General features: G+C 61.4%; 184 protein-coding genes and 1 tRNA gene (2 of these 185 running past the window's edge). 77 read left to right on the plus strand and 108 right to left on the minus strand.

The window, feature by feature from the left end; all coding sequences use genetic code 11:
• Positions 1-21: the final stretch of a tyrosine-type recombinase/integrase gene (locus ACR9Y2_RS02935; RefSeq protein WP_435039539.1), read on the plus strand. It extends 345 nt beyond the left edge of the window; only the last 21 of its 366 coding nucleotides appear in the window; its start codon lies off the left edge, out of view; its stop codon occupies positions 19-21.
• 19 nt (positions 22-40) lie between these two features.
• Positions 41-1174 carry a TIR domain-containing protein gene (locus tag ACR9Y2_RS02940; protein WP_435039540.1) on the plus strand — a complete coding sequence of 378 codons (1134 nt, stop codon included), beginning with the start codon at positions 41-43 and terminating at the stop codon, positions 1172-1174.
• 324 nt (positions 1175-1498) lie between these two features.
• On the opposite strand, the gene ACR9Y2_RS02945 is transcribed toward ACR9Y2_RS02940, so the two are convergent.
• The 3 genes from ACR9Y2_RS02945 to ACR9Y2_RS02955 all read right to left on the minus strand — a co-directional run bounded on the left by ACR9Y2_RS02945 (position 1499) and on the right by ACR9Y2_RS02955 (position 9712).
• Positions 1499-3910 carry an SIR2 family protein gene (locus ACR9Y2_RS02945; protein WP_435039542.1) on the minus strand — a complete coding sequence of 804 codons (2412 nt, stop codon included), beginning with the start codon at positions 3908-3910 and terminating at the stop codon, positions 1499-1501.
• A 108-nt stretch (positions 3911-4018) separates the two neighbouring features.
• Positions 4019-6031: a hypothetical protein gene (locus ACR9Y2_RS02950; RefSeq protein ID WP_435039543.1), complete on the minus strand. Its 2013-nt coding sequence runs from the start codon at positions 6029-6031 to the stop codon at positions 4019-4021.
• A 63-nt stretch (positions 6032-6094) separates the two neighbouring features.
• The gene (locus tag ACR9Y2_RS02955; protein ID WP_435039545.1) at positions 6095-9712 is read right to left on the minus strand and encodes an HsdM family class I SAM-dependent methyltransferase; all 3618 of its coding nucleotides are present in this window, start codon (positions 9710-9712) and stop codon (positions 6095-6097) included.
• Between the two features lie 115 nt (positions 9713-9827).
• Between ACR9Y2_RS02955 and ACR9Y2_RS02960 the strand changes: the two genes are divergently transcribed.
• Complete coding sequence (locus ACR9Y2_RS02960; protein ID WP_435039546.1) at positions 9828-10535, plus strand: hypothetical protein; 708 nt, start codon at positions 9828-9830, stop codon at positions 10533-10535.
• On the opposite strand, the gene ACR9Y2_RS02965 is transcribed toward ACR9Y2_RS02960, so the two are convergent.
• Positions 10532-11425: a DNA-primase RepB domain-containing protein gene (locus ACR9Y2_RS02965; RefSeq protein ID WP_435039547.1), complete on the minus strand. Its 894-nt coding sequence runs from the start codon at positions 11423-11425 to the stop codon at positions 10532-10534. The two genes, ACR9Y2_RS02960 and ACR9Y2_RS02965, sit on opposite strands and share 4 nt — an antisense overlap.
• A 771-nt stretch (positions 11426-12196) precedes the next feature.
• Here ACR9Y2_RS02965 and ACR9Y2_RS02970 point away from each other — a divergent pair.
• A complete protein-coding gene (locus ACR9Y2_RS02970) occupies positions 12197-13162 on the plus strand; it encodes a replication initiation protein (protein WP_435039549.1) in 966 nt (321 codons plus the stop codon).
• A 28-nt stretch (positions 13163-13190) separates the two neighbouring features.
• Here ACR9Y2_RS02970 and ACR9Y2_RS02975 read toward each other — a convergent pair whose 3' ends face one another.
• Positions 13191-13517, minus strand: coding sequence for a ribbon-helix-helix domain-containing protein (locus tag ACR9Y2_RS02975; RefSeq protein ID WP_435039551.1), 327 nt, complete (start codon positions 13515-13517; stop codon positions 13191-13193).
• Positions 13489-14136, minus strand: a complete 648-nt coding sequence (locus ACR9Y2_RS02980; RefSeq protein WP_435039552.1) for an AAA family ATPase — start codon at positions 14134-14136, stop codon at positions 13489-13491. The genes ACR9Y2_RS02975 and ACR9Y2_RS02980 overlap by 29 nt, the downstream gene beginning before the upstream one ends.
• Before the next feature lie 471 nt (positions 14137-14607).
• On the opposite strand from ACR9Y2_RS02980, the gene ACR9Y2_RS02985 reads away from it, so the two are divergent.
• The gene (locus ACR9Y2_RS02985) at positions 14608-14955 is read left to right on the plus strand and encodes a hypothetical protein (RefSeq protein WP_435039553.1); all 348 of its coding nucleotides are present in this window, start codon (positions 14608-14610) and stop codon (positions 14953-14955) included.
• Between the two features lie 507 nt (positions 14956-15462).
• Here ACR9Y2_RS02985 and ACR9Y2_RS02990 read toward each other — a convergent pair.
• The gene (locus ACR9Y2_RS02990; RefSeq protein ID WP_435039555.1) at positions 15463-16227 is read right to left on the minus strand and encodes a helix-turn-helix transcriptional regulator; all 765 of its coding nucleotides are present in this window, start codon (positions 16225-16227) and stop codon (positions 15463-15465) included.
• A gap of 314 nt (positions 16228-16541) precedes the next feature.
• On the opposite strand from ACR9Y2_RS02990, the gene ACR9Y2_RS02995 reads away from it, so the two are divergent.
• The 4 genes from ACR9Y2_RS02995 (at position 16542) to ACR9Y2_RS03010 (ending at position 26800) form a co-directional block, all read left to right on the plus strand.
• The gene (locus ACR9Y2_RS02995; RefSeq protein WP_435039556.1) at positions 16542-17261 is read left to right on the plus strand and encodes a hypothetical protein; all 720 of its coding nucleotides are present in this window, start codon (positions 16542-16544) and stop codon (positions 17259-17261) included.
• A gap of 16 nt (positions 17262-17277) precedes the next feature.
• Positions 17278-24075 carry a putative Ig domain-containing protein gene (locus tag ACR9Y2_RS03000; protein WP_435039558.1) on the plus strand — a complete coding sequence of 2266 codons (6798 nt, stop codon included), beginning with the start codon at positions 17278-17280 and terminating at the stop codon, positions 24073-24075.
• 623 nt (positions 24076-24698) lie between these two features.
• A complete protein-coding gene (locus tag ACR9Y2_RS03005; protein ID WP_435039559.1) occupies positions 24699-26015 on the plus strand; it encodes a helix-turn-helix domain-containing protein in 1317 nt (438 codons plus the stop codon).
• A gap of 293 nt (positions 26016-26308) precedes the next feature.
• Complete coding sequence (locus ACR9Y2_RS03010; protein WP_435039561.1) at positions 26309-26800, plus strand: hypothetical protein; 492 nt, start codon at positions 26309-26311, stop codon at positions 26798-26800.
• Positions 26801-26965: 165 nt separating this feature from the next.
• Here the strand turns inward: ACR9Y2_RS03010 and ACR9Y2_RS03015 are convergent, their stop codons facing one another.
• Positions 26966-27337, minus strand: coding sequence for a hypothetical protein (locus ACR9Y2_RS03015; RefSeq protein WP_435039562.1), 372 nt, complete (start codon positions 27335-27337; stop codon positions 26966-26968).
• A 657-nt stretch (positions 27338-27994) separates the two neighbouring features.
• Here ACR9Y2_RS03015 and ACR9Y2_RS03020 point away from each other — a divergent pair.
• The gene (locus ACR9Y2_RS03020; protein ID WP_435039564.1) at positions 27995-28441 is read left to right on the plus strand and encodes a hypothetical protein; all 447 of its coding nucleotides are present in this window, start codon (positions 27995-27997) and stop codon (positions 28439-28441) included.
• 552 nt (positions 28442-28993) lie between these two features.
• Positions 28994-29935, plus strand: a complete 942-nt coding sequence (locus ACR9Y2_RS03025) for a sugar phosphate nucleotidyltransferase (protein ID WP_435039565.1) — start codon at positions 28994-28996, stop codon at positions 29933-29935.
• Between the two features lie 20 nt (positions 29936-29955).
• Here the strand turns inward: ACR9Y2_RS03025 and ACR9Y2_RS03030 are convergent, their stop codons facing one another.
• Complete coding sequence (locus ACR9Y2_RS03030) at positions 29956-30663, minus strand: GntR family transcriptional regulator (protein ID WP_435039566.1); 708 nt, start codon at positions 30661-30663, stop codon at positions 29956-29958.
• A gap of 151 nt (positions 30664-30814) precedes the next feature.
• Here ACR9Y2_RS03030 and ACR9Y2_RS03035 point away from each other — a divergent pair, with 151 nt between their 5' ends.
• Genes ACR9Y2_RS03035 through ACR9Y2_RS03050 form a run of 4 tightly spaced genes read left to right on the plus strand, consistent with a single transcriptional unit; the run spans position 30815 to position 36939 of the window.
• A complete protein-coding gene (locus tag ACR9Y2_RS03035) occupies positions 30815-33844 on the plus strand; it encodes a TonB-dependent receptor (protein WP_435039567.1) in 3030 nt (1009 codons plus the stop codon).
• Positions 33834-35039 (plus strand): sialidase family protein, encoded by a 1206-nt coding sequence (locus tag ACR9Y2_RS03040; protein WP_435039568.1) that lies wholly within the window; start codon positions 33834-33836, stop codon positions 35037-35039. Before ACR9Y2_RS03035 ends, ACR9Y2_RS03040 begins: the two co-directional genes overlap by 11 nt.
• A gap of 23 nt (positions 35040-35062) precedes the next feature.
• Positions 35063-35941 (plus strand): dihydrodipicolinate synthase family protein, encoded by an 879-nt coding sequence (locus ACR9Y2_RS03045; RefSeq protein ID WP_435039569.1) that lies wholly within the window; start codon positions 35063-35065, stop codon positions 35939-35941.
• Positions 35938-36939 carry a hypothetical protein gene (locus ACR9Y2_RS03050; protein WP_435039570.1) on the plus strand — a complete coding sequence of 334 codons (1002 nt, stop codon included), beginning with the start codon at positions 35938-35940 and terminating at the stop codon, positions 36937-36939. The genes ACR9Y2_RS03045 and ACR9Y2_RS03050 overlap by 4 nt, the downstream gene beginning before the upstream one ends.
• On the opposite strand, the gene ACR9Y2_RS03055 is transcribed toward ACR9Y2_RS03050, so the two are convergent.
• The 7 genes from ACR9Y2_RS03055 to ACR9Y2_RS03085 all read right to left on the minus strand — a co-directional run bounded on the left by ACR9Y2_RS03055 (position 36936) and on the right by ACR9Y2_RS03085 (position 43054).
• Positions 36936-37127, minus strand: coding sequence for a hypothetical protein (locus ACR9Y2_RS03055; protein ID WP_435039571.1), 192 nt, complete (start codon positions 37125-37127; stop codon positions 36936-36938). The genes ACR9Y2_RS03050 and ACR9Y2_RS03055 overlap by 4 nt on opposite strands.
• Positions 37128-37131: 4 nt before the next feature.
• Complete coding sequence (locus ACR9Y2_RS03060) at positions 37132-37359, minus strand: hypothetical protein (protein ID WP_194448120.1); 228 nt, start codon at positions 37357-37359, stop codon at positions 37132-37134.
• Between the two features lie 72 nt (positions 37360-37431).
• The gene (locus tag ACR9Y2_RS03065; RefSeq protein ID WP_435039572.1) at positions 37432-37569 is read right to left on the minus strand and encodes a hypothetical protein; all 138 of its coding nucleotides are present in this window, start codon (positions 37567-37569) and stop codon (positions 37432-37434) included.
• Between the two features lie 227 nt (positions 37570-37796).
• Positions 37797-38930 (minus strand): GNAT family N-acetyltransferase, encoded by a 1134-nt coding sequence (locus tag ACR9Y2_RS03070; RefSeq protein WP_435039573.1) that lies wholly within the window; start codon positions 38928-38930, stop codon positions 37797-37799.
• Positions 38927-40192: a cytochrome P450 gene (locus ACR9Y2_RS03075; RefSeq protein WP_435039574.1), complete on the minus strand. Its 1266-nt coding sequence runs from the start codon at positions 40190-40192 to the stop codon at positions 38927-38929. Before ACR9Y2_RS03075 ends, ACR9Y2_RS03070 begins: the two co-directional genes overlap by 4 nt.
• Before the next feature lie 2 nt (positions 40193-40194).
• The gene (locus ACR9Y2_RS03080) at positions 40195-41883 is read right to left on the minus strand and encodes a non-ribosomal peptide synthetase (protein WP_435039575.1); all 1689 of its coding nucleotides are present in this window, start codon (positions 41881-41883) and stop codon (positions 40195-40197) included.
• 10 nt (positions 41884-41893) lie between these two features.
• On the minus strand, positions 41894-43054 hold the full coding sequence (locus ACR9Y2_RS03085; RefSeq protein WP_435039576.1) for a glycosyltransferase: 1161 nt from the start codon (positions 43052-43054) through the stop codon (positions 41894-41896).
• Positions 43055-43165: 111 nt separating this feature from the next.
• Between ACR9Y2_RS03085 and ACR9Y2_RS03090 the strand changes: the two genes are divergently transcribed.
• Positions 43166-43816 (plus strand): 4'-phosphopantetheinyl transferase family protein, encoded by a 651-nt coding sequence (locus tag ACR9Y2_RS03090; protein WP_435039577.1) that lies wholly within the window; start codon positions 43166-43168, stop codon positions 43814-43816.
• Between the two features lie 266 nt (positions 43817-44082).
• Here ACR9Y2_RS03090 and ACR9Y2_RS03095 read toward each other — a convergent pair whose 3' ends face one another.
• The 18 genes from ACR9Y2_RS03095 to ACR9Y2_RS03180 all read right to left on the minus strand — a co-directional run bounded on the left by ACR9Y2_RS03095 (position 44083) and on the right by ACR9Y2_RS03180 (position 65251).
• On the minus strand, positions 44083-45327 hold the full coding sequence (locus ACR9Y2_RS03095) for an alpha/beta hydrolase (protein ID WP_435039578.1): 1245 nt from the start codon (positions 45325-45327) through the stop codon (positions 44083-44085).
• Between the two features lie 73 nt (positions 45328-45400).
• Entirely contained in the window at positions 45401-46999 is a 1599-nt protein-coding gene (locus tag ACR9Y2_RS03100; RefSeq protein ID WP_435039579.1) for a family 43 glycosylhydrolase, read from the minus strand.
• Positions 47000-47348: 349 nt separating this feature from the next.
• Entirely contained in the window at positions 47349-50111 is a 2763-nt protein-coding gene (locus ACR9Y2_RS03105; RefSeq protein WP_435039580.1) for an Hpt domain-containing protein, read from the minus strand.
• A gap of 41 nt (positions 50112-50152) precedes the next feature.
• The gene (locus tag ACR9Y2_RS03110) at positions 50153-50515 is read right to left on the minus strand and encodes a response regulator (RefSeq protein WP_435039581.1); all 363 of its coding nucleotides are present in this window, start codon (positions 50513-50515) and stop codon (positions 50153-50155) included.
• On the minus strand, positions 50512-50811 hold the full coding sequence (locus ACR9Y2_RS03115; RefSeq protein WP_435039582.1) for an STAS domain-containing protein: 300 nt from the start codon (positions 50809-50811) through the stop codon (positions 50512-50514). Before ACR9Y2_RS03115 ends, ACR9Y2_RS03110 begins: the two co-directional genes overlap by 4 nt.
• A gap of 52 nt (positions 50812-50863) precedes the next feature.
• Entirely contained in the window at positions 50864-51241 is a 378-nt protein-coding gene (locus ACR9Y2_RS03120) for a response regulator (RefSeq protein WP_435039583.1), read from the minus strand.
• A 4-nt stretch (positions 51242-51245) separates the two neighbouring features.
• Complete coding sequence (locus ACR9Y2_RS03125; protein ID WP_435039584.1) at positions 51246-52079, minus strand: CheR family methyltransferase; 834 nt, start codon at positions 52077-52079, stop codon at positions 51246-51248.
• On the minus strand, positions 52060-53139 hold the full coding sequence (locus tag ACR9Y2_RS03130; protein ID WP_435039585.1) for a HEAT repeat domain-containing protein: 1080 nt from the start codon (positions 53137-53139) through the stop codon (positions 52060-52062). Before ACR9Y2_RS03130 ends, ACR9Y2_RS03125 begins: the two co-directional genes overlap by 20 nt.
• A complete protein-coding gene (locus ACR9Y2_RS03135) occupies positions 53136-54200 on the minus strand; it encodes a protein-glutamate methylesterase/protein-glutamine glutaminase (protein WP_435039586.1) in 1065 nt (354 codons plus the stop codon). The genes ACR9Y2_RS03130 and ACR9Y2_RS03135 overlap by 4 nt, the downstream gene beginning before the upstream one ends.
• Before the next feature lie 46 nt (positions 54201-54246).
• Positions 54247-56130, minus strand: a complete 1884-nt coding sequence (locus tag ACR9Y2_RS03140; RefSeq protein ID WP_435039587.1) for a chemotaxis protein CheW — start codon at positions 56128-56130, stop codon at positions 54247-54249.
• 33 nt (positions 56131-56163) lie between these two features.
• On the minus strand, positions 56164-58176 hold the full coding sequence (locus ACR9Y2_RS03145; protein ID WP_435039588.1) for a methyl-accepting chemotaxis protein: 2013 nt from the start codon (positions 58174-58176) through the stop codon (positions 56164-56166).
• Positions 58177-60504: 2328 nt separating this feature from the next.
• Positions 60505-61152 carry a hypothetical protein gene (locus ACR9Y2_RS03150; RefSeq protein ID WP_435039589.1) on the minus strand — a complete coding sequence of 216 codons (648 nt, stop codon included), beginning with the start codon at positions 61150-61152 and terminating at the stop codon, positions 60505-60507.
• Between the two features lie 15 nt (positions 61153-61167).
• The gene (locus ACR9Y2_RS03155; RefSeq protein ID WP_435039590.1) at positions 61168-61899 is read right to left on the minus strand and encodes a DUF2971 domain-containing protein; all 732 of its coding nucleotides are present in this window, start codon (positions 61897-61899) and stop codon (positions 61168-61170) included.
• A gap of 118 nt (positions 61900-62017) precedes the next feature.
• Entirely contained in the window at positions 62018-62764 is a 747-nt protein-coding gene (locus ACR9Y2_RS03160) for a uracil-DNA glycosylase family protein (RefSeq protein ID WP_435039591.1), read from the minus strand.
• A 12-nt stretch (positions 62765-62776) separates the two neighbouring features.
• Positions 62777-63691 carry a restriction endonuclease gene (locus ACR9Y2_RS03165; RefSeq protein WP_435039592.1) on the minus strand — a complete coding sequence of 305 codons (915 nt, stop codon included), beginning with the start codon at positions 63689-63691 and terminating at the stop codon, positions 62777-62779.
• A 33-nt stretch (positions 63692-63724) separates the two neighbouring features.
• Positions 63725-64177, minus strand: a complete 453-nt coding sequence (locus tag ACR9Y2_RS03170) for a DUF4365 domain-containing protein (RefSeq protein WP_435039593.1) — start codon at positions 64175-64177, stop codon at positions 63725-63727.
• A gap of 29 nt (positions 64178-64206) precedes the next feature.
• On the minus strand, positions 64207-64428 hold the full coding sequence (locus tag ACR9Y2_RS03175) for a hypothetical protein (RefSeq protein WP_435039594.1): 222 nt from the start codon (positions 64426-64428) through the stop codon (positions 64207-64209).
• Positions 64429-64615: 187 nt separating this feature from the next.
• Positions 64616-65251: a uracil-DNA glycosylase family protein gene (locus tag ACR9Y2_RS03180; RefSeq protein WP_435039595.1), complete on the minus strand. Its 636-nt coding sequence runs from the start codon at positions 65249-65251 to the stop codon at positions 64616-64618.
• An 895-nt stretch (positions 65252-66146) separates the two neighbouring features.
• Between ACR9Y2_RS03180 and ACR9Y2_RS03185 the strand changes: the two genes are divergently transcribed.
• The 3 genes from ACR9Y2_RS03185 (at position 66147) to ACR9Y2_RS03195 (ending at position 67856) form a co-directional block, all read left to right on the plus strand.
• Entirely contained in the window at positions 66147-66491 is a 345-nt protein-coding gene (locus tag ACR9Y2_RS03185) for a hypothetical protein (RefSeq protein WP_435039596.1), read from the plus strand.
• Between the two features lie 149 nt (positions 66492-66640).
• The gene (locus tag ACR9Y2_RS03190) at positions 66641-67021 is read left to right on the plus strand and encodes a helix-turn-helix transcriptional regulator (protein ID WP_435039597.1); all 381 of its coding nucleotides are present in this window, start codon (positions 66641-66643) and stop codon (positions 67019-67021) included.
• A gap of 187 nt (positions 67022-67208) precedes the next feature.
• Entirely contained in the window at positions 67209-67856 is a 648-nt protein-coding gene (locus tag ACR9Y2_RS03195; RefSeq protein ID WP_435044908.1) for a hypothetical protein, read from the plus strand.
• Here the strand turns inward: ACR9Y2_RS03195 and ACR9Y2_RS03200 are convergent.
• Positions 67754-68080 (minus strand): YkvA family protein, encoded by a 327-nt coding sequence (locus ACR9Y2_RS03200; protein ID WP_435039598.1) that lies wholly within the window; start codon positions 68078-68080, stop codon positions 67754-67756. The genes ACR9Y2_RS03195 and ACR9Y2_RS03200 overlap by 103 nt on opposite strands.
• A gap of 188 nt (positions 68081-68268) precedes the next feature.
• On the opposite strand from ACR9Y2_RS03200, the gene ACR9Y2_RS03205 reads away from it, so the two are divergent.
• From ACR9Y2_RS03205 to ACR9Y2_RS03220, 4 genes are all read left to right on the plus strand, one after another.
• Positions 68269-68907 (plus strand): cation transporter, encoded by a 639-nt coding sequence (locus tag ACR9Y2_RS03205; RefSeq protein ID WP_435039599.1) that lies wholly within the window; start codon positions 68269-68271, stop codon positions 68905-68907.
• Between the two features lie 49 nt (positions 68908-68956).
• A complete protein-coding gene (locus ACR9Y2_RS03210) occupies positions 68957-69337 on the plus strand; it encodes a helix-turn-helix transcriptional regulator (protein ID WP_435039601.1) in 381 nt (126 codons plus the stop codon).
• Positions 69338-69462: 125 nt separating this feature from the next.
• Positions 69463-70569 (plus strand): hypothetical protein, encoded by a 1107-nt coding sequence (locus tag ACR9Y2_RS03215; protein WP_435039602.1) that lies wholly within the window; start codon positions 69463-69465, stop codon positions 70567-70569.
• A gap of 47 nt (positions 70570-70616) precedes the next feature.
• Positions 70617-71558: an HNH endonuclease gene (locus ACR9Y2_RS03220; protein WP_435039604.1), complete on the plus strand. Its 942-nt coding sequence runs from the start codon at positions 70617-70619 to the stop codon at positions 71556-71558.
• A 24-nt stretch (positions 71559-71582) separates the two neighbouring features.
• Here the strand turns inward: ACR9Y2_RS03220 and ACR9Y2_RS03225 are convergent, their stop codons facing one another.
• From ACR9Y2_RS03225 to ACR9Y2_RS03255, 7 genes are all read right to left on the minus strand, one after another.
• On the minus strand, positions 71583-72257 hold the full coding sequence (locus ACR9Y2_RS03225; protein ID WP_435039605.1) for a GIY-YIG nuclease family protein: 675 nt from the start codon (positions 72255-72257) through the stop codon (positions 71583-71585).
• Positions 72187-72807, minus strand: a complete 621-nt coding sequence (locus ACR9Y2_RS03230; protein WP_435039607.1) for a class I SAM-dependent methyltransferase — start codon at positions 72805-72807, stop codon at positions 72187-72189. The genes ACR9Y2_RS03225 and ACR9Y2_RS03230 overlap by 71 nt, the downstream gene beginning before the upstream one ends.
• The gene (locus ACR9Y2_RS03235; protein WP_435039608.1) at positions 72791-73804 is read right to left on the minus strand and encodes an HNH endonuclease; all 1014 of its coding nucleotides are present in this window, start codon (positions 73802-73804) and stop codon (positions 72791-72793) included. The genes ACR9Y2_RS03230 and ACR9Y2_RS03235 overlap by 17 nt, the downstream gene beginning before the upstream one ends.
• Positions 73805-73845: 41 nt before the next feature.
• The gene (locus tag ACR9Y2_RS03240; protein ID WP_435039609.1) at positions 73846-74736 is read right to left on the minus strand and encodes a hypothetical protein; all 891 of its coding nucleotides are present in this window, start codon (positions 74734-74736) and stop codon (positions 73846-73848) included.
• 73 nt (positions 74737-74809) lie between these two features.
• Positions 74810-75688 carry a TIR domain-containing protein gene (locus tag ACR9Y2_RS03245; RefSeq protein ID WP_435039611.1) on the minus strand — a complete coding sequence of 293 codons (879 nt, stop codon included), beginning with the start codon at positions 75686-75688 and terminating at the stop codon, positions 74810-74812.
• Positions 75689-75692: 4 nt separating this feature from the next.
• A complete protein-coding gene (locus ACR9Y2_RS03250) occupies positions 75693-77006 on the minus strand; it encodes a type I restriction enzyme endonuclease domain-containing protein (RefSeq protein ID WP_435039612.1) in 1314 nt (437 codons plus the stop codon).
• A gap of 378 nt (positions 77007-77384) precedes the next feature.
• Positions 77385-78782 carry an AlbA family DNA-binding domain-containing protein gene (locus tag ACR9Y2_RS03255; RefSeq protein WP_435039613.1) on the minus strand — a complete coding sequence of 466 codons (1398 nt, stop codon included), beginning with the start codon at positions 78780-78782 and terminating at the stop codon, positions 77385-77387.
• 130 nt (positions 78783-78912) lie between these two features.
• Between ACR9Y2_RS03255 and ACR9Y2_RS03260 the strand changes: the two genes are divergently transcribed.
• Positions 78913-79227 (plus strand): hypothetical protein, encoded by a 315-nt coding sequence (locus ACR9Y2_RS03260; protein WP_435039615.1) that lies wholly within the window; start codon positions 78913-78915, stop codon positions 79225-79227.
• A gap of 367 nt (positions 79228-79594) precedes the next feature.
• On the plus strand, positions 79595-80191 hold the full coding sequence (locus ACR9Y2_RS03265) for a hypothetical protein (RefSeq protein WP_435039616.1): 597 nt from the start codon (positions 79595-79597) through the stop codon (positions 80189-80191).
• Between the two features lie 366 nt (positions 80192-80557).
• Here ACR9Y2_RS03265 and ACR9Y2_RS03270 read toward each other — a convergent pair whose 3' ends face one another.
• Together ACR9Y2_RS03270 and ACR9Y2_RS03275 are read right to left on the minus strand one after the other, a co-directional pair.
• Positions 80558-81490: a hypothetical protein gene (locus tag ACR9Y2_RS03270; protein ID WP_435039617.1), complete on the minus strand. Its 933-nt coding sequence runs from the start codon at positions 81488-81490 to the stop codon at positions 80558-80560.
• A gap of 10 nt (positions 81491-81500) precedes the next feature.
• Positions 81501-82622, minus strand: a complete 1122-nt coding sequence (locus ACR9Y2_RS03275; protein WP_435039618.1) for a pentapeptide repeat-containing protein — start codon at positions 82620-82622, stop codon at positions 81501-81503.
• A gap of 134 nt (positions 82623-82756) precedes the next feature.
• Between ACR9Y2_RS03275 and ACR9Y2_RS03280 the strand changes: the two genes are divergently transcribed.
• Positions 82757-83419 carry a recombinase family protein gene (locus ACR9Y2_RS03280; RefSeq protein ID WP_435039619.1) on the plus strand — a complete coding sequence of 221 codons (663 nt, stop codon included), beginning with the start codon at positions 82757-82759 and terminating at the stop codon, positions 83417-83419.
• A gap of 1279 nt (positions 83420-84698) precedes the next feature.
• On the opposite strand, the gene ACR9Y2_RS03285 is transcribed toward ACR9Y2_RS03280, so the two are convergent.
• The 3 genes from ACR9Y2_RS03285 to ACR9Y2_RS03295 all read right to left on the minus strand — a co-directional run bounded on the left by ACR9Y2_RS03285 (position 84699) and on the right by ACR9Y2_RS03295 (position 87998).
• The gene (locus ACR9Y2_RS03285; RefSeq protein WP_435039620.1) at positions 84699-85646 is read right to left on the minus strand and encodes a DUF4238 domain-containing protein; all 948 of its coding nucleotides are present in this window, start codon (positions 85644-85646) and stop codon (positions 84699-84701) included.
• A 168-nt stretch (positions 85647-85814) separates the two neighbouring features.
• A complete protein-coding gene (locus ACR9Y2_RS03290; protein WP_435039621.1) occupies positions 85815-86624 on the minus strand; it encodes an HNH endonuclease in 810 nt (269 codons plus the stop codon).
• Positions 86625-87467: 843 nt separating this feature from the next.
• Positions 87468-87998 carry a hypothetical protein gene (locus ACR9Y2_RS03295; RefSeq protein WP_435039622.1) on the minus strand — a complete coding sequence of 177 codons (531 nt, stop codon included), beginning with the start codon at positions 87996-87998 and terminating at the stop codon, positions 87468-87470.
• Between the two features lie 400 nt (positions 87999-88398).
• Between ACR9Y2_RS03295 and ACR9Y2_RS03300 the strand changes: the two genes are divergently transcribed.
• Positions 88399-89064, plus strand: a complete 666-nt coding sequence (locus ACR9Y2_RS03300) for a hypothetical protein (RefSeq protein ID WP_435039623.1) — start codon at positions 88399-88401, stop codon at positions 89062-89064.
• Between the two features lie 107 nt (positions 89065-89171).
• Here the strand turns inward: ACR9Y2_RS03300 and ACR9Y2_RS03305 are convergent, their stop codons facing one another.
• Complete coding sequence (locus ACR9Y2_RS03305; RefSeq protein ID WP_435039624.1) at positions 89172-90293, minus strand: bifunctional DNA primase/polymerase; 1122 nt, start codon at positions 90291-90293, stop codon at positions 89172-89174.
• A 528-nt stretch (positions 90294-90821) separates the two neighbouring features.
• Between ACR9Y2_RS03305 and ACR9Y2_RS03310 the strand changes: the two genes are divergently transcribed.
• The 8 genes from ACR9Y2_RS03310 to ACR9Y2_RS03345 all read left to right on the plus strand — a co-directional run bounded on the left by ACR9Y2_RS03310 (position 90822) and on the right by ACR9Y2_RS03345 (position 96231).
• Positions 90822-91079, plus strand: coding sequence for a hypothetical protein (locus tag ACR9Y2_RS03310; RefSeq protein ID WP_435039625.1), 258 nt, complete (start codon positions 90822-90824; stop codon positions 91077-91079).
• Complete coding sequence (locus ACR9Y2_RS03315; RefSeq protein WP_435039626.1) at positions 91076-91333, plus strand: hypothetical protein; 258 nt, start codon at positions 91076-91078, stop codon at positions 91331-91333. Before ACR9Y2_RS03310 ends, ACR9Y2_RS03315 begins: the two co-directional genes overlap by 4 nt.
• Before the next feature lie 54 nt (positions 91334-91387).
• Complete coding sequence (locus ACR9Y2_RS03320; protein ID WP_435039627.1) at positions 91388-91963, plus strand: hypothetical protein; 576 nt, start codon at positions 91388-91390, stop codon at positions 91961-91963.
• A 233-nt stretch (positions 91964-92196) separates the two neighbouring features.
• The gene (locus tag ACR9Y2_RS03325; protein ID WP_435039628.1) at positions 92197-92478 is read left to right on the plus strand and encodes a hypothetical protein; all 282 of its coding nucleotides are present in this window, start codon (positions 92197-92199) and stop codon (positions 92476-92478) included.
• Positions 92479-92487: 9 nt separating this feature from the next.
• Positions 92488-93303 (plus strand): hypothetical protein, encoded by an 816-nt coding sequence (locus ACR9Y2_RS03330; protein WP_435039629.1) that lies wholly within the window; start codon positions 92488-92490, stop codon positions 93301-93303.
• 157 nt (positions 93304-93460) lie between these two features.
• Positions 93461-93721, plus strand: coding sequence for a hypothetical protein (locus tag ACR9Y2_RS03335; protein ID WP_435039630.1), 261 nt, complete (start codon positions 93461-93463; stop codon positions 93719-93721).
• Positions 93722-94259: 538 nt separating this feature from the next.
• Positions 94260-94889 (plus strand): hypothetical protein, encoded by a 630-nt coding sequence (locus tag ACR9Y2_RS03340; protein ID WP_435039631.1) that lies wholly within the window; start codon positions 94260-94262, stop codon positions 94887-94889.
• Positions 94890-95112: 223 nt separating this feature from the next.
• A complete protein-coding gene (locus ACR9Y2_RS03345; RefSeq protein ID WP_435039632.1) occupies positions 95113-96231 on the plus strand; it encodes a tyrosine-type recombinase/integrase in 1119 nt (372 codons plus the stop codon).
• Here ACR9Y2_RS03345 and ACR9Y2_RS03350 read toward each other — a convergent pair.
• Both ACR9Y2_RS03350 and ACR9Y2_RS03355 read right to left on the minus strand, forming a co-directional pair.
• Positions 96205-97077, minus strand: a complete 873-nt coding sequence (locus tag ACR9Y2_RS03350) for a tyrosine-type recombinase/integrase (protein ID WP_435039633.1) — start codon at positions 97075-97077, stop codon at positions 96205-96207. The two genes, ACR9Y2_RS03345 and ACR9Y2_RS03350, sit on opposite strands and share 27 nt — an antisense overlap.
• A gap of 69 nt (positions 97078-97146) precedes the next feature.
• Positions 97147-97222: transfer RNA gene (locus tag ACR9Y2_RS03355), tRNA-Thr, on the minus strand.
• A 236-nt stretch (positions 97223-97458) separates the two neighbouring features.
• Between ACR9Y2_RS03355 and ACR9Y2_RS03360 the strand changes: the two genes are divergently transcribed.
• Together ACR9Y2_RS03360 and ACR9Y2_RS03365 are read left to right on the plus strand one after the other, a co-directional pair.
• Positions 97459-98220 carry an SEC-C metal-binding domain-containing protein gene (locus ACR9Y2_RS03360; RefSeq protein ID WP_435039634.1) on the plus strand — a complete coding sequence of 254 codons (762 nt, stop codon included), beginning with the start codon at positions 97459-97461 and terminating at the stop codon, positions 98218-98220.
• A gap of 7 nt (positions 98221-98227) precedes the next feature.
• A complete protein-coding gene (locus ACR9Y2_RS03365; protein WP_435039635.1) occupies positions 98228-99808 on the plus strand; it encodes a rhamnogalacturonidase in 1581 nt (526 codons plus the stop codon).
• Between the two features lie 27 nt (positions 99809-99835).
• On the opposite strand, the gene ACR9Y2_RS03370 is transcribed toward ACR9Y2_RS03365, so the two are convergent.
• A complete protein-coding gene (locus tag ACR9Y2_RS03370) occupies positions 99836-100276 on the minus strand; it encodes a RidA family protein (protein ID WP_435039637.1) in 441 nt (146 codons plus the stop codon).
• Positions 100277-100490: 214 nt separating this feature from the next.
• Between ACR9Y2_RS03370 and ACR9Y2_RS03375 the strand changes: the two genes are divergently transcribed.
• The gene (locus ACR9Y2_RS03375) at positions 100491-102521 is read left to right on the plus strand and encodes a hypothetical protein (protein WP_435039638.1); all 2031 of its coding nucleotides are present in this window, start codon (positions 100491-100493) and stop codon (positions 102519-102521) included.
• A 61-nt stretch (positions 102522-102582) separates the two neighbouring features.
• Here the strand turns inward: ACR9Y2_RS03375 and ACR9Y2_RS03380 are convergent, their stop codons facing one another.
• The 10 genes from ACR9Y2_RS03380 to ACR9Y2_RS03425 all read right to left on the minus strand — a co-directional run bounded on the left by ACR9Y2_RS03380 (position 102583) and on the right by ACR9Y2_RS03425 (position 112670).
• The gene (locus ACR9Y2_RS03380; RefSeq protein WP_435039639.1) at positions 102583-103326 is read right to left on the minus strand and encodes a PEP-CTERM sorting domain-containing protein; all 744 of its coding nucleotides are present in this window, start codon (positions 103324-103326) and stop codon (positions 102583-102585) included.
• A gap of 102 nt (positions 103327-103428) precedes the next feature.
• Entirely contained in the window at positions 103429-104973 is a 1545-nt protein-coding gene (locus tag ACR9Y2_RS03385; RefSeq protein ID WP_435039640.1) for a hypothetical protein, read from the minus strand.
• A 92-nt stretch (positions 104974-105065) separates the two neighbouring features.
• Positions 105066-105809, minus strand: coding sequence for a PEP-CTERM sorting domain-containing protein (locus tag ACR9Y2_RS03390; RefSeq protein WP_435039641.1), 744 nt, complete (start codon positions 105807-105809; stop codon positions 105066-105068).
• A 145-nt stretch (positions 105810-105954) separates the two neighbouring features.
• Positions 105955-106710: an alpha/beta hydrolase family protein gene (locus ACR9Y2_RS03395; RefSeq protein WP_435039643.1), complete on the minus strand. Its 756-nt coding sequence runs from the start codon at positions 106708-106710 to the stop codon at positions 105955-105957.
• Between the two features lie 33 nt (positions 106711-106743).
• Positions 106744-107226, minus strand: coding sequence for a 2-C-methyl-D-erythritol 2,4-cyclodiphosphate synthase (ispF, locus tag ACR9Y2_RS03400; protein ID WP_435039644.1), 483 nt, complete (start codon positions 107224-107226; stop codon positions 106744-106746).
• A complete protein-coding gene (ispD, locus tag ACR9Y2_RS03405; RefSeq protein WP_435039645.1) occupies positions 107226-107948 on the minus strand; it encodes a 2-C-methyl-D-erythritol 4-phosphate cytidylyltransferase in 723 nt (240 codons plus the stop codon). The genes ispF and ispD overlap by 1 nt, the downstream gene beginning before the upstream one ends.
• 55 nt (positions 107949-108003) lie before the next feature.
• Positions 108004-109092: a PIN/TRAM domain-containing protein gene (locus ACR9Y2_RS03410; protein WP_194447039.1), complete on the minus strand. Its 1089-nt coding sequence runs from the start codon at positions 109090-109092 to the stop codon at positions 108004-108006.
• A 208-nt stretch (positions 109093-109300) separates the two neighbouring features.
• The gene (locus ACR9Y2_RS03415; RefSeq protein WP_435039646.1) at positions 109301-109738 is read right to left on the minus strand and encodes an RNA recognition motif domain-containing protein; all 438 of its coding nucleotides are present in this window, start codon (positions 109736-109738) and stop codon (positions 109301-109303) included.
• 160 nt (positions 109739-109898) lie between these two features.
• On the minus strand, positions 109899-111491 hold the full coding sequence (gene serA, locus ACR9Y2_RS03420; protein ID WP_435039648.1) for a phosphoglycerate dehydrogenase: 1593 nt from the start codon (positions 111489-111491) through the stop codon (positions 109899-109901).
• 3 nt (positions 111492-111494) lie between these two features.
• Complete coding sequence (locus ACR9Y2_RS03425; protein WP_435039649.1) at positions 111495-112670, minus strand: pyridoxal-phosphate-dependent aminotransferase family protein; 1176 nt, start codon at positions 112668-112670, stop codon at positions 111495-111497.
• 44 nt (positions 112671-112714) lie between these two features.
• Here ACR9Y2_RS03425 and ACR9Y2_RS03430 point away from each other — a divergent pair, with 44 nt between their 5' ends.
• Complete coding sequence (locus ACR9Y2_RS03430) at positions 112715-113161, plus strand: GatB/YqeY domain-containing protein (RefSeq protein WP_435039651.1); 447 nt, start codon at positions 112715-112717, stop codon at positions 113159-113161.
• Between the two features lie 123 nt (positions 113162-113284).
• Here ACR9Y2_RS03430 and ACR9Y2_RS03435 read toward each other — a convergent pair whose 3' ends face one another.
• Positions 113285-113536 (minus strand): 4Fe-4S dicluster domain-containing protein, encoded by a 252-nt coding sequence (locus tag ACR9Y2_RS03435; RefSeq protein ID WP_194447043.1) that lies wholly within the window; start codon positions 113534-113536, stop codon positions 113285-113287.
• Between the two features lie 184 nt (positions 113537-113720).
• On the opposite strand from ACR9Y2_RS03435, the gene ACR9Y2_RS03440 reads away from it, so the two are divergent.
• From ACR9Y2_RS03440 to ACR9Y2_RS03450, 3 genes are read left to right on the plus strand one after another with little or no spacing between them, the layout of a single operon-like run.
• Entirely contained in the window at positions 113721-115751 is a 2031-nt protein-coding gene (locus ACR9Y2_RS03440) for an OPT family oligopeptide transporter (RefSeq protein ID WP_435039652.1), read from the plus strand.
• 11 nt (positions 115752-115762) lie between these two features.
• Entirely contained in the window at positions 115763-116551 is a 789-nt protein-coding gene (locus ACR9Y2_RS03445) for an MBL fold metallo-hydrolase (protein ID WP_435039653.1), read from the plus strand.
• A 29-nt stretch (positions 116552-116580) separates the two neighbouring features.
• A complete protein-coding gene (locus tag ACR9Y2_RS03450; RefSeq protein ID WP_435039654.1) occupies positions 116581-118950 on the plus strand; it encodes a hypothetical protein in 2370 nt (789 codons plus the stop codon).
• A 137-nt stretch (positions 118951-119087) separates the two neighbouring features.
• Here ACR9Y2_RS03450 and ACR9Y2_RS03455 read toward each other — a convergent pair whose 3' ends face one another.
• Entirely contained in the window at positions 119088-120254 is a 1167-nt protein-coding gene (locus ACR9Y2_RS03455; protein ID WP_435039655.1) for a glycoside hydrolase family 88 protein, read from the minus strand.
• Positions 120251-121531, minus strand: a complete 1281-nt coding sequence (locus ACR9Y2_RS03460; protein WP_435039656.1) for a hypothetical protein — start codon at positions 121529-121531, stop codon at positions 120251-120253. The genes ACR9Y2_RS03455 and ACR9Y2_RS03460 overlap by 4 nt, the downstream gene beginning before the upstream one ends.
• Positions 121532-121573: 42 nt before the next feature.
• Here ACR9Y2_RS03460 and ACR9Y2_RS03465 point away from each other — a divergent pair, with 42 nt between their 5' ends.
• From ACR9Y2_RS03465 to ACR9Y2_RS03490, 6 genes are all read left to right on the plus strand, one after another.
• Complete coding sequence (locus tag ACR9Y2_RS03465) at positions 121574-121813, plus strand: CDGSH iron-sulfur domain-containing protein (RefSeq protein ID WP_435039657.1); 240 nt, start codon at positions 121574-121576, stop codon at positions 121811-121813.
• A 20-nt stretch (positions 121814-121833) separates the two neighbouring features.
• Positions 121834-122703, plus strand: a complete 870-nt coding sequence (locus ACR9Y2_RS03470; protein ID WP_435039658.1) for a hypothetical protein — start codon at positions 121834-121836, stop codon at positions 122701-122703.
• 90 nt (positions 122704-122793) lie between these two features.
• On the plus strand, positions 122794-123459 hold the full coding sequence (locus tag ACR9Y2_RS03475; RefSeq protein WP_435039659.1) for a lysophospholipid acyltransferase family protein: 666 nt from the start codon (positions 122794-122796) through the stop codon (positions 123457-123459).
• Positions 123460-123510: 51 nt separating this feature from the next.
• On the plus strand, positions 123511-126204 hold the full coding sequence (locus tag ACR9Y2_RS03480) for a DEAD/DEAH box helicase (protein ID WP_435039660.1): 2694 nt from the start codon (positions 123511-123513) through the stop codon (positions 126202-126204).
• Between the two features lie 3 nt (positions 126205-126207).
• Positions 126208-127074: an SWIM zinc finger family protein gene (locus ACR9Y2_RS03485; RefSeq protein WP_435039661.1), complete on the plus strand. Its 867-nt coding sequence runs from the start codon at positions 126208-126210 to the stop codon at positions 127072-127074.
• A 180-nt stretch (positions 127075-127254) separates the two neighbouring features.
• Complete coding sequence (locus ACR9Y2_RS03490) at positions 127255-127575, plus strand: hypothetical protein (RefSeq protein WP_435039662.1); 321 nt, start codon at positions 127255-127257, stop codon at positions 127573-127575.
• A gap of 57 nt (positions 127576-127632) precedes the next feature.
• Here the strand turns inward: ACR9Y2_RS03490 and ACR9Y2_RS03495 are convergent, their stop codons facing one another.
• From ACR9Y2_RS03495 to ACR9Y2_RS03505, 3 genes are all read right to left on the minus strand, one after another.
• Positions 127633-129009, minus strand: a complete 1377-nt coding sequence (locus tag ACR9Y2_RS03495; protein WP_435039663.1) for a DUF1501 domain-containing protein — start codon at positions 129007-129009, stop codon at positions 127633-127635.
• A gap of 16 nt (positions 129010-129025) precedes the next feature.
• Positions 129026-130954 (minus strand): DUF1549 domain-containing protein, encoded by a 1929-nt coding sequence (locus ACR9Y2_RS03500; RefSeq protein WP_435039664.1) that lies wholly within the window; start codon positions 130952-130954, stop codon positions 129026-129028.
• 236 nt (positions 130955-131190) lie between these two features.
• Positions 131191-133146 carry a DUF1549 domain-containing protein gene (locus ACR9Y2_RS03505; RefSeq protein ID WP_435039665.1) on the minus strand — a complete coding sequence of 652 codons (1956 nt, stop codon included), beginning with the start codon at positions 133144-133146 and terminating at the stop codon, positions 131191-131193.
• A 123-nt stretch (positions 133147-133269) separates the two neighbouring features.
• Here ACR9Y2_RS03505 and ACR9Y2_RS03510 point away from each other — a divergent pair, with 123 nt between their 5' ends.
• Positions 133270-134007: a hypothetical protein gene (locus ACR9Y2_RS03510; RefSeq protein ID WP_435039666.1), complete on the plus strand. Its 738-nt coding sequence runs from the start codon at positions 133270-133272 to the stop codon at positions 134005-134007.
• A gap of 2 nt (positions 134008-134009) precedes the next feature.
• The gene (locus ACR9Y2_RS03515) at positions 134010-134693 is read left to right on the plus strand and encodes a hypothetical protein (RefSeq protein WP_435039667.1); all 684 of its coding nucleotides are present in this window, start codon (positions 134010-134012) and stop codon (positions 134691-134693) included.
• On the opposite strand, the gene proS is transcribed toward ACR9Y2_RS03515, so the two are convergent.
• Positions 134690-136132 carry a proline--tRNA ligase gene (proS, locus tag ACR9Y2_RS03520; protein WP_435039668.1) on the minus strand — a complete coding sequence of 481 codons (1443 nt, stop codon included), beginning with the start codon at positions 136130-136132 and terminating at the stop codon, positions 134690-134692. The two genes, ACR9Y2_RS03515 and proS, sit on opposite strands and share 4 nt — an antisense overlap.
• Before the next feature lie 106 nt (positions 136133-136238).
• Between proS and ACR9Y2_RS03525 the strand changes: the two genes are divergently transcribed.
• The 3 genes from ACR9Y2_RS03525 (at position 136239) to ACR9Y2_RS03535 (ending at position 143623) form a co-directional block, all read left to right on the plus strand.
• Positions 136239-138233, plus strand: a complete 1995-nt coding sequence (locus ACR9Y2_RS03525) for a winged helix-turn-helix domain-containing protein (protein ID WP_435039669.1) — start codon at positions 136239-136241, stop codon at positions 138231-138233.
• A 127-nt stretch (positions 138234-138360) separates the two neighbouring features.
• Positions 138361-141570: a TonB-dependent receptor domain-containing protein gene (locus tag ACR9Y2_RS03530; protein ID WP_435039670.1), complete on the plus strand. Its 3210-nt coding sequence runs from the start codon at positions 138361-138363 to the stop codon at positions 141568-141570.
• 31 nt (positions 141571-141601) lie between these two features.
• A complete protein-coding gene (locus tag ACR9Y2_RS03535; RefSeq protein WP_435039671.1) occupies positions 141602-143623 on the plus strand; it encodes an FAD-dependent oxidoreductase in 2022 nt (673 codons plus the stop codon).
• Between the two features lie 2 nt (positions 143624-143625).
• Here the strand turns inward: ACR9Y2_RS03535 and ACR9Y2_RS03540 are convergent, their stop codons facing one another.
• Together ACR9Y2_RS03540 and rlmB are read right to left on the minus strand one after the other, a co-directional pair.
• Positions 143626-144750: a class I SAM-dependent methyltransferase gene (locus tag ACR9Y2_RS03540; protein ID WP_435039672.1), complete on the minus strand. Its 1125-nt coding sequence runs from the start codon at positions 144748-144750 to the stop codon at positions 143626-143628.
• 6 nt (positions 144751-144756) lie between these two features.
• Positions 144757-145476, minus strand: a complete 720-nt coding sequence (rlmB, locus tag ACR9Y2_RS03545) for a 23S rRNA (guanosine(2251)-2'-O)-methyltransferase RlmB (RefSeq protein ID WP_435039673.1) — start codon at positions 145474-145476, stop codon at positions 144757-144759.
• Positions 145477-145588: 112 nt separating this feature from the next.
• On the opposite strand from rlmB, the gene ACR9Y2_RS03550 reads away from it, so the two are divergent.
• From ACR9Y2_RS03550 to ACR9Y2_RS03565, 4 genes are all read left to right on the plus strand, one after another.
• Positions 145589-146020, plus strand: a complete 432-nt coding sequence (locus ACR9Y2_RS03550) for a MerR family transcriptional regulator (protein ID WP_435039674.1) — start codon at positions 145589-145591, stop codon at positions 146018-146020.
• Positions 146021-146146: 126 nt separating this feature from the next.
• Entirely contained in the window at positions 146147-146383 is a 237-nt protein-coding gene (locus ACR9Y2_RS03555) for a flagellar FlbD family protein (RefSeq protein WP_435039675.1), read from the plus strand.
• Positions 146380-147258, plus strand: coding sequence for a flagellar motor protein (locus ACR9Y2_RS03560; protein WP_435039676.1), 879 nt, complete (start codon positions 146380-146382; stop codon positions 147256-147258). The genes ACR9Y2_RS03555 and ACR9Y2_RS03560 overlap by 4 nt, the downstream gene beginning before the upstream one ends.
• Before the next feature lie 9 nt (positions 147259-147267).
• The gene (locus ACR9Y2_RS03565; protein ID WP_435039677.1) at positions 147268-148044 is read left to right on the plus strand and encodes a flagellar motor protein MotB; all 777 of its coding nucleotides are present in this window, start codon (positions 147268-147270) and stop codon (positions 148042-148044) included.
• Between the two features lie 7 nt (positions 148045-148051).
• Here the strand turns inward: ACR9Y2_RS03565 and rnc are convergent, their stop codons facing one another.
• Genes rnc through ACR9Y2_RS03580 form a run of 3 tightly spaced genes read right to left on the minus strand, consistent with a single transcriptional unit; the run spans position 148052 to position 151153 of the window.
• Entirely contained in the window at positions 148052-148792 is a 741-nt protein-coding gene (gene rnc / locus ACR9Y2_RS03570; RefSeq protein WP_435039678.1) for a ribonuclease III, read from the minus strand.
• Between the two features lie 10 nt (positions 148793-148802).
• A complete protein-coding gene (locus ACR9Y2_RS03575) occupies positions 148803-149579 on the minus strand; it encodes a tetratricopeptide repeat protein (RefSeq protein WP_435039679.1) in 777 nt (258 codons plus the stop codon).
• Between the two features lie 11 nt (positions 149580-149590).
• Positions 149591-151153 carry a tetratricopeptide repeat protein gene (locus ACR9Y2_RS03580; protein WP_435039680.1) on the minus strand — a complete coding sequence of 521 codons (1563 nt, stop codon included), beginning with the start codon at positions 151151-151153 and terminating at the stop codon, positions 149591-149593.
• Between the two features lie 256 nt (positions 151154-151409).
• Between ACR9Y2_RS03580 and ACR9Y2_RS03585 the strand changes: the two genes are divergently transcribed.
• The gene (locus ACR9Y2_RS03585; RefSeq protein ID WP_435039681.1) at positions 151410-152807 is read left to right on the plus strand and encodes an outer membrane protein; all 1398 of its coding nucleotides are present in this window, start codon (positions 151410-151412) and stop codon (positions 152805-152807) included.
• Positions 152808-152834: 27 nt separating this feature from the next.
• On the opposite strand, the gene ACR9Y2_RS03590 is transcribed toward ACR9Y2_RS03585, so the two are convergent.
• Positions 152835-153017, minus strand: a complete 183-nt coding sequence (locus tag ACR9Y2_RS03590; protein WP_435039682.1) for a hypothetical protein — start codon at positions 153015-153017, stop codon at positions 152835-152837.
• Between the two features lie 338 nt (positions 153018-153355).
• Here ACR9Y2_RS03590 and ACR9Y2_RS03595 point away from each other — a divergent pair, with 338 nt between their 5' ends.
• Positions 153356-153694: a tetratricopeptide repeat protein gene (locus ACR9Y2_RS03595; protein WP_435039683.1), complete on the plus strand. Its 339-nt coding sequence runs from the start codon at positions 153356-153358 to the stop codon at positions 153692-153694.
• Between the two features lie 101 nt (positions 153695-153795).
• Here the strand turns inward: ACR9Y2_RS03595 and ACR9Y2_RS03600 are convergent, their stop codons facing one another.
• Positions 153796-155121: a glycosyltransferase gene (locus ACR9Y2_RS03600; RefSeq protein WP_435039684.1), complete on the minus strand. Its 1326-nt coding sequence runs from the start codon at positions 155119-155121 to the stop codon at positions 153796-153798.
• A 327-nt stretch (positions 155122-155448) separates the two neighbouring features.
• Between ACR9Y2_RS03600 and ACR9Y2_RS03605 the strand changes: the two genes are divergently transcribed.
• Positions 155449-159753, plus strand: coding sequence for a M12 family metallopeptidase (locus ACR9Y2_RS03605; RefSeq protein WP_435039685.1), 4305 nt, complete (start codon positions 155449-155451; stop codon positions 159751-159753).
• A 94-nt stretch (positions 159754-159847) separates the two neighbouring features.
• Here the strand turns inward: ACR9Y2_RS03605 and ACR9Y2_RS03610 are convergent, their stop codons facing one another.
• The 6 genes from ACR9Y2_RS03610 to ACR9Y2_RS03635 all read right to left on the minus strand — a co-directional run bounded on the left by ACR9Y2_RS03610 (position 159848) and on the right by ACR9Y2_RS03635 (position 171174).
• Entirely contained in the window at positions 159848-163993 is a 4146-nt protein-coding gene (locus tag ACR9Y2_RS03610) for an RCC1 repeat-containing protein (protein ID WP_435039686.1), read from the minus strand.
• A 251-nt stretch (positions 163994-164244) separates the two neighbouring features.
• Entirely contained in the window at positions 164245-166149 is a 1905-nt protein-coding gene (locus ACR9Y2_RS03615; RefSeq protein WP_435039687.1) for an ATP-binding cassette domain-containing protein, read from the minus strand.
• A gap of 56 nt (positions 166150-166205) precedes the next feature.
• On the minus strand, positions 166206-166970 hold the full coding sequence (locus ACR9Y2_RS03620; protein ID WP_435039688.1) for an ABC transporter permease: 765 nt from the start codon (positions 166968-166970) through the stop codon (positions 166206-166208).
• 77 nt (positions 166971-167047) lie between these two features.
• Positions 167048-167989: an NAD-dependent epimerase/dehydratase family protein gene (locus tag ACR9Y2_RS03625; protein ID WP_435039689.1), complete on the minus strand. Its 942-nt coding sequence runs from the start codon at positions 167987-167989 to the stop codon at positions 167048-167050.
• Positions 167990-168010: 21 nt separating this feature from the next.
• Entirely contained in the window at positions 168011-169117 is a 1107-nt protein-coding gene (locus ACR9Y2_RS03630) for a glycosyltransferase (protein ID WP_435039690.1), read from the minus strand.
• A complete protein-coding gene (locus tag ACR9Y2_RS03635; protein ID WP_435039691.1) occupies positions 169114-171174 on the minus strand; it encodes a glycosyltransferase in 2061 nt (686 codons plus the stop codon). The genes ACR9Y2_RS03630 and ACR9Y2_RS03635 overlap by 4 nt, the downstream gene beginning before the upstream one ends.
• Before the next feature lie 148 nt (positions 171175-171322).
• On the opposite strand from ACR9Y2_RS03635, the gene ACR9Y2_RS03640 reads away from it, so the two are divergent.
• From ACR9Y2_RS03640 to ACR9Y2_RS03655, 4 genes are read left to right on the plus strand one after another with little or no spacing between them, the layout of a single operon-like run.
• On the plus strand, positions 171323-172267 hold the full coding sequence (locus ACR9Y2_RS03640) for an NAD-dependent epimerase/dehydratase family protein (protein WP_435039693.1): 945 nt from the start codon (positions 171323-171325) through the stop codon (positions 172265-172267).
• Between the two features lie 19 nt (positions 172268-172286).
• Positions 172287-173060: an NAD-dependent epimerase/dehydratase family protein gene (locus ACR9Y2_RS03645; protein ID WP_435039694.1), complete on the plus strand. Its 774-nt coding sequence runs from the start codon at positions 172287-172289 to the stop codon at positions 173058-173060.
• A gap of 4 nt (positions 173061-173064) precedes the next feature.
• The gene (locus ACR9Y2_RS03650; protein ID WP_435039696.1) at positions 173065-173769 is read left to right on the plus strand and encodes a sugar phosphate nucleotidyltransferase; all 705 of its coding nucleotides are present in this window, start codon (positions 173065-173067) and stop codon (positions 173767-173769) included.
• Entirely contained in the window at positions 173766-174812 is a 1047-nt protein-coding gene (locus ACR9Y2_RS03655) for a GHMP family kinase ATP-binding protein (protein WP_435039697.1), read from the plus strand. Before ACR9Y2_RS03650 ends, ACR9Y2_RS03655 begins: the two co-directional genes overlap by 4 nt.
• 12 nt (positions 174813-174824) lie before the next feature.
• Here ACR9Y2_RS03655 and ACR9Y2_RS03660 read toward each other — a convergent pair whose 3' ends face one another.
• From ACR9Y2_RS03660 to ACR9Y2_RS03695, 8 genes are all read right to left on the minus strand, one after another.
• Positions 174825-175922, minus strand: coding sequence for an efflux RND transporter periplasmic adaptor subunit (locus ACR9Y2_RS03660; RefSeq protein ID WP_435039698.1), 1098 nt, complete (start codon positions 175920-175922; stop codon positions 174825-174827).
• Entirely contained in the window at positions 175909-179055 is a 3147-nt protein-coding gene (locus ACR9Y2_RS03665) for an efflux RND transporter permease subunit (protein ID WP_435039700.1), read from the minus strand. Before ACR9Y2_RS03665 ends, ACR9Y2_RS03660 begins: the two co-directional genes overlap by 14 nt.
• A 22-nt stretch (positions 179056-179077) precedes the next feature.
• Positions 179078-180475 carry a TolC family protein gene (locus tag ACR9Y2_RS03670; RefSeq protein ID WP_435039701.1) on the minus strand — a complete coding sequence of 466 codons (1398 nt, stop codon included), beginning with the start codon at positions 180473-180475 and terminating at the stop codon, positions 179078-179080.
• Positions 180476-180488: 13 nt separating this feature from the next.
• Positions 180489-180827, minus strand: coding sequence for a PadR family transcriptional regulator (locus ACR9Y2_RS03675; RefSeq protein ID WP_435039702.1), 339 nt, complete (start codon positions 180825-180827; stop codon positions 180489-180491).
• Between the two features lie 131 nt (positions 180828-180958).
• A complete protein-coding gene (locus tag ACR9Y2_RS03680) occupies positions 180959-182047 on the minus strand; it encodes a hypothetical protein (protein WP_435039703.1) in 1089 nt (362 codons plus the stop codon).
• 22 nt (positions 182048-182069) lie between these two features.
• Positions 182070-182522, minus strand: a complete 453-nt coding sequence (locus tag ACR9Y2_RS03685; RefSeq protein ID WP_435039704.1) for a cytochrome P460 family protein — start codon at positions 182520-182522, stop codon at positions 182070-182072.
• Between the two features lie 163 nt (positions 182523-182685).
• Positions 182686-183543: a helix-turn-helix transcriptional regulator gene (locus ACR9Y2_RS03690; protein ID WP_435039705.1), complete on the minus strand. Its 858-nt coding sequence runs from the start codon at positions 183541-183543 to the stop codon at positions 182686-182688.
• Positions 183544-183585: 42 nt separating this feature from the next.
• Positions 183586-184740, minus strand: coding sequence for a DUF1624 domain-containing protein (locus ACR9Y2_RS03695; protein WP_435039706.1), 1155 nt, complete (start codon positions 184738-184740; stop codon positions 183586-183588).
• A gap of 236 nt (positions 184741-184976) precedes the next feature.
• Between ACR9Y2_RS03695 and ACR9Y2_RS03700 the strand changes: the two genes are divergently transcribed.
• Positions 184977-185810 carry a shikimate dehydrogenase gene (locus tag ACR9Y2_RS03700; RefSeq protein ID WP_435039707.1) on the plus strand — a complete coding sequence of 278 codons (834 nt, stop codon included), beginning with the start codon at positions 184977-184979 and terminating at the stop codon, positions 185808-185810.
• Here ACR9Y2_RS03700 and ACR9Y2_RS03705 read toward each other — a convergent pair.
• Complete coding sequence (locus ACR9Y2_RS03705; protein WP_435039708.1) at positions 185807-188797, minus strand: glycosyl hydrolase family 28-related protein; 2991 nt, start codon at positions 188795-188797, stop codon at positions 185807-185809. The genes ACR9Y2_RS03700 and ACR9Y2_RS03705 overlap by 4 nt on opposite strands.
• Positions 188798-189189: 392 nt before the next feature.
• On the opposite strand from ACR9Y2_RS03705, the gene nusG reads away from it, so the two are divergent.
• Positions 189190-189744, plus strand: a complete 555-nt coding sequence (gene nusG, locus ACR9Y2_RS03710; protein WP_435039709.1) for a transcription termination/antitermination protein NusG — start codon at positions 189190-189192, stop codon at positions 189742-189744.
• Here nusG and ACR9Y2_RS03715 read toward each other — a convergent pair.
• From ACR9Y2_RS03715 to ACR9Y2_RS03760, 10 genes are all read right to left on the minus strand, one after another.
• On the minus strand, positions 189705-191237 hold the full coding sequence (locus ACR9Y2_RS03715) for an MraY family glycosyltransferase (protein WP_435039710.1): 1533 nt from the start codon (positions 191235-191237) through the stop codon (positions 189705-189707). The genes nusG and ACR9Y2_RS03715 overlap by 40 nt on opposite strands.
• A 106-nt stretch (positions 191238-191343) precedes the next feature.
• The gene (locus ACR9Y2_RS03720; protein WP_435039711.1) at positions 191344-192417 is read right to left on the minus strand and encodes an acyltransferase family protein; all 1074 of its coding nucleotides are present in this window, start codon (positions 192415-192417) and stop codon (positions 191344-191346) included.
• A 47-nt stretch (positions 192418-192464) separates the two neighbouring features.
• Positions 192465-193661 (minus strand): glycosyltransferase family 4 protein, encoded by a 1197-nt coding sequence (locus ACR9Y2_RS03725; RefSeq protein ID WP_435039712.1) that lies wholly within the window; start codon positions 193659-193661, stop codon positions 192465-192467.
• Entirely contained in the window at positions 193651-194736 is a 1086-nt protein-coding gene (locus tag ACR9Y2_RS03730; RefSeq protein ID WP_435039713.1) for a glycosyltransferase family 4 protein, read from the minus strand. The genes ACR9Y2_RS03725 and ACR9Y2_RS03730 overlap by 11 nt, the downstream gene beginning before the upstream one ends.
• Positions 194737-194925: 189 nt before the next feature.
• Positions 194926-195984 (minus strand): glycosyltransferase family 4 protein, encoded by a 1059-nt coding sequence (locus tag ACR9Y2_RS03735; RefSeq protein ID WP_435039714.1) that lies wholly within the window; start codon positions 195982-195984, stop codon positions 194926-194928.
• The gene (wzy, locus tag ACR9Y2_RS03740; RefSeq protein WP_435039715.1) at positions 195974-197356 is read right to left on the minus strand and encodes an O-antigen polysaccharide polymerase Wzy; all 1383 of its coding nucleotides are present in this window, start codon (positions 197354-197356) and stop codon (positions 195974-195976) included. The genes ACR9Y2_RS03735 and wzy overlap by 11 nt, the downstream gene beginning before the upstream one ends.
• The gene (locus ACR9Y2_RS03745) at positions 197353-198903 is read right to left on the minus strand and encodes a lipopolysaccharide biosynthesis protein (RefSeq protein ID WP_435039716.1); all 1551 of its coding nucleotides are present in this window, start codon (positions 198901-198903) and stop codon (positions 197353-197355) included. Before ACR9Y2_RS03745 ends, wzy begins: the two co-directional genes overlap by 4 nt.
• Positions 198887-200107, minus strand: a complete 1221-nt coding sequence (locus ACR9Y2_RS03750; RefSeq protein WP_435039717.1) for a GumC family protein — start codon at positions 200105-200107, stop codon at positions 198887-198889. The genes ACR9Y2_RS03745 and ACR9Y2_RS03750 overlap by 17 nt, the downstream gene beginning before the upstream one ends.
• 4 nt (positions 200108-200111) lie before the next feature.
• On the minus strand, positions 200112-202502 hold the full coding sequence (locus ACR9Y2_RS03755) for an SLBB domain-containing protein (RefSeq protein ID WP_435039718.1): 2391 nt from the start codon (positions 202500-202502) through the stop codon (positions 200112-200114).
• A 31-nt stretch (positions 202503-202533) separates the two neighbouring features.
• The gene (locus ACR9Y2_RS03760) at positions 202534-204984 is read right to left on the minus strand and encodes a capsule assembly Wzi family protein (RefSeq protein ID WP_435039719.1); all 2451 of its coding nucleotides are present in this window, start codon (positions 204982-204984) and stop codon (positions 202534-202536) included.
• A gap of 1079 nt (positions 204985-206063) precedes the next feature.
• Here ACR9Y2_RS03760 and ACR9Y2_RS03765 point away from each other — a divergent pair.
• The 8 genes from ACR9Y2_RS03765 to ACR9Y2_RS03800 all read left to right on the plus strand — a co-directional run bounded on the left by ACR9Y2_RS03765 (position 206064) and on the right by ACR9Y2_RS03800 (position 219472).
• The gene (locus tag ACR9Y2_RS03765) at positions 206064-207080 is read left to right on the plus strand and encodes a sugar phosphate isomerase/epimerase family protein (RefSeq protein ID WP_435039720.1); all 1017 of its coding nucleotides are present in this window, start codon (positions 206064-206066) and stop codon (positions 207078-207080) included.
• Between the two features lie 45 nt (positions 207081-207125).
• Positions 207126-208715 carry a Gfo/Idh/MocA family oxidoreductase gene (locus ACR9Y2_RS03770; protein ID WP_435039721.1) on the plus strand — a complete coding sequence of 530 codons (1590 nt, stop codon included), beginning with the start codon at positions 207126-207128 and terminating at the stop codon, positions 208713-208715.
• A 230-nt stretch (positions 208716-208945) separates the two neighbouring features.
• Complete coding sequence (locus ACR9Y2_RS03775; protein ID WP_435039722.1) at positions 208946-210400, plus strand: hypothetical protein; 1455 nt, start codon at positions 208946-208948, stop codon at positions 210398-210400.
• A 155-nt stretch (positions 210401-210555) separates the two neighbouring features.
• Positions 210556-212814, plus strand: a complete 2259-nt coding sequence (locus ACR9Y2_RS03780) for a hypothetical protein (RefSeq protein WP_435039723.1) — start codon at positions 210556-210558, stop codon at positions 212812-212814.
• A 155-nt stretch (positions 212815-212969) separates the two neighbouring features.
• Positions 212970-215159, plus strand: coding sequence for a hypothetical protein (locus tag ACR9Y2_RS03785; RefSeq protein ID WP_435039724.1), 2190 nt, complete (start codon positions 212970-212972; stop codon positions 215157-215159).
• Complete coding sequence (locus ACR9Y2_RS03790; protein ID WP_435039725.1) at positions 215156-217138, plus strand: O-antigen ligase family protein; 1983 nt, start codon at positions 215156-215158, stop codon at positions 217136-217138. Before ACR9Y2_RS03785 ends, ACR9Y2_RS03790 begins: the two co-directional genes overlap by 4 nt.
• A gap of 138 nt (positions 217139-217276) precedes the next feature.
• Positions 217277-217927, plus strand: a complete 651-nt coding sequence (locus ACR9Y2_RS03795) for a response regulator (protein ID WP_435039726.1) — start codon at positions 217277-217279, stop codon at positions 217925-217927.
• Positions 217928-218017: 90 nt separating this feature from the next.
• Complete coding sequence (locus ACR9Y2_RS03800) at positions 218018-219472, plus strand: NAD(P)/FAD-dependent oxidoreductase (protein ID WP_435039727.1); 1455 nt, start codon at positions 218018-218020, stop codon at positions 219470-219472.
• 95 nt (positions 219473-219567) lie between these two features.
• Here the strand turns inward: ACR9Y2_RS03800 and ACR9Y2_RS03805 are convergent, their stop codons facing one another.
• On the minus strand, positions 219568-220110 hold the full coding sequence (locus ACR9Y2_RS03805) for a PaaI family thioesterase (protein ID WP_435039728.1): 543 nt from the start codon (positions 220108-220110) through the stop codon (positions 219568-219570).
• A gap of 28 nt (positions 220111-220138) precedes the next feature.
• A complete protein-coding gene (locus ACR9Y2_RS03810; RefSeq protein WP_435039729.1) occupies positions 220139-220477 on the minus strand; it encodes a NifB/NifX family molybdenum-iron cluster-binding protein in 339 nt (112 codons plus the stop codon).
• Between the two features lie 106 nt (positions 220478-220583).
• Here ACR9Y2_RS03810 and ACR9Y2_RS03815 point away from each other — a divergent pair, with 106 nt between their 5' ends.
• Entirely contained in the window at positions 220584-220988 is a 405-nt protein-coding gene (locus ACR9Y2_RS03815) for a PadR family transcriptional regulator (RefSeq protein WP_435039730.1), read from the plus strand.
• Positions 220989-221083: 95 nt separating this feature from the next.
• Here the strand turns inward: ACR9Y2_RS03815 and ACR9Y2_RS03820 are convergent, their stop codons facing one another.
• The gene (locus tag ACR9Y2_RS03820; RefSeq protein ID WP_435039731.1) at positions 221084-222607 is read right to left on the minus strand and encodes a DUF1501 domain-containing protein; all 1524 of its coding nucleotides are present in this window, start codon (positions 222605-222607) and stop codon (positions 221084-221086) included.
• Between the two features lie 19 nt (positions 222608-222626).
• Positions 222627-225782: a PSD1 and planctomycete cytochrome C domain-containing protein gene (locus ACR9Y2_RS03825; protein ID WP_435039732.1), complete on the minus strand. Its 3156-nt coding sequence runs from the start codon at positions 225780-225782 to the stop codon at positions 222627-222629.
• A gap of 263 nt (positions 225783-226045) precedes the next feature.
• Here ACR9Y2_RS03825 and ACR9Y2_RS03830 point away from each other — a divergent pair, with 263 nt between their 5' ends.
• Positions 226046-227017, plus strand: coding sequence for a Vgb family protein (locus tag ACR9Y2_RS03830; RefSeq protein ID WP_435039733.1), 972 nt, complete (start codon positions 226046-226048; stop codon positions 227015-227017).
• Between the two features lie 45 nt (positions 227018-227062).
• Positions 227063-227482 (plus strand): hypothetical protein, encoded by a 420-nt coding sequence (locus ACR9Y2_RS03835; RefSeq protein WP_435039734.1) that lies wholly within the window; start codon positions 227063-227065, stop codon positions 227480-227482.
• On the opposite strand, the gene ACR9Y2_RS03840 is transcribed toward ACR9Y2_RS03835, so the two are convergent.
• The 4 genes in view from ACR9Y2_RS03840 to nadA are tightly spaced (at most 16 nt apart) and all read right to left on the minus strand, a layout consistent with a single transcriptional unit that may run on beyond the window.
• Positions 227454-227735: a Smr/MutS family protein gene (locus ACR9Y2_RS03840; RefSeq protein ID WP_435039735.1), complete on the minus strand. Its 282-nt coding sequence runs from the start codon at positions 227733-227735 to the stop codon at positions 227454-227456. The two genes, ACR9Y2_RS03835 and ACR9Y2_RS03840, sit on opposite strands and share 29 nt — an antisense overlap.
• On the minus strand, positions 227719-229332 hold the full coding sequence (locus ACR9Y2_RS03845; protein WP_435039736.1) for an ArnT family glycosyltransferase: 1614 nt from the start codon (positions 229330-229332) through the stop codon (positions 227719-227721). Before ACR9Y2_RS03845 ends, ACR9Y2_RS03840 begins: the two co-directional genes overlap by 17 nt.
• A gap of 2 nt (positions 229333-229334) precedes the next feature.
• Complete coding sequence (gene moaA, locus ACR9Y2_RS03850; RefSeq protein WP_435039737.1) at positions 229335-230339, minus strand: GTP 3',8-cyclase MoaA; 1005 nt, start codon at positions 230337-230339, stop codon at positions 229335-229337.
• A 16-nt stretch (positions 230340-230355) separates the two neighbouring features.
• Positions 230356-230686: the 3' portion of a quinolinate synthase NadA gene (gene nadA, locus ACR9Y2_RS03855; RefSeq protein ID WP_435039738.1), read on the minus strand. The gene runs 599 nt beyond the window's last position; 331 of the gene's 930 nt are visible here — the last part of the coding sequence; its start codon lies off the right edge, out of view; the stop codon is at positions 230356-230358.

The following is a 230686-nucleotide window of genomic DNA, read 5'->3' on the forward strand; positions in this document are numbered from 1 at the left end:
ATTGAGCGCGTAGGGATTTAACGTCAAACTAGGAAGATCAATGAGCGAACTGGTGTCTGAACTTCAGGCGATATACGAGGAGCTGCAATCGATTGCGCAAAGCCTCGAAAAGAAGGAATTTCTGAAACCGCTGGACGCACTCGAAAAGAGCGCGACCGACGTAGGGAAAGCGTGGGGTCATTCCTGGCTTGGTTATCAATCCCGTGTGTACTACGAGAGCCTGGAGGCCCCGCCGCCCGGCGCGCACTTCAGCAGCGAGTGGGGCTTCAAGGAGCTACACACGATGGGAACACGCGGAAATTGGGAAGAGTTCGCCGAGGATGCCATTGAGACAGAAATCAGGAGGCGGGCGGGCCATCCCGATATGTCGAACGCGCAGAAGGCATCCGACACGGCCCGAGATAACTTTCGGCACAAGCGGGACGATATCATTTCGATCCTGCGAGCGGCCAAAGGCAAACACGACGACACTTTTCTCGAAAAACTGCTTGACGAGGCCGAACGAGAGAAGGCATTCACCAAAGCCGACTTCATCGAGTACATGCGTCCGTCTGGGCAAATAATGTCCCGAGACATGATCGCACTCAGCCAGGGGCTCTGGACGCCGCCGCACCTGTCCATTTTGGCCGACGTTATGAGTCTCAAAGCGCCGAAGCGCGCGTGTGAATCCTTGGCGGCTATCGCCCGTCGTGCCTTCTCGCACCTGGAGCGAACCGAAAAAAGACAGGCGAAAGCGGATCGGGTCGGCACAAACGTCTTCATCGGGCATGGCCGCTCGAAGGAATGGAAGGACCTAAAGGACTTCATCAATGACCGTATGCGGCTGCCGTGGGATGAGTTTAACCGTGTGGCGGTTGCGGGGATTCCTAATACAGTAAGGCTTTCGACGATGCTCGACGCCGCTGCAATTGCGTTCCTGGTCCTCACGGCCGAAGACGAGCGAGCCGACAGTAAAATGCAGGCGCGCATGAACGTGATTCACGAAGCCGGACTGTTTCAAGGACGGCTCGGTTTCAGCAAAGCAATCGTCATGCTGGAGGAAGGGTGTGAGGAATTCTCGAACATTGAGGGATTGGGGCAGATCCGGTTTCCGAAAAACAACATCAAGGCCGCATTTCACGATGTGCAGCTCGTCCTTGAACGTGAAGGGTTGGTTGAAGCGCCGCAAGAATAGTTCTGCTATGAACCGCGCTGGCACCTAGGATGACGCCAGCGCGCAATGGGCGCGACCCTAACAAAGCTCCATACAGAAATCGAGTGTTTACTGTATGCCCACTTCCTCCAACTGGAAACGCGGATGTGAGCCGATCTCGGCGGTACGGTTTCAGAGAGGTTTTGTGTATGGGGACAGCTCCTCGGGCTCTCGATGCAGATGTAAGCGAACGAAGGACGGAGGTATCGCCCTCCCTCGAGAATACGATAACCCTCATCAATAGGCACTGCTGCTATACCCTTAGCGTACAATGTGACGCAAATTCAGTACTGACCCCTAGTTACGCTAAACAGCAGCAGCCAGCTCAAGAACGTGCAGCATGGCCTTCCGACAATCCGTGACATAACGCTGGTCCTGCCGTTCCTTTGGAAGCGCCTCAATCCTGCCCAGGATGTGCTTCGCGGCGCGCGCAATTTCCTGCTGATGCGTGGGGGACAAAACGGCAACGAAAGTGTCGAAGAACTCAGCAAGGTGTGTCGCCACACGGAAGGGATAGTGACGCCGCTCAGTCACAACCTGCTCAAAAATCAGTTTGCGTGCGTCTCTGAAGTTTTTCATACACGTGCTTTCCTCCTTGGTGCTGATAGATCGCATCAGGAGAAAACGCGCATAGTGGTTGTCAATCTGAAACGAGTTGAAATCCCGCGCTTCAGCAAGGGCGTAGGCAGTTCCAAAGTATTTCTCGGCTCGATCGAATTCTTCAAAGAGGGTGCACGCGATCGCGTACTGAAGCCAAAACAACGGGTTGTTTCGTGTGTTGTGCAGATCCTTGATGGACTCGTAATAGCGGATGCACGCCTTTCTGCGGTCTTTCTCCGGGAAAACATACTGAAGGCCGTTGAACTTAGTCAGATCCTTCAGAAGCTCGAAATGGAGTCTGGAATTTCTGGCGTTCGCGTCGGCGGCTTTGGCCATCTTCGTGAGCACGGCTACCAGACCGTTAGGATCGGCAAAGTTCGTCAGGATATATTGCCCCGCCACCGAAGAGCGCAGCCGAATCCTTCCACTGGAAGCATCTAGCACTTCCCGCACGGAGGCATCGTCCTTGAACTCTTTCTCAAGGACCCCCGGCCCGCAAAGATCGAGCAACAGGTCCACCGACGGACTGTATTCCAAAACGTTCAGAATCAGAACGGCGGTGACCACCTCGTAAAAGCGCTTCTTCTTTGACAGTGCTTCGATAATGGGCGAAAAGCGCTCATGGACCTGGGGTGCATTGAAGCGATCGATGAGTATCGCGTGCCACGCACCGTGACAACGTTCCTCCAGATGGCGAAGTTTGAAGGTCTTTGACTTCGCGGCGAGATCGCCCCAGAGACCATAACGATCAAAGAGACCTGCTATCCTCTCGCACTGCTGAGGCTGGAGGCGATCTACCGGAATTTCTGCGATGGTTCCCGGCTTCAGCAACTCGCCGAGTCTATCCACCAGCAGATCATGCGTGGATGACCTGGCAGAGAGCGCTAACACGCAGTTTTTAGGAGCGTGCGTACCGATAAACGCCACGGTATCCAGCCAGTCTGCATATTGCTCGATCGTCAACAGAGTCTTGCGCGTCGATCGGAAAATAGCTTCCAATTCCTCCAGCAATGAATCGGCGTTGTGCACTATGCTGTATACGTCGTACCCGGCGTCGTAAGCCTTCGTTTTGAGTACTTCTAAGACGGCAGTCTTGCCGTTGCCGAGATCTGAGTAGATGGCGACAGCCCGATGACCGCTATCGAAGCATGACAGCGCAGTGACGGCGGCGGGCGAATCCACAAAGTAGTCGATCTCCCCGTGCAGAGATTGCCAGGCGTAATCAGGTCGGATGTCACCATGCAGGAACAAATCGAAAATCAGCCGATCTTCGAAAGTAGGCGGATTGTTCGGCGGCTCGTACGGGCGCACACAGTAATTTATGGGAGTCTGATCGGTGTCCTCGGAATGTGATTTGGCCGCAATCGCGAGTGCGGAAACCAGACCGGCAAGATCCAACCCCGTGATTGTGCCGAACCGGGAAATCTTCTGGACGGCCACAGGATCGGTCTGGGGACCAATTACGAAGAATGACTTGTCTTTAAGCTCGGGCCGGTCGTACAGCAGGCGGCGGATGTCAATGTCCGCAGTCGAATAACCGATGAAGAAAATGGCTCGCGCTGCGTCCATGTCCTGACGAAGTGTTACGGCCCACGGAGATTCGGCAACGATGTTCGTTAAGTAGCTGGTATCAGTAAGTTTTATCTCACTATCGAGAGAGGGCACCTTCAGCCGGTCGATAAAGCCGTTGAGATGGACGCAAAGCGTTCCGGTCTTCGGAAGGGCATGAATTCTATCAACCAGCGTGGCAGGCGCGAGTTTTTGGCCATTCTGCGCTGCAGCAGTTTCGGCCACGTTGTCATAGTTCGTGGTGTAAATGCGTTTCCAGGGGTAGTGAAGAATATCAATCTGCCCCTGGCTGACTTGCTTGACGGTGAACTCTTGCTGCAGTTCCTCGACCATTCGGCTTTTGCCATGCTTTTCGGTAAACCACTCGGCAGCATCTTCAAGTGATGTAGTCTCCGGTAGATCGGCCAATTTCGCCAAGTGGGCCGCGAAGGCGGTTCCTGCCTTAAACGGGGTTCCCCGGAGATTGACGGCTCCGCGCGAGAATCCGGCACCCGTAAACAACAGGGCGCGGCCAGCGAGTACGAATTCAAGCGCTTCTTCAATATTCAAAGGTCATCTCCAAGGTCGCTCCGGCTGGTATAGCGTGTAACGACCATTAATTGCAACCGGTCCTAATACACGCCGGTTCTGTAACCAGCAATCGGAGCCATGCAGCAGTTACGTTGATTGAGTCGGCAGGTGCAGCTTGTCGAATAAAATCCGGTTTCGTTTTTTGGCGTCGCGGAGCAGCTTCGCGTAGGAAATAATCTCCACGTAGGCCGAGAGCCTCTGGTTATAGCCGAAGTAGCCAAGGTTATCAGGGGTTGGCAGCAATCCCTTGTTTTCGGCGATGATCTCCACTTCCTTGGTGGTGTCGCAGATGACGTAAGCATAGGCAGGTATTTTATCCGACTGAACCTTTATCTCTCTACCGTTCTTGTCCTTGTGGTGACCACTCTTAATCTCGCGAATGAGCCTGTACACCTGATCTACCGGGTCTTCTTTCCGGTAATCGGACCTATCGGGCTTCTTGAATTCGATGATGACTAGCGAGTTCAACGCGGCGTCGTCCTCGGCGAAAGAGAGCGCGCGGTCGAAGATTAGAATATCCGGCCGAGATTCGGAGCCGTTTGCCAGGATATCGACGGTGTCCAAGCGCATATCGGAAGCGAGAAACCAATGGTAGGAGAGCCTCTCGTCGATGATCCACAGATTTTGCTGTTCGTAGGGTACGTCGTCGGAGGTGGTCCGCATCGGATAGATGATTTTGTGAATAATCTCTTCCAGCGGATATTTTCCTGTTTCTGGATTCGATTGCAGGCTCTTCTCCAGAAAGTCGAGAATCACCTTACGATGGGCCACATATTGCGCCAGAGAGGACTTGCCGAGTTCGTTGGCGCGTTCGATGAAATCTCCCAGCTTCTTCTCGTACTCTTCGGGCTTAAGCGCCTGCTTTGCGGAGTCCTCGAACAGCGCATGGCCTTCCTCTTTAAGCTGCCGCTGCTTTTCAAACATCTGCTCGTGCAGGGCCGACTCCAATGCCCGCCCTGACGTACCTGGCGGAATACGGTCGATGAATTCGTCCATGTAGCGCGCCAGAGGGCGGTATTGAGGGGCGTCCTGAGCAATGTAGTTATTGATGGTAGAGCGTTTCTCGGTGTTGATCTCTTCCAGGAACGGCTGCAAATCGGCAGAGACGCCGACGACGGCGGCCTCCCGAATCTTATCCAAGGTAAGATCGTCGAAAAGCGTCTCGGCGTCGCGGTCGCCATTTACAGGAAACAGGAAGCCCGTGCGCTCGTTATTGACGTGCTGATCAAGATAATCTCCCTCGACGAACCCTAAGTAGACAAACTTCTCGCCGCCCGACTCAGCCAGGCGCTTCTTTTGGAGGTTCGGAAGGAACTTCTCCAGCTTTTCTGCGGTTACTTCGCGAAAGTTGGCGGCATACAAAAGCCGGTGCTGCATCTCGTGAGGGTTATATAGTCGCAGTCCGGTCAGCTTGAAGGGCCGCTCACCGACTTTGAAATCGTGCCGCGTGGCCTTGGAGGCGAACGTTTCCTTAAAGTACGCATTGAGGTCAATGCGCTCCCTGTCGTCTCGTATGCTGATGCTGGGGCATTTCGGGTCGATAAAGAACGGCAGGCAGTGCTCGATGAGCTGGTGTCCGATCAGCGCGAGCCCTTGCGGGCAACTCTCTTTGTAAGGCGACTTCATTCCGACCAGGCGGACGGTCGTCTTGGGGGCTTTCTCTTTCGATGTGGTCGGCGGCCCTGGTTCCTCACCGCTCACGGTGAATCTAAAAGCCTGCTTGCGAAGTTCCTCGCCCTCCAAATAGTGGCTTTCAATCTCGGCGTATTGGAATGCTTTAAGCCAGATGAAACGGCCCACCCCCTTTCCGCCCCTGCTCACCTTGTAGAGCGTGTATTCGGTGAAAAAAGAATCGAGATTAGCCTCGCCAAAACCGGCGCCGTTATCGACGATGGTGAATCCTTTGACCTCGCCAGCGACATCCAAACCGTCAAGGACGGTCTCACGCTCCACGATCACTTCGATACTCGGCGACGACGCGTTTCCGGGTGCGTCTTCGATGGCCTGCAGGGAATTCACTACCGCCTCGAACATTGGCAGGAGCGCCTTCGAGCGTGGCAGATGCGTACTCTTGATCTTGCCTGTGAGATCTACCTTCATAGAAGCCTTACTTCCGCGCTGCCACGTGCGTCCACAGCCACAGGACGGGGTAGAAAAGAACTATTAGACATACCGGTCTCCCTGACTATGGTCGGCGTATGGCTGGATACGCAGGCCCCTGTGCTCAAAGCTGGGACGAAGCTGCTTCAAGAATCCGTCATTCACCATCGCCGATGTTATGTAGTCGAGATCCTCCTTCGACATGCCAAATAGGTCAGCCACCACGGTGTCCAGTTCTAGCAACCCGTCCTGGAAAACGCGGGCTGGGTCCGTGCTGCGCATTAGATCGATGGCCGCGACTACGGCGTCGATATTGGAAGGAACCTGCAAAGAACCCAGCGTCTCAACATCGAAAGTTACATCATTTCCCTCATCCACCAAGCGGTCCAGCATATACGCCAGATACCGGCGCAGGGCGGGATTGGGAACCTTGATCCTGAAGAACAGGTTATCGCTGACGATCTCCTCCCCTTCCTCATGCACCGCAGAGACTACGGCCTCTGACGCAGCGCCGCTGAGGTCCGCACCGGCCACAAGCGGACTGTTGTCTGCAAAGAGATCAAAGAGGGTTTTCTTCGGGCTGTCCGCTATCGACTGTTCAACATGCCGGTGAGCATTGGATAAGTCTTTGTCCTTGGCAATGACACTTTCCCCCGCAACCGTTAACCGGGCAATATCTGCGGCGGTTCGCCTGGACGGAATGGGAATAAGCAGCAGATTGCGCTTCACCCACGTAGTAAACAAGTCTTCAATGATGCTGGTGCGCAACACCTTCACCGCAAACCATTGCGGGATGCGGGACAGGAGGTAGAGATTGAGCGGGAAGTCCTCCGTGAGCTGGATCAGTTGTGCTGTGTTCTGGAAAACTCGATCCGCTGGCGCAGGACACGCGGCAGGAAGCTGGGAAACATTTCGTACCGCATAGAGCCTGGAATGGTCAAACAGGTGCCGGTACGCATACAAGCGCAGGGAATCCACTATCGAGCGATCCGGGTCCCAGTGGCCCATCGGTTCGCCTAGTACACCAGACGGGAATATGTTCTGGCCCTTGTATATCGGTAGTCCAGACGAGACAATGGCGCGGGAACCGCCCAACTTGATGCCGTAGGCGAGCATAACGTAGGGCTCCCACTCCAAGGGGCTGCTGCCAGCCGGGATGCGTTCAACCGCATTGGCTTGCGCGCTACCCGCCTCACGATTTCCCCTGCGTTTGTACACGACTTTGACGATGCTGCCCAGTCGCGGCGCGTGGGCCATACGTTCTAAAATGCAGGCATCCGCCGCTGACACTTTAGTCAGGAGAGCGGCCGTATCTTCGGCCACTACATCAGCCATCCACGCTGAATTGTCTGCATTGCTCGGCAAGTATGCCGATTCGGACATCAGGTTGCGCGTGACCGTAGCTCTGTCTGCCTTGCCGAAGTCGATTGTGTCAGTGTCAGCGTCGTAGCAGTCCATGGACAATGTCGTCGTGGCGACTACGTCGGTCTCCGATCCAGGTGAATTCTCAAGTACGAAAATAATGGTTGGCCGCTTTATGCCCCTGAACGTTTTTTTCCGAAGCGCTTCCATGTCCACGATTTCAATTAGCTTGAATTCATTGAGGACGCGGCGTAGCGGGCCAGCGTAGGCGGCTTCCAAGACTCCCATCGGTACGATGAATGAAACACGCCCCCCCTCCTTCACCCACCCGCGAACCGCGCGGTACAGAAAAGGGATATAGAGATCAACCTGGCCCTGCGCGACTTCTTCGTAAGTGCGCAGCGTGCCTTCATCCATTGAAAACCGGTGAGGACGGACATAGGGCGGATTGCCGATAACTATGTCGTAATTGGCCTGCACGACCTGTCTGAAGCGCCTGGGTACACTCGCAACACGCTTTCGCCGCAAATCGCTTGTGGCGGTAGAAAAATCCAGCCCGGCTTGAGCGGCACTGATGGCAAGGCCACGAACAAGCGGCACGCCCAAGGTGTCCAGCGAAGAATGACCACCCTGCACCTGGATAGCTGGCACCAGCGACGCGGCCAATGACCGAATTTCGGCGGGTGACTTACCGGTGAACAAGTCAATGTTGTGCCAGAGTAGCTGAATCTGCGCGAGCGACACAGAAAATGGGCTGATGTCCAAACCGTGCAGGCGTCGTAGCGTCCGGGTTACGGTCTGTTCCGTGAGCATGCCAGCGGTACGCAGCCGTTTCACGTCTTGATTGAGTGCTTCCACCAAGAACGTTCCGGTGCCGCAGGCGGGATCGAGGACGGTCTTGGTGGAATCGTACTCGCAACGCTCTAACATGTACCGCGCGATCTCCGGCCGTGTGAACACTTCACCTAACGCTCGGCGTTTACCGGGGTCTAGGTAGTGGTCGTAGACACCGGAAAGGATGTCACCGTGAATGGCTCTGAAATCCCAGCGCGACAACAGATACATGGCGTGAAGCAACGCGGAGCTAAGGTTCTCATCGGAGCTATCCAAGGCCCAGTCCAGGACATTCTGATCGAAAAGATTTCGGTACAGAGCGGCGGATTGTTTGTAGGTCTCTTTCAGCAGCGCCTGCAGGGGTTTGGAGTAGTAATCCGCGTAGCGCGCGAACACTTCAACGCCGCCATTGCTGATATAGCGCTTGAGGAATCCGTGGTCCTCAGAGAACCTCACCATGAGCATGCGCGAAACGATCAGCGACGCGGTTTCGTAGATAAAGGATTCGACGACTTTGCCGCTATCCGTCAGCTTGCTGCCAGTGCGGCGGGACTTCAAAAGCGAAATATCGCCTTCGATGCCCATCCTGGTGGCGTAGTCCCCGAGAAGGTGCTTTTCGATGCGGAGTGCGTAAATAAAAGGCTCTATGTCAGCGGTCAACCGGTCATGCGCTTCCGGGTATTCCGTGATATCCGCAGTGGGAATGGTACGCGCGATGCGCTCGTCCACGATGTTGGTGAACTCGATGGGAAACCCCACTGAATTCCAGTCATAGACGGCTGGTCCCCAGCGGGCTTCCATCTCCTGCAGCAGGCCGTTCGCTGCCGTGAGATCAGGTACGACCTTGGTATCCACCAACTGGGTGACGGCCGCACTGAGAATGGAGGCAATTTCGCGGATCGTCTCAGTGAAGTGGTGCTTTCCTAACTCCTCGATCGACTGGAACGCATACTTGGTCTTGCCGTCCCTGAAATCCTTCAGTTGCTCTTCCAGAGCCACGTTTCCCGGCCGCACTTCTGCAAAGCACGTGCTGAAACGCTCGGGGTCCGTCAACTCGTCCCATCGGTAGACGGCGGCCTCCGTCTTGGACATCACGTCCCACTTGTGGACTTCTGTTTGATCGAGGATGAAAAACCAGCGCGTACCGGCTTTTATGTACTTCTTTTTCTCAGCATAGATTTCTGCCGAGTTGTCGGACACATCGTGCCCACGCTTAACTTCAAAAACGGCGTAAGCGTGGTCGGGAGTTTTAATCGTCCGACCGTTTTTGGTGCTGAAGACAGTTAGGTCCGGGATATCGCGACCACCGGCCAGAGCAGAGTCCACGACCACTTGATCCGATTTCAGTCCAATGCCAAAAGCAGAGTTGACCAACAGGTCACGGATAAAGGGATAGAGGTTCCGCTCTCCCGAAGAGTCGCTTCGGAACTGGGCAATTTTTTTGACCAGTGCGGTAGTGCTTCGACCTGTGCGTGGGTCCGGCATTCGTATGTAAGTTTATGATTCCATTGCTATTGGCGCAACCGTAGCAACAAAGTTCTGCTTGTGCCATCATTTCGACACCAGATCCTCTAGGGTATTACAACGCGACGCCAAACGCATGATTGCTGCCCCGAAATCGATCTACAATCGGATCGGTATGGGACTTGAGGTCTGGGTGTATGCGGGCCTGACGAAGGCGGACAACGTCGAAGTGGATCGTGACGGTTATCCCAAAGACTGGAGCCGTTACTGGCGAGCCGTCGTGGTCAACGGAACGGAATTCTCCTATCCGGGACGGGCGGCCGGGCTGGAGCAGGACGCCATCTACGAATACACCAACCAGTGGGACTTCGTGGCGGGCACGGCCAAGACATACAATGCTTGGCGCGATGCGCTTGCGCGGCTTGCGGGCTATGAAAGCGCGCAGGCGGTGGTAAAGTCCCCTCCCCCTCCGGGCTCGCCGTTCGTCGAGATGATTGATTTCTTCGATCATGGTGGCGTGCTCGGGCCGGTCGTGTGCGGTAAGCTGGCGCGGGATTTCGCGGCGTTCCAGGCGAAGGCCAGAGCCGTGGGCGGCGGATTCTACGCACTGTACTATGTCTGGCACGGCGCGTTTGAAGCGACGGCCGGAAACGGTGCGCTGCGTTTTGCAGGCGCGCCCGACCCGGATCAGGTCTGCCGCGTCTGCGGATGCACCGACGACGATATCAGGGGATACAAGGGACCGCTTGAAGCGGTGCCCCATTGGGCGGCGGAAGACCTGTGCAGCACCTGCGAGAAAGCAATGTACGCGGCGAAGTTTGACGCCCTGCCCTCTCCCGGCTAGGCCCGGGTGCGCTGCCGGTTTCGCTCCAGCCAGGCGGAGGCATTCGTGACCGTCACATGAACGTAGCCGGTGTCCCCTAGCCTTTCGCGCTCTCTTGCCTTCTCGCTCACCTCCAGCAGCTTCGCTTCGGTATCCTCGGCGCTCCATCCGCGTTGCAGGGCGAGATAGGAAAACCAGAAGTCCGCTTTGCTCCGGTCCGGGCCGTTCCCGTCCGGTGCGGTCGGCGCTCCGGAAAGTGACCTTTCGTAGCTGGGCCATTGGCGCGTTTTGTCCGAGGTGCGGTCCGCCTGCTGCGTGAATTTCAACGGCACTGCCTTGACCGGCTCCGGTGAGGCAAGGAGTCCAAGGGATTCAAGCTGGTCCGGCGTCATCACGCGGCCCGGATGCGTTTCGACGATGGTGACGGTAGGGAATTCAGGGGCGTATTTCGGCTTGAAGTTCTCCGTCCCGGCAACGCGCGTCGCGTGCGATGCCGACTTGTCGTTGCCGCCCACGGCCTTGCGGACGCGGCGCATGAGTTCTTTGAATTGCTCCTTGCCCTCGGGCACGCCGGACACGGCGATCCATCCCTGGTAGCTGCCGGGGCTCGTGGCATGGATGATAAACACGGCGGGGCGGATGCGTTCGAGCTGCTCTTCCTTCAGGTCGTCGAGTTGCACAAAGGCTACACCTTGTGACATCGGACGGATTATAAGGTTCTCTCCGGACGGAACCGTATCGTCATCGGGAATCGGGAACGGCCTGCGTGTGGCGGCGGTGCGTACCATGGCCGGAAGTTTTTCGCGCAGTTCCTGGGCGGAGTAGGTCTTGCCCCATTTGAGGCCCTGTAGCAGGTCGGTTTTGGTGACGACAAACGACTGAGCCCCCACGCTGGTGAAGGTGTCGAGCATCCGTAATGCCTCTGCGGTATCGGCCAGGGTCCCCTCCCCTACTTCAATCGCCGATGAATTTCATCGACGCGAAAGTTTCGTCGCGGCACATCGACGATAGCCGCGTGCGATTAGACATGCAACCGTCGCATGGCGTTCTACTACCTATAGAAGCCATTCCAGCCCCCCCCGCCGTGATTCATGGGGATTGTTGAGAAAGGGGCAAAGCCCCTTTTCAGGAAGCGAAAGCCCTCGTTATGGGCTTGAGCTTCCAAGTAGGAGACATTTGAACTGTCCACAGCGGAAAAATTCAATTTCTCTTAACTTCAATTTCAGGCCATGAAAAAAGTGGGCGAGTCAGCATGTTAGAGGGGCGAAATGCTACCAAACGGGCGGAATTCTCCTACCAAACGGGCACGGTCTTACTACCAAACGGGCGGCTTTCTCCTACGAAACGGGCGTTCTTGGGGCGTCTGGACCGGCGCTGTCTGAGGTTCACTACCAAACGGGCGGGGATGTTGAGGCCGCTCGCAAGTCGTGCATGGCGGCGTGGCAGCACAGGGATATTCCAGCAGGTCTCCTACCAAGTGGGCGGTGAGACTCGATTGGGCCGGTTGGTTCGGTTCCCTACCAAACGGGCGGCTTTATAACGCCGTCAGCTTTACCAAGTCATAATGTGCTCTTCTGCATTTTGCGGTAGCAGGTCTCCTACCAAACGGGCGGGTAGGTTTTCCGTCTCCTATCCCTACTTGACTTCATGTAGGGGTAGTGTATTCGTGCGGGATGGCTATTGTGAGTCGCACGGCAGAGCAGAAAACCAATCACCTGGGCTTTCCCAAGCCGGGCGAACTTATCGAGATGACAGGCACGCACGCGCTCGAAGCAAGTGATCGGGCCATTCTCAATCTTCTTTACCAGCACGCACATGACAGCGGCAAGCTTCTTGAGCAGAACGCCGAATGGGAAATCCCACTCGCCACCGTGAGGCAGGCATTCTCCAGACATGAAAGCTCGGACCGGCTGCGAGACAGCCTAACCAGGCTGATGTCTGTGAAGGTCAATGTAGCCTATGTTGCCGAGACCGGCGACGGCATAGAGGGGCCAGAGCAGCGCGTTGTAATAACCGGCTTGTTCGATTTCTTCGACGTTTCGGCAAAGGAGCTGGCGAAGCGCGCAACACTGCGATACGGGCTACCCCGGAAACTCGCCCCGATACTGGAGAGTTCGGGCCGTTGGGGACGCATCAAAGCCGAGATAGTCTGCTCGATGACCAGTAAGTACGCAATCGCTCTATATGAGCTTATTCAGCTCCGCGCGAACATGGAGAAGGCGGTCGAGACCTTCCCTATCGACCGATTTCGTGAGTTGCTCGGGGTTCCTCCAGGCACGTACGTGCGTGGAGACAATTTTCAGCGCAAGGTGCTCGATCCCGCCGTACTTGAGGTAAACGGGCTATCGGATATGAGCCTCCAAATCGAACTGGAGCGACTGCACTCGCGAGCGCCCATACACGCCGTCACTCTCGGATGGTGGCGCAAGTCTGGAGACGAATTCCGGGCTGCCATGCAAGAGCGCGGTCGGAGCAAGGTGGGACGGATGGCGCGGTTGCGGGGACAGGTCGAAATAGCCCACGCTCTCGCGACGGAACTGCCCTCCTCACCCCTACAGACAAAAATAGAGGCGACCGTGGAAGCAATGCGCCAGGCGGGAGCACCCGAAGCCGACATTGAAGCGTTCAAAAAAGAACAAGCCGCATAACGAGAACCCGTTTACGCGTGTACGCGTATCAGGCTATATCCTTGACGGCGGGAAGCCCACGATCTGCGAAAACACGGTCGAGGCCCTCCATCAGGTAATCGTGCATCTTCCGGTTTTCCTCGAACGCGAGTTTACGAAGCTGCTCATGCACAGCCAGCGGTAGATATGCCGTGTGCTGCTTGACCGAATGACGTTTGGAGCCCCCTGCCCTTTCCTGCGGCTGTATAGCTGCGAGCATCGGCTTTTCGGCATCTACCGCCTCCCGCTTTGTCGCGCTCTTTGTGGGCGGTTTGGGAGCCGGGACTTCTTCGGCGGCGAATACCGCTTCAAGCGACGTGCGCTTCTTTGCGCTCATTGACCTTCTCCAGTTTCTTGCTGATCCATTTCCACAACTCGCGAATCTCCTGCGCCGCTTTGCCGTCTGGCTCGAATTCTGTAACGCCAAGGCCCCTGCCCTGGGCATCTTGGTACGAATTACGGATGACGATGAGATGCGGGCAGACCATCCCGAGCATGGAGAGTCCCTTCTCTGCTTCCGCGTTGCGAAAGCTACGCGGCGGGGTTTGAGTGAGCACGAACGCCGCGTCTTTCTTAAGACGGTTTATTGTCGCGATGGTCGGCGGCGTCGCCTTCATGTCGCCCGGCGTCGGACGGCACGGAATGATGCACAAATCGGCCTCGCGTATGGCAGCGGCTGTAGCGGGTTCGTCCCGACCCGGCGTGTCGATGAGGACGAGGTCGAATCCCGCCTTTTCCGCTTTGCGGATGGCGTCCGTCAGTTCGGAAGACTTGATGGTCGCGAGTGTCGGCGTCTCGGACTCGCGATCCTTGAACCACGCGGTTGCCGTGCCCTGTGGGTCCATGTCCAGAATGAGGACGCGTTTCCCTTTCTCCTGGGCTGCCACCGCGCAACAGAAGGTCAGCGTGGATTTTCCGGAGCCGCCCTTTTGAGTCACAAACGAGATTACGCGCATCAGCGGATGCCCCCATAAGGGTTTCAGATGATCAGGCTATAAACGTATACGCGTATACTGGCAAGCCAGCATGAACGGCGCGCGCCATGATCCCCGTAACGTGGTGTAATCGTGCAACGGTTTACGCGTATAAGCGCTCAACGCATAACGCGTATCATTGTGTCGCTGTGTACGCGTGTCATCGTCTGCTCTGGTACGCGTTCACCTGTCTACGCGTATCCGGCTATGCTGTCTCTCAATCCTGGAACGCGGCATTCGAAACACCCGAATTGCTCCAATTGAAAGCTGCTTGCGGAAGCTTGGCGACAAAAGACTGGGTGGGGGCAATACGCTATCGCTGCTTTACTGCACGCGTATACGCGTATCCTTGCACACGCGTTTATGATTGCAGGTTGCTAAAGGTAGGAGACGACGTTACGGGGCACAAACACAGTGCTTCAACCTGGTGCTACAGTGCGATCTGAGGAAACGATGAACATCGCCGGTATCGCCCGCGACTTCTGCACGCTGTGCCTGGGCTGGGAAGAGGGGAGGGCGCTCAACTTCACCGACCTTGCTGCAGTGCTGGAGGCTGCCGGTGAGTGGTGCCAGGAGGTGGAAGTCGTCATGGCGCTCCAGTTCGTCCCGATCACCGGCTCATGGTATGTGCAGCTCTCCTGGGGCAATGAATGCATCCTCTACGGATGCAGCAATCTCGCCGAAATCCCGGAGTTGGTCATGTGTGCCTGCCTGGAGGCGCGGCGGCGGCGCACGGCCGCATCCGCCTCTCGTTTCAAATCATGGCGGCGGGATTTCTCAGTGGGCTGTACGAGGAATTGAGTGTGGAATACGCTCATCGGAGCGCGGGAAAGAGGGCAGGGGGTTCCACTCCGTTTCCACTCCATTAAGCGATGGTTTGAACATGGAATGTGGGAAGTTGCTGATTTCGTTGATGCTGAGTTGACCGCCGTGAACGGCTTGGTGTTGTATTTTCAATCGAAACGAAGATTCCCAAGCTGAACGTCGCCGGTTCGATCCCGGTCTCCCGCTCCAACAACCCATTCAAAATGAGCGCCCTATACGCAACCATGCGTTAAGCGCAATCAGCTCGCAACTACCCGGAGCCGGCAGCAATGCCTGTACTTCTCCGATTCTCCGGCCACCAGCAGCAAGGCGAACTCGCGGATCGCCAACCCGTGCCTGGAAGGCGCCTATCGGTGAACGGAAGCAGGAAACAGAAGTGCTTCCAGCCTGGCTGACAAAACTCCATGAAGGTCCACGGGCACCCGGGGTGGCGCGTTCGTGTCGTGCTGCAAGTAACGGGAGAGCGCCGGCAGTCGGAACCCGTCAGGGTCCCGGCATGACGGCCGTCGCGCCTGTTACCCGTGACGAGGGCCAGGGGCGGAGCTCCTCCATGTTTTGCCGGATGTAAGCCAGCAGGGCGCGTCGCTGATCCTTGCCCTCGCCGAATGAGTGGCGCGCGTGAATCGAGCGCCACCGTTTGCGGATGGCCTCGAGTGAGATACCCAGGTGCTTCGCCGATTCCCCGTCCGAGTAATCGAGCAGGGCCAGTTCGAGCAAGCGCTGTTGGGCCAGGCTGAAGCCTAATCTCGGCGGCGGAAAATTCATCAGGAACGCCAATTGCGCTCCAGGGCGGACCATCACGTCCTCACGCGTGAAACGAAATAAACTCGAAGTCTTGCCGTCGTCCAGTGTCTGATCGCGAACATGCACCATACCCATGGATTCCGCGTACAGGCTCGCCTCGGGCAGCAGGTTCTCCTGCCAGAACTCAGCGATCCGATACCCGGCACAGTGCGTCATAAACGCTGAGAACGAGACTCGATGCAATTCGGCTACGCGCGGATTGGTGAAGTCGAGATCGTCCGGCGCACCGCTGATGTGAAGCAATGCGAGATCGCCCGAGGCGTTCGCTGCCCTGAGTTGCTTGGGCGCGAGAAATACTGGGCGGCGTTGCCATTCTGAACGCAGCAGCGCGTCACGAAACCGGCGGGGATTGCCGGCGAGCACCGTGGCGACCGACGATGGCGAGGCAAAACCGACGCAGCCGAAAAATGCGGGGCGGCCGAGATCCCGGTCTTCCACCACCATTCCGATCAGGCGCTCACGTGCATGGAGGTCCGGCAGAAGTTCCGGCATGGCGCGCCAGAGGTCGTCTTCGAAAAGCGACCGGTCTTGCCTGAGAAGCTCTAGCAGGCCTGGAAAGTCCGATGGTCGGACGAATCGACATCGAAACGGCAAGATCGGTCCTCACTTACCCCTCAAGGGTAACTATTTGCGAAAAACCCGGAGCCCACATATTATAGCCCCAAAGTGCGCTAGGGCCTTCCGCCAGATAGCTAATCGTCGATGACGATGATGAGCCGTTTCGCGCCTGTTTCTCGGGCTTCCAGAGGGGACCAAACATGAGGATTTCTGCGGTTGCGGCCTGCTTTGCCGCTTTGTTAGGCTCGGCGAGCCAGCTTTCCGCCGCCACTGTCTACCTGGTGAGCCTGGAGGGATTCCTCCACTACCAGGGAAGTTCGACACCACAAGCGTCGTTCACCACTTCGTCGCCTGAATTCACAAGCTTCCTCGACTCATCCAGCCTGGGCAGCTTCCAATTCACCTGGACGAACGCCACCGCATCCACGATCCACAACCTGACATTCACGCTGTTCATCGATCCGGACCTCGACCGCGACGACAACACATTCTTCAACGAGTACGGCGAGTTTGTCTCATCTCTCCTTCCGGCGCTCAGTCCTCCGGGCGCACTCGGGTTCTCGCAGTGGGAAATCGATGAGCCGGAGTACGTGTTCGGCGACATCTACACGCACGCGAACGCTGGCGCCCTGGACAGTCTGAACGCAATTCCGTCGTCCTCTCCAGACGACGTGTCTCATGCACTCCTCTTCGAAATCGCACAGTTGGATCCGGGCCACACGCTCACCGTAACGGGCATGCTCAGCCTGACCGACGCGGCGGGCTTGGGCCACTTCGATCCCGATTCCCACGCGGCCCTGTACGCCAACGGATATGCGCTCACCAATGGGCCGCCGTCAGGTGTGCCCGAGCCATCGTCGGCGATCTATCTGACCCTCGGCGCGACGCTCCTCGTTGTGTTGCGGCGCTACAAATCCTGACGTGACGAGAGTGGCCATGAAAATCAAACTCCTTCTATCCTTACTCGTAACCGCGGGCCTGCTCGCACAGACGGGCGCCGATCTGGTGGTGACGGGAATCAGCGCTTCGGTGAACACGGATCCCCAAACCCTGGCGAGCAACGGATCGCTCAGCGTGACGGTCCGTAACAACGGCACCATCCCGACGCCAACTGGGTTTCAGTTGGCTGTTTTCGAAGACCGCAATGGTAACGCGCGTTATGACGCGGCGACCGACAACCTGTTGGGGACATCGAACGTCGCACTGCCTCTTGGCGCCGGGGCGAGTACAAATTCAGTGGTGCCGATTCAGGGCACTGTCCTGTTCCGCGGCAGCATTCTGTATGTGTGGGCCGATTCGAACAACGTCGTACTCGAGATCGACGAAACCAACAACGTGCGGCACACCGGCCAGGCCAGCGTGTTCACCTCACCGGCCGATACGGCCCTCAATCCGGTGCTGAAGTGGGCAGCCGGTACGTTCACCGACCTTCCGACATCCCAGGCCTCACTCAGCACACCCACCGTGGGCGACGTCAACGGCGACGGCATTCCGGACGTGGTGTTCTCGACGTATGTGACTGCCATTCGCGCGAACCTGCGCGTGGTCTCCGGAAACACCGGTGCGGTGATCCTTACGGTGACCGATCCCAACCTGGAACTGGCGCCATCGGCCCACACCTCACTGGCGGATATCGATGCCGACGGCCGGCCGGAGTTCATCACGATCGACCGGCTGGGACGCGTCATGGTCCTCGAGCACGACGGCACCCTGAAGTGGCGCTCCACCCAATTCGTCCCGGGCGCCTCGACCGGGCCGCTCATCGTCGACCTGGATCGCGATGGCACGCCCGAAATCGTTGTGGGAAACCAGGTGTTCTCGGCCACCGGCACACGCCTATGGGCCGGCACCGGAGGCGGAGGACGCGGCTACGCTGGCCTGACAGCCGGGGCAGTGGCGGACCTGGACCTGGACGGAGTTCCCGAGGTGATCGCGGGACCGACGGCATATCGCGAGAACGGTACCGTCTTCTGGAACAAGCTCAATACGCCGGTCGGCCTAAAGGACGGTCCGGTGGCGATCGGCAACTTCGACGCCGACCCATATCCCGAGATCGTCATTCGTCCCTACAACTCCACCTACGTGTACATGCTGGAGCACGATGGAACGATTAAGTGGGGCGTGAATCACGCCATCCACCAGACCTGGGGCGGGCAACCCACCGTGGGCGACGTCGATAACGACGGAGTTCCTGAGATCGGCATCGTTGATCGCATCAATTACATCCTCTACCGTGCCGACGGCTCCATCCTCTGGAGCATTCCCATCTCCGAGCACTCGTCGGGAACCACCACTTCCGTGTTCTTCGATCTCAACAACGACGGCCGGGCCGAGATCATTTACGCCGACCAGCAACAGCTGTACATCCTGCGCGGCAGCGACGGCACGATTCTCAACCAGTTCCTGCACTACTCAACGACAGCCGCTGAAGGACCCACCGTGGCCGATATTGACCTCGATGGTCACGCCGAGATCCTGGTGGCGGCCGACGTCCCGTTCTTTCCGGAAGGCCGCGGCGTACGGGCTTACCGCGGTGCCGGCAGTAACTGGGCCAACACGCGCCCGATATGGAATCAGGATAACTTCACGGTAACCAACGCCAACGACGACCTGACGGTTCCGGCAACTGTAATCTCGAACTGGCTGGTGCCGGGGCTGAACCACTTCCGCACCAACGATCTCCTGCCGAACTCGCTCACTCAGCCCGGTTCCGCTGCCGATATCACGGTGTCATTTCTCCGGCGCCTGGACGACGCTTTTCCAGCGTCCACCCGGCTGATCGCCAGAATCGGCAATGGCGGATCGTCTCTCGCTCCAGTGCATCGAGTGGAGTTTCGGAACGGCCCCGCTGGCCCGCTGCTGGGCGCAGTGAACACCTCGCGCGTTCTCAGGCCGGGCGAGTACGAAGACCTGGCCATCGTCTGGGCGGCTCCGCCCGCCGGACAAATCAACCTGGTGGTCACCGCCGACACCAACCTCGAGGTCACCGAAGGCGACGAGACCAACAATCAGCACGCTAGCCAGTTGGTGATCGGCCAGGGCCCCTTTGTCACGGTGGACGATCTGATCGCTCGCGGAAAGGATGCCAGCGTGGATCTCAAATGGACGCCGGTCCCCAGTGCCGTCAGCTACAACATCTACCGCCGCACGTCGGCAACCGCCGCCGCGCTCATTCGCGCGGCCCACATTACGGCAGCCGGCGCTTTTTCGGATGCGGGGCTGACGAACAATACGCTATATCTTTACGAAGTCCGCTGGCTCAACCAGCAAGGCCAGGAATCGCGCCAGGGAACCGAATCGTCCGCCACTCCGATTCCGCGCACGCAGCGCGGCGATACGCCCCCCTCCCTGCTTTCGTCTCCGCCAACGCGCGGCCGTACGCTGTCGGCTTACCATTACTCGTCGTCCGCCGCGGACCCGGACGCGGGCGAAGTGCTCACGTGGTCGCTGACGGGCGCGCCTGCCGGCATGACCTTTAGTACAACCAATGGACGCATGGACTGGACGCCCGGCGCGAGCCAGGGCGGCGCGTACCGGTTGACGCTCACGGCCACCGATACCCGGAATCGCAAGGCGAGCCAGGCGTTCACGCTGTTCATCGAGACGCAGGTGGCTAACTCTGCGCCGCAGTTTCTGTCGACGCCGTTGACCAGTGGCGCCTTAGGGCGTCCGTACGCTTACACAGCGCGTGCCTCTGATGCCGACGCGGGCGAGGTGCTGACCTTCCTGCTCGATAACGGTCCGTCCGGCATGACGATCAACAGCGCGACCGGACTGTTGCAGTGGACTCCGGCCGCTGTGGGCACCTTTCCGGTGTCCCTGAGAGTGCGGGATCTGCCCGGCGCGAATGTCGTGCAGACGTTCAGTATCGTGGTGCGGAATCTGAATCGCGGTCCGCAGATCACTTCGGCGCCGCGCACCACCGGCAATGCCAATGCGACCTTCAGCTATGTCGCGGCCGCCACCGATCCCGATGCCGGAGACACGCTCACGTGGGCGCTGGTCACGGCGCCCACGGGGGCGGTCATCCATCCAGGCACAGGCGTTCTCCTGTGGACTCCCAGCGATGGGCAGGTGGGTGCGCACCCGCTGACAATCGAGGTTCGCGACAGAATCGGTGCCATCGCACAGCAGTCCTGGACGCTGACGATCTCGCCGGGAGTGAATCTCAACTCAGCGCCGGTCTTTACGTCGGAAGCGCTGTTGACCGGCCGCGCCGGCATCCCTTACCTCTACGACGCGCAGGCCTCCGATCCCGAGGGCGGAATTGTCAGCTTCGGCCTGACGCTCGCCCCCGCGGGGGCTATTATCGATCCCGGCTCGGGCCTGATCTCCTGGACGCCGCAGGTGTCGCAGGTGGGCGCCCAGAACTTCACCGTTCGAGCCAGCGATCCGCAGGGCACGGCCTCCACACAAAGCTTCACTGTGACCGTCACCGATGTGCCGCCCGCGATCTTCACGCTGATCTCGCCTTCGCCAGGAGCGGATCTGAGCCGTCCAGTGAACATCGTCGCCGACATCACCGATCCAAACAGCGGCGGCCCCGCGCTCACCTGGACCGTGAAGCTGCGCGGCCCGGGTATCGCCGATCGAACCTTGGCCTCCGGTACGGGGCAGGTCACCAACGGTACGATCGCCGTTCTCGATCCGACTGTCATCGCCAATGACACCTACACGATCATGGTCGACGTGCTGAAGGGCGCCGAAGGCATTCATCGCGAATTCCCCTACTCGGTCTCCGGCGATCTCAAACTGGGCCGGTTCACCAGCACCGTGAACGACCTGACCATTCCCTTTGTCGGTGTGCCGCTGAGCATCACACGCCATTACGATAGCCTCGATACCCGCAGCGGCGATTTCGGGGCCGGCTGGAGGCTCGGGCTGTTCGGCAGCGTGGTGGATGCGCCCACCGAAGCACCCCTGCAGGGCATGCGCACGGGTGCCAAAGTCTACGTAACCACGCCTGAGGGCAGGCGGGTCGGATTCCGGTTTGACCCCTTCGCTCCTGCGTTTCTGTTTCCGAATGTCGTGACACCACGCTTTACGCCTGACGCCGGCGTGCAGGACAAACTCGAGGTCGCCGAGACCAGCGTTCTGCTGTTCGACAACGTAGCCCACTCCACTTTCAATACTGTCTGGAACCCGCGCCGCTACATCCTGACTACGAAGGAAGGCGTTCGCTATGAACTGGACGAGATCGACGGAGTGCTGTTGATTCGCGATCGCAACGCCAACACGATCACGTTCACTCCCACGGCGATCCTGAGTTCAACGGGCGTGCAGGTGGCGCTGACCCGCGACGGGCAGGGCAGGATCACCAGCATCCGCGAACCTTCAGGAGCCGAGATGCGCTATACCTACGACGCGTTCGGGAACCTGTCAACAACCATTGACCAGCTGGGCAATACGTTCCGATACTTCTACGAGAATGCGTCGTTCCCCAACTTCGTCACCAAAGTGGAAGATCCCCTCGGCCGGCCGAATGTCAGGAACATCGTCGATGGAACCGGCCGGCTCGCCGCATCATGTCCCGCCGACGGCGACATCAGCACCCTCGCCGGCTGCACGCGGCTGACGCACAATCCCGATGCGCTGGCGCAGACTCTCTTCAATGGCCGGGGCTTCCGGCGCGACTATACCTATGACGATCGAGGCAACCTCGTCACCGAACGCAAGTACCTGGATGCCTTTGCTTTCCGGGACACCATCCGGACCTACGATGCGGTTGGCAATCTGCTCAGCGAGCGCGACCCCGCCGGAAATCTGACATCGTTCACGTATGATGCCGCGGGCAATATACTCTCCCGCACCGATTCCGCGGGTCGCCGCACCAGTTATACCTACAACACCCCATGCAACCTGGTGGCGACGATTACCGATACCGCTGGTGGAGTTGAATCCTACACGTACGATTCTCTTTGTCAGCTTCGCTTCGTCCGCGATCGCGCCGGCCAAACCACCGAGTATCGGTACGACAGCGCGGGCAACCAGACCCACCTCATCGATCCGCAGGGTGCCGCCACCGTTCGCACGTTCACGGGCCAGGGCTTCCCCGCCACCCTTCGCGATCCGCGCGGTGGTGTCGCAACGCTCACCTGGTCCACCACGGGCGATCTGCTGAGCAGAACCGACCGGAACGGCAGGCGCATTGACTACCAATACAATGCCGCCCACGCCCTCACCCGGGAAACCTGGTCGAACGGACGTGTGATCCAGTTCAACTCCGATTCCTTTGGTCTGCCGCTATCGGCCTCCGATGCCTCCGCCTCCATCAGCTTCCAGTACAACGCGGTGGGGCGACGCACGCGCGAGGAGGCGGCGTATCCCGGCAAAGCGGTGTTCGCCCTCAACTACACATACGATGCCAACGGCAATCGCACTGCGGCGGTGGACTCGCTCGGCGGCACCACGCAACGCACCTTCAATGGACTGGATCAACTCGACGTCCTGACTCAATCCGGTGCAGGTGTCGGGAACAAACGGGTTCAGTTCGACTTCGACTTGGCCGGCTTGCCGGTTACCGTTCATCGGTATGCTGATCTGGCTGGCTCCGTTGCCGTTGCCAGGACCGTCATCGAGTACGATTGCGGCGGCTGCGGCAGCCGGACGACCGCGCTCCGTCATACCAATCCGGCAGGGACCGTCGGGTTGAATCTGCTCACGTTCGGCCGCAACACGCTCGGCGACATCACACAGATGACCGACGTCCAGGGCTTGCACCTGTTCGAATACGACGCGGCGCGACGCCTAACACGAGCCACACATCCTAACCCGGCGATCCAGCCGTCGGAGCTCTACACCTACGACGCCGCGGGCAACCGGCTCACGAGCCATACGCTGGGAACCCATCAGTATTCCTACCAGGGTGGGCCCGGCGGCAACCTGCTGACAAACGATGGCCAGTTCGATTACACCTACGACGCGGAAGGCAACCTCTCGCGCCGCCGGAATCGCACCGATAACTCGACCATCGACTACGGTTACGATTTCCGCAACCGGGTAACGGAGATCGTCGCTCGCAACGGCTCCGGGGTCGAAACCGGGCGGAATACCTTCTCGTACGATCCGTTGAACCGCCGCATTTCGTCTGTCGACTCGGCCGGCGAGACACTGTTCTACTACGACCTGCTTCATCCCGTCATCGCGATCGCACCCAGTAATAGCGTCACCAGGCGGCTATACGAGCGCAGGCTTGACTCGATTCTGGCGGAAGACGTAGCCGGGCAGACGCGCTGGTTGCTGACAGACCAGGTGGGCACCGTCCGCACGGTTCTCGACAATGCCGGAGCGCCAGTCAGCCAGTTGCTGCTGAGCACGTTCGGCTCTCCCTTGCAGAACACCAACCCGGCGGTAGCTAGTCAGCTCTCGTTCACCGGACGGGAGACGATTCCCGTCAGCGGCGATCTGTTCTTCCGCGCGCGGCTCTATAGTCCCGCCGTCGGGCGGTTTGTACAGGCAGATCCGGTGGCCCCGTTTAGTTACGACTACGCCTTGAACTCGCCGCTTGTCAGCATCGATCCTCTCGGCCTCAACACTGCGCCTGAGTACACAACGCTAAGCAGTCGGCTCGGAGTCAGATTCGCCCCTTATGCCAAGGCAACCTGTACCGCATTGACGGGCGTGCTGCTGGTGGCGGCGATCTACGTTGGCAATCCGGCGGCCGCGAGCGAGCTCATCGACGCCGCGGAGGCCATTTCTCTGGTGAGCCGAAAGAAGATGATCGACTGCCCGTGAGTTGTCGGGGAATGAATGGAGCGTGGGTCGAGAATCGAACTCGCAACCAACAGCTTTGAACATGAACTTGAGGTCGAAGCCCCCCTAGGGCCTCAGTGATGGCTTGTGCGAGCCACCATGCTGGTCCGGTGCGAGTTCGGGCAAGTGTTCCTTCTGGACTTCGCACGTGTCGATCAGGGCGTTGATATCCCGGCTGGCACTTATCGTCTCGGCATCGGGTTCTCGTCGTGGTGACCGCTTGCTCTCCCACTCGCTGTGCCTCTAGATGTGCTCGCGAGTGCTGCCTGGTATTCCTGGACCGGTTCCGGGCTTCGTGGGTGCGGGATGTCGCGCGCTGGTCCTGCTTGTACCCGGGGGAAGGCATCTTTGGCGCACCGTCCAGCGTGTGCGGTGATCCACTCTGCTGGTGGCAGGTTGATAAGGCCAGGCCTCACCGCCGCATGGGAAGAAGGCGAACCGGGACAGTCGCCGGTTCGATCCCGGTCTCCCGCTCATTTCAGATGACGTCATCTGGTTCCATGAGGAGACATCGTCCGCGTGGCACCAGCGGCATGACACCCCCGCGCATCCGTGCGCGCCGAGTGCTGCCTTTACACTCTGTTCTCTAACTCGTTGTGATAGTGTTGCAGCGAAAGGATTTCTTCGTGGAGGAGCAGTCCGTTACCCAACAGGCTGGCTTGTTGAGCTCCTGGAAGGAGATCGCGGCGTACCTCGGCGTGAGTGTGCGAACTGCCCAGAAGTGGGAGGCCGAGCGGGGACTCCCCGTGCGAAGATTGCCCGGTGGTCGCGGCCGCGTGATCGTGTCCATCGACGAACTCTCCGCATGGCTCCAAGCACCCCCAGTCTCAGAGCGTCTTCCACTTGCCACGCCGGCCTTCGTGCGAGGTATTGTGTGGCGATGGGTTGGCGTGCCAGCCGCGGTGCTCCTCGTGATGCTCGTGGTCGGTGCTGCTTCCTTCGTCTCCCGCCATCGTGTACCCACAGAGTGGCGCGTAACAGGTGACACGCTCATCGTGGTGGATGATCGTGGCCGGGAGTTATGGACGAAGCCGTTCGGTTTTGCGTTGACGGACTATCGGGCATTCTCAGACCGCGACCAGAACATGGGGTGGATCGGTGACGTCGATGGTGACGGCGAACCGGAGGTCGTGTTCTTGGCATACCCGAAGTCGCAGGGAACGCCGATGGTCTACTGCTACTCGCGCACCGGCGAGGAGCGCTGGCGGTTTATCCCAGGACAGCGTGCTGCCGGTTTCGCGCAGGAGTACCGTCCCCCGTACAACCCGGTAAACCTCGTAGTGTTCCACATCGGGGGTGCCCTCCGGCTTGCCGTCGCGAGTGTGCACCACACTTGGTTCCCTTCACAAATCGCACTCCTGTCCGGAGACGGCAAGTTGTTGCGCGAGTATTGGCACGCGGGACACCTGCCATTCCTGGGCGTGTCGGAAACGGCGGGGAACAGACACCCCCTCCTCTATGCCGGGGGGATCGCCAACGCGTATCATCGCGCGGCGCTCGTCGTGTTGGACCCGGCATCGTTCGGTGGCGTCTCCCACGAGGAGAATGCGAAGTACCAGCTCCCTGGCGACCCCGCGCGTGAGGTCGCACGAGTTCTCTTCCCGCGCACATGCATCAACCGCGCAAAAGAAACCTACAACGCCGTGATGTCGCTGCGAGCCACGCCAACCGAGCTCAACGTGGGGGTCACGGAAGAAATTGACCATCCGGCGGTAATCGTCCACACGTTCACCCTCGACGGACGGTATCGGGGAGCCGGGCTCTCCTCCCAATTCGTCGCACGCCACACAGAACTCGAAAACACCAAACTCCTCAACCACCACCTCGACGCGGAACAAGAGACAGCGAACTCGGCAAAGCTCGAGTGGCTGACTGGAGCACCATCGCTCCCAGCCACGAGATCGATCGCAGTCAACCGCTAACTGCTCAATCAATTGAACTGACTGCTGGGATGGGCCACCAGCCCACAGCAGGTCAAGCCCAGGGAGCGGAGACCGCAAAGGATGGAATCGAGCCCCGTCCTCCCTGCACTCCCATCCACCGGGCCCACCCGCCAAGCCACCTCCCTCAGAACCACCCCATTTCCCCACATGAAGCTTCTTTGATGACACCAGATCAACAAAAATCTTCTCCCCTGCAATCAACAGATTGCAGACCTCCATCTCCTAAATCCTTGGTCCACCCCTCCAAAGAATGGTTATAGAGGACATTTCATATGATTACTTCCGAACCAATCGATTGCGCCTTCCCCGACATCGACCTCCTCAGCCACCACGCCCAGGTCGCCGAGGATGGCATCCTCACCGGCGCCAAAGCCGCCAGCGTCACCACCTTCGTCGAACGCAAGGATTACTACAAAAAGATTCGTGCCGCCGTCCACCAACAGTTCAAACCAGCCACCACCTATCAGCACATCCTGGCCGACCGTATGGCCGAATGCATCTGGCGCGCCGAACGCTACGCCTCCTTCGAAGCCAACGCCCTCACGCTCCAAATCCAGCGCCAGTGGGACAACACCAACGAACTGGTCCCCAAAGCCAGCCCCGGAGTCCACGCCTGGCAGGCCTTCCACACCATGGACCCCGCTCAACGCAAATCCCTCCTCGAAGCCCTCAAACTCGAGGAACGCTACTGGCGCCGCCACCGCGCGCTCTCCGCCGAACTCCGACTCATCCAACGCACCTACCCCATTCAACAGGTGCAGTGAACCTCAAGGACTAAACCCATGCCCCCCACTCAAATCTCCGAAAAGCGCCTCGCTGCCAACCGAGCCAACGCCCAAAAATCCACCGGTCCGCGCACCGCCGCCGGCAAAGCCAAAGTCTCCGCCAATGCCCGCCGCACCGGAGTCTACAGTGAAGACCACCGCATGTCACCGCGCCTCGAAGCCCATTTCCGAGCCATCGCTGAAGCCCGCACCCATGACCTGACAGAACCAACCCTGCGTGCCCTTACTTACGAGTGGCACATGCTCCAGGGCCACCTGGTCATCCACGAGAGCCGCGAACGCGCCCTCTTCAACGCCGGTCTCGAATACGGCCGCGGCAACGAAGACATCGCCCGCGACTGGGTCCTCCGCCAGCACGGCTATATCCAGGCCCTCAACCGTTACTCCGGTTGGATCCAGATGCGCCTCGGCCGCGTCGAAAGCATCATCCTCTCTATCCCAAACGGCCTGGACCACCTCACCCAACTCCTGTCCCCCAGTCAGCCGGCCGGCCCCGCCGAGACCGAGACCACCCAACCCACCACGAATTCTGAGGGAACAAACCCACCAGCCCCAGTCCCGGAGTGTCAGCGACGGGCTACCACCGCGTCTAGAACGGAGTCCCCCAAGTCTCACCAGGCCGCCGAAGCAAACAGAGCCCCTGCGAACCCCGACCGTCAGGGAGGGGTCCCCACCGCGCAGCGAACCGCGACTGGCAAGAAGCGGGCCAAGGCTACCACCGCGTCTTCAACGCATTCCCCCAAGCCCCTCCGGTCCCCCAAAACCAGAAAAGCCCCGCTCAGAGCCGCGACTAAAAGGAGCGGGGGAGCCACGCCAAACCTCCAACCAACCACCGAAAAAGGCCGCGCCCCAATTCGCACTTCCTCAGTCCAGCACGCCCACGCTTCCCGGCCCTGGCTGCACTTCAGCGCCGGCCCGGCGCAGCCCCCGGAAGAACCCACCGCGGAAAATGAGGGAACAAAGCCATTCGCAGCCGCCAGCCGAATTCGGGATTCAGCGTCCTCGGCACCCGCCTCTTCCCCAAACCGCCCACTCCCCAAACCCGGTCACGGCTTAATGCAGGTTTCATCTATGCCGTATCTCCATCAAACGAAGACCCTCCCAATCCCCACGACTCCACCCGGCTCCAATTTGCTGGCAACCCGTCCCCTACAATCTGCCCCGAGGCACGATATGTCAGAAATAACGAAATCCGGGCAGGCCCGCACAAACGGCCACCGCTCGAACGGCCCTGCTACGGCCGAAACCCATGCCCGCTCCGACAAGGACTCAACCAGGGATAGACACAACGCCACGCTCGACCCTGAACCCGCTCACTCCCCCGGCTTCACGAAGGAAGACGAAGCCTCTTTCCGGGAACGCCTGCACTGCCTGAATCTGGACCTCCGCCCCACAAGCCGCCTCGAACAGGCGCTCGTCCACGAACTCTGCGCCATCGAATGGTCGATCAACTCCAGGCTCTCCGCCAACACCGGCTGCCTCGACGCCACAACCAGCACCATGGATAAGCTACTCAACACCTCCAACATCTTCTTCCACAGAGCACACGAACTCGCACGGCTGCAGCGCGCCCGGTGTGAGACGCTGAGCACTCTTTTCGCTCTCCAACACAGGCGGTAGGCGGTCGCCAGGCCGCAGGCGGCACTCAGTCCCTCGAAAACTGCCTGGGGTCGTGGCCCGCGGACACCTGGACACGCTCTTTGAAAACTAAACCGTTGTAGATGTGGAAGCGGCCCCTCCCTCACCCGGAGGGGCCGGTCGCTCCCACAAGCTCCCCCGCGAAGAAGCAACCCTGCATGGATCAATTTCGCGAGACGCTGTGCGCGGCACGCCGGATGCACAGCCTTTTCATCAGGTCGAGCACCCTGGGGATGTGCCGCCGCTGCGCTTCCTCCAACGCATCCGGCGAGTAAATAACCACCGGCTCAGCCGGGCGCCTCCCATTGTTAGCGAGCCGATACCAGCCGCTTCGCGGCGATGGGCGCACTCCGCCGCGACGGCGCCCTTCACGCTAATTCATGAGGCGTCGAAACGGAATTCTCCAAGGTCACGAGATAGCGTTTCGAGTACCGCGCTCTCATGCCCGGCAAGTGCCCTCCAGCCACACCCTTCCGGGCAGGCAGGGCGGCTCTGGCTCATTGGCTGCCCGCTTGCATGATGCATTACGTGGAAATGACAAACCTGTCTGCACCCAACCACGGAGCTTGGGGCATTATCCTCGCCGGGGGTGACGGTACTCGCCTGCGGCCTCTGACAGTCAACATCGAAGGGGATCAACGCCCGAAGCAATTCTGCCGGGTTCTCGGCACCCAGAGCCTCTTCGCCGAGACACGGCGCCGCATGGCCCCGCTGTTTGACCGGACTAGAATCGTAGCGGTCGTCACAAAGAAGCACGAGGCCTACTATCAGAATCAACTCGCCACCATGCCTGACACCGCCCTCCTGGTGCAGCCTCTCAACCGCGGAACCGGCGTTGCCATTGCCTCCGCAATCCTGATGCTTCGCGAGTTGGACGATGATGCCGTCGCCGCCTTCTTCCCCTCCGATCACTACTACGGCAACGAACCAGCATTTCTGAGAGCCGTTCACACCGGCCTGCAGGTTGCCAGGGAGAACCCGGACATGCTGGTGCTGCTCGGCGCTACGCCGGCCCATTCAGAAACGGGGTACGGATGGATAGAAACTGAGCCGTTGGCCGCACCCCCTTCCAATTCCGTCCCTGCCCGCGTTCGCCACTTCTGGGAGAAGCCGGATCTGCCATCGGTCCAGAAACTTCTTCGGCTGGGCTGTCTTTGGAACACCTCCGTGACCATCGGACGCGTCAGCGCATTCATCAAAGTGCTGTGCGCGGCGGTGCCCAAGACCGTCCTGAGCTTGTCCCTGGGCACCATGGACGGAGACTTGAGCGCGTCGTACCGGGCTGTTCTCCCCGTCCATTTCTCGCGCGATGTTCTGGCTTCTCAACCGGAGCATCTGCTGGTGATTCGGGACGCGGCCTCGCGCTGGACTGACCTCGGGAGCCCAAGCCGTGTGCTGGAAACGATCGCGTGTGAAGGGCTTGCCCCGCATTGGCTGGAGCGGGTGGGTAGCCTCTATCTGCCGCTGGCAGGCTAACCGGGTTTACCCCCTGGCCTTCACCCGTCCAGCCGCGTAGTCGAAAGGAACCCGAACAATTCGGCCGACGCCCTCGGACTTTCATCCTGCAGGAAGGGCTCATACGAAGCCGTGGCGCCACGCTGGAAGGCCTCACTGATGCGCGCCGCGTCCTTGCTCCGCAGCGCCTCGATCAAAGGTGTGTGGCTCGCCACCACCGCATGCAGCTTGTGCAGACCGTGGCTGCGCATGATGCTGATGAACGCGAACAGCGGCACCGTGACGAGCTCCAGCAGGCCGCACAGTGTCTCGTTCCCCGAACACTGCCAGATGTAGCGGTGGAACTCCAGGTCCGCTTGCGCCGCCTCGTAGTAACGGTCCGACTCGACACTGTCACCCAGAACGTTCAGCCTGCGCTCCAGTTCCTCGAAATCGGCGGCAGTCATTCGCTCCGCCGCGGCTCGCGCCGCCATCACCTCCAGCAGGGCCCGCAAGCCCAGCCGTTCCCGCACGTCCTTCGGGGATAACCGGGTCACCGAAGTGCCCAGGTTGCGGCGCCTGGTCACCAGCCCCGCATGCTCAAGCCGCTGCAGCGCTTCCCGCACCGTAGCCTGGCTTACCTGGAGCTCCCGCGCCAACGTGAGCTCCCGCAAGGGAGCGCCCGGGGCGAGCTTGCCCTCAAAGATCGATTCCCGCAACTGACGAGCCACTTCAGAGACTCGCGAAGAGGCCTTCACTGTACCGGTCACGGGGATGAGGCTACCACACCGCAGCCACCCGATTCAATGATCGATGCAAGTTTCGGTTGACTTATCGATGTTGTTATCGATAATTAGACAAGTGGCCTTGCTGCGGCAGCCAACCGCGTTCGGAGCGTCGCCCGCCACGAAGGAGATAACCATGCAGTTCGCATTGCGAGGACGAGGCGCCAGCGCTGCTCTTGCGCTGATCCTGGGCCTGATGGCAGCCAGCCTGGCCCAGGCACAGATTGGCGGCGGATCCATCATTGGGACGGTCCGCGACCCCAGCGCCGCGCCCGTGCCCGGAGTCCGCGTTGTCGCCCACAATCAGGACACGAACGAAGAGCGCTCAGTCACCACCAATGCCGAGGGCTACTACGAGTTCCCCCTGCTCGCCGCCGGACCTTACCGCATCCGCGCCGAGGCGCAAGGCTTCAACGTGGTGCAGGGTGCCGTGTTCACGCTCTCCACCGGAACCCGCCCCCGCATTGACCTCGCCCTCACCGTGGGCGCCGTCAGCGAGAAGATCGACGTCAGCGCCACCGCCCCTCAAATCAACACCACCACCACTGACCTGGGCGTCGTCATGACCCGTACGCGGGCCGACGAGCTACCGTTGAATGGCCGCAACTTCCAGGAACTGGTGAGCCTGCAGGCCGGTGTGGTCTCTTCTCCCTCCAGCGGAGCGGGCGGCCGTGGCGGCATCTCGTTCCACGGTTCCACCGCCCTGGGCACCAACATGATGCTCGACGGTGTCGATATGTCCTTCGGCGAAGTGAATGGCGCCGCCAGCTTCCAGTCCGCCGGCGGCGGCGGTACCCTCATCAACACCGTCAGCGTCGAGGCCATCCAGGAGTTCAAATCCACCGCCAGCGCCTCGTCTGCGGAGTATGGCCGCGCCGGCGGAGGTGTCCTGAACATCACCACCCGCTCCGGCTCCAACGACTGGCACGGCACGCTGTTCGAGTTCTTCCGCAACGACAAGCTGAACGCCAACGACTTCTTCTCCAACAAGAACAAACTGGGCAAGTCGCCCCTGCGCTGGAATCAGTTCGGAGGCAATCTGGCCGGCCCCATCAAGCGTGACAAGGTCTTCTTCTTCTTCAACTACGAAGGAGCAAAGGTGCGTCGCCAATCACAAGTCACCGGCAACGTGCCCACGGAGGCGCTGCTGGTGCAGTTGACGCCGGAGCTCCGCAATACCCTCACCACCATCCTCCCGGCCCCCACCAACGCCACGTCGAATCCGCTCATCGGACAGCACGTCCGCAACGACCGTTCCACCAACGACGAACAGACCTTCCTCACCCGCGTCGACGTCCTTCTGGGCCAGCAGCGGCTGGTCGTCCGGCATAGCTACAACAATCAGGACTACGCCACCCCCAGCCTCTCGCCCACCATGCCCACCACTTACCCCATGCGCTATCAGAACGCCGTGGTGGAGCACACCACGAACCTCGGCGCCACCATGCTGAATGAGCTCCGCCTGGGCTTCAACCGCGTCGACCTGTTCCGCAATCCGGCGAACTTCGACAAGATCCCCGCCTACATCAGCGTGCAGGGCATCAACGCCTCGATGTCCAACTTCATCCACTTCCTGCCCACCACTTACTCCGTCGCGGACAACTTCACCATCCTGCGCGGCCGCCATTCCATCAAGATGGGCGTGGATCTGCGCGAAGTGCGCAGCGTTCGCTACCAGGGCGGTCCGCCGTCCTACAGCTACACCACGACCGCGGACATCATTGCCCAGCGGCCCGTCTCGGTCGGCCTCTCCTTCACCACCAGCAAGGGTCTGCGGACTCTCAATACCGGCTTCTACATTCAGGACGACTGGCGCCTCTCGCCCAAGCTTCAGGTGAACCTCGGCGTGCGCTACGAATACTCGCCTCCACTGCGCGGCGGCTTCAATGTCAACAGTTCCGATCCCTACGGCGCCTATAACGCCGCCCAGGCGCCCATGTTCGCTTCGGACCGCAACGACTTCGGGCCGCGCATGGGCCTGGTCTGGACCCCCGACGCCTCGCAGCGCACCGTCGTCCGCCTGGGCGGCGCGGTCAGCTACATCATGCCGCAGGCCATCCACTACTACGACATGGCGTTCATCAGCCCCAAGCTCTCCGGCGTGTCCAGCTTCGCCGCCGCCGACGTCCCGGCGTCTTACCTCATCTATCCCAACGCCATCGCCTTCCAGACGCTCATCCAGAACAACCCGGATCTGCTGCCGCCCAGCATGAAGCTCTCGCGCAGCGTCGCCGACTACAACCGCCGCGACACCTATGTCGGCATGTGGAACCTGGCCGTACAGCGGCAGGTCTCCAAGACCCTGGCCCTGCAGGTTGCCTATGTGGGCCAGCGCACCATCAAGCTGATCTCCGTCCGGCCGCTGAATCTCGTAAACCCCGCCACTGGCGCCCGGCCAGTCACCAGCCTGGGCCAGGTGAACTTCGAGGAGAATGCAGCCAACATCACCTACAACTCCCTGGAACTCTCAGCGAACCAGAAGCTCTGGCATGGACTGAACTACGACGCCTACTTCACGCTTGCCGACGGCCGCGGCTACTATGCTCCGGACGACACCATCACCTTCACCGGCGGCGGACTCCAGGATCCCTTGAACATTGCCGGCTCCACCGGACCTCTCCAGGGGCTCTCCAAGCGCGTCTTCCGCAACATCTTCAGCTACACGATTCCCGGCGGCACCCACCTCCAGAACCGTGTCCTGCGCGGCGCGCTCAGCGGCTGGACGCTGCGCTCCATCATCGGCTGGCGCTCCGGCCTGCCCTTGAACCTGACCTCGGGCAACGATTTCGTCGGCAGCGGCCGCAGCGCCGGACAGCGGCCCGACGTCGTGGCAGGGGTGGATCCCTACATCGGCAGCCACGAAACGCAGGTGTGGCTGAATGCCGCCGCCTTCAGCACCACCGGCCCCAAGGCGGAAAAGCGCTATGGCAATCTCGGCTACTACGCCCTGCGCGGTCCCTCGGCCTTCACCATGGATTCCGGCCTCCACAAAACCTTCAATCTGACGGAAGCGCAACGCCTCACCGTCCGCCTCGAATCCTTCAACACCCTCAATCACACTACACTGGGGAATCCGAATACGACGCTCAACAGCGCCACCTTCGGCCTCATCACCGGAGCGGGCTCCCAGCGCCTCTACCAGGTTGCCTTGAAATATGTCTTCTAAAACCACATCCAGGCGCTCCGTTCTCGCCGCCCTCGGCGCAGCCGGCCTCGCCCGGCTCGCTACCGCCGCCCCACCGGAGCCTGCCTACACCGATCTCTTCGAAGCGGGCCAGGGCGGCTACGCGCTCTACCGCATTCCGGGCATCGTCGTCACCCGCAAAGGCACGGTCCTGGCCTATGCCGAGGCCCGCCGTTACAAGGGCAGCGACTGGGACGACAACGACCTCGTCCTGCGCCGCTCCACCGACGGCGGACGGACGTTCAGCCCGCCTCAGATGCTGCCGCGCGTACCGGGTCCCACCGAACGCAATCCCGTGGCGATCGAACGCAAACAGGGCCAGCCGGAGTGGCGCACTTACAACAACCCCGCGGCCATCGCCACGCGCGACGGCAAGGTCCACCTGCTCTTCTGCGTCGAGTACATGCGCGTGTTCTATACGCGCAGCGATGACGATGGACAGACCTTCTCCACGCCCGTCGAGATCACCGCCGCGCTGGAGCCCCTGCGTAAGCAATACGCCTGGCGCGCCGTCGCTACCGGACCGGGCCACGGCCTGGAACTGAAGCGCGGCCGCCTCATCGTGCCCGTGTGGATCGCGCTGGGCACCGCCGGCAACGGCCATGGCCCCTCTGTCAACACCACCATCTATAGCGACGACCACGGCCGCACCTGGCAGGCCGGAGAACTCGCCGTAGCCAGAAGCGAGGAGTTCCCCAGTGCCAACGAGACCGTGCTGGTGGAGCGGGCCGACGGCAGTGTCATGATGAATGTCCGCACCGCTGCCCCGCGCAACCGCCGCACCATCGCCACCAGCCAGGATGGCATCTCGAAGTGGTCTCAGCCCCGCTTCGACGAGACCCTCACCGACCCCATCTGCGCCGCCGGCCTCCTGCGCCTGCCCCGCGGCAAGCAGCGCCCGCTCTTTGTCTTCTCCAATCCCGACAGCGTCACCAGGGCCGACGGCAAGCCCCTGCCGGGGAAAGACCGCCGCAACCTCACCCTGCGGTTGAGCAAAGACGAAGGCGCCACCTGGAGCAGCGCGCGCGTGCTGGAGCCCGGCCCGTCCGCCTACTCCGATCTCGCCGCCCTCCCGGACGGTACTATTCTGTGCCTCTATGAGGTGACCACCTCCGCCGGCGCGCGGCTGCTCCGGTTGGCCCGCCTCCGCGCGGAATGGATCGAGGCCGCGAACTAGCCACCAGACGAAATGACATCCCAATGAACCTCCCTCTAAAGGGCATACTCCCTGCCCTGGTCACACCCCTTCACGACGACCTGACCCTCGATACGCCCGCACTGGAAAAGCTGCTGGCTCATGTCTATGAAGCCGGCTGCCACGGCGTCTACGTCTGCGGCAGCACCGGCGAAGGACAGTTGCTGGACGCTGCTACGCGCCGCCGCATCGTGGAGATCGCGGCGCGCCATACGCCGCCCGGCCGGCAGATGATTGTGCACGTCGGAGCCTGGTCGCCGCGCGAATCACAGGAACTGGCACGGCATGCGGAACAGCACGGCGCCGCCGCCATCAGTTGCCTGCGCCCCCAGAACACCTCGTTCCCCGAGACGCTGGAGCACTATCGAGCCCTGGCCGCGGTCACCGCTCTTCCCTTCCTCGCCTACTACTTCCCGGCCCAGGCGGGCGGCACCATGAGCCTCTCGGAACTGGAGCAGCTCTGCGCCCTGCCCGGCATCGTGGGCCTCAAGTTCACCGACTATGACCTGTTCACCCTTTCGCTGCTAGTGCGCCAGGGCAAGACCGTCTTCCACGGCCGCGACGAGATGCTGGTGGCCGGCTTCCTGATGGGCGCGTGCGGCGGCATCGGCTCCATCTACAACATCGTGCCGGAATGGTTCGTACAACTCTACGATCTTGCCTGCGAGGGACGCTGGGCCGAGGCGCGCGAGTTGCAGGACCGCATCAACGACCTCATCCGGATCCTGGTCTCCTTCCCCTTCATGCCAGCCCTGAAACGGACGCTGGACTGGCAGGGCCTGCCTTGCGGAGCGGCGTTGGCGCCGCGCATCCCGCTGACAGCGCACGAAGACGCCCGGCTCATCGCAGCCCTGGAAGCGCTGCCCGGCTTGCCGAAGGTATGATCGCCGTGGCCCTGCTCTGGACTTTGACAGCCGCGGGCTGGCACGACCTCCCCAGCCTGCCGCAGGCCCTCGGCGGGCAGACGGCCGGCGTGAGCCACGGCGCCATGATGGTGGTGGGCGGCAGCCGGTTCGACCGCCCGCCCTACGATGGCGGAACCAAGGAATGGATGGATTCGCTCCACGTCCTCGCGCCCGGCGCCGCCGCGTGGCGCAGCTTTTCCCTGGGCGCTCCACGCGCCTATGCCTGTGCCGTCAGCTATCGGGAAGCCGTTTATGTGGTGGGCGGGGCGAATGCGGAAGGGCCGCTCACCAGTGTGCTGCGCATCGAATGGCTGGACGGACGGCCGAAGCTGGACACCGCTCCGGCGCTGCCCCGCCCGCTCACCCAGCACGCCTGCGCGTTGAACGGAGCCCGGCTGTATGTCTTCGGCGGCCAGACCTCGGCCTCCGCAATGGCTTCCTCTGGCTTGCTCATGCTCGATCTGGCCGATCTGAAAAGTGGGTGGAAGGAACTGGAACCGCTGCCCGCCGCGGGCCGGATCCTGCCGGCCTGTGCGGCTCTCGGCGCGTCGCTCTATGTCTTTGGCGGAGCCGAACTCAGCACCGGGGCCGGAGGACAGGCCGTACGCCGCTACTTGAAGGAAGGTTGGCGCTATGATCCCGGCCGAGGCTGGAAGGCGGTAGCAGCGTTGCCCGCGCCCGTAGTGGCCGCGCCATCGGCCGCTCTCTCATCCACCGCCCTGGCAGTCTTTGGGGGCGACGATGGCTTGCTGGATGGCCGGGCAGCGGAGTTCCGCGAACGCCACCCCGGTTTCCGCCGGACCACCTTGCTCTACGACGCAGCCAGCAACGCGTGGAAGGAAGGCCCCGTCCTACCCGTCAGCCTCGTCACGACGGCCGCCGTGCACTGGCAGAACCAGCTCGTGATCCCGGGCGGCGAAGACCGCCCCGGTCACCGCTCCGCCCGCGTCTTATCCATCGAAGAACTCAAACCTTAAGCGGGCCGGCCGATGGGCAACTGCCACCGGAACAGGAAATAGTGACGGCCGCAGAAGTCGCAGCGGCAGGGCTGCATCAGCCACAGAAACGCCTGCTCCAACACATTGCGGACCCCGACGCTCCGGTATTCAATCGATCCACAGTGCGGGCAGTGCGTCGAGAACAGGCTCTTGACTGCCCGCAACATCTTGTTAGCTATCACCCTTCGACCTGGTGTCGGATGCCTGGCTCCCCTGGCTGCGTGACGACGGGCCCGAATAGTTGGCGCCTGGCCCGCTCTTCCAGCCGCCGGCCGGCGCACTCGCCTCTTTGGCCGCTTTGATCTGTTCCGGCGTTCGTACGTCGGGTTCAGACAGCTTCACCTTCTGCTTCGCCCGCGCCACCTGGCGCTTATGGCGCTTCACCAATTGTTTTGTCATTCTCGTCCTTTCCGGCTGCCGCGCCGTGCCTGCGGCGAAAGTAGGAAAGGCCGCACAACGACTCTGTGCGTGTCAGATTGGGGACTCGATCCCTTCCGCTTTCACCACTCCCTCGTACATCGCCGTGGAGACGTTGAAGCCGAAGTTCGGATCGCGACTAGCTGTGATCTTCGCTGCGACAACGGCGCTCTCGGTTCCGGAATTCAGCACAATCTGCCGATCAGGCTCCTCGCAAGCGCGACGCCCAATGGTAACACTGAACCACTGGCCCCCTCTATTCGCCAGGCGTGCCGCCACAAACAGCAGCGCCGTCACGGGCGATGCACCAACCAGGGAAAGCTCAGGGCCCAGCACCTCGCGCTGCGGCCCGAGAATCCAATTCCAGCCTCTGCCCCTCCGCCGGAGCCTTGGCAGGGAACCGTGTAACAGTCCGGCTGCTACAGCGAGCTATCACCATCGAAGCTCGAAGGAGCCCAGGCCTCTGGATCGTGCAGGGCCGCCATCAGCGCGGGGTCGGTCGAATGAAAGAAGTAGCACCAGGCCGGTAAGGCCCGGCGATAGGGCAGGATCGTTTCCCAGGCCCGGAACTCCGGCAGTCCGCACCCGACCAACTCCAGGGCATGCACGCCCTCCTGGCGGCACACATCCACCGCGGCACGGATCAACGCCGAGTCCAGCGCCGGATCGAGTGACTGAAAATCCGCAACGCGCATCCGCCGCAGCCCGGATTCCTGGTGGTCGCTGCGCACCAGCACGGCATAGGCCCGCATGCGGCCGTCGCCGCCCGACACCGACAGCACGTGCAGTCCGCCGGATTCCGCCTTGCTGCCGAAGTGCCACGCCAGCACGGCCTGCGTACGGACACCCAGCATCCTGCCGACCTTCAGTTGCTGTAACTCGACCCAGAAGTCATCAAACTCCGGACCAAAGGTTGTGGCCCTGGTCACTGTGACACCCGGGGGCTTCGCGGGCAGTGCGCCACCCTTGCCCAGGCGGTCCTTGATCCACAGCGCAGCAGCCACCAGGGGGCTGAGGAACCGCGGAGCTTTCTTCAGCTTCAATGCGGCCCGCGCGAATCCGTAGTAGCCGGCAATGCGGAAGGCCGCCTGCGTCCAGTCGCCTACCGGCACCCGCGTCTGTTCACAGATCGTGTGCGAGGCCTCCGCCATCCCGTTGACCGTGGTGCTGAGCAGCACATCCGCGTTCTGATGAATGTACTCGTCCAGGAGCAGGGGCGCAAAGACGCGATAAGCCGGATCGACGGCCCAACCCCGGCCAGTGGCAGCCAGGATGTGGCGCCCGCGGAACGTATAAGGCAGCGGTACATTGCTGAGCGTCCCGACAATCCGCCCTGTCTCCTCTTCTTCCAGTACCCAGCCGATGGGGCAGGCCCCGCCCATCGTCGGATACAGCGGATTCTCCGTCCAGAACCGTGACCACTCTTCGCGGCTGCGCGGCTTAAGGCCATTGGCCCGCTCCAGCGCGACAATCGCCTCGTAGTCGTCCAGGCGCGCTTCTCGCAGCAGCGGCATCGAGGTCATCGACGGCGCTGCCGCCGGGGAGGACATCATGCCGTCAGACCACCTTCCCGGCCCGCATTCATCGGCAAGGCACGCAGCCCGCGCAGGCCCAGGTTGTCGCGCCATTCCACCGGATCGTCGTTCTCGCGCCGCAGATTCGGGAAGCGCGACGTCAACAGACCATAGGCGATCTGCGCCTCCATCCGGGCCAAGGCGGCGCCGAAGCAGAAATGCGCACCCCACCCAAAGGCGACGTGCCGGTTGGGGCTCCGCGTAAAGTCGAGCTCATCCGGATTCGGGAACCGCTCCGGGTCGCGATTGGCCGCGCCCATCACCGCGATCACCGCCTGCCGCTCCTTGATGAGCTTGCCGCCCATCTCGATATCGGCCGGAGCGAGCCGCGCCGTGTGCTGGCTGGGGCTCTCGAACCGCAGCAGCTCTTCCACCGCGCCTGGAATCAGGGCAGGATCCTGGCACAACCGCTCATATTGGTCGCGATGCCTCATCAGGGTGAGAATGCCGGACCCAATCAGGTTGGTCGTCGTTTCCAGTCCGCCCACCATGGTCAGGATGCAGTTGGCGACAATCTCTTCTTCGGTGAAGCGGTCGCCATCGGCTTCCGCATCCATGAAAGAGCGCACCAGGCCCTCGGTCGGGTATTCCTTTTGCACCGCGATGGCGTTGCGGAAGTAGCGGATCATGCCGCGCAGCGCTTCCAGCACGGCCTCTGACCGGTCGGGGTTGTGCTGGAAATTGCCCAGCATCTCTGAGAACGTGAACGACCAGTCCTTCAACTGCTTGTAATCCGAGGTGGGGACGCCCAGCATCTCGGCTGTGACAATGGCCGGTAGCGGAGCCGCGAAGTCGCTGATCAGATCGAAGGAACCCTTCGCCTCCATCTCGACAATCAGGCGCTCGGCAATCGACTCGATGTGGTCGCGCAGCACCTTGATGCGGGCCGGAGTGAAGGCGTACGAAGCCAACTGCCGGATGCGGGTGTGCGCCGCCGCATCCATGAACAGCATCTGCTTCACCATCACTTCCGCGATCTCGCTCAATTCCGGAGCGCCCATCGCCTCCAGCAGTTCGGGCGTCGGCGTGCGGTCCGCGAGAAACTTGTGCAGCACATGCACGACGTCGTCGTAACGGGTGACAACCCAGGCGTGCAGGAAGGGGTCCCAATGCACGGGATCCTCGCTCCGCAGCCGCGCATACAGCGGATACGGATTGTCCAGGACCTCCGGGTCCAGCAAATTGTAGAGGCTCAAACCCGCGTCATCGACAGCGGGACGGACGTCCGCGATGGTTCCCATGTTTACTTCCCTGCCTTCATTCCGGCGATCTGCATTGAGAGCTTGTTGACTGTGGGCGCCTGGAACATCTGCCGCAGCGCCATCTTCACGCCAAACGCTGAGTTCACCTGCACCAGCAGTTGCGCCGCCAGCAGGGAGTGCCCGCCCAGGAAGAAGAAATTGGCATCCGGATCCACCGCGGGCTGCTTCAACAGCAGGGCCACCATGGCGCCCAGCCGCACGGGGATGTCTGTTGACTGCGGCGCCGCAGCCGTCGCGGCAGGCCTGGGCAGCGCCTTGTAGTCGCACTTGCCGTTGGCGGTCATGGGCAGCGCTTCCATCTGAATGAACGCCGAGGGAATCATGTACTCCGGCAGCACCGGCACCAGGAACGCCGTCAGCTCCGCGCTGGTGACAGCGGAGCGAGCGACGAAGTAGGCGGCGATGGAGGCATCGTCCACAGCCACGGCTACGCTGTTCAGGATGGCTGGATGCCTGGCCAGCGTCGTGGCGATCTCGTCCAGTTCCACGCGGTAGCCGCGGATCTTCACCTGGTTGTCGAGCCGCCCCAGGAACTCATACTCGCCGCTGGGCAACTGCCGCGCGCGGTCACCCGTGCGGTACATACGTTCGCCGTCGATCGTCACGAACTTGCTCGCCGTCATCTCCGGCCGGTTCCGGTAACCGCGCGCCACCAGCGGCCCGGCGATACACAACTCGCCGTCGAGGATGTGGATCCGCGCGCCGTTGGCCGCCATCCCAATCGACGGAGCCCCTTCGCCCGTGGGGTCCACTAACCCCGAAGTCGTCACCACAGTGGCTTCCGTCGGGCCGTAATTATTGAAGAAGAGAAACGGCAGGTTCGCGGGAGGGCGCTGCTGCAGCCGCTCCGCGCCCGTGAGCAGAATGCGCAGCCTCGACTCCGCCGGCCAGTCCATCGCGATCAATTGCTGCGCGATGACGGTGGGGGCGAAGGCCACGGTGATTCCGTTCTCCACCAGCCAGCCTTGGAACGCGGGAGCGAAGGTACGGATATCCTCCGACGGTGCGAGATACAGGCAGGCGCCCGCGCTGAGATGGCACCAGATCTCCCATATCGAGGCGTCGAAGCCGAGCCCGGCCATCTGGCTCGCCCGGTCTTCGGGCGTAATCGCAAAGGCCTGCGTGTGCCAGTCGATCAGGCTGTTCAGGTTGCGGTGGGTGATCTCGACACCCTTCGGCTCGCCCGTGGAGCCGGACGTATAGATGAGGTAAGCCAGGTCGCCGGTCGTGACATCGCAGGCCGGCGGCTCGGCTGCAGTCCCTTGCGTCGACTCTTTGTCGAGATAGAGAACCTCACACGAGGGTTCGAGACCGGCGGCGGCGCAGCGGTGCGCGATCAGCAGGGCCGTGCCTGAGTCTTTCAGAATGCTGGCGGAGCGGGCAGCGGGCGTACCGGGATCCAGCGGCAAATAGGCGCCGCCGGCCTTCATCACCGCGAGGGCCGCGACGACATAGTCCACAGACCGGTTCAGCAGCAGCGCCACCGGCACTTCGGGCCCAACGCCCATCGCGCGCAGCCGGTGTGCCAGGTGGTTCGCTTTCCCATCAAGCTCTCCGAAGGTCAGGACAGTGGAGCTCGAGACAATCGCCGCGGCGTTCGGTTGGCGCTCGGCCTGCGCAGCGATCCGACCCGCCGCTGTTTGGATGGACGATGACGTGTTGAGTGGCATGGGTCCCTTTCTAGTGTTGTGTCAGCAATTCGCTGTAAAGCGCTTCCCAACGGTCTGCGACGACCTGCAGGTCGTACTTGGAAATCGTGTGGCGGCGGGCGGCCGCGCCCCAGGCGGCTCGTTCGTCCGCGCTGAGTGAAGCAACCTGCCGCATGGCGGCGGTCAGGGCGTGCTGGTCTCCGGGCGGCGTCAGCAGGCCGGTCTCGCCCGGCTGGATCGCTTCGCGATTGCCGCCCACATCGGTGGCGACGATCGGGAGCCCCGTGGCGGAGGCCTGCAGGATCACCATTGGCAGTCCTTCCGTATCGGACGACAGCACGAACGCATCGGCGGCATTCATCACGGCCGGAATGTCTTCACGGATGCCCAACAGGCGCACCTGTGCTTCCAGCCCTAGTTCCTGGATCTGGCGCCTGATCGAAGGCTCCAGCGAACCGGCGCCGCACAGCACCAGCGTGGCGTCCGGCTGGGCCAGTCCGACAAAGGCGCGCAGCATCAGCGGGTAGTTCTTGGGCTTCTCGAAGCGGCCCACGGCCAGCCAGGTGAACCCGGTCAGCCCCAACTCCTGTCGAAGCCGCAGGCGGGCCTCCGAATCGGGCCGGTAGAGGGACGTGTCCAGGCCGTTCGGCAGCGCCATCAGCTTGGCCGCGGGAGCCGAATGCGACTCGAGATACGATTGGGCCGCCGCCTCGCAGATGGCGGTCGTCCGCTCGGCCAGCGGATCAGTCAACCGGTGCCCCAGCTCTCGAAACTTCGTGAAGCGCTGGTTCACGCCGTACATCTTGAAGCCGTGCAGCGTGCTGATCAGCGCCGGCACACGCGAAAACAGGCGCGCCACCCGGCCCAGCAGGTTGGCGTGCGTCATATGGGTATGCAGGATGTCGGGCTGGAACTCACGCACCAGGCGCACCAGCCGCGGCAGGGCACGCGGATCCGGCACGCCGGCGGTCATCCCCAGGTCGCCCACCGGGATGCCCCGCTGGCCGATCTCGCCCGGCATGCGCTCCGCCGGAATCATCGACACCAGGCGGGTTCGCCAACCGCGGCGATCCAACTCGAGGGCGAGTTGCATGACCTGTTCTTCCGCGCCGCCGCCGATGCCCATCGTGGTGGTGAGCAGCAGTACTTTCCCTTTGCTTGAATTCCGGCCAGACCCCAGAGTGCCCCGCATGTACTCGCTTAGTGTGGCCTGCGCGGCCAGGGTGCGGAAGGTACTCAGTACTCAATCGCGATGGTACGAAGATCATGGACCCTCCTCCGGTCCCTGTGCCATCGTGGAGGGGTGCTGCGGCTGCTAAAGCCTGAGGAGGTGCGGGATCCGGACGTACTGGAGCGCTTCCGCGCGTCGCTTTCCGACGACGAACAGGCGCGCATTGCGAAGTTCATTTTCGAGAAGGACAGGCACGTCCGGCTGGTTGCGCGCGGTTCGCTGAGGCAGGCGCTTTCAGAACACTCCGGCGGTGTCCCGCCCTCTGAGTTTCGCTTCCGTTACAACGAGTTCGGCAAACCCTTCATCGAGCAGCCCGCGTCTCTGGCCGGAGTTGCTTTCAACCTCTCCCACTGTGACGGCCTCATCGCCATCCTGATTGCGGAGGGCTCCGAAGCCGGCATCGACGTCGAGCTCATCCGCCCCATGACAGACCTGTTCCGGGTGGCGCAACGCTTCTTCGCGCCCCCTGAGGTGGAGGATCTCCACCAGACCCCTGAGCCGGCCCGGTTGGAGCGCTTCTTCCAGTATTGGACGTTGAAAGAGTCCTATCTCAAGGCGCGCGGAATAGGACTATCTTTAGGACTAAATCAGTTCTGGTTTGAGCTGGACGAGGGCATCCGAATCCGGTTCTCTGACGGCTTCGACGACGCTCCCGAGCGGTGGCGATTTCACCAACAGCGCGTCGATCCTCTGCATTGGCTGGCTACGGCCGTGGCTTCGTAACCCAAGCGATCGAACTGGTCCGGACCAAGCTGGAGCAGCGAGGCCAAACTTCGTGTTTCAGCTCACGCCCGTTCGTAATGTGCGCCTGCCCATTCACAAACTCCACTTCCGATCCGCGGAATCTGGTGGTCTGTGCCTGTCGCAATCCTCGAACGGAAGGAGTGCCTGGAGCTTGCACCTCATTCCAAAGGGTGAGGCCCGCGGCCGAAACAACCGCGGGCCTCCATGCTTCCTCTATTCCAGGCTTCCCCTATTCCAGGCTTCCCCTATTCCAGGAAGAGCAGCGGCGCAAACTGATACAGGCTGCGACGCCAGGACAACCACTCGTGAGCGGTCTCGGGGGACTCATAAAACACGCTCTTCACCCCCGCCTGTTGCAGCGCCTCAACGTTCGCTTTGCCGGATGCGCCTCTCTCGCGGCTGCCGTAGCTGACAAACACGAGCTTGACGCTCTTCTTGAAACCGTCGATGTCGGTTATGTCCGAAGTCGCGATGCTGCCTCCGCTAAAGATGCCGATGTGCGAGAACTTGTCCAGGTTCGCCAGGGTGATCTGCTTCGTCTGCATCCCGCCCATCGAGAGGCCGGCCATCGCCCTGTGCGGCTGATCGGCTTGCGTGCGGAAATTGGCATCAATGAAGGGAACCAACTCGTCGAGGAGCACGCGCTCGAACGCGCTGAAATTGAAGCGGGGCATGCCCCCGGCACCTGCCGGACGGGCTGGTGCGCCGGACTGAGCGGCTGGAGCCGGTGTGCGGGGCGGGCCCATCTGGGCGCCGGGGACATAGCTGCTGGCCATCACGATGATGAACGGCTTGGTCTTGCCCGCGGCGATCAGGTTATCCATAATCAGCCCGGTCTTCCCCTGGCTGCCCCAGCCCGTTTCGTCTTCGCCTCCGCCATGCTGCAGGTACAGCACTGGATACCGTTTTGCCGGATTCTTCTCATAGTCCGGCGGAGTGTAAACGAAGCAGCGGAGCACGGCGTCTGAGCGTTTGGAATAGAAGGGAGTTTCCCGCAACTGGCCATGCGGGACGTTCTTCAGGGCATAGAAGTCCTGGTCGCTGGCAGGTACTTCGACTCCACTGCCCCAGCGGCTCGCGCCGTAGAAGTAGAGGCTGTTGGGATCCGGAACCTGAGCGCCATCGACCACGATCTGGTAGTAGTGGAAGCCTTCGTCCTGAGGGATGGAAGCGCCGACCCAGGCTCCGTCCTCGCCCTTGGTCAATGGGTACTTGACGGCTCCAATGTCGAGCGCGACGGAATGGGCATCGGGCGCGACGACGCGGGCGCGAATGCGCCGTTGGGAGTTGACGGCGGGGAATTCCTTACCCTTCTGGTTCAGGGAGGAGGGCTTGAAATCTTCCACGGGCGGCGCTTTGGCCGCTTCGATAGCCGCTTTGGCCTGCGCCTCCCGCTCCGCCGCCGTCGGCATCCCCGGCGGCGCTTGCGCGGTTACCAGGAAGCCCAACAACAATGGCGCGAGCGCGAAGATGGGCAATAGTCGTTTCATTTATAGCTCCTTGCTTCAGTTCAATATCGAGTCACAACTTGCCATTCAGTTCGAGAACGTCCTTCTATTCCCGCTAGCGCCTGGCGTTCTCCACCGCTCTGCCGAAGACGGTGAATTCCAGGACGCCCAATGGCGTTACGCCCACGTGGGGCCAGTCCGTGATGGTCAGCCGGACGTAGCGGCAAACCGTGGGCGGGAGTTCGTCGAATTCCGTGTATCGGGTCACGCTATTGTTGGTCTTGTCGAGGATGGTGTCGAATGTCTTGCCGTCCTTGGACGTCTCAATTCTGTAGCGAAACGCGGGGCTGCCCGTCACCGGCGAGGGCGCGGCGGCACGTGGCCCGAAACCGCCTCGCGCGCCGGTGCTGAACTCGATTCGACTGGAGTCGACGGAGAAATACTGCGGGTCTTCAAACTCGGTGATGGAGCCGAGATCCACGGTGATGGAAGGTTGTTTATCCTCTTCGGCCGGCTCCCACCAGGCGCCATTGGTGCCATCCACAGCGTAGGCTGCGTCGTGGCCCGGGCGCTGGCTGGAAGCACTGCCCCGCTGGTTCATGGCGCGCATTTTGTTGACCGTGAGCGGGAGGGAACCCGCGTCGCCGTCGCGCACGGGATTGGCCACCACTCCGGGCGCCCATTGTGGCGTTTCGGTGACCGCCCGCACGTACATGTTGCCCTGTGCGTCGAAGCCCACCGGATCCATGCCCAGGCGGCGGCCGCCAGGTGGATTCGACATCACGAGCGTGTAGAAGACCCACCAGTTGCCGTCCGGCCCCTTCACCACGCAGCCATGGCCGGGCCCGGTGACGATGCCAGTGGTCTGACGCAGCAGCGGATTGCGCGGGGAGTACGTGAACGGCCCCAGCGGGCTCTTGGACGTGTAGACGCCGCTGGCGTAGCTCATCCACTGCGTCCCGGAAGCGCTGTATTCCAGATAGTAGATGCCGTTGCGTTTGAAAACCCAGGGGCCTTCGATCCAGGCCGTGTAGAGGTACTCATTGTTCTCGCCCCACCGTTCCCACACGTGCTCGGACTGGAAGCCAAACAGGTGTTTGGGTGCGGAGGCAAAACGGGTGAGGTCCTTCGGGTCGAGCGGGGCGACGTAGATGCCGTCGGTGGACCTGCCGGGGAAGTAGAGGTACGGCTTGTTGTCGTCGTCAATGAAGATGTCCACGTCGAACGCGCCCTTCCAGGACTTGCCGTTCGAGACGCCGGTCCACGGTTCGCCTTTCTCGTTCTTCCAGGGCCCCAGCACTTCGTAAGGGCCTAGAATGGCAGGGGCCTTGTAGAGCGGCGCGTCGTTGCCGGACATGTAGAAGGCGCCGTTGTACTCAACCACGTGGGGGGCGACCGGTAAACGGCCGCCGCGCACCTCAACGGCCTGGTATTTCCAATCCAGGAAGTTCTTCGACACCCAGGCGCCGCCACCGGTGCCGAACAGGTAGTAAAGGTCTCCTGACTTCACCACGGTGACGTCGCCCAGATTGACCCCCTGCGGTGAACCGTCCCTGGATGATGTCTCAATGGGTAAGGGATTGATGTAACGGGTGGCCTTGCCGATGACGGGGCCCGGTTTGCGGGCGGGCGGCTGACCCAACATCGAGGCGGCGCAAAGAACGATGGATGCGCCAGTGGCGGCTACCGAACGGAGGACCGAATAAAAAGGCATTTGGCGAGACTCCCAGCCAGAATGCCAACGCCGGAGGAACTTAGTGCACACGCCAGGGCAAACTGCATGCGCTTGCATTCTAGCCAGCAGCGAGTCTATCGCGGCGCGGCACCAGAGTCAAACACTCTAGACGATGAAGCTCCTGGCGCGAGCGACTTGCACCTGGATATGCTATTTGGCGGATCCTGTGAAAGCGCTATCAGTGGCGGTTCGGCAGTCCAGCGGCGGGTGATGCCCCTGGCAGGCATGGTAACGACTGCTTGAAGCGTTTTGGAACTTCCGTCGCGTCGGGCTTGGTTTGATGCCAGACCTCATCCAGACCATCCATCCAGCGTGATTCTCCGGTCAGCTAGATGCATGCCGTGACATCCAGGCTGTGGCACTCCAGAGGATTCAGGACCAGCACCACCCGTCCGTCTCCCATGATGGCGGCTCCCTGAAACTCCTTGCATTGCTCCAGTGCTCCGGTTAGGGGTTTGACGAGTACTTCGACTTCAGTCATAAACTTGTCAACAACCAGTCCGTACCGGACTGTACCTGCTTCCACGATCGCAATGGAAAGTTCCGGTTGCTGCGCGGCGGCCTGGCCCAACATCTCCGCCAGGTTGAAGATGGAGTAGATCCGGCCCCTGACCGGTGCCAGGGTGAGCCCGCGGTACTGGTGCGCCGCTTCCAACGGCAGTTTGACCATGTCGTGGATGCTGCTCAAAGGCAGGATATACTGCTCCCCCGCTGCCTCCAACAGAATCCCCTTGGAAACCATGAGACTGGTAGGCAGTTTGATCAGAAAGGTGGTACCCCGGCCAGGCTGGGAATGGATTTCGATGGCGCCGTGCAAGGCGCGCACGTTGCTGCGGACGACGTCCATCCCGACTCCGCGGCCTGAGACGTCCGTCACTTTCGCGGCGGTCGTCAACCCCGGTAGGAACACCAATTGGAAAGCAGCCTCGTCGCTCATTCCGGCGGCCGCCTCCGGAGCCAGTAGACCCTTGTCGACAGCCTTCCTCTTGAGCGCTTCAGCGTCGAGCCCACGCCCATCGTCGGCGATCTCAATCACCACGCCGCCCGCTTCGTGCCGGGCTCGAAGTGTCAGTTGTCCGGACAAGCCTTTTCCGCTGGAGCGACGTTCCTCCGGTGTCTCCAGTCCGTGATCAACGGCATTGCGAATCACGTGAACCAGGGGATCCCCGATCTGCTCAAGGATCGTCTTGTCCAGTTCGATGCCCTCGCCTTCGATTACGAGCTGAACTTCCTTTCCGAGGGAGCGCGCGAGGTCACGTACCAGGCGCGGGAATCTCTGGAAAACAGACTTAACCGGTAGCATCCGGATCGACATGACACTGCTTTGGAGTTCGTCGGCGATGCGAGAGATGCTTGATCCGGCGTCCTTGAGATCTTTCACCAATCCCGCGCCGGCCTTACCATCAGTCAGCTTCTGCACCAGCGGGGGGAAAGCCCCGCGGGCGACCAGCAATTCGCCAACGATCCTCATCAGACCATCCAGTTTGATCTGATCGATCCGAATCGTCGATGGCGACGCGGAAGCGGCCTTTCGATCTTCCGTAGTCTCCCGGGGGACTGGCGCCGCCGCGGCAGGCTGCGAAGTGTCGCTGACACCTCCGCCTGCCGAGATGTGGTCCAGGGCGGAACGGGTGACCCGAAACGCGCTTTCGAGAGCTGAACGATCTTCCCCGCCCAACGTTGAGCCGGCGCTCATCGCGGCATCCAGGATTCGAAGCTGCTGCGCCAACGGTTCTTCCAATTCCGCGCATTGACGGTACTGGGCAGCAGCTGATAGGGTTTTGAGACCACGCAGATAAGCTTCGAGCACAGGCCGTGTGGCCTCGCCGCCGCTGTCGATGCGTTGGAAGCAACTGGCGATCATCTCGACGCATTGTGACGTCGTGTTTACAAAGGCCGCTTCCCGGGCGTCGACGGGTTGGACGACCGGCCTGTCTGCCACCTGAACGCCCAAACGCGCTAGCAGTTCGAGCGAGACCGGTCCACCCGCGCCGGTGTGCTTCAGCCTGCCCAACAGGTTGCGGACGGCATCACACGTCTCCAGCACGGTCTGGATGGTCTGTTCCGTCAGCGGCCCGGCCGTCGCTCCCCGGAAAGGATCGAGATGGGATTCCAGTCCGTGAGCGACGCGCAGCAGTAGCTGCAAGGGATGCACAGCCGACAAGGCCTCGCCCTTGACATCGCCTAGGAGCAGGCCCGCGTTGCCCTTGATGCTGTGGATTCCCCGAAAGAGGGAATCCAGTTCGTCCCTCGCCGCCGGATCGGCCTCCAGGGCGAGCGCATCGCTTTCCATCGCTTCCAGGTGGTCCTCGCACTCCAGCACGAACAGTTCAAACGCCTCCGCGGGCACGGAACCAAGCAGGGATACAGCCGATTCCTGATCGTCGAGCAGCCGGATGCGGACCTCGCAATCGTCCTCGGCAAATACGAACACGTCCCTGATCGCAGCTTGATCGCGGTCGGTCACAAGCAGGATTTCCCACCACAGGTAGCAGTGCTCGGGTTCGAGCGAAGGCAGCAGGGGGACCTGATCGGAATGGGCCGTGATGTGTGCCTGTCCGAGCTCCCGCAAGTCGTCCAGCAGAGTGACCGGGTCGGCTCCGGAATAGAACATCTCCCGCTTGGGCTTGAAAGTGATTTCGAATGCCGCGCGGGCAATAGTCTCCGGCGTTTGATCCTCACCTTGCGTCGCATTGCAATTCGACGACGCCGGCAGAAGTTTCGCGAACGCGGCCATCGCATCCCGCTCTCCTGGGATGGCCGCGCCTTCCGACTTCTCCTCAATGATCAGACGGATGACATCGCATGCCTTCAGCCCGCAATCGATCAATTCGGGTGTGACAGTAAGTCGCCCTTCCCGCGCCAGATCGAAGGCCTCCTCCATGCCGTGAGCGAATCTGGCGAGGCGGGTGAAACCTGCGGTTGCCCCCGATCCCTTGATGGTGTGAATGGCACGGAACACCCGGTGTACGAGCGTCGAACTACCGGTCTCCTCCTCCAGCGCCAGAAGGGCGGAGTCGAGCTCGATCAGCAAATCGAGAGCCTCGGCCCGAAATGCGCCTCGCATCTGCTCCATAACGTCTATTGACATCGTTAACTACCGAATTCGGTTTCCTTTTCCGCGCCGAGCTCCTAGCGCATGACCTTCTTCACTACCGCCAGCAGCTGATCTGGTTGGAATGGTTTGACTATCCAGGCCGTCGCGCCGGCCGCCTTGCCTTGCTGTTTCTTGTCCGTGTGCGACTCGGTAGTCAACAGGACTACCGGAACGAACTTGTAGGGCGTCAAAGCTCGAAGCTGCCGGGTGAATTCGAGGCCGTCCATCCTTGGCATGTTGATGTCGGTCAGGACCATGTCCACCACCTGGCCACCTAGTTTGGACAGCCCATCCACTCCATCCACGGCCTCGACGACGTTATAGCCGTTGCTCCGTAGCACGAAGCTCACCATCTGACGGAGGCTGGCGGAATCGTCTACTGTCAGGATGGTTTTCATTGAGATTCCCTCGTGGTAAACAACTCCCGCCGCATACCACAGCGATCCACCGCGTTAACGAAGGCGTCCGACGGGTTGGAGAACGAAAAGGAAGGGGCGGTCTTCCGTAGCGAACAAAGCAATTGAAGAATGCAGGTATCGATGTCCTCCAGGCCGCTGGCATCCACTTCGACGGAGGAACCGTCGTCCGGGGACTCGCCGAGTTTGGTGACAAGGTCTTGGGCGTGCCGTATAGTGACCGCGCCTTCGAGCTTGAGAAGTTGCCGGCCTAGCCGGTGAGAGATGGAAAAGGGCATCGCGTTCCGCGCTTTCTTTAGCTGTGTTAGTATCTTTCGCGCCGTTCGCGCGTCATGCGGGGGGCAGTATCATGCGAATGTTCTCGACCATCACTTTCGGGTCGCAGGGTTTGACGATATAGAGATTCGCCCCTGCCTCAAATCCCTTCATTTTGTCTTTGCCTTCGCTTTCGGTGGACACGATGATGATTGGAAGCGATCGGTATTTTTCGTCGGCGCGCACACGCCGGATAAACTCGTAGCCATCCATGTTGGTCATGTTGACGTCGGTAATCACGAGATCGCAGGGGTTCATGTACAGCTGCTCCAGCCCGTCACTACCATCCACCGCCGTAATCACGCGGAACTGAGCTTGTTCAAGGACGTAGGAGTGATAGTTCCTAACGAATTCTGAGTCATCCACGATGAGGATCGTTTGCTTGGTGTCCACGTCGCTATTCCTTCACATAGACCAGGTGGCTTTCGAACCGCTTCAGAGTGAACGCTGTCGTCACTCGACCCACCGATTCGGAGTGTCCCAGGAAGATAAATCCTCCCGGCTTCAAGGCATTGTAAAAGTGATCTACTACCGCCTTGCGAGAGAGATCATCGAAGTAAATCAGGACGTTGCGGCAGAAGATGAAGTCAAAGCCGCGCATGGTCCGCATCGCCATTCGGTCACTGAGATTGAGGTGCATGGTCCGCACCAAACCGGCGGTTCTTCGCCGCACCACGTACTCTCCACCGTCCTCGGTAAGGTACTTCTCGCGGTATTGTTCCGGCACCTCGTTCACAGAGCGGGCTCCGTAGCGCGCCGCATCGACCTTCCGGAGCATGTTCTGATCGATGTCGGAGGCGACAATTTCGCAATCCCAGGACTGCGCTTGGGGAAACACTTCCTGGAGGATCATCGCCAGCGTGTACGGCTCTTCGCCGGAGGAGCAACCCGCGGACCAGATTCGCAGCGACCTCTCGCCGCGCGCCTGCTTGGCCGATAGCACCTCGGGCAGGCAGTGGTTGGCAAACGCCTGCAACTGGTCATACTCCCGGAACATGTAGGTCTCGTTGGTAGTAACCAGATTCGCCAGGGCCTGCATTTCCAGGCCGTCCGGATCGGCGTAGCTAACCATGAACAGGTAGTCTTTGGGATCGACGAGGCCTAACGCTGCCATCCGCTTGGCTACCCGCGTCTTCAGGAAGTAGAACTTCTTATCATCGAAGTGAAGTCCCAGCTTCTGATAGATCTGTTGGCTTAGCTTCTGAAATTGTTCAACTGAGATCTCTGGCATGGCACTCCTCGCCGCAGCTCAGCGCCTGCCGGACTTCGTCGTCGGTTTCCTCAAGCGCACGCGCAGCGAGAACGACTTCCATTCCGCTCTGGTTCGTTATGCGAAGGGACTCAACTGCCCCAAGTCGAACAAGACGCTCCGGGTTCTTCAGGCAGAGTAGGAGGTAGGCAGACACCTCGTCGCGGTCTGCCCAGTAGCCCATTGCTTTAATTGCCTGGTAGCGGCAGAGCGGTGGATCACCATTCTCAACTATCGCGCGCAGCACCGGCAACAGGTTCTCACCCGTTTCCGGAGATTGGCAGCGCGAGCACATGGCGAGGATTGCTCCGAGAATCGCGGGGCGCAGATTGCGGCCGCGCGTCTTTAGCAGATTCACTAGCTCATCGAACTCGGTTTGCGACCCGTGCGCCGCCATCGCCTTCAGGTACGACGGCACAAAGAAATCCGGCAGCGTCGTCAGATCCGGGAACCGGCGCCGGATTGCCCCCAATGATTCTGGGTGGCCGATGCTGACCAGCGCCTCCACGCACGCAACAAGCAGCATGGGATGCGAGCCCTCGCGGAGCAGGTCCTCGATCCGGCTGCGAAATTCCTCCGCCCGAATCCTTCCCAGGTTTTCCACGGCAGTGATCACGACGTTCGGATCCTCATCGGAAAGCCCCACGGCGGAGATCGCACCGGCACCTTGAGCCTGTGTTCCGCTCAAGGTATCGAGAACGAGTTTCCGGATATCCTTGTCGCCATCGCGCATGGCCAGGTTCAGGAATGGGATCGCCCTTTGGCCTTTGTGGCGCAGCACATCCACGGCTTGATTCCGAGTTTGGGGATCCTCGCTTCCGAATAACCTAAGACAACCTTCTATGGCTGCGTCCCCATCGATTCGAATCAGGGCCTGAAAAATGGAGTTCCGTACCGTGCGCGAGGGCTCCTTGCGGAGATGGTCCAAGAGCACCGGCACGCCGTCCGGGGTATTCACATACCCGATATCCTCAACCGCATCAATGCGCGCCGCTTCGTCGGAACAACCCAGTTTTGCTATGTACTCTTCGATGCTGCTCATTCCGTTGTTCTCCGAACGGCCTTAAGGATTTCTCGCGCCACTTCATAGCTGGGAGCAACCACGCATGCTCCACCTCGTTCGACGGCCTCCCGAGGCATTCCGTACACCACGGCCGTCTGCTCGCTCTCGGCGATGGTATGGCCTCCGGCCTGCCGGATCGCTACCATCTGATCCGCGCCGTCGTCACCGATGCCGGTCATCAGGACGCCGATAGTGTCAGCGCCGTAAATGCTTAGGATCGACGCCATCATGACGCCTACCGACGGCGTGAACAGTGTCGCGGGAGTGGTTGGTGTGCGGATGACCAGCTCGCCGGTCATTTTGCGATGCAGACACAGGTGCATTCCGCCCGGCGCTACATAACAGATGCTCGGTTCCACAGGCATCCCCGAACGCCCTTCTACCACCTTGAGAGCGCAGTGGTCGTCCAATCGCTTCGCAAACGATGCGATGAAGGAAGGGGGCATATGTTGAACCAGAAAAAGGCTGGCGGGAACGTCGACCGGAATCTGCGGGAGCACCTCCTGCAGAGTAGCCGGCCCGCCAGTGGAGATTCCGATTGCAACAGCCATTTTTCGTGTGCTGCCCGTAGGTGCGTCGCGAAGCGGCGGCCGGTACGGCAGCCGAGGTTCACGGCTGCGCTGGTGACGGTCAACGATGCCCCGCGACGCCGCAGCCTTGAGCTTCGAAATCAATTCGTCCGCGACGAGACCCATGTTGGCGGACACCGTGCCGTCCGGCTTGGCGACAAAATCGAATGCTCCCAACTCCAAGCACTCGAATGTCGTGGCAGTGCCGCGTTGAGTGAGCGATGAAACCATGACGACAGGACAGATTTGCTCCTGCAGGATCATCTGGAGAGCCGTAACCCCATCCAGCTTCGGCATATTGATGTCCATCGAGACGACATCGGGCCGCAGCTGCCGGGCCTTGGAGACCGCATCCTCGCCGTCCCGGGCGACGCCCACCAACTCAAAGTCAGCCGCCGCCCCGATGATCCGTTTAAGGGTCTGCCGCATTAGGGCAGAATCGTCCGCCACGAGCACTCGGATTTTCTTCATTTGTTTTGTTGCTACTGGGCCGGACAAGCCGGCCCTTTCTTTCGAATTAGTTGGCAGTTTCCGAGAGTTGCGCCTGCTCCTGCCGGGAGAGAATTCTCTCGACATCAAGCAGCACAATCATGCGCTTACCCGCATCAACCTTGCCGATTCCGGAGATGAACTGTTGATCAATTCCTGAACCGATGCCTTCGGGCGGCGGTGCGATGTCCTTTTTGGCGAGATTCAGGACCTCCCGCACCGAGTCCACCACCAACCCCGTCTTCACACCGCCGAGATCGACGATGATGATTCGGGTGCGGTCGTCAGCCGGTTTGACCTCCAGGTCGAAGCGTTTCCGCGTATCCAGAACAGGGATTACTTCTCCCCGCAGGTTCGTGATGCCCTCGATGAACTCGGCTGCCTTGGGCACCTTAGTGATCCTGGAAAGGCGATCGATCTCCTGGATCTGCGAAATCGGGATGCCATATTCCTCCGGGCCGAGCATAAACGTCACTAACTGAATCTCACTTAGATCCTGGGAACCTGCGCCGGATTTGCAGATCTCTCCGGCCTTCTTCCCTTCAGTTGCTTGGAGGGAAGAACCCTGGACGTCCCGTAGCTTCTGATCTTTCATGAGATTGCCGACGTCCAACATCATGATCAAACGGGAGCCGTCATCCAGCTTGGCAACCCCGGACAACTCCATCCCACCACTCGACGTAATGCGAGGCGGCGGTTCCATCAGGCTCTTCGGCACATTGAGTACCTCATGAACGTGATCCACCACCAACCCCAGGACAAGGCCTTCGGCATCCACGACAATGATGCGCTGGTCTTCCTGGATGTTCTGGGCAACCTGCTGTTCAAACTGGCGCAGCACGGCGACAGTCTCCCGGCCGCCCGAGAGCACCTCGTTGGCGCATACCTCCGCGGCATCCCGGTCTCCGCACTCTTCGTGTCTGGAGCGAAGCTGAAGCTGCTTGATCACCTTTTCATTCAGTCCGCGCGCCTTCGCCAGCGACTCCATCAGGATCTCGCTGGAACTGTTGGTTTCCGATTGCCACTTCCGGAGGTGCTCCGTGACGGAAGCATCTACCTTCGATTGCGGCCCGTCGGCGAAGATCTTCGCTAGCTGGCCAATCCAGCACTCGTATTCCTCCCGCAATGGCCGGCAGCCATCTGCAAACTCATCCGCCAGCGAAGGCTGATGAAGCAGCCGGCGCAGATCGATGACCGGGAGAATCTGACCCCGAACGGTCAGCACTCCCAGCACGTAGTCGGGCACGTCGGGAACCTGATTCGGCGTCTGCACCCGCAGGATCTCCCGGACATGCTCCATATGGAAGGCGAATTCCTCCTTCGCGAGTCGGAAGGTGACCATCTTCTGGACCTCGGCATCGGCGCCCGTCAAGGGGCCCGTCGATCCCGCGCTTGCAAGCTTCTCGCCCGGAGCCACGCTATTCCCCGCAGCCGCCTTTCGCGGCATGCCGATTTCACAGACATGAGCAGCGTTTAGGGCCATCACGATGCGCTGTCCCTTGTCCAGTTTCACTACCCCCTCAAGATAGTCCGAGGTGGTCCCTCGGATCGCGGCAGGCGGCGGCTCAATTTCGCTGCGCAAAACGCTTGTGACCTGTTTGACTCGATCCACGCGTAAACCGGTCTTGACTCCATCGATATCGACAACCAGAACCCTGGTGCGATCGGTCTCCTGCGCCCGCTCCATTCCAAAGCGGGTGCGCATGTCGATGACCGGCAGGACGACGCCGCGCAGATTGGCGATGCCATCCACATAGGGCGGTGTACGAGGCACTTTCGCCAGCTTGGGAAGGCGAATGATCTCCTGTACCGACATGATGTCAAAGCCAAACTCTTCGTCATTTAACAGAAAGGTGACCAGTTGGCTTTCGTCCTTCAGGCCGGCGGATGCGAGTAGAGTGTCTTTTTGCATTACGGATCTCCTTGGGCAAACATTCTCTATTCGTTACCCGTTTTGCAGTTCATCGGCCTGGGACGCTATATCCTCGATTGCCTGAGCAATCTCTTGAGCGGCCTTCAGACCTTGCTCTGAGGCACCGGCCGCTTCGGTCGACGCCCGCCCCGTTTCCTCAGCGGCAGCCGCGATTTGCTGGCTTGCTTTGCCTGCCTGTTCCAGTCCGGCGGCAGCCTCCCCGGATGCTTTGGCGATTTCGCGGATGTCCGTCACGACGACGTTGGATTCCCTTGCGATCCGATCCAGATTCGCCGTGGAGACCTTGGCGCGTTCCACCTCGGCCCGGCCTCTGCTTCCGGCCAGTTCGATATCTCCGGCGACCTTGGTGATTTGAGTCTGTACGTTCTTGACCAGGTCTTTGATGCGGTCGGCGTTCTCGCTGCTTTCGTTCGCAAGGGACCGGATGTCTCCCGCCACCACCGAAAAGCCCCGGCCATATTCTCCGGCGCGCGCCGCTTCGACGTTCCCGTTCACGGCGAGCATCTTGGTCTGGACGGTCACCATAACAATCGCGTCGACAATTTTGTCGATCCGACGGGTCCGTTCCTCCAGTTCCAGAATGTTCTTGGCGGAGTCGACGGCGGCCACGGCGCTCTTTCCAACGTTGACAATCAGCGCATCCACGTTGACCTTGTTGCTGGCGAGGAGTTTTTGCGTGGCCAGAGCCTTTTCCACGCTCAATTCGGCACGGTCGCCCATGCCTTTGGCGGCGTGGCGCATTTGGGCACCTAAGGCGTTGGAGGCCTCCGCGGCCTTTGCCTGCGCTCCCGCGGCTTTGTTGATCTGCTCGATAGCGATGGCGATCTGCTGCGATGAGGCTTTTAGTTCTTCCGCGTTGGTGGAGAGTTCTTCGGCAGTGGCGGCTAGTTCCTCTGCCGACTTCTGAGCATTAGTCGAAGTCTTCAGCAATTCCGCCATCTCGGCTAGCGAGCGCGCGGCGTCGCTCATCTCGGAGTACGCCTTGGACTGCTCCTGAGTCGACTTCTGCGCTTCCTGGCAGGCCGAGGTCGCCTCTTCGGCAGCGGCGGCGATCTCTTCGGCGCCCTTCAGATACGTCTTGGCGCCGGACAGTGCTTCCGTCGCGTTTTTCTGAATCTCGACGCAGTTTGCCTGAATTTCTTCGAAGTCGGTGGCGATTGTCAGCAGGTCCTGGGTGATCACCTTGGCCTTGTCCACTTCTTCACGGCCCTTCTTGCCGGCCGCTTCGGTGTCTGCGGCAACGACCTTGACCTGATTCTGAATCTCGTTAACGACTTCCTGAATACCGCGAGCGCTCTTTTCGCTGATCTCCGCGAGATTGCGGACTTCATCGGCCACCACGGCGAATCCCTTGCCGTGTTCTCCGGCGCGTGCCGCTTCGATAGCGGCGTTTAGTGCAAGAAGATTGGTCTGGTCGGCAATCCGGGTCACGGCATGGACGATTTTGCCGATCTCTTCAGACTGCCGCTCCAGTTCACCGATCATTTTGGCGGAATCGAGATTGGCCTCAGCGGATTCTCCAACTCCTTTTATGAGAGCCTCGAGGTCTGCCGTGGTCGACCTGGCGAGCGACTGCAGTTCGTTTACCCTCCGCAGAGACACTTCGGCGCGGTCGTTCGCACCATCCGACGCCTTCTCAATCTGGTTGATCGCGGCGCGTGACTCCTCTGCGGCGGCTGACGCCTGATCGGCGCCCGCGGCGATGGTGTGCATCGTCTTTTCCAGTTCTTCCACCGCTCCCGTCGCCTCGGTGATAGCGCTCGCTACCTGATCTGTGGCAGCGGACAACTTCTCCGCCACGGCTTGTGCGCGGGCAACAGTGCGGGCGCGCGCCTTTTCCTCAGCCAGCTTCTTGGCGCTGAAGCGGCTCTGGGAGAGGTCATCAGCCTGCTCGTTAGGTTCCATGAACTTCTTCACCGCTGGCGGCGCTGTCGAACCCTTCTGGGGCCCGAGTCGATTCAGGGCCAAGCGGCTCTGCGAGCCGGTAGTGCCGTTGGTGGGGGTGTCCGAGTACTGCTTAATCATTTGAAATCTCCTGGAGGCGGTCCGGTTGGTCGGGTTAGCACTTAGCTGGTAGCGCAATCGACACTCGCAGGAACTTGTGCATATCCCAACGGCGGTACTACCGATAGGCTCTTTCTGTATTCCAAGGCCTGCTTCACGGCGGAAGCACGGCGAGTGGCCGGGTCGCTCCGACAAGATCCTCATCGGTGCAGGCACCTACCGTCTTACCCTAAGTGCACCAGTGGCAAGAATCAGTGGGGTCAGTGACGCCGATGGCGGTCCAAGGCCTTGGGAACCTCGTCGGTTGCGTTTGCGGGCAAAGATGCTCGATGTGAAGAGCCTGTCGTTCCTGATGCCCTGGAATCGAGTGGTGGCGTGACCTGGGGGCTGCTCGCCCGAAGTGGTGATTCAGCCGCGATATCGGGAGTTGCTGAGTGGCGTTGCCTGGCTTTTGGATGCTGGCGGCCAGCCGAAACACCACGATGGCCTGGAATCAGTGCGTTGCCATAGGTGAGTGGTGGGATGCGCAAGTCACTCCGAACCCTGCCACTTGGCTGCGTTCATTAAGGAGTTCACGCGCTCACCAGACAGATCAGGTCGGAGCCATGCCTCAATCAGCGACTCATGCTTCGTTTGAGGCCGGTTTGCCCTCGTTACGTTGCTCGCACGTCGTTGATTCTAAATGAGGCTGGAGCCACCCGCCAGGATCGAACTGGCGACCTGCTGATTACGAAGAACCTGTCATTCTCCGCAACCTACTCCTCTTTTTTTTCAATCACTTAGACTGAAGATCGACCAGAGCCTATGGTGTAGTCAGCGGCTCTGATTCCTCCAGTATGAAGCACGAAAACGGCAGACGCAACGCCCCCTCCCGTCGCCAAAGAACCGCCAACCATCCCCAGCCAACCTTAACGCACTGCCCAATGATCAAGAGCCTGAATCAGCCCTGGAGTCCCATGCCAGGATTCCGGTGCCGGGACCCGTTTGCCGAATTCGCCGGGGAATTACGACTTCGGCGCATCCCCCTCCCCGGCAATAGGCGGGTGGGGTGTATAACACTCCGCAGATGGGACCCGTTTCCAAAAAACACTGTCTGAATCACCCCACCCCACCCCCGCCAGAACACCGGTCACGAGCGCACAATGCCCTTCAGTTCGTTCGGTAGCCGTCGAGTGGTCTCTTCCCATGCTCACGTCGATCCGGGGCGTGCAGCACCGATCGGGTCGCCCTGCGCTTAGTTAAGCCGTCTTCGCCGGGTCAGCCGGATCACCGCCGACCCCGCTCCGCCAACATCCCCGGCATCGACCAACTTCGCAGTAGTCGCACGCATCGCTGCCACATACTCGTCCACGGCATCGAGCCGAACTTGACAGTCGTGGCAGATCATCAAATGCTCTTCGAGCGGTCCGGCCTCTGACTCTGAAAGGGTTCGCATGGAGTAGCTTTCGAGAGTCTCATCGGGGATGTGGTCCACGAGAACCACATTAGCCTAGCCATCGTCTCCGTGCCTGCGACAGAGCAGGGCGCTGCCATAAACGTCAGTCCGGTAGACAGAGCCTCTCTTGTCGTTAGCTGGTTGACGTCCACTGCCTGATGCGGCGAAACGCATATCATGTCTAGATGGCAAGTTCTGCACCTACCGCAGTAGCACACAACCACACGGCTCAAACTCCCCCCCGCCGGGCGCAATCGCATTTGCGGTAGTCGCAACAATCTTTTTTTCTGTGATCCTTTTCTACGCCCTTCCCTTGTTCGATCTGTGGGGGCCGGGTGTGAGATTGAACCTTGCCGGGCGGGTGCTTGTGGCTGCTCTCTATTCTCTGGTCCATCCGGTGATAGGGAGACTGCTCATTTGGATCATTCACGGCCTCTTCTGCTTGATCGACTTCCTCTTTAGGGTCGAGAACCCTACACACAAAATCGGGGGGTGGACTCGAACTAGCTCATTGCAGGTTGCAGCGTGTTGGCCGATCACCGCCCCTCTCATGCTTCCGTTCGGCATCATTGCGGTTGTCTTCGGCGCAGTGTTCCGAGTCCTGTTTTGACCCCCAATGCTGTCATCTCGCTTCGGTCGCTGGGAATGTGAAAGAAGTACAGAAGTGGCTTGTTTTGGGGTTCTGGAAAGGTGGTCAACGATGTGCCTTGAGAATGGTTCGTCCAGCCCCTCGGGCTTCACAAACTTCCTCTCCTGAACGGCAAGTTCGATCAGGGCTTTGGCGAGTGCGAACTTGTACGAGGCGACATTCTAGCCGAAGAGAATGATGACTCTCCAGCAGTTTTCGAGGGTCCGTTGCCGTTCAGGAAACACTACCATTCAGTCAAGCCTAAGCCTTAGCTAGTAGATGCCTCTCATGCGATGTAACCCGAATGTGTCAAGAACTGCACGAGAACCTGCAACCCTGAATGAACCAGGACCTGATCCGTCTCAGAATGCGGCGACTTGTCGCCGTGGAAGAGATTACAGCGCACTTGATAGATAGCCCAAATGGTGTGCGGCCAGTCAAGCGGAATGGCCTCCTCGGCATCAAGGTGCCGCCGATAGCACCGAGGCGCATAGCTACCAGCAGCATGCTGGAAGTAGTGGGAGATCAAATTCGAGCGGTCCAATCCCAAAAACATCGGAATCCGACGACGCCTTAGATCCTTCACGTTGAACACAGGCCACGTGCTCCAAAACCGTGCGGCACTCTCCGTGATCGCATCCGTCATTGTAACAGCCTGCCCGAACTGCTCAGTCAACTCAGTGCTGTTCGATAGCGCTTCGATAATCTGCCTGTCCTGGTCAAGCTCCGTGCAGCACGATGCCCATCCGTTGAAAGCGATCCAGGCATAGATGAAAGGCTCAAAGCTCTCGGCGGGATCGCAATCCAGTTTCTCCTGAGCCAACCTGAACCAATGAGAGATGATCCTCCTCCCCTCGTAGTGCAGTCGATCGAAGCGATGTCGGTTGAACCGATCTCGCAATCCGGCATTTAGGTTGAGTTCAGGGCAAGGCATTCGATATACCGAATCCTACTTCACCACAGGAGCGTACAGGTCGGACTGGACCACTGGTGCAATTAGGCCGTACTTCTCCGCCACATTCTGCACCACAGCAACAACCCACCTCGGAGCGGTCGGTGAGACGTACACCATCTCGACGAGCGTGTTCAGTTCGATTGGGACCGACTTGCCAGGAAGGTCGGCAATCAACTCACGCTCTTCGAGACGCACAGTCAGCCTATACTCCTGCTCGTGCTCGAAACTCTTCCGCTTGCAGTGAAGCTCTTGTGCTAGGATGATTGAACCCTGAGCATCAATCGTCTCTACTTTTTCCTTCTGAAAGTCTATATACTTTACAGCGTTGCCATACAAACCCCAACCAGCCGAGTCGAACTCTGGGGCGATGGAGGGTCCAAGGCGGCTGACATGAGACGTGATCGCAATGCCGCCCTCTTTCGAGTACAAATCCCACATTGCGGCTGATTCATAGTCGCTCATGTACCAACAGTTCGCACACGCCCTCTTGCGCCAAGGGTCATATTGAAACTGCGCAAATTCAGGACGTTCCTTGTCGTTGGCCAGTCGGGTGATGATCTCCGGCAAGAATCCCTCATACGGATCATGGAAGTGGTCCAAACGAGTGAACCAGAGGCAACTGCGCTGAAGAAGATCCATGAACTTTTGGAGGCTCATGTAACGCCATAGGCGCTTATCAATATTTTGAGGTTTGTAAATGCTGATGTGCGGATTTGTCATTCTCATCGCTTTGTATTCAGCGGCTACATGGCGTGTTCTTGAAGGCCTGGGATGGTGTGCTGTAGCTAGCACGGGCGAAATGAAGGGTTCCCCGGTCGTGCTGGAGTATTGTCGTGCTTGCTGATCACTGATAAGCCATCACGCCTTGTGGCAAGGCTGGATCAGCGGACGGCCACTTCCATTTCATTGGCGGTGGGTGCCTGCCGCCTTCAAGTGCCAGCAGTCCAGTGACGGCCCAATCCACCGCAGACTTCATCAACGACTCCGGCGCAGTGCGGCTTGATGGAAACGGCAAATGAAACACAGCCGCTCGAATGCCTCGCACGAACTTCGCAAAGAATCGAGGCAAGCCGACACCGAACGTGATGATGTACTCCGGATTAGCAATGGCGAGGGTGCGGTTGAGGTAGAGTCGGGCGCATAGACTGTTCATGGTCTGAAGACGTTGACCATCTACACTGGCGCAGAGATACATCTCTGTAACCGCTGCCACCGTACTGAAGGGGGCATCGAAGACTCGTTGCACGATGCCATCGTGCAAGTCGTAGTGCGGTTCGTGATCGGGCGAGGTCTTCGGAGATCCGATGTACGGCTGACCGTTGTGATCGACGTTGTTCGAGAGTTTGCAGAAGTTTTGGAAGCTGTTCATGGCGAAGTTGTGGATTGCCTGGTTTGAGGTTCGCCGGGGATTGTACCCGACGAATAGCAACTTCACCTTGTCGCTGCCGCCGATCAATGGTGGGAACTTGAAAAAATAGCCGGGACGAACTTCACTGAACTCGGAAACGAAGGCCCGTCGCTTGACAGCACACTCCCGACAAGGATACACACCCTGCAACAGCTTCAATTGAATGGGATCCGAGATGTTCATCGGAAGCTGCCTCTAGAGATTCTCAAAGTAGTCCTGATCCAGCCGCTTCAACGTGTAAGCCTTCGTGAATGACACGCCAACATCGTACTCGATCATGAGGGACGCAAGCTGCTTCCCATCAACCAGAATGATCTTCTGCGGCAGGGCTTCAACGAATTCCAGAGCATCCTGCGTGAACGATGATGTGGTGATGAAGACACCACGATTGGCGTGCCGCTTCGTAAGGCTTCCTGAGAACTTCATAATCTCAGGACTTCCAAGCACGCCCTGCCAGCGTTTCGCCTGGACATAAATGGCATCCAGCCCGAGTTTGTCCTGCTTGATGATTCCGTCAATGCCCCCATCACCAGACTTGCCGACCACCTTCCCGGCGTCCTCCACAGATCCGCCGTAACCCATCGCTACCAGTAGATCCACTACTATCCGCTCGAAGGCTGCTGCTGTCCCGCTCTGTATCGTCTCCATCAATTCGTGTGCAAGGGCTTCACGCAGCACCTTGTAGCTACGCTCAAGTGATTCTTCTGGTGTGGCCTTCGTCTCGTCCTTTGGAGTGGATTGGAGTGTCGTCCTGGCCGCTACCGAACCCTTACCCTCGAACTCTGTGAACTCGGGGAACTGGCGCAGAGTTTTCACGCTAATCCCGGACAGTTGCGTCTTCAGTACGGACAGTCCCCTGTCGGTGATCTTGTACACACCACGAGTTGCTGCCTGGATCAACACAGCCGACTTCAAGTACTGAACAGCCCATGCCATTCGATTGGCAAACAAGGTCTGTGCTCCGCTGTCCTGGCGTGCGGCCAATTCCTCATCTGTGAGCTTCAGGTCATGTGCAATGCTGCTTCTAAGATCGGCAAGAGGATGCAACTCTAGGTCTCCGAGGAGTTGGAGAACCGGAAACATGAGCGATTGGTAGTCGGGGATGGGCATTGGTACTTCAATCCCTGCTCTAGCCTTGGGCGCCTACTCGAGAGCCTTCACGACAGTATCGAAGGCGCATTGCTCCGACAGCAACGCCAGCTTCTTTTTCGATAGCGTCAAACCCCATTCTGGAGGACTCTTCTTTCCTTCGCCGTAGTCCCGGCTCTCCAGCAGCGGGTTGGGATCGGCTCCAACACAGGATGGAAGCAGATACAGCGTTGGCGGCATACCTTTCACAAAATGAACCAACACAAGCAGTAGGGACGGGTGGATCTTGAACTTCGACTTCTGAATGTAGAGGTAATAAGGCGTCCTCTTCCCGGCGGTGAGGCGGAAGGATTTCACTTGAACGTCGAAGTGGTTGCCTTGCCGGGTGCGGATGACGAAATCAATGCCGTGGTCGTCAACCTCGCTAGTGAATACATCGCAACCCCACAGCACGAACTCCATCTTCGTCAGGTACTCTGCATACTTGCCGAGTTGAAGTGAATTCAAGCGACTCCAGTCGTGCTTGTCGATGGGGGTCACAGCGTCGTCTCTTCTGGAACCGCTGACGCCATCGCTGCCTGATCAGGATCGCCAAGATGCAGAGCCGCCCTCATCGTCGCCACGAACTCGTCGGTCGTCTTGAGTCGATCCTGGCACTCATGACAGACCAGGAGATGTTCTTCAAGCGGCGCTAGTTGAGAATCTTCGAGGGTTCCCATTGAGTACTGTTCAAAGCTGTCTTCGGCAATGTGGCTCACGAAAACCACGTTATCCCATTTGACTCCAGAATGGGGAAGGATTTGTCCGGTTTGACTCGACACCGAGGCTGCTTTAATCCGACCCTCTCCCTTCACCAAACACCCCATTCCGAAGCTCAGTATGGCCCAGGATCGCTCGGCGGACGCCAGATAGAGCCTCAGACCCACCCGGCGGCAGCAGCGGCGGTCAGGCCGCCTTTCCACCCTTCTGAAACTGGATCGCAGCCTTGAGTGCAGCCTGTACCCACGGCGTCCACTTCTTGTAGCTCCATCCGATTGACGATGGGTGAGCGATCCCAAACACGAATGCGTCACCAGCGCCATTGGGGTAGAGTCGGCTTTCCCTCAACTCACCGTCCGACAACGAAACAGGTGGCCCCGGTTTCGAGGTCTTCGGGAGGTTCTTCCACAGTTCGTTCCCCAAGACGAGAATGAAGCGAGGCTGTAGATGGTTCACCACTTCCTCGAATGCCGGAACAGCGTTCTTCCACATCTCTTCAGTAGGGCGTGTCCGAGCCTCTGACCCCACGGACTCCTGAACGTAGTTATAGAAGGCCATTGACGACCAGAATCGTCTCCGCTGTTCTGGATCGGTCCAGCCACCATGGAAGATCCCCGGTGTTTTGGCGAAGATCATCATCCACGATTCCCACTTTCTGTCGGGCGTGACTGATCCTTCCACGACCTCGTTTGTGATTTCGGGGTACAAGGGGATCGTAGTGTAGTGGGCCTCTCCGAGAATCAGTATCGGCAAGCCCCACGGGGTCTCCTTGTTGTAGCTCTCGCCGACGAAGGGTAGCGCCTTCACATGCTCAAATCGCACTGTCTTTCTCCTAAGAGTGCTCAAGGTAATCCTGGTCCAACCGATTCAGCGTGTGCGCCGTTGTTAGTGACACACCTAATGTCGTGTTCGGTCATCAATCGGCGGCACTGGTCAAAGACGTTAGCCGCAGTCGAGGAGGGATCAGGGGCAGGTGTTGTCCGAGACGTTGATTCGTGGTGAAGGCCAATCACTTTCCGGTCTGTGCTGAACCGACCACCAATGCGGACAGCGTATTGCCCGTTGTGAGCATCCGGCCAATACGGTCACGAGTCACGTTCGTCTTTGGGTCGTAGGTCCCGAGCAACGCCCCGAGCCGGGATCGGGCCTCCAGCCGCCCGTTGTATGTGGGTCGGAAGGTGCCGAGCATTCTGCCGAGACGATCCCGGATCACTTCCGGCTGTGAAGAGATTTGCTGGGTGGACGCCTTTGCCGAGTGGATGCCTTTGCCGAGGATTCAGCACCGATCAAAGGGACGGATGGAACGATGGCGAGAAGGCCGAAGAGAATGACTGCCGTAGGAGGATGGTTACACATGGCTAACTCCCGGTTCGTTCGACGGCTCGAATTGAGCCGGGTTTCGGAAGAGTCGCCATGCCCGTCTCTCTTTCCGAGATTCACTGGTCGGACGCAGAACGATCAACGGACCCCTCGTCGTGTTCCTCCATATCCTCCTCAGCTTGCAGCCTTGCGGTTGCCGCAAACCAGCAGGTGCTCTTACAGTGGTGCGATTTCTGGTTCGGGGAGTCTGCCCGAGGCATAGAATTCGAGCAGGTCTCCGGGGATGTGCTCGACAGATCCCACAACAGCCAAATCTCGACTGAGAACCTCACTCAGCTTCGGACTGTTGGAATGGTGAGAGTCTGCCGATCATAGCTTTAGAAGGCCCAACGCCCGTATGAGATCAGCCCACCCAATCGCCATCCTCGTCTTGATCGCTTCCGGTCTGGTTCAGATCGGCTGCGGCAGCACCGCCACCAAAGTGCCTGAGTGGTTTGAGGGTGGCACGCTGCACAGCAGCACAGCGGCAGATTGGAACCTAGCCAGCGACGGGGATCGTCTCGCAACGTCGGCAGATTTCGTGGCAAAGATCGCCAAGAAACCGTTTGGTTCGATGGGTGAATTCAAGCTACGGGCCGTAGAGATGAAGTCATGCGTTAGCAAAGCGGCGGCTTCCCCCGCAACCTCCAATCTGAAGGTGGCGGAACTGGCGGCGGCTTGCGCTTTGATGGCCCAAGAATAGATTGACCGAGGAGACCCAGATTGTGGTCCGTGGAGTATGTGCAATCGCCACAACAGCCGCCACGAGCGCACAGAGGCCCCAGGACGCATCCTCAGCCGTCCGGTGGACCCCGCAGCATCCCCGGCGACGGCGACGGCCATAATGCCTGCATGGACTCAAACCAAGCCAGTATCATCGAGCTTCTGCGAGAAGTACACCTGGTCGCCTTCATGGAAATTGAATGGCTCAACATGAGTATTGACAAGTTGGAGAACCAGTACCGCCTTCCAATCGAGCAGCCTGTCCCAAAACCAGTGGTCACGCCGCCGAGGGTAGTCCATCCGGCACCGACCAAGACGCCATCTCTCCAAGACCTGCCCGAGATGCTGAACGAAAAGGAGGTCGCTGAATACCTAATCCTCAGTGTTGCCAGCGTTGCTCGCTGGCGATTGTTTCGCAAGGGGCCGAAGTTCGTGAAGTTCGGTTCGGCAGTTCGCTACAGGCGAGAAGAAGTGCAGCCGTGGCTCAACTCGTGTTCGGAGCAGGACTGAACGAGGCCCAATTGAAGCGATCAGGGGTCCTTGATCAACACCGGGTCATGCGGGGGAAACTTGTGTCCCTATGGTCTTTTTCTTGCCAAGCCCTCTGAGATTCCCCATCCAAATGGGCGGCTCCAGCGATGTATACAGGCGTCATCCGGGGATGACTCCCACTTGACGCTGATATGATTTGATCGTCATGCAGCCCAAATTGGCGGCTCTTGTCCCACTACTGGCAGTCGGTGTAGGTGCTGTTGCCTACTTTCTCGTGAGTTGGAAGTTGATCGACAAAGACGCTCTGTACGTCGCCGCATCTGTCTCCACGTTTCTCATCGTCGGCTGGTACACATGGGAGACGAATCAACTCAGGAAGGCCACGCAGCGGCAACTTGAAACGTCGATGATGCAGCTTGCGGAATCTCAGCGGCAAACCGAAGTGGCACAACGGCCAATTCTGACACTTGAGGTCGTCAGCATTGACTTTGGCGGTACAAGCATAGAATCTGTTGGACTCTGCAATCTCGGTGACGGTCCTGCCTTCAACATTTCTTCAAGTGTTCTCAAGATTGGGAATGCCGAGGTCACGTTCGACGCACGTTCGTTTGTGAGAGCCAACGACAAGGCGCAGATCTTTGCATTGTGGTCACCTGCCGCTGGCGGCGGACCGACGAAGCTGTGGTGGCAGGAACTTCAGCGGGAGTTGCGAAAGGCAGGGCAAAGAGGGCGCAGTGAACTTGAACTGACCTACGAGAGTGTAGACCAAACAAGATATCGGACTTTCTGCACGATGTGCTCCGAGGCAACGGAGATGATGCCGTTCAAGTTCACGAGACAGGAGAAGGTTTGACATGCGTACTCACGCAGCCGTCCAGCGCCCTGTTGATGAACCTCAAGATGACCGATAACCGGAATGAAATCGGGGATGAGATCAATCGGGGAAAGGGCGTAGGCCACGGCAGCGCCGATCAGGACTCTTGCCATCCTCGGCGTCCGAGGGTGCCGCCGTACTAATCGGTACACCGTGATCTCCCGCCGAAATGATGTCGCCGCCAGCTTTAGCCGCCTCCACATTGGATCTCGCCTTCACCATAGCACTGCCCACAACACTCTTGACCGTGATCGAGCAGGAACGCCGCCCAAACACCCCGCCACGAGCGAACAGATGGCCTCAAAACGAGCCGCATGCCGCCCGGTGGACCCACGGCATCCCCGGAAGGCCGCAGCCGCCTGTAGCGTCTGCGCTCCGGGATAACGGACCAATGGCGACGGCCAGCGACCAGGATCGGCAGAGGCTCGTGCGCCGGGGCCAAAAGCTCGAATACTTCACCCTCGCCTACAACAGCGTCGAAGGCTTGGTGTCCATCATCGCCGGGTTAATCGCCGGGTCCGTCTCGCTCGTCGGCTTCGGCCTGGACAGCCTGATCGAAGTGACCTCCGGGGCGGCGTTGCTGTGGCGGCTCCATCATGATCTCGACCATTCCCGACGTGAGCAGGTCGAGCAGACGACGTTGAGAATCGTGGGCGGCTGCTTCATGGCGCTTGCGGCGTACATCTTCTACGAATCCGGCTCCAGTCTGATCGGTCATGCTGTCCCGGAGCGGAGCATCCCCGGCATTGTCGTCGCCGCCGTCTCCGTGATCGTGATGCCGATGCTGGCGAGAGCCAAACGCCGGGTCGCTGCCGGAATCGGAAGTGGGGCCATGCAAGCCGATTCCAGGCAGACCGACTTCTGCACGTACCTGTCGGCCATCCTGTTGGGCGGGTTGCTTCTGAATGCGCTGCTCGGCTGGTGGTGGGCCGACCCGGTGGCGGGGCTGGTCATGGTTCCGATCATCGCCAAAGAAGACGTGGACGGAGTTCGGGGAAAGGCTTGCTGCGGCGACTGCGGATGCCACTGACGCTCCTCGTGTGAACCGATTCCGGCGACGGCGGCGGCGATAATGCGGCATGGAGAGCAACCAAGCCAGGATCATCGAACTCCTGCGTGAAGTACATCTGATGGCCTTCAAGGAAATCGAGCGGCTGAACCTGCGTATTGCCGAACTGGAGAGCGAGAATCGGCGACCTACCGCACAGGACGTTGCCAAGCCAGCCGAGAAACAACTGCCAGCGGTCAACCCGGCACCGATCAGGCGACAATCCCATCCCGAGCCGACCGAAATGATGAATGACCACGAGGTCGCCGCCATCGTCAGGATGAGCGTTGCCAGTGTTCGGCTTTGGCGGCTCTTCCGTACCGGGCCGAAGTTCGTGAAGATCGGCGCTGCGGTTCGCTATCGGCGGCAGGACGTGGAGTCGTGGGTCGATGCGTGTTCGGGATTGCGGTAAGTGCGCCCAAATCTATGGCCTCGGCTCTCCGGGCAACGACTCAGAACACGAAAGCGGCCAGCCCGGTTCCATTGAAGCCAGCAGAGGATGCGAAGTGTTCTAATAGCCTCTTGAGCGCCAAAAACATGACCAAGCGTGGATGTTGGCTCGACCTTTTCACCGGAACAACCTGGAAGGAGTTCATAGCGGCTGGCGGCACTGTCTCTGGCTTCCCGGAGAGTCGATGGAAAACAGTGCAGCAGGTTCGGGTGGGAGACTACCTTCTCTGCTATTTGACGGGGATCTCCAGATTCATCGGGGTTCTTGAAGTTGTCAAAGCGCCTTACAAGGACAACACGAAGCTGATTTGGAAGGATGATGTGTTTCCCTGTCGGCTCGGCGTCAAGCCTATCGAAGTGCTCACCCCCGATACGGCCATACCGATTCTCGATCTGAAGGATCGCCTGAGCATCTTCGATCCTGAAAAGGGTCCGTCATCGTGGACGGGGTACGTCAGGGCGGCTCCAGCGAAATGGAAAGACACGGACGGTGAAATCATTCTCCAGGCGATCCACGATGCCAAGCAGCGACCGATCTCTCGCCCATTCGACCCAAAGAAATTGGCACGCCGCCCGACAGCGTTGAAGTCCAGGGTGGGAACGGTGACCGTGCCTGAGAGCGAACCGCAGGATGAGCCGGGACAACCCGCCGCAAAAGAAACCTCGGCGCACAACGAAATTCAGTGGTTGTTGGCGAAACTCGGCAACGATATGGGCCTGGACGTTTGGGTAGCACGTAACGACCGGAACCGGGAAATCAACGGCAGCAGGTTCACCGAACTCCCGAGGTTGAAATCGGAGCTTCCCATTCAGTTTGACGACGCCACAAACAAGACCATCGAATTGATCGACGTTCTCTGGCTCCAGAAACACTCCATCGTGGCGGCATTCGAGATTGAAAGCACCACTTCGATCTATTCAGGACTTTTGCGGCTATCGGATCTTATCTCGATGCAGCCGAACCTAAGCATCCCGTTGTTCATAGTGGCCCCGGACGAACGCCGTGACAAAGTGATTGCCGAGGTCAACAGGCCGACCTTTTCAAAGCTGACGCCGCCGATGTACCAGATGTGCCGCCTTGTGACGTTTTCAACGCTGCGAAAGGAAATCCAGCACGTCGGGAACTACGTGAAGCGGCTCCGGGCCGACATCCTGGACGATTGGGCGGAATCATGTGAGGTCGAAGAATTGTGATGTTGTACTCGCCACCGATTCGTCGCCGTGCAGTCACGATCTGAGCCATGCAGCTATTCGTCGCCGTAACCGATAACGATTGGTTCGCTCTCCACGCATCGAAGCAATCCGTTGACGAAGTGAACTTTTGGCGGCCTTCACCAGAGGCGAATTTCAAGGTGCTTCAACCCGGCGAACTTCTACTGTTTAAATTGAAATCCCCGAACGATTCAATTGCGGGTGGCGGATTCTTCACTCGCTTTCTTCAGATGCCCATCAACATGGCATGGGAAACATTCGGTGAGGCGAACGGCGTGAGATCGCTCCCCGAGTTTCGATCCCGGATCGCACGCATCCGGAACGTAACGATGCAAGTCGCCGACAACCCGAACGTGGGCTGCATCATGCTTGCGGAGCCATTCTTCTGGCCTAAGTCCGAGTGGATTCCACGTCCACCAGAATTTGCTGTGAGTAATCAGGTCGGCAAGACTTTCGATTCAGAGGAAGGGGCAGGGCGACGGATATGGGATGCAATCTGCGAACGCCTCAAGCGTAGCCCCGCTTCCCTGCTAGACCAGGACACTGCCACGGTCGCAGCCATCGAGTCGAATGGATTCGGGAAGCCGCAGATCGTTCATCCTCGCCTCGGCCAAGGACTGTTCCGAGTGCTTGTCAAGGAATCGTATTCGAGGAAATGTGCGATCACTGGAGAAAGAACGCTTCCAGTGCTTGAAGCGGCCCACATTAAGCCATACTCGATGGTCATGCGCCACGAGGTCTCGAACGGATTGCTGCTCCGGTCCGATCTTCACAAGTTGTTTGACGAAGGGTACCTGACGGTTGATCCGCAGGATCGCAGGGTTGTTGTAAGCAGAAGGATCAAAGAGGAATTTGAGAACGGGAAGGAATACTACAGGCTCGAAGAGAATGTTCTCCGTGAGCCGACAGAGCCGTGGGCGAGACCGTCACTGGAGAATCTGGAGTACCACGCCTACAACGTGTTTCGGTGACCAAGACGACCTCGGTGAAGTCGATCACCTTAGTAAAACGGGCGATGTCCTCGCCTTCAGCTTTGCCGCCCTTCGCAATGCAGACAGTATAGGGAAGAACTCGTTCCTGCCATTCTGATCCAGGTTCAGTGGAAGGTGCAGCGACGAGATAAGTGTGTGTTCGAGGTTCCACGGCTCCTGGCAAACACACCAAGCGACTCTGGCGTTCTCCTCCAACCATTGAGAGAGCAGTGTCTCGCCAACAGAGAACGTCATCCGCTTGCCACTTCCAACTCGATGCAATTCGACTCCCAACTCCTCAGCCAAGATGCAGCCTAACGTAAAGCGCAACGTCGATCCTTCAGCATTTCCCTGCATGTGGTAGCGAACTCGGTGACGGAGACTCTGCTTGCTGGCAGCTTTACCGTTCTTGGGAACCGCTGAAGGTGAGATGCCGACGTAGAGCAGATGAAATTGCTCGAATACAACACAGCCGGGGGTTGGTACTGTAGACGGCAAGTTGCGGAAGTACCAAGCGTAGACACCGGGAGCTTTCGGAACCGGGGAAGGGAGGGAGAGGATTTCGGCTCTCGTCCACAAGCGATCCGGCCTCAAGAGTTCGTCGCAAATGGAAAACGGGATGTCCAACTCACAATGACTCTCGACGGCGCACGATAGCGTTGATCCACTGTTGACTACCTCGTCGTTCATTCCGCACATCCTCCGTGATCCAAAGTCGCACTGGTTCTAGTTCTGGCTGATTGGCTATGAGCGTTACGAGCAGCGGTTCATCCATGTCGTTGAAGAATCGCCCGTTCTCAAGCCTTTCGGTTGCGCCATGCTTGAACGACATGTAGAGGACGCCCAATGGCTTCAACGCTCCCGTCAAACCAGCCAGTGCAGAGGCCAGGTCAGCTTGTGCTATGTGAAGGAGCGAGGCACACGCCCAAATGCCATCGAACTCGTCATGGAAGTCGATGGCGTCAAAGGTCAGCAGCTTCGCTTGAAGTCCGGTCAGCTTGGACGTGGCCTTCACCATCTCAACCGAGGCGTCAATAGCGACAACTCGATAGCCCATTCGTAGGAACGCCTGAGAATCACGACCTGACCCGCTACCAGCATCGAGTATCAATCCACCTGCGGGAATCTCGGCCAGGAAAGGCTCATACAGGCCACTCATGTCCACGGTTGCGGTGCTTTCGCAGAACTCAGCAGCGTGGGTGTCGTAGTAGGCCGTCGTTGAGGTCCTGTAGTCAGAAGGCGGATTCATGCTCGAACCTCGGTTGCCAAGTGTGGATCAACCATTCCCATGCCGATGAGTATGCCGAATTCAAGAAGTCATGACGCTCTGCTCTCGATCCTCCAGTCTGGGCCATCAGTGTTTCTCGAAGCGGATGATGGCTAGTGATGAAGAACTCGTTCCTCGTGTCCAATCGTTCGAGGTACTTCTGATGCGCCAATCGACTGGACTTGCCATCGACACCCCGATTGCAGTCCCGGCACGACAGGACGAGGTTCCACACGCCGTCCCAATTGAGCGGCACACCTGATTGCACGAGCATCCTGGGATGGAAGTGGTCAACGTCGGCCAACTGCGCTGAAGTTGACGCTACCGAGATGTCGTTGAAGCAGTAGAAACACTTGCCTTTCTGGTAGCCATTGAGCGCATCCCGGCAACTTGTGAGATTCGCCCTTCGTCCACCTACGACGGTCACCAGCATTTCGCCATCGACATGCACGTTCAGGGCTGCTCTGGCGACCCTCAATTGCCACGCTGTTTCAACCAGCCGCCATCGGGCTTCGACTTCATGTGGCAGGTTCTCGAACTGGACTCTCTCCACTAGCCGATGAAGCTCCTCCGTCAAACGAATGCCACCGTTGTTTCGCTCGTCCACGAAGAATCGAATCGGGATCTCTCCTCGATTGACGATGTGGAAGGCGTCGATGACGTTGTTGAACCCGAGCTTCGATGTCTGCCCGATCAGTTGATCCTTTGAGACTGTTCCGTTTGCGAATCCCTTGCACGATTCCAAGAAACGGCTCGAGCCAGACGTGGCTTGTTTGGGGGCTTTGGAAAGATGGTCAACGATGTGCCGTGAGAATGGCTCGGCCAACTCCTCCAGCTTCAAGAACTCCCTCTCCTGAACGGCAAGTTCGATGAGGCTCTTGGCGAGGGCGAACTTGTACGATGCGACATTCAGGCCAAAGAGGATGACGGCCCTCCAGTAGTTTTCAGGAGTACGCTGCCGTTCGAGGAATTCAGGCATCTCGGTTCAGTCTAGCTGGGAGCGGTCGGCGAAGGAGAAATCTAGCTAAACGGTTCTCCTGGTCGTGGTTGCGATTCGATATTCCTTGACGGATCTGAAGGGGAGTCAGGTAAAAGCGGCTTGTCGGGGGGCATAGACACACTCGGCTGGAACATCTCAAGTTCCCTCACAAACGCCCTCAACATCCCCTTCTTCTCTGCAATCGTCCTGGCGTGGCGCTCTTGTCTCTCCTCTTCAGATTCGGTGTAATTGCTCACTTCGCAAACGAAGTGGTTTACCTGACGTGAGTGTTGTCCGAATGCCTCCTCCAAGAGTCGCTGACTTGTATTCCACCATCCATAGACCGAGGGATCGTCAAAGCGCAGGGTCTCGACAGTTTGAGCGATCTGGTCTTTGAGAAGGCCGATGATGCGTCTCGGTTCGACCTCGGCTCCACGGCTTCGCCCGACTTGCGGAGTTACTAGATTCTTCATTGGGAAGTTGATGGCTCCACTCGGAGCTACGGGAATTCCACCTTCCGGCACACTTCCGAGGCAAGGAACCTTGGTGTTCTGTTTGGACCTGACCACCCTCCCATTCGACAATCGGACACGAGCGGACTTGAATACCGACTTGTCTGTCACGTCTGGCAGTGTCGAAACGGGCACCCACGTACACCACACTTCGTCCATTTTGAGTCGTTTCGGAAGCGGCCTGTCGCCACGGAGGACGTGAACCTTCGTCGGGAAATCAAACCAGACATGTGTAATCTCGACTTCACGATTCAAGGACAGATTCGTGACCGTGATGAAGTACTGACTTTCAGTTTCCGAGCCAACAAAACTCGCTCGATGTACCAGAACACTGACTCGTCTCGTTACGATTCTCGAGATGACGAGGCTCACAAGGGCGATGACAAGTCCAATGAGGCTGATGAGAATCGTCGTACTCATCCTATCGGTCCTCTTCCTCTCCCGTTTCGTCTGGGTCCGGGACGTAAACCCTTTCCCCAAATAATTGGCGTGCTCATAGTGTCTTCAACCTTCCGAGCTTCCGCAGAATCAAGTCCGCAAGTTCGCTTGGCGTCTTACTTTCAAGGCTGATGTAGTGAACATCCGGGCTGAGGCCGGGAATTGCCGTGTCATCAAATCGTGCCGGAAGGACGTACTCCTTCTTCTCAGTGACGGCTTTGGCGAACGCCACACGCCGTTCATGGGTCGTCCACACTTTCTCGGCATACTCCTTTGAGATGAACATGACGCAGTATCGGGCAGTGCCGCCGTAGACAGTTGCCAGATGTTCCGCCAAGTGCTTTCCCCACATCGTTGCTTCTTCGTATTCATCGAAGAACACGACGACATCATTGTCCTTCAGATGTTCAGCGACCTCTCGAACGTATTCTCGTTGTTCACCAGCGAATGACAATACGATTTCGTATGCCCGTTCGTGCGGGTTCGTGTGACCTCCAACTCCCCGGACCTTGTAGACAGGTCTTCCTGAGATGTGGGTATCTTCAATGAGCGTTAGGCCGTCAGGTCCAAGCAAGCTGTTGAAGATCTCGACGGTCTCAGCCTGAACCTCTGCGTCGAGGCGCAGTATTGGGTGAACGCACATTTCTACAAATCCGATGAACGTCTCGTCTTCGCAGGAGAGAAGATCCAGCCGATTGTTCAATAGGTCGGAATACGACCAATCATCGTTGTTGACCATGTGCTGCCAGATGTCGCCTTCAGCATTCTCAAAACGGCTGTCGGTGGAGGGCATCTGCGAAAGGCTCCATACCCGTTTTAGGAAGCTCATCAAGTCGAGGTTTCCGTAGAAGGGCTGTTTCCGCAGCAGCAGGTAATCCAGGACGTCTGACCGGGTAATCGCAGTGATTCGGTTTGGCGGCATCTCGTCTCTCATTTCGTCAATTCAATCCGTAAACGCTCCGTCCCTGCCCCAAGTACGCCTCATGGAAGTGCTGGTAGACCACATCGCACTTCGCCTCGTAAAGCTCCTTCGAGTACGCTCTCGGAAGCTCGTTCAGGATGTCCTGGATCGTGACGAAGACCATCGCTCTGGTCGTCTGCTGTTTCCGCCAATCGAGTACGAGCTTCTCCTGCTTCAACTTCGCCAGCAGCGCCTTCGCCACCTTTTTCACATCAGCCGTCTCAAGCTCAGTGAGCGCAACTTCAGGCTTCGTCAGCAGATCGAAGATCACCAGTTCCTCTTCGGCCAGGTTCTCGGCAATGCCACGCTTCTCTTCCGCATTCAGCTTCTTCGTGAACGCCATCAGCTTGGTGAAGAACGTCTCCGCATTTGATGAGCCAGCGTTGTACTCGTCAATCATCTTCTGGAACTCTGCGAGGAAGTCGATCCGTGTTCGGTTCAGCTTGACCATCTGGGCCAGCTTGACGGCAATCCTGGCACGGAGCTTCTGAACCTCGACAGCTTTCCGCCCCTTCTCGAACTGCGCCTTCAGCGCCTCGAAGTCAATCTGGCTCAAGTCGATGTACCGGGCCGGGTCGTTGGAGACGGGCGGCATTACGTAGCCGTCCGCTGCGATGGATTTGTTGAGTAGGGCTTCGACTTCACCCATCACCGCCGAGATGTCCACGACCGGAAGCTCCGACCGGATCTTCTCGGCCACCACTTTGAACACGTTGCAGACTGGGCTGAACTCGAAAGCTGAGGCATCCGGTAGGAGCGACTTGAACAGCGCACCCACCGCAGTCGCCAGATTCAGGTATTGCGCTCTCGTCTCGTCGTCCACCACCAAAGCGGCAACGGCGTCGTCTTTCAACTTCTCCCGCTCGAAGCCTCGGGCATCCCGGATCGCTGCCGGGTTGACCTTTCGCTCCAGACAGAAGCTCGTGGTGGTAGCAATGGCTTCCCGCAGTTGCCGCACCAGTTCGCTCTTGTCGTGGATCGGCGTATCACCTGGACCGCCGCCGTCCTGTGGTGCCCCATAGATAGCCAGTGCCTTCTGAAGATTGCGGAACACGCCCACGTAGTCCACGATCAGGCCGTTCTGTTTGTCCTTCCACACTCGGTTGGCCCTTGCGATGGTCTGCATGAGCGTGTGGTTCTTCATCGGCTTGTCAAGGTAGATGGTGGAGCACGAAGGCACGTCGAACCCGGTGATCCAAATGGCGCACACGAACACGACACGGCGCTGGTCAACGATCTCGACGTGCCGCACAGGCTGGCATTCATCGGCGGTGACAAGGAACTCTGCCATCTCGAACCAGTCTAGCTTGAGGCCAATGTCGTCCAGGAGTCCCACCGCAGGATTCCGGCCAGGAGTCCCACTTTTGAAAACTATATCGTGAACCGAAATTTCCCTCCGGGGCGACAGGCGGGGCGGTTGGTACTACGGCCTTGGATGGGAACCCATTTCCGAAAAACACTGCCAATTGCCCCCTGCCAGGACTGCCAGGTCACGTCGCAGAGTAAGCCGTAGTGCCCACCTGAAATCGCCAGACAAGCAATCGCCACTTCGAAGGACGCCCGCCTTCAGGAAATCGCTAGGATGCTACGACAGCTTTCTGGGACCGTCGTTCCGCTAGTTGGCCTGCATTGGGCAGCTGTGCGCTAAGAACATAGGGATGGACCCCAGTCAGCCCATCAGGGCACTTTTTGAGGCGTAGTACTTCGTCGGCTCCATGCTCTTCTGGATCGACTTTTCAACTGCCTTAAGGAACTTGACGACGACATCTCGTTCCTCTGCTTCCGAGAGATCCTTCGGTGGGCTTAAGGGCAAACCCATGGCCTTCACCGCAAGTACAAGCTCCGGGACGAAAGCTAACCATGAGCTGTCATCGCCGTCCACGTCGGCACGAATCGCTACTTGCTGAACGATCCGATCATCCGTCCTTGAAGGGATTTCGATGTTCTGCTCTTCGACAACAGGCAGGAAACCCTCGGTCACAGCTTTTACGTAGGAAGGAAGTTCCAGGTACGGGGTCATGCCTTCCGTCTCCCGGATGATCAATTTCGTCTGGGCTGAGCCGTCGATCTGAGCCTCCCTCCGAATCCTTGCGTAGATCTTGAGCAAGGCACTCATCAGCGCCACCCAAATGCCGATGTCGTAGGGGCGGAACCGACCTCCAGTCGCCGGCTGTGCAGACTCAAAGAAGGAGTCTTCAAGCTGTGACCGTTGTCTTGCGACGGGGATCAGCGGCGACATCGGGACCGAGAGTCGGAAATTGCCTCCATTCCACCACCGAAGGGAGGGCAGCGAGGAGAGCGGATTATTCGACTGCACCGCCTTTGCGTAAAAACCATCCAACGTTGGCTGCACCATATCCAAGGACAATGAAAGATCGTTGGTGGTTGTGGCGGTGACTAATTCCACGAACCGTTTTCGGCCGATTGAGCGTGGTGGCTCAACGAAGAAGGGGTCATGAAGTATGAAGAAGTGCGAGATCAGAGTCTGCCCGCCCTGTGATGCTCGTTTGGGGGCTTCATCAAAGAACCTCAGTAGCCGAGCATTCGCCCTCTCGGTCTTCCTCCACATTTCGTCCAGCACGATCCGGTCATTCTCAGCCTTTGGTTCGGAGCTATCCCCCTCCCGCCTATAGATTCGCCCACTCTTGTGGATGTACGGCGGGTTCGAGCCTTCGGGGACGGAGACCACCAAGATAACTCGTGCCGCCTCAAGCCCAATTTCGGCGCAAGGGCCATGGATGGTGTGGACAGAGTAGTGAAGCGATGGAGAGACGTACTGATTGACTGCATTCCTGACACGATCCAGGATCAAAGCGAGTTCAGAAATGGGGATGCCCCGAAAGGACCCGGCCCTTCGAGTCTGCCTGTCTTCGTCGATTCCAATGAACAGCCATCCACCACGCTGGTTGGCAAACGCCGAGATGTGCTTCGCCAGCTTTTCGATAGCAGGGCATTCTCCTTTGTAGTCAACGAACCATCCCTCCTCCACGGTCTTCAGGATTGCGAGCTCGGAGCCTGTTACCGCACTCGGCTCATTGGCGAACGGGTTGAAATGGGGGCCAGTCATAAAGTCGCACCTATCGGACTCAAGGCAGATGGTACTTCATCCAATCCTGATTGAGGGGACAAGGCGAAATTCAACCGCTACGCATTCGCTCCACTTGCACCATCACCGCCGATTCTGAATGACTGGCGGTATGAAGGTTTTCTCGTGGGCCTTGCCCAATGTGCGGATGAATGAGGGCGGAACGTCCATTGTGCTCTTCTCCGCCTTCGCTGAGAACTCCGAACAGGCCATTCAGCAAATGATGAAGTACTTCACCGACCTAGAAGCAACAGGTTGGCCTTCTGAGAACACCACTCAGATCAGAGAGTGGCTTGGTACGACAACCCCCACAATCAATGAGGCTACTGGCGACGTCTGGTTTACGAACATTGGCCTGAACGTGGAAGCCTGGCAGATCCCACGGACCATCCATGCTGCGAGGGCGATGGGTGGGTTCCAATTCTAGGAGACCCCCAAACTGAACAGGAGCAGTGCCTCGACCTCCACCTGGAAACGGAACCACCACCGCAAACAACTCCACGTCGCCACTCGCCGAACGATCATGGACTGCTCTTTGAAGGCTTGAAAGGGGCGCAGTGACAATGGCGGCTCTGTTCGGTGTCTGCGCCTTGTGCCGCAAAGAGCGGGATCTACAGGACAGCCACTTTCTACCAAAGGCCCTGTACCGATATGTCCGAGCGACGACTGGTGCTATTCGCAGCCCCATCATCATCGGTTCCGATTCGGCTCGAAACACGGACCGACAATTTACGAAGCACCTGCTTTGCCAGGAGTGTGAACAGCGATTCTGTCGGAATGGTGAAGCCTGGACGATGAAGCAAATCTACCGTGGAAGCGGCTCATTTCGATTGTTGACCGCCCTTGACCGCCATGCGCCCGTTGCCCTTCGAGACGGTGCACGCATCTACGCCGCAAGTGAGGTTTCCGAAGTTGATTTTGGTCAGTTAGCGTATTTCTCCCTGAGCGTATTCTGGCGGGGCGCTGTAACCGAGTGGAGGATCGAAGGTCAGAAGGTGGAGCGCTTGGGATTCGGTGATGTGTATATGTCGGCACTGCGGAGCTACCTGCTCGGGAATGCGGCCATCCCGGGCAATATCGCATTGGCTCTCAATGTGTGCGACGACCCTACGCTCACGGCGACAACTCTGGTAACTCCGACTGGAGGGAGAACCGGGTCGTACCACAGCTATCTCTTCCTCATTCCGGGCCTTGCGTTTCATCTCTTCATCGGGAAGCTAAAACCCGTCTGGATGGAACAGGTATCCCTTTGTAGTCCAACGAAGGGGCTGGTGCTGCGGAGCAACTACGAGGACTTCGTGAAAAGGGCCTTCTTTGCCAAAATGCAGACGGCGCAGCAATCATCTGCGTTGATTGAGTTCACCCGACACCCCAAGAATGCGGCCGATTGAACGCCCCGAGATCCCATCCAAGGGGCGGTCACCTCTCTACGCAAATGGCCTGCGATAAACGTCTGCGCTGCGCCGTCCACGCCTGAGTTCGCTCCACGGGTCGAAATTGCGAACTACATCTTCGGCGACGTCGTCGGTAGGTCTCAGTGCGTGGCGGGCAGAACGCAGGGGAGTACGTGGACATCGGGTTCTCGGCTGTGATAGCTGGCCGGCAGCTGCCGGCCAGTAGTCTTGTAGGGGCGCTCCTGGGGATCGGATGGCGATGTCCGCTTTCCCATAGATCACCAGCATAACTCTTGCCTATTGTGGATTGGCGAAGGCTCCTAGGTGAATGAAAGAGAAGCAGCCAGGACAGACCGTTCTCGGTCACTCAAATGACGTTGATCTGGTTCCGGTGAATTGGTCCGAATCGGGAAGGAAACTGACCTCGTAATGCACTAAGGTGGATGTGATCCACATCGGCACAGGCTGAAGTGACCGAAGCGACAGCCGATCTTCTTCCGGGAACTCCGGCCCGAGTCGCCCCGAGATCGTTGGCGGCATGTTGTCGAGGTCCAGCGCCTCCAAATCCAATATCACCCGACCCATTGCTGATTGAGCACGGCTAGGGATCGTGAAGTATGCGGAAACCGAGACGCCGTGGAGTTTGCCGCAGATGATTCCCGGTTCGTGTAAGTGAAGGCCGAGTCTCAAAAGCACTTGAGGAAAGATGACATTCAGTAGTGTGCTGGCGATGTCGATTGACAGCACTGCGTCGCACGGCTGAACCTCGTCGCCACGATGAATCGCCCCGTTCCGCTTGGATTGGACATGCTCCATCTCCACCCATAGTGTCCGTGTTGAGTCTGGTCGAGTGTAGGTCTTCAGGTCCACTCCCCCGAACTGGGCGAGTATTGCGGCCAGGAGGTCCCGAAAGCGCTCCATCCCCGTATGCTTTATTGCGAGTTCAGTGATGAAACCAGCCAGTCCTTCGATGTGCACGAGACCAAAGACAATGGGTTTCAGTAGGACAACCTTGACGGCTAGTTCCAGTGCTGTGGTAGCCAGGACAAGAGATGGTCTCGGATGGGATGTCCGTAGTTCTCTGGCCTCCATCATTGCCTCGATTGCTGGTAAGCCGAGGTTCGGATTGGCTACGTAGTAGGACTGTAGCCGTTCTGATGTGAACTCCGTAATGGCCTCTGCGTAGTGCTCGGGATATAGCTCATAGCCGAACTCTCGGAGGTACTGAGCGCCAATCTCAGCTTCGTACTCCTCTCGGGCGGCTTCCATCCGAGCTTCTTCAGGATCGTAGCTCATGGTGTCCAATTCACGAGGCAGTCTGCTCTCGGGCCCTTGTCTCTGCGGGTCCGATCACCCTCTCGGTCAGCATCGCCAGCAAACCTCCCAGATTTTCATAAAAAAACGGTTCCAGCACCCACGGATATCGCTTGAAGTGCTCGAACATGCCGTACTCCTGCTGAGAGGCCAGAAGAAGCGGCTGAACGGGAACTGACGGCAGCGCCGGAACGATTAGCATCAACTCTTGCGGAATGCTCTTCGCATCGGTGATATCTGCGATCACGAACCGAGCCATGTGCGCTAGCGTCGAGACGGTCTCGGTGATATCTCTGTTTGATGGCTTTTCGAAGTCGAACAGGACGGGCAGGTAGTCCCGCTTTCGCAGTTCGTCACGGATTGCGTCGAGGACGACCTTGCGCTCCGGTGTGAAGCGACCAAGTATGAGGACGACTTTGGAAGTGATGGTTTCGACGACGTGGCGGATCTTCTCGTTGTTGAGAAGGAGGTAAATGAATTGGGCGACTTCGAGATTGTCTACTGTCACACTTGGTTGTTCATCTCGATTTATGTACAGGTTCTGCTGAAGTCCTGGCGTTCCTTCTAGGCACCACGCAGAGACTCCGTGAACATGGCACGCCCGAAAGATTGCGCCTTCTACGTCCACCTGCACGAACCGACAGTGATCTAAATTTGCGTTCAGTACTTCGGCACTATTCAAGACGCTACTGTGAATCGTGGCGAGGGTGAAATTCACTCGGTCGAGCTTGCTGTATGAGAAATCACATTCTAAAACGTAAGCGTTAACACATTCGGCGTTCGTAAGGTCTGCTCCAGCGAAGTTTGACTTCACGATCTTGGCACCGTCGAAACTGGCCCATATCAGCTTGGCTCTGGTGAAATCGCAACTGCGAATATGACAACGTGAAAAGTTGCAGTTAGACAGATCCACGTCGGAGAAGTTGACGTTTTCGTAGGTGACCCCTGTGGCTAACATCGTCCCACATAAATCGGGTGCGATCTGGGGGTTGGCTGAGCGCCAATCGTTCCAGACGTCCCTACCAGCAGTGAAGAGCCTAACGTGCTCTGGGTCCGACATTGCCGTCAACTGTACGCCACCGTCACCCAACGTCGCAACCGTCAGTGCCCACAATCGTTACTGAACCGAGCGCCAGCGAGAATTGAATCGAGTCCTCGGCGAGTGGGCGTCACGGTTGAAAAATGACGGTGACGACGACCTTCTCAGGTCAGTTGACAGGTGTACGAAAATAGTGTACGATAGTAAGAATGCGTTGCGCCCTGTACGCCCGAGTCAGCACCACCGATCAGAACTGTGAGATGCAGTTGCGGGAGTTGCGGGAATACATCTCACGGCGTGACTGGAAGAGCGGCGGCGAGTATATCGACACCGGGTTCTCGGGCGCAAAGGCCAGCCGCCCGGCACTTGATCGCCTAATGACCGACGCCGCACAGCATAAGTTCGACGCCGTGGCGGTCTGGAAGATTGACCGCTTTGGCCGCTCCGTGCTCCACCTGAATCAGCAGTTGGCGGCGCTCACCAGCTACGGCGTGAGGTTCATCGCTACCAGCCAATCGCTCGACACGGATGAGAAGAACCCCACCAGTCGCCTGTTGCTTCAGATTCTCGCCAGCGTTGCCGAGTTCGAGCGGGAGATGATCAGGGAGCGCACGCTGTCCGGCATCAAGGCTGCTCAAGCTGCCGGGAAGATTGTGGGCAGACCGAAGCGGATCTTTCGGCGGGACGAGGTTGTGAGACTCCGGGATCAGGAAAGTCTGTCCTGGCGTGCGATCGGAAAGAAGCTCGGCATCCCGGCTATGACCGCCCTGGACTCGTATCGCCAAACTGCCCCTGCGACCTGTACGGAAACTGTCCCGGTGGAGAAAGCCGTTCAGCGAAGCAAACGCAAGAGAAAAACCATCGCCGCATAGGCGTACGGAACTGACGATTTTCCGGACAGACAACCTCCCGGATCTCCGACCGTTCCCGGAGGTCTATGTGCGTTAACGTGGTCTCAGCCTTCTTGCTGAGACCTGAAATCCAGCCGAGCTCTCTTGGATTTCGTATAGACACGCATCGAGGCGCTGGCTCGTCCAGGCCCGGACGTTGATTATGAGATATCGCTCACCAACCGTGTGGTATCGAAACGACTGTAAGCAGCCGCCGATCGTCTTCCACGCATCGAGATTCTGCTGTTGCTCTCCGTAGACCAAGACCTTAAGCGGCGCTTTTGCGTAAAGCAGCTTCTTGAAATCTTGGAGCACCAAATCGCTCAAACGACTCCATTCCGATTCCAGTGCCAGAGCAAGTTGAGAATCGGAGCCAATCCAGGTGTGATCCCACATGAATTCCCGACGTGGATCCAAGCGCAACCGTCCTTTGGCGCTGTGGCTGACGTCGAAACCAAGCGAACACCCCAACTAGCCTAAGGCCGCATACAGAGCGCACGTTAACTCCGCACGACTTCGTTGAAAGCCGCCCCGGTGAGCGGGAACGAGAGGACACACCTTTTCCTGGACCAACCACACGATAGTCTCGGGCGGGATGGGTACTTCGCCATAGAGCATTGCAAGCGGATTCTAACAAGACGATGCCCTTCTGCGTCTGCAGGCTCAAGCGATGCAGCTAGCAGGTAACGGCCTTGCAATGTCGAATCCACACGTGAACGGGTGCACCTCGTAGGGCTGGGCGTGCCAGTTTGCGATGGAGAAGTTGGTCCTGCTGTGGATGGACACCAGGCCAGCCCCGCTAGATGGTCCGGATAGCCGAATGCGTGGACGTTCTGACTAGCCCCATCTCCTGTAGCTCAGCCACAACAACACCGAGACACTCACGATTCCTCCGATGACCCATCGGACGATTCGACGATGGGCAGAAATCTGCGGCGCTGGATCAGAAGGACAATGGCTTTTTACGGCGATTTCGCTCAACACTCCCGATCCTCCACACCTCGGACAGTCCATCTGCCTCGGGGGCGGCCAATCTGGTCGGTTGTCGTTTGGATCGTAGTAAGGCTGACCTTCGCACTCGGGACAGCCCGCCTTCTGTTCCGGTTCGTCCATGGACTTGATCTTACAGGTTCTGGAATTGGGCCAGAGGATTCGCCGAGGAAGGGCACTTTACGTGGGCTTTTGAATCGACCACAGCCAAGGAGGATTTTCTGCCGGCTTTGGGGCCACGGTGGTGCGGCCACCGCCGCTCATTTGGCTACTATATTGCTTCAAACTGGAGCCGAGGTCTCGCTTGCTCCACGGCCAGATTGGTTCGGCGGACCACGCTTTCCAGTAGGGGTCTGTCTCGTGCGAGGACGAATCGTTCGCTGTTCGTGGCTACCTCAGCATTGAAATATCGCACCTCGTCACGCCGAGCTAGTCGGTAGCCGATCCCGTGGCCGGACTCATGGAAGCAAATCAACGATCTGCTGCTCAGAGGCACAGCCGTCGTAGCTCCTGCCGTCCGAATCCCATAGCCACTCAAATCACCATTCAAGCCAACGGGCGGAATAACCACGAACGGATGGTCGCAGGTGATGAACGAGCAGGCGTTTGGAATCGACAGGATAGTCCAATTTAGCGTCATCAGTGCTTCCGCAAGCTCCAGCGACAGTTCGAGCATCATCTTGATTATGTTCTGCCGAGGAATATCCACGTCGTATTGATCGTTCTGGATGACGTCGAAGGCACGTTTGGCAGTAGCGGCTTCAACAACTTCCCCAGTCGCTTTGAGCCATGCATCGGCAAAGGCCTCAGGAGTGGGATTCTGCTTCTTGGAAACCCAGCGTAACAGTTTATCGCCAAACTCCTTCTGCTCCTTGTCAAATGCTGGAGTGCGAGTCCTCATCAGGGCAACAAACAACGCCAGGATCCAACGATCCTCTCCTTCCCAGCGCATGTCCTTATCGTCGAGGCGTTCGATGATAGCTTTCGTGGGACCGTCGATCTTATCGGCCAGCATTCGTTCGACTTCATCGTTTTGGTGGCCCTCAGGCGTCATGGTCGTGTAAAGGTCCTTCTCCACCCCCGTCCGCTTTGTCGGAAGCTGGCGGTAAGCATCGTCCTTCCTGTCGTAGACCCAAGGACATCCGCTCTCGTCGGCAAATCCAAGTTGGTAAAACTGCGGCAAGTAATGATTCTGGCGAGCGATGCCCTGTCGATTCATGTCCGATGTCATCCCCACCTGAGTTTTAGCAGACTCTGGTGACCTAGCTGACTCATCGTGACACTGAGGGTCTGCGGAATGGTAGGCCGGTCCATAACAGCCTCGAGCTCGCAGACACACCCACGGTCAACTCCTTTCCGCCGCTGGCACTCCTTCAGCCCTCGATACCTACTTGCGAATGCTTACCCCCAATGCGGCTATATCCAATCCTCGAAGGTGCCTTTCGAGGGCCTCTTTGTTTGGGCGTTGGGCCGAGTTCTTTGGTTGGCGAAGAGGCTTTCCATGCCACTCTCTGTAGACTGTGTTAATAATCGACTCGTCCACAACCACCGTGAGAGTCACAGGGTCGATGCCTATCTTGCGTAGATCGAAGAGGGTGTGAAGATCACTCCGCAATAGGAGCCCATTCTGGATGTGGTTAGTGGCCTTGCCCTTGTAGCCTACGATGTGAGCGGCTTCGAGAGCATCCTCGCAGTCGCAGCTTGAGATTGCACAGCGGCCTCCGTAGGCGTTCAGTAGCTTCCTGCGAAACTCCAGTTGCCCACGGCGCAGGGTGACTGAGCGCACAGCTTTCTCTCGGCCATCCTGAACGCTCTGGGGATCGAACAACCCTTCCTCTTCGGCCTTCTGCGCATCGAGGGCCAGTTGATCTGCAAGCAGCCCTCCCGGGGTCCTTTTGAGTCTCTCCATCTCTTTAAGCGTAGTGACCTCGAAACCTAGCGCCCTCAATGGTCGGACGACCTGTGCAATCCCTCCACCAAAGGAGTTGGTGGTCAGCGGCTCAGCAGGGAACTGAATGGTGAATGCCCGACCGAAGATTGCCTTTGAATCGTATCGCCGCCCGTTGTGGAGTATGAGATGATTCAATGCCTTACCGAAGTTGTACTTACGGAGGAAGCCGTCTTGCCCCATGCGATCGTACTCGGCCAGTGCTTTCAGGACTGCTTTTCGATCTGAGAACTTTGCCAGTTTCGCCATGCAGCAATGATGCCAGTTCTTCGGCACTTGCGGAGAGTGCGATGGAGGAGCTGAGTGTCGGGCTGATCGGGCCAGGGCCAACTTGATCAAGCAGGTGGATTGACCGAACTGAACCAGTACACATGGAGCGAACGATCACTAGAACCTAGAGAGGCGTTACTCCAGTAACTGCTGGCCATGGGGATCTGTGGAGACCTCCCCCGGCGCACAACCGTGTCGTACCCGCAAGACTACACGCTCGTGTCTACATTCTTGCCGATACCAGTGCCGGCGCCTCCGATATGCGCCCCAAGCACCTCAAGCCGTCAATACAGCTATCTGGGCGGTCCACAAATGGGGCGTACCCGACCGGACGCAAGGCTTCTCCCAGATCTATGCTCCTCGGGGGACACTATGAATCCGGCCAACGAGGGACACCTCAAATCCGGCCAATGCGCTACTTCTATATTGGGTACTTCCGAACGTAGTGGCGAATCCCCGGCAGCAGCGGGCGGTGGGCGACGCCAATCTGACCTAAAGCGTTAAATCCCAGGGGTTTGGGGACAGCGTCCCGAAGGTCCGGACCTAGGCGTTCTCGGCACCACATCTCGCCACGCACTCTTCTCTGGACGGCCAACTTCGTTGGCCGCCCTTTTTGGTGTCCCTCATTGGCCGGATTGAGGTGTCCCTCAAGGCGTACCTCGCCACTCGCACGTTTGGAGCAATAACATCTATGCCTCCGCTACTATCCAAGACGACGACAACACAGATACTCGTCGTGCTTAGGGCGGTGGCGTGCGGGTCCGTACTAGGCCCTCGGGTCAGGGCGGGGATGCCGTTAATCACCGCCTCAACCAGACCTGTTCAGGGCGTCCAACTATGCGAGAAGAATTTGACCAGCTTGCATGACTCGCCCGATTGCAGCGTGAGGGTCTGACTTTCAGAAACGAGCCATCGGTACGCTTCTAGGCAACGAGTCCTTAGATTGCAGAATTGAACAACTATGTACTCTTCTCCGGCGACGTGCCCCGTGTACGAGTTTAGGGCATTCTCAATCATGTCGACACTAATCCGTCGAATCTCACCATTCCTTGCTATCAGCGGTGAATCCAGGAACAGTATCAACTTAATTGGTGCTTTTGCGTGCAGCAGCTTTCCGAAATCATATAAAACGTCGTAACCGTACATACTCGTTTCTGATTCCACGACGAGCGCCAGCGCACCACCACCGTCGAGCCAGACGAAGTCATACAAGTACTCTTGGGGATGCCCCGCATACTTGGAAATCAAGCCCCGCTGGGTGCCAAGTTCCGCAAGTACTCGCCATGCCTCAGCCTTCAGACGCTTCTTAGCTGCTTTTAAGTCACTCCTGTTTCTTGGTACGACATCAAACACCCTAAGCGATGTGAGAGCCTGGACCAGCACGTCAGACGTGATCGGAGATCGCCTTAACATTTCAATGGTCAGAGTGCGTGATCTCAACCCCACAAGTCAACCAGGACTCTTGGAAAAAGCGGTATGGACCGTCTGGCATGAACTCAACACCATGCGCTTAGAAACGGCCGTCTGGATTCACTGGTGGAGTTATTGGAGAGCACCGCCGACGCCTTGGCAGCGGAGTGGGACTTGCGATCTCATTCGGCGCTCGAAACCGAGTGGCCTGATGGCAATCCAACCATTCAGTGAGGACGCCGGGATCGGGGCGTGTCCGGCAACACCGTCAACGGGTGCGTGGTGATAGCCTTGCCGATGTATTCGGAAGTGCGACCTTGATACGATGAGCGGACTAAGTCATATGGAACAGCCACCTTCTGCATCCACTCCGACCGTCACCGATGACCAAGCCCAACACCTGGAGAAGCCCTCGGCCAAGTCTCCCGAGAGTCCAGTGATGTGGGGCCACGTGCGGCTCCAAGTCGCCGTTGCGATCCTGTCGTTTCTGGGGGCAACGGCTGGCGTGTTCGTCAGTGCCAGATTCGAGGAGGAGAAAGCTCGGCGGGACAATACATACGCCTTCAAGACTTCCATATTGGCTAAGCGCATCGAGCTAATCGAGCGCACCGCCAGAATTCTGAATAAGTCGGATGCGGCAGCCCATCTGGCGCAGTTGGCAGACCTAGATTTGAAGCTGGCAAAAGCAACCTCAGAGCTAGCAATGGTTGCGATGGCTAAGACAGGGAAACCCGGCTCAGTGAACCTAGACGAGCCGAACTATCTGGAGAAGTTCATTGCGACAAAACTTCAGCTAGGTGAGATAACGGTGGAGTTCGGAACGGTCATGGTTATGAATAAGCTGTACTTTGGCCTGAAGACGCAACAGGCTGTCGATGAGTTGACCCAGGACAACAAGGTGGCATGGTGGGGCGAAGAGGCCACTGCTCGGAAGAAACGTCTCTTGACGGTTCAGTTCGAGGAGTTGCCGTTGGGCTTGGAAGATCGCTTCCAGACACCCAAGCGATAGTCGGGTCGATGGTCGGTTGCTACCGTGCCTCCTGCGTTTGGCTGCCGGGTCATGTCCGAGAATCTTCAATCCGATTGCACGTCTTGATTCGGCCCCTTCCCTGACTACTACGCAGCCTCAGCAAATCGCTCAGAAGCCAACACAGCGCAAGGAATGGCATATCCTGACGGTGTGCTGACCAAACTTCCATCGGCGACCATCTTTGACAACATCATCCGCACAGCCGACCCCTTCGATCCGGTTGCTTTGGCAATGTCCTTCGGTTGACATGCTCCAGTCTCGATGGCCTCGGTGATCTCGGCTCTGGTCGTCCCCTGCTTGCGTCGGACTGGCTGCTTTGCTTGCCAATCCTGGACGTAAGCTGCCGTCTTCGACCTGGCCCTTCGAGTGGTCGTGGCGAACGTCTTCTTCGGCCTTAGCAAGTGCTTATTGCACCAAGCCTTGTAGAAGGTCATGACTTCCTCATCGGTTGCCCCAACATTCATCAGCCGTATTGCCAATTGGATCTCAAATCCGCTTTTCGTTGTGTCCTTCATGGTCTTCAGCGGCTGCTTGTTCCACACGGCAAGGTTTGCACCTTTCCGGAAGAACATATATCTGATGCGGTCTCTGACGGTACTCAATTGGCCTGTCACGTTTTGGTACTTCTCAATTAGTGGTTTATTTGAGTTTATGTGAGTGACTGATTCGATTTCGGCAATCCATTTTGTTCTGACCCACTCTGGAACAGGAGAGAGGATAGATTTGGATCCCGAAGGGTGCGAAGCACAAGATGGCAACTCATCAAGGTCAACGATGATCTCGTATCGACCATCCACCGTCGTTGAGTATGGCAGGACGACGTATCCATCGCCACCATAGCGAATGTCAACACCCGGTAGCCACTGGTTTCGTGTCGCAAAGGGAAGCTCATCTGGTGCAGCGAAGTAGTAGTGATGAGTGCCGCCAGACGGAGTTCTTACCGAAAAAGTCCTCGTAAGGCCACCGGCCTCGTCCATTGACGTTGGTCCATCCGATCCACCTTTCACGTCCACATCCACGACGAAGGCTCTTATAGGCACCAATGCCCAATTTGCGGTAGGGAACTGTTCAAGCCACTCCTCCGCAACCAGAATGTCATCGGTGTTCATGGTTGTCCAATCCCATTTATGCATTGGCTTCTTCGAGGTGCCTGCCAATGGAAACACCCCTCCAAACTGCATGAACTGGATCAAGGTCTCAAGGTTCATTTCCCCTTCCTGCCACGGCATGCGACGTGACGTGATTATCTATACGCAAAAACAGACGACGAAGCTGGGATTGTGTGCGGCCCGAACCGCTGGATCATTCATGCCGGTCGGTCGGCGCCCGGTCGGCCCCTTCTTGGACGGGGCGCCATTGCCGATGAGTCGCTCTGGCATCGTCGCATGAAACTCAGATTTGTCAACATCGAGTGAAGCGGGGCAGGTGTTGCAACATCGGCGGTATCACTGACCTGGTGTGGAGCTAAATAGACGTAGCTACTCAGCACCCGGAGGACCGCCCATGAAGAAGGACACATACCACTGCCTGACGCTCAGGATCGAGCCGCAATTGGATGAGGCATTGGCCGAAGCGTGTTGGGACCACCGGACCAGCAAAGCCGCCTGGATTAGGGCCGCCATCCGACATTCATTAGGAATCAAACAACCGCTGCCACGACGATTTCGACGGGAGGAAGCACAATGATGCCCCACGCACTGGAAACGGGTTCACGAAAGGTCCTTGAATGTTGGGCCATGCAGCACCTCCGCAATGAGGTCTGGGAAGCGATCCTGCACAACGATCCCGGCACATTGCCCGAGTCGATAATAGAGGAAATTGAGAATCACATCCTAGGTGATGCGAATGAACTCATCTCCCGGCTGAGCGAAGACCGCCTTGGAGACCGCAGCTTCATGAACATCGTGATTTGTGAATCCTTGAGCGACGTGAAGGACCGATTGAGGAAGGCGGCGGCAAGGCAGGGATGGCAGAATCACCGGAGGGGGCGATGACGATCGCACAGGCCAGAATCGTCAGACTTCTGGCGCACTCGACACTGCTGCCGAGCTACGTGGCCGATCCGATCCTGGCCGGCAATCCTCCGCCGCTGATAGAGATCGTCGATGCGCTTCTGATTCACGCCCTAGATTGTGAAGCGACCCTAGCTGATAATCTGCAGGACACGCTCAATCACCGCCGCATTGTGAGAAGCGTATGCACGGCGGCGTTCTTGGCGGGGCTAGCGATCGAATGCGACTGCGGATAGCCAAGGTCCCTGCCCTCAATCGTTCCAGGGTGAGTTCGTGGTAAATTCTGCGGGATGAAGGAAAAATACAAAGAGGATTTCAAGGCGAAGTTGAAAGCGGTAGAAGCGAAGATAAAGGATCTTACTAGGAAACGGCAGGAGAGCGAACGCTACAGGATGAGACGGCAGCTGATGAGGGTTCAGCTTGAAGCGTACGGATCGCACGCCCCGTCCCAGTCTCACCTTAGGGCCGTTATTCAAGCCATCGCTCAACACGATCGCCTCATTCGGGCATACACCGAGAGGATTTCGGAAGGCCAGCAGATCGTCAATCACCTCAAGGAGCTGATCAAGGTGGCGCCGAGGCGACCACGGACTCGATTGCCTGAATCGAGTATTGGTGCTTCGGGAGTTCGAGGTATGAGATCTACTGCGAATCCGGACGACCCACGTATGGCCTGGAACGACGGCTGCACCGCAGCAGAATCGACCGCAAGGGACAAATACGAGATGACGGAGATCCCAACTCGGTCACTGGAGATCATGGAGCGACGTTGGAGCGAGTTGTACCCGAACTTCCGCCTGACTCGCAAGAATGGCATTTACCACGTCGTGCCGACCTCTGTCAAGAGAAGTGTCAAGGAAATCTAGATACAGCTATCTTTGTTTAGTTACTTGCATTTACGGCGCCTTCAGGTAAGTGTAGGCTGATAGTGTGAGGTGACGAAAACGCTCGTAGCAAGCAGAAACAGAAGCGTATACCCGGCGCCGCACTTCGCAGACCGCCAACCCTAAACAACTCTCGTTCTCGATGGTTGGTGAACAGCCCAATCGAACAGGAGAACTGCGTCCGGGTGTGGGAAAGAAAGGAAGGAGCACGAACAATGACCGACGAACAACTAGATCGAATCTTCGCATCACTCCAAGATGCGAACTGCCCCTTCGAGATGAACGTGGTGTTGTCGCCACTCTCGGACGATGATCTCCAGGCAACTTATGCAAATCTCCTGGTGCAGTACGGCCAAGAACTCGCACTGGGGGCTCTGGAGCGATCGGAGTGGCCGTGCGGGAATCTCATTGTCAACGCAAACCAAGCGTCGATCTGCTTCGTGAACACGGTTCTGGATGCCGTAAGAAGCGAGATCAGATGCCGGAAGGCCGTATAGGGAGAGCAAATGAGAACCAACCTACTGACCACCAATGACTTGGTTGCGGCTCGTGGCTGGACTAGATCAGCGATCAAGAAATTCCTAGGGGAGCCTGACGAAACCGAGACGTGGCATTACCATGGAGTCGGTTCGGGCACGAGATTCTTGTATGCCCTCGAACGTGTTGCTGCCGCTGAATCGTCGCCAGAATTCATCGTTTGGCGAATGAATAAGGCTACCCAAAGAGAGAAAGCCGATGCACGGGTCGCAGCAGCAGTAAAAGCGAACGACCAAGCACGGTCAGAGCGGATCGCCCGCATTACCTCAACATACCAGAACTGGCGGGACGCACTCCCAATCGCTTGCGAGTACATGTTTGCGCTGAACCGTTATGCAAAACACAAGGAGTGTAGTTCATATCTACGAGACAAAATTTACGCTTCCAAAAGAGATCTAATTCGAGTGCTCTATGAGAACGGATATCTAACTGACTGTAACGAGCACGAGACGGAATTGGCGCCGAAGGAATGCTGGATGTGCGATGGAGTGGAAACCGAGCACGATTACCCGTGCTATCGCTGCAAGGGCTCGGGAGTTGTTGCTCCAGCAAAGAAGCTCATCTTCATCATGTTCAAATTTGCCATTGGAGGCAAGACATATTGCTGGCATCAGCCCAGGGACCTTGTCCGCTTTACATATTCAACGACTCGCTCCACAGAAACGTTCGAGTTGACTCACGAGGAGAAGGAAGTGTCGCTGCCTTTAACTGAATTGTCGATGGCGATGGAGTTGGTTCAGTGGACGCTCGTCCAGGCGCAGGCCGAGTGCACCATAGCAGCGTGAGCAGTCCGAGCGACCATCACATTTACGTCCATTCTGAGAAGGTCGTTCCAGTTCGTCCACACACCAGCGAAAAACCGTTGCAGGTCGTCGTTCTCAAGTACTGCGATTTCAAAGGCGAAGCAGCCTGACACATTGGCCCAGTTGTCCACATCTGGCCTTGCGGGTCGCTGACGCCCCGGTGCCGGGTGTCGCCAGTGCCGCCAACATCAACCCGTCGCTCTTTCCCACCATCGGCAGAGTGACCAACTCGATGCCCCTCAGTGGTGGCAGCAGAAGGAAGATAAAACAGAAAATGCTAGATGCTTATATGCAAGGCGAAGAGACAGCCGCAACGGATTACACGAATGGCTGGCTGAAAGAGGTCATGGATAACGCAACCCTGGTGGAGCCAGGGCTTTGCAAAGCGAATCTGTCTTGATGGATTTCACGATAGTTTCTATGATGTCTTCGAAGGCGTGGACGTGCCGTTCACAGCCGAGGACGACGCTGAGGACTTTCGTGGGGGATACATGTTTGCAGTCGGGCGCCACGTATCGGGCCGAATCGCCATGATGGAAGACGAAGCCCGCTTCACCGCCGAAGCAGTCACGTCACAGACACAGGGGCCTGAGTAACCTAGAGCCTCACGACAGAAGACTCAGAGCCGGATCAGCGCCTACCTGCTGAGAACATCTGCTCAGGTCCCATGTTTGTGAATGTGCCGCTGCCCCTCCCGGGCAGAGATCCACCGCCAATTGAGTGATCGACGGTTATACCAACAACAACTGGCCTCCTGGCGGGGGCGATCAAGCACCAATCAAGACAGCACACAGGAAAGCTGCGCTCGGACGCCACGAGATTGTAATCCGCTTGCCAAGACGGGTCGCTGACGCCCCGGTGCCGGGTGTCGCCAGTGCCGCCAACAATCAACCGAAGCCGTCCAGTGGGGTGGCTGAGAAAGTGGAGACGACAACGAAATGTTCAATGAACGAATGCTCAATGCTCTGCCCCCAGAACAGCGAGACGCATGGTTGAAACAACGGGCCGAGGCTCAAGCCAAGAATCTTCGTATTGCTATCGAAACCAAACGGTGGTTCGGATATTTGTTTGTGGCGTGCGGCAACGGCGAGCGCCCTGACGCCTTTCGGACTATTGCACCTTACCTCACCGATGAAGAGTACTGGAGCTTGCTCGGCGCAGTGTGGACCGAGTATGACGCTGTGATAGTGTTTGAGCCGACGCCATGGTACGTGTGGGAAGAGCTTTTCACGGCCAACCGCCCCAAGCGATCACACTTGATGTCCCGTTCTGAGCGTCGAACGCTGAGAGGACTTCCGAGATCAATAACCGTATATCGTGGTTGCCGTGCGGGGTTTGAGCTTGAGATGTCGTGGACACTCTCACCAGCTGTCGCCCGTGCATTTGCCCAACGGCAAACAATGCTGTTGAACGACGAAGCGTACGTAATCTCTGCGCAGGTCCGCCGGGCCGACGTGTACGCCTACTTCAACGGAAAGAAAGAGCGGGAAGTAGTTTGGCAACCGTCATTGGATACGGCCTACGAGATCGTAGAAACAATGACCGGACAATCCTCGGTCGCAGCTTAACAAGGCACTGCCAAGGTATTCCGATTTCGGATTCGGCGGAAAGCAAGGACCAGAATCCGATCCTGGCCGTCAGCGTCGTCCACATCGGCCGAGCCGCTGTGCTTTTCAGTGGCACAACCAGCCCGCCGAGCCGCATCGGTCGGTGGCGCTTGAAAATTCAAATTTGAAAGGAGATGCATATGAGCCGGAACACCATATTTGCTCGTCCCTGCGAACGACGTGAATGAAGAATGAAGTTTTTGAAGTGAACAAGAATGGCGCTTTCAACCCGGCAGTAGCCTGTGGACTCCCGGAGTCCCAGACGCTCGTAAAGAGACCAGATCTGCTCCAGAAGCGATCACGAACACACCGGACGCCTGTAAAACAGCAGCTTTCGAAAGCATTTGAGCGGTTCATTGCGGATCGTCAACGTGCGAGCGACAAGAAGCCTCTTCGCCCGAAAACAGTGCGGTCCTACCGACAGTGCTATGAAGTGTTCAAACCCGCACTGCTTCAGACCGCTTACGAAGAAGACCTGATCGAAGAGTTCCGAACAATCATTGACCAACGCCTTAGCTTGGGCAAGGTCAACCGCTCCGGGATGAACGTGTACATCCGAGGATTCAACTCGTTTCTCTCATGGTGTAACGAGTTTGGGTTCCTGGATAATACCCTCAAGATCGAAAAACTCTCGGTAGAGAAGCGGAAACCGTTTCCTACGCTAGATGTTGACGACATTCTGAAGTGGCAAGAGTTCGACGCTGCTGCACCTTCACAACTCCGTGCGAAACACATCGGGCTGCTGATCCTCGACACCGGAATGAGAATAGAGGAATGCCTGATGCTAAAGGAGTCGGACATCGAGTGGGCAGGCAACCGTCTTTGGATTGGAAAGGGCAAGGGAGGTGCTAATCGGGAGGTTCCTCTTTCCGCTGAGGGCAGGAAGACTCTGCGTTACTTCTTGGCTCTGACCAGTGATGTCCGCTCGTCGGGTAAGCATTCACTTGCGCCACTGTTTACTACCAAGCATGGTGGACACGTCAGTTATCGCAACGTCCTTCGTGACCTGAAGGCCGTCGCAAAGCGTTTAGGTTTTGCGTGGGTGGGCTGGCACTCCTTCAGACGCACGTTTGCCACGCTATATCTCCGAAACGGCGGGTTGTTGTCCGATCTTCAGCAGATTCTCGGGCACACTGATGTTCGCACCACTATTCGCTACGTTGGCATCAAGATCGAAGAAATCGTTGCCATCCACGATCAACACTCGCCGCTTGCGCAGTCGGGCCGACGCCCTGGCAAACGCCGTCCGAAGGACCTCAAACGGGTGGGTATGACCTCACCGAGACGCTTTCGCAAGGGGTGAAAGCGTGTTGTGCGCCATCACGAAGTCCGATGCTTGAGCGTGAACGTACAGCATTGTTGTGGTGACGGCAGCATGTCCCATGATTCGCTGGAGGTCGGCTACGTTCCCGCCGTTCCTAATGAACAGTGATCCGAAGCAGTGCCGCAGCAGGTGCCAGTGCAAATCGAGCCTCAGCTTGCGGCCCATGTGCTTCAAATCCCGGTCGGCGTTTCGTTGCGTCATGGCTGTCCCATTGACGGTCGTGAAGACGAATCGCCGATTCGGGTCTCCTCCGCCGGCAATGTATCGGTAGAGTACCTTCCGACCGACACCTGAGATCGGCACCTTCCTCTGCTTGTTCCCCTTCCCTTTCTGGACTGTAATGAGGAAGTTGTCCAGATCCACATCCGCAACTTGCAGCTGGAGGCATTCGTTCAGCCGTAAGCCTGTATCAAGCACGAGCATCGCCATCGCATGTACCCGGCGTTCCTTGCGCCATTTGGGTCTGAACTGAACGATGTGCTGTACTTGCGTCTCGTTGAGGGTAGGGATCACTTTGGTTGGCGTCTTCAGGAGTGGGACACCCTTGATCGGCGGCACGAAGTGTTCTTCGATACTGCCCCACCGCAAGAAAGCGTTCATCGTCCGAAGGTAGACGTTGATGCTTGACGGCTGGAGTTTCCCGGCGCTCATCATTTCAACCACGCCAGCCTTCACCGCTTGCCTAACTTGGTCAGCAGCAGTCACAGGATCGAGCAGGGCTTTGAAGGCATTCCACGCCTGTCCGTAGGACCGGAGTGTTTTTGGGGAGCAATTCTTGAGGAAGCGACGTTCCTGGAGGAAAGTTTGGTACAGAGCTTTCAGCACGACGATTTCCGCAATCAGCGGCTCTACGAGCTTCAGATTGGATTTCTAAGTGCTTTAGAATGAAATAGATGGAGCCACCCGCCAGGATCGAACTGGCGACCTGCTGATTACGAATCAGCCGCTCTACCAACTGAGCTAGGGTGGCCCGCTTTCTTCAATAGTGTACCATCTTCCCCCCTACGCGCCAATATCGCCCAACCGCCTTCTGACTCGTTATTCTTACACTTGTAGCAAATACCAGTCACAGAGGTTTCAGATATTTATCTCCTTTGTTTCCATCATCGACAAGGGAAGAAACGGCGAATTTCCATTGACCGCACCCTCTATCGTGGAATCGGGCCGGCTTCCATGCCGGCTCTTTCTATTTCCAGGAGATTCCTTATGGCTTCCGCTGCCCAGATCCGCGCCAATCAGACGAACGCCCTGCAGTCCACCGGACCCGCCTCCCCCACCGGGAAGGCCCGCTCCGCCCAGAACAACCTCCGCCACGGATTCCGCTCCCAGTCCGTGCTCCTCCCCGGCGACGACCCCGCCGAGTACCAGGCCCTCCACGACGAACTCGTCGACCACCTCGGCCCCGACGACCTCACCGAACTCCGCTACGTCCGCGAAATGGCCGACTCCGAATGGCGCCTTCGCCGCGCCCGCCTCTTCCAGGAGCACCTGCTCACCGCCAAGATCGACCTTCTTCGAGCCGCCCACCCCGAGGCCGGCGTCATCGATCTCCAGGTACGCGCCCACGATATGCTCCTCCGCGAATCCCGCCTCTTCGCCCAACTCCTCCAGTTCGAGTCCCGCTTCCAGGCCCAATACGAACGCGCCTATCGCGGCTGGTCCAGCTACCAGCACGATCGCGACAGGAAAGATCGCCACCGCGCCGTCACCGAGCTCCCTAGCTTGTTTCGCGCGGCCCTTCCAACGGCCAGCCCCGTCCGCCCCGAAACCACAAAATTGACGGACGAACCCAATTCAGCCACTCCGGCCACCCCTCGCAGCGCCCCCTGCCCCTGCGGCTCAGGGCTTAAGTACAAACGCTGCTGCGGCCAGACAGCCCCGCCCCATCTTGGAGTCGCGGCGCCCCCCACGCAGGCCCCCCCGCGCGATAGGATACCCGCAGCCCTCTGCGCACCTTTAGGAAAGTAGGTCATCCATGCGCGTTCATCCCGGAATCCGGCTGCTCGTCCTTACCCTCATCACCCTTGCCGCCCAGGCCGCCACGTTCAATATCAAGGACTTCGGCGCCATCGGCGACGGCAAGACCCTCGACAGCCCAGCTATCAATAAAGCCATCGAAGCCGCAGCCGCGGCCGGAGGAGGCACCGTCGTCTTCCCGGCCGGCACTTACCTTTCCGGCTCCATCCGCCTAAAAAGCCACATCACCCTCCAACTCGACAGCGGCTCAGTGATCGAAGCCTCCAGCGAGGGACCCGCCTTCGATGCGCCCGAACCCAATGAATCCAACAAATTCCAGGACTTCGGCCACAGTCACTGGCACAACTCGCTGATCTGGGGCGAGTCGCTGGAAGACATCGCCATCACCGGCTCCGGCCTGCTTCACGGCAAAGGCCTGACTCGCGGCGAACGCCAGCAGGGCGGCAACAAGACCATCGCCCTCAAGCTGTGCCGCAACGTCACCCTGCGCGACTTCGCCATCCTGAACGGCGGCCACTTCGGGGTGCTCGCCACCGGGGTTGAGAACCTGACCATCGACAACCTCAGGATCGATACCAATCGCGACGGCCTCGACATCGACTCGTGCCGCAACGTCCGTATCTCGAACTGCAGTGTCAACGCCCCCAACGACGACGCCATCGTCCTGAAGACCTCGCATGCCCTCGGCTATGCCAAGCCCACGGAGAACGTCACGATCACGAACTGCCTGGTCGCCGGCTACGACATTGGTTCGCTGCTCGACGGCACCAACAAGCGCACCCTCACCCGGGCGCCCGACCGCGATGGTCCCACCGGCCGTATCAAACTCGGCACGGAGTCGGAGGGCGATTTCCGCAACATCACCATCTCGAACATCGTTTTCGACCGCTCCCGCGGCCTCGCCCTGGAATCCGTCGACGGCAGCCGCATTGAGGATGTCGCGGTCTCCAACCTCACCATGCGCGACGTCTCCAATGCGCCCATCTTCCTGCGCCTGGGCGCTCGCATGCGCGCTCCCGAAGGTACCCCTGTCGGAGCCATCCGCCGCGTCAGCATCACCAACGTCGTTGTCTCCGATGCCGATCCCCGCTATGGCTCCATCCTCAGCGGCATCCCGGGTCACGAGATCGAAGACGTGAAGCTCAGCCACATCACCATCCAATACCGTGGCGGCCTGAGCCTCGACGATACGGCTAAACAGCCCGCCAACCTGGTCAACACCTTCTTCTACCGAGCCCAGGGCGGCATCCCGCCACGGGAACCCTACGCCACGCCGGAAAGAGAGAAGGAATACCCTGAGCCCTCGATGTTCGGCCTGCTGCCCGCCTATGGCTTCTTCATCCGCCACGCCAAGGGCATCGAGATGGACCACATCAAGCTGACCTTCGCCAAAGACGATACACGGCCCGCGCTGGTGCTGGAAGATGTCAAAGGCATAGAGCTCGACCACGTCCAGGCGCAGAAAGCCGCCGGCGCGCTCAGCATGCGAATGAAAGATGTCCAGGGTTTCGTGGTGCGCGACTCGTCCGTGGCGCCGGATGGACGGATCGACCAGATCGAACCCAGGGAGTGGAAGTAAGCCGGATCAAACGCGCCGGACGGGCGGCTAGGCCAGGATCTCAAACACGGCTTCGACCTCGACAGCAGCGCCCACCGGCAACGAAACGAACCCGAGCGCCGAGCGGGCGTGGTACCCGTTGCCCACCTTGCCGAATACCTCGTGGAAGAGGTCGGACGCTCCGTTGATGACCAGGTGCTGCTCAATGAAGTCGGGGTGCGAGTTCACGCAGCCCAGCACTTTGATGACGCGCAGCCCGTCCAGCGTCCCGTGCGCATTCCAGACGGAGTTCAGGATCTTCGCCGCGCAGTCCCGTGCGGCGGCATAGCCTTCCTGGGTAGAAATACCGGCGCCCAGCTTACCCTTCGCCGTGCTGACGTGTCCGGAGCTGATGAGCTGGTTGCCTGAACGGATGCATAGGTTCAGGTAGCCGGGCTCCTGTCTGGTGAACTCGATGCCAAGGGATTCTGCGGTCTGTTGGGGAGTCATGCGGGGGTCTTCCGCTATTATCGCCGAATCCCGTTCAGCCGCTATCCCAGGGCCGGCTGTTTGCTATGCACGGGCCTCGTGGGCTAGAATTTTGCGAACCCGTAACACAACTGCAGTAGTACAGTATGCCTCTCGTCCAAAACTTTCCCTTGGGGCCGATTTCACTTCAGGACCACACAGCCGAAGGCCGGAGGCATGGTGGTGAAGGGTGGACTTGGGCAAAGTGACCGAAAGCGACTCGCCCGGCCGCCGTTTCCTGCTGCAGTCGGCAGCCCTCCTCGCCTTGGCGGCCATCCCGGCGCTGGTTGATTCCGGAGCCATCGCGGAAGCCGCGCGGCTGTTCCCCAGGGCCTCCGGACCGCACCCTTACTTTGTACCGGAACATGGCCGGCTGCTGTATCTGCGCGCGCCACTCGCGGCGCTCAGTTCTTTCCTGCTGTGTCTCGCACCCGGCCTCTTCCTGGCATTCGCGGCCGGCGCCGCGCCCCGGTTGGACCGCTGGATTCTCTCGGGCTTCGGGCTGAGCCTGGCCGTGGTGAGCCTGTGCGCGGGCCTCGTCCAGTCCGGAATGAGCCACCCGCTGGCGGGGATGGGCTTCTTCGCGCTTCTGGCCGGGCTTTCCACCGTCTCGTTTGGAATCGCCTGGCTGCGCGCAGGCCGCAGGTCATTGGTTCCGGAGTGGACCAGGGGTGACCTCGAGGCGGTGCTGCTCTCCGTGGTCGTGTTGTGGTGCCTGATGGCCGCACTGGTGCCCAAGATTTACTGGGAAGCCTTCCATCCGGACGGGCATCAGGTGCTAGAAACCAGCCGCCGCCTGCTGTTTCACGCCTTGCCGTTCTGGCCGCCGGAATCGGGCGACGCCAGCTTCCCGGGCTTCACCACGATGCTGTTCGCCTTCCCTGGCTCGTGGTTCATACGCCTCTTCGGAGACAGCGAGGCTGCGGCTCGCGTGCCCCTGTTCTTCTATCTGATGGTGCTGTTCTTCGGAGTTCTGGCCGCCGTGGCGCGGCGGGTTGGACGGCCCGGTCAAATCCTCATCTGGCTGGCGCTGATCATCTATCTGGTGGTCTCCGGTTACAGCATCACCTACAACCCCTATCACGCCGATCTCGCTTCACCCGCGACCCAGGACACGCTGTTTGTGATCTGTTTCCTTGGCTTCGCGCTCTCCTTCTGCCAGCGCGCGTACGGCTGGATCGTGCTGTGGACCGTGGCGCTGTATATCTGTTGGCCGACCGGCGTGATGCTCGCTGCGCTCTGGTGCGCCGCGACCCTGGCCGCATGGAAGCAGCGGCCCAAGCGGCAGGTGCTGGCGACGCTGGCCGCGCTTGCTGCCTGCATGGCCGTCGCGCGCCTTCTTAACCATTTTCTGCCGATGATCGGAATGGCTCGGCCCGGCGGTGAACACGGCTGGTCTGCCCTGCTGGAAGAGCGTCTGAACATCTATCAGATTGGGGCCATGCTGCGCCTGCGCTTCGTGTGGGATGCGCTCTTTCTGAAACGCTGGTTGTGGGTGGCCCTGCCGGCCGGCATCCTTCCCTTTGGTGCACTGGCGCTGTGGCGCAGGCAGGACGAGTTCAGCCGCGCAATTACGCTGACCACGCTGGGCTACTTCCTGTTCTTCTATACCCAGGCGCTGGTGCACGTGCACTACTTCGTACCCGCGATGCTGCTGCCCCTGGTGGTCTACTGGCGGATGGAGCCTGTTGGAGAGTTGGACCGGCGCCGCTTCCACCTGGCCACGGCCGCCGCCGGTTGCCTGGCGCTCGCGCTCTCCTGGCCCGCCAATCCCAATGTCTTCCTGGCGACACGCGCCATCGGCTCCACCATCGAGAGCCGCATCGCCGGCTACGACCGGCAGGAACCTCGGGCATTCAAGGGGTTCCAATTGATGATCCACGCCATACCGGACGGCTGGGAGGAGGGGGTTCCGGACCGCCGCTTCGGGGTGCTGCCTTCTGTTTGGGCCTACTACGCGCACCGCAGCCGTTTGGAACATATCCCGGTCAACTACATCCTGATCGACAGGCAGGCCGTTCCGCCGCAGGGCGCCAGCCTGATAGCCCAGGATGAGGAGACTGCCCTGTATGTCCTCGATCTCCAGGTGATGGAGTCGCAGCGCGCGCTGCGCTTGCCGGATAGGGCGGGCAACTGGGTTTATCAGGCGCCTCGCTGGACCATGCTGAAGAAGCACCAGCCGCTGTCGGAGACCCTGGCTGAGATTCGAAGACGACTGGGCTTATAGACGAAGAAGGCCGCCCACCCCGGGAGGCAGGCGGCCGTTGCAACGGATAGCAGATGGATTGTCAGCCCTTGTGGAGCCGCTTGCGCAGCAGCCCAAGGCCCACCAACCCGGCGCCGAACAGCACGAAGCTGGAAGGCTCCGGCACGTTGGACGGTTGGGTGTTTGTGTTGATATTGAAGCTGTTGCCGAGATCAAGCACGTCACCGTAGTCCATCCCCTCAACCGTGAATCCAAATTGGAAATAGGAAGGATCCCCCCAAGTGGACAGATCCTGAGTGGAAAAGGTAAGCGGCACGGTGACGCTGCCGAGGTCCTGTGTGACGCTGCCCGAGATCCCGAAAGAGCCCGAGCCATACATCGCATAGGCCCAATACGAAATGGTGAACTGGCCCCCATCCGCAGTCGCACCGTAAGGGTTGGTGTACCAATCGTTGGAAAGGAGACCATCGATGTCGAGGCTGAAAAATCCAGGATTGCCAATTCCATATAGATTTGCCTGCACCGTGATTGGCCCGCACGGGCCCTCGCCCCAGCAGGACAGGCTCATGTTCGACATCTCGTACGAAGATGCACCGGTCTGAAGGATGGACGGGCCTGACAGGTTGAACGGCTGGATGGACCAGTTTCCGGGCAGGAAATCCAACGGGCCAGACTGGTCTTGACTGGAGCCAATGGTGGTCACCGTTACATTCGTTGAGATCCCAGCGGCAGTCGAAGGGCCAACTATGACCATGAACGCAAGTACGGCCATCAGGCCGTAGTAATACATTAAAGACGATATACGGACCTTTTTGTCCGATTTCATTGAGTTTCTCCTCCTCAAACCTAGACAGTGAACGAAGGATACATCCAGGTGAACGTTGCGTCAAGAGTTTCGTGTAACGAGCCTGACAGTCGATGACCTCGACTACGGCGCTAAAACCAGGAAGAATTTATCCTGATAGACCGGTTTCCAGCCCGCGTCCCGCAGCGCCTTGGCGATGGGCGCGCGGGGATAGACCAGTGCGTGCGTGAAGTGGTACCGATCGAAGACCGGACGCCAGCCCGGCCGCGTATCCCAGATCTGCATCACCTGGCTGAAGAGGGCCGCGCCATAAAAGTCTGAACGCGAATCCAGGAAGATCTGCTTCCGGCCGTTGAAGATGTAGGTCAGATAGCCTGCGTGGACGTCGGCGGAGTAGATGCGTGCGTCGTCGGGCAACTGGGCCAGATACTTCCACGCGCCCACGGGGTACCTGACGGGATTCCACCCGATGCGCTGCTGATTGACCGGATCGCGGCCCCACGCGAACAGGTAGAGCACCAGCAGGGCGCCGGGCAGGATGCCTTTGAAGGACAGATCGAACTGCTGCACCTCCTCTGAGAGGCCCAGGAACCATTTGGCCCAGCCGGACTTTGAGAATTCCTGCCGGATCCAATGCGTCATCGACGCGGTGAAGAGGGGCACCCCAACCAAGCCAAGCATCGGGATGCCGCGGATCACGCGCAGGGCCGTCAGAAGGATGACCAGCCCGATCAGCATCCATTCCAGCCGGCGGACGCGGATGGAGAGTAGACAGCCGACCGCGGTCAGCGCCACGGCGAAGGCCAGTTGTCCCGCCTCGACCCGGAACAGGTCCGGTTGCAGCCACTCGCCCACCCCCTTCACGGCTTCGGGATGCAGCAGGAAGTCGACGATATGCAGGTGCAGTTGGATCCCGTAGGGATTGATCAGGCTACCCGCGGCCGCACATAGTGTGGCGAGGCCGTACCACTGGGCCCGTTGCCGGCACTCCTGGCGGTTGGCGTCCTTCCAGATCCAGGGTTTGACGAGCGAGGCGGCGCAATAGGCTGCGGCGAACTGAATCCCCAGGGGGAAGCTGGCGTGGAGGTTGGCCCAAAGCGAGAAGAGGCTCACCCAGAGGAGCACCTGCGGGATACGGAACCGGCTTCCGCCGCGCTCGAGTAGAACCAGCACGCCGAGCGTCAGTACCCAGCCGATGAGATGAGGCCGGGCAATCCAGTGGAGTTGTGTCGCGGTCACCACGGGTGCGGCCAGCAGACAGACGAGGATCGGGCTGGAGCCGAGCGTCCTCTGCAGATGGATCCACATCCAGAAGACCGCGGCGAGCACGCCCAGGTAGAAAGCGAGCAGTCCGGGCAGGCCCGCCCAGGAGTGGACCACGCTCATGATCAGTTCGGCGAGCCACTCCCACGCATGCCAGGGCCGGCCCGCGGTGACGAACGACATCCAGTCGGTACGTGGAATGGCGTGATTGCGGAGGATCCAGTCGCCCACCCGCACGTGCCAGCCGGGATCGGAGTCGGCCAGCAGCCGGTCGACGGCGTTGCCGCGCACGAGGGCATACACCACTAAAAGGATCGCGCCCACCATGCGTAGATCCGGGAGCAGCCAGGCGCTCCAGGGCTTGGCTTCCACTGCTTGTTGTTGCTGTTCGGCGGTGTGCTGCATGCGGGACCGGCTTCCAGTTAGCGTACTAAACGGGAAAGGCCGCCTGCCCGGGACAGGGCGGCGGCCTTCTCGTTTTCAGATGGAAGAGACGCTCACTCGCGTTTGTAGAGCTTGCGCCGCAATAGGCCCAGACCTACCAACCCGCCGGCAAACAGCGCCATGCTGGATGGCTCCGGCACCGAACTGGGGGTGTTCACATTGATGTTGAAGCTGTTCAGCATCGACAGGGTGTCCAGGTAGTTCATGCCGTACACCGACACGCCGAATACCATGTTGAATGGGGAACCGACGGCAGACAGATCCGGTGAGGTGAATGGCCCAACGGAGAAGGGGCCGTAATTCGCCACCAGGTTGCCGAACACCCCGACCTGCGAGTTGCCGAGATAGGTGTAGGCAAAATACGAGCCATACAGCGCGGCGCTATCGCCAAATGCGGTTTCGTTGAACCCTTGTTGCGACTCGAAAGTCCCATCGAGACTCACCGTGAACACTCCGGGATTGGTGAGGCCGCTCAGATACGCCGCAATGGTGATCTCTCCGCATCCGGCCTCGTTGTTACAGGTGATGCTGAGGTTGGACATCTTGATCTGACTCCCGCTCTGGCTGATCGTCGGTCCACTGACGAGGAACGGATCGACATTCCATTCGGAAGCCACGAAATCAAGGTTGCCGTACTGGGTCTGCCCCGAGCCATACACGCCTGAGCCGTAGACATACACATTGGCTGAGACGGCACTGGCCGCGGACGGGCCAACCAGGACCATGAACGCGAGGACGGTCATGAGTCCAAAATAGAGAAACGCGACGGGTGTATTGACCCGCTTCTTCTGTTGCATCGAGAACACTCCTCCAAACTTCGGTCGAATCAGAATACGCCTATCTGACGGTCACGTCAATGACTAACTCATGTAGAATCAATAATCCACAGAGTTAGGCATATTTAGCGGTGAAACCCGGGTTCTACCCCTACCCGTGGTGTCCCTAGAGCAGGCCGGAACGGAGTGTGGAGCTGATGACACGGAACTCAAGCGCCTGAGGGTCAATGAGTTCCGAATGGCCGGTGGCAGGCAAAGGGATGAGACGTGCATCGTCTCCGGCCTTGCGGGCGGCGGCTTCATAGCGCTTGGAGATTTCCAGCGGCACCACGTCATCTTTCATGCCGTGGATCAGGCGGGTGAACACCTTGGTGGGCACGCGCTCGATGGGTGAATAGCGCGCATAGCGTTCCGGCTGCTTCGCGGGATCGCCGCCCATCAGTTCGCCCACCACGCCGTTATTCAGCTTGAGCTCGTAAGCGCGCCGCAGGTCGGCCACCCCCGCCAGGCTGAGCACCATGCGGAGCGGAGCGGCCTTTTCCGCAGCCAGCCAGAGCGCGAGATGCCCGCCGGCGGAGTGTCCAGCGGCGCCCAGGCGCTTCGGATCGAGATTGTAGCGGGCCAGGTTCTTCGCGATGTGCGCCGCTCCGGCGCGGACGTCGTCGAAGGTCCCGGGCCAGCCGCCGCCAGCTTGTCCGATGCGCCGGTACTCCAGGCTGAAGCAGGCCACCCCTTCCTTGGCCAGGGCCTTACAGAAGTAGGCCGCGTGCTTGAGATCGTAGGCTGCGCGCCAGAAGCCACCGTGCAGGAAAATGATCGCCGGGTGCGGACCGGGTGTGCGTGGCAGGTACAGTTCACCAAACTGGTTCGGATCCGGGCCGTAAGCGATGCGCGCGTCGGCATCCGGAGCGGGTTTGGACATCTGGCTCGGCATACTGTGCGGCCTCGGGGCGGATCAGGCGGGTTTATAGAGGAGCACGGCGGCTTGCGCTTCGCCGGATTTACCTTCGCCGACAGGGCCGACTTTTTCGGCCGTCTTGAACTTCACCGACACGCGGTCGACGGGCAATTCCAGGGCGGCGGCCAGGCTCTCCCGGATGGGCTGGCGGAAGTCCTTCAGCCGCGGGCGCTGCAGGATCACGGTGGAGTCGACATTCGAGATGGTGTAGCCCAATTCCCGCGCCAGGGCGACCGCGTGACGGAGGAAGACCAGCGAGTCGCAGCCCTTCCAGCGCGGATCGGTGTCCGGGAAATGCATGCCGATATCGCCCAGCGCCAAAGCACCCAGCAGCGCGTCGGTGATCGCGTGCGAGAGCACATCGGCGTCGGAGTGGCCGTCGAGGCCAAATTCGCAGGGAACGGTGATGCCGCCCAGGATCAGCGGCCGTCCCACGGCAATGCGATGGTTATCCCAACCCAGGCCTGTGCGGATGTCCATCAGCCCTGAACCTTCCGCTTCTCCTCGGCCAGGAACAGGCGCGCCAGTTCGATGTCCGAGGGCCGGGTGATCTTGATATTGCGGTCGCTACCCGGGACCACGGTCACCTCGACGCTCTCCAGCCGCTCGACCAGGCTGGATTCGTCAGTGCCGACAAACTGGTCTTCGCGCGCTTTCCGGAAAGCTTCCCGCAGAAGTCCGGCGCGAAAGACCTGGGGCGTCTGGGCCAGCACCAGGCGGTCGCGGTTGAGAGTGCCACGTACCACGTGCCGCTGGACCTGCTTCACGGTATCCACGGGCACGATGCCGACGATCGCCGCCCCGGTCTCGGCGGCCTGCTGGATCACCTGCACGATGGTGTCAGAGTCGATGAACGGGCGGACCGCATCGTGGACAGCGATGATGTCGACATCGGGATCCAGCGCCGCCAGGGCGTTTTCGACGGAGTTTTGCCGGGTATCTCCGCCTTCCACGCAGCGTACGGGTTTGGCGAAGGTCTCCTGGCTGAGCAACTCCGCTGCGAGTTCGAGATCGGCCCCGCGCAGCGCTATCAGGACTTCCGTCACCAGCGGGCAGGCGACGAACTTGCGCACCGTATGCAGCAGAATCGGCGCGCCTTCCAGCGACATGAACTGCTTCTTGTTGGTGCCCGTATGTTCGGCGGACTGGCTCTTCATGCGAGTGCCGAGTCCGGCGGCGGGTAGAATCACGGAGACTTTCATCTTGTCTGGCTCTTGGTCGTTTCGATCTCAAATGGCGGCCACGAGGCTGGCCGGTTCAGGGTTGCGGATGAGCGGGGAGGGCCGACTTCTCCTGACCCGACTCACTGGCACGGCCGCGGTCCGATGGCATGCTCTTCTCGTGTACGTGGTGCACCCTCTCATCGAAGCGGCCAAAGATCATCTTGCCGGCCTGCGTCTGCAGGACGCTGGTGACCGAAATGTCGATGGTCTTCGAGATCAGGCGTTTGGCGTTGTCCACCACCACCATCGTACCGTCATCCAGATAGGCGACGCCCTGGTTGTACTCCTTGCCTTCCTTGAGGATGAACACGCGCATGATCTCGCCTGGCAGGACGATGGGTTTGAGGGCATTCGCCAGCTCATTGATGTTGAGCACCTCAACTCCATGCAGTTGAGCCACTTTGTTGAGGTTGAAGTCGTTGGTGATGATCTTGCAGTCGTAAATCTTGCCAAGTTCGATCAGTTTCAGGTCGACTTCGCGGATGTGCGGAAAATCGTCTTCCAGAAGTTGAACATTCAGATTGGCCATCTTCTGGACACGCTGCAGGACGTCCAGGCCACGGCGGCCGCGGTTGCGCTTCATGGAGTCGGCGGAATCCGCCACCAACTGGAGTTCCCGCAGGACGAACTGCGGAACGACGAGCGTCCCATCGAGGAAGCCGGTTTCGGCGATATCGGCGATGCGGCCGTCAATGATCACGCTGGTATCGAGGATCTTAAAGGATTGCTTTTGAGCCTTCTCGCCGCCGAAGAGACCGCCCAGGGCCGACAGGTTGAGCATGTCGCCTTTGGTCGCGCCGACGATGAGGCCTACATATGACATCAGCAGCAGGATAAGTAGTTGAAGGAACGGAACAGTTCCTTTGCTGCCAGGGAGGGCCCAGGCAATGATAAGGGAAACGAGGAATGCGCCGACGATGCCCAGGACTGAGCCGACGGCCGCTCCGATCAACCGTTTCAGACTAACCTGCTTAAGCCGCACCTCAAAGAGAACAATCAGGATCCCTAAGATAATGCCGACACCTGCGGCGAATGGAGAGGTTAGACCAAAGGGTTGAAGGAACCAGGCCGCGGCTGTCAGGATGAGCACGAACAGCGCCCTGATCAGCAACAAGTCATTCACCGGATTCTCCTCAACTCAGACTGAATTTGAGCATGGGAATCCGTTCATGACAGAGCGGACCCCCATCGCGGAATGAGTATACCACCAGCCCACCCCGGAGATTGGGACGACGGCTTGGGGAGGGGATGACAGGACTAGGTCAGAAAACAGAACGGGCGTGCCAGACCAGCCGGCACGCCCGTTCGTGTTTGAGTTAAGAACTTTAAGTTTAGAGAGCCTTTGCCAACTCTTCGGCAAAAGCACTCTGCGGACCATTCGGGCGGCGATGCTTCTTGCCACCGCGGCGATTCCGGTCACGCTCGCCACCAGGGGCCGGAGCGGAAGCGGAAGGAGCGGGAGCAGAAGAAGCAGCGGTATGCCCGACGGGCCCACCGGGACGCACAGCGCCCTTGGGACGCGGCGGTTGAGCGGGATTTGCCCGCAGAAGGCGGTCTTCAAGAGGCGCACGATCGAAACGCCGGATGATTGAATTCATCTCTTCGTCGTTCGGCGCTTCAATGAACGCAAAGCCCTTGGATTCCTGAGTCTCCGGATTACGGATGACTTTCACGGAATCGGCCACCAGATTGTCCGCTGTCAGCCACGCCTTGATGTCATCGGCAGTGACCCACACCGGAAGGTTACCGAGAAAAACGGTCGAACTCATCGAGTTGGGAAGTTAGCTCCGTCGGGGATTGGGACTGGTTCGAGAGGAAGTGCAGTCCATGAGGCACTTACATGTTATCACGCGCAAATATGGGCGGCAACGCGCGCCGCCCATTTTTTTGAAACGATTTGAGGGGATGTGGCGTCCTGGGCCAATTGGCCTAGTCGCCAGGCTGCACGGTGACCGCCAGGCGAACGGCGGGATGGCTCCGCAACTCGTCCAGCACGGCTTCTCCGGGCGCGGAGTCGACTTCGACCAGCGCCACGGCGATCAATGGCTCGCCAGGGGCCGTCGGCTTGTCCTGGCGGCCCAGCGAGAAGTTGGCGATGTTCACCGAGTTGCGGCCCAAAACCGTGCCCACATGCCCAATCACGCCGGGTACGTCGGTGTTGCGCATGTAGATGAGCTGGCCGGCCAGCGTGCTCTCCACCCGGATCCCATCCACCGATAGCAGACGTGGTTTGTCGAGGATGATGCTGCCGGAGACGGAGGTGACGCCCTGGTCGGTGTCGATCTCCACCAGCACGGAGTCTTCGCCGATGGAGCGCGGCTGGTGCGATTCGCTCACCGTCAGGTTGCGCTGTGCCGCCACCTGCATCGAATTGACGAGGTTCACGCGGTTCGACAGCCCGCGGCTGAGCACCCCGGCCAGGGCGGCGTTGCGCACCAGGTTGGTGTTCATCTCCGCGATGCGGCCAAAGTAGGTCACCCGGACACCCTTGGGGTGGCCCGAGGAGACATACGCCGCGAACTTGCCCAGGCGCTCGGCCAGGGTGATGGAGGTTCCAATGGCCTGATATTGCTCCGGCGTGACGGCGGGCATGTTCACCGCGTTGATCGCCACCCCGTTCTGGAGATACTCGACCAGCTGTTCGACGATGCGGATTCCGACGATCTCCTGCGCCTCCTCAGTGGAGCCGGCGATGTGCGGAGTGGCGATCAGGTTGTCGCACTGCAGCAGCGGGTGATCGGCGGGCAGCGGCTCCGGCTCGAACACGTCGAGCCCGGCGCCGGCCACCTTCTTCGAGACCAGAGCCTCGCAGAGGGCGGCCTGGTCAACCAGTTCGCCGCGCGCGCAGTTGATGATGCGAACACCATCCTTCATGCGGGCGATGGTGGAGGCGTTGATCATGCCCCGGGTTTCCGGGGTCACGGCCAGGTGCAGGCTGATGTAGTCAGAGCTGGAGAGCAGGTCGTCCAGGCTCACCAGTTCCACACCCAGGTGGGCCGCGGTGGCGGGATTCACATACGGATCGGAGGCGATGATGCGCATCTCGAAGCCGCGCGCGCGCCGCACCACTTCCTGCCCGATGTTCCCCAGGCCGACCACGCCCAGGGTCTTGCCCCGCAGCTCGTTGCCCAGGAACTTCTTCTTCTCCCACTTGCCGGCGCGGGTGGACGCGGTGGCCTCGGGCACCATGCGCGCCAGGCCCAGCATCATGGCCAGGGTGTGTTCGGCCACCGAAACGGCATTGCCGCCCGGCGTGTTCATGACGAGGACGCCGGCGGCGGTGGCGGCCGGCAGGTCCACATTATCGACTCCGACACCGGCTCGCGCGACAACACGCAGCTTCGGCGCCTTCGCCAGGGTGTCGCCCTTCACCTTGACGGCGCTGCGCACCAGTAGTGCGTCGCAATCAGCCAGGTGGGGCTCGTATTCCTTCGGATTTGAGACGACGATGTCCCAACCGGACTGCTTCTGGAGCAGGGCAATCGCCGCGGGCGACAGGGGTTCAGCGACGAGAATCTTCATCGGCTACTTCACCGCCGCTACTTCTTTGGCGGACACTGCTTCGGCATAGACGCGCTGGACGGCAGCCACGCCCTTGCCGAACTCAACCGGAATCCCCTTCGAGTGCAGGATGATTTCGAGCTCGGCGACCATGGCGAACAGGTCGGGGAAGTCGAAGTAACCCAGGTGCGCAATGCGGAAGATCTGGCCCTTCATCGTGCCCTGGCCGTTGGCGATGACTGAGCCGAACTGGTTGCGGAAGCCCTTGACGATGTCGCTGGAATCCATCCCCTTGGGGGCCTTAATGGCTGTCACGGAGGAGGAGGGCGCGTCGGGGGCGAACAGTTCGAGCCCCAGTTCCAGGGCGGCGGCGCGGGTGGCCTTGGCCAGCAACTGGGCGTTTTCGACCAGCTTGTCCATGCCGAGTTCCTTGATGTACTTCAGCGCTTCGGCCAGCGCCAGGATGTGGCTGACGTTCGGAGTCCAGGCGCTTTCGCCCTTATCCGCCATCTTCTTCTCCTTCTTGAGGTCGAAGTAGAGGCGGGGCAGTTTGGCGGACGCGCTTTGGGCCCACGCCTTGGCGCTGACACTGATGAACGCCAGGCCGGGCGGGATCATGAACGCCTTCTGCGAACCGCCCACCACGATGTCGAGGCCCCAGCCGTCGATGTCGAGCGGCATGGTGCCGAGGCCGGTGATGGCGTCGACGATGCACAGCGCGCCGGTCTTCTTGGTGATCTCACCGATTGCTTTGACGTCGTGCGCGGCGCCGGTGGAGGTTTCTGAAGCCTGGAAGAGGACGCCCTTGGTGTCGGGATTCTCTGCCAGGGCTGCTTCCACGGCGGCCGGAGAGACTACGGAGCCGTATTCCGCCATCAGGACGACCGCGTTGAGGTGGAAGGCTTTGGCCAGCTCCACCCAGCGTTCGCCGAACTTGCCGGCGCAGCAGATGACGACCTTGTCGCCTTCGCTGAAGAAGTTGGTAATGGATGCTTCGAGGGCGCCCGTGCCCGAGGACACGGTGATGAGAACATCGCCCTGGGTCCCGAAGACTTCCTTCAAATCACGCAGCACGGTGGGGTACAGCTTGATGAAGTCCTGGGTACGATGGTGAATGTCGGACGCCATCATAGCGTGCAAAGCGCGCGGCAACAAGGGCGTCGGGCCTGGCGTCAGGAGTCGCTGTTTCTTGATATACATGGCTGTGGGAAAATAAACGGGAAGTAGGACACAGGATATCAAATATGCCGCTCCTTGATCAGTTGCAGAAGGACATGGCGACCGCCATGAAAGCACGGGAGGAAGCCCGGCTGAGCGCGATCCGGATGGTGAAGGCGGCCCTGATGAAGGAGAAGGTCGACTCCATGAAGGAGCTCGACGAGGCCGCTGAAATGAAGGTTTTGAACTCCCTCATCAAGCAGCGGCGCGACTCCGCGGAGATGTACCGCAAGGGCGGACGCCCCGAGCAGGCGGAGAAGGAAGAGACGGAACTGCGGCTGATCGAGAGCTACATGCCGGCGGGCGCCACGGAAGAAGAGGTGGATGCCGCCGTCGCCGCCGCCATCGCGGAAACCGGCGCCACTACCCCGAAACAGATGGGGCAAGTGATGACGGCCGCCAAAGCAAAGCTGGCGGGCAAACGCGTGGACGGCAAGCTGATGAGCGACAGGATCCGCGCCAAACTCAGCTGAGCCGCATCACCCAACGCGACACTTTAACCCAAAAAGAGCCCGGCGCGAATAGGCCGCACCGGGCTTTTCGGAGTAACACACACGAGGGGCCCGGCAGTCGGGCGAATCTTCTAAACCGGCAGCTTAGTTGTAGAACGCGGCGTTGGAATCCGCGAAGGCAGCCAGTTCGGCCGGCAGTTCTTCCAGGACGTAAATCGAGGTGGTGGGGCAGACGGGCACGCAAGCGCCGCAGTCGATGCACTCGCCCGGATTCACGAACAGGTGGGCCGCTTCCTCGTAGCCCGGCTCGTCGGGCGTCGGATGGATGCAGTTCACGGGGCAGGCGTCGATGCAGTGATTGTCTTTCGTGCAGGTATCGGTGATCACATATGCCATAAGAGTAGGGGCTCCGTTTATACGTTATGCAAGCGGCATGCCATTCCCACCCGACCTGGAAACTGCACGAGTTCAAACACTTAGCGCTTGCCCCACCCCTCCGCCACTTGGGGCAAATCACGCACTAGCGGGAACTCGCCCTAAACCAGTATCATGATCTCCGGTTCAGGGAGTTTACACCCGAATGGCTAACCCGCATAACCAACACAAGCCTTTTGTCCCACCGGACATGAAAATGGCGGAGTTCACGCTCCGCGCAGTCCTCTTAGGTCTCGTCATGACCGTCATCCTCGGCGCCGCCAATGCCTACCTGGGTTTGCGCGCCGGCCAGACCATTGCCGCCACGTACCCAGCGGCCGTGATCGGCATGGCGGTTTTGCGCCTCTTCAAGGGTTCCATCCTGGAAGAGAACATCGCCCGTACCGTCGGCAGCATCGGCGAATCCGTCGCCGCCGGCGCCATTTTTACGATTCCCGCATTCGTCATCGTCAAGGCTTGGACCCGGTTCGACTCCGTGGAAGCCTACTGGCAGTCCAGTGTTCTCATGCTGGTAGGCGGCACGCTCGGCATTCTGTTCGTCACGCTGCTGCGGCGCGTGATGGTGGAAGATCCCGAACTGCCCTACCCAGAGTCCTCGGCCGCGGCTGAGATCCACAAGGCCGGCCAGCGCGGCTCAGACGCCGCCGCCACCTTGTTCCAGTCGATGGGGATCGGCGGCTTCATCTACCTGCTGGGTGAATTGAAGCTCTTCTCCGCCAGCAAGGACTTCCTGCTGCACGTCGGCGAGATTGGCAAGAGCACCGTGAAGCTCGGCGCCGACCGAATTCTCAACGTCGGCGGCATCTCCAAGTTCTCCCTGCCCGCCGTCAGCCCGGCCTACCTCGGTGTCGGCTACATCATCGGACCCCGCCTGGGCGCCCTGAACTTCGCCGGCGGCCTGCTGGCCTGGGGCCTGATGGTCCCCCTGTTGGCCTACTTCCTGGGCCCCGAGATCTCGAAGACACTACCGGCCGGCTCGGGCATCGAAGCCTGGGATGCCATCTCGAACCAGATCTGGCGCAACATCGTCCGCCCCATCGCCGTAGGCGGCATGCTGGTGGGCGCCAGCTACACGATGTTCAAGATGCGCAAAGCGCTCGCCAGCGGCATTGGACGCGCCGTAGCCGACCTCAAAAAGGCCGGCGGGCAGAGTGAAGCGCAGGACCGTACACAGGTTGACCTCAACTTCCGGACCGTCTTCCTGGGCCTGGGCGCCACCTTCGCCGCCATGATCGCGCTCTACAACTTCTTCTCCGGCTCAATTCTCGCGGCCGTGGTCGCCGCGGTTGTCATGATCGTCCTGGGCTTCTTCTTCGCCGCAGTCTCCGGCAACCTGGTGGGCATCATCGGCTCGTCGAACAACCCCATCAGCGGCCTGACCCTCTCGACGCTGATCATCGCCGCCCTGATGATGGTCGCGATCGGCGTGAAGGGCATTACGGGCGTAGCGGCCGTGCTGGGCGTCGCCGCCGTGGTTTGCGTCTCGTCGGCGGTCGCCGGCGAAATGCTGCAGGATCTCAAGGTCGGCCATATCCTGGGCGGCACTCCGCGCTCGATGCAGATTGGCGACTTCATCGGAGTCGCCGTGGCCAGCCTGGTGCTCTACTTCCCGCTGCTGCTGCTGCACATGGGCAACATCAAGGAGGGCGGCATCGGCTTTGGCGACGCGAAGCTTTCGGCTCCGCAGGCCGGCCTGATGGCCATGCTCAGCCAGGGCATCGTGGGCGGCGACATGGCCTGGCCGCTGGTCGTGGTGGGCATCTGCATGGGCCTGGCGCTGATCCTGCTGCAGGTGAAGAGCCCCATGCTCTTCAGCGTCGGCATGTACCTGCCGCTGGAAACCACCTTCGCCATCTTTACCGGCGGCGTCATCCGCTGGCTGATGGACCAGGCGCGCGACAAGAAGGGCTTCAACGACGCCCAGAAGGCACGCGTCGAGAACGCCTCGGTGCTGATCGCTTCCGGCCTCATCGCCGGAGAGGCGCTGATGGGCCTGGTCAAGGCCGGCTTCAACATCGCCGACAAGCCGCTGGCCACGCTGTTCAGCTTCTTCAACGATCCGCCCACGGTGGCGGGCCTCATCGTGCTGGTGCTGCTCTCCCTGCTCATGATCCGCTGGCCGCTCACCAAGGCCGGCGACCCCAATGAGCCCGCGCCGCCCACGGCGATCATGTAGCATCAACTGTTATGAATCTCATGCGCGACATCCGAGCCTTTCCAGTGGAAAAAGGCTCGGTCGCGCTGTGGTGGTTAGGCCAGAACAGCTTCCTCTTCAAAAGCCCGGAAGGCACGCTCGCCGGGGTCGATCTCTACCTCACCGACTCCTGCGCCGCCCTGGGCCACGCCGCCGGCATCAACCTCTCGCGCGCTGTCCCCATCCTGATCCAGCCCGAAGAGCTGGATATCGACCTCTTCACCTGCACGCACAATCACCAGGACCACACCGATCCCGAGACCATCCGCAACCTGCGCAACAAAGACGTCTTCACGTTCCTGGGGCCGCACCCCAGTTGCGACGTCTTCCGCCAGGAGGGGGTGGAATCCGGCCGCATCCAGGCCGCCTGGCCGCAGTGCGAATTCGAATTCAAGGATCTGCAGCTGCGCGGTACGTTCGCCCTGCCTACAGACGCCACAGACTTGAACCACATGGGCTTCCTGCTGCAATTCGGCCGCGGCCCGAAGATTTACATCACGGGCGACACCGATTACACCGAACTGCTGCACGAGGCAGCCGCGCACGAACCCGACCTGCTGATTACCTGTATCAACGGCGGATTCAACAACCTGTCCTTCTGGGAGGCCGCACAACTGGCAGAAGCTGTAAAACCGAAGGCCGCCGTGCCTTGCCACTACGACATGTTCCCCGACAACTCGGTCAATCCGCGCATGTTTGAGGCCGCGATGAAGCTCAAGTGCCCCGATGTGCGGTACGCCCAGCCGGAACACGGAAAACCCTTTGTTTTTGAGATCGGGTAATCGCCCGAGCCAGCGAGTATCATAGAAGTTTGTCGATCGTCTCTTCTTCTCTGTCAGGGAAATTTACCGCCTGGCCCATCCTCTACGGCGCTGTCGCACTGACGACAGGGGCGACGCTGATTCTTGAGCTGTCGCTGACGCGCATCTTCTCGGTCGTCTTCTACTACCACTTCGCCTTCCTGGCGATCTCCATTGCCCTCTTCGGCCTGGGCAGCGGGGGGGTCCTGTCGTACTACATCGTGGCGCGCGGCGAGAAGCTGTTTCACCGCCTGGGCGTGCTTTCGGCGCTGAACTCCGGCGCAGTCGTCTTTTCACTGGCCCTCATCCTCAACCTGGCGGGTAAACCCTCGGGCTTCCAGACGCTGGCGATGGTCTACTTCGCCGCCGCCCTGCCCTTCCTGCTCTCCGGCATGATCGTCTCGCTGGCGATCGCCGAGACCATCCACCGCGTGGACAGAGTCTACTTCTACGATCTGGTGGGCGCCGCCGGCGGCTGCCTGCTGGTCATCCCGCTGCTCAACATCGTCGGCGGCCCCGGAGCCCTGCTCTCCGCCGCCGTCCTCTTCGCTGCCGCCGCGGCCGTCTGGTTCGGCCTGGCCCGCGCCACCACCGGCCGTGTCCTGGGCGTTGCCCTGGCCCTCTTCCTGGTGGCCCTGATCATCGTCAACAAGCGCAAGCCGATTCTCGACATCAGCAGCGCCAAGGGCAGCAAGCTCGCCGCCGAGATTTTCGTCCAGTGGAACAGCTTCTCGCGCATCTCGGTCCGCCAGGACCCGAAAGACCAGAGCCTACTCATCGTGATCGACGCCGACGCCACCACCGGCATTCCGCAGTTTGATCTCGACCACCTCACCGACAGGGACCGCGCTGAGCTCATCGCCCACGGCCCCGGCTTTCCTTATCAGCTTCGTCCGGGCGCCAAGACGCTCATCATCGGCGCCGGCGGCGGCTGGGACGTGGCGCGTGCCCTTGCCTCGGGTTCCAAGGACGTCACCGGCGTCGAAATCAACCCCATCATCGCCGAGACCATCATGAGGGGCCGCTTCCAGGCCCAGAGCCGCGGCCTCTACGCCCGGCCGGAAGCGCACATTGTCGTGGAAGACGGCCGCAGCTTCGTGCGCCGGTCGAAAGAGAAGTACCAGCTGCTGCAGGCCACCCTGGTCGACACCTGGGCCTCCACGGCCGCCGGAGCCTTCGCTCTCTCCGAGAACAATCTCTACACGTCAGAGGCATTTGAAGACTATCTGTCGCACCTGACCGATGACGGGGTGCTGGCCTTCACCCGCTGGGGCTTTGATCCCCCGCGCGAGTCGCTGCGCCTGCTCTCCCTGGCCCGCCAGGCGATGTACAAGCTGGGTGAACAGGACTTCGCCCGGCACGTGATCGTAGTCCGCGAGGATGTCCAGAGGCTGAACACCTGGGGCGCGACGGACACGGTGCTCATCTCGCGCAAGCCGTTCCGGGTCGAGGACCTGGAGAAGGCCGCGCTAGCCGCCTCCAAGGGCGGCTTCGAGATCCTCTACCTGCCCGGCCAGAGCCCCGACAATCAGTTCTCCTCGTTCCTTACCGCGAAGGACCAGACCGCCTGGTTCCGCGACTATCCCTACGACGTGACACCCGTCCCGGACGACCGGCCATTCTTCTTCTACACGGTCCAGCCGCGCGACATCTGGAATTTCCGGACCACGGCGACGCATGAGAACGCGGACTTCAAGGTGAACCTGGCCGTGCCGACTCTCTTCTCGCTGTTGGGTGTCAGCCTGCTGGCCACGTTCATCACGCTGGCCCTGCCGCCGTTCCTGCTCAAAGCACGGCTGCCGCGCGAGCCGGGTATCCCGACCTTCCTGCTCTACTTTTTGTGCCTCGGCGCCGGCTACATCCTGGTGCAGGTGGGCCTCATCCAGAAGCTGGTGCTGTTCCTGGGCCACCCCACCTACGCGCTGACCGTCGTGATCTTCTCGATGCTCGTCTCCAGCGGCCTGGGCAGCTATGCGAGCCGCCGGCTGGTGCGCGGGAACGACGACCGCCTGATGTATGCCCTCTGTGCGGTGACAGGCATCGTGACCATCCTGGCCTTCAGCGTGAAACCGATCATCGACGCGGGCGAGGGCCTGCCGCTGCCGGTGAAGATGCTGATCACGGTGCTGCTGATCGCACCGGCCGGTTTCGCGATGGGGATCCCCTTCCCCAGCGGCCTGACACGGCTGGAGCACTGGCATTCCCCTTCGGTCCGCTGGGCCTGGTCGTTGAACGCGGCCGCCAGCGTCCTGGGCTCCTGCGGGGCGATCTTCCTGGCCATTTACCTGGGGCTGCGGATGACGCTGCTGATCGGGGCGGCGCTCTACCTGGTGGCGCTGGTGACGCTGAAGCTCACCAGCAAGCACGCGGTGGCGCAGTAGGGCAAAAGCTATCGGCCATCAGCGATTCTCGGTCGCCCACACAACTCCAAACAACAACGGGGCCCCGAAGAGCCCCGAAATTCCGCAATCCCTGTGTGCAAGCTAACAGCTGAAAGCTGATGGCTGACAGCTTCCTGCTACAGCTTCCCCGCCCCGTTCGGCTTCTTCTGCGCCAGATTGTGGCGCAGCGCCGCTTCCAGGGCTTCACAGAAGAAGTACTCGCCCCACATGACGCTTTCGTTCACACCCAGGTCTTTGTGGATGTGATAAACCCCGCCCTGCAGGATGCCTTCCCAACCGGAACCGTCCTGCTGCTGCGTGTGCTTCTCGCACAGCGTTTTCAGGATGCGCAGCGCGCTGGACCAGTAGTAGAAGCCCTTCACCGGATCGGGCAGCATCCGGCACAGCCGCAGCAGTCCGCTGGCGGCAATGGCGGCCGCTGACGTATCCAGCAGCTTGCGCGTGTCTTCCGGAGCATTGAAGTCCCACGACGGCACGCCGTCGGCGTTCGTGTGCGTCAGGAAGTAATCCGCGCAACGTTCGGCCGTCTCGAGGAATCGCGGGTCCCGCGTGTACTCGTAGCAACTGCCGAAGCCATACAGCGCCCAGGACAGCCCGCGCGACCAGCAGGAGTCGCCGCGATAGCCCTGGTGCGTCGTCTGCCGCAGGAACTCGCCGCTCTCCAGGTCGAACAAACCTTCGTGCGCCGTAGAACCATCGCCGCGCACCAGGTATCGCCGGGTGGTGAGCGCATGCCGGATGGCGATGTCGCGCAAACGCCGGTCGTTGGTTTCGCGTGCCGCATAGAAGAGCACCGCCACGTTCATCATGATGTCGATGAAGATGGAGTCTTCGCTCACGAACGACCGCAGGTACTGCCCCTTCTCCTGGAAGCGCAGCGACATCGTTTTGCCGGCCTGCACCAGGACGTCGTTCAGGCGCGGCTCACGTGTAATCTGATACCAGCGGTAGTAGGTGGAGAGGAAAATAAAACCAAGGTCGTGGACGTCGCGATCGAACTGCCTGGGCTCCAGCGGACGGCTGTACTCAATGGCCTTGTCCATCCAATACTGCTTGTTCTCGCCGTTTTCCAGGGCGCGCCGGTGGAAGATCCACATCATCCCCGGCAGAAAGCCATCGCACCAGTGAGTCCACGCCGGACCATCGTGCTTCCACTTGCCACTCTTGGTGTAAATGGGATAGAAACCTGGGTGCTTCTCGATGAGATTTGAGACCTGACGCTCCGCGAATCGGAGCGTATCTTCGAGCAATGTACGATCGATTTCAGGACCAAACTGAATCACGGCTTATCATCTCCCCGTCCCTCCAGGGTACGCCAAGTAGTACTGAAGCCGCTCGATAGCTTCGCCCGCGAGCCGCGCAACAGAATGATGGAGGCGCCCGGCGACGCCATCGCCATCTCGGCCGGGGGCATGCGCATCTCAGGACGCAGGTTCACAAACGCCATCTCCAACTGCTTGTCCAGGGCCGGAAACTGCAGCTTCGCCCGAAAGGCTCCGCTGGCGTTCTCATAGCTCACCTGCCCCGGCACCAGCGCCAGGAAACAGTGGCCCGCGGGAAACTCCCGGCACACCGCCATGTCGATCCGCATCTGCACCACGGCGCCCTTGGGCAGCAGCACGGTCCCCTGCCGCTCGACGTTCTTCACCACTTCGAACTTCACAGAGTCGCCCACCACCGACTTGCCCAGGTCGAGCGAAGCAGTCAGTTTCAATTGCACCGGCACACCTTCCGGCAGGCTGATCACCGTCCGCGCCGGCTTGGGGGCGGCCGTATCCGGCGGCGGATCTTCAAAGATCAGGGTCGACTCGCCGGAATACTGGCGGCAACCGGAAAACAGCGCCCGATTGCGGCTCTCCGTGCCATCCATCGACGTCAGGCTCATGTCCATGCCCACGGGCAGCGTATACGTCTCGGCGCCGATCTTCACCGGAGCGTAGTCCAGCAGCTTGTGCCCTTCCTTCAGCGGCACCTGCGGCGGAATCTCGTCGATGTTCATTTCCAGGCGCGTGAGCTCCAGCGTCTCCACGTCGTTCCATACCCAGCCGTGATAGCCCACCTCGCCCTCAGCCGAGCCCATTCGCATGATGTAGTAGCTGCCTATCCGCGGCACCCGGAAATAGAACTTGTGCGCCGGCCGCCCGTTGATCGTCTCCTGCCCTTTGTATTCGAACTTGGCATTGCCGCTGAAGTAGATGCTCTTGGCGTGCAGGGCGAAATCGCCGGTCCCGATGGCGCCCTGGCCGCCCACCAGCAGCCGCACATCGCTCTCTTCAAACTTGTTCGCCCCGGGCCAGGCGTACAGCTCCTTGCCATCCACCAGGGCCACTTCCAGGCGCACCGTATCCAGCAATTGGAACTTCTTTGACGTTTGTTCCCTGCGGCTTCGCTCTATGGTCTCCACACAGGTGAAATTTGGCATGCGGGCCATCATCTGCGAAACAACGCTGCGGATGCGGGCCATCAGGATGGTATCGGCGGTCAACGGCGCCTTGGGGTCGTACTGCGCAGGCAACGCCTGGAGGCCCAGCAGCATCAAATACACGGGAGCCAGACGCATGACCCGATTATAGTCTTGGGGTCATCTGGTATTCTCGGCCTTATGGCTGTCAAGGTTACAGTATTTAACAACGGACCTCTTCGCATCGAAGGGGATCCGTCCGATTTCAACATTTACGACGCGCAAGGCAACGCCTTTGGGCTCGGCGGGCGCGTGGCCATTGGCCTGTGCCGCTGCGGCCTCTCGGCGAATAAACCGTTTTGCGACGGTTCGCATGGAAGACAGGGCTTTGATTCGGTATGCGAAGCACGCGAGCTTCCGCCTCCGAAGCCCAAAATCTAGCACCACCTTCAGGAGGATCGATGAGATTTCAAGCAGGCCGATTGGCCTTCACGGGCCTACTCACCACGACGCTGTTTTTCGCCGGATGTTCTAGAAAAGATGAGCTTCCGACGCAACAACAAGCCCAGCAGCCTGCGACCACTACTCCTGGCACCGCGCCGGCAGGGCAGCTAAATACTGCCCCGCCGCCGGTGGCGAACGGACTCGCCGCTCAGAACGGCCAGTCCGGTTCACCCGTGCGCAGCGCTTCCACCTCCGGCGGCCCGGCCGCACAGCCGCCATCCGGGGGCTCCGCGGGCACACCAGCAGCTCCTTCCAACGCCTGGGGCTCCACCCCGGGTAAGGCTCAGGCCGTCGCGCCCGCCCCTCCGCGGGAATACACCCTGCCGGCGGGCACCAGCATCCCTGTGCGGACCATCACCAGCCTCTCCACGAAAACAGCCGCCCCCGGCGATGCTTTTGAAGCCACGCTGACGCGCGACCTGGTGGTGGACGACTATATCCTCGCCCCCAGAGGCTCCACCGTGACAGGCCGTGTCACCAATACCGACCCGGGCGGCAAGGTCAAGGGTCTGGCGTCCATCAGCGTCGCCCTTTCTTCCATCGCCGGCCCGAACGGGCCCATCGCCATCCAAACTTCGGCCGTCGGACAACAGGCCAAGACCACCAAGCGTAAGGATGCCGCTAAAATCGGTATTGGCGCCGGCATCGGCGCGGCCATCGGCGCAATCGCCGGTGGCGGCAAAGGTGCGGCCATCGGAGCCGGCATCGGCGGAGCCGGCGGCACCGGTATGGTCCTGGCAACAAAAGGCGAGGCAGCCGTGATTCCCAGCGAATCGCTGCTCACTTTCCGGCTGTCCGCGCCCGTGACCGTTACTGAGAAGAGGTAGGACCCAGAACGAGTGAGACCGAGCGGGACTAAGTTAGGCCACCTGCGATCCAGATTATTCACAATTCCCGTAGCGGTTTTGGCGACGGCAGTGCTCGTGACCACTGCCGTCGTCACTTCAGTCTTTGCTCCGGAAGGCCGCTGGCAGCGATTTCTCTACCGCCTGTGGGGCGGCACCGTGCTCACCATCTTCGGCGCCCGCGGCCGCGTCACCGGCGCTGAGAAACTCAAGCCTGGCGCTAATTACGTCATCGTTTCCAACCACCTCAGCCTCGTGGACACACCCATGATGTTCCGCTGGCTGCCCATCCCCTTCAAGTTCCTGGCCAAGCGGGAACTGCTCAAAGTCCCGTTCATCGGCTGGTACCTCAACCGCGCCCGCCACCTCACCGTCGATCGCGCCAGCCTGCGTTCTTCCATCGAGAGCATGAACGAGGCTGCCCGCCTCATCCGCGAACGCCATCTCTCCGTCATCATCTTTGCCGAGGGCACGCGCAGCCTGACCGGAGAAATGCAGAGCTTCAAAGATGGCGCCGCCTATCTCGCCATCCAGTCCGGCACGCCGGTCGCCCCCATCGCGATGGTGGGCACCTGGGACATCCTGCCCGCCAAATCGTCTTACTTTATGTCCGGCAACGTGGAATTGCGCATCGGCGAACCCGTCAGTCCGGAGGGCTATACCCTCAAGCAGCGCGCTGCCTTTACGGCCCTGCTGGAAGAGCGGGTCCGCCAACTGCTGGCCGCGCCCGTGAGCTAACCGTTTCCTGCCTTACTTCCAGACCCGTGCGCTACACTGTCGGCTTGTAGGATGGACGCGCTGCCCATTGAACTCGGCCTTACACCCCATGGACGGCTCGTCCTGGCGCCAACTCCAGACGGACTGCCGGTCAATGCCGCCCTGACGGAACACTTGACCCGGGCCCTGGAACGCGGAGCGGGTCACGTCCTGCTCCTGCTGGGCGCCGGCGAAGTGGGTACCATCCTGCCGCCCGCCCTCTCCTACTGGCGCGACTTCGGCGCTCGCTATGTCACCGCGCTGTGTACCCAGCCGGAAGGCGGCCAGCGCCCCGCCGCGCCCACCTCCACGGAACTCGACTTCCTCACCCTGGCGGCCCCACCCATGCTCGGGGCGGAGTACCTCACCGCCGCCGTCCTCGAGACTCTCTGGTTCGAACTCGACGACGCCTTTTATCACGAATTGGCCGAATCCCAGCGCGGCGTCCAGGAGTTCCTCAAGCTCCTAAATCCGGCCTGGAACCTGGTCGGCCGTGTCCACTTCAACGTCGCCGAGAACCGTAAGGACCCCGACACCCCGTTCGCCTTCATCGCGACTTACACCACTCGCCTCTCGGCGAACGCCAAGGCACAACACCTGCCCCTGGGCCAGGCTTTGCGTGAGTACGCCGGCGCCGGCAACAAGGACCGCCTGCTGTCATTGCTGCTCCCCGTCCAGCGGGCGTCGGAGACTTGCGGCTGGCTCAAGTCCATGGTGGAAGCGGGCGAAATCTTCCACCCTCTTCGCTGGACTCCGCGCCAGACGCTGGACCTGCTGCGGGACGTACCCCAGTTGGAGGCCGCCGGCGTTGTGGTCCGCATGCCGGCAGCCTGGGGCGGCCACCGTCCGCCGCGGCCGCGCGTCACCGGCACTGTCGGCGCCGGCCAGCCAGCCGGTTTGGGGCAGGATGCGCTGCTCGATTTCAAAATGGACGTCACGCTGGAGGGCGAACCGCTCACGGCCGAGGAGATCCAGGCCCTGCTGGCGCAGACCGACGGACTGGCGCTGGTGCGGGGACGCTGGATCGAGTTGGACCGCGATCACCTCCAGAAGATGCTGGCGCGTTTTCGTGAAGTGGAGAATGCGGCCCGCGAGACAGGACTCGGCTTCGGTGAGGCCATGCGGTTGCTGGCGGGCGCCGATGTCCGAGCCGGCGACAGCACAGCCGCCGGCCAGGCCGATTGGACACAGGTGGTCGCCGGCCCCTGGCTGGCCGAAACCCTGAAGGCGCTCCGCACCCCACAGGCCATGCTGGAGGCTGCCCCAGGCCAGGACCTGCGCGGCACCCTGCGCCCCTATCAGCAGGCCGGCGTGAGCTGGCTTTATTTCCTGTCCAAACTCGGGCTCGGCGCCTGCCTGGCCGACGACATGGGACTCGGCAAGACCATCCAGGTACTCTCCCTGCTCCTCGTCTTGAAGCGTCAGGAAGGAGCCCGGCTGCAGCCCAGCCTGCTGGTCGCCCCCGCATCGCTGCTCGCCAACTGGGCCTCGGAACTCGAACGCTTCGCCCCGGGCCTCAATGCCCTCATCGCCCACCCCTCGGCCATGCCTGCCTCTGAATTGAAGTCTTTTGATCCCAGGCAGCTCCAGGGCGTCGACCTCGTCATCACCAGCTACGGCTCCCTGCTGCGCGCGCCGTGGCTCTCCCAGGTCTCCTGGCAGCTGGCCGTGCTCGACGAAGCCCAGGCCATCAAGAATCCCGGCTCCAAACAGACCCGCGCCGTCAAACAGCTCAAGGCCAGCGCCCGCCTGGCCCTCACCGGCACACCCGTCGAGAACCGCCTGGTCGACCTGTGGTCGATCTTTGACTTCGTCAATCCCGGCCTGCTGGGCACAGTGAAGGAATTCAGCGGCTTCGTCAAACGCCTGGCCGAGCGCCCCCACGGCTCCTACGGACCTCTGCGCGAACTGGTGCGGCCGTATATCCTGCGCCGGTTGAAGACCGACAAAAGCGTCATTGCGGACCTGCCCGACAAGACCGAGATCAAGGCCTATTGCCCGCTCAGCCGCCCCCAGGCCGCGCTCTATGGGCAGGCGGTGAAGGAACTCGCCGCTCAAATCGCCGACACTTCCGGCATCCAGCGAAAAGGCCTCGTACTCGCCTTCCTGATGCGCTTCAAACAGATCTGCAACCACCCCTCTCAATGGTTGGGCGACGGCAGTTGGAGCGAAGCGGACAGCGGCAAACTGGCCCGCCTGCGCGAGATTGCCGAGGTCGTCGCGTCGAGGCAGGAAAAGATGCTGGTCTTCACCCAGTTCCGGGAAGTGACCACCCCGCTGGCCGCCTTTCTCGAATCGGTGTTTCAACGCCCCGGCCTCGTCCTGCATGGAGAAACCGAAGTCAGGAAACGCAAAGACCTGGTGCGCCGCTTCCAGGAAGACGAGCGCCTGGGCTTCTTCGTGCTCTCGCTGAAAGCCGGCGGCTCAGGACTCAACCTCACCGCCGCCTCGCACGTTGTGCACTTCGATCGCTGGTGGAATCCCGCCGTCGAGAACCAGGCCACTGACAGGGCCTTCCGCATCGGCCAGACCCGCAATGTGCTCGTCCACAAGTTTGTCTGCCGCGGGACCGTGGAAGATAAAATCGATCAGTTGATTGAATCGAAGCGCCACCTCTCCGATGAACTGCTGGAGGGCGGCGCGGGCGCTTTGCTCACCGAGATGAAGGATGACGAATTGCTGCGCCTGGTGGCGCTGGATCTCGACAAGGCCCTGCAGGAGGCATAGCTCATGAGGTACGACGATTGGGGCTGGACACGCTATGTCCCCGTAGCGGAACGCCGGCGCAAGGCACTGCGCGAATTGGAGAAACTGCGCAAGCAGGGAAAAGTCATTACCCCCGTCATCCTGGAAGGACGCACCATCGCCCGGACGTTCTGGGGCAAAGCCTGGTGCACCAACCTGGAGAGCTATAGCGACTATGCGAACCGCCTGCCCCGCGGGCGCACCTATGTCCGCAACGGCTCCGTCGTCAATCTGGAGTTGACGCCCGGCCTCATCTGCGCGCATGTCAGCGGCTCCAGCCTCTATGAGGTCCGGTTGAAAGTGACTCCGGTCGCGAAAACGCGCTGGAACTCCCTCCGCGCCGACTGTGCGGGCACCATCGATTCACTGGTCGAGTTGCTGATGGGTCGCCTCTCCCAAGGCGTCATGGAGCGCATTTGCAGGCAGGGCCAAGGCCTGTTTCCGGCGCCCACCGAAATTAAACTCTCCTGCAGTTGCCCCGACTCCGCCGGCATGTGCAAACACATCGCAGCCACACTCTATGGCGTCGGCGCCCGCCTCGACCAGCACCCGGAACTGCTCTTCCTGCTGCGCGGCGTGGACGAAAAGGAGCTCATCGCGAGCGCCGGCAAGGACACCCTGCTTTCCAGCCAAGCTCCGTCGTCCGGCAAAATCCTGGGCGGCGAAGACCTCTCGGCGCTGTTCGGGCTCGACATGGCGGAACAGGCAGAGAGCGTCCCAATCGCTTCGAAACCAGCCAGAAAGACAGCGGCGGTCAACCGGCCCGCGCCGCGCAAAGCCGTGGTCAAAAAGGCTGCAAAAAAGGCAACGAAGAAGGCCGCGGCCCGGAAGCAGCCTCGTAAGCCTAAGTGAGTGCAACGAACCCGGCAAAGCGCTTTGCCACGCCCAGCAGACACTTCTCAAATTGATAGAATGGTCGCGAGCCGGAAGACCGGCAAGTGGAGGTTGTTAAAGGTGATCGCCATGGTGCTACGTTTCTATAGCTGCTTGTTCGCCCTCTTGGCGGGTTTGTTCATGACAGGAGTCTCTTGTTTGCTGCTGCTCAGCGATACCAAGAACTTCAAGCTGGACATGCTCCCCTTCTGGAAGGGTGACTCCGCGCTGTATGGAATGCTCGTTTTAGGATTGCTCGGTATCGCCGCAGCGCTCCTCGGCCTCGTGAGAAAAGTGAAGCCGCTCCTGCTGGTCTACACCGTCATCGTCTTCGCCCTGATGATGTACGGCTTCTTCCTCAGCCCCGTCTATCGCTTTACCGGCGCTCCGGAAGCCAGGAGCGTGGCCTGGATCGCATGCGCAGCCCTGATCGCAGTCGTTGGCGCCTTCATGCAGTACCGCGAACCGCGCCGCGCCTAAGTCCGCCCCACAGAGCTTTCCATCGGGCCTGCCCCATCAGGGGTGGGCCCTTTTCATTTACGCCCACAGTTCGTGCACCGGCGCATACTGCTCAGACTGATTCGTGGGCACCAGCGAGAAGCCCCGGTTTAACGGGTCGTCGTGGTATACCTTCGTCCAGTCGATCCCCAGCGCCGAGTAAAGCGTGGCCTCCAGATCCTCCGGCCGGATCTCTCGCTGCAACGACCACCCCGGCTCCACCAGCCCGTTGCCCTGCGCGTCCGTCTTGCCAATCACCCGTCCGCCCTTGATCCTGGCGCCGGCCATCATCACCGCCTGCGTCATGAAGTGATCGCGGCCTGCTCCGGAATTGGGCGCCCCCACCGTCCGGCCGAATTCGCCCATGCACAGGATCAGCGTCTCGTCCAGCAGCCCATCGCTCTTCAGGTCCGCGATCAGCGTACCCAGCGCCAGGTCGAACGTGCGCCCCGTCGACGCCGCGTTCGTAGGATTCAGCGCCGTACCCGTGTAGATGCCCGTGTGCATGTCCCAACCGCCGGTCGTGATCTGGATGAACCGCGCCCCCAGCTTGCCGCGCAGCAGGTTCCGCGCCGTGATACACGCATTGCCGAGGCCCGTGGTGCCATAGCGCGCCCGCTCGGCCGCATCGAACTTGAACACACTGTCGACGGCCGTGTTGTACATCAGCGAGCGAGCCGTCAGGTTGAACTGCTCCATCTCTTTGACGGCCGCGCCGATGGCCGCCTCGGCCCGCGTCTCGGCATCCAGTTCCAACAGCAATCCATAGCGCCGGTCAAAGCCGGTCGCCCCAATCGGCGAGGTCGTGTTGCCCAATCCGTTCCCGCCCGGGCTGACATAGAACGGAGCCGTGGTCGGCTCCAGGTACCCTTGCCCCGGTCCACTGCCCGTGTTCAACGAAACGAAAGCCGGCATAATCGCCGTCGGATCGCCGAGCTCGCGCGCCACCACCGACCCGATGTGCGGAGCGATCTTCGACAACCCCGACAGCGGGTTGCGCCCGATCTGCACCCAGGTCTGCATGATGCCGTGCACCAGCGCCCAGGCCTTGGCGGAACGAACCAGCGCGATCGAATCCATCTGCCCGGCCAGCGTCGGGAACAGCCCGCGCGGCCAGCGGATGTCGCCATACGAGGTAGGCTCCATCGCCGCCAGCGTCCATGCCCCCTCTTTCAGGTCAAAGGTATCCGCGTGGCTGGGCCCGCCCGACATCATCACGAAAATGACGTTCTTCGCGGTCCCGATGGGCGAACTCTGCCCCTTGGCAATCGTCTCCAGCGACCGGCCAGGCAGGAAGAAGCTACCCGCCACCGCCGCGCCCGCGTGCTTGAAAAACACCCTGCGATCGATGGCCGGACGACGCCAGAAGTTCGTGCCTTGCACCGTCGACCAGTCAATGCCAAAGCGGTTCTTCATGGTGTGCGCCCCCTCCCTAATAGCTAAACAGAAAATCCGTCTTGTTGATCAGGGCCCAAGCCAGATCCTCAACCGCCGCCGCCCGAGGATACGCCTTCGTGCCCGAATTGGCCAGTGCCTTCAGAGCAACCATCTTTTCATATTCGCTGGGACGGCGCGAGAGGAACGTGAGGAACAAATCCTCTACAACGGCCTCATCCCCAGGGTTCCTCACGAGTTCGGCGAGATAAGGCGAGGCCTTCGCATTCACCCGGTTCAGGATCACCGGTGAGTTCATCAGATGCAGCCACATCAATGCCGAGCCCGCTGTGCCGCGCGGCTGCAGATCCCGGTTGCCCCTGTCGAAGGCGTCCAGAAACTCGCGCGCCGGATTATCCCGCAGCGGCTCGCTGGGCTCCGGCAGTTGCATCGCCCAGCTCACCTTGTCCGTCCATCCGGCCACCTGGTAAGCAGGCAGGATTCCGGTTGCTTTGGTCACCGCGTCCAACACCTCTTCCGCATCCAGGCGCCGCGCCAGGTGCCGCGCAAACAGCCGCGTCTTCGCCGCATCCCACGGCGCGTCATACTCCGAACTCAGCTGGTACGCAGTGCTCTCCGCCATCAGCCGCAGCATCTCCCTCAGGCTGAAATCGTTCTTTCTCGCCAGTTGGGCCAGATCCTCCAGCAGATCAGGATGCGACGCCTGGTAGTCCCAGCCGCCCGGCGGCTCCACGGCCGGATCCAGCCGGTCCGGATCCAGATTGTCCACCGGCTCCGCCAGCGCCACGCTGAACATCGCCTTCCACAGCCGGTTGACGAAATTGCGGGCGAACATCGGATCCTCGGTCACCTTGTACGCAAAGGAAGCCCGCCACTCACCGCTCGCCGGCGTCCCATCCCGATACACCGGCGTCAACTCCTTCTCCGCTTTCCCATCCACCTGCACCGGCATCCGGTCCGGGCGATTTCCGATTTTCGTGTTCATCCCATAGCCACCCGCCGCCTTGTTCAGCACCACATGCGAGCGCGTGTAGAAATTCGCGTTGTCATTGCCCGGGTAAGCCGCAAAACTGATCCTCGAGAAATGGGCCGCCATCCGCTCCGCCTCCAGCCTCGTGGTGCGCGTGCCCCAGGCCGATACCGCCTCGAGATGGCCGCGGCCATCGTGACACAGCAGGCAGTCGTACGACCCCATGCCCAGGAAAATCGAGGCCGCCCGCACCGTCACCGAATCATAGGTGTCCTGGATCGGCCCCATCGGAGCGTAGCCGCGCACCACGAAATTCACTCCGGCTGAATCTTCGTCAAAGCTGTTCCCCGTCCCGGTCAGCATGTAGAAGGCGACCTCCCGCCACGACCGGTCCTTTTCAATCGACTCCCGGATGTACCGGTGAACTCCGTTTCGCCCGGGCACCCCTTCATCGCGATTCGACGCCTTCATCGTGTTCTGCAGCAGATCGCCCATCCAGACCGTCCACTTGTCTACAAACTCCTGGCTGTGCAGCAGCCGGTCGATCAGGACGTCGCGTTTTTTGGGTGTCCGGTCCGCCACAAACGCCCGCACCTCGTTGGCCGAAGGAATCCGTCCGGTGAGATCCAGGTGGATGCGTCGGCAGAACTCTTCGTCCGTCGAGAGCGGCGCCGCCGGAATGCCGCCGGCCTCCAACCGCTGGAAAATCTCCTGGTCGATCAGATTGCGGCGTACCAGCTTGGCAGGGTCCACCACGGCGCGGTCTTTCTGCCGCCGGGGTACCGCTTTGACGAAAGCCAGCGCCTGTTCATACACCTCGCGCCGGATGTGGGAATCGGGCGCATCCAGCGAACGCGGCGTGGCCGTGTACGAGCAATTGTCCCCCGGCCGAGGCGGCACCTCCGCCGCATCAGCCACCCGAATAGCGCCAACCGCCAGCGCAATCCGAATCAGAATTGGGTACAGCCGCTGAACCGCCATTCTGTACTCCGGCATAGTGAATTATAGCCGCCGCTGACAATCTCACCCAGACCGTCTTGTGATTCCAGACGTGCGCCGCAACAGAAAAGTGTACTTTCTTATCAATGCTAATCGCGGCCGGCAGGCTTTCGATTTTCCTTCCGCGCATTTCGGAATTTCCACGAATTCCAGACACACGGAATATGCCTGACAGCGCGTCAGGCAGGCGCACTACAACCTTTGGGAGCGGCCTGTAGTGGCGGCCCAATGCGCTAATAGCTGAACAGAAAATCGGTTTTGTTGATCAAAGCCCAGGCCAGGTCTTCCACGGCCGCGGCGCGCGTATACGTCGCAGTCCCCGACTTGGCCAGCGTCTTCAAGGCCACCGACTTCTCATGCTCGCTGGGGCTGCGGGACAGGAACGTCAGGAAAATGTCCTGCACCACCACATCGTCGGCCTTGTTCTTCGCCAGCTCCGCCAGGTAGGGAGACGCCGTCGCGCCCGTCGCCCGCGTGCGGTTGGTCACCAGCGTGGAGTTCATCATGTTCAGCCACATCAGCACCGACCCCGACGCGCTGCGCGGCTGCGTGTCCCGATTGCCGCGGCTGAACGAGTTCATGAAGGCGTTGGCCGTCCCATCGCTGCGCGGCTCAGTCGGTTCCGGCAGTTGCATCGCCCAGTTCACCTTTTCGACCCACCCACCTACGGAATAGGACGGCAACAACCCCGTAGCCTTAGTAATCGCATCGTGGGCCTCTTCCGCTTCCAGGCGGCGCGGCAGATGCCGGGCAAACGTGGAGACTTTCGTCAAATCCCAATCGCCGTCAAAGCGCGAACTCAACTGGTAGGCCGTGCTCTGCACAATCAGCCGCAGCGTTTCGCGCAGATTGAAATCGTTATCCCGCGCCGCCTGCGCCAGCTTCTCCAGCAGCACCGGATGCGACGCCTGGTAATCCCACCCGCTGGGCGGCGGCACATTCGGGTTCAATCGATCCGGATCCAGATTGTCCACCGGCTCCGCCAGCGCCAGGTTGAACATCGCCTTCCACAGCCGGTTCGCATAGTTCCGCGCAAACATCGGGTCGTTGGTCAACCGCTGCGCAAAGGAATCGCGCCAGTCGCCCGCGGGGGTCGTCCCATCCCGGTAGAGCGGCGTCAGATTCGTGACCGCCACACCATTGATGTTCGTGGCCACCCGGTTGGGCCGGTTCCCGTAAGTGGTGTTGAGCGAATAGCTGCCGGTCGGCCGGTCCAGCACGATCGTGGAGTTCAGGTAGTAGTCCGACGTCTCCCTGCCTGGATACGTCGACAGATTGATCCGCGCGAAATGCGCCGACATGCGCTGCGCATCCACCCGCAACGTCTTCGCACCCCAGGCCGAAACCGCATCCAGATGCCCGCGTCCGTTGTGGCACAACAGACAGTCGTAGTGCCCCAACCCGAGAAACATCGTCGCCGCCCGCACCGTGACCAGATCGTAAGTGTCCTGCGCCGGCCCCATCGGAGCGAAGCCGCGCAGCATGAAGTTCACGCCGGCCGTATCGCGATCGTAGTTGTTGCCGGTTGCCGTCACCAGCTGATACGCGATTTCGCGCCACGACTTGCCGCTATCGATCGCTTCCTTAATGTACTCGTGGAACCGGTTCCGCCCCTCCTGGTTCTGGTTCCGATTGGAGGCGGTTATCGAATTCTGCAGCAGGTCGCCCAGCCAGACGGTCCACTTGTCGACGAACTCGGGGCTGTAGAGCAGCTTATCGACCATCTCGTCGCGCTTCGCCGGGTTTGTATCGGCCACGAACGCCCGAATCTCGGCCGCCGTCGGGATCCGTCCAGTCAGGTCCAGTTTGATGCGGCGGAAGTACTCTTCATCGGATGAGAGCGCGGCCGGAGAGATCCCATCCGCTTCCAGCTTCCGGAAGATCTCTTCGTCGATGAAACTGCGCCACGGCAGTTCGGAAGCGGAAACCGCCTGCCGAACCGATCCCGTCTTGCCCATCGACTTCGCAAAGCTCAAAGTGCGGTCATACACTTCCCGCCGGATTCGATCCGCGCGGGATAGCACCTTCTCCGGTGCCGCGATGAACGAACAGTTTTCTCCGGAGGCACTAAGTGCTTGCGGCTCTGCCGTTTCCTCGACAACCTGGGCCTTGGCCGCAGACACGCAGCCGGCACAGGCGGCCAGCACAAACACGGAAGTAAGAGAGGTATGGATCCGCCGAGCAGTCATGGTCACCCTGGATGCGTGGATTATAGCAGGTCGTCTGACAGTTGTCGGGCAGGGGGCGCCTGTTTACGGCGTCGATCCCCAGACCAGTGCCCCGGCCGGATACCGGACCTATAATAGAGCCGGGTGTGGCGCCTGATTCTCATCCTGTTACCCGCCTTGCTCCTCGCAGCGGAGCCGGATCCCCTGCTCCCCCTCATCCGCCAGCGTGTCGCCGATTGGCGCAGGGAACTCCCCGATTTCCTGTGTACCCAGGAATCTACACTGAGCCAGGGTAATCGCGGCCGCGGTATCCGTATGTCCGACTCTGCAATTTATGAAATCCGCGTCATCCGCGGCCGTGAGTCATACTTTCTCAAACAGGCCGCGGGCATCGATCTCAAACAGCCGGAGCCCGCCGACTTCCCCGGGATGAACCATCGCGGCGAATTCTCATCGGCCCTGTTGCTGCTCTTCGATGCCCCCACCCAAACCCTCTTCCATCGTGCCGGACGGGAAAGAGTGGAGGGCCGCCGCCTGCGCCGCTACGATTTCAAGGTCCGCCAGGAGAACTCCCAATGGTACGTCGGCCCCGGAGCCGCCTACCAACCCGCTTACGAAGGCTCCTTCTGGGCGGATGAAGCCGACGGCAAGGTCTACCGTCTCCACATGGAAGCCCACCAGTTTCCCCGGAAATACGTCGTTCAGGACGCCTGGCTCACTGTCACCTACACAACCGTGAGCATTGATGGCGAGCCCTTCCTGATGCCGGCCCAGGCCGAGGTTCGTGCTTGCCATACCTTGATGGACTGCAGCCAGGCGTACCTGAAGTTCACGGATTACCGCCACTTCACCGCCACGTCCAAGGTCGATTTCCAGGATTAGCCATGCGAATTCTTTCCCGCCGCCAGACGATCGCAGGCCTCGGAGCCGCCCTGATGCCGGCCGCCTTCGCCGCTCCACCCTGGCAAACCAAGCCGGTCGATCAATGGTCAGGGAAGGAACTGCAGCGCGTAGTCACCGACTCCCCCTGGACCGCGCGCGTCTCCGTCCCGCTCACCGGGCCCGACGCGCCTTCCCCAAACCGGCCCATGTCGCCTGCAGGTGTTCCCTACGGCCGCAATGGCGGTGCAGGCATGGGCATGCCTGCGGATGGAGTGATCCCCTACCTCGTCCGCTGGGAAAGCGCCAGGCCCGTTCGCGAAGCCCTCAAGCGGCTGAATTTGGCTTACCCGGAGGTCGACGAGAAGCAGGAGGGCCGGCTCTACGCGATCACCGTCCTGCCTGGGGAGACACCCTTGTCCACCGGCCATACCATTCAGCCCGAGGGCGAAGCGCAGAAGACGATCCTCATCAGGACGCTGCTGCGTCGCCGCGACCGGCCGGAATTGCACCCGGTGCGGGTGCTGGGCCACTACAACGGCCCGGCCCTCGTCACCTATTTCTTCCAGCCGGCAATCCCGTTCTCCCTCGACGACGGCGTCGTGGAGTTCTCCACCGTCGCCCCCAGACCCCTCTCGTGCAAGTTCAAGCTCGCTGAGATGGTCTACCAGGGCCAGCTCGCGCTTTAGTACGCTTTGGCGATCACCACGCGGCGATCCACCGTCTCGCCGGTCAAGATACACTTGCCGGGCCCGTCGTACAGATCCACCGACGGAATGTTGCGGACGCTCGCCTTGAATTCCTTGATCCGCGCGTCGTTGGCCGGATCGTCCTTCAAATGCGCCATCACGAACTTGCCGCCGCCCTTCTCGGCCGTCACCGAGCCCAGGATCTCCTGCACCTCGCCGATCGAGTTCGCGAGCACCGTGTTGTCCTGCATCCGCTGCCGGGCCTTCGCCAGCAGGTCGCGCTGCATCGCTTCCAGGATCTCCGCCTGCTTCGCCACTGCCTCGGTCTGCGGGATCACTTCCTTCGTCCCCGTGTCGCGCCGCTTGATCACCATGTTGCCGCTGGCCACGTCTCGCGGACCCAGCTCAAACACCACCGGCACACCCAACCGCTCCCAATGGAAGAACTTGGCGCCCGGCGTCATACCGTCGCGCACGTCGATGTGCGCGCCCAAATCCTTGGCCAGTTTCGCCGCCGCTTCCATCACCACGGCCTTCTCTTCGTCCTTGCGGTAGATGGGCACCAGCACGCTCTTCCGCGGAGCCACCTTGGGCGGCAGCACCAGGCCCTTATCGTCCGAGTGGGTCATGATCAGGCCGCCGATCAGCCGCGTGCTCACACCCCAGCTCGTCTGCCACACGTAGTCCAGCTTCCCTTCCTTGCTCTGGAACTGGACATCGAACGCCTTGCCGAAGTTCTGGCCCAGGTCGTGGCTGGTGCCGGCCTGCAAGGCCAGGCCGTTCTGCATCATCGCTTCAATCGAGTACGACCGCAGCGCCCCGGCGAACTTCTCCGCCCGCGTCTTTACGCCCTTGATCACCGGCACCGCCATGATCTCTTCCGAGACCTCGGCGTACAGATCCAGGATCCGCAGTACTTCTTCCACCGCCTCCTCATGGCTGGAGTGGGCCGTATGCCCTTCCTGCCACAGGAATTCGGTGGTCCTCAGGAACATTCGCGTGCGTAGCTCCCACCGGATCACGTTCGCCCACTGGTTCACCAGCACCGGCAGGTCGCGGTAGCTGTGGATCCACTTCGAGAAGAAATGGCCGACGATGGTCTCGGACGTGGGCCGGATGACGTAAGGCTCTTCCAGTTCCTTGCCGCCTGCAATCGTCACGACCGCCAGTTCCGGCGCGAAGCCCTCGACGTGTTCCGCTTCCTTCTGCAGGAAGCTCTGTGGAATCAACAGCGGCAGGTAGATGTTCTGGTGATTGGTGGCCTTGAAGCGGTCGTCCAGCTCACGCTGCAGACGTTCCCAAACGGCATAGCCGTTGGGTTTGATCACCATGCAACCCTTGACGATCTCGGCCGGCTCGGCCATATCGCCGTGCAGCACCACATCCTGATACCAGGAGGCAAAATCTTTCCCACGAGGGGTAATAGGAGACTCGGACATCGTAATAGTCCATTCTAGCGTGCCGGTCCCGGGCCAAACGTGAGGATTTGCCGCATCTTGCCTGCAGGACCTGAGGCGGAGCGTCCATACTGTGTAGACGAGGCCCATGGTCGCGCCAGGGACAATCCGCTTCGGTCCTTACCTCTTCGATCTGAGGGAACAACGGCTGTCCGGGCCCGCAGGTGAGATCCCGCTCAACCTGAAATCGGCCGCCGTCCTCGCTTACCTCGCCCAGCGCCCGGGCCAGATCGTCCCCAAAGACGAACTGCTGCACGCCGTCTGGGCCGACACCGCCGTCACCGACGATGCCCTCGTCCAGCGTGTGCTCGATGTACGCAAGGCTCTGGGCGATAACTCGAAGACTCCACAGTACATCCGCACTCATCCCAAACGCGGTTACGAGTTCGTCGCCGGGCCGGAGGCACCTCCGCCTGCGCCTGCTCCCTCCCGCTGGTGGATGCCCGTCCTGGCCTGCGCCTTGACCCTGGCCGCTGCCGCCCTGTTCTGGTTCGGCCGCAAGCCGCCCGCCGCGCCCGTCGAACTGAAGATCGCCCAAATGACCTTTCTCCCCGGCATGGAGGACTACCCCGCTTTCGACGCCACCGGCCGCCGCATCCTTTACGGCTCCGACGAGAAGGGCACGGCTAATCTCTGGATCCTGGAGGAGTCCAGCGGCGATCGCCGCCAGGTGACTCAATCCAAAGCCAATCTCTCCGAACCCGACTGGTCGCCCGACTCCGACTGGATCGCCTACCGCTCCGAGGAGGGCAAAGGCGGACTCTTCGCCAAGTCCCTGGTTACGGGGGAAACCGCCCCCATCGCCGAGTTCGGCCACCACCCGCGCTGGTCCCCCGATGGCCGCTTCGTCGCCTTCCATACCGCCGGCGCCCAGAGCGACATCTATATCTGGAAGAAGGAAGACCGCTCGCTGCGCCGGGTGGTGGTCACCGTTCCAACCCTGGCGAGCCTCTCGTGGCCTGCCTGGAGCCAGGACGGCCAGATGGTCTATTTCATTGCCACCGCCCAGTTTCGCAGCGAGCCAGCGCAGAAACGCTCGCCCGATTGGGTCTACCTGGGCCACCAGATCTGGCGCGTCTCCGCCGCCGGCGGCGAAGCCAAGGTCGTCACACCCGGCACCGGAGTCCTAAAGGACGGCGGCTTCGACTACGACCGCACACGCTCCCAACTGGTCTTTGTCGGTCTGGATCGCGGCCTCTGGCGCTCCGAGATCGACCGCCGCTCCGGTGCGGAAACGGCTAGGCCGGTCCGCTTGACCCTCACCACCCAGGGTCACCAGCACCCTCGCTTCAGTCCCGGCGGCGAGATCGCCTTCTCGGCCATTGCCGCCCCGGAAGCCCTTTGGCTGGTTCCTTTTGAACCCGATGGCCGGCTCGACGAAGCGGCCATGACCCGCCTTACTACCGGAGCCGCCTCCGTCCGCGCGCCCATGCTCTCGCCCGACGGCCGCCGCATCGTCTATTTCCTCTGGCAGGGCGAGCGCTTCGAGCTATGGCTGCTCGATCTGGAGACCCGCGCCGTGCGGCCCATCGGGCCCACCGACCAGCTCTCCCGCACCTCGCCCACCTGGATCGACGACGGCCGCGGCCTGACCTACGACATCATGGACGGCCGCAACCGCGAACGCCGCAAAGCCATGTTCAACCAGGACTTCTCCAAACTGGTGGATGAGAAGGTCCTCGACGGCGCACCTTCCGGCCGAGCGCCCACCAATTGGGATCCAAGCGGAAGGTTCCGCCCTTATGTCGAATCCAGGGATGGACAGCAGAACCTGTGGCTGGAACGGAAGGACAGCGCTCCGTTGCGGTTGGCCGGTCCGGGCCACTATCAGGGTGCCGCGTGGTCGACCGACGGCCGGCGCATCTACTACCAGTCCGACGAAGACGGCTGGTTCAACATCTGGCTGCTGGACTTCGACTCTGCCCGCGGCACGCCCATCGGTCCACCCCGCCAGAGCAGTTACTTCCGCGGCAGCCCTTACCTGCTGTCGGACAGTAACCTCGGCTTCGCGATGCAGCCAAAGGGCTTAGTCGTTCCCTTGCTGGAGAACCGTGGCGATCTGTGGCTGATTCGCAGTCACTGACCCGCGCGCCGCTTAACACCCCATTCGTCGATTTGTCGTGATAATTTCGCCCCGCTGTCAGTACTTGCGCCCCCTTCCGGGCGCAGCATGGGTCACCGTAGCGCAGTAAACAAAGGAGTTCCCGTCTATGTTGACCTGGGGTCTTAGAATCGCCACGTTCCTGATTCTCACCGGCCTGATGCACGCCCAGTCCATCACCGGCAGCATCGTCGGCACCGTCAGCGACACCTCCGGCTCGCCCGTCCCGGCGGCCAATGTGCAAGTCCACAATCAGGATACGGGCGCTGCCCGCACCGTCGTCACCAACGAGCAGGGTAACTACGCCGCCACCCTCCTGCCGCCCGGCCGGTATACCGTCTCCATCGCCCAGCAAGGCTTCAAACCCAGCCGGATCGTCGATCTCGATGTCCGCGTCGACCGCAGCCTGCGCGCCGACATCGCCCTGCAATTGGGCGAGGTTAGTGAGACCATTACCGTCTCCGACGCGGCCGCCACCAGGGTGGAAACCGACACCTCCACCCTGAACCAGACCCTGGGCCAGAAGACGATCGTCGACATGCCCATCTCGCGCAGCTTCGTCTCGCTGGCCGGGTTGACCGCCGGAGTCGTGCCCGTCACCGGCGAGAACGGCCAGAGCCTGCAGACCAGCTTCACCAACCGCGGCAACCTCAGCGCCTTCGTCAGCGGCCAGCGCGAATCGTCCGTCTCGTTCCTGATCGATGGCGTCGAGTCGCGCGGCGAACGGCTGGGCAACGCCAGCATGCCCGTCTCTGTGGACGCCATCCAGCAGTTCGGGATGCTGCGCAATACGATGTCGGCCGAGTACGGCAACGCCGCGGCGGTGATGAACGTGACCATCAAATCGGGCACGAACCAGATCCACGGCACGGCATTCGAGTTCCTGCAGAACTCGGTCATGAATGCCCGCAACTACTTCGACACCAGCGCCAAGGCACAGACGAAGATGAACGACTTCGGCTTCAGCCTGGGCGCACCCGTGGTGAAGGACAAAACCTTCTTCTTCACCAACTTCGAGGGCATTCGCAGCCGCCGCACCACGCCGCTGCTGGGCCGTGAACCCACCCAGGCCCAACTGGGCGGCGACCTGTCGTCCATCGCCAGCGTGATCTACGACCCCCTCACCACCGACGCCGCCGGGGTACGCACCGCATTCCCAGGTAACATCATTCCTGTCAACCGGTTAGATCCGGCCACCAAGAACTTCAGCAACTACATCCCGGTAGCCAACCTCGCCCAGCCCATCAACAACAGCAACCTCTCGGTGTCGCCCAGCGCGATCGCCGACAGCAACCAGGTGCACTTCCGCATCGATCACGCACTCAGCAGTACGGATCAACTGTTCGGCCGGTGGTCGTACTACGACGCTCCGAACACGGCGCCGTCGCTACACCCCTTGTGGAGCAAGGAATACCCCTGGACTACCTACAATGGCGCGCTGCAGGAGACGCACATCTTCGGGCCCAGAACCGTCAACGAGTTCCGTTTCGGCTACAGCCGCGACAACATCTTCCAGAAGGCAATCGGCGTGCCCGGCACGAACCTGGCCCAGGCGATCGGGTTGAAGAACACCGTCCCCAACGAGCCCGACGGCGGAGCCTTGCCCGGCGTGACGATCACCGGCTACAACGTCTCCGGCGGCAGCCGCCCAACCGGCTATATCTCCAATCGTTTCCAGTACTCGGACGTGCTGAGCCTGACGCGCGGCAACCACGTCCTGAAGCTGGGCGCCGACATCCGGCGGCTGCAGTACAACGTCTACAGCTCCAACTCCCCGAACGGTGACATTTCGTTCGCCAAGATCTTCACGACCTCGACGGCAGGCGGCAGTACGGGCGGCGATCCTCTGGCCGACTACCTGCTGGGCGCCTTCAATACGGCCAGCGGCGCCCGTACCGTGAATAGTCCGGCCTTCCGCAATACGACGTACAATTTCTTCGCCCAGGACGAATGGAAGCTCACCTCGCGCCTCCACCTTTCCCTGGGGTTGCGCTATGAATATGCCCAGCGCGCCTACGATGTCCATAATAAGATCGCGATTGTCGACCTCTCCACCGGCAACCTGATCTTCGCCCGCAAGAACCCCTTTGATCCGAAGGACTTGAGCCTGAACCCGAACACCTCGCGTGCCCTGCTGGACGAGGACTACAACAACTTCGCGCCGCGCTTCGGCTTCAGCTACGACGCAGGTAAAGATACTGTCATCCGAGGCGGCTATGGCATCTTCTACGACGTCACCCAGGCCAACGAGTTGAACTTCCTGGGCTTCGTGCCACCCTTCCAAACCCTCATTTCCGTCACCAACAATCCGAAAGCCGGCACGCCGGGCACCCTGTTCCAGAACCTGTTTCCCAACCCCGGTCCGCCGGACCGCATCGATCCTGGCACGTCGACGTTCTCGCACCTCAAAACAGACCGGACGCCCTACGTCCAGCAGTTTAACCTGAACATTCAAAAGCGGATCTTCGGCGACTACCTGGTGGAAGCCTCTTATGTCGGCACGCTGGGCCGCAAACAGTCGAAGCGCCGCAACTACAACCAGAAGCGGATCACGGCCGCGGTGCCCTACTTCCCGCTGCCCAACCTGGGACCGATCCTGACCTCCGAGAAGAACTCGAATTCCAGCTACAACGCGTTGCAACTGCGGCTGGAACGGCAGTTCAAGACCGGCTGGTCGCTGCTGGCGAACTACACCTACTCGAAGTCGATCGACATGGACTCCGCCAACGCCTCGTCTGCCGCCAACCAGGACGCGACCAACCTCGGAGCCGACCGTGGTTTGAGCGACTTCGACGTGCGCCACCGCTTCACGGCCGTCGCAAGCTACGAACTGCCGTTTGCCCGCAATACCAAGGGCATCACCCGCGTGCTGGCAGGCGGCTGGCAGGCCAGCGCCATCGCCACGATGCAGGGCGGCTTCCCGCTGACCATCTCGGCCGCGGACAACTCCGGAGCCGGTTCGTTCACCGCGCTACGCGCCAACCGCATCGGTACCGGGAATCTGGACTCGGGCGACCGCACCATCCTGCGGTGGTTCGATACGGCGGCGTTTGTGGCTCCTCCGGCCGGGACGTTCGGCAGCGCCGGCCGCAACATCATCATCGGACCGGGTACGAACAGCTGGAACCTGGCGGCGATGAAGAACACGTCGTTCCTGGAACGCTACAACCTGCAGTTCCGGGCCGAGTTCTTCAATGCTTTCAATCACACACAGTGGTTTGCCCCGGCCACGAACGTGAGCGCTCCGCTGCAGTTCGGGCGCATCACCTCGGCCCGCGCTCCGCGCAACATCCAACTGGCGCTGAAGCTCTATTTCTAGATAAACAACACCTGTCGTTTTGGCTCTACGCATGAAAACCCTGAAAACAACACTTGTCGTTTTGGCGTCCTGTTGCGCCCTGCTGCCCGCCCAACGACTCGACTCATACGATGTGGTGGTGATTGGAGCCACCCCCGCCGGGGTCGCCGCGGCGATCCAGGCCGGCCGGGCGAAGCTCACGGTCGCCCTTGTGGAGGAGATGCCGGTCCCTGGAGGATTGCTGACCAGTGGGGTGTCACGAGCCGACGACGCCATGGTGCAGTCGGTCAGCGGCGTATTCGAAGACTTCCGCCAGCGCATTGCGAAATACCACCGGACAGAACTCGCAAATGATCCGGTGGTGAAGGCGCAGCTCGCGGCGCCAAAGATCCGGCATAGCGTGCCGATGGGGCAGGCGTGGGAACCCAAGGTCGGCGTGATGGTCTACCGCCAGATGCTGGCTGAACATCCGAGTATCCAGGCCTACTACCGGGAGGTGCCGGTGGCCGCCAAGGTGGAAGGCAACCGCGTGGTAGCTGTCGTCACCAAAGACGCCCAAGGCGCGGAGCATACTTACCGCGGCCGGGCGGTGATCGACGCGACGTATGAAGGTGATGTAGCGGCATTTGCGGGCGTGCCGTATGACCTGGGGCGGGAGGCGCGCTCGCCGGAAGAACCCCATGCAGGCGAAATCTATACGGATGCGTTCTGCGAAGGGGTTTACCAGTTGCCAGGCACCATCCTGCCTGGGGGCAGCGGCAAAGCCGACAAGAAGATCATGGCCTACAACTACCGTTTCCTGGTGAAGGACTACGGCAAGGCGGACGGTGCTCACAGGATCGAAACTCCGCCGCCCGGGTATGATCCCACCCGCTATAAGTGGTCGCCCCTCAAGGCTTACCTGCCCAACGGCAAGGTGGACGTGCTGGGCATCAACTGGGGCAACGACTGGTCGGGTCCGCAGTGGGCTTACCCCGAAGCGGGCTGGCCCGAACGCGCCGAGATCGCGAAGAAGTATCGCGACTATGCCCTGGGCTTCCTCTACTACATCCAGACCGAGGGCAAGCAGCCCAACTTCGGGCTCGCCGACGATGAGTTCACCGACAACGGCAACTTCCCCTACAAGCTGTATGTGCGCGAGGCGCGGCGCATCCACGGGCTGTATAAGCTGACCGAGAGCGACATCCATAAAGACTTGCGCGGCAATGGGTTGCGCGGACCGCTACACCCGGACAGCGTGGCCATCGGGCTGTACGAGATGGACTCGCACAACGTGCAGAATCCGACGAATCGCGACTCGCGGTGCTCGGGCGAAGGGGCCATCAACCTGGTGGACGTCACGGGTCCGTACCAGATCCCCTATGGGGTGCTGGTGCCGGTGAATCGCGAAGGGTTGCTGGTGCCGGTGGCGATCTCGTCGTCGCACGTGGCCATGACGTCGGTGCGGATGGAGCCGGTGTGGTCGGCCCTGGGCGAGGCGGCGGGCGCGGCGGCGGTGCTTGCGTTGAAAAAGAGCATCGCGTTTCGCGACGTGCCGGTGGCGGAGCTGCAGAAGCGGCTGCTGGCTTCCGGGGCTAAGTTGTTCTTTTACCAGGATGTCGACGCCTCGATGGCGCGCTTTGCGGCGATCCAGAAGCTGAGTCTGGTGGGCGCGGTGGATGGAGACGAAAACTACCGCTTCCATCCGGAACGGCCCATCACGGTGGGCGAGTTGTCGCGGCTGCTGGTGAACGGCCTGGGCCTGCCGCTGAGCATCACGGGCGCCCATTTCCGCGACGCTCCACGCGGGCACGCAGCGTTCAAGTATATAGAAACGCTGTACGATGCCAGCACTTCCTCCGGCCAGCCATTTTTGCCCTTCGAGGTCCGGCAATACCTGACCTATGCGTCGTATAAGGACTCGCTGGCGTTCGTGTACCCCGACGCTCCGGTGACTCCGGAGGTCTTCCGCAAGATGGTGGAAGGAGCGCTTCGACAGGCCGGTAAAGCGCTGAAGGGGCAGAAGTTCGAGTTCGAGTCGAAGACTGTGGTGCGGCGCGACGAGGCGTGCGAGGTGCTTGCTTCGCTGCGCTGAGGTCAAACAGGCGAGACGTCGATGGATTGGACGATGATGCCCAGTTCACGGTCGTCGAGTTCGCCGGGTGGCAGCGCCTTGTCGAGCGAGAACTGCAGCAGGATGGGTCCTTCGGCCGGTAGGGCGGGCAGCGCGGCGCGATAGACCATGTCGCCGGCTTCCGGGTAGCTCGCCTGCTCGACCGGGCGACCTTCGGCGCGGCAGCGCAGCGTGATGGGGCCTAAGCGGCGGATGACGTCGCCCGAAAGGAAGAACTGCACCTGGAGCTGGAGCGAGGCGCCGGGCTCGGCTGCGACGGTGGCCAAGGCAGAGAATTCTCGCCGGGTCCAGCGCCAGCCGCTCTGTTCCGCGTCATGCCAGCCGGAGAGTAACTCCACATTCGCCAGGGCTTTGCGGTTCTTCAGCAGGACGTAGGCGCGCTCGTCGTGCTGCTCCAGGCTGAGCGGGTTGGAGGTGCGGGTGTCGCCGTAGTAGGCAACGTGCAGGGTGGACCAACCGGCGCGGCGAGCCAGGCGGCGCAGCCCGGCGGGGGTGAAGATCCAGTAATTGCTGTTGTCCCGGTTGAGCTGGGAGTCGTCGAGCAGATAGGCCAGCGGCTGCGGATCGAGCCGCAGGCCTTCCGGGCTCTGGCGCGCCACCCTGGTGCTGAGCACGCAGTATTGGGCGGAGCGGGCGATCGCCTCCAGCAAGTGTAGCGGGCTCTTGAGGTGATAGAGCACCCCCAGGCACAGGACCAGTTGGTATGGCTCAAGGTCGAAGTCGCGGTCGAGGTTCGCTTCCAGGATTTGAACGTTCGAACCCAATTCCGCGGCTAGCAAGCGGAGGCCGCGCATGCCATTGAAATTGGTGGCAGGGTTGTCCAGGGCATGGACGGCGTATCCGGCCTGGGCGAGCAGAAAGGAAAGATCGCCGTCGCCGGCCCCGATGTCGAGGATGGGACCGGCTCCGGCGAGTTCCTCGAACGAGGCGGCCGAGGCGCCGAAGACCGGTGTGAGCTTGGTGAGATTCGAGAGAGTCTCGTACGGATACCAGGAGCAGTGGTCGTGCATGCGGGCCTTGGCGGCCTGCAAAGAAGAGGCGAAAGAGGCAGCCAGGTCGAGGATTCCGCTCCAAGTGGAGATGGGCATGGGGCACTACGGGGTGGGTGGATTGCGGCGGCGCCAGTCGAACAGGACTACACCGGCGGCGACGGAGACGTTCAGGGAAGCGATCTGGCCGGCCATGGGGATGCGGATGAGGAAGTCGCAGTGGTGGCGGGTCTGCTCGTGCAGTCCGCGCCCTTCGCCGCCCAGGACGATGGCGGCGGGGTTGGTGAATTCGGTGTCGGAGTAGTTCTGTTTGCCGCGCTCGTCGACGCCGTAGATCCAGAAGCCGTGCTGTTTGAGGGTCTCCAGGGCGCGGTTGATATTGTTTACTTTGACGACGGGGAGCAGGGCGAGGGCTCCGGCGGCGGCTTTGGCGACGGTTTCGGTGAGGCCGACGGCGCGGCGCTCTGGAATTACTACAGCCGTGGCGCCGGCGGCGTGGGCGGTACGAACGATGGCGCCGAGGTTGTGGGGGTCCTCTACGCCGTCGAGGACGACCAGCAGGCCGGGGCGGTTGAGGACGGACTCGAGGGTCAGGGCGACCTGGGTGGACGGAACGGCCACAACTCCCTGATGGGGCAGGCCTTTCACGAGCCGGTCGAGGGCCTCGCGGGTGTCGAAACGGACCGGCAGTTTGGCCGTCCGGCAGAGTTCGATGATCTCCTGGAGGCGGGGACCGGCGGCTCCTTTGACGATGTGGACGCGGTCGAGCGACTGACCGGCCCGTAAAGCTTCGCGTACAGGATGGATGCCGGCAATGAAGGCCATGACGTTTTCATGGTAACGGAGGCGGGTGCTTCGCGCATCAAACAAAAAGAGCCGGAAATGGTTGACGCCGGGTTAGTCTTTCTCTAGGATGACGGTAGACTCCCACAACCCGATGGCCACCGCATCAACCCGGCCTCAGCCGGTAGAGATTCCGAACAAACTATACTTCCGGATCGGCGACGTCAGCCGGATCACGGGAATCAAGTCTTACGTTCTGCGGTATTGGGAAACGGAGTTCAACCAGCTTTCGCCGAAGAAGTCGGGCACGAACCAGCGGCTCTACCGCCGCAAGGACGTGGAGATGGTGCTGGAGATCAAGCACCTGCTGTATGAGAAGCGCTTCACGATAGAAGGCGCCCGGACTTTCCTGCACCAGCGCAAATCTTCGCCCCGTGCGACGGCGAATACCCAGTCGGCGCCTCCGCCACCCGCCACGCAAAGCAGCCTGTTTGGACCGGATCCGGTTCAGATGGCGGCGCGCGCGACGGAAAAGATGGCCGGGGTGAAGGCCGAGCTAAAGGCGATCCTCGAACTACTGCGGTAGTCCGGCGGTCCGGACACTCACTCCCCCCCTGTTCCCCACAACCAGTCTGAATTGATGCGCCCGCCTAGCCGGAAAAGGCTGAAGGTGGAAGGTTGCTGGACGATATGGCCATTTGAGGTCACGAGTATGGTCCGGCTGACGCGCATCAATCAGGCACCGTTCTATCTGAACTCAGATCTGATTGAATTCATCGACAAGACGCCCGACACGCTGATCACGACGGTGAACGGCACGAAGATTCTCGTGGTGGAGGATCCGGACGAAGTAGTGCGGAGAGTGGTCGAGTTCCGGCGTTGTATTCATCCCGTGGCGCGAGGACCGGTGGGCCTGCCGGAGCCGGCACAGGGGATGAGCGGGTTATGAGCAAACTTGCAGAGGCCAAGGAACAACCGGCTAAGGCTAAGCAGGCAAGCCAGATGCCGGGTCCGAAGAGGCGGAGCAAGCTGGATCTCAGCACGCTGGGCGGCCTGGGCCTGGCGTTGCTGGGGATTCTGGGCGGCTATGCAATAGAGCATGGGCGCGCGGGCGACCTGTGGGGTGCCTCGGCGGCGCTGATCGTACTGGGCGGCAGTATCGGAGCGACGCTGGTGGCGAACCCCGTGGACCTGGTGAAGCGGGCTGCACGGCGCGCTTCCGGGCTGATCTTCGAATACTCGGACAATAGCCAGGAGACCCTGGAGCAGATGGTGAGCTATGCCATGCGGGCCCGCAAGAACGGGGTAGTGTCCCTGGAGCAGGAGGCGGCGGAGATCGAGGATCCGTTCCTGCGCAAGAGCATGATGCTGGCCGTGGATGGGATGGACCTGCACGAGATCCGGGGGGCGATGGAATTGGAAATGGACGTGGCGGAGCGCCGGCTGGAAGAGGAAGCCAAGGTTTTTGAGATCGCAGGCGGCTTTGCGCCGACCATCGGCATCATTGGGGCGGTGCTGGGCCTGATCATCGTGATGGGTGAATTGTCGGACATGAACAAAGTCGGCAAGGGCATTGCTGCCGCTTTTGTTGCAACGATTTACGGCGTGGGGTCGGCCAATCTGGTGTTTCTGCCGGCAGCGTTGAAGATCAAGCTGCGAGGCGCAGCGGAGCGTGACAAGCGGGAGATGATGCTGGAAGGGGTCTGCGGAATTGTCGAGGGGATGAATCCGAAGATGCTGCGGGGAAAACTGGAGGCATTCACCCTGGGGGTGCCGCAGAAGGCGGCAGAGCCGGCCGTGGACCAGCAGCGGTCGGCGGCGTAAGGGCCGCAGATGGCGAGGAAGAAGAAGCCGGGTGATCATCCGAATCACGAGCGGTGGCTGGTGTCCTATGCGGACTTCATGACGCTGTTGTTCGCGTTTTTCGTGATGATGTATGCCAACTCACAGACGAACAAAGAGAAAGCGACGCTCATATCCCACGCCTTCCGGGAGGCCATGACAGAGGGAACCCTGGGCCCCGCGCTCTCCAGGCTGCTGAACAACATCCCGTCCAAGCCGGGCCAGGTGCTGCCGTCGAATATCGCCGTTTTGCCGGTGCAGAACAAGAAGCCGAGGCCCGTGGAGTTGCTGCCGTCTCTGCACCAGTTGAACGACACCTTGAAGAAGGAGATCCAGTCTGGGCGATTGGAGGTTCGGATGGAGGGGCGCGGACTGGTGATCAGTTTGAAGGAAGCGACGTTCTTCCCTTCGGGCGGAGACATCCTGGAACCGACGACGCTGCCGATGCTGGCCGTGATCGCGACGGAGATCAAGCGCTATCCGAATCCGATCCGGCTGGAAGGCCACACGGACTCGATTCCGATCAAGACTTCGAGGTTCCGCAGCAACTGGGACCTGTCGGCGGCGCGCGGCATCGCCATGCTGGAATTATTCGCTGAACGCTTTGGCGTGGACCGCGGCCGGATGGCCATCTCAGGTTTCGCGGACACAGCTCCGGTGGCGAGCAATGAGACGGATGAGGGTCGCCGGAGGAACCGGCGGGTGGACATTGTCGTACTGAATGAACTGGCGGCGGCGCAGGAACCGGTGCAGGCGTCGAGCAAGTAAGGCGGGGCTATTTCGACTGCAGGGATTGGAGGTGCTGTAGCAGGAGTTCAGCGGCCTTCTGGCCGGCGGCCTTTTTCGAGGTGCCCTCGGACTGGGCGGTGAATTCGCGGCCGACGCGAGCTTCCACCATGAAGGTTTTCGCGTGTTCGGGACCAGTTTCCTGGACGATGACGTAGCGCGGTACGGGCAGCTTCAGCGACTGGGCGAGTTCCTGGAGGGCGCTCTTGGCATCGACCGGCACTTCGGCCTCGCCGAGTTGTTCGACGCGGATGCCGCTCCAGACATACTTTTCGAGGAACAGGCGGCAGACATCGAGTCCGGCGACGGGTCCGGCATCGAGGTAGAGAGCGGCGATGAGGGCTTCGACGGCATTAGCGAGCAGGGCTTTCTTGCCGCGGCCGCCACTCATTTCTTCCCCGCGCCCCAGCAAAAGATAGTCACCAAGTTCAATCGCCTGGGCAGTGCTGAGCAGATGAGCGGCGCTGACCAGGTGGGCTTTGAGCTTGGAGAGTTTGCCTTCGGGGTAGGACGGGCAGAGGGTGAGCACGTATTCACTGGCCAGGAAGCCGAGCACGGCGTCGCCCAGGAATTCGAGTTGTTCGTTGTCGCGGACAGCCGACTCGCTCAGGTAAGTATCGGGAGAGGCGTCCGCCAGGAGGGATTTGTGAGTCAGCGCGCGGAGGAGCAGTTCACGGTCGGCAAAGGTGTGACCGAGCCGACGTTCCAGCTCCTCCAGCGGTGCGCGCATCTCTTCTAATCTACTTCGCCGCGGCCTTGGCTTTGTTGATGTCCATTTTGAGCTGGGTGGCGGCGCTCTTCACCTGGGGATGAGCGTTGGGGTCGGCCAGGGCCTTGTCGACCATGGCGAGCGCTTCGTCGAGCTTGTTGACCTTGATCTGGCAGCTGGCGAGACGCAGCATGACGGCCGGATCCGGCGTGGAGGCGTTGTCGACGGAGAATTTGAACTCGTCGGAGCAGACGTCATACTTCTTGCGCACCATGGCGGCGAGGCCGAGAGCTTCGTGCGCCTGGGCAGCGAAGTCCTTCTTGGCGGAGGCCCACTGATCGTCGGGGATCTGCGGGTTGGGCTTGGTGGCGGTGGGGATGAGCTCCAGGGCAGACTTCGCCATTTTCTCCGCGCGGCTGAGTTTTTCTTCCTTATCGAGGTCGAATTCCTTGGTACGCGAGGCAAGACCGCTGGCGATCATGATTTGCGCGCCGAAGAACTTGGGATCGGCTTCGAGGCACTTCTCGGCGAAGACGACGGTGTTTTCCATGTCGTTCTTCTGCTGGTAGGAGAAGGCGGCGATGTAGAGGGCTGTCGCCTTGAACTCGGTTTCCGAGAATTTGGTGATGAGGTTATTGGCCGCCGCGATGCGGGCATCGGGGTCCTGCGCCTGGAACATGGCCATGATGGCGTCGGCTTCCTTCTGACCCTTGGGTGCCGGCGCTTTGGGGTTTGCGGTCTGCGCCAGCAGGAGACTCAGGGAAATGGTTAGTGCCAGGAGTGCTTTAGTGATGATGGAACGAGTCATGGAGTATTACCTCAGGGTTTAGCTTGCTTGATCGCGGCGGCCACGGTGGACATTTCCTGCCGGGCCGCTTTAGTGGCACCCTCGCTGGCCCCTTGAACTGCGAGAGCGGCCTGATAGTATTTGAGCGCGGCCTCGATCTCCGGCTCTTCAGCGGCAAGGACCAATCGGGCCAGATAAACATAAGCCCATGCGCGCTCAAACGGTTCGGGATCCAACTCGAGCGTGCGCTCGAGCATTTGTACAGCGAGTTCGGGGTGCTTTTCGAGCGCGGCGATTCGGCCCAGCCCAAAGAAGGCCTTCGCCTGCAATGGTTTGTCGGCGGACTGCTCGATCACCTTGCGATAGGCGGCGCGGGCGGCGGAAAAGTTATGGGCGGCGTACAGTTGCCCGGCTGTTGCCAGATCGGCGGCGGCGCCGGTGAGCGGAGGTTCAGCGGCTTTTGGCGCGCTTTTGGCGACGCGGGTGGCACGCTGCGAGACGAACTCGATCTGGGCGATGCGCTTGTCTTCCTTGGCAACGTCCAGGTGGTCGATCATCTCAGGCAGGTACATGCGGAAAGCAAGGTCCTGCTTCTCGTAGGCGGGCAATGCCTCGTAGAAGTACGCCGTGAGGATGAAACCCTCTTTCATCGACTGTTCGACATAAGCGCTACCGCTGGGCCCATCCAACCGGGCTTCGATGGCGCGCACCATGCACATGCTAGCCAGTCTAACGAAATCATTCTTGTAATCTTCGGCAAGAATAGGGGACGCCTGGGCCAGGTCGCCGAGGCCCTTCTTCTTATCGAAGTATTTGGAATTGCGGATGGCGAGCGGGTCGACCAGATAGTCGAGGTAGGCGTGGCGGATGTCGCGGATCCTGGGATCGACGGACGGGGTGACGACGACGAAATAGTAGTCGCCGTAGACGCGGGTGTGGACCTGATTCGGCGCGGCGAGGAGATCGACAAACACCTGAAAGCGGTGGCCGCGGGTGCCGCTGGTAGGATTGCGCAGGAAGCCGTTGGATTGGAGCACGGCCTGGGTGACCGGTTCGTGATAGCGGGCGATGGCCTGCTCGTAGAGCGGCTGGGCCTGTTTCCACGCCGACTCGAGATCCGCCTCGCGGTAGAACTCCGTCAAGATCTCCCTAAACCCTTCCAGGGCCGCCACATCCGGAGGCTGCTGGCCATCCGGCAAAAGGGGTCTGAAATCGGGTGGGCCGTAGGTGGCGAGGCCGAAGCTGATGTACTGGCTGAGATCGGCGTTGGGATCGGTCTGGTGGTGATCGTCGAAGAACTGCTTCAACCGGCGCAGGGATGGGGGCTGTTTGGCTTCGATCCACTTCCGGACGGCGGCGCGGAGGGGGCTATTGGTGGGGGAATCGAGGTTGGCGTCGTAGCCGACGGCGTTGATGGCGGCCAGAACCGCGAAGAGGGACGGGCTGGCATCCAATTGCCCCTGTCCTTCCAGCGGTTGAGCCGGAGGCGGGCCGGCAGGAGGGGCGGCCGGAGTCGCGGGCTTCTGAGCAAAGCAAAGGCAGGGCGACAGGGAAGCCACCAGCAACAGCGCCGTGAAAGAGTTTGCGCGGCTCATCCACCCGAAACCACTAGTGTAACGGATTCCCAGGACCAGGACAGGTCAAAGGCATGGGGAGGGCATTGCCTGGGGTTTGGCTCGGGCGGATCCCCTAGCAGCATGGTAAAGAAATCCGCAGGCCAATCCGATACTATGATGAGATGGCTGGTGTACGCGCTGAGCGGATCTGTGTAGACAATACCGACTGGAATCATAAGTTTACCGACAGCGCGCCGGACCGTTGGCCGGCCTTGTGCAGGAGGAAGAGGACATCATGAAGCTGGCAATGCTGTTGGGCATTTTGGCCATATCTAGCCTGCCCGTGGGGGCACAGAGCGGGGGCGTGGGCGGATTCGGGGGAGAACCGATCGGTCTGCAGCAGGGGGATACGGGCACGGGCTTCCAATCGCAGAATGTAGGATTCTTCCCGTGGCTCTCGGTGAACGGCATCTACTCGCACCCGCTGGGCACGTCGATTGGGCTCGCGAATTCGGACCGCATGGGCGGAACGTTCTCTGGCGGTGTAGGCGGCTCCAAGGCCTGGCAAACGAGCGAAGTGCAGGCGGGCTATGTCGGGTCTGGCAGCTATAACAATCAATCGTTGAGCGGCGCTGCCCGGCGGTGGCGGCAAACTCACGTGGGCAACGTCGGTTATGTCAAGCAGTTGACGCAGCAGTGGCAGGTTTCGCTGAGCCAGGTGGGCGGACTGTCGGACGGCGGATATGGCATCGGTTCTGCTTTTGGTGCATCCGGCGTACCCGGCCTGGGCGGTGGCGCGGGGCTGGGCTCGTTCCTGGGCGGCGATATTTCGGGCAATGGCGGTTTTCAGGATCCGAACCAGAACGGCCTAGTGGACGCGGAGATCCTGGACACGCGTACCAAGTTTTCCTCATCGCGCGCTTCCCTCGCTTACCGGCTCACCGAACGCCTGTCGGCCAACGGCACGGGCGGCGCCGGCTTTGCACGGCGAGGGAACGGCCTGTCGGGCGTGAATGCCTACACCGGCGGCGGCGGCCTGAACTATCAGATCACGCAGAACACGCAGATCGGCGGCAACTACATGCACTCGAACGTCGATTACGTGGGGCTATTCGGCGGCTCCCGTTATGACACGGTGCAGGCGGGTTTTCAGACCAAACTGACCCAGCAGCTCCAGATCACCGCCCAGGGTGGCGCTGCCCGGCTGAATTCCACCTTTGTCGGACCGGTGGCCCTGCCTCCGGACCTGGCAGCTTTGTTGGGCGTCGGGTCGACTTTGGAGGTGCAGCGAGTGAGCACGAACGCCGTGGCCGTCCGGGTGCTGCTGTCCTACAACGCCAGGAACAGCCACTTTAACGCCGGCTACAATCGCGGCGTCGCTCCGGGCAATGGAGTGGTTTTCACCTCGCTGCGGGACAGCGTTGTGCTGGGCTACGGGTGGAAGGTGGGCCAGAAGCTCGGCCTGAGCTTCACCGCCAGCTACAACCGGCTGTCGGGCCGGGTCGGGATCATGAAGGTTACGCAGTCGGCGCAAGGCGGAACGGCATTGAGCTATAAGCTATTCAGTTCCGTGAGCGCGACTGCGCAGGGCGGCTACCGGTATACGACGATCACGGGCGTCCGCCAATTCCGTGAATTGTATGCAGGCTTCGGGTTAACGTGGCATCCCGGTGACGCGGTGTTCACTTTCTAGCCGCGGACCGTATCGGACGAACCAGAATCAATCGGGAAACAGGAGCAGTTGACGCTTGTTGAAAAACAGGCGGGCTGCTTCCTTGCCACGGGTGGGCACGTGCGAGAGGAGCTTGCCGCGGTAGCGGCGGACCATCTCGCGAGCCACCTCGAATTCGGGATCGCGCGCCCCCAGGGGCGGTCCGCCGGTTTCACGGATCCAGTGCTCCATGGCCTGGGTGAGTTCCGTTTCCAGCCCGGAGTCGGCGCATCGCCAAAAGCCCCGGCGAAGGAAGACCTTTTGACCTCGGATTCTGAGAAGCGCACCCATGAAGCGGAAGGGCTCCGACCATCTCGATTATGCCACCATCCCGCGTGGTGGTACATAAACCTTGGACGATGTTCCGCTTTTTTGGGGTGTTGGCAGAGGCGTCGAAATGCAGCCCGTGGCCGGTTGGCGTGGAGGCTCAGTTTCCGTAGTACCTCAAATGGGTGAACCCGGAAAAAACCTTACAGCAACCTGAAGTGTGTCGGGTGTTCCGCCGATTTGTTTATCTAGGAGCAATTACCATGGCGGATGGAACCGAGAACACTCTGGGCCGGCTGAGCGCGCAGGATTATCACCGGATTGGGGTCAGGGCGTTGGAAGCGCAGCGCCTGGAAGATGCCGTCATTGCGTTGCGGCACGCGGTGGAGCTGAATCCTCACATGGGCCGCACGTGGAACGATCTCGGGGTGGTGATGGAAGCGCTGGGCAATCCGCGGGAGGCGATCCGCTGCTACCGGCAGGCGTTGGCCGTCCAACCGGACAACCAGGACGCGCGCGGCAACCTGAGCATGCTGATGCTGCAGATGAACATGGCGCACACGCTGCGGCGGCACGCGATGTCGGCCGGAGCCTCGTACTAAACAATGTCGTCGCAGGCGGCGCGGTGATTACGCAGACCGGCATCCTGCGCACTCCCACAACTCATTGAATTCGACCCGTATGCCCGCGCAGGCAAGGCAATCTAGGCCAGACCCAGGCGGCGCTCCAGGTCCTGACATCGCACGCGCCAGCTCTCCCCGGCAGCGATCTCGTGGCGCCTGCAGGCCAGCGTGGAGTCACTTTCGGCCATGGCCATGTCCAACTGCCTCAAAAAACCCTTCGGATCGTCGGCAAGATACACAAGGTCCGAGTAGCGTTCTACTTCCGGCAGGGTCGCGCTGACAACAGGCAAGCCGCAGGCGAAGTACTCATACAGTTTGATCGGATTCGTGGACAGTGTCAGGGCATTGCGCACAAAGGGAATGATGCCCACGTCGAACGTGGCCAGGTGCCGCGCCAGGCCGGCATAGGGTACTTCTCCGTGCAGGTGGACGTTGGGCAGGCTGCGCAGGGATTCGACGCGTGGATTCTCGATGCGTCCAATGAGAACAAAGCGCCAGGCGGGGCGGGCGGCGGCCGCGAAGCGGATCAATTCGACATCAAACCAGGAACTGAGGGAGCCGATGTAGCCCACGGTCGGCGTGTGCCCGGCCTGAGCGGGGTGCCTGGCGGGATCTGCGCCGTCATCCGGCGCAAAATCCGAGCAACTGACGGCGTTCCTGAGCAGGATGGAGCGGGTCTCGATGCCGGGATGCAACTGCCGGTAATGATCGAAGAGGGCTTGTGCCGAGAAGATGACGAGGTCGGCGGAGTCGAGCAGGGCGGATTCGGCCTCCAGCAGATCGGGTGCAATGTTGCCGAAGCCGGTCATCAGGTCGTGGCAATCATAGACGATGCGGCTGCCCCAGCGGAGCTTCAAGGCATGGGCGACATCGGCCCATAGAGGGAAGCTGGTGATAATGATCGGCGCCCCCTGGGTCTGCGAGAACGGCAATTGAAGGATGGCGCTGGTGAGGGTCCCGCTTTCGGCACTGGAGAGGCACCGGTGATGAAACACGGGCTCCCGCGGTAAGTGGACGTGCAGTTCCTGAATGCGGGGTCCGATATTGGTGAGAATTCGTTTGGGGCTGAACGGGAAGACGGCTGGGAATTCGCGGCCGAGGTGCGGATTGACATAGAAGCAGCGGTAGCCCAGGGAAGCGAAGGTCAGGGCGAGGTGCTGGGTGCGCTGGATGCGGGTGTGCCAATCGGCGAGGGGCAGGAAGAGGATGTCAGGCTTGCCGGAGGACGCGGCGGCTTCTGCCGGAGCCTGGGCGCCGGCGTGGAAGGGGTCAGGTGAAGCGGCGGGGTAACTCCAGCATTCCCTAAAGTAAGTGGGGCAATTTTGCGACTGAAGACGAAAGAACAACCATTTTAAGTAATAGGGGCGGACATACTCCTTGGCGCTTTGGAGCCAGTGGTTGGGCATCGTCCAATGGAGAGGGTAGGGCTTTCCTGAATCACCACCCACCCGATCTTATGGCAGGATAGCACCCCCCTCGCACCGATGCAGCAGATGGCGGGCATCGCCTTCCCTGGCAGGCTGACAATTGCGGTTCTCAGCGGCTACTGGAGCTGTCGTAGTTAAGACAAAGGCAGGCTGCCGGGTTTGAAGCGGCCTGGTTGGCGAACCACCACCCGCTTCCAGACTGGAGCGTACAATTCTAACGTTGGCCGTAGGGTGGGCAAGTTCGGATTCATAGGCAGCAACCCGCCGCGCCCGAGAGTGCCCCGGCAGTAATTGGAGGAGTACCCGATGAGTTTGTTCACTCGTAGCGGAAGAATTACCTGGCTGCTGGCATCCGTCTGGATGGCAGCCAGTGCGCAGGAGGCGCCATCGATCCGAGTCTCGGGCATACCCGCGCAGGGGCTGGTCGAGACGGCGGGAAGCAGCATTACGCTGGAGGGCTCGATTACTGCGCCCAGGGGATTGGCGGGCGTGACCTGGACGGACCAGGCTGGCCGGCGCGGGCCGGGGCAGTTTGAGGCGGTAGCCGGCAGTGCCAATGAGTACAAATTCGTCGTGGGGCCAGTGGGACTGCGCCGCGGCCTGAATGGGATCCATGTGGCGGCGGTCGATCCGGAAGGGGGCGCCTCGTCTGTGCATGTGCATGTGCTGTCGCAAGCGCCCGAGGAACCGGAAGCGGAACGGCGCGTGGGTCACTGGCAGAACCAGCCGGTCACCTACGAATTGGTGAACGGGAAGGCTGTCGTCGAGGGGGACATCCTGCTGGGGCCAGAGGACCGGTTGGCCCAGGAACCGCCGCAGGGCAAATCGACCGAGGGCAAGCGGCTGGGTTTGTCGGTGCTGTATTCGAACGGCACTTGGCCGGTTGATGCGGTGACACATGTGGCCAAAGTGCCCTACGTCGTCCTGAGCGGCACGACCAGCATGACGACGGCGATCAGCCAGTTCAATACGATCTTTTCCGGCCTGATTCAGTTTGTGCCCCGTGCGGCGGAGGCAGACTATGTCGCGATCGATCTGAATTCGGCCGACCACAGCAGGTCGTGCTTCGCGACGCTGGGGCGAACTGGCGGGCAGCAGGACCTGCAGGGCTCCATTGATTGCGACGTGGCGACACTGTTGCATGAGATGGGCCACTCGATTGGGCTGTACCACGAGCATCAGCGCCCAGATTTCTCCAGTTTCATCACCTTCAACCAGGCGAATCTGGATATCCCATTGCTGTTTGGGAACTTCGGCGCCCAGACGCTGAATGCGCGGAACGTCGGGCTGTATGACTACGCTTCGATCATGCATTATGGGGCGGCCGGGTTCTCCAAGAACAACCAGATGGTGCTGGAGACGATCCCAGCGGGCATGCCAATTGGAGAAGCGACGACCTTCTCTGCAGGTGACATCGACACGGTGAAGCGCATCTACGGCACCGCGCCGGCGAGTGTGACGATCACAACAAACCCGGTGAATCTACCCATTGTGGTGGATGGAGTGGCGCTGACAGCGCCGCAGACATTCGCCTGGGCGATGGCATCGGTCCACACTATCGCCGTTCCGGCGGGCTCGCAGAAAACGTCGCCGGCGGACGGGTCGCGGTACTTCTTCGGCAACTGGAACGACGGCGGAGCACAGTCGCACCAGATCACGGTGACATCGGGCACGGGCGGTCCGGGATCGCCGGTAGCGAGCCCGGCCATCACGGTCTACCAGGCGAGTTTCCAGCGCTACAACGAGATCAATCCGGGCCATAACGGGGTCACGGGGCTGGGTGGCGGTACACTGAGCCTCAACCCACTGCCGCAATCGATCAGCGGCGGCTCGTACTACCTGTTGCGCCAGAAGGTGACGGGCCAGGCGCTGCCCAATGCGAGTTCGGTCTTCGCCGGGTGGTTCGGCAACGACTATCTGCCGCGTGGGGCGAATCCACGCGAATGGATCGTCCAGGCGTCTCCGTGGAACATCCAGGCGGACCTGGAGCCGACAACCGCAGTGTATACAGTCTCGTCAACATTCACGAATCCGGCGCCTCCGACCAGCCCGCTGAATCCGGCCGTGACGGCGATTGTCGACGGCGTCACGCACGTGATTCCGGAGATCTTCCGGCCGGTTGACGGGTGGACCGCGGGATCGGCGCACACGCTGAATGTCACGAACCTGCAGACACCGGTGACGACGAATGTGGCGTACAAGTTCAACAACTGGAATCTGGGCGGGACGAGCAGCGCGACGGCTGCGCAGAGTATCAATATTCCGGCCGCCAGCACGAGCTATGTGGCATCGTTCACGCCGTCCTACCGCGGCTACTCGCTGGTGAATCCATTCTGTGCGGCAAACGCCCCGAATCCGCCGCTGGCGGACCAGAAATACCTGGATGGAACCGTGGTCAACTTCCAGGTGAATCCCAAAGCGCAATGGTTCTTCACCGGCTTTTCAGGGACGTTGAATACAACGGCAAATCCGCAGTCACTGACGGTGCACGACGAGTTTGCGGTGACAGCGAACCTGAATACAGTGGCGGCTCCACTGACGATTACGGGGTTTGCACCGGCGTCCCTGACGCAGGGCGCGGCCAGCACGATGGTGACGATCACGGGGACGGGATTCACGCCGTCTAGCGTGGTGTTCGTGAATGGCTCGTATTCGTCGTTGCGCACGGTGGTGTTCGTGGACGCGCAGCATGTGCAAGTGCAACTGGGCCCCGCGGACCTGACGGCTCCGGGTGGTTTCCCGATTGGGATCCAGAACGCAGCCAACGGCTGCAGCGTCTTCGTGGAGGGCTCGTTCACGGTGAATCCGGCCACGCCGCACTGGCAGATCACCAAAACGCACACGGGGAACTTCACGCAGGGCGGCACGGGTCAGTATTCCATCACTGTGACGAATAATGGCGGCGCGTCTACCAGCGGGCTGGTGACGGTGACGGAGACGGTGCCGGCGGGCATGACGTTGACCGGCCTGAGCGGCAGCGGCTGGTCGTGCACTGCGAACAGTTGCACAACCAGCACGGCATTGGCGGCCAGTGCGTCGTACCCAGTCATCCTGGCCAACGTTTCCATCAGCAGCAGTGCGGCGATCGCGCTGACGAACCAGGTTTCGGTGACAGGCGGCAGTGCGGGCAGCGGACTGGCGTCCGACCCAACGACGATCGTCCAGGTGCCGGCCACGATCACGGCGGTGGGCGGCGGCGGGCAGACCGGACCGATTCTGACGGCATTTGGACAGCAACTGCAGGCGGCGGTGCGGGACGCAGGCGGAGCGGGCATTCCGGGAAAACTCGTGACATTCTCAGCACCGGCCTCCGGCGCGAGTGCGGCCTTCACGTCGGCCAATCCGGCTACGACCAATGCGGCGGGCATCGCCGCGATCTCAGTGAGCGCGAACGGGGTCGCGGGTGGACCGTACGTCGTGAGCGCGAATGTCAGCGGCGTGGTCCCGGCGGCGCAGTTCTCGCTGACGAATAGCCTGGGGACGAATGTGATCACGTTCACGACTATCCCGAGCCAGCCGTTTGGCACGCCGCCGATTGGGATCTCGGCGACTGCCAGTTCCGGGCTGGCGGTGAGTTTTACCTCCAACACACTGGCGGTTTGCACGCTGTCGGGCTCGACGGTCACGCTGCTGACGCCGGGCGACTGCTCAATCACGGCCCGCCAGCCGGGCAATGCCAACTTCAGCGCCGCCACGCCGGTGACACAGATCTTCGCTGTGACGGAACCGAGCATGATCTCCGTTGCTCCGGCCTCCGGGTCGGGGGCGTTGCAGACGTTCACGGGCGTCTACTCGGCCTCGAAGGCGTACACGGACCTGCAGTGGGTCCAATTGCTGCTGGCGGTGGCGCCGGATGGCGGCGGGCAGCCGTTCTGCTATGTCCATTACGACGTGCAGGGCAATGCCTTCTGGCTGTATGGGGCTGGCGGTTTCTTCGTGGGGCCCATCGCACCGGGGACTTCGTCCAATCTGCTGCAGAACTCGCTGTGCGCGCTGAACACATCGGCTTCGACGGCCTCGGGCACCGGCAAGAACCTGACGGTGAATGCCAGCCTGGTGTTCAAAGCGGCCGGGGCGCGGAACGTGTACATGCGGGCGATGAACAAGGCGCAAGCCGATTCCGGCTGGATCCTGAAGGGGACCTGGACCGCGGTAGCGGCCACCCTGGGCACGATGTCGGCCACACCGAACACAGGCAAGGGCAGCCCGCAGACGTTTACACTGACCTATCCGGACCCCGCCGGGTTTGCCGGAGCCGCGTATGGCTGGACACAGTTCCTGGTGGCGAAGGCCCCAGACGGCGCCGGGCAACCGTTCTGTTATGTGCACTACGACCGGGCCGGCAACGGTCTATGGATGTATTCGGGGGATGTGGGCTTCTTCCTGGGGCCCGTGACGCCCGGAGTCGCTTCGAATGCGCTGGACAGTTCGTCCTGTTCGATCAGCAGCGCCGGGACGACGGTCAGCAACCAGGCGGGCAACCTTGTACTGAATGTGCCCATTACGTTCAAGGCACCGATGTCGGGCGGGAACAAAGAGTTCCAGAGGACGCTTGACGTGCTGAACCGGGATTCCGGCTGGCAGCAGACGGGCAACTGGACGGCGCCATAGACAGGCGCTGACGGACGATAAAACAAAGGCCGCCGGCGCCCGGGGTAAGCCCGGAGGCCGGCGGCCTTTTCCGTCTAATCGTGGCCTGGACTGTTTATGGAATGGTCCAGGTACCGGTCTGGACCCAGCCGGTATCGCGCCGCAGGACATCCAGGGTGCGTTCGAAGAGTTTCTTCGCACCGCTCATCGGCGGCTTCATCGTGACCGGAACGGTGACGATCAGGTTGCCGGAGTTGTTCTGGATGGTGGTGCCGGCCGGATTGACCGAGCACGCCGTGCTGTCGAGGGCGGTGGAGGCCACACCCGGGGTGATGGGCCCGAGGAAGAAGCCGACGTCGCTGGAGTACATCCACAGGCCGTTGCCGGCCCGATCGTAGTGGACGAAGCAGAACGGCTGTCCGCCGCCATCGCTGGCATTGGCGACCAGGAACTGCACCCAGCCGTAGGGAGAACCGAAGAAGCCAGGGGGGTCGGGGTAGGTCAGGACAAATGTCTGACTGGCGCCGCTTCCGGCATTCGGATTCACCGTAGGCGTAGCCGGCGGTGTGGCCGACGTATTGAAGATGCCCTGCTGCACCCAACCGGTGTCATAGAAGTTGAGGTCCTGGGTGCGGAGGTAGATGTTGCGGGCGCCCGCCGCCTTGAAGATGACGTTGGGGCTGACCGTCAACGTGGTGCCGTTTCCGGAAACCGTGGACGACTGCGTGTTCACGGCGCAGAGGGTGTTCTGCAGGACTTGCGACGAGACGCCCGGCGCGATGGGACCGACGAAGAAGCCGCCGTCGCCATAGAGCCAGAGCCCGTTGCCCTGGACGTCATAGTGCAGGAAGCAGAACGACTGGCCGCCGCCGTCGGTGGCGACAGCGAACAGCATCTGCACCCATTGCAGGGTGGAGTAGCCGTTGACGGTGCGGTAGACGCCATTGAACGTCTGGAGGCCGCCGGTGCCGGTTTCAGGAGTTACCGACATGGTGGTGACCGGCTGCAGGATACCCGGCTGCAGTTGGCCCACAACACCCGTCGAGCTGCTGGTGGGCGCCGCGATGCCGAACTGGCCGAATTGATTGCTGCCCCAGGCGCGAACGAAGCCATCGGTCTTGAGGCCGACGCTATGCGCGCCGCCGGCTGCGATGGCCAGGCCGCCGTACATGCCGATGGTGGGTGTCGGCGAGAAGCGGGTGGTCAAGGTCGAATCACCCAATTGGCCGCTGGCATTTCCGCCCCAGGCCCAGACAGTGCCCGTCGTGGTGAGAGCAAGACTGTGGGTGGTGCCCGCGGAGATTGCTACGACACCGGTCAAGGTGCCGCTGCGCGAGATCGTTGGCCGATTCGTGCCGGTGCCGTCACCAACCTGGCCCACGGAGTTCAGGCCCCAGGCCCAAACAGTACCGTCGCTGCGAAGCGCCAGGCTGTGCGAGCCGCCGGCGGAAATCGCGATGATGCCCGTCAGGCCGGCCACCTGCACAGGCGTCAGGCTCCTGGTGAAGGATCCATTGCCGAGCTGGCCGGAGGCATTCAACCCCCAAGCCCAGACCGTGCCGTCCGCTTTTAAAGCCAGGCTGAATCCGTCGCCCGCTGAGACGCTGACGACGTTGGTGAGATTGGGAACCTGGAGGGGCGAGGATTTGCTGACAATCGTTCCATCGCCGAGGCCACCATCGGTGTTGATGCCCCAGGACCAAACGGTGCCGTCACTCTTTCTGGCCAGGCTGTGCGCCTTGCCGGCGGAGATGCGGGTGATATTGGCCAGAGTGGGTACTACAACGGGGATGAGCCGCATGGTCGTGGTGCCATCGCCGAGCTGGCCCGAAGAATTGAGGCCCCAACTGCGCACGGTGCCGTCGTTGAGCACAGCCAGGGTGTGGGATCCGCCGGTGGAGACACCCAAGACATTGGTCAGGCCGGAAACCTGAACTGGGCCAGTCCGATCGGTGGTGGAACCATCGCCCAGTTCACCGTTGGCGTTGCCGCCGCTGCCCCAAACCGTGCCGTTGTTGAAAAGCACGAGGGTGTGATCCTGCCCGGCGGTCAACCGCTGTCCCAGGGTGCTGGGGGTTGGGGCGGGGTAGGTGCAAGGCGTTTCGGCCGCCGTTGCTCCAAATGTCACGAAGTTCGCCGTGGCGTTGCCGCGGCCGAGTTCACCACGTTCGTTGTCGCCGGTGGAGAGCACGGTGCCGTCGGAGAGCCGAACCAAGGTGTGGAACACACCGGCGCCGGCCGCAACCGCCGTATTGATACCGCTGATCGCCACGGGAACGAGAGATTCGGTCTGATTGCCCGTACCCAGCGCTCCAAAAATGTTATAGCCCCAGGTCCAGACAGTGCCGTCGCTCTTCACAGCCACGCTATGAAAGCCGCCGCCGGCCACTTCGACAATACCGGTGAGGGTGCCGGCGCGAACGGGAACCGTACGGTTCACTTTCGTTCCATCCCCCAACTGGCCGAGACTGTTCAACCCAAAGGTCCAGACCGAGCCGTCGCTCTTGATGGCCAGGGTATGGTTGGTGCCGGCCGCGACAAAGTCCGCGACCAAACCGGTAACGACGACCGGCGAGAGCCTGGAGGTGGTAGTGCCATCACCCAACTGGCCGCTGGAGTTGAGCCCCCAGCTGTAGACGGTGCCGTCGCTCTTGCGGGCCACGCTGTGGTTGTCACCGGCGGAGATCGCGGTGATACCGGTCAGGCCGGGTACCTGCACCGGGCTCTGGCGGGTGGTGGTCGTGCCATCTCCCAACTGGCCGGCCGCGTTATCGCCCCAGGCCCAGACGGTGCCATCATTCTTCAATGCGAGGGAGTGGAACTTGCCGCCGGAGACGGCGACAATCCCGGTGAGCCCGGGCACCATGATGGGGATGGTGCGGTTGGAATTCACCTGCACGCCATTGCCCAACTGACCGAAGCTATCGTCACCCCAAGTCCAAACTGTGAGGTCGTTTCTGACGGCCATTGAGTGATTGCCGCCCGTGCTGACGGCCACGACACCAGTGATCTGGACGCAGACAGGGTTGTTGCTGTCGACGACGGAACCGTTGCCGCCCTGCCCATATTGGTTTTCGCCCCAGGCACTGACGGTGCCGTCTGCCTTGAGCGAGATGCTGTGATTGAGATATGCGTCGAGGGTACCCGCAGCGGAGCCGGCCGCTTTGAGTAGACCGCTGGAGGCAGATAGGCCGGCGGAGAAGAGGCTATTCGCCCCCTGGGCGCGGGCAGCCTTCAGGGAGGCGGCGGTCGCGTTCTGGGCGGCGATGGTGGCGGGTTCGGCCGAAATCACGGCCACGGCCCAGCCGGCCTGGGCATCGAGCACGACGCCATCAAACTGATATTCGCTGCGGTCGCCGTCCTGAACTAAAGTCAGGGTGCTGTCCACCGCTGTGACGGAACGGGCGGTGAGCGAATTGCCCAGCCATTTTGCGTCCACCAGCGGGCCGGGTTCCTGTTCCTGGAACCGGCGCTTGAGGTCGGCGGCCTTCTGCGTCAACTGGTCTCCGGTGAGGAGCCGGGCGGCGGCCGATTCGGACCTGCCGTCGTTGCCCCAAACCCAGATCTGTCCCTGAGCGTCGCGAGCGTAGCCGAGATTGCCATAGACGGCCACGGCTTCGATGCCGGACAGGCCACGCACCTGCATCGGCGCGGCGATCAGCTTGCGCGACTCACCGGGAATGAGTCCGTTCCAATTCGAACCAAACGCCCAAACCGTGCCATCCGCGCGCAGTGCGACGGAGAACAACTGGCCGGCGGCGATCATCGTGACATCCCGCAGCCCGGGTACGACGCCTGGCAGGGCGCGGCTGGCGAGAGTGCCACTGCCGAGCTGCCCTTCCGAGTTCGCACCCCAAGCCCAAACCGTGCCATCGGCCTGCAGCGCGAGGGAGTGTTGTGCACCCGCGGCTATGGCCGTTACCGCACCAAGACCCTGAACATGCGCCCAGCCGGCACGAGCCTGGATATCTCCTGTACCCAATTGCCCCTGTGAGTTGTTGCCCCAGGACCAGACGGCGCCCTCCACCGTCCGGACCAGAATATGGCCACCCGTTTCAGGCAGCGCGAGGTTCCGCGCCCCAGCCACTGAACCGATTGATCTGAAGGAGTACTGGGCGTTCTGCCCCGTGTTTTCCTGAAGAATCTGGATCCGCTCCGCACCCCACGCCGGCGCCATGATTGCTGTCAGCGCCAGAGCTGTAGCCGCAATGCCTCCACCGATGGGTAAACCCCTGAATAGTTGTAGTTTTTGTTTGATCAAACTCACGTCTCCTCCGCCCCGCACACTCGAGGATCACTCTGGCAGGAGGTACACCTCTCCCCAGGCGATCAGTATAAGGTTAATCGCTGTACCCGGGCCTGTCAATTGACGGCCTTACCAGTGCAGACACCTTCGCCAGCCCCACAATAGTGTATGAATTCCGGCCAACCGAAAGATGGCCGAACGCCGAACGACCGGCCTGAAATCACAATCACCGGCCGCTGACTCCGACGAAATGGCGAATAAAAGCTTCAGCGGGGACGGGTCCGGGAACGGCGCCGCACTGGCTCAGGATCCGGCAGAAATCCGTTCATCAGCCAGAAGGCGCAACCATCGGCATTCAGCACGCCCCGGTTGTGTAGGAAATGGATCGGCAAAAATGGCTTCCAGTTGGAGTTTCCGAGCAAAAATGCAGCGAGCATGTACTGCTCATTGTAGTAGCGAATATCGAAATGCTCGGGGTACTCCTCGGGCAGATAAATGTCGTGAACATGCACCAAAACACCCTTGGGCAGAACCGGCATCACACGCAGGAAGAAATGCGTCACATCGGAGTCGTGGAAGCAGATATGGCTGCCGTCAAAGAAGACGAAATCGCCGGGCTGCAGGCCGGCAAAATAGTCCAGGGGCGTCGCGATCAGGCTCTCCTCGCGCACCTCGTCGGCGACCGCATTGATGGACAACCGCGGCGAGGGGTCGATGCAGGTGATACGGGTGCCGAGCTTCCCGTCGCGGATGGCCTTTCTGAGGAACCGGGTACTGTTGCCGCTGCCAATCTCGACGATGCGGCCCGGCGCATAGGTGCGCACCAGGGCATAAGCGGCCCGCGCGTCCATCCCCGTATAGAAGATGTTCTTCCAGAACGGGGAGACCGCATCAGCCGGATCGGCCAGTTCGTCGGCGACATCTGTCAGGTCCAGGTGGGGCTTAAGGCGGGCGTGAAGCTCCTCATACGCCCAGGACCTGGCCTCCAGCAGGGTAGTCACCGCGGCATACGGTTCACGGCCTTTTTCCCTGGGTACGACGCCTTCGTAATCGATTGGAACGATCAGCGCCGGGGCATGGGTTTGCGGCATCAGCGTACGATTCTGGTAATCGACGTAGCAGTAATGCTCCAACACCAGGGCTTTGATATAGGCCAGCTCTTCTTCACAGGGGGGACCCGGGGGCACCCACGGGACGTCTTCCCCTGCGACAGGTTCCTCCACGGCAGGGGTTTCGCTCTCCGCCAGTGCTTCCGCGGGCGCACCGGACGCCTCCGCTGGTTCGGCCTCGACCATGGCGGCTTCGGCGGCGGGCTCCGGTTCCGGATCCTGAACAGGGGGAGGCTCCGGTTCAGGGTCATCGACGGGCGGCGGCTCCGGTTCCGGTTCCTCGACAGGTGCGGGTTCGTCCCCACCGGGCTCTTCCAGTGGCGGTTCCGGCGGATCAGATTCGGGGCCGGCTTCGGGTTCGTTCAGGTGAACGGCCCGCAGGTTCAAGCCGGACTCGTAGGCCGCAATGACCTCGTCGATGGGCCCATCCATGCGCAGCACGCCCTCTTCCAGCCAGATGGCCCGCTGGCAAAGCTCCCTCACCGTGGCTGCGGCGTGGGAGACACACAGGATGGTCTTGCCTGCTTTGTGGAGCTCGTAGATGCGCTCGACGCACTTATCCTGGAAGGCGCGATCGCCCACCGCCAGGACCTCGTCGATGATGAGGAAGTCCGGATCGACGCAGACCGCGACCGAGAAGGCGAGCCGCATCACCATGCCGGAGGAGTAGGACCGGACAGGCTCATGCACGAACTCGCCGATGCCGGAGAACTCAATAATCTCGTCCATGAGTTCTTCGGTGCGCTGGCGGGAGACACCGAGGACGGAGGCATTCAGGTGAACGTTCTCAATCCCGGTCAGGTCCGAGTGGAACCCGGAGCCGAGCTGCAGCAGGGCCGCGCCGCGGCCGTTCACAATAATCTGCCCGGAATCGGGATCCACCAGCCCTGCCACCAGGCCGAGCAGGGTGCTCTTGCCTGCTCCATTGCGGCCGATGATGGCGACACTCTCGCCGCGGCCGACCTCGAACGAGACGTCGCGCAGGGCCTGAAAGCGCTCTGCCCGGTGACGCGTCATCATCTCTTTAAGATGACTGCGCAGCAGCCTCCTGGGCTTGTGCATGATAAAGCTCTTGGAGACGTTGCGGACAGTGACAATGGGTGAAGTAGCCACGGCGGTTAGAGGTAATCGTAGAACTGGCGTTTCCAGTGCCGAAAGGTCAGTGACCCGACGGCCAGTGTACCGAAAGAAACCAGCGCGAGCTTCGTCAGCAGTACGCCGGACGGGGGAACCCCTTCCAAAAGTATGTTGCGGGAGGCGAGCACCAGCGCCGCCACCGGATTCAGTTGATAGTATTCCTGAAACTGCGGCGGAATCGCGCTGAACGGATAGAAGATGGGGACCAGCCAGAACATCACCAGGTTCACCGATTCCACCACATAACGTGTATCCCGGATGAAGACAGCGAGGGTGCCCGTGATGAGGCCCAACCCGCAGACGAAGGCGATCTCGAGACCCCAGACCACGGGCAGCAGCAGCCAGTAGCGGTTGACCCCGTAGCCGAAGAAGAGAACCAGGGCAAACAGTAGGGCCACCTGGGCGGCCATGTTCAGTGCCGTGGAGAGCACGGCCGTCAGGGGGATCATCTCCCGCGGGACGTTAACACGCTTGATGAAATCCGCGCTCTCGACGATGGAAGCGCTGGAAGTCGCCCAGGCGAGACTGAAGAAGTTATACGGCACCATGCCGGTCAGCACGAAGACCGCGAAGTGATCGACGGTCTTGTTGGGAAAGATCATGGTGAAAACAAAGGTGAGAATGCCCATCATCACCAATGGATTCAACAGGGACCACAACATGCCCAGGGACATATTGCGATACCTGACCTTGAAGTCCTTGAGGACCAGGTTCCGGACGAGATAGAGCAGGTCGCCTCGCCACATAAGGTAGCTAGAACCCGCCCGATGTTGCGGCCGGCGGGCCAGCGCGCCGAGCCCGGCAACGCCGCGGCATGGCGGGACTAGACATTGGAATATCTCCGGGCTCTCAGGATGGTGAAGGCCTTCTTCAATTCGTTGATGCCATCGGGCAGGGAAACCGCCGGTTGAAAGCCCGTGGCTTCAATCTTCGCATTGGAGACGATGTAGTCGCGCTTGTCCGGATCTTCGCCAATGGGGGCTTCGAGGTAAGAGAAGCCCGGGATCAGCTTTTTGATCTCGGCACAGAGCTCCAGCTTAGAGAGGTTGGCGTCGCTGAGGCCGACATTGTAGGGCTGCTCTTTCATGGAGTCGAACCGCGCCATCACATGCTGGAAGGCGCGCGCCACATCGCGGATATGGATATAGTTCCGCTTGAAATGGCCTTCGAAGATGACCAGCGAGCGATCGGTCACGGCGCGGTGGACGAAGTCGTTCACCAGCAGGTCGATGCGCATGCGGGGGGAGACCCCGAACACGGTCGCCAGACGGAGCGAAACGCCGTTGCCCGCGTCCAGCACCTGCCGTTCGGCTTCCACCTTATCTCGCGCATATTGGGAGATCGGCTTGAGCGGAGACTCTTCGGTGCAGTAGTTGGAGGCTTCGCCGACCCCGTAACCGCTATTGGTGCAGGGATAAAGGATCCACTGCTGTTTCGAGCGCAGTTTCAGCAGGGACTGGATGCCTTCCAGGTTGGTGGTTCTGGCCGCAATGCGGTCGGCATCGCACACTGGCGCGCCTACCAGGGCAGCCAGGGCGATGATGATGTCGGCCGAACCGATTGCATCGCGCAGCACACGCTCATCCCGGCAATCGCCGCGGATGATCTGGAAATCGGGGTGCCAGCAGTTCTCCAGGAGAGTGGGCTGGCCGTAGAGGAAGCTGTCGAGCACCGTGACAGCGAAACCGGCATTTAGAAGCTGCGGCGTCAAAACGGAGCCGATGTAGCCCGCGCCGCCAGTGATGAGTACTTTTGCTTGAGCCATGGTTGGATGTCATCCGGGCGGCTAGATCGAGGCGGGCAGCAGCCTGCGCACGCGCTCGAATTGCCGATCCCAGTTCAACTCTTCTTTCATTGCGATATTGCAGTTCCCGACCATCTCGTCATATTCCGGCGTGCCATAGAGTTGCATGGCCCGCGTAAACGCATCCAGCATGTCGTGGAAGCCCCAGCCCTTCATGACGATGCCGCACTTGTAGCGTTCCACAATCTGCTTCGGCTGTGGGTGCGGAGCGGTGATGGGAGGAACCCCGGAGGCGATGGATTCAAAGAACTTGCACGGACAGGCGTAGGTCTGATTCTCGTTGGAGGTCTTCCAGATCGTCAGGCTGTAAGCGTAATTCGGCCGGGCGGCTTCCAGATACTTCGTATCGACGAAGCCCTTATAGCGAATCTGGCCGCCGGCGTTCACGAGCACTTTCCGGGTCCGTTCCGGGTCCGATCCGCCGATGTAACCGTAGATGTCGATGGGGAACACCTGCATCCGGGAATCCCCGTAATAGTCGACGAACGTGGCGTTGACGTCGAGTGCTCCGGAATAGTAGATGCGGCCATTGCGGTCCACCGGGGGGATAGGCTCCTCCATGTCGGCCAGCCGGGTGGGCGAGTTGTAGGCCAGGGCGACGGGGATCTCCTCGAACCCGCAGCGGCGGATGTCGATCGCGGCGCGATTCTCCTCGGGAAAGACCACCACGTCGATCCACTGCCGGGCGTGCCGGTTGAACTCGGGATCGAAGTTGCCGTAGTAAGTGGTGGACTCTGTCGCATGGTAGATGACCAGCGGCGGCTTCTTCGCCAAGCGGAACAAAACAGGGATGTTCCACGAGCAGCGGATGATCAGGATGCGCGGCTTGAGCTGATTGATGCGGGCGGCCACCATGGACACGAATTCGATGCGGCCGGTGGTGCTGCGGAAGTGTGTGGAGGTGGGGATGCGCTCCACTTCCAGGCCGCCTTCCAACTGGGAGATCGCCTTGTCCTGCTGATCGGGCTCCAGGATCGTGGCCGGAATGCCGTACAGATCGACGAGCGAGCGCAGCAGCGACAACGAGTCGAAGTTGCCTGAGCCGACGCTGATATCGGAGACCTGGACGATGCCGCCGGTCGACGTCATGCGGTCACCCGCGCGGCCGCATTCCTGGCAGCTCGCTGATCCAGGCTCGGCTGCGGAGGCTCAACCGGGGCCTCGGCCATGGTACTCAACATCGAGACGAGCCGGCCGGCATTGTGGAAATCATAGGCGGCAGGCGCGTTGTCCATGGCCGTATTCCGATAGTGGTCGTAATGAGCGAGTACTTCACGAACGGCTTCGGACAGCTTGTCGACATGGGTATAGTTGACGCCGATCGCACTCAAAGGCAGCGGCGGGGCGCCCGGATCCTGCAGGATGAACCCCGCTTCGAACGCGGTCCCGGTGAGTTCCACATCCGCGAAGGCGTGCCGCAGGTTCAGCAGCACTTTGGTGGTTTCCGGTCCCACCGGCACGAGGCCCACGACCTGCGCGCTGTTGTAGCCGGGGGAAAGAATGTCCGAGCCCTCTTCGCATTTGCGGCCGGCCCGGTCGACGCCGGTCGTGCTGACCAGCACCGCATGCCCTTCCTCGGTCCCTTCCAGTGTCATCCTGACCCAAAGGTACGCCGCATCGGCCGGTACACTGATCCAGGCCTGCGCCGCGCGGTCTTCACCGCCGAAGCTGATTTCCTTGCTGGCGCCCAGGTACCAGGATTTGCCGCTCCCGGTCTGCTGCCAGAGTTGATGGCGGCGGATGGGCACGACGTCTTCGCCGAGTTTCTCCAGCAGTTGGTTGCGGTAGGCGTACACACCCTCGGCAAACTGGCGGCCCAACCAGGAGGCGGCGGGGGCCACGACCGGGATGCCGGCGGTGAGCGCCTCAATCAGCACCCCGGAACTGCGGGCGTAGTAATTGTCACGGTCGTAAGGCAGGATCAGCAGGTCGGCTTCCCGCAGGACGGCGCGGTATTGCTCAGAGGGCAGCGGCTCCAGGAACAGCGTTACGCCGTCGCCGCCGATGCTCTGCAACAGGCAGCGCGCCACGACGGCCTCCGATTCGCCTTTGGGAATATTGTAATTAGACTGAATCTTAAATTCGACGCGGCCCGTTGCGAGAAAATCGCGTCGCAAATCTTCCACCAGCGCCGGGAAAAAGTGGTAGCCCTTTTCTGCGCGAGCATCACCCAAATAGACGAGCTGTAAGGGCCGGGTGGGTGTCGCCACGCGCACAGATGGCGATTCCGTGTGGGGGATCGGACAGGTATGGAACGGGAGAGAAGACACCCGTTCGTGCTGCTTCGTCAGCTCCTCGGTGTCCGTATAGAAGAAGACGCGGGCGGCGGAGGCGCGGCTGCGGAACGAGAGATAGGCGTTGCGGAGCGGGGTGAGCAGCGCGTCCTGATTCGGATATTGCCATTCACGCCCATCGTAGAGGTTGCGGCGGAACAGGAGGTGGTAGCTGGCGTTGAGCGCCTGTGGGTACTTCTCCCAAACCTCAATCAATCCAATCATTTCCGGGATGCCGAGAGTGGGAATGAAGATGAGATCCCCGGCTTCCGGCTTGAGGGCCCGAAGCAGTTCCAGGGTGTCGGCGGCGAACAGGCGTGCCTTGCGACGCTGAAAGCGCCATTCCTGAAGGGTGCCTCCACTGGAGAGCGATTCGAACAGCAAGCCGAGCGCCCCACGGACGCTGGTCCAGGCGGCATCCCAAATCTGGTGGAAGAAGTTACGAAAGGGGATGATGGCGGCCAGGATCCGAAAAACCGCTCGAATCGGCAGAAAAATAACCGCCAGCGCGGCCGCATATCCTATTTTAAATGCCGAATCAAACGGATGCCATCTCAGGTACTCAATTGCGCTGTTCCTCACCACCCAAAGAAATCCCAATTGAGAGAAAAACAGGCGTGTCTTGAGAACAAAAAAGTGATGGTAGAGCGCGGTGTAGGCATTTGCCAAACGCTCGCCCAATGTCGCCTTCGACATCCGCTTCCAGAACCCTAGCCGATAGGCAGGAAACACCTTCCACGGAGCTTCAGTGGACTTGAACTGCCGGTGGGCGGCCAATACAGGCGTGTGCCCGGCGGCCTGCGCCGCGGACAGGACGTGCTGCGCGTATTCATAATGATGACCGCCGATATCGACAATTGATTGGTCTATCAATATGAATCTTGGCATTGAACTGATATTTTACCTTTTCAATTTAACACTACTCGAGCAGCCGCCATGCTCGCAGTGCAGCGGGAGAAGGAGGTCCATGATATCATAATTAGCTGTTGCTACCCACCGCCCTCCGTGGCGGCACAGCCCTATGCGAATACTTGTCACAGGCAGTGCAGGATTCCTCGGCCGGCACACGATGCCTGCGCTTCGTGCTCATTTTACCGGAGTGGAGATCATAGGGACAACACATTCCTGCTTTGATCTCACTGATCCAGCGAGTGTGGAAACCATGTTCCGGCGGCACAATCCGGATGTTCTCGTGCATCTTGCCGGGTATGTCGGCGGGATTGGAGCCAACCGGGCCTTTCCGGCAGACTTCTATTACCGCAACACCCTGATCACCGCCCTCGTCTTCCAACAGGCCGCCATGACCGGCGTCAAGAAGCTCATTTACCCATTTGGGGGCTGCAGCTATCCGGCCAAAGCCGCTTCCCCCATCGCCGAGGATCAGCTCTGGCAAGGCTACCCCCAGCCGGAGAGCGCGCCTTACTCTACAGCCAAAATGATGGGCGTGGTGGCCAGCGAATCGTACCGGAAGCAATACGGGCTGAACTCCATCCCGCTGATTCCAGGCAACATGTACGGCGAGTACGACAACTTCCGCCAGCACGAGTCGCATGTCGTGCCGGCGCTGGTGCGGCGCGTCCATGAGGCTCGCGAAGCCGGTGCGGAGAAGATCGTCGCATGGGGCTCAGGCAAACCGGTGAGGGATTTCGTCTACGCCGGTGACGTAGCCAAGCTGATCCCCTGGTTTATCGAGAACTACGATTCCAGCCAACCGGTGAATCTGTCCTCGGGCGTAGCCACGCCGATTCGCACCCTGACCGAGTCTGTCTGCCAGTTGTCCGATTTCGCCGGGAGCCTGGAATGGGACTCGACGAAGCCCGACGGCCAGATGGTGAAGGTCTTTGATGTCAGCCGGATGCGGTCACTCGGGCTGGATTGCCCGACACCCTTGGATGAGGGCTTGCAGCGAACGATTGCCTGGTACCGCGAGCATAGCGGCGCCGGGACGGACGGTATACGCCTATGACCGCCAGGGAGGGCGCCCGATGATCTTCGTGATTGGCGGCCGCGGCCTGGTAGGCTCCGGCTTCGTGCGCATGCTGGAAGCCCGCGGTGACCAGTTCCAGGTCATTGATCGCGTCAACTACGATTCACTGCGCGGACAGAAGTGCGACCTGCTGGTGAATGCCAACGGCAACTCCAGGAAACCATTGGCCAAACAGGCGCCACTGGAAGAGTTTGACGCGTCGGTGCGATCGGTCCGGTCGTCGCTAATCGACTTCCCCTGCGAGACCTACGTCCATATCTCCTCCTGCGACGTCTACCCGGACTGCACTAGCCCGGAGGTGACGAAGGAAGACCAAGTCCTCGATCCGGCCAAGCAAAGCCCGTACGGATTCCACAAATATCTGGCCGAGCAGTGCGTCATGCATGCCGCTCCGCGCTGGATTGTGGCCCGCTGCGGCGGCTTTGTCGGACCCGGGCTCCGCAAAAACGCGATCTTCGACGCGCTGCACGGCGGTCCGCTCTGGCTGGACCCCGGCAGCAGCCTGCAATTCCTCCACACGGATGACGCAGCGGGGGTCATCCTCAAATTAGCCGCCCAAGCGCCGGCCAACCGGGTGTATAACGTCTGTGGGCACGGTGTGATTTCCATTGCGGAAGTGATCGAGGCAGTCGGCACTCCGGTCCCTGTGCAGGCGGGTAGTCCGAAGGTGCGCTACGAGGTCAATATCGAAGCGGCTCAGCAATTTGTGGAGATTCCGGAGACCCGCAGGACCGTGCTCGACTTCGTGCGGTCCCAGCTGGAGACGCGGTAATTCCATGCCTTCGAGGAGCCTCCTGATTCTGGCCGGCGGCAGGGGGACGAGGCTCCAGAACCTGCATCCGGACCTGCCGAAACCTATGGTGCCGGTGGCCGGACAGCCATTTCTCGAATGGATGCTGCGCTTCTGGGAACAGCAGGGTGCCGGAGATGTCGTGGTCTCTACCGGCTATCTGGCTGAAGTCATTGAAGATTTCCTCAAGGCTCGGGGCCGCGGCGTAACTGTGAAGGAACGGGAAGCGCTCGGCACCGGCGGCGCCGTCCGCTTCGCCGTGGAGCAGCAGCCGGTCAGCGACCCGTTTGTTGTGACCAACGGGGATTCGCTGGTCGCAGCCGATCTGAGTGGTATGTGGGATCTGCCGCCCGGGGTAGAAGCTGCCATTGTGGCCCTCGAAGTGGACGACGCCAGCAGGTTTGGAACATTGGCCATCGACGAGGCGGGGTTCCTGCAGCGGTTTGAAGAAAAAAGACCCGGCGCGGGCTGGATCAATGCCGGGATTTACTGTTTCCGGCGGCACCTGATCGATGCATTTCCGCCGGGCGTTTCGAGCATGGAAATGGACGTGTTTCCGTCGCTGCTGGCGGCGGGCGTCCCGATTCGCGTGATTCGGGTGAGCGGGCGCTTTCTGGACATCGGCACGCCCTCCAGCCTTGTGCTGGGCGACGCGTTCGTCCAGGAGCTCAAGGGGGTATTGCCGGCATGATCATCACGAGAACGCCATTCCGCATCAGTTTCTTCGGCGGCGGGTCCGACTACCCGGACTACTTCCGGCAGTATGGCGGCGCGGTGCTGGCCACGGCCATCGACAAGTCGGCCTACCACTCGGTGACGCACTTCCATTCGCAGCTCTTCGATTACTCGATCCGCATTGCCTACCGCCAGGTGGAGTGCGTCTCACACCTCGACCAGCTCGAGCACGCGCCTTTCCGTGAGTGCCTGCGCAGTTGCGGCATTACCCAGGATGTCGAGGTGAACTATACGGGCGAGTTGCCTTCGTTCACCGGCCTGGGCACGTCATCCTCGTTCGTGGTGGGCCTGCTGAATGCCCTCCACAGCTTTCAGGGCCGCAAGCTGGAGCCGCTCGACCTGGCGTATGAAGCCATCCGCATCGAACGCGACGTGCTGGGTGACTGTGTCGGCTGCCAGGACCAGGCACTGGCCGCGATCGGCGGCCTGGCGATTGTCGAGTTCCTGCCGGACGGCGAGATCCGCCCCCATCCGCTGGTGCTTCGCGGCGACCGGAAGGAAGAGCTGCAGCAGCACATGATGCTGTTCCATACGGGCATTCACCGGCGGGCAGCCGAGATGGCGCGGCGGCAGATGAGCCGGCTCAGCGAGAACACGGCCCGCATCCGGGCGCTGCGCGGGCAAGTGGACGAGGGCTACGAGATCCTGACTGGCCAAGGCCCGATCTCAGCCTTTGGCGAGCTGCTGCACGAAGCCTGGCGGCTGAAGCAGGAATTGGATGTGAATGTGGGTCCGCCCGTGGTTTGCGACATGTACCATCGCGCACGCATGGCGGGCGCCCTGGGTGGCAAACTGCTTGGCGCGGGCGGCGGCGGCTTCCTGCTGCTGTTTGTACCGCCGGAGCGGCAGGACCAGGTGCGGCGGGCCCTATCCGAGCACCACGAGATTCCGGTGCGGATCGATGCTCCGGGCAGCCACGTCCTTTACTCGACGGAAGTCCTGCCGGCCGACGAACCCGTCGTCACTGTCCTGCGCGCCCGCACGCAATTCGCCGATTAACCTGGCCCAGCGCTACTTGCCGACGCCTCTCGAAGGCAGTGCGGAACCATCCCGCATTTCATCCGTAGCGCGGCGCACCACCATGTCGCCGGCCTGCAGACGCCCCATTATCTCCACCAGCTCGCCCTCGGCCGAACCCTTCTTCACATCCACCCATTCGGCGCGGCCGCCATTGCTGCGGACCACGAAGGTCCGTTCCGTCGTGGTCACCACGCTGGTCTTTGGCACGAAGAGAGCAGGCTTGGCACGGCGGACAGGCCACTTCACTGACGGGTACATGCCGGGCGCCAGCGACGCGTCGCCATTGGCGACATCCAGTTCCACGGGCATGGTGCGGGTGGCGGGGTCCAACATGTGCGCCCAGCGGGCCACGGTGCCCGCGTATGTGCGTTCGGGATATGCCGGAACTTTGAACTCCACCCGGGCTCCGGTCGAGATCGACCCGGTGTACTGCTCAGGGACGGCCACCACCAGCCGCAGCCGGGCCAGTTGCTGGATGTTCAGCAGCACCGGATCGCTGCCCGGGCCCACCAACGCGCCGGGATGGACCAGGCGCTCGGTCACCACCCCATCGAAGGGCGCGGCGATGCGCAAGTACGCCTCCAGATCCTTCTGTGCATTCACAGCGGATGACGCGGCCTGGCTAGCCTGCTGCTTGGCCCGCACCAGCGCTTTGAGTGCGTCCACCTGCTTGCTGGCCAGGATCACCTCGTTGCCGGCAACGGCTCCGGGGGTCTCGGCCGCCTTGGCCATGCGCTGCGCCGTACTCTCGGCCGCCGCGAGCTGCGCTTCCGCCTGCAGCCGCTCCGATTCAGCCGCCTGCACTTTGGACTCGGCCTCGGCGATCTGTGCTTTCATCTCCGGCGCTGAGAGCTCCACCAGCGGCTGTCCCTGCTTCACGAAGCTTCCTCGATCCACCAGCACCCGCTCCACATAACCGCGGACCTTGGCATGGACGGCCACACTGAGGAACGGCTGGAACTCGCCCGGCAGGTCGACCACCTGGGCAATGGGTTTGGCGACGACGGGCACAAGGTCGATGGTCTGGGCGTAGCCACCCACCGCCATGGCGAGGAAGGAGGCCAACATCAGGGGATTAATGCGCTTCATAGAATCGGCTCTCCGGGTCCATCGGATTTAGCGATGGAGATTTCGTGGACGCGTTGCGCTGCAGGATCGCGTAGAGGGAAGGCAGGACCGTCAGGGTAGTGAAAGTGGAGGCGAGGAGCCCGCCGATGACGGCTCGTCCCAGCGGTGCGGACTGCGCGCCCCCTTCGCCGATGCCGATTGCCATGGGCACCATCCCGAAGATCATGGCAGCGGCCGTCATGAGTACCGCACGCAGCCGGCTGGCGGAGCCTTCCTGCGCGGCCTCCATATGATCGCGTCCTGCCTGCCGGGCATGCTCGGCGAAGGTGACCAGCAGGATCGAGTTGGCCACGGCGATGCCGATGGCCATGATCGCGCCCATGAACGACTGCACATTCAGCGTCGTGCCGGTCGCCAACAGCATGATGGCCACACCGCAGAGCACCGCCGGGATGGTGAGGACAATCGCGAGTGCGAGCCTCGCCGACTGGAAGTTCGCCGCGAGCAGCAGGAAGATCACCAGCACCGCGAGCATCAGGCCAAGCCGCAAGCCGGACAGGGTCTGCTCCAGAGCGGGCGCCTCGCCGCGTAGCTTCACCGACACTCCCTTGGGCGGAGCACCCGTCGCCGCAATCGCCCTATTGAGCTGCACCACGGCCTCACCCAGCGTGGGCCCATGGAGATTGGCTGTCAGGCTGACCACGTGCTGGCCGTTGTAGCGCTCGATCAGGCCCGGCATGGTGCCCAACTTGAAGGCCGCCACATCGGTGAGCCGGGGCTGCGGCCGGCCGTTCTGCATTACAGGCAACTGGCCCAGGTTCTCCACGCTCTGCATGTGGTTCTGGGGCAACTGCAACTGGATCTGGAAAGCGTTGCCTGAGGCCGGGTCGCGCCAGTAGTTGGGCTGCGTGAATCGTGAAGAAGAGGTAGCCGGCACGACAGACCGCACGACATCGGACATGGTGAGACCGTACTGGCCGGCACGCTCGCGGTCGATGGTGATGTCGACTGTCGGGAAGTCGGCCGCCTGGGCGATCTGCAGGTCCCGCAGGAACGTCAACTTGGCCAGTTCCCCCTGCAGCTTGTGCGCGAAGTCATAGTCCGCCTGCAGGCTGATGCCCTGCACCGCCACCTCCACCGGTGTCGGCGAGCCGAAGCTCATCACCTGCGTCACGATGTCGGCCGCCTCGAATGAGATCCGGATCCCCGGCAACTCCTTACGAAGCCGCTCGCGCAGCCGCTCGCGCAGAGCCTCGCCTCGCGGCACGCCCGGCTGTAGCGCCACCTGGATAATGGCCTCCTGCGGACCGCTGGTGAAAAGGTGGATCAGGTTCACCGGATAGCTGGACGGCACAACGCCGACAAAGTCACTGGTGATCCGCACATTGTTCGAACCGATCTCGCCCTGGATCGAGTCGAGAGCCCGCAGGACAATCCGCTCAGTCTCCTCGATGCGCGTGCCGGTCGGCGCCCGCAGACGGATGCGCAGCAGCGGCGCGTCGGCGTCGGGAAAGATCTCCGTGCCCAGGCGCGGGACCAGAACCGCGACGAGTCCGATGGAGACAACAAGATATACCAACGCCAGCGGCCAGCGGACTTTCAGCGTGGCGCGCAGATAGCCTTCGTAGAACGACCGCAGGCGTCCAAACAGCCCCTCGCGCTCTTCCCCTCGATGCCCTTCCTTCATCAGCCAGGTGGAGAGCACCGGGACGAGGCTGCTGGACAGCAGGTAGGACGCAATCATCGAGAAGCCGACGGCCAGCGAGAGCGGGACGAACAACTGCCGGCCCACACCCACCATGAAGAACGAAGGCACGAAAACGGCGAGAATGCAGAACATCGACAGCAGCCGAGCCATGGCCGTCCGGCTGCACGCCTCCAGTACGGCGCGCGCCCGGGAGACGCCCGGCAGCATCTGCGAGTGGATATTCTCGATCTCGACGGTTGCCTCGTCCACCAGCACGCCCACGGCCAGCGCGAGTCCGCCCAGAGTCATGATGTTGATGGTTTGGCCGGTGGCCCACAGGGCGACCACGGCCGCCAGCAGGGCGAATGGGATGTTCAGCACGACGATCAGCGCGCTGCGCCAGTCGCGCAGGAATAGCAGCACCATCAGCCCGGTGAGCGCCGCGCCCAGCAGTCCTTCTGTCACCAGCCCCTGGATGGAGTTCGTGACATAAGGCGACTGGTCGAACTCCAGCCGCACGTCGACACCATCGGGCAACACTTTGCGGAACTCAGGCAGGTTCGCCTTCACGGCCTGGATGACGGTCAGGGTGGAGGCGTCCGCACGCTTCGTCACGGGGATGTAGACCGTGCGCTTGCCGTTCACATGCGCATAGGCGGTGACGATGTCGGTGCCGCTCTCGATCGTTCCGATGTCGCGCAGGTAGATGCCCGTGCCGCTGGCCGGACGGATGGGCGTGCTGAGCAACTCGGCCAGATTCCCGCCCAGCGCGGCATTGGTCCGTGCGATGCGCTCCACCGTGCCGGTAAACATATTGCCGGAGGGCATGACCAGCGACGACTTGCTGACGGCCGCGATCGCCTCGTCCGGCGAGATCTGGTACTGCTGTAGCTTGGCCGGATTCAGCGTGATGACGATGGTGCGCTGATTGCCGCCGAAGGGGGGCGGAGCGGAGACGCCCGGCAGCGTCGCAAACAGCGGCCGGACACGGTTCAGGGCGAAGTCCTGCAGCTCCCCCTGTGTGTGCGTGGCGCTGCTGAAGACCAATTGACCGACGGCCACGCTGCCGGCGTCAAAACGGGTGATGAACGGCGGCACGGCGCCGGGCGGCATGAACGCACGCGCCCGGTTCACATAGCCGACCGTTTCCGCCATCGCCTGGCTCATGTTCGTGCCTTCGTGGAAGACCAACTTCATCAGCGCGGCGCCCTGCACGCTCTTGCTCTCCACGTGATCGATGCCCGTGATGTAGAGGAAGTGATACTCGTAGTAGTAAGTGAGATAGCCTTCCATCTGCGCCGGATCCATGCCGCCATATGGCTGTGCGACATAAATCGCGGGATCGCCCACCTGAGGAAAGATATCGACCGGCATCCGCTTCACCGCCAGCATGGCGCACAGCGCCACCGTGAGCAGCGCAATGACAACCGTGAGCGGCCGTGAGAGGGCGGCCAGGACTATGCGCATGGAGTTGAACCCTTGTGGAATCTCACTTGGATGCCTCGGCCAGGAAGGGTTGCAGGTCGCCGCCCACCGCCGCGATGGCCAGCAGACCGCGCCATACGCCCAGGCGCGCCAGCGAGTCATCAATCTCGGTCTGCGTCAGCAACCGCTGTGCCTCGGCGACTTCCGTGATGTTGCCCAGGCCCGACTGATATCGAGCTGTCGCCTGCTGCACGGCGGCCCTGGCGGAAGTGAGCTGCACCGGCGTATTCGCAGCGATGCGGCGCGCTCCGTTGATGGCCGCCACCGCACGATTCCACTGCGCTCGCAGTTCCAGGGCCAGTTGTTCCGACTTCGCCGCCTGCGAGCGGATCACCGCACTCTGCGCTGCTTCCCGGGCGCGGATGGCCGGCAGATCCAGGACAGGAAACGTCACGCTGAATCCCAACGCGTAGTTCTGCACATTGGGAGCCAGGCCATTCGCGCCACCCAAGCGGGAGCCGTCGACCTCGGCGCCAGTACCTCTCGCATAGGCGGACCCCTGCACGTAAAACCTGGGGAAGTACGACCGCTCTAGCGCCCGCAGTTGCGCTTGCGCCTGCTCCACCGCCGCGCGCTGCTCGGCCACGGCCGGGTTCGCTACGATCGACAGGGCGGGTGCCTCCGCTTCCGGTGGCAGACGCAGCAGATTGCCGGCCGGCAGCGGCGTGGTGGCCGGTTCGCCGCCGGTGAATTGCGCCAGATTCGCGCGGGCCACCTCCAACGCCTGCTGGGCCTGGATGAACTGGGTCCTGGCAGCCGCCTCTTCCGCCTCTGCCCTGGATTGATCCGCGCCCGGCCGCAATTCCGCCCGAACTTGCGCGGAGATGATCCGCAGCACCGTTCCGGCCCGTTTCACACCAGCCTGCGCGGCACGCGTCGTTTCCTGGGCGGCGACAACAGTGAGATAAGCGTCAGCGGCCGTAACCAGCAGATCAAACTGCGCACGCTTCAAAGCGGCTTCCGATTGTGCGCGAGTAGCTGTGGCCGCCGCGACGCTGGCGCCGCGCAAGCCGAAGTCGAACGGCTCCCACGACACAGTCGCGCCGATTGCGCTGCCCCAGACAGTGCCGAAGTTGTTCGACCCGATGACAGGTCCGGAGATCGATGGCAGGGTGCTCTGCGGCAGCAAGGCGCCGAACACGTTGTTGCGGGTTGCGCGATTCACTTGCGCCATCGCATCGACCCGCGGCAGGTAGGCCGTGCGCGCCAGGGCAATGCCCGCAGTGGCGGCATTGATCTGCTCTTGTGAGACGCGGATGGAGGGGTAGTTTTTGAGCACCACCTCCATCGCCTGCTGCATTGTGAGCGCCTGCGGCACGGCCATCTGCTGGGGCAGGGCGCTACCGGCGGCCAGCAGGCACCCGGCCGCAAGCTTAAGAACAAAGTAGGGCGAATCCGTCATGGTGTCCAATGCGCTACTCGCCTTCTACGAGTTCCCGGAAGAGTTCACGCACCTTGTGCTTGGCGCCTTCCAGGGCACGTTTGCCCGCGGGCGTGGCCTGGTAGAGCTTGCGCAGCGACTTGCCATTGCGCACCTCCTTCGACCGCAGGTAGCCCTTCTTCTCCAGCCCATGCAGGATGGGATACAGGCTGCCTGGGCTAATCCGATAGCCATGCCTTGCCAGCTCCTCCATCATGCCGAGCCCGAAGATGGGCTCTTCCGAAGCGTGATGGAGCACATGCAGGCGGATCAGGCCGGAATACAGGTCACGATCGATCGCCGGATGCTTGCCCTCGGGTTTCGTTGTCGACATTCGATTACGAGTGTCGTCAGTATAGGAGTCTTCCAGGGAGGCTGTCAAACCGTCGATCGATGGAGGTGAAATGGCAGGCGGCGGCCAGGCTCCAGTCGCCCGGCCGCCGTGATGAGGAGGGGATACGAAAGTTAACGCTTGACCGCGGGTTGCTTATACGTCAAAGCCATCACCGCGAACGATGTGGCGGCATCCCGCATGAAGAGCCCGGGCATCGCCCCGGCCGGATACTGCTTATTCATGGAAGTGGAATCCCAATACCCCGCTTGCGGGTCCTGGTGCGCGCGCAACCAGCCCAGCGCCGCCGAGACATGGCGATCGGATGACGGCACACCACCGGCCTGCAGCAAATAGGCCGCAACAGCCGTCGCATAACTGTTAGCGCCCGGGGCGGCCTTCGCGTCCGGATGGTCCTTCCACGGCCCCAGACCTTCCGTCGACCAACTGCCATCCTCGTTCTGATGCTTGAACGTCTCCTCGACAATCGCCGTCATTGCCGGCTTGGACAGCAACCCTGGCAGCTGCCGCGCAGCCCAAAGCAACATCAGGCGGTTGTGCAGGGGCTGACCAGCGGATGCCTTGGCCAGGTACACTTTCAGCGCCTCGGTACCTGCTTTCACATCGTCCTGCGCGCGGTAGGATGCCGGGGTGCTGCCCACGGCCAGCGCAGCCAGCGTAGCCCCAAAGAACGGCGAGTCCGAGGTCTCGTACGGATCGGAGTTGAACACATACCACTGCCATCCGCCCTGCAGAGGCCCGGTCTTCTGCTGCACCCGCCACAGCCGGTCAAACGCCTGCTTCGTAGCCGGACTCATGCTGCCGGAGTCCTCATCTGCCCGCGCCAGGCACAGAGCCGCGAAGATCGCCTCCACGCCGATAGCTTGCGATGCCATCGGCTCCTTCGTAATGCCGGGCGCATACTCCTTCGCTTCGTTCTTGTCCACCCGCGCCCGCAGTGCATTCAACAGGCCGGTCTCGTGCTCCGCCGGCTGGCCTTCGCCCAAGGCCTGGCGCAGCGCGGGCCGCGCCATCAGATACGTCAGTCCGGTGTGGCACGACAGGCAGGGCCCGCCCATCGACTTCGCAGGGCCCCAGGCAAACCACTCCTTCTGCCGGGTGTCGAGGTAGTCGGCGGCCAGCCGCGGATTCCAATCGGCGGCCAGCGAACAGGCCTGAGTCAATGTCGCAATTACCGCGAAGGGGAGAAGCGCTCTCATCATTGGTCCTTCCAGGAAGAGTCGTCTACGGCCGCAGTTCACTGAACACGAAGCCGCGATCACTGCGGTTCCTGTGGCAGCCGGCGCAGCCTTGCCGGCCGTTCTCGTCTAGCGTGCCTTTCGTCAGGTCGGAGCCCATAAAGCGCTCAAACCCCCAACCACCCGACCCTGGGAACTGGCTGGCGTTCTTGAGCATCACATCCACCCGGATGCGCGCACCTTCCACGGTGACACCCGCCTGCTCACGCCCCTCCACCAGGTCGAACACCAGTATCGAACCGTCGGAATAGTGTCCCGTCTTCAGCCCCTCCAGCGCTTTGTCGTTGGCATAGACATGATGAATGCCGCCCGACCCCGCGAAAAAGGGGCTCTGCGCGCCAATCAGTTGCGTCTTGACGTGCGTCCAGCTCCGGAACTGCGAGGGGTAGGAGATGACGCCTGGAGGCGACGCCCACAGGTAGAAACAGCTGGCAGCCAAGGCCGCCAATTCCGCCACTCGTCCCCGTGCGGTACGCCAGCCCGCAATCGAACATCTCCTGTTCCAGGTCCACATGTGAGATCAGTGTGCCAGCCCGGCGGCCGCCCAGTCGCTCAAAAATGGATGGCGCGATGCAGAAATGGACGGAAATGCGACGGCCGCGCTACCGGCGCGCCTGCCGCAGGACAAGCCCGGGCGAAAAGCCCAGCGAGCGTTTCATGTGAAACGAAAGATGGCTGGCGTGGGTGAAACCGCACTCCTGCGCCGCCTGGCTGATAGAGCTCGTCCCCTTCAGCAGCAGCGTCCGCGCGCGATCCACGCGCCGCTCAATCACGTACTGATGCAGCGGCCGGCCCATCGACTGCCGGAACGCCGCCTTGCAGTGCGACACGCTCAGCCCCACGAAGGTGGCGATCTCTTCCAGTGACAGGTCGCCGCCCAGGTTCTCTTCGATGTAGCAGAGCACCTGTTTCAGGCGATAGCCAGACAGCCCGCCCTTCGTTTCACGCGGCGGACCAGACAGGCTCGAATGATGCTGCAGCACGTGACCGCTCAGCGCCACCGCCAGGCTCTCCACGTAGAGCCGGCCGTTCGGATATCCGGCCTCGAGCTCCTCCCGCAGCGCCCACCCCAAGTGCTCGATCCGGCCATCGCGAATCTGAAACCGGTTGGCGATCTCAATGACGCCGCCGCGCAATCCGGATTCTTCCGCCACAGACTGCAACAGGCCCGTGGAGAGACCCATGATCAGCGCCGTGTCCGCTTCCTTCAGGTCCCACCGGCTGGGCTCGCCCACTGGAATGATGTCCACGTCTCCGTGTACGCTGCGGCCCCTGTGCCGCCGGCCCACGCGGTCGCAGCCGATCATGACCGGAGCTCCGATATGGACAACCAGCGCGGCGCGCGGCCCACCCGGCGCCAGCAGCACGCCGGCCGGATCCGTCTGCACCCGTGCGTGAAATCGCTGGCCTGTCAGCGAATCGGCTGTTACCTTGGGCTGCTCCACCCTGCCAGTATCCACGAGATGGAGCTTCTTGTTTGTCACAATTCGTGCTCACGAGACTCACAGATAGCGCAGCCACCACGACTTTCGCGTACTCTTCAAACCATCGAACCAAAGGCAGGCCGGATACAAAGCCACCACCAGCCCGATCCAGACCACATACACAACCCACAGTGGATACCCATAACCAACCGGGTACAACTCCGCCGGACCGCCCATCGAAGGCAGTGGATGGAACAGGAACGAACCCGAACCATAGCGGAGGATCGCCAACACCACCGCGAGGGCGTGGATCAGGTAGAGATGCAACAGAAAGTAGAAAAGCGGTACGCGCCCGAAAACCAGCAGCGGATTCGACGGCCGGAACTTCATCCGGTCCAACACACTCAACACCAGCAGCGCGGGCCCCAGCGTCATCAGCAGAAAGTCGAGCGAAGGCGGGTATTTCAACACATTCAGGAAGGAGACCACGGTCATCGCACCCGATCCCTGGCTCGACCAGGGAGCCGGGTTTCCATAGATGTTCACCGTACGCAGGACAAGGAACCCAGCCGTGGCGGCGGTTCCGATCCGCACCATCCACTGCCTCCGCACCGCCGGCTCCATCACCATCACGGAGCCGAAGCAGAAGCCGGCCGACATCACCGCAAACCAGGGGATCAGCGGGTAAGCGAGCAGGAAGATGGGCGTTTGTGGCGGGATGACGCCGGGCTGATGCAGGACATTCCAGACCCATCCCAGCGACCGCTGCAGCACGCCCTGCACCGGGTCCAGCGCATTGTGCAGGAAGATCACCGCGATGCTGAGACTCGCCAGCAGCCGCAGCGGTAACCAACACAACCCGCCCAGGATCATCATCGACCAACCCAGCGCCCACAGCACTTCCAGAATCACCAACCCCTCAGTCAGGCTGAACGCGAACGCCAACCGGACCGCAATGAGTTCCAGCACGATCAGCCACAGCCCGCGTTTCCACAAATACCGGGACAAAGCCGCTTTGTCTCCATGCCGATGAAGGACCAGGAAAGCGCTCATGCCGGCCGAGAACATAAACACCGGTGCGCAGAAATGCGTAATCCAGCGCGTGAAGAAGAGAAATGGGGTCGTGCGCGCCAGGTTCTCTGGACTGAAAAGGAACGCATCCGCATGGATGAAATCGCGGAGATGGTCCAACGCCATGATGATCATGGCGCAACCGCGCAGCGCGTCAATCAAGTCGAGTCGCTTCCTAAAGATGGTCGGGGCAGGCATAGGGTTGATTGGCTCGAAAGTCCCTCGGAAACAGGCCGTGACAGCCAGGCCTACACCCCGGCCCACCACCTAAACTCGATGAGGATATTCTAGCGGCACTCCGATCACCGGGCCACCGGCCATTGCAGAAAAGGACGGTATTGTTCTTAGGCGCCGGCGGATGCCGTGCGCGCCCTCAATGATAGACTCGATGGTTTCCCATGCGGTTCCTTGTTGGGTTGATCGGCAGTAACATCGCCGCCTCCGGGTCTCCGGCGATTCATGAAGAGGAGGCTCGAGCCCTCGGCCACCACCTGCTCTATCAGTTGGTGGATCTCCATCCGAGGGGGTTCTCCGCGGACGCCCTCCCCCGGTTGCTGGATGCGGTGGAACTCGCGGGCTTCGCCGGCATCAACATCACGCACCCCTGCAAACAGGCCGTCATCCCGCATCTGCACGAACTCTCAGACCACGCCTCTGCCATCGGCGCCGTGAACACGGTCGTCTTCCGCGACGGCCGGCGCATCGGCCATAACACCGATTGGCTGGGCTTCCATGAGGCCTTCCGCCGCGGCCTGCCGGACGCAAACCGGGATGCGGTCCTGCTGCTGGGGGCCGGCGGAGGCGGCAGCGCCATCTGTTACGCAGCAATGCAATTGGGCGTCCAGCGGCTCTTCGTCTTTGACCAGGACCAGGGCCGCGCGGCAGCCCTCGCCCGCCAGTTCGACCCTGCCCGCATCTCAGCCGTGACCGATCCCCTGCCCGCACTCCGCTCGGTCAGCGGCCTGATCCATGCCACACCTGTCGGCATGACCGGACAACCCGGCATCGCTGTTGCGCCCGCGCACCTGCGGCCGGACCTCTGGGTCGCCGAGATCGTCTACTTCCCGCTGGAAACTGAACTGCTCCGCGAGGCCCGCCGGCGCGGTTGCCGCACCCTGGACGGTGGCGGCATGGCTGTCTTCCAGGCCGCTGAGGCCTTCCGCCTCTTCACCGGCGTCCAACCCGATAGCGAGCGCATGCTCGCCCGTTTCCGCGAAACCTACCGCGGCTAACGCCCCGCGTTACGCGTCCGCACGCTGTACACGCTCGACCGCGCCGCAATAAACAGCGTCTTGCCATCCTTGCCGCCGAATGACAATTGCACCGGCCGCTCCGGCACCTCGATCGTATCGATCAACGCGCCCGCCGGTGAATACACATAGATCTGCCCCGCTGCCAGGTACACGTTGCCGCGCACATCCACCGCCACACCCTCGGCCGCCTGATCCACGAAGAGCTTGAGGTTCGACAGTGTGCCCTCCGCATCCACCGTGGCGGAATACGTCTGGTGCTGCTCCTCGTTGCTCACATAGAACGGTTTGCCCGGAACGGCCGGAGCCAGTCCAAAAGCGCGGATCAAATCCACCAGCTTCGAGCCGTAATACAGCCGACCTGTGACGAAGTCTTCGCCCGCCGGCAGGAACGTCGAGCCGTCCGGGGTCACATACTGCGACGGCTTCCGCACTGGCACGCTTTCCAGGAAGTCGTTCTCCAGCCGCCAATGGGCCACCGGCAGAATCGCTGTCATTCCGGCCCTCGGCGCGGCCGCCTGGGGCTCCAGCATCCGCACCGCTGCGCCCGGCCTGTCCGCCTGCAGGCAGTACACCACACCCTTGCCGCCATAAGACACCACACACAAATCATTTGCCTTGTCGAAGAACAGGTTCACTGGCTCCAGCGGAGCATCACTCACCGTCGACAGCCGCCCCGTGACCGCATCCCATCGGTGGATCCGCTGCCACTTCGCGTCCACGAAGTAGTAATCGCCGGCTGAAGAAACCGCGCCGCCCGAGACGTTGAAGAACCCACCGGCCAACCGTTTCACCTGGGCGCCCGGTTCCACCGCAACACCTGAACTCTTCACCCTCGCGGCTGGCGCCTTGCCCGAGATGTTCATCCAGGCAATTTCCCGCTGCCTCATCTGCACGTCGTGCGTCTCATCGTAGACAGCACTCTCGAACGATGCCTTGGCATCCGTGTAGCAATGCACGTTACGCAGCTTGATGTCCTTCGAACCTGCGATGCGGATCGCATATGGGAATGGCTGGAATGAGCTCACCACACGGTAGAGATGGAAGTTCGCCACGGTGATATTCGACGAATCTTCGATCTCCATCGGGATCGCATAGCCGCTCTCTCCACGCTCCTCCTCGGTCTGCGCGGCATACACCGCCCAGTTCGACACACGGTGGAACTGTAACTCATAACGTACGTGATGCTCGCTCGACATGTGGTACACACGCCCCGGGGTCGTCGTATCCGAAACCAGCAGCCCGGCCCTGGCAAAGGTGCTCGGCGTCCAGATGTCGACGAAGGCGCCTCCACCCCCGTTCGTTACCCACAGGCTCGGATACTGGCTATCCCACCTGCGGTTCAGGTTCGGATCCGCCGTGTGCGTATTGTTGTAGATGTCCTCGCGCGATCCATCGATCTTCGACGTCCCATGGCCGCCCAGGAACCGCACGTCGTTCATCATCGAGTCCTGGCCCGCCATCCAAAGCGCGGCCACGGCGCGCGGGTTCACACCGTTCGTGTATATGCCCAGCCCGGCCACCAGGTTCGTCCCACCCTTCGGGGCCTCCAGCACCGCCACCGGCCCGCCCAGCCCCTGGAATGCCTCGGTGCCATCGGCCAGCACCAGCGCGGTCCTGCTCGGATGCAGGCCCACCAGCACCGTATCCGGGCGCATCGTGATCGTTCCCGTCACGCGGTACATGCCCATTGGAAAGTACAGTGCGCGATGGGCCGCGATGGCACTCCGCAGTGCCGCTGTATCGTCGGTTGTCCCGTCGCCCTTCACACCCAGCGTCTGCACATTCACCCAGGTGTCCTGGCCCGGCAGGGCCGGCAGGTCGGCCCGATCGGCGGGCATCGCCGGCATGGCCTCCGCCTGCAACTCAGTGCGGAACGCGCCCGTGGCGCCAATGTCGGCGTAGTGCAGCCCGTGCGAAAACGCCTTCACGTGATACACCGCAGCCGGTCCGGCCACCTGCTTTCCGCTTTCGCGGAACAACGCCAGCACCGGCACCTTGCTACAATCCAGGCCCTCGAGGTTGATCTCCGTTCGCGGACTCTTCTCCCGGCTGATGACGATCGCCGCGCCGCTCACATTCTCAAAGCGGCCGTTCTTGATCCACAGCTCTTCGATGTACCCGTCGTCGATGTCGATGGCGGTCGGCACGTTCCGGATCACCGGATGAATCAGGGTCAGCCCCGCTTCGTGCGTCCGGATCGCCGCCTGCCGTTGTCCTTCGAACACCGTATCCACCAGCGTGAACTGCCAGCCTGGCGACGGCTTCCGTGTGTAAACCCCAAACTGTCCGCCCACGAAATGCAGATCTTCGCCATAGTTTCCACCATCGTGAATCCCGGCCAGTGCACTACCCAACCGGAACTCGACATGCGCCAGATAACAGTGCTGCGCATAGCGCGACCGGACCGCCACCGCACCGGCATTCCCTGCCCCGATCTCAAAATCGATGTTGCTCAACGCCGAGTAGAACGTCCCTGGGTTCGCGTCCAGCGGCTGACTGAGATTCGCCTGATGCAGCCCGCTGCGGCGCGGCCCCTGCGCCTGTTGTGGACCAGCGCCGCCAGGACGCGGACCTCGCCCGGCGCCCGGCCGGTTCCCCGTGAAGAACACCATGTAGTTCTCCTGGGCGGGATCCTGATACCCTGCGCTCGCGTCCGTCAGCACCAGCACCGGCCGCTGCGCCCCATAACCGATCAGGCGGATGCCCGGCCACACCTGCAACGTTTTCGTGATCCGGTATCGCCCCTGCGGGACAAACACCACGCCCTGCCCGGAGCTCTCCTGTACCCTATCGATGGCGCTCTGAATCGCCGCAGTATCGTCGGCCACCCCGTCGGCCTTCACCGCGAAGTTTGCACTGGTCAGGTAGACCGCCTTGGGGTCTTCCGGCTTCACAGTGTAATAGGATGCCGCGGCCAGTGGCCAGGCGGCGGACAGGCAGATCAGGACAGACCAGATGCGCTTCATGGCGGCGTCAGACTCCTTCTACAGGCGCCGCTTCACCGCGCGCCATGGTGGCCACGAGCCGGACTCCTCCTCGCGGAACTAGGCCTCAATGAGGAATTACCGACCCGTTACACCCAATTAGTATCGAATACCGCCCGCAAACACAAGTTCCCTTCATCTGGCGTGATCACTCCCACAATCACCCCTGCGGATGACCATGGCTCCCGCGGTCAGTGTCACTTTCCCGGGAGATCCATAGGCGAAAACCTGCTCCGTAATTCTCGATATTCGCAGTGGTGATTGCTATACTAATCCCATAAGCGATTCCATTGCTTATGCCTCGGATCTGTACAGCTTTTCCTTGAGGGAGGAGCGGCTGGGTTTGACGGATCTTTCGTCCGCAGAGGTACAAGATGAATCGAACCGCTCCGGCTTCTGACTTTGCTCTCTATTCACCTGATTTCGCCCGACATTCGTGTGCCTGGTATGCCCTAACCGTAAGGCCACAGCATGAGAGAGCGGTCGAACTGGCCTTGGCGGCCAGGGGACTCACTACATACCTCCCGCTCCTCGAAACAGTTAGGAAATGGTCTGACCGTTTCAAGAAATTAGTAGTGCCCTTATTTCCTGGATATATCTTCTGCCGTTTCGATACGGCGGCCCGCATGCACGTATTGAAAACCCCAGGAGTGATCTCTATAGTCTCTATTGGACAGATCCCCACCCCGATACCGGAGGCCCAGGTGGAAGCAGTCCGGAAGATGCTCGCTTCGGGTTCAGCTGTCGAGACCTGCGCCTACCTCAGGCAGGGCGAGCGCGTACGCATTGAAGACGGACCGATGGCGGGCGTCGAGGGCATCCTCCTGGAAGTCCGCGACGCCTGCCGCCTGGTCGTGGCGATCGATCTGTTTCAGCGCTCGGTGGCCGTTCAACTCCACCGCGAGAGCGTCGTACCCGTGCGCGGCTGACTCACGCCGCGCGTGGCAGCTGCCGCCTGCTGCACATGGGCTGGGCGCGATGCATCCCCTCCCGTCGGCAGCATCCGCCGGCCCCGCATGTCAACCGTCGCCTGGAACTGCTTCAGCTTGTCGCCCATCCCGCTGTTGATCTCATCCGCCAGTTCATCGGCTCCGCTGCACGGTATGCGGCTCTCGTTCGCTCGGTAGAATTCCACAAAGTCCGAGGCCCCAACTGGTATCCACAGCCGCCACATACCCGGCGACAATGAGTCCGGACCATCGCTGAAGCGGATCCCGCCCAGGCTCGCTCGCACCGCCACGAAGCCAAAGCCGTGGTATACGCTCAACACCGCTTGCCAGCACCCTTCCAGGGACGTAGCCATCGCCAGTTGCCGCCGGAAACTCTGCAGGATCAACTGTCTGTTCAGCAACCGCCGGAAGATCCCCTGCCTCAGCATCCGTCCGGCCTCCCCAAACTCGACATAGTCCAGCTTCCGGACGCCTATCCACGCCGCGACACAGAACAGCAGCAGCACCAGACCGCTGTAGTTCTCCCAGGTGCTGCCTGCCAGCGAGAGCGCCGCTCCGAAGGTGCACACCGCGTAAAGGATCAGCGTCACTGCCTTCGGCCCCAGACCCCGCGCTAGCAGCCGGTGATGGACATGGCCGCGGTCCGCGCCAAAGATCGGCTGTTGCCGCAGGAATCTCCGCACAATCGCCAGCGTCGTGTCCAACAGCGGTACAGCCAGCGCCATCAGCGGCGCGGTCATCCCCAGGAAAGTCGCCGACATCTGCCCCCAGAGAATCGCCAGAATGCCCAGCAGGAACCCTAGCGTCAGGCTGCCGCAGTCCCCCAGGAATATTGAGGCAGGCGTGAAGTTGTAGCGTAGAAAACCCAGCAGCGCACCGGCCAGGGGGATCGTCGCGAACATCAGCGGCTCGTTCCCGCGCAGCATCGCCGCCGCCAGGGTCGTACAGGTCGCAAAGAACCCGATGCCCGACGCCAGCCCGTCTACTCCGTCAATCAGGTTCACCGCGTTCGTGCAAGCCAGCAGCCATACCACCGTCAGCACGACGCTCAGCCAGCTCGGCAACGGATTCCCGCGCACCCCGTTGATCGCCACATGGGCGAAGCCAATCACCCACACCGACGCCACCAACTGGCCCAGCAGTTTCTGCCATGGCCGCAGGCCCTTGATGTCGTCCAGCAATCCCACCAGGAACACCAACCCTACACCCGGGGCGATTCGCAGGATACCCGGCAACCACTCCGGCAGCATCGCCCGGTAATGTGGAGTCGCCATTAGAACCAGGCACGACGATGCCACATACGTGAGTGCAATCGCGATTCCACCCACGCGCGAAACCGGCCGTCGATGCAGCTTTCTTCGGCCATCCGGCTGGTCCACCAGGCCGACCCGTTTCGACCAGTTCGCCACCATCGGCGTAAGCGCCAAAGAGAACAGGACTGAAAGCAGTCCCAGGACAAATAATGCGTGCATTTGCAGTAGCTCCAGAATGGACCGGGCTCGTGCGGCGGCTTGCCGCACCGGCTGCCGGTCTCACAGTTAAGTCGAAAGGCGCTCTGCCAGTGGAGAGCAAACCAGCTCAGCGGCTCCGTTCGAACCGGTCACGCCAGGCCAGAAACGGCTGCTCCACAAATCGATAGGACACCATGGCGACACCCGCCGCGCAAACCAGATTCAAAGGGAATCGCGCCACGGCGAGAGTCGACGTCCGGTCCAGAAACAGTTCCTGCCAGATATACAGCGAGTAGCTCAGCACACCGATCCGCGTCAGGATCGCCGAATTCAACAGGCCGCCGCCGAAGCTCTCCGGATACCGCACATAGCGGTCGATCAGCACCGCCACGCTCAGGTGCGCCAGTTGCATGAAGCCGTAGGACAGTGCCTGTCTGTCGGCCAGGTAGATACCCGCCGCCGGAATCGCCAGTGACAGCAGTGGAATCGGCGACCGTAGCATCCGCAGATATGTCTCCGATCGCCCCAGCCGGTCACCAGCCCAGGCCAGCAGGCACCCCACTGCGATCGCATCCGCATCCGTTGGAGCCCACCAGGAGGCGTGGCCGGATACCACCTTCGTCCCTACCCTCAACAGCGGAGCCGCCAGCGCGAACACCAGGCACGCCGCGCCGGCCTTGCGCCAGCCCAGCAGCACCAGCGTCACCGGCCAGACAATGTAGAACTGCTCCTCCACCGACAACGACCACAGGTGACCCACCGCCCAACTCGGGCCGTCCACGAAGTTCATCGTGTACGTAGCAGCATGCGCGAAATCGCTCCACTTCATGGAAATGATTCCGAGCCCGGCCAGCATCGCCACAACACTCAGGTATACGATCGCCACCGGCAGAATCCGGAACGCCCGCCGCCTGTAAAACGTGCCCACGCGGATAGACCCCCGCTTGCGCCATTCGCTCTGCAGGATGCGTGTGATCAGGTAGCCCGAGATGACGAAGAATACATGCACGCCAAACTTCGCCAGCGCGCGCACCGGATCCGTCACCTCGGTGAACCAGAAGCCCCGGGTTCCCACCAAATGGCCGAACAGCACCAGTAGGATCGACATCGCGCGCATGCCATCCAGGCTGGGAATGCGCGCCGCGGCCGTCGCAAACAGCCGGGTCTTCAATGGAGTGAGAGGTGTTGTGGTCGCTTGCATGATAGGGGAACCTTGGCGCCGAACGCCGCTTCTTCGGATAAACCCATTCAGGCGCTCGCGCGCAATTCCGGACTCAGGCCCTGGACCGCCGCTCGCACGCTCGCATACATCCGCTCCCACGAGTACTCCGTCGCCACCAACCGCCGCCCCGCGAAGGCCAGCGACCGCCGCAACCCAATGTCGTGGAACAGCCGCACAATCTGGTCCGCCGCATGTTTCGGGGAATGGTAGACCAGCAAATCGCGCCCCGGCTTCGCCGCGATGCCCTCCAGCCCGATCGGCGATGTGACGCACGGCAACCCCAGCGCCAGGTACTCCAGCACCTTGTTCTGCATCCCCGCTCCGGCTCGCACCGGACACACCGCGCAGATCGCGCCATCCACCGCATCCGCGACACTCTCCACCCGCCCCGTCACTTCTACACCCTCCAGCCGGCGGAATGAAGCAGCCGCCCCTTCCGGAATGTTGCCCACAATCCGGAACACCGCATCCACACGCTGCCTCACCAGCGGCAATACCTCGTGAATGAAGTAGTGGCAGGCGTCCATATTCTGCGCGCTGACCAGATTCCCGATGAACGCGATCACGTTCCCTTCCTCCGGCAGGCGGAACCGCAACTGGTGCGTGTCCACTCCGTTCGGGATCACCTCCACGCGCGACGAATCCGCCTCCGTCAGATACTCCTTGTCCACGTCCGAAATCAGCCACGTCGAGTCAAACTGCGAAATCACCGTCTGCTCGTACTGCTTCAGCCGCTGCTGCTCCAGCCCGTAAATGTACCGCCGCGGTCCACGCGCGCCCGTCAGTTTGCTGAAACGCTCATAGTTCAGGGAAACCGCATCCGTCATCTCCAGGATCCGGCGCGCGCCCGTGGCGTTCTCTATGTACTGGCCCGTGCGAATCAGGTGCGCCCATACCTGCCCGTGCGTGGGCAGCAGCGCTTCCACCCGCTCGCGGTATTCGGCCGACTCGTAGTAAGCCAACTGGAACGGCCGCGATGTCGGCAGCGCCATCAATGTGTTCCAATACGACTTCCACTTCGGCAGGTACACCTTGTGGATCGCATCAAACAACGGCTCCGGCTGCTGGCCATCCATCTCCTCCTGGCTCTGGCAGATGGTGAGCAGCGTCAGCCGGGACTCTTGCGCCAATGCCTTGCAGACGTGATACACCCGCAGCCGGTCTCCTCCGATCACTGGAAACGGGAATCGTGAGGTCAAGACCAGGGTCCTATTACTCTTCATTCAGATCTCCCCAAAAAGCTTGAATCGGGCCGGCCACCAGGGCCGGGTGATACTTGCGGGCCTGCTCCAGGCCCAGCCGCGACATCTCCTGCCGCAGCGCTTCATCGGTCAGGGCGGAGTGCAGCGCACCCGCCATGTCCTCCACACTGCGCGGATTGAAGTACATTGCGGCGCTTCCACAAACTTCAGGCAGCGACGTGCACTGGCTCGTCACCACCGGCGTGCCCGAGGCCATCGCTTCCAGCACCGGAATCCCAAATCCCTCCGACAATGACGGGAACAGGAACACCGACGCCTCGCGGTATAACCGCATCAACTCTGCCTCTTCCACGCGCGGCAGGAACTCCACCAGCCCTCCGATTCCGAAGTGCCGCGCCAACTCCTGAAAGCGCGCGTGATGCCGCGGAGAGACGCCCGCGACCTTCAACTCATGACAGCCCGGACGCCCCGGTTGGTTGCAGCGCGCGAACGCCTGCAGCCCCGCCGCCAGGTTCTTGTGCGGAGCCTCGCCCGACACCGTCAACACATACGGCCGCCTCTGCGCCGTCGCCCCCGGCGACTCATACCAGTCCGCGCTCAACGTATTCGGGATCACACGAATCCGCCCGGGCCGAATCTCGAAACGCTCGCGGATGCTCTGCTCCGTGTGCTCCGAAACGGCGATGATGTGATCCGCTCTCTCAATTACGCGCGGCACCACCGCCCTGCGGTACAACCGCCCCGCGCGCTGATACCACGAAACAGCCTGCCCGCCATCAGCCGCCTCGTCCAGAAAAATGAGGTCGTGCACCACCAGCACCAGCCGCACACCGGCCGGCAGCCGCAGTGGTGCCGTGTTGAACGGGCAAATCAGCACATCCAGCCCCAGCTTGCGCGTCAGCGCCGGCAGCGAGAACTGCTCCCACAACGGATAAGCCTGGAATCCGCCCGCTTCCAACCGGAACTGCTCATCCCGCTCGCCAGGCGCGCAGAGTCCAATCAACTCCTGCTCCCGCCCGGCGATGAGACTTCTCAGAAAACGCCCCATCCCGCGCGCCTGGCCCATTGCCAGCCGCCCGTCAAAACCGATTCGCAAGCCGCGCGATCGGCGCCGCGCCGCTGAAACACTGTGTGGTGAAACCAACGTTGGTGAAGATTGAGACATGGAGTTTCTTAATCGAAACGAAGTTTGGGCATTAGGGTTGTTTGCACACGGGAAGGCGCCTCTTCACCACGCGCGTGAATTGAGATTTCGATGTGTCTTGGTCGCCGGGGCCGCCGCTGCCTAAGGCAGTTGGAAGACAGCCCGGTACAACGGAGCCACTCGCTCCGCCGTGAAGTGCTCATCGACAATCTGCATCGCCGCTCGCCCAAGCGATTCGGCCGCCTGCGGATTGTCCCTCAGGTATTGGATCTTCGATCGCAGGTCCAGCGCGTTTCCGCACCGGAACAACATCGCGCCCGCACCGTCATTCGAGAGCTCCCGGTGCGCCGGCAGGTCGCTGACCAAAGCCGGCAGCCCATGGGACATCGCCTCCATCAGCACCAGGGAAAACCCGTCTGAATGCGAGGGAGAGATAAAGAGATTCGCCTGCTGGTAGAACTGCTCGGGCTCATCCTGAAAGCCCCAGAAAGTCGTATTGGTACCCACCGCCATCTGCTCGGCTTCTTCACGGAACGGCCCGTCCCCCACCACCCACAGCTCCACGCCTTCCAGGCCGTCGATCGCCGACAACAGATCCGCCAGCCCCTTCTCCGGTACCAGCCGGCCCACAAAAATCAGGCGGTAAGGAGCCTGATCCTCGCGCCGCCGCCCCTCTGCCGGCCGCTTCTCCGGTATCCAGTTCGGCACCACCGCCAGCCGCGTCCTCCGCAGAAACGGCTCGTGCTGCTGCGCCAGGTACGACGACACACACACTATCTCCGTCGCGAACCTCGCGTTCAGGCGGTACAACCAGCGCTTCATTCCGTTCGGCTCCAGTGTCAACGCCGAGTGCCTCGTCACAATCACCCGCTGCAGCATCAGCCGCAACGGCAGCGCGAACATCGCCTCCGCCTGCCCGTTCAGGTGCACCCGCCGGATTCGCCGCGTCGCCATGCACCACAGCATCATCAGCCACACCGCCGGCAACCGCAAAAGCGCCGCGCCAGTCGACCACGCCGGAGCCTCGTACACCATCACGCCCGCGCCCCGCAGCATCCTGGCCAGCACCGGCGAACACACCACCGCCGCCAGGTCCGCCTCGCCCTCCAGCAGCCGCGCCAGACGCGTGTAGTGGATCTCAGCCCCGCCGTAGATCCGGCCCAGGCTCACCAGCAGCAGTTTCGTTCTGTCATTGTTCACGCCGCGTCATCTCCAATGCTCTGTGAACTGTGTGCGCCATCAACAGCGTCACTCCCAGGGCCAGCCAGCTCTTGAACGTCGCCGCGAACGGCTCCACCATGCCCGATCGCGGCATGTAGATCAGGTTCATCATCGCCACCGTCGCGAACGCACAGGAAGCGCCTCGCAACGACAGATGCAGCCGGCTCAACAGCGCGCCGATCAACGCCGACGCCACCGCCACCGCCGGAATCCCACCCACCACATAAGCCTCCGCCAGGTAGGTCGAGCCCGTCCCAAAGCCCAGGCTCATCGCCTCTGCGTTCAGGAAATTGCTCAGGTCGATCCCAAACAACTGCCCCTCGCCAAAGCGGTCCTGGTGCACAAATACCAGCGGGATCTGGTTCAGGATGTACTCCAGCCCGTGCCCCGAAAACAGATGCCGGAACCCCACCGCCAGCGCGGTCACCTGGAATGACACCCCCTGAGCCCACAGGAACACCGCCGGAGACGCCGCCGCGCTCTCCCGCATCTCCCGGAATCCCGCCACCAGTTGCGCCACCGCCGCCAGCGTGGTCACCAGAATCGCCAGGGACACCCCGCGGAAATGCGAGTGCTGCTTCTTCTTGTATAGAAACAGGAACGTGAAAACCAACAGGAAGGCCTTCCCGCGCAACCCGATCAGCAACTCCACTACCGTCACCGCGAAGTATGCGGCGCATACCGCCAGCAGCCGCCGCTTCCGCTGCTCATAGACGAAATACAGCAGGAACGCCGACGAACACACCTGCGACAACACCCGCGCCAAGCTGCCCGCCGCCTCGAGATGCGCGCCACCGTCTGTGTAAATCGCCAGATACCCGCCATGTGCGCGGAGATACGACAGGTATTGCACATTCTTGTAAATGTGAAACGGGAATGTGGCCAGGAACAATAGCAGCAGCACCTGCGTCAGGTCCTTGCCCGGCGGCGCTTCAAATTCGGATACCCGGTACGACAGGCTGCAGGGAATGTAGATCGCCACGCCCGACAGCAACAGCAGCCACGCCGCCGTCAGGTTCGCCTCGGCCGGCAGGGTGAAGGGCACCGGCGACTGCAGGTCGATCAGGTATGGATCTCCGTCCATCCCCATCAGTGCCGCCACCATCCGCCCGCCCTGGAACAGCAGCAGCATGCCCAGGAACAGCCACACCGGATGCATGCCGCGATGAAACCGCAGCCACGTCATCACCAGCAACCCCGCCAGGCCGGCCGTCACAACCACTGAGTGCTGCTCCGGCGTCAACCAGCCCGCCCGGATCGCCAGGTAATCCAGGCTCACCACCGCCGCCAACGCGAAACTCTCCATCCAGGCCATCGGGATGGCGTTCTGCGCCTGCACCGCCGCCGTCACGAAACCACCTCTTCCGGCTCCACCACGGGCACCGTCTCCGGCGCGACAGCGAACCCCCGCTGCACAATCGCCAGCGAGACCGGCAGCACATAACTCACCGCCACCACATTGATCAGTACGAATTTCCACGTCGCATTCAGCGCCAGCGCGTCGATCCGCGAGAACACCAAGTACACCGGCACCGCCAGCACCGCCGCCGCCGCCAGGCTCATCGCCTTCCTCAGCAGGAACATGGGCGCCGGAGTCTCCGCCACCGCGCGCGCCACCACAATCGACTTCGCCACCACCGCGAAGATCAGGTTCGTCGCGATGCCCGCCCACAGAATCCCTTCACTCCCCATCCACCGCACCAGCACCGCGCCCTGCGCGATATACCCGGCCGCCTCCATCAGCGGCAGATAGAAGCCGGGACGGAACGCGCCGCGTGCCGTAATGAACACGTCATCCACCGTCTTGCTCAGGTTCAGGAACAGCAGCACCGCGAACAACGTCACCACGCCGCTGCCCAAGCCCCGATCCTCGTGGAACAGTGCCTCTACAAAAGAGCCCACGCTATAGCGGAAGGCGCCCGCCAGGCAGAACGCCGCGAAGTAGGCCGCCAGGCACACCGTGCCATACTGCCGCCGCCGTTCGTCCGGTGACGCCGCAATCAGCCGCGCCGCAATCGACGCCGTCAGCGACGCAAACGCCGCATTGAACAACCCGATCATCCCGGCCGCCAGGTACTGATACTGCGCGTACGTCTTCACCGCTACCAGCGACGCCGCCAGCGACAAAATGATGAAGTCCGACTGGTAGTAGATCAGCCCGCCGACCTTGTGGAACAGGACGTACTTCGCCTGCCCCCTCAGCTTCAGCGTGTGCTCGGCCAGGTGGAATCCGGCAAACGTTGGAAACGCCGCGCGGAACGTGCGCCGCAGCAGGAACACCTCGCCCATCGTCAACAGCGCCACCGCCGCCGGCACCGCCAGGTACGAGTGCAGGTACACCGCCGCACTCAAACCCACCACCGTCTTCAACAGCGCGCCGCCGCCCAGAATCACGTTTGTCCGATAGATCTGCCCCGACGCGTTTAGATACGCCTGGCAATGCACCGTCACCAAAGTCGTCAACGTCGACGCCGCCACCAGCACCATGCACGTGAACGCGATCGCCCATGGAATCTCCGAATGGACCGACCGCGAGTAAACGTAGATCAGCGGCAGCGACAGCGGCGCCGCCACCCACATCAGCCGCCGGATATCGCCCCGCAGCGCCGACAGGAGACCCGCCGTCTCCGGCAGGTCACCCCGCTCCACCGGCGCGTACAGCAACGAGATCGCCGCCGTCGACAATCCCATCTCCGCCAGCATCACGTAATAGATCACCTGGTTCAGGACCGCGTTCAAACCGCCATACTCAGCCCCGATGTACTGCGTCACTACCCGCAGTTGGATCACCGCGCACACCGCCCGCGCCGCGAAGTAGAACACTCCGGACGCCAGGTTCAGCGTGTGCCGGGAGCCCATCATGGACCGCGGCGTTCGCCCGTCAGGCCGCTGGTTCATCGGGATGGGGCCGCTCCAGTTTGAAGTTCAGCATCGATCGGAATATCACCCACGCGCACACACAGAAGAACGCCACCATCGCCGCCGCCGCGCTCAGCAGCGCCCGCGGAGGCCACGACTTCCGGTCCGGCACCACCGCACTATCCACCACCTGCAGCACCGGAGCGCTCTTCGCCTCATCCAGCCGCGCCGCCTCCGATTGCTTTGCCAACAGCTCAAACAGCGCCTCGTGGTACTTCACTTCCCGCAGCCGCCGCATGTACTCCAGCCCCGCCGTCGGCAGGTTGCCCGACGAGATCAAGGCGGAACCCGCTCCGCCCGCCCGTCCTTCCAATTGCCGCAGCTGCTCCCGCACCGCCGCCTGCTCCGTACGCAATACCTTGATCTGCGGATTCTCGTCCGTCGCAAAGGTGCTCATCGCCTGCACCTGCACCTCCAACCCGGCCAGCTCGGCCCGGGCCTGCGCCTGCGCCCGGATGATCGCCTCCGCCTGCCCCGCCGGCTGGATCATGCCGCTCTTCTCCTGCGCCCCCTTCAGCGCCGTCTCCGCCTCGGCCAGGGCCGACCTCTGCGCCTCCAGTTCACGCTCAAAAAACAGCCGCCGCTGCGACGCATCCGTCACCGCCAGCCGCCCGTTCTGCTTCTGCAGCTCCTCGACATAGGCGTTCGCCATCGCCGCCGCCCGCTTCGGATCCTTGTCCTCCACCGCAATCTCAATCAGCCCGCTCTTCCGCGACCCGATCGCCGTATTCTCCGCCAGCACCTTCCGCGTCTCGATCATCGTGCTCTTGCCGTACACTTCCTTCATCCGGAATCGCTCGATCACCGCGTCCGCAATCGTGCGGCCCTCCAGGATGCCGACATACAAATCACTCGGCGACTTCATCCCCATCAGCTGCGCCGACCCACCCAGGCCGGTCAGCCCCGCCAATTGCCCCATCAGCGCCGATGACAACGACTGCGCCTGCTGCGGAGGCATGATCACCGCCGTCGCCGTATACCGGCTCGGAATCATGCTCAGCACCGCAAAGGCCGCCGCCGCCGTCAACACCACCGCACCGCCAATCAAACGCCGGTGCGCCGCCAGCTCCAGCAGCACATCCCGATGCCGTCCTGCCAGCATCCGCGGCTCCGCCGCCTGGTCCGTCTGGGGTGCGCGCCCGGCGCGCTTCGATGTCACAGGATTGCTTCGCGTGGGCGTCATAGGGTCACCGCAGAATATTGATCGCAGCCGCGCCCAGCGCCAGTTGACCGAAGACCTGCGACCAGTCCCGCAGCCCGCGCAGAAACGGCACTTTGAACATCTGCTGGGGAATCACCAGAGAGTCCCCCGGATTCAGCCGCGTCGCATCGAACGCCTTCGTAAATGGACTACTCGAGCCCTGCTTCGGCACCACGCTGCCATCGGCCCGGATAATGAAGATCCGGCCCTTGTCCGCATTGCGCGTACACCCGCCCGCTTGCCGCAGGTAGTCCGCCACCCGCAGGCTGCCCTCGTGGATGAACGAATTCGGGTTGTACACCGCACCCAGCACGTTCACCGTGGCCGGACGCGGCGGCACCACAAACTTGTCCCCGCCCTCCAGCACCAGGCCCATCAGCTTCGATACATCGCTGCCCGCCGGATCCAGCCTCAACACGATCCGCCCCGTCGCCTGCGTCGCGCGGAACGCATCCACCATCCGCCGCTCACTCTCCATCCGCGTCGTCAGCGCCGCCGTATCCTGCGGAGTCGTCGCCCCGCCCAGCAGCGCCGTTCCCGTCTGCTCCACCTCGCGCTCCAGGTCCCGCGTCAGGTCATCCAGCCGCCGCTGCTGCTCCTTGCGCGTCGATTCCCTCAGGAACTCCGAGCCGAACAGATACGCCTCCGGCATCAGCCCGCCCGCCCGTTCAATCAACTGGCCCAGCGTCTCGCCCGGCCGGATACTGTATACCCCCGCCGCCCGAATCTCGCCTTCCAGTCGCACCACCCGGTTCTGCTGCGACACCGGCACCCGGATGTCGTCCTGCGAAAAGATCGTCACCACATCACCCGGTCGCAGCTCCAGGTTCTGGCTCTCGTCCCGCTCCAGCAGCATCTTTCCTAAATTGAAAGGCAGCAGTTCCGGTTTCAGGTCCTTCTCGTTCTGCCGCTCCACCACGGCATAGGTCCAGTTGATCGACGGGGCCGACAGGTCCAACCGCGTCTCCACGCGCTTCTTCAGCGCTTCCGACTTCGGCTCGCCCGCCACCGCCTCCTCCGGACCCACATACCCCTGCAGGTTCCGCTGGTTCCAGTAATCCCTCGTCACCAGCGACGCTTCGCTCGGGATCAGGTCCCGCAGACGCATCCCGGGCCGCCACGAAAACCGCCCCGGACTCGCCACATGCCCGCGCAGCGTCACCGCATTCGCAAACTGCGGCAGCACCGTCTGCACTCGCAGCAAATCACCATCCCGCATCGGCGTCGACAACCCGCCGCCTTCCAGCGCCAGGTCCGTCGTCTCGCGCGCCGCCCTGTCTTTGATTCGCTCCAGCACCGCCCGGTGCCCTTCCGCAATCGACGACAACCCACCCGCCAGCTTGATCGCGTCACCCGCGCTAGTCTCGCCTTTCAACTCGTAGATCGCCGGGTGCTTCACGCTGCCCGCAATCGCCACCTGTGCACCCACCGTCGGTATGTAGATCACATCTCCCGGCAGCAGCCGCGCATCCTTTGACTGGTCGCCGCTCAGCAACAGGTCGTACAGGTCCAGCTCGGTCACCAGCGCTCCACGCCGCTTCAATTGGATGTGCCGCAGCGAACCCAGCGCCGACGGCCCGCCCGACGCGAACACCGCGTTCAGCAGCGTGCTCAGCGAGTTCACCGTGTAACTGCCCGGCCGCCGCGCGTGCCCCACCACCAACACCTGAATCGAACGCAACTGCCCCAATGTGACACTGAACTCGAAATTCCGGAAGACCCTCGACAGCTCCTCACGCAGGTGCCCCTGCATTTGCTGGTATGACATCCCGGCTACATTGATGTTGCCCGCCTGCGGCACGTAAATCTGGCCCGCCCGGTCCACCGTCACGTTCAGGTTCTGGTTGATCTGGCCCCACATCCGCAGCACCAGTTCATCGCCCGGCCCAATCACGTAGTCCATCGTGATGGGCGATTGCTGGATCGGCGTAATCGGGCTCGCTTCGTTCGCGAATAGCTCCGTTCCGAAAATCGGCAGCGTCTGTCCGAACGACGACGCCACAAACCGCTGGAACTCGCTCGGCGCCTCAGGTTTCAGCTCTCGACGCTCCACTTTCTCGGTCTTGCTCTCTTCCGTACCCCGGTCGTCCTTCCGCTCCGTCTTGCTCGATGGCATCTGCCCGGACGCCGCATCCTGCTGCGCCTTCATCCTTTGCAGCGCTGCCTTGGCCGCCTGGCACTCCGGCAGATTCTCGCCACCCGGACCCGCGCACTTCTGCGCCAGCGCCTGCGGATTGTCCTCCTGTGCCGGCCGCGACAAATCACCCGGCGTCGGAATACCCTGCGCCCGCAACGCCGCCGCCATCGCCACCGTCAATACCGCCGCCTTCCATTTGCAGCTGACCGTTTCGCTCCTCAATGCCAAGGACAACCTCATGCTTCCTCTTCCTTCGTTTCCCGCACCACGCTTACCGGAACAGGCGCAGCCGCGGCTCCCACCGCAGCTCCACCCGGCCGCTGAGGTTCCTCTGCGGACCACCCAGCACCGGCAGCCAATACCGCTCGTACTGCAGCATCACATCCGCATAACAATGCCCCGGCAATTCCATCGAACCCTTCAACGAGGCATCGCTCTGCGTTCCTCCACCCGGCAGGAATTGCCCGCTCACCTTCCGTTGCCGGTAACCCGCCTCCACCTTCGTCCGCGCATTGAACCAGTACGTCGACCACGCCTGAATCGCGCGCCCGTCCCGCCCCACGGAACTGCCCAGCAGGTTTCCGTAGTTCGTATTCCCGCTGCGGTACTGCCCGTTGTAATAAATGAACTGTCCGCCCCGGTCGATCGCAAACGGCGTCGTCGACGACGTCTCCACCCGCAGGTCCAGCTTCGGAACCCACGGAACCCGCGTCACGTGAATCCCTGGACTAATGGCCGCATGCCGCGGCGCTGCCAGCGGCGATGGGTCGTCATCGCTATATGAATCGCTGTAGATCGTCACCCAGTCGCGCAGCCCGGGAATCCTGTACTTGAAATCGAAGCCCGCCTTGCGGTCACCCGGATCGCGCGGATCCGTCGGCCCAATCGCCACCTCGCTCGACGTCGCCGTGAAGTTCCGTACAAAACTCTTGAACGTGATCGGATGCCCTTCACCCCAGAACATCGACCACCGCGTGAACCCCATCTCCAGGTTGTCCGTCAGCTTGAACGACAGCTTCTGCGCGTTGAACCACGGCCGCCACGTATACGCCTGCCCGCCCAGCTTCCCAATCACAAACTCGCCCCGAAACTCGCCCAGATGCCCCAGGAACCCCGGCAGCCGGTAAGGATGCAGCATCGAGATCTTCGCGTTCTTCGTCGGCTCGGCGTTGGTACTGAACGACAGCGGCGCATCCGACCCCGGCCCCCACCACATCGCCTGCTTGCCTACCGACAGCTCCAGATTCGCCAGCCGTACACCCGCATACCCTTCCACTACCCGGTACCGGTTCGTGTCATCCACACCCCGCTCCGGTTGCAGCGGAATCGTGTCCAGCTTCGAGATCAATTGCCGTGTCTCCAACGACTCCGACTCCGGCGCCGCCGCCGCTCCATGCTGGAACTCGCTTCTCACATACGCGAAGAATCGCCCCGACTCCGCCCGCACCGTGAACCCCGTGTTCATGTTCCAGCCGCGTCCAGACGGGCGCCCGAAATCGTTGATCCACGTCTGCCCGAAGTGATACCCATCGGTCAGCGCCGGACCCGCTATTCCACCGTTCCGCATGTACACCGAATCCAGCACCAGCGCTCCGCCCGCCTGGTCTTCTTCGTCGAACTCCCGGTGTAGCGCCGCAATGAGAGGCTGCGCCTCCGACGCCGCGCGCCAGCCGCGGTCCTTGTCCAGCATCCCTTCCTCGGCCTCCGCCAGTTGCCGCCGGCACTCGGCCCGCGTCCATGGCCGCAACCCCGCGATCTGCGTTGGAATCAGACCCAGCCCCGCCAACCGGTCCAGCGCCGGATACACCCAGCTGTCCATCGGGACGTACACAAACCCGTAACTGGCGCCGCGCTCAGCGGCCGTTCTCTGGTCCGGCGGATCCAGGTACATCCTCGGCGTCTTGGGCTCCGCGCCCCGCGCCAGGTAGTGCCCCACCAGCCAGCCCAACGAACTGCCGATCAGCACATCCGACGGGAAATGCTGCTGCCCGGCCACCCGGCTCACACTCACCGCGCTCGCCAGCCCGTACACCGCCACCTTCGTCAGCCACCCCGGATACCGCTCGGCCACCACCGGCGCCACCGCCCACACCATCGCCGAATGCAGCGATGGGAACGACGAATTCGTCCCGGATCCCTGGAAGAAACGGCCCGACCCGTCGCCCTCCAACGGCCGCTGCCGCCGCGTAATCAGCTTCACCACCTCCGTCGCGATTACGCTCGCCACCACCGCCCGCGTGCTCACCGTAGCCGTGGTCATCGCGTATTCATCCGAATGCCGCCACCCGTACCACGCCAGGTACGCCGGAATCGAGAGCATCACCCCCGTCCCCGCATTCGCAAACAACGAACTGCGATCGTGAGTCAGCGGCCCGCCGTGAAATCGTTCCCGCATGTTTCGTTCGTCTGTGGCAAACAAAAACGAGGTCGCGCCCGCCATCGGCACCAGCCAGGCCCAGTCCTTCTTCTGCCAGTCTCTTTTGACAAGCTGCGCAGGACTGGTGAAGATCTTCTTCTCGTCCAGGAATAGGTCCTTCGGTAAGGCCGTGATCGGCCGGATATACGCCGGGGACGTGCTCGGCGATGCCGCATCCGCGCTCGCCGGGGGCGGTTCCGTGCCGCTCTGTGCCATGGCCTGCTTGGGCCCTAGCACCACCCCGATCGCCAACACCACTCGGAGCCACAGGGTCGGCGGCCGCATCGGCCTGCGCTCTGCCCACATGCTCCCTGCTCCTGCCCTCAAATACCGTACCCCAACCGCCGGCCGGTCCCGCCGTCCTGCATTCCTTCTGCTTGGTAAGTTCTCATGTATCAATCACATCGCGGCGTTCAAACAGCGGCCTGAACAGCCCTTCCGGACGTAGCTCGCGCTCTGTGAGTCCCGTAAATCCGGCCCGGAACTCATGGACCGATGGGAGGAACCCGTTACGCCTCTGCCCGCTCAGGTATGCAGGCTTGCAAGTACAGTGCCAAGTTCGTCGTGGACTTCGGCGTCTGCTGTTCGCCTGTAAACTGAGCCCCCGCGCCTTCGTCTGACGGCCCCGCACCAGCACTCCTGTGCCTTCCGGTCCGGGCCCGCCGCCGGGCGCTGCTCCTTCAGGCATTATGCATTTCTCCAACAAATGCCCGCAACCAATGAACTGTCAATTCTGGATTAATCTATTGAATACAATCACCAAATACATGTCATGCAAATGCAGGCGCGCTCACCCTCTGCCGGCACTTGTACACCCCGGACATCGCCCCTTCTTTCATCCCGGCCATACTCTCTCCTGCTCCTGCTATACCCGCTTTGGCCTTATTCTTGCTTCAGTTAGACCAGGGAGAATGCGACGGAACGTCCAATTCATCAGCAGCCTGCGGCAGCCATCATTCGCTGCGCCGTAAGCCCTTGAATTAACGCCCCCGTTCATCTACCCACACCACTTTCCGCCGGCCCATCTGGCCGGTTGCCAAAACTCTAAGCTATTGGTAAAATTTACTTAATGACATATTAACGAGAAGGATTTGCCGCATCCTTTCCTGCTCCGCCCAACTCCGTGCCGCACGCTCGCAACACCCGCTGCAAGGCCAACCTGAGCCGCCCGCCCGGGGTCGATTTGTCATACACGCCCTGACCGTCGCCACGTCTTCGCCCTTCTGTCCGCCCCAGCCTCCACCGGCCCCAAACGCCCTGCAACGGTAACCTACCTGGGGACAACTGCGCCCGTAATAGATTCAGGCTTACGTCCTGGACGTTAGCCTTGGTCTTACTCTGTCCTCACGGGCAGGCAGCTTCTTTAACGTACTGAAAGGACTTATATGCAGTTCACTCGGCGAGACATGGCCCGGTTCGCACTCGCTTCCGCTCCGCTAGCCAGGGCCCTGGCCGCGAAGAAGATCAATTCCAAGTTCGGCGGCGTCCAGATCGGCGCCATTACGTACAGTTTCAACAGGATTGCCAGCCCCGACGCCGAAGCCATCATTAAGGCGTACGTCGAAATCGGCCTCGGCGAAGCTGAGCTCATGTCGAACCATTGCGAGTCGCTCGCTGGCGCTCCGCCCATGCCCAATTTCTTCCGCCCCGGAGCGCCGCCCAGGCCCCCAGCCGGTGGTCCTCCCGCCGGCGGAGCCCCCAAAGGCCCCGGACCCCGTCCCCAGCTCACCCCGGAGCAGATCGCCGAACGCAAAGCCGCTCAGGAAAAGCTCGTCGCCTGGCGCACCTCCACCACCCCCGCCACCTGGAAGGGTGTCGCCAAAAAGTTCAACGACGCCGGCATCGACCTCGCCCTCCTCTGCTACAACATGCAGGACTCCATGAAGGACGATGACATTGAGTTCGGCTTCCAGATGGCCAAAGCCCTCGGCGTCAAGGGCATCACCACCAGCACCACCCTGACCATGGCCAAGCGCATTGCCCCCTTCGCCGACAAACACAAGCTCCTCGTCGGCTACCACGGCCACGACGCCACCAACGACCCCAATCAGACCGCCACCCTCGAGAGCTATCAGACCCTCATGGGCTACGGGAAGTACAACGGCGTCAACCTCGACATCGGTCACTTCACCGCCGCCGGCTATGATGCCGTGGCCTTCATCAAGGAACACCACGCCAAGATCACCAACCTCCACATCAAAGACCGCAAAAAGGATCACGGCCCCAACGTCGCGGTCTGGGGCACCGGCGACACGCCCATGAAGCAGGTCCTCCAGCTCCTCAAGGCCGAGAAATATCCCATACCCGCCAATCTGGAATTGGAGTACCCCATTCCCGAAGGCTCTGATATCATCGCGGAGGCCAAGAAGTGCCTCGCCTACGTCAAGAGTTGCCTGGCGTAGCCGGCGGCTCGTACTTTCTGATAGAGAATTCCACGGAGAATAAGCATGGCTCACACTAGACGGCATTTCTTCTACGGCGCACTGCTGGCCGGCGCGGTCCCCACGGCCGGATTCGGCAGCGTTGCTTCCATGAAGTTCGCGGGCTATAAGTCCCCTAACGAGAAACTCAACTTCGCGGCAATCGGCTCCGGCGGCCAGGGCGCCTCCAACCTCGGCGCCGCGTCCCCCACCGAAAACATCGTTGCTCTCTGCGACGTCGACGACCGCCGCGCCGCCCCCAGCTTCAATCGCTACCCCACTGCCACGAAGTACAAGGACTTCCGGCAGATGCTCGACAAGGAAGCCAAGAACATCGACTCCGTGATCGTCGCCACCCCCGATCACATGCACGCCACCGCCGCCATCTGGTGTATGGAACGCGGCAAGAACGTCTACGTTCAAAAGCCCCTCGTCCGCACCATCTGGGAAGCCCGCCAGCTCCGCGCCGCTGCCGCCAAGTACGGTGTCGCCACGCAGATGGGCAACCAGGGCTACTCCAATGAAGGCACCCGCCAGTGCGCCGAAATCGTGTGGAACGGCGACATCGGCGCCGTCACCGAAGTCCATGCCTGGAGCGATCGCCCCCTCTGGCCCCAGGGCCTCACCGAAATCCCCAAGGAAGAGCCCGTACCCGCCACCCTCGATTGGGACCTCTGGCTCGGTCCCGCGGAAAAGCGCCCCTTTACCGCCGGCGGCGCCACTGAACCCGACCGTTGGGGCGGCTTCTTCTATCAGCCCTTCAACTGGCGCGGCTTCTACGACTTCGGCTGCGGCGCCCTCGGCGATATGGCCTGCCATATCCTCGGCGCGCCCAATATGGCCCTCCACCTCTCCAAGCGCAAGATCATCGGCGTCGAGTGCATCAAGAAGGAAGGCACCAGCCCCTTCATGTTCCCCAAGGTCTCCGTCATCCGCTACGACTTCGCGCCCTACGGCAACATGCCGGCGCTCAAAGTCTTCTGGTACGACGGCCTCAAGCAGAACCCCACCGTCCCCGGCGTCCCCGAGGGTGAGTGGATCGGCGATCCCCCCTTCCTCGTCCGCAATCCCGGACCCGGAGCCCCTGGTGCAGGCGGCCCCGGTGGCCCCGGCGCTGCCCGTCGCCCAGGCGGCGGCGGCCCCGGCATGATGCGCCCCGCCGGCAACGACTTCCACTCCCCCGGCCGCGTCTTCAACTACGACGACTTCAAGGCCATGAAGGACCCCGAAGCCAAGCTCCGCTTCCCCACCCCCGACGGCAGCGTCTTCCTCGGCGACAAGGGCGTCCTCACCACCGGCACCTACGGCGAAGTCACCCGTCTCCTCCCCGTCGAGAAGATGAAGGACTACCAGATGCCCGCCCCGCTGCTCACCCGTTCGCCCGGCCACATGCGCGACTTCATCCGCGCCTGCAAGGGCGGCGACCCGGCCTGCTCCAACTTCGACGTCGCCGCGCCGTTCGTCGAATGGATGCTCCTCGGCGTCATCGCGCTCCGCCACGAAGGCAAGCTCGAATACGACCCCGACAAGATGCGCATCACCAATAACGTGGAAGCCAACAAACTCCTCAAGCCCATCTTCCGCAAGGGCTGGGAATTCCACACCGTTAAGTCCTAACCCATTCAGGTCCGGACCTTCGCAACGGCCGGAGGCAGTCCAGGGCGCCCGCACTCGCGGCGCCCCTCTTCCTCCGGCCGCTTTGCGTTTACTGCCCGATTTCCCTCCAAACTGCCTGCCCCGGAAACTCAAAAATTCGCCAAATCAGGAACTCCCAGTACCGCTGAAATCCATGCGCCGACACTGAGTGTGCTATATCAGAGCTTGCATCTCTGTGGGAGGATCGAGGAATGCCTCTGGTCAAGGCTCGAAATTTCTTTTTGTGTCTGATTTGTTTTTCTCTCGGATGTCCGCTATTCGCGCAAAAAGAGCCTGAAAAACGGCCCTCCGGGCAGACGCTCGCCACTGCGACCCTCAACGTAGCCCCGTACTCCCCCGGCATCTTCACCCTCAGCGGCGATGGCCACGGCCGGGCCAGGGCAGTGGACGCCGCGGGCTTCGCCCTCACCGATGCCCATCTCGCGGTCCCGGGTTCAGTCGTATCCATCTCCGCCACCGGCTTGGGCCAGACCGTGCCCCCCGCCGTCACCGGCCAGATCCCCGCCACTCCCCTCACCACCGCCGTCACGCCCCTCGTCTTCGTCGCCGGCCAGAAGGCCACCGGAGTCCTCGCCCAACTCTCCAGCACCTCCTTCGGCGTCTACAAGGTCACGTTCACGGTCCCCGCCGCCATCGGACCCGGCGAGCAGCCCCTCTTCCTCCAGATCGGCGCCTACTCCAGCAACCTCGTGTCCATCCCTGTTCAGGGCGCCCTCGGACCCGTGCCCCCCTCAGCCGACTCCGTCACCCCCGAGTCCGGCTCCGGCTCCAACCAGACTTTCTCTGCTGTCTATTCCGATCCCAACGGCACGCAGGATCTCGCCTGGGCCCAACTCCTCTTCGCCATCGCCCCCAACGGCGGCGGTCAACCCTTCTGCTTTGTCCACTACGACCGGGCCGGCAACGGCCTGTGGCTCTATGGCGACGGAGGCTTCTTCGTCGGCCCCGTTACGCCCGGCACAGTCTCGGCCGGTTTGAAGAACAGCGCCTGCGCCGTCAACACCAGCGCGACCACCATCACCCAGTTCGGCTCCGCCCTCACTTTGAACGTGCGCGTCGCCTTCAAGACGGGCTTCGCCGGGCCGAAAAACATCTACCTGCGCGCCTACGACCGCTCCGAACAGGACACCGGTTGGCTCCAGCGCGGGACATTCGACGCCTCCAATCCCACCCCGCCCATCCTCGCGGTCTCTCCACCCTCCGGAGCCGGCTCCGCCCAAATCTTCACCGCCAATTATCCCGACGCCCCCGGCTTCATCGGCCTCAGCCTCGGTTGGGCCCAGATGCTGTTTGCCGTCGCTACCGATGGTGGCGGCCAGCCCTTCTGCCTCGTCCACTACGACCGTGCCGGCAACGGGCTCTGGCTCTATGGCGACAGCGGCTTCTTCCTCGGGCCCGTCACCCCCGGCGCCTCGTCCAACCTGCTCCAGAACAGCAACTGCTCCATCGATACCGCGGCCACCACCGCGGGCAGCGTCAGCGGCGCGCTGGAACTCAAACTCTCCGTCTTCTTCGGGCAGACCATGGCCGGTGCTCGAAACATCTATCTGCGCACCCTCAGCCCCATCGGCCTCGACACCGGCTTCCTCCCGGCTGGCACCTGGACCTCCGCCGTCACCACCGGCGGTCACCCACCGCCAATTTAGACGCACTTCTGCGCTCCCCATCGGGCCGTGGATTTTTGACAGGTAGGTGTAGCGTCATATTTCACCGGAAAGTCCTGCTTAGATCCAAAATTAAACAGAGAATTACATCCTGTTGTGCTATATCAAAGATTGCGTCTTGGAGGAATGGTCGCCCCATGAATCTGCCCAAAGTCCGGAGTGTTGCCCTCTGCGCGCTCATCTCCTGCACTGCCACGGCGCTGCTCGCCCAGCCGTCCGGCGGCCAACGCCAAACCGGCGCCTCGGGACCCGTCCCACTCCACCTGCCGCCCCCAAACGCGATCAGTGAACAGGCCGCCGCCCTCATCACGCCCCAGGCCACCACCGCCGTCACCTCCGTCGTCAACGCCGCCTCGTTCCAGACCACCCACTCCCCCGGATCGCTCTCCATCCTCACCGGCTCCGACCTCACCCTGCCTCAGCCCACCACCATCGTCACCTCCGTCAAGGCCAATGCAATCGACGCACCCGTCGTGCAATCCAGCCCCACCCGCCTCACCATTCAGATCCCTACGGAACTGCCTTCCGGACCCGTCGACCTCGCTGTCCAGCGCTGGGGCCAGACACTCGCCATATGGACCATCGATGTCTCCCCGCACTCCCCCGGCATCTTCACCGTCAGCGGCGACGGCCAGGGCCGGGCCGGCGCCGAGGACGCCTCGGGCCTCGCCCTCACGGATGCCCATCTCGCTATCCCGGGCGCCGCCGTGTCCATTTACGCAACCGGCTTAGGACAGACCGTGCCCCCTGTCGTCACCGGCCAGATCCCCGCGGCGCCGCTGCCCGCCGCCATCACCCCCATGGTCGTGCTCGGCGGCCAGCAAGCCACGGGAGTGCTCGCCCAACTCACCAACACAGCCCTGGGCGTCTACAAAGTCACCTTCAACGTCCCTCCCACTTCGGGACCCGGCGAGCAACCCCTGTTCCTCCAGATCGGCGCCTCCTCCAGCAACATCGCCTCGATCCCCGTTCAGGGCCCCCTCGGCCCCATGCCCCCCACCGCCGACTCCGTCACCCCCGCGTCCAGCTCTGGCTCCAACCAGACCTTCTCTGCTGTCTATTCCGACCCCAACGGCACGCAGGATCTCGCCTGGGCCCAACTCCTCATCGCCGTGGCTCCCAACGGCGGCGGTCAACCCTTCTGCTTTGTCCACTACGACCGCTCCGGCAACGGCCTGTGGCTCTATGGCGACGGCGGCTTCTTCCTCGGCCCCGTTGCGCCCGGAACCGTCTCGGCCGGCCTGAAGAACAGCGCCTGCGCCGTCAGCACCAGCGCGACCACCATCACCCAACTCGGCACGGCCCTCACCTTGAACGTGCCTATCTCCTTCAAGACGGGCTTCGCCGGAGCGAAAAACATCTACCTGCGCGCCTTCGATCGCTCCGAACAGGACACCGGCTGGCTCCAACACGGGACGGCCACCGTCTCCAATCCAACCCCGCCCACCCTCTCGGTCCTCCCCGCCTCCGGAGATGGCTCTGCTCAGATCTTCACCGCCACCTATCCCGACGCCCCAGGCTTCAGCGGCCTGAATCTCGGCTGGGCGCAAATGCTCTTCGCCGTGGCCACCAATGGCGGCGGCCAGCCTTTCTGCCTCGTCCACTACGACCGCGCCGGCAACGGTCTCTGGCTCTATGGCGACAGCGGCTTCTTCCTCGGGCCTGTCACGCCCGGAGTCTCCTCCAACCTCCTCCAGAACAGTAGTTGCGCCATCGATACCGCGGCCAGCACCGCGGCCAACGTCAACGGCGCGCTGGAACTCAGGCTCTCCACCTTCTTCGGACAGGCCATCGCCGGTTATCGCAAGGTCTATCTGCGCACCCTTAGCCCCATCGGCCTCGACACCGGCTTCGTCCAGGCCGGCACCTGGACCTCCTACAACCTCCCCGCCCTCCTCGAAATCACTCCATCTTCCGGCACCGGCGGCCCACAGGTCTTCACCGGCCGGTTCTTCGACCCCTACCTCGCGACCTCCATCAATGAGGAGGAAATCCTCCTCGCCGTCGCCCCCGACCTCGGCGGCCAGCCCGGCTGCGTGATCCACTACGATCGCCCGGGCAAATTGCTTTGGTTGTCCAACGACAATCTACACTTCGTCGGCCCCGTCCCCATCGGCGGCGCCGCCATTCTACGCATCGGCGAATGCTCCCTCGATGCCGCCTCCTCCTCAGCCTCGGAGTCGGCTTCGCCCCTGGGGAACTACTACACCCTCTCGGCCGCGGTCTCATTCCATGCCGGCATCCCACCTGCGCTGAAAACCTACCTCCGCGCCAGGGAAGTCGATGGTTTCACCTCCCCCGACACCGGCTTTCAGCAGCGTGGCACATGGATCCCCGTCGTCACCAGCCCGCCCGCCTCCGCTGTCACAACTGCCGTCGGTCCACCCCCAATTTAGACGCACTCCTGCGCTCCCCATCGGGCCGTAAACCTTTGAAAGGTAAGAGTAGTACCATAATCCACCCCAAAGTCCCACCTAGATCCGAAATTACAGCGAGAAAAAGATCTTCTTGTGCTATATCAGAGGTTGTGCCTTGGAGGAACGGCCGTCCCATGAAACTGCTCAAAGCCCGGAGTGTCACCCGATTCCTACTCATCTCCTGTGCTGCCACGGCGCTGCTCGCTCAGCCGGCCGGCGGCCCGAACCAGCCCAGCCGCTGGGGCGCCGTGCCTCTGCACCTGCCGCCAACCCAATCCATCAGCGAACAGGCAGCCGCCCTCATCACCCCCCAGGCCACCACCGCCGTCACCTCCGCCGTCAACGCCGCTTCTTTTCAGTACAGCCACTCCCCCGGCGGACTCTCCCTCCTCTACGGCTCAGACCTCGCCCTGCCCCAGCCCACTACCATCGTCACCTCCGTCAAGGCTAACGGCGTCGACGCCCCCATCCTGCAGTCCGGCCCGGCCCAAATGACCATCCAGATCCCCAGGGAGCTCTCCGTCGGCACCATCGACCTCGCCATTCGCCGCCTCGGCCAGACCGTCGCCACCAAAACCATCGACCTCACCCAGTACTCGCCCGGACTCTACTCCCTCGATAACTCCGGACATGGCCGCGCCACCGCCCAGGATGCCGCCGGCACTCCTCTCACCGATTCCCATCTCGCCGTCCCCGGCACCATCGTGTCCATCTTCGCCGTTGGACTCGGGCCCACCGTGCCCTCCGTCAACACAGGCCAGATTCCTGCATTTCCCCTGCCCACGGCCATCACCCCCGTGGTCTTCATCGGCGGCCAACAGGCTACCGGCGTCCTCGCGCAACTCTCCACCACCTCCCTCGGTGTCTACAAGGTCAGCTTTATGGTGCCCGCCGCCACTGGCCCGGGCGAGCAACCCGTCTTCCTCCAGATCGGCGGCTCCACCAGCAACATCGTCTCCATTCCGGTCCAGGGCGCCTCAGGACCTATGCCCCCCGCTGCTGTCTCCGTTTCGCCAGCCACCGGCAGCGGCTACAACCAAACCTTCTCTGCCGTCTACTCCGACCCCAACGGCGTCCAGGACCTCGCCTGGGGACAGATCCTCATCGCCGTCGCGGCCAATGGCGGCGGCCAGCCCTTCTGCTTCGTTCACTACGACCGCCCCGGCAACGGACTCTGGCTGTATGGCGATGAAGGCTTCTTCCTCGGCCCCATCACACCCGGCACCGTCTCGGCGGCCCTCAAGAACAGCGCCTGCGCCGTCAACACCAGCGGAGTCTCCTTCACCCCCGTCGGCACCAACCTCACCCTGAATGTCCCCATCACGTTCAAACCGGGCTTTGCCGGCGACAAGAGCGTCTACCTCCGCGCCTATGACAAAACTGAACAGGACACCGGCCTGATCCAGCGCGGCTCCTTCACCGTCACTGATCCGCCCATCCCCACCCTTTCCATCCTCCCCGCCTCCGGCTCCGGTTCCGTCCAGACCTTCACCGGAACTTACCCCGACGCGCCCGGCTTCACCGGCATCAGCCTCGGCTGGGCACAGATGTTGTTCGCTGTCGCCACCGACGGCGGAGGCCAACCGTTCTGCCTCGTCCACTACGACCGCGCCGGCAACGGACTCTGGATCTATGGCGACGGCGGCTTCTTCCTCGGCCCCATCGCCCCCGGCACCGCCTCCAACCTCCTCCAGACCAGCGCCTGCGCCGTGAACACCATCCTCACCACCGCAATCAACACCGGCGCAGCCCTCCAGTGGAACCTCGCCGTCACCTTCAAGTCCTCCATGCTCGGTGCCCGCAATACCTACCTGCGCACCCGCACCCCCATTGGCACCGATTCCGGCTTTATCCAATCCGGCGCCTGGACCATCGACGGAACCCCAGGAGTCCAAGCCCTGACCCCCGCCGCCGGCTCCGCCCACGCCCAGGCCTTTACCGCCACGTTCTACGATCTCGACGGAGCTAGCCAGATCTCCTGGACCCGCCTCATGCTCGGACTCTCCGCCACCGGCGGCGGCCAGCCCTACTGCCAGGTGCACTACTCGCGCACCTCTAACGTCATGTATCTGCTCGGCAGCACCGGCCCCGCTCTCGGTCCCGTCACCCCAGGCACCATCGCGCCGCCCCTCGTCAACAGCGCGTGCATGCTCATCCCCTCCGGCTCCACTGTTTCCGCTTCGGGCAACACGCTCACCGTCACCGTCTCGCTCTCGTTCATGTCCGCCATCCCATCCAGCGTCCAGGCTTACCTGCGGGCCGTCGACACTACGGCCCTCGACAGCGGTTGGCAGCTCCGCGGTAACTTCAATCCCGTGCCGTGATCGGCCCCTGTCTCTCCACCAGTGCTTTCACAACACCCGTCAACAGTGCGAAGCTGTCTGACAACCGGCGGCAGGCTGCGCCCTCCAAACCGGCGCATGTCATGAGAAGTACGCCCCAATCCGGATCCCGCTTCCACCACGACGCCTGCTTCCTCGCCGCCTTCGTCTTCCTCGCCCCCCTCGCTTGGGCGCCCGGCCTGTCCTTCCACTTCGACGCCGCTCCCAAAGCCGTAGCCCTCCAACTGCTCGCCGCCCTCCTCCTGCTCCAACCCGGCCGCCTCCTCCACCGCCTCACTGCCCTCTACGCCCGGCCCACCGGCAAACTCCTCCTCATCCTCTGTGGCCTCTACGCCCTCACCCTCCTCATCGCCACCGCCTTCTCGGAAAACCAGGCCCTCTCCCTCTACGGCAGCGGTTGGCGGCGCTTCGGCGCCCTCTCCCAACTCGCTATCCTCCTCTGCGGACTCTACTCCGCAGCCTGCTTCATCTCCGACCCCCGCTACCTCCGCCTCGCCCTCCGCACACTCTGCCTCGCCGGCCTGCTCACCGCCGCCTACGCCGTCGCCCAGTCCATGGGCCTCGACCCCTTCCTCGACGCTTCCCTTTACGCCCTGCCGCCGCCCGCCAAAACCATCCGCCCGCCCGCTACCCTGGGCCACGCCGCCTATCTCGGCAGCTTCCTCCTCGTCGTCGTCTTCCTCGGGCTCGGCGCCCAGTCCCGCGAATCCAGCAAGTCCTGGCGCCTCCTCTGCCTCGCCGCCGTAGCCCTCAGCATCGCCGGCATCGCCGTCAGCGGCACGCGCGCCGTCCTCGCCGGCCTCCTCCTCGGTGCCCTCCTCCTGGCGCTCACCACGCGAGGCAGCGCCGCCCTCTTCCGCCGGCGCACTCTCCTTTGGATCGCCGCCACTGCTTCCTCCATGGCCCTCGCCCTCCGCCTCTCGCCTGCCTGGGCCCCCATGGTCTCCCGAGCCAACGAATGGACCCTCGACGTCTCTGGCGGCACCCGCCTCCCCCTCTGGTTCGACAGCCTCGGTCTCGTCGCACGCCGCTGGCCCATCGGCTGGGGCCCCGAGACCTTTCCCCTGGTCTTCCCGCTCTATCAGTCCCTCCACCTCAGCCAGCTCTACCCGGACTTCTATCACGAGTCCCCCCACAGCGCCTGGCTCGACGCCGCTGCCTCCACCGGACTCGCCAGCCTCCTCTGCCTCCTGGCCCTGTTCTTCGCCGGCTTCTACTGGAGCTTCCGCGCCCGCCGCCTCGGACTGCTGCCCGCCTGCCTCTCCGCCGCCCTGGTTGCCCTGGCCGTCACCCACTCGTTCTTCGTCTTCACACTGCCGTCCCTCTGCTGCCTGCTCCTCATCCTGGCGGCCCAGTCGTCCCTGGCCGGGCCTGCTACCCAACCCGCCCCCACACTCAGCCCGTTCTGGAAACCCGCCGCCGCCCTGGCCGGCCTGGCCCTCGCCGCTTGTGCCCTCTCCGTAGCCTGGACGGACTTTGCCTACCAGCGCATCCAATCGCACCTCAACGCCGGCAACTGGCAGGCGGCCATTGAGTGGCATGCAAAAGCCTGGCCTTGGCCAGCCGGCCCGGCCCCCGAACTCTGGTACGCCCAGCGTATGACCAAACTCGCCGCTCTCCCCAACCCCGAGAACATCCGCAGGATCCTCTGGACCGAAGCTGTCGAATCCAGCCGCCAGGCCATCCTCCACCCCGGCGAGGACGCCAATCTGGCCTACTACAACGCCGCAGTGGTCGAAGTGCTCGCACAGAACGCGCCACAGGCGGAATCAGACCTCCGCCAGGCCATCCAGCGCGCACCCAACTGGTATCAGCCGCGCTGGCTCCTTTGCCGCCTGCTGGCCCAGACCGGCCGGCCCGCCGAAGCCCGTCCGCAGTGTGCCCAGGCGCTCACTCAGTTGAGCGGCAGTCACCAGGAGCTGCAAAAGCTCATCACCGAAACCCTGGCCGCCCTCCACTAACCGCGACCCGTCCGCCGGCAGAGGCCCCACGCCTCGGACTGCCTCTTCCACCTATCTCCGTGCTATTGTCAGCCTACATACCTCCTCAATCGTTCCTCCAGGCTCGAGGACGCCCGGGCGGGGAAATCACTGGGATCTATGCCGCACAGCGAACAGGACATCGCCAAAGCCCCGCTCATCCGCATCCTCACCGTCGACGACCACCCGCTCATCCGCGACGGCATCGCCTTCGCCCTCAGCGCCCACAAAGACCTGCAACTCGTCGCTGAAGCCGCCAACGGCGAAGAGGCGGTGTCCCTCTTCCGCGAACACAAACCCGACATCACCCTCATGGATCTCCAGATGCCCGTCATGAACGGCATCGACGCCATCCTGGCCATCCGCCGCGACTACCCCGACGCCCGCATCATCGTCCTCACCACCTACTCCGGTGACGTCCAGGCCGTCCGCGCCATCAAAGCCGGAGCCGCCGGCTACCTCCTCAAAAGCATGCTGCGCAAGGAACTCATCGAAACCATCCATGCCGTCCACGCCGGACGCCGCCGCATCCCCCCAGAAATCGCCCAGGAAATCGCCGAATTCGTAAACTCCGACACCCTCACCGATCGCGAAATCGAAGTGCTGCGCAACATCGCAATGGGTTGTTCGAATAAGGTCGTGGCCGCGCAGCTCGGCATCTCCGAGGACACCGTCAAAAGCCACATGAAGAGCATCCTAGGCAAACTCAACGCCAACGACCGCACGCACGCCGTCCTAATCGCCATCAAACGCGGCTTCCTCGAGGGCTAAGCGTCTCACGCCAGGTACACCCGCCAGAGCGGTTGTCACGTTCTGCCCGGAACTGTATCTACTCCGGCAGCGCCGGGAGGCACTGTTCACATGGCTCGTATCGTCGTTCTGGGAGCGGGCGTGGCCGGACACACCGCGGCCGCATTCCTCAGGAAATGGCTGGGCAAGCAGGACGAAATCGTCGTCATCTCACCTCAGCCCAAATACAACTGGATCCCTTCCAATATCTGGGTCGGCGTCGGGCTCCTGAAGAAGGAGCAGGTCACTTTCCCCCTGGCGCCCATCTACCGCCGCGCCGGCATCGACTTCAAGCAGGCCCGCGCCCTGGCCCTCTACCCGGAGGGCGTCCCCGGCAATGCCCGCCCCTCTGTTGAGATTGAGTACACGGTCGAAGGCAAGGCCGGCCAGCGCGAACACGTCACCTACGACTTCCTCCTCAACGCCACCGGCCCCAAACTCAACTTCGACGCCACCCCCGGCCTGGGCCCGGGCCGCAACAGCCTCTCCGTCTGCACCGCCAGCCACGCCGAAGAGACGTCCCGTATCTTCCTCGAAAAAGTGGCACGCATGAAACGCGGCGAGAAACAACGCTTCCTCATCGGTACCGGCCATGGCGCCTGCACCTGCCAGGGTGCTGCCTTTGAATACGTCGTCAATCTCGAATTCGAACTCCGCAGCCGCGGCGTTCGCGACAAGGCCGAGGTCGTCTACCTCTCCAACGAGTACGAAATCGGCGACTTCGGCATGGACGGCGTCCACATCCGCAGCGGCGGCTACATCACGCCCAGCAAGATCTTCCAGGAATCGCTCTTCGCCGAACGCGGCATCGACTGGATCACCCGCGCCCATGTCCGCGAAGTGGAGCCCGGCGCGGCCAACATCGAAACCCTCGATGGCGAGCAGCGCTCCGTGCCCTTCGACATGGCCATGCTCCTGCCGCCCTTCACGGGCGTCGGCCTCAAGGCCTTCAACGCCGCCGGCGAGGACATCTCCTCCACCCTCTTCGCGCCCAATGGCTTCATGAAGGTCGATGCCGACTACACGAAGAAGCCGTACGAAGAGTGGAAACCGCGCGACTGGCCGCGCACCTATCAGAACCCGTCTTACTCGAACCTCTTCGCGGCCGGCATCGCCTTCGCCCCGCCGCATGCCATCTCAAGACCCCGGGCTACCGCGGCCGGCCAGGTCATCGCCCCCGCTCCGCCTCGCACCGGCATGCCTTCCGCCATGATCGCCAAAGCCGTGGCCCACAACATCACCGATATGCTGCACGGCAAATCCGGCCCCACGCACACCGCCTCCATGGCCGAGATGGGTGCCGCCTGCGTCGCCTCCGCCGGAGCCAACCCCTTCTCCGGGACCGCCGCCTCCATCACCGTCTTCCCCATCGTCCCCGACTACGAGCGCTACCCCGAGTACGGCCGCGACATCGATTACACCTTCGGAGAAATCGGCCTGGCCGGCCACTGGATCAAGATCCTGCTCCACCACCTGTTCCTCTACAAAGCCCGCATGCTGCCCGGCTGGGCCCTGATCCCGGAGTAACCATGAATCCCCAACAGAAGAACCTGACGGCCATCGAGAAGGCCCACTTGAAGCCCTGGTTTTACGCCACGAAACCCACGCGGGGCACAGTGTTCCTAAGAACCTTCCTGCCCTGGCAGCTCTGGAGTTTCATAAAAATCAACCTCAAAATGATCACCATCATCCGGCGCAGTCACCACTCGCAATAACGGCGCCCGCGAATCCGGCAGCGACAGGAATCGGGCCCACGCGTGGGCATACTCCAGCCCATCCAGCGACTCCAGCACCGCCTCGGCCTCGATCAGTCGCTTGCTGCGCCTCACAATCCAACCCTGGATCTGAAACAGCCCGCCGGATTGCACCGGCCGGCGGAACCGCATCCGCAACTCCGCCGTCAACGCCTCGCAGCCTGCCGCCGCCACAGACTTCGACATCGCCTCGTCCAGCACCGTGCTCACCACGCCGCCATGCACGATCCCTCGAAACCCCTCCCACCGCGATCCCGGCGACCACAGCGCCTTCATCCGGCCGTTATCCAACCGCTGGAAGACCAGCCCCAACCCGCCTGGATTGTCTTTTCCACACACAAAGCAGCCGGAGTGCGGTTCGGCATGGATGATCTGCCGCGCCCCTGCCGCCAAACCTGATCTCGCTGACATATTCAAGCACTCCCTGCTTCGTCACGCGTCAATGGCTGCAGGTGTGAGGCCGCGTCACCAGGCTGCCATCCAGATACTGGCGTACGAGCGTCAGCGTCTTCTCCGGCGGAGCGCCCGTGATCACCTCAATCGAGAGGCCCTGAAACAGCGTCTGGGCCCGCGTACCCATCCCGCCCGCAATCACGACATTCACATTCCGCTCCTTCAGCCAGGGCGGCAGCAGGCCCGGTTGATGCTCCGGAGCCGCCACTTCCATCGTCGCGGTGATCTCTTTCGTGGCCGGATTCACATCGATCAGCGCGAATCGGGCACAGTGTCCGAAATGCTGGTCCAGGTCTCCGTCCGAAGTGGGAATTGCGATGCGCACGTTCTTTTCAATCCTCTCTGGGAGCCACAACCATCTAGGTGCAACTCGCACCTAGGTTACAATGGCTCTGAGAGCGCGGTCAAGGGAGGATCATCTGGCAAAACGAATGTGCGAGCGCCACGGCAAGGATCATCCCTGCACCTGTGCCATGGGCAATCTTTCCCGCTTCGTCGAACCGGTGGTGTTGCTGCTGCTAAAACGGAAGGGGCGCTCGTATGGCTACGACCTGGCCAGCGAGATGCCCGAGCACTCGCTCACCGACGCCGAAATCGAACGAGCGGCCCTCTACCGCACCTTGCGTCAACTGGAGGAGAACGGCAACGTAGCCTCCGAATGGGAAACCGACCAAAGCGGTCCAGCCCGCCGAGTCTACCGTCTCACCCCCCAAGGCGAAGAGCATCTCGAAGAGTGGGCCACCGTCCTGGACCACGTCTCCAAATCCATGGCCCAATTCGTAGTCAAAGCCCGCGCCGCCCGGACCGTCAAAGCCCGCGGCAAACCGCACCGCTAACCACGGTGAAACTGCGGTGTTTTTACCGCAAACTGCCACCGTGTTTTTTGCGGTCAGGTGCCGGATAGTCGGCAGGTGCCGAAATGGCGTCGATCCTATGCTAGGACGTCATGTAAGACGTTGCCTGCTACGTCCGTCAACCGGAAGTCGCGGCCACTGTACCTGTACGTCAACTTTGTGTGATCGATGCCCATCAGGTGAAGGATCGTCGCGTGAATGTCGTGAACATGAACGGGCTTGTCCACAACTTTGAATCCGAAGTCGTCGGTCGCGCCGTAGATCGTCCCGCCCTTCACCGCTCCGCCGGCCAGCCACATCGTGAACCCGAAGGGATTGTGGTCTCGCCCCTTCTTCGCATTGCCGCCGCCGCCGCCCACTTCCCGCACCGGCGTACGGCCGAATTCCGAGCCGCACACCACTAGCGTGTCTTTCCACAACCCGCGTGCTTTCAGATCCTTGACCACCGCTGTGAACGCCTGGTCAGAGTTCTTCGCATTCACCTTGTGCGCCATGATGTCGCCGTGCGCATCCCACGGGTCGCCCTTCGAGTAGTAGAGCTGCACCATCCGGACGCCTTTTTCCAGTAACCGGACGCCCGTCAAAGCGCCGCGCGCCACCGGACCAGGGCCGTACAGATCCAGCGTTGCCTGCGATTCCTTCCTCACATCGAAGACCTCGGGCGCCTCGGTCTGCATGCGGTAGGCGATCTCCATCGACTTGATCACCGCTTCCACCTGCGGGTCCGTACCCTGCTCGGCGCTGCGGATTTTCTCAAGCTTTGCAACGAGATCCAGCTCGCGACGCTGCTCAGTCAACTCGAACTTGGGATTGTTGACGTAACTGACAAGCTTCTTCGGGTCGAAGTTCTTCTCGACCACGACCTTCTTCATCTTCTCGTCAGGCTTGCCGTCGGCCGTCATCGGCTCCATCGGCGGCGCCTCGCCCTCGGGCACCTGCACCTTGTTGGAGATGTACGTCCCCTGATGGATCGCCGGCAGGAAGCCGTTGCTCCACAGAGGCGGCCCGACCGTCGTGGGCACGTCGGGACAAAGCACTACGAAACCGGGCAGATTCTGGTTCTCTGAGCCCAAACCGTACGTGATCCAGGCGCCCAGCGACGGCCGGCCCGCCTGGTTGGCGCCCGTGTTCATCATCAGGCACGACGGTTCATGATTCGGGATCTCGGTGTAAACCGAGCGGATCCAACAGATATCGTCTACCACCGTGGACAGGTGCGGCCACAGGTCGCTCACATCCATGCCGCACTGGCCATGTTTTTTGAACGTGAACGGTGATTTCATCAGTTCACCGGTTCGGCGCTCGGTTTTCACTTGGTTTCCAGGCAGCGGCTGGCCGTCGTACTTGTCCAGGGCGGGTTTCGGATCGAAACTGTCGATGGTGGACAGGCCTCCGTTCATGAACAGGAAGATAATCCGTTTTACTTTCTGCGGGTGGTCCAGTTTGTAGCTGGCCATCGATCCATCGGGCCCCAGGACGGCCCCGGCACGCGCCATCGACTCGCCGAGCATTCCGGCGAAAGCCATCATTCCAAAGCCATTACCGACCCGGCGCAACGCCTCGCGGCGCGTAGTTGGATTGCGGGACTTATGATCTGACATGCGGAAAACCGGGGCTCCTTCAGTTAATAAACAGGAATTCGTTCGAGCTCAGCAGGACCTTCACATAGCGGCCCCAGGCGCTCGGCTGGTACTTCGGTTCGTTGGACCCCGCCCCGCCCGGCCCACGCCGGCCTCCGGGCATCACCCCGCCCATCATGCCCATGCCCATCATCTCGGGGGCCGGCATGCCTTCGGCAGCTGCTGCGGGCGCGGGCATCTGGTCTGCCCCCGCTCCGCCGGTCTGCGCTTCGGGCATATCGCTGGCTGTCTCCGTGGGCACAGGTTCTTTCTTTTCAGTGTCTTTTGCGTCACCGCCAGTCTTGGCAGGATCGCCCTTCTTGGGCTTCTCCTTGGCCTTTTCCGCCTCACGCTTCTTGGCCTCTTCGTACTCCGTCAGAGGCTCCTTCTTGAGGTAGTCGAGCGCCAGCGTGATCTCTTCCAGCTTCGGTTCGCGGCCATAGACGATCTGGTACGCTTTGCGCACCCGAGCTTTGTTGTCGGCCTCATTGGCGACTTTCTTGACCACCTCTTCCGCTTCCACTTGAACGAAGTCGCTATTCATCATGAACAAACGCTGAAGTGGAACAGTGGTCGTGAACCGCTTCTCGGCGCTGATGGCCGGCGTCGGGAAGTCGAAAAGCTGCAGGTACTGGTCGAGCTTATAGCGGCTCACCTTGCCATAAACAGTACGCCGGGTGACGGCGGGTGTGAGTTCAACAGAAGGTCCGCCGAGAGCATCGTCAAGATTCCCGGCGACAGCCAGAATGGAATCGCGCAGCTGTTCCGAGTCGAGACGCTTCTTGTTGGCGCGCCAGTAGAGGCGGTTGCCCGAGTCTTTGGCGGCGGCAACGGCGTCGTTTTCCGTGCTCAGCTGATACACCGAGCTGAGCATGATCTGGCGGTGTAACTTCTTGATGGATAAGCCGTTTTTGACAAACGAGTCGGACAGGTATTCGAGCAGTTCGGGGTTCGACGGCCGCTCGCCGGTGATTCCGAAGTTGCTGGGACTGTCGACCAGGCCGGTATCGAAATGCGACTTCCAGATGCGGTTGGTGATGACGCGCATCGCGATGGGCTGCTTGACGATGTCTTCGGCCAGTTCGAGGCGGCCGCTGCCCTTGGAATAGGCCTTCGGTTCCGTCGGAGTCAGGACAGAAAGGAAGTGGCGGGAGACCTTGTCGCCCAGGTTGAAGGGGTCGCCGCGCTGTGCCACCTGGAGGTCGATGGGGCTGTCAGAGTCTTTGACTCCATGCAGATACGGGTAATGGGGTTCGAGCTTCTTGCGCTCCGCCGTGAGGTCGTTGCGCAGCATTTCGAGCCGCGCGCGGGCTTCGCCGCCGATGCGGGATTCCAGGCCCCAGCCCCGGAACAGCAGCACGCCGGGCTTGCCGAAGCGGCCCGAGGCAGCCATGGCGGCCGGGTCGTCGGCTTCGCTGAGTTCGCGCTGGAAGATCTCGGTCCAGAAGGCGTTGGCCTCTTCCGGCAGCGACTTGAGCTGCAGCGAGCAGCCCGGGCAGAAGTCTTCGTTGGTGACGAAATTGGAAGGTTTGTTCGTCCGCTTCTTGGGCTTGGTGCCCTCCATCGCCTTGCTGGCAATGACTTTATTCTCTTCGTTCAGCTCGTTGCGGGACAGCATGACGCCGACCAGATCCTGCTGGAACTTCTCGGCGGCGGCCTTGGCGGCGGGGGGCGTGCCGCCCTTCTTCATCATTTCCTGCCAGGCGACCTTGTATTTGTACTTGTCGCTGACCTTGCCCATGTAGGTGGTCCAGCGCTCCAGCAGCTCGTAATCGAGCTTGCGGGCATCGACCACCTGCGACTTTTCCTTCTTCTGGGGACCAGTGACTTCCCACACGGCTTGCAGGTAGTTGGCGGTCTGGAGGGCCAGGCTCTGGGAGAGCTGGGTGCTCTGGTCTGACTGGAATTCGCCCAGCATTTTCTGTTTCTTATCGATTTCGTCCTCGAGCTTGGCGTAGCTGTCGACGACTGATTTCGGGGCGCGCGGATACTCTTCGTAGATGGTGTTCTGGAAGATGCCGGCCAGTGAATAGTAGTCGGTGGTGGGGATGGGATCGTACTTGTGATCGTGGCAGCGGGCGCAGGCGACGGTCATGCCGAGGAAGCCGCGGGTGACGACATCGACCCGGTCGTGGCGTTCGTCGGCGCGGGTGACTTCGGTGGAGCCGTTGTCGTAATACCAGGGGCCGAGGCCCAGGAAACCGGTGGCGGGCAGGGTTTTGTGGCGGACCGCGGGGTCCATCAAATCGCCGGCCAACTGCGCCTTAACGAACTGATCGTAAGGGAGATCGTCGTTGAAGGCCTGAATCACCCAATCGCGATAGACATGGGCATTGGGGTAAGGGTTGAGGCCGCGGCGCATGGGGTCGAGGCTGCGGTAGTCGTCTTCGGCATAGCGGGCGACGTCGAGCCACACGCGGCCCCAGCGTTCTCCATAGGAGGGCGAGGCGAGCAGGCGGTCAACGACTTTGGCGAAGGCATCGGGTGAGGCGTCTTTTTCGAAAGCCTGAATATCCTCGAATTTCGGCGGCAGGCCGGTGAGATCGAGGTAAGCGCGGCGGATGAGATCGCGCTTTGTGGCGGCCTTGACTGGCTTGAGACCTTCGCGTTCGAGGTGGGCAAGGATGAAGCGGTCGATGTCGGTTTTGGCCCATTTGGAGTCCTTCACGGCGGGCGCCGGGGTGGGATGGATGGGCTGAAACGACCAGAAGGCGCGTTGTTCGGCGCGGATGTTGTACTTGCCGGCTTCAGTTTTGGAGACGGAGGTGGGGGCGGCGGCTTTGGGCCAGACGGCGCCTTCCTTGACCCAGGAGACGAGAGCGTTGATCTCGGCTTCTTTCAGTTTGCCGCCCATCGGCATCTTGTAGGCGGGGTCTTCGTGACGGACGGCTTTGATGAGGAGGCTCTTGTCTGGATCGCCGGGTACGACGGCTGGTCCGCGTTTACCGCCTTTTTGGAGGGCTTCGGCGCTGTCGACACGAAGTCCGCCGAGCTGCGACTGAGTGTGGCAGCTAAAGCAGTTATTGGCCAGGATGGGGCGGATGGTGGACTCGAAGAACTCGGGGGAGTTGGCGCGAGTGGTTTGGGCGAGAGAGGGGTAGGCGGCGAGGAGCACGCCAGGCAGTAGTAACTTAAGGGGCCGTGACGAACAGCGCATAGGGATGATTCCGAGTAAAAAGAGCGGGCAGTATTGCCGCCGACGGGGCTAAGCGTAGTTCGACTAGGAGCTGGTCTGTTAAGGGACCAAAAGATGTATACGGCTTGAGATCAGTTGTATCTGTTCCAGTATTGGTTTGTCAACGAATATCGAGACAAGCGTCAAGCGGGCCGGATTTCCGGGTTATACTGGGGATCCAAACGGCCATGCCAGCCGCCCGCCCCGCCGCTCTGAATCCAAACCCCTGAAAGAGCTATAGCGCGATGCACCTGTCCGTATCCCTATCGATTATTTTGATGCTGTTGCCCGCGGCTGCGCCGAAGACGGGGGTGAAGACGCCCGGCGTCCAGATCCCCTTTGCCAACTTGAAAAGTGAAGCGCAGATCGCGGTGGTGGGCCTGTCGGGCGTGCCGGTGATGACGATGATGGCGTTCGCTCCGCAGAAGGGCACGGGGGCGCTGCTGCGAATTGACGCCAAGACGAATAAGCCGGGGGAAGCGATTGGCGGGTTGGACCAGCCGTGCGGGCAGATGGTGTCGGCGTTCCGGAGCCTGTGGGTGCCGGGCTGTGGCAAGAAGGGACTGCAACGGGTGGACGCGCGAGCGGGCAAGGTGAGTGCGACGGTGCAGACGGGCTTGGCAGGCGAGGGCGTAATTGTGGCGGCGAGCGAAGACAGCCTGTGGGTGCTGGCGGATGCGCGGACGAACCTGATGCGGATCGATCCGGAGGGCAACCGCGTGGTGTCGGAGCTGCGGCTGCCGGCGGGCTGCTCGGCTGTGCTTTCGGCGGAGAGCGCGGTGTGGATCGCGTGCCCGCAGCAGGGCAAAGTGCTGCGGCTGGATCCGAAGACCGAGGTGATCACGAACCGGATTGAGACGGCGGCGGGGCCGGTGGCGCTGGCTTCGGGCGCCGGTTCGATCTGGGTATTGTGCAGGAACGAAGGCAAGATCTCGCGGATCGATCCGAAGACGAACAAGGTGACGGCGACAGTGGAGTTGGGCGTGCCGAATGCCGAGGGGAGCCTGGAGTTTGGGGAAGGGTCGGTGTGGGCGAGCGTGCCGGGTTTTCCTGTGATGCGGATCAATCCCGAAACGGACAAGGTGGTGCAGCAGTTCACGGGTGAAGGCGGCGGGCTGCTGCGGTTTGGGCTGGGCTCGTTGTGGCTGGCGGACGTGAAGGGCGGCCAGTTGCTGCGCTTCGACCCGAAGCGAGTGGTGGCGACACTGGCGGAGTAGATCCCCGTCGCAGGCGGCGCTATAATCGCGGCGGAAGCGCTAGCGATGAACACGGCAGTACGGCGGCATGCGATGGCCTGGGTGGCCCTCACCCTGGTGCTGGCGCTGCACGTGGCGGACGAAGCGGCGCACGACTTCCTGGGTTTCTACAATCCTTTCGTGATGATGCTGCGCGACGTGCTGCTGATCCAATGGCTGCCCACCTATGAATTCGGCGAGTGGCTGGCCGGGCTGATTATGGCGGTGGTGCTGCTACTGATCGCTTCGCGGGCGGCCTTCCGCGGGGCGCGCTGGATCCAATGGGCCTCGCTGCCCTACGGCGTGATTATGCTGCTGAACGGCTGCGCGCACATTGGGGGTTCGCTGTACTGGCAGAGGATGGTGCCGGGGGTGTGGTCGGCTCCGCTGCTGGTGATCGCCGGTGCGTGGCTGTTGATCAAGGCTGCCGCAGCGTTACGAGCGTAGCGCCCCAGCCGCCGGCGCCTTCGGGCGCGTCACGGAATTCCAAAACAAACGGTGTGCGTTCCAGAGTCTTGCGGACCATTTCGCGTTGTACGCCGATGCCTCGGCCGTGGATGATTCGGAGGGCGGTGAAGCCGCGGGCGTGGGCCTCTTCGAGATAGGCCTCGACGGCCGCCTTCACATCACGGGGCGCGAAGGGGTGAAGGTCGAAGACATCGGTGATGGGGACCTGAACAGGCTCATTTTCGGAATTCATGGATTTCGAAGATAGGGACGCCGTGGCGGTCGCTGATCACCTTGTAGAGTTCGTCGCGGTAGCCGCGTTCGGCGGCGAAATCGAGCAGTTTTTTGCGGACGCCGACGAACGCCTCGTGGCCTTCCGTGTGGGTGACGAAGACGGTGGAGGGATCGGCCATATAGCGTTCGAGGTGTTGGACGTTGAGGGGCGCGGGCAGATCGATGACGATGGCGTCGCTGGTGCGATGGAAGCCGATTTTGCCGTTGCCGTAGAACTCGACCTGCTGGGTGATGCCCCAATCGGCGCCGAAGAAGAGTTTGCCGGGACGGCTGCCGATTTCGGTGACGAGGGGGCGGATGGCGTCGCTCCAGATGACGGTGGGTCCGCAGGCGATGAAGTGGGCGAGGTAGGTATTGAGGACGGTGAGGTTGGAGACGACGCAGAGCAGGACGAGAGCGGCAGCGATGCGGAAGCCGCGGCGCGGCCAGCGGCGGTAGATCTCACCGACCATCAGGCCTGCGAGGATCTGGGGAATAGGAAGAAGCAGGACGGTGTGGTGGGCGGAGCCTCCGGCGCTCTTGGTGAGCAGCATGAGGATGTAGGTGAAGAGGCCGCCGAGCACGAAGAGGAGCGCCGCTTTTCGATTCGGGCCGTTCCAGCAGAGGATGGGCGCGAGGATCAGCGCCAGGACGAGCAGGATGTGCTGGAAGCTATTGCGCGGGTTGCCGAGTTTGCCGTTGAAGAAGAGGGGGATCTTCTCCCACATCTTGAGGTTCTGGACGGGCCCTTCAGGATCCTCTCGCACGATGTAGCCCATGAGGCCGCTGCCATCGAGAGTGCGGTCGAGCATGGCGAGTTTGTCGAGCGGGTGCTGCTCGTCCATCTCGGTGTTGGCGGTGATGGTGCGCAGTTTATGGATCTTGTTGTAGTAGAGGAACGGGGCGGCGCCGAGCACGAAGCCCAGGATGACGGCGGCGAGATGGCGTCGGTTTTTGGCGAGGGCGAGTAACTGGCGCGGGAAGACGGCGAGGAGGGCGACGGAAAAGCCACCGAGGAGCCAGATGAAGAGGGCCTTATCCCAGAGGGCGAGGCCGGCGCAGAGGGAGCCGAGGAACAGCCAGCGGCCGCGGCGGTCGTCACTGAAGCGGAGGAAGGAGTAGATGGCTCCGGTGAAGAGGATGTGCTGGAGGGCGACGGGTCCCCAATCGAAGACATCGGTGAGCAGGAAGAGGGCGTCGGTAGCCAGGAGAAGGGCGAGGAGGAAGGCGGTTTTCCAGCCGCTGAGCCGTTTGAGGATGAGGTAGAGGAGGAAGACGGAGGCTCCGCCCATGAGGAGGACGGGGATGCGGAGGGTGGCGTTGCCGGCTCCAAAGAAGTGGAGGATGGGGGCGTAGATGGCGGCCTTGAGGGTGCCGATATACGTCATGAGCATGATGGGCACCTTGACGGCGCCGAACTTCATGGCGTACTCGACATATTGCGGGCTGTGGATCGACATGACGAAGAGCGTCTCGTCGTACTGCGCGCCCGGATAAGGGATGAAGATGAGGCCCAAGGCGAGGAACAGCCCGCAGGCGAGGAGCCCGGCCAGATAAGGCAAAGATCTTTGAAACATTACTACCCGCCGATGGAATACATGGGCCGAGGCGGAGCGACGAACTTGGCGGTGTTGATCTCGTGGCCCTGCCACTTGGCCCACACCACATCACGGATGACCTGCCGGATGGCATCGTCTCCGGCGTTTCCGCGCAACAGACCCTTCACGTCAGTCTCTTCGATTGCAAACAGGCAGTATCGCAGCTTTCCATCCGACGTAATGCGGAGGCGATTGCAGTTGAGGCAGAAGGGGCGGCTGACGGAGGCGATGAAGCCGATGGCGCCGCCGCCATCTTTCCAGCGATATTCGAGGGCCGGGGCGCGGGGGTCGGGGTCGGGCATGACTTCGAGGGGCCCGATGCCGGCTTCCAGCAGGCCGATCATTTCGTCGGTGAGGAGCACTTTGCGGTGATCCCAGAGGCCCTGGGCGTCGAGGGGCATGAACTCGATATAGCGGATTTCGATGCCGCGCTCGCGGCCGAATTGGGCGAGGGGGACGATGTCGGGCTCGACCAGATTCTTCACGGCGACGGCGTTGATTTTGATGGGCCCGAAGCCGAGCTGCTGAGCACGGTCGATGCCGGCGAGGACGCGGGGCAGGTCGTCGCGGCGGGTGATCTGGTGGAAGCGTTCGCGGTCGAGGGTATCGAGGTGGACATTGAGGCGGCGGAGCCCGGCGGAATAGAGATCCTGGGCCTGTTCGGCGAGCAGGACGCCGTTGGTGGTGAGGGCGATGTCGTTGACGCCGGGGATGGCGGTGAGTTTCTCGACGAGGACGGGCAGGTCCTTGCGGACGAGGGGTTCGCCTCCGGTGATGCGGATCTTGTTGACGCCGAGGGAAACGGCGACGCGGGCGAAGTGCTCGATCTCCTCGAAGGTGAGGATTTCCGAGCGCTGCATGAACTGGACGCCCTCTTCGGGCATGCAGTAGAAGCAGCGGATATTGCAGCGGTCGGTGACGCTGATGCGCAGGTTGTCGTGGATGCGCCCGAAGGTATCGATGAGAGGATTGGACGCGGGCGGCATCGGGGGTCCTTTCGACTTAGCGCAGGGCGAGCATGCGTTCGACGGGGCGCCGGGCGCGATCCATCAGTTCAGCGGTTAACTCCACGCGCGGGGTGAGGTCGCGCAGGCAGTCGCGCAGCTTCTCGAGCGTATTGCGCTTCATGTAGGGGCATTCGCTGCAGTTGCACTGCTCGTTGGCGACGAAGTGAAAGGTCTTTTGCGGCGCGAGGCGTTCGAGGGAGTGGCGGACGCCGCTCTCGGTCATGATGATGAATTCGTTGTGCGGGTGTTTGACGCACCAGTCGATGATGGCGGAGGTGGAGCCGATGAAGTCGGCCAGGCGGAGGACGTCGGCCGGGCACTCGGGG

This window comes from Paludibaculum fermentans, from assembly GCF_051172195.1.
Taxonomy (GTDB): domain Bacteria; phylum Acidobacteriota; class Terriglobia; order Bryobacterales; family Bryobacteraceae; genus Paludibaculum; species Paludibaculum fermentans_A.

What these genes read in the sequence shown, in the direction of transcription:
- ACR9Y2_RS02940 (WP_435039540.1), top strand. Translation starts at nt 41, where the DNA reads ATGAGCGAACTGGTGTCTGAACTTCAGGCGATATACGAGGAGCTGCAA.
- ACR9Y2_RS02950 (WP_435039543.1), bottom strand. Translation starts at nt 6,031, where the DNA reads ATGAAGGTAGATCTCACAGGCAAGATCAAGAGTACGCATCTGCCACGC.
- ACR9Y2_RS02955 (WP_435039545.1), bottom strand. Translation starts at nt 9,712, where the DNA reads ATGCCGGACCCACGCACAGGTCGAAGCACTACCGCACTGGTCAAAAAA.
- ACR9Y2_RS02960 (WP_435039546.1), top strand. Translation starts at nt 9,828, where the DNA reads ATGATTGCTGCCCCGAAATCGATCTACAATCGGATCGGTATGGGACTT.
- ACR9Y2_RS02965 (WP_435039547.1), bottom strand. Translation starts at nt 11,425, where the DNA reads ATGCTCGACACCTTCACCAGCGTGGGGGCTCAGTCGTTTGTCGTCACC.
- ACR9Y2_RS02975 (WP_435039551.1), bottom strand. Translation starts at nt 13,517, where the DNA reads ATGAGCGCAAAGAAGCGCACGTCGCTTGAAGCGGTATTCGCCGCCGAA.
- ACR9Y2_RS02980 (WP_435039552.1), bottom strand. Translation starts at nt 14,136, where the DNA reads ATGCGCGTAATCTCGTTTGTGACTCAAAAGGGCGGCTCCGGAAAATCC.
- ACR9Y2_RS02985 (WP_435039553.1), top strand. Translation starts at nt 14,608, where the DNA reads ATGAACATCGCCGGTATCGCCCGCGACTTCTGCACGCTGTGCCTGGGC.
- ACR9Y2_RS02990 (WP_435039555.1), bottom strand. Translation starts at nt 16,227, where the DNA reads ATGGTGGTGGAAGACCGGGATCTCGGCCGCCCCGCATTTTTCGGCTGC.
- ACR9Y2_RS02995 (WP_435039556.1), top strand. Translation starts at nt 16,542, where the DNA reads ATGAGGATTTCTGCGGTTGCGGCCTGCTTTGCCGCTTTGTTAGGCTCG.
- ACR9Y2_RS03000 (WP_435039558.1), top strand. Translation starts at nt 17,278, where the DNA reads ATGAAAATCAAACTCCTTCTATCCTTACTCGTAACCGCGGGCCTGCTC.
- ACR9Y2_RS03010 (WP_435039561.1), top strand. Translation starts at nt 26,309, where the DNA reads ATGATTACTTCCGAACCAATCGATTGCGCCTTCCCCGACATCGACCTC.
- ACR9Y2_RS03020 (WP_435039564.1), top strand. Translation starts at nt 27,995, where the DNA reads ATGTCAGAAATAACGAAATCCGGGCAGGCCCGCACAAACGGCCACCGC.
- ACR9Y2_RS03025 (WP_435039565.1), top strand. Translation starts at nt 28,994, where the DNA reads ATGACAAACCTGTCTGCACCCAACCACGGAGCTTGGGGCATTATCCTC.
- ACR9Y2_RS03035 (WP_435039567.1), top strand. Translation starts at nt 30,815, where the DNA reads ATGCAGTTCGCATTGCGAGGACGAGGCGCCAGCGCTGCTCTTGCGCTG.
- ACR9Y2_RS03040 (WP_435039568.1), top strand. Translation starts at nt 33,834, where the DNA reads ATGTCTTCTAAAACCACATCCAGGCGCTCCGTTCTCGCCGCCCTCGGC.
- ACR9Y2_RS03045 (WP_435039569.1), top strand. Translation starts at nt 35,063, where the DNA reads ATGAACCTCCCTCTAAAGGGCATACTCCCTGCCCTGGTCACACCCCTT.
- ACR9Y2_RS03050 (WP_435039570.1), top strand. Translation starts at nt 35,938, where the DNA reads ATGATCGCCGTGGCCCTGCTCTGGACTTTGACAGCCGCGGGCTGGCAC.
- ACR9Y2_RS03055 (WP_435039571.1), bottom strand. Translation starts at nt 37,127, where the DNA reads ATGTTGCGGGCAGTCAAGAGCCTGTTCTCGACGCACTGCCCGCACTGT.
- ACR9Y2_RS03060 (WP_194448120.1), bottom strand. Translation starts at nt 37,359, where the DNA reads ATGACAAAACAATTGGTGAAGCGCCATAAGCGCCAGGTGGCGCGGGCG.
- ACR9Y2_RS03070 (WP_435039573.1), bottom strand. Translation starts at nt 38,930, where the DNA reads ATGATGTCCTCCCCGGCGGCAGCGCCGTCGATGACCTCGATGCCGCTG.
- ACR9Y2_RS03075 (WP_435039574.1), bottom strand. Translation starts at nt 40,192, where the DNA reads ATGGGAACCATCGCGGACGTCCGTCCCGCTGTCGATGACGCGGGTTTG.
- ACR9Y2_RS03080 (WP_435039575.1), bottom strand. Translation starts at nt 41,883, where the DNA reads ATGCCACTCAACACGTCATCGTCCATCCAAACAGCGGCGGGTCGGATC.
- ACR9Y2_RS03085 (WP_435039576.1), bottom strand. Translation starts at nt 43,054, where the DNA reads ATGCGGGGCACTCTGGGGTCTGGCCGGAATTCAAGCAAAGGGAAAGTA.
- ACR9Y2_RS03095 (WP_435039578.1), bottom strand. Translation starts at nt 45,327, where the DNA reads ATGAAACGACTATTGCCCATCTTCGCGCTCGCGCCATTGTTGTTGGGC.
- ACR9Y2_RS03100 (WP_435039579.1), bottom strand. Translation starts at nt 46,999, where the DNA reads ATGCCTTTTTATTCGGTCCTCCGTTCGGTAGCCGCCACTGGCGCATCC.
- ACR9Y2_RS03105 (WP_435039580.1), bottom strand. Translation starts at nt 50,111, where the DNA reads ATGTCAATAGACGTTATGGAGCAGATGCGAGGCGCATTTCGGGCCGAG.
- ACR9Y2_RS03110 (WP_435039581.1), bottom strand. Translation starts at nt 50,515, where the DNA reads ATGAAAACCATCCTGACAGTAGACGATTCCGCCAGCCTCCGTCAGATG.
- ACR9Y2_RS03115 (WP_435039582.1), bottom strand. Translation starts at nt 50,811, where the DNA reads ATGCCCTTTTCCATCTCTCACCGGCTAGGCCGGCAACTTCTCAAGCTC.
- ACR9Y2_RS03125 (WP_435039584.1), bottom strand. Translation starts at nt 52,079, where the DNA reads ATGCCAGAGATCTCAGTTGAACAATTTCAGAAGCTAAGCCAACAGATC.
- ACR9Y2_RS03130 (WP_435039585.1), bottom strand. Translation starts at nt 53,139, where the DNA reads ATGAGCAGCATCGAAGAGTACATAGCAAAACTGGGTTGTTCCGACGAA.
- ACR9Y2_RS03135 (WP_435039586.1), bottom strand. Translation starts at nt 54,200, where the DNA reads ATGAAGAAAATCCGAGTGCTCGTGGCGGACGATTCTGCCCTAATGCGG.
- ACR9Y2_RS03140 (WP_435039587.1), bottom strand. Translation starts at nt 56,130, where the DNA reads ATGCAAAAAGACACTCTACTCGCATCCGCCGGCCTGAAGGACGAAAGC.
- ACR9Y2_RS03145 (WP_435039588.1), bottom strand. Translation starts at nt 58,176, where the DNA reads ATGATTAAGCAGTACTCGGACACCCCCACCAACGGCACTACCGGCTCG.
- ACR9Y2_RS03150 (WP_435039589.1), bottom strand. Translation starts at nt 61,152, where the DNA reads ATGCCTTGCCCTGAACTCAACCTAAATGCCGGATTGCGAGATCGGTTC.
- ACR9Y2_RS03155 (WP_435039590.1), bottom strand. Translation starts at nt 61,899, where the DNA reads ATGAGAATGACAAATCCGCACATCAGCATTTACAAACCTCAAAATATT.
- ACR9Y2_RS03160 (WP_435039591.1), bottom strand. Translation starts at nt 62,764, where the DNA reads ATGAACATCTCGGATCCCATTCAATTGAAGCTGTTGCAGGGTGTGTAT.
- ACR9Y2_RS03165 (WP_435039592.1), bottom strand. Translation starts at nt 63,691, where the DNA reads ATGCCCATCCCCGACTACCAATCGCTCATGTTTCCGGTTCTCCAACTC.
- ACR9Y2_RS03185 (WP_435039596.1), top strand. Translation starts at nt 66,147, where the DNA reads ATGAGATCAGCCCACCCAATCGCCATCCTCGTCTTGATCGCTTCCGGT.
- ACR9Y2_RS03190 (WP_435039597.1), top strand. Translation starts at nt 66,641, where the DNA reads ATGGACTCAAACCAAGCCAGTATCATCGAGCTTCTGCGAGAAGTACAC.
- ACR9Y2_RS03195 (WP_435044908.1), top strand. Translation starts at nt 67,209, where the DNA reads ATGCAGCCCAAATTGGCGGCTCTTGTCCCACTACTGGCAGTCGGTGTA.
- ACR9Y2_RS03200 (WP_435039598.1), bottom strand. Translation starts at nt 68,080, where the DNA reads ATGTGGAGGCGGCTAAAGCTGGCGGCGACATCATTTCGGCGGGAGATC.
- ACR9Y2_RS03205 (WP_435039599.1), top strand. Translation starts at nt 68,269, where the DNA reads ATGGCGACGGCCAGCGACCAGGATCGGCAGAGGCTCGTGCGCCGGGGC.
- ACR9Y2_RS03210 (WP_435039601.1), top strand. Translation starts at nt 68,957, where the DNA reads ATGGAGAGCAACCAAGCCAGGATCATCGAACTCCTGCGTGAAGTACAT.
- ACR9Y2_RS03215 (WP_435039602.1), top strand. Translation starts at nt 69,463, where the DNA reads ATGACCAAGCGTGGATGTTGGCTCGACCTTTTCACCGGAACAACCTGG.
- ACR9Y2_RS03220 (WP_435039604.1), top strand. Translation starts at nt 70,617, where the DNA reads ATGCAGCTATTCGTCGCCGTAACCGATAACGATTGGTTCGCTCTCCAC.
- ACR9Y2_RS03225 (WP_435039605.1), bottom strand. Translation starts at nt 72,257, where the DNA reads ATGTGCGGAATGAACGACGAGGTAGTCAACAGTGGATCAACGCTATCG.
- ACR9Y2_RS03230 (WP_435039607.1), bottom strand. Translation starts at nt 72,807, where the DNA reads ATGAATCCGCCTTCTGACTACAGGACCTCAACGACGGCCTACTACGAC.
- ACR9Y2_RS03235 (WP_435039608.1), bottom strand. Translation starts at nt 73,804, where the DNA reads ATGCCTGAATTCCTCGAACGGCAGCGTACTCCTGAAAACTACTGGAGG.
- ACR9Y2_RS03240 (WP_435039609.1), bottom strand. Translation starts at nt 74,736, where the DNA reads ATGAGTACGACGATTCTCATCAGCCTCATTGGACTTGTCATCGCCCTT.
- ACR9Y2_RS03245 (WP_435039611.1), bottom strand. Translation starts at nt 75,688, where the DNA reads ATGAGAGACGAGATGCCGCCAAACCGAATCACTGCGATTACCCGGTCA.
- ACR9Y2_RS03250 (WP_435039612.1), bottom strand. Translation starts at nt 77,006, where the DNA reads ATGGCAGAGTTCCTTGTCACCGCCGATGAATGCCAGCCTGTGCGGCAC.
- ACR9Y2_RS03255 (WP_435039613.1), bottom strand. Translation starts at nt 78,782, where the DNA reads ATGACTGGCCCCCATTTCAACCCGTTCGCCAATGAGCCGAGTGCGGTA.
- ACR9Y2_RS03260 (WP_435039615.1), top strand. Translation starts at nt 78,913, where the DNA reads ATGAAGGTTTTCTCGTGGGCCTTGCCCAATGTGCGGATGAATGAGGGC.
- ACR9Y2_RS03265 (WP_435039616.1), top strand. Translation starts at nt 79,595, where the DNA reads ATGAAGCAAATCTACCGTGGAAGCGGCTCATTTCGATTGTTGACCGCC.
- ACR9Y2_RS03270 (WP_435039617.1), bottom strand. Translation starts at nt 81,490, where the DNA reads ATGAGCTACGATCCTGAAGAAGCTCGGATGGAAGCCGCCCGAGAGGAG.
- ACR9Y2_RS03280 (WP_435039619.1), top strand. Translation starts at nt 82,757, where the DNA reads ATGCGTTGCGCCCTGTACGCCCGAGTCAGCACCACCGATCAGAACTGT.
- ACR9Y2_RS03285 (WP_435039620.1), bottom strand. Translation starts at nt 85,646, where the DNA reads ATGAATCGACAGGGCATCGCTCGCCAGAATCATTACTTGCCGCAGTTT.
- ACR9Y2_RS03290 (WP_435039621.1), bottom strand. Translation starts at nt 86,624, where the DNA reads ATGGCGAAACTGGCAAAGTTCTCAGATCGAAAAGCAGTCCTGAAAGCA.
- ACR9Y2_RS03300 (WP_435039623.1), top strand. Translation starts at nt 88,399, where the DNA reads ATGGAACAGCCACCTTCTGCATCCACTCCGACCGTCACCGATGACCAA.
- ACR9Y2_RS03305 (WP_435039624.1), bottom strand. Translation starts at nt 90,293, where the DNA reads ATGAACCTTGAGACCTTGATCCAGTTCATGCAGTTTGGAGGGGTGTTT.
- ACR9Y2_RS03310 (WP_435039625.1), top strand. Translation starts at nt 90,822, where the DNA reads ATGCAGCACCTCCGCAATGAGGTCTGGGAAGCGATCCTGCACAACGAT.
- ACR9Y2_RS03315 (WP_435039626.1), top strand. Translation starts at nt 91,076, where the DNA reads ATGACGATCGCACAGGCCAGAATCGTCAGACTTCTGGCGCACTCGACA.
- ACR9Y2_RS03320 (WP_435039627.1), top strand. Translation starts at nt 91,388, where the DNA reads ATGAAGGAAAAATACAAAGAGGATTTCAAGGCGAAGTTGAAAGCGGTA.
- ACR9Y2_RS03325 (WP_435039628.1), top strand. Translation starts at nt 92,197, where the DNA reads ATGACCGACGAACAACTAGATCGAATCTTCGCATCACTCCAAGATGCG.
- ACR9Y2_RS03330 (WP_435039629.1), top strand. Translation starts at nt 92,488, where the DNA reads ATGAGAACCAACCTACTGACCACCAATGACTTGGTTGCGGCTCGTGGC.
- ACR9Y2_RS03340 (WP_435039631.1), top strand. Translation starts at nt 94,260, where the DNA reads ATGTTCAATGAACGAATGCTCAATGCTCTGCCCCCAGAACAGCGAGAC.
- ACR9Y2_RS03345 (WP_435039632.1), top strand. Translation starts at nt 95,113, where the DNA reads ATGAAGAATGAAGTTTTTGAAGTGAACAAGAATGGCGCTTTCAACCCG.
- ACR9Y2_RS03360 (WP_435039634.1), top strand. Translation starts at nt 97,459, where the DNA reads ATGGCTTCCGCTGCCCAGATCCGCGCCAATCAGACGAACGCCCTGCAG.
- ACR9Y2_RS03365 (WP_435039635.1), top strand. Translation starts at nt 98,228, where the DNA reads ATGCGCGTTCATCCCGGAATCCGGCTGCTCGTCCTTACCCTCATCACC.
- ACR9Y2_RS03370 (WP_435039637.1), bottom strand. Translation starts at nt 100,276, where the DNA reads ATGACTCCCCAACAGACCGCAGAATCCCTTGGCATCGAGTTCACCAGA.
- ACR9Y2_RS03380 (WP_435039639.1), bottom strand. Translation starts at nt 103,326, where the DNA reads ATGAAATCGGACAAAAAGGTCCGTATATCGTCTTTAATGTATTACTAC.
- ACR9Y2_RS03385 (WP_435039640.1), bottom strand. Translation starts at nt 104,973, where the DNA reads ATGCAGCACACCGCCGAACAGCAACAACAAGCAGTGGAAGCCAAGCCC.
- ACR9Y2_RS03390 (WP_435039641.1), bottom strand. Translation starts at nt 105,809, where the DNA reads ATGCAACAGAAGAAGCGGGTCAATACACCCGTCGCGTTTCTCTATTTT.
- ACR9Y2_RS03395 (WP_435039643.1), bottom strand. Translation starts at nt 106,710, where the DNA reads ATGTCCAAACCCGCTCCGGATGCCGACGCGCGCATCGCTTACGGCCCG.
- ispF (WP_435039644.1), bottom strand. Translation starts at nt 107,226, where the DNA reads ATGGACATCCGCACAGGCCTGGGTTGGGATAACCATCGCATTGCCGTG.
- ispD (WP_435039645.1), bottom strand. Translation starts at nt 107,948, where the DNA reads ATGAAAGTCTCCGTGATTCTACCCGCCGCCGGACTCGGCACTCGCATG.
- ACR9Y2_RS03415 (WP_435039646.1), bottom strand. Translation starts at nt 109,738, where the DNA reads ATGAGTTCGACCGTTTTTCTCGGTAACCTTCCGGTGTGGGTCACTGCC.
- serA (WP_435039648.1), bottom strand. Translation starts at nt 111,491, where the DNA reads ATGAAGATTCTCGTCGCTGAACCCCTGTCGCCCGCGGCGATTGCCCTG.
- ACR9Y2_RS03425 (WP_435039649.1), bottom strand. Translation starts at nt 112,670, where the DNA reads ATGTATATCAAGAAACAGCGACTCCTGACGCCAGGCCCGACGCCCTTG.
- ACR9Y2_RS03430 (WP_435039651.1), top strand. Translation starts at nt 112,715, where the DNA reads ATGCCGCTCCTTGATCAGTTGCAGAAGGACATGGCGACCGCCATGAAA.
- ACR9Y2_RS03435 (WP_194447043.1), bottom strand. Translation starts at nt 113,536, where the DNA reads ATGGCATATGTGATCACCGATACCTGCACGAAAGACAATCACTGCATC.
- ACR9Y2_RS03440 (WP_435039652.1), top strand. Translation starts at nt 113,721, where the DNA reads ATGGCTAACCCGCATAACCAACACAAGCCTTTTGTCCCACCGGACATG.
- ACR9Y2_RS03445 (WP_435039653.1), top strand. Translation starts at nt 115,763, where the DNA reads ATGAATCTCATGCGCGACATCCGAGCCTTTCCAGTGGAAAAAGGCTCG.
- ACR9Y2_RS03460 (WP_435039656.1), bottom strand. Translation starts at nt 121,531, where the DNA reads ATGCGTCTGGCTCCCGTGTATTTGATGCTGCTGGGCCTCCAGGCGTTG.
- ACR9Y2_RS03465 (WP_435039657.1), top strand. Translation starts at nt 121,574, where the DNA reads ATGGCTGTCAAGGTTACAGTATTTAACAACGGACCTCTTCGCATCGAA.
- ACR9Y2_RS03470 (WP_435039658.1), top strand. Translation starts at nt 121,834, where the DNA reads ATGAGATTTCAAGCAGGCCGATTGGCCTTCACGGGCCTACTCACCACG.
- ACR9Y2_RS03480 (WP_435039660.1), top strand. Translation starts at nt 123,511, where the DNA reads ATGGACGCGCTGCCCATTGAACTCGGCCTTACACCCCATGGACGGCTC.
- ACR9Y2_RS03485 (WP_435039661.1), top strand. Translation starts at nt 126,208, where the DNA reads ATGAGGTACGACGATTGGGGCTGGACACGCTATGTCCCCGTAGCGGAA.
- ACR9Y2_RS03495 (WP_435039663.1), bottom strand. Translation starts at nt 129,009, where the DNA reads ATGAAGAACCGCTTTGGCATTGACTGGTCGACGGTGCAAGGCACGAAC.
- ACR9Y2_RS03500 (WP_435039664.1), bottom strand. Translation starts at nt 130,954, where the DNA reads ATGCCGGAGTACAGAATGGCGGTTCAGCGGCTGTACCCAATTCTGATT.
- ACR9Y2_RS03505 (WP_435039665.1), bottom strand. Translation starts at nt 133,146, where the DNA reads ATGACTGCTCGGCGGATCCATACCTCTCTTACTTCCGTGTTTGTGCTG.
- ACR9Y2_RS03515 (WP_435039667.1), top strand. Translation starts at nt 134,010, where the DNA reads ATGCGAATTCTTTCCCGCCGCCAGACGATCGCAGGCCTCGGAGCCGCC.
- proS (WP_435039668.1), bottom strand. Translation starts at nt 136,132, where the DNA reads ATGTCCGAGTCTCCTATTACCCCTCGTGGGAAAGATTTTGCCTCCTGG.
- ACR9Y2_RS03525 (WP_435039669.1), top strand. Translation starts at nt 136,239, where the DNA reads ATGGTCGCGCCAGGGACAATCCGCTTCGGTCCTTACCTCTTCGATCTG.
- ACR9Y2_RS03530 (WP_435039670.1), top strand. Translation starts at nt 138,361, where the DNA reads ATGTTGACCTGGGGTCTTAGAATCGCCACGTTCCTGATTCTCACCGGC.
- ACR9Y2_RS03535 (WP_435039671.1), top strand. Translation starts at nt 141,602, where the DNA reads ATGAAAACCCTGAAAACAACACTTGTCGTTTTGGCGTCCTGTTGCGCC.
- ACR9Y2_RS03540 (WP_435039672.1), bottom strand. Translation starts at nt 144,750, where the DNA reads ATGCCCATCTCCACTTGGAGCGGAATCCTCGACCTGGCTGCCTCTTTC.
- rlmB (WP_435039673.1), bottom strand. Translation starts at nt 145,476, where the DNA reads ATGGCCTTCATTGCCGGCATCCATCCTGTACGCGAAGCTTTACGGGCC.
- ACR9Y2_RS03550 (WP_435039674.1), top strand. Translation starts at nt 145,589, where the DNA reads ATGGCCACCGCATCAACCCGGCCTCAGCCGGTAGAGATTCCGAACAAA.
- ACR9Y2_RS03555 (WP_435039675.1), top strand. Translation starts at nt 146,147, where the DNA reads ATGGTCCGGCTGACGCGCATCAATCAGGCACCGTTCTATCTGAACTCA.
- ACR9Y2_RS03560 (WP_435039676.1), top strand. Translation starts at nt 146,380, where the DNA reads ATGAGCAAACTTGCAGAGGCCAAGGAACAACCGGCTAAGGCTAAGCAG.
- ACR9Y2_RS03565 (WP_435039677.1), top strand. Translation starts at nt 147,268, where the DNA reads ATGGCGAGGAAGAAGAAGCCGGGTGATCATCCGAATCACGAGCGGTGG.
- rnc (WP_435039678.1), bottom strand. Translation starts at nt 148,792, where the DNA reads ATGCGCGCACCGCTGGAGGAGCTGGAACGTCGGCTCGGTCACACCTTT.
- ACR9Y2_RS03575 (WP_435039679.1), bottom strand. Translation starts at nt 149,579, where the DNA reads ATGACTCGTTCCATCATCACTAAAGCACTCCTGGCACTAACCATTTCC.
- ACR9Y2_RS03580 (WP_435039680.1), bottom strand. Translation starts at nt 151,153, where the DNA reads ATGAGCCGCGCAAACTCTTTCACGGCGCTGTTGCTGGTGGCTTCCCTG.
- ACR9Y2_RS03585 (WP_435039681.1), top strand. Translation starts at nt 151,410, where the DNA reads ATGAAGCTGGCAATGCTGTTGGGCATTTTGGCCATATCTAGCCTGCCC.
- ACR9Y2_RS03590 (WP_435039682.1), bottom strand. Translation starts at nt 153,017, where the DNA reads ATGGAGCACTGGATCCGTGAAACCGGCGGACCGCCCCTGGGGGCGCGC.
- ACR9Y2_RS03595 (WP_435039683.1), top strand. Translation starts at nt 153,356, where the DNA reads ATGGCGGATGGAACCGAGAACACTCTGGGCCGGCTGAGCGCGCAGGAT.
- ACR9Y2_RS03600 (WP_435039684.1), bottom strand. Translation starts at nt 155,121, where the DNA reads ATGCCCAACCACTGGCTCCAAAGCGCCAAGGAGTATGTCCGCCCCTAT.
- ACR9Y2_RS03605 (WP_435039685.1), top strand. Translation starts at nt 155,449, where the DNA reads ATGAGTTTGTTCACTCGTAGCGGAAGAATTACCTGGCTGCTGGCATCC.
- ACR9Y2_RS03615 (WP_435039687.1), bottom strand. Translation starts at nt 166,149, where the DNA reads ATGCACAAGCCCAGGAGGCTGCTGCGCAGTCATCTTAAAGAGATGATG.
- ACR9Y2_RS03620 (WP_435039688.1), bottom strand. Translation starts at nt 166,970, where the DNA reads ATGTGGCGAGGCGACCTGCTCTATCTCGTCCGGAACCTGGTCCTCAAG.
- ACR9Y2_RS03625 (WP_435039689.1), bottom strand. Translation starts at nt 167,989, where the DNA reads ATGGCTCAAGCAAAAGTACTCATCACTGGCGGCGCGGGCTACATCGGC.
- ACR9Y2_RS03630 (WP_435039690.1), bottom strand. Translation starts at nt 169,117, where the DNA reads ATGACGTCGACCGGCGGCATCGTCCAGGTCTCCGATATCAGCGTCGGC.
- ACR9Y2_RS03640 (WP_435039693.1), top strand. Translation starts at nt 171,323, where the DNA reads ATGCGAATACTTGTCACAGGCAGTGCAGGATTCCTCGGCCGGCACACG.
- ACR9Y2_RS03645 (WP_435039694.1), top strand. Translation starts at nt 172,287, where the DNA reads ATGATCTTCGTGATTGGCGGCCGCGGCCTGGTAGGCTCCGGCTTCGTG.
- ACR9Y2_RS03650 (WP_435039696.1), top strand. Translation starts at nt 173,065, where the DNA reads ATGCCTTCGAGGAGCCTCCTGATTCTGGCCGGCGGCAGGGGGACGAGG.
- ACR9Y2_RS03655 (WP_435039697.1), top strand. Translation starts at nt 173,766, where the DNA reads ATGATCATCACGAGAACGCCATTCCGCATCAGTTTCTTCGGCGGCGGG.
- ACR9Y2_RS03660 (WP_435039698.1), bottom strand. Translation starts at nt 175,922, where the DNA reads ATGAAGCGCATTAATCCCCTGATGTTGGCCTCCTTCCTCGCCATGGCG.
- ACR9Y2_RS03665 (WP_435039700.1), bottom strand. Translation starts at nt 179,055, where the DNA reads ATGCGCATAGTCCTGGCCGCCCTCTCACGGCCGCTCACGGTTGTCATT.
- ACR9Y2_RS03670 (WP_435039701.1), bottom strand. Translation starts at nt 180,475, where the DNA reads ATGACGGATTCGCCCTACTTTGTTCTTAAGCTTGCGGCCGGGTGCCTG.
- ACR9Y2_RS03675 (WP_435039702.1), bottom strand. Translation starts at nt 180,827, where the DNA reads ATGTCGACAACGAAACCCGAGGGCAAGCATCCGGCGATCGATCGTGAC.
- ACR9Y2_RS03680 (WP_435039703.1), bottom strand. Translation starts at nt 182,047, where the DNA reads ATGATGAGAGCGCTTCTCCCCTTCGCGGTAATTGCGACATTGACTCAG.
- ACR9Y2_RS03700 (WP_435039707.1), top strand. Translation starts at nt 184,977, where the DNA reads ATGCGGTTCCTTGTTGGGTTGATCGGCAGTAACATCGCCGCCTCCGGG.
- ACR9Y2_RS03705 (WP_435039708.1), bottom strand. Translation starts at nt 188,797, where the DNA reads ATGAAGCGCATCTGGTCTGTCCTGATCTGCCTGTCCGCCGCCTGGCCA.
- nusG (WP_435039709.1), top strand. Translation starts at nt 189,190, where the DNA reads ATGAATCGAACCGCTCCGGCTTCTGACTTTGCTCTCTATTCACCTGAT.
- ACR9Y2_RS03715 (WP_435039710.1), bottom strand. Translation starts at nt 191,237, where the DNA reads ATGCACGCATTATTTGTCCTGGGACTGCTTTCAGTCCTGTTCTCTTTG.
- ACR9Y2_RS03720 (WP_435039711.1), bottom strand. Translation starts at nt 192,417, where the DNA reads ATGCAAGCGACCACAACACCTCTCACTCCATTGAAGACCCGGCTGTTT.
- ACR9Y2_RS03725 (WP_435039712.1), bottom strand. Translation starts at nt 193,661, where the DNA reads ATGAAGAGTAATAGGACCCTGGTCTTGACCTCACGATTCCCGTTTCCA.
- ACR9Y2_RS03745 (WP_435039716.1), bottom strand. Translation starts at nt 198,903, where the DNA reads ATGAACCAGCGGCCTGACGGGCGAACGCCGCGGTCCATGATGGGCTCC.
- ACR9Y2_RS03750 (WP_435039717.1), bottom strand. Translation starts at nt 200,107, where the DNA reads ATGACGCCCACGCGAAGCAATCCTGTGACATCGAAGCGCGCCGGGCGC.
- ACR9Y2_RS03755 (WP_435039718.1), bottom strand. Translation starts at nt 202,502, where the DNA reads ATGAGGTTGTCCTTGGCATTGAGGAGCGAAACGGTCAGCTGCAAATGG.
- ACR9Y2_RS03760 (WP_435039719.1), bottom strand. Translation starts at nt 204,984, where the DNA reads ATGTGGGCAGAGCGCAGGCCGATGCGGCCGCCGACCCTGTGGCTCCGA.
- ACR9Y2_RS03765 (WP_435039720.1), top strand. Translation starts at nt 206,064, where the DNA reads ATGCAGTTCACTCGGCGAGACATGGCCCGGTTCGCACTCGCTTCCGCT.
- ACR9Y2_RS03770 (WP_435039721.1), top strand. Translation starts at nt 207,126, where the DNA reads ATGGCTCACACTAGACGGCATTTCTTCTACGGCGCACTGCTGGCCGGC.
- ACR9Y2_RS03775 (WP_435039722.1), top strand. Translation starts at nt 208,946, where the DNA reads ATGCCTCTGGTCAAGGCTCGAAATTTCTTTTTGTGTCTGATTTGTTTT.
- ACR9Y2_RS03780 (WP_435039723.1), top strand. Translation starts at nt 210,556, where the DNA reads ATGAATCTGCCCAAAGTCCGGAGTGTTGCCCTCTGCGCGCTCATCTCC.
- ACR9Y2_RS03785 (WP_435039724.1), top strand. Translation starts at nt 212,970, where the DNA reads ATGAAACTGCTCAAAGCCCGGAGTGTCACCCGATTCCTACTCATCTCC.
- ACR9Y2_RS03795 (WP_435039726.1), top strand. Translation starts at nt 217,277, where the DNA reads ATGCCGCACAGCGAACAGGACATCGCCAAAGCCCCGCTCATCCGCATC.
- ACR9Y2_RS03800 (WP_435039727.1), top strand. Translation starts at nt 218,018, where the DNA reads ATGGCTCGTATCGTCGTTCTGGGAGCGGGCGTGGCCGGACACACCGCG.
- ACR9Y2_RS03805 (WP_435039728.1), bottom strand. Translation starts at nt 220,110, where the DNA reads ATGTCAGCGAGATCAGGTTTGGCGGCAGGGGCGCGGCAGATCATCCAT.
- ACR9Y2_RS03815 (WP_435039730.1), top strand. Translation starts at nt 220,584, where the DNA reads ATGTGCGAGCGCCACGGCAAGGATCATCCCTGCACCTGTGCCATGGGC.
- ACR9Y2_RS03820 (WP_435039731.1), bottom strand. Translation starts at nt 222,607, where the DNA reads ATGTCAGATCATAAGTCCCGCAATCCAACTACGCGCCGCGAGGCGTTG.
- ACR9Y2_RS03825 (WP_435039732.1), bottom strand. Translation starts at nt 225,782, where the DNA reads ATGCGCTGTTCGTCACGGCCCCTTAAGTTACTACTGCCTGGCGTGCTC.
- ACR9Y2_RS03830 (WP_435039733.1), top strand. Translation starts at nt 226,046, where the DNA reads ATGCACCTGTCCGTATCCCTATCGATTATTTTGATGCTGTTGCCCGCG.
- ACR9Y2_RS03835 (WP_435039734.1), top strand. Translation starts at nt 227,063, where the DNA reads ATGAACACGGCAGTACGGCGGCATGCGATGGCCTGGGTGGCCCTCACC.
- ACR9Y2_RS03840 (WP_435039735.1), bottom strand. Translation starts at nt 227,735, where the DNA reads ATGAATTCCGAAAATGAGCCTGTTCAGGTCCCCATCACCGATGTCTTC.
- ACR9Y2_RS03845 (WP_435039736.1), bottom strand. Translation starts at nt 229,332, where the DNA reads ATGTTTCAAAGATCTTTGCCTTATCTGGCCGGGCTCCTCGCCTGCGGG.
- moaA (WP_435039737.1), bottom strand. Translation starts at nt 230,339, where the DNA reads ATGCCGCCCGCGTCCAATCCTCTCATCGATACCTTCGGGCGCATCCAC.